Raw genomic sequence first — 229478 nt, 5'->3', positions numbered from 1 at the left:
GTGGCCGACGTGCAGCTCGACGAGCCGATGGAAGGCAAGCCGTGGCCGGCGCAGCTGGAAGGCACGTGGCATCACATGGGTACGACCCGCATGCACGATTCGCCTAAGCAAGGCGTGGTCGACCGCAACTGCCAGGTGCACGGCATGAGCAATCTGTATGTGGCTGGCAGTTCTGTCTTTCCGACGGTTGGAGCGAATTTTCCGACCATTACGATTGCGGCGATGACGCTGCGGCTTTCTGAACATCTGCTGAAGGCGTTGCGCGGCGAGATCTCGCCGCTTGCGTCGGTGACGTCGATTGGCGCGGGCGCTGAGCGCCGGACGTCCGAAGACACTACGTTGCCGTTCGCTGCGTCGACGTTGTGTTCGTCTTCGGATCTGGCCTTTATGGCGAAGAAGTAGGGCGTTTCTTTTTTGCTCGCGCCGGTGGACGGGGGATTGCTAGGTTTTGGGGCTGGCGGTTGGTCGGGTTGTCAGGTTTTGGGGGGGGTGGTCGGAGTCTATGCCGGGTTGGTGCTTTCGGCCTTAGTGGTCTGCGAGAGTCGGATTTTCTCTTTATCACTATTAGCCACTGTGCGTGGCGGCACGTCATTTCCTTGTCCAAAGCGACAAAGAAACGAAGCAAAGAAAGCGCTTTCAATCACGCTACCCTAAGTGTCCACGGCGTGCAGTTTTGATTCATAGGTGCCCCAAAAGCACGGTGCTCGCCAGAGCCACGGATGTGTGAAACCCTCCTTCTCCGAACACCGATACCCACACGCTTCGCCACCAGTGATTGAACCTGCCCAAGGACCACCCCGCGCTATCCGCGAACAACCTCCCGCCGAATTTGTCACGACGGACCATGCCGCTAACCCATCAAGAAACGGGGCAGCGCGGATGCATCGGGCCGTAGCTGGCGAAGAGAATCGTGCAGGCCGTGCAACTACCCTCCAAACATGAAGCCGTAAATATGCGTTCGACCGCGTAGCCCACAAAAAAAGCAGCGCACGCTCGGCCAACGCATCAAGAAGCGCGGCAGCGAATACGCGTGAGGCCGTGCGGGTCCCTCGGCAATTCGTGCTTGCCCGAGAGCGTACGGGGCGAAGCGTGTTCGTGTCAGGATTCGCGAGAAGGAGGGGTTCAACCATCCGTGGCTCTGGCGAGCACCGTGCTTTTGGGGCACCCATGAATGAAAACTGCACGCTGTGGACACTTAGGGTAGCGTGGTTTAAAAGCGTTTTCTTTGCTTCGTTTCTTTGTCGCTTTGGACAAAGAAATGACGTGCCGCCACGCACAGTGGCTAATAGTGATAAAGAGAAAATCCGACTCTCGTAGACCACTAACGCTGAAAGCAGCAACCCGGCATTGACCCCGACCACTAACGCCGAAAGCACCACCCCGGCATTGACCCCGACCGCTAACCCCGGAACCTGACAACCCGATCAACCACTCCCCCCAACCCCCCCAAGCCATCGACATCACCGCTCAACACTCACCAAAACCGGTCCACCGGCGCGAGCGAAATCCGCATCGTGCAACACCCGCAACAAATCCTTCGACATGGCCTCGACCGTGAAGCGTCGATGAAAAGTCTGCCTGGCCTGCGTACGCATCGCGGCCGCCAACGACGGTTCCAGTTCAAGCCAGTGCCTGAGACTCGATACCGTCCCGGCCACCGTATCCGATGCGACGAATCCCGCACCATCCGCTTCCACTTCGCGCCAGATATTTACCTTGTCGGAGATCAGCGCCGGCAGGCCGCATCCCAGCGCTTCAGCAACCGCAATGCCGAAATTCTCCTGATGCGATGGCAGGATGAACGCATCGCTTGCCTGGAACGCACCCCACTTCATGTCGCCAAGCAGCATGCCCGTCCACGTGATGCGATCGGCGATACCCAGTTCACCAGCCAGCTTTTGCAGCGCAGGTGTCCATTCGCCGCTGTCCGGACCGGCCATCACAAGGTGCGCAGAAGGATCAATATCGCGGATCTCGGCAAACGCCTTGACCAGCAGGTCACAACCCTTCTTCTCATGAATGCGGCCGAGGAACAGCAGCAGGCGCTTGCCATCGAGTTCGGGATAAGCCGCGAGAAAGGCATCGCGCACTGACGCAGAAAACGCCGGCGGCGAAGTAGTGCCGAAAGCCACCACTTCCTCGTTCGCGCGATACAACCGGAACGATTGCCGCGCGAGCACACGCTCTTCCTCAGCCGTGAACAACACACGGCGCGCATCGCGCAGCACGCGATATTCCGCCCACGGCCAGTACAGGGATTTCTTCAGATGCTTGAGCGGATAGGTGCGCTTGAACCACGGATCGAGCATGCCGTGCGGAAACACGTAGTAAGGCACGTCAAGCTCGCGCAACGCCTTCCACGCACCATAGCTATGGTATTGCCACAGGCCATTGATGATCACGGCATCGAACTGCGTGGCGTGTGTTTTAAGCCAGGGCACCAGATGCGGCGTCAGGCCATAGTTGCCACGCGACGGCCCGAGCGCATGCACGGTCAGCGGGAACGCGGCGAGCCAGGGCGCGGCAGGGTCGTCGAGCGTGACGACCTCCACTTCATGACCCAGCGAGGTCATGTCGACGCCGCTTTGCCGGACACCTTCGGTCGGACCGCCCGCACGCGGGTCGATAGTCGATAACAAATGCAGGATCTTCATTGCCGGTCGCCGCTTGGGTGATTGATCGGTGGTCGACGTGGCTCGATCTTCATGCCGATGTGTACCGCGACATCGTGCCCGTGGTGGGATCGCGGCCTTCGTTCAGCGCGGGCGCATGGGCGGATACGGGCGTCGGCATGGCGACGGGAGTGACCGGAGCAGGCGACGGCGCGGGTGTTCCAGGCCGGCGCTTCTTCGGTAGTCCTTGCTGCGCGCGATGCCGGGCTTCTCGTTCCCGCATGGCATACGAGAGACGCGTATAGGTCGCGACCAGCAAACCAAGCGCGACGCCGAACACGAGACCAGAGTAACGCGGGCCGAGTGGATTACCGCCGATCGACATCGCCGGCAAGCCCGCAAGCAGCAACAGCGAACGTCCCATCACGGGCAGGTATAGCAGGTCCGGCGCGCGCCGCCGCCACACGCGATACGCCATCCCGCCGAGGCCCAGTGCAAGCAGTATCGCAAGCGGCATCCAGAGACCGAACATTAAACCGCCCGCGAAGAACTGGTACACCCAGAAGTTGTGGCCTGCGGCAAATTCCTGGATCGCGTAGAAGTCCTTCTTGGAGATTTGTCCGGCGAGGTCGGGCAGATAGTCGGGCGAATAGTGATACACCGCGCCGTACCCCTTGCCCGCGATCAGCGACGACGGCGTGGACGTGACCTGATCGTACTGATCCTTCATCTCCGCGAGACGCGTGATAGTGGTCGGGTCCATGCCCGAAGTCGTTTCCTTCGAAGCGTAGATGCGTTGTGTCCAGTGTTCGGCGACATCGGGGAAAAATGACGCCGCGCCGACCGCCATCGCGGCGATCAACAGGCCGGTCAATGCCGCGCGCATGCCGGCCTTGGCCAGGTGCCGCGCCGACGGCGCCGACAGCCACGTCGCGAAGACGAACAGCAGGACGGTGCCCACCAGCAGGCTTCGCGTCACGCTCAGGAGTTCGATCAGGATCGTGCCGAGGAACAGGGCGAGGGTGATCTTGGTAAAGCGTTTAGCGACCACGAACTCATGCAGGAGGATGCCCTGCAAGCCGAGGAAGGTAGACGATATGATCCGGTAGCGCACGTCGTCGAGCGGGCCGCCGCTGGTCGCTATGCCGAAGGCGAAGGTGAAGACGAGCGAGATGGCCATCGACCAGAACAGCGCCTTCTCGAACTGCTCGATCCGGTCGCCTTGCCACGGTCGGCATGCAACAAGGTAGCCAAGCAGGAACAGCCCGAAGGGCAGCAGGGTGCGCAGATAGTTGCCGAAGTCATTGCCTTGCATGAGCTGGGCTACGATGCTGCCGGCCACGGTCATGATGGTTCCGGCTGTAATGATCGAACGCAATCGCGAGCGCTGTGTGAAGCTTGGCGCGATCAGCCACAGGATCAATCCGGCGGCGAGCACCGGCAAGGTCATGACGATCTGCATCGCGTGGCTGCCGTCGTCCAGTCCCGCCTTGTAGTCGAGCGCGAGAGGGCATATCAGCAGCCAGATCCATAAGATCGTGAATTTATTGCGCATGGGCTTGTCTCTCTTCAACTCTCAGTTTTCAGGCTTCGCTGCGGACACTTCGACGTTCAGCGGCGCATGGCGCCCGGTTCGGACACAGGCGATGTCGGCCTGGTGGTTCCCCTGATCGTTCTCCTGAGCATGCCTTGCTGAAAGCATCCTTTCCGTTGCATGGCTCGCATAACGTGTTCAGTTCCCGTTTTCAGCGCTCGTTATCAAGGTCAGCGGCCGGGCGAATTCAAACGGCTGCTTACTTCCGACGTAAAGGGGCCAACGCTGGATGGTCGCGAACCCGCATGGATCGTTCCGCACATTCGCCACGAAGCACGCTCGACGCGCGGCCTGTATTCGGTCTGCATCTCTAATGAGCAGCGCTTTCCCCAAAGCGGCTGGCTGGTTGCTCGGAATATATCAGCGGCCGAATCGGCTGCATCCGGGGAGGCGGTAAAGCACTAGTCTTCGTCTTGAATCGACGGGTTGCGGCACGCGTGCCGCCTCACGCAAGGCACGGAGGGGCCGTTGTTGACGGCCGATTACAGCCGGCTCCGGGTGCTGGAGTGTTGCCGCGGCGCACTGCCCGGCAATCCGCACAAGGCGTCGCTTGCGTGCGACAGCCCGCAGTGCATGGCCGTGAATGGCGTGATGTTGGCGGATGAAACCGGAGTGCTCAGACGAAGATTCAGGAACTGCCAGTCTGGATGCGGCCGAATGCGTCCGGCCGCAGGATTTTGCCTGAAGCGTCAGGAATAAATACCGAAAGGCAGGTCGGAATCGCGGGGCACACGCGCCGCCGCAAAGGGGAACACCATGGGCTTGTTCGGCACACCACGTACACAACAAACATCGAACCGGACAATCGAGCTTGACTTCGTTCGGGGCATTGCGATCATCGCCGTAATGGGCTTTCACTTCCACTCGGTCAAGACCGGTTATTCGTTTGTTAGCTGGATCGAATATCCGTTGAAAAGTTTCGGCCGCGAGGGCGTTAACCTGTTCTTTACGTTGAGCGGCTTTCTCGTGGGTGGTCTGCTGCTGAAGCAATATTCAGAAGCGGGACGCATTGATGCCCGGCGCTTCATCATTCGACGCATCTTCAAGATCTGGCCCGCATATTACGTGCTGATCCTGTTCCATGTATTCGCCGGCCGCCATCCCACCGACACCTTCCTCGTCCAGAACCTGACGCACTTGCAGAACTACCTGGGTACGTCGATCAATCAGACCTGGAGCCTTGCAGTCGAGGAACATTTCTATCTTTTCCTGCCGGCGTTGCTGTTGCTGTTCGTGCGCTTCAAGGCGGGGGCGAATGCGATCATCGGCACCTTGCTGGGGATCTGCGGCATCGTGTTGCTCGCGCGTTGCGCGGTGGTCTCGAATGGTGATCTGGATGCTGCGTTCTTCCAGACGCAGTACCGCATAGACAGCCTGCTGTTCGGCGTGATCCTCGCCGCGTTCTACTGGATGAAGCCCGAGCTTTACAAGAAGTTTGCCAGCCAGAAATGGCTGCTGCTCAGCATGGTGGCGGGGCTGATTGCATGGCTTGTCCTGGCTACGCCGCACCTTGTGCTCGACGAAAGTATTGGCTACACCATCCAGGCTATCGGCTTCACTGCCGCGATCGTGCTGTCGGTCGAATACTCCGGGGCTATCCGCGATTCGATTGCGTATCGCGCGGTGGCGTGGATCGGCGTGTATTCGTACGGCATCTATCTGTGGCATTCGCTGGCGCTCGCGCCCGCCGACATCATGATCCGCAAGATGGCTGCCATGCACGTTCCGTCGCTTGCTGCCTGGGCGCTTGTACTGAGCGCCCAATTTTGCATCGCGATCGTGATTGGCTATGTGACCACGCGTGCAATCGAATTCCCGTTCCTCAAGATTCGTGACGCATTGTTCCCGGCCAAGCGCAAGGGAGAAATGGAAGTGCCTGTGGTGAGCACGCACGTGTCCTGAGCGCGTCTATCGAAACCGCGCTTTTGCTTTAAGCGCGCTTTTCCCTGATTGACCGAATCGTCCGGGCGCTCGCCTGGACCGTGCCAACTTGTTGCCCGGGAAAGACCATGGAAACACTGCATTACTGCCGCTTCGAATGCGTGTCGAGGAGTCGGCCGTCAAGCTACCTGAGGGGCAGCGTGAGCGACGGCATCTCGGCTTTGAACGGCTCATGCATCGATGATCCGGAGGTTCACCTATGACAACGGCTCCGCGCATCGCGGCGCTTGACGTCGGGCGCACGCTTGCCGTGATCGGCGTGATTGCGGTTCACCTCGCACCGTGGATGGTGACGAGTCCCGTATGGCTCGATACGCTGGCCAATCTCGGTCAGTACGGCGTCCAGTGCTTTTTCGTCATCAGCGCGATCACGATTTTCGCCTCGATCGAGCATGATGCGCAACGCTTAAGCGGAGCGCGCGGGGTGTTGCGCAATTTCTATGTGAAGCGTTTTGCGCGCATCGCGCCGCTTTACTACCTGGCGATCATCGGTTACGCGGTCGTCGATTACGTGGTTCGTCGCGCGCACGGCCACATGCTGTTGCCACACGATTTTTCCGATGTCATCCTCAACCTGATCTTCGTTCATGCGTGGGTTCCGTCGGCGACTGACAGTGTGGTTCCGGGTGGTTGGTCGATCAGCGTCGAGATGCTTTTCTACATGATCGCTCCTGCGCTGGTGTTCTTTTGCCGGACTACGCGTGGCCTGATTGTCGTGTCGATACTGACCGCATTGTTCTCGGTGTCGTGCTGGTATTTCGGCGCTTGCGATGGCGGACCTGCATGCCGTGTGGTGAACAATGACTTCTTCTATTTCTGGCCGCCTACGCAGTTGCCGTGTTTTATCGTCGGGTTCTGGACCTGGCATCTGGCCAAGGATTATTTGATCGGCGACAAGGTGTTGCCATTGCGTGCATGCGGATGGCTTGTGCCTGGTGGACTGGTCATGGTTGCCGCGTTGTTCCTGGCCGGTACCGGGCGCGGGATGGCTCATGGTGTTGCGCCGACATTCGCGGCGCTTGCGACTGCCGCGCTGATGTTGTTGTTGACGCGCGTCTCTCCACGGACGTTGCAGGCGCCGGCACTGGGGAACCTCGGGCGCAATAGTTTTGGCATTTATATCTGGCATTTCGTCGCGATTCTCGGCGTGCGTGCCGTGGTCAAGATCGATGCGGTCGATGATTTTGCCGAATATCACGGCGTGCTGGTTTTCGCTGTATCGATGGCAGTCGCTACAGTCGTGGCTTATACCGGTGCTCGCTTTACTGCACGGCGAGTTGAAGAACCATGCTCACGATGGGCGCGGGAATGGTTAGTGAGGGCTCCTTTAAGAGTATCGGCTGGGCGGGATGCAGCCGCTGATGGGGCCGAAGGGGCTTGATGTTGGTTTCAGTTGAGCCTGCGCGGCGCTTACCCGCGCAGTGCTGGCTCAGCCAGGCAGTGCGCCGGCTTATTTTGCGAGTGCAATGCCGCCAAAGCGTAGCTGAACTTCGCCTGCCGATACTGCCCTGCAGCTCGATGCTGCTACCATTCCGAGCAAAAGACAGGGGGCGAAATGAGCACAACGACAAGTCAGTCTGGCGGGGTACTACCAGCGCTCACTAGCATCCGCTTTCTTGCGGCCCTGACGGTGGTGTTATCGCATTTCACCGAGTTGGGCTTACTCAATCTCCCCAAGTGGTTCTTTGATTTCGTCGATGGCGGTCGTCCCGCGGTATCGCTATTTTTCGTGCTCTCCGGATTCATCCTGACTTATACGTACCGGAAAACGATCGGTACCGACGGCCCGGCGCGTTTCTATGTCGCCCGCTTCGCACGAATCTATCCGGTCGTACTTCTGTCACTGGGTCTGTCGGCGCTCGTCACCGCTTATCTGCTTAATGGCGGCGACTCATCGCTCATGCTCGACTGGTATGCGTTAAAGAGTTCTGTTTACATCTCACTCGCCGTCAGCCTGATCTGCCAACTGTTACTGCTGAATGCATGGTTTCCATTCGCAGCAATTAATCAACCATGGAACGGGCCTTCATGGAGCATCTCCTGCGAAGCGTTCTTCTACGCGCTGTTTCCGCTGCTCCTGCGCAGGCTGGGAGCACTGCGAATGAGGACGTTGTTCTTCGTGTGTGCAGGACTCTGGATGCTGCAAGGGTTGTGGATCGTGTTTCTGCAGCATGCGCTTCCAGCTAGTCGCCACGGCTTTCTCGTCGCCGAGTTCCCAATCACACACCTGTTCGAATTCATCGTTGGCATAGCTGCCGCGATCAAGTTCGATGAGCTGCGCTCGCGTGGCACTTCGCTCCACTCTCACGGCGTTGCACTGATTTCCGTGGCACTCGTTGCGGTGATTGTGCTGGCAATCTGGCGTCCGGTTTCCCCCGCCTACTATCTGGAATCGCCGTTCTTCGCCGCGCTCATACTTGGCCTTGTGTTGTTGGAGCGTCCCGTCATCGGCTTGCTCAATCAACGCTGGCTCGTGCGTCTTGGTGAGGCAAGCTATTCTCTCTACCTCATTCACGTGCCGTTAGCGCACTTGGCGTTTATCGTTGGGTTTAGGCAATCGAATGGATGGATCGCGATGCTCTTCGCAATATGCTTGAGCGCCGTGATTTTTCAGTATTTTGAAGAGCCAATGCGAAGGCGGATTCGCGCGAGGTTGACAACCATCGCGCCGTCCACACGGCCGGCAGTCGCGCTGCATGATCGGGCCGCGTGATGTTGTCTGACGGCAGGGGCGCGGCTTGCTGATTGAACCGCTGGTCGCGTGCAACGTGCTGAAAGTGCTCGCCAAACCACGAAGCTTCAAATAATCGCTTGCCGCAGCGTCTGCTTGAAGTAGCCCAACGTATTGCGTTCCAACAAATGCGGCCCGGCTGGCGTTCCTGCCGGGCGCTCCTCGAACACCTTGTCGAAAGCGCGATTAATCGACGTAACCGATAAATCCTCGACCACCGGCCCCAACTCACCGGTCCGGCAAAACCATCCAATCAGCCCATCGGCCGTGGCGACCACGGGCTTGCCGAATCTGTAAGCCTGGACCAGTACGCCGCTCATGCCGTAGTGCCCTTTATAACCAAGCCAGACCACATCGCAGGCGGAAAACAGGTCGAGTTCTTCCTCGGCGGTAATGAACCGGTCCATGAAAACCGCCGCAGGCGATAACGCACCCGCCGAAGAAAAGAACGCGCGAGTCTCATCGTCCTGAGCCCCCGCGACAACGAGCGTCAGCGGATCAGCGCCTCCCCGCTGTGCAAGCGCGGTGACCAGCTCCTGAATGCCCTTGCGCTCGGTGATTGCGCCATAGACAAGCACGTGCCTGCCAGCGCCGAGCCCCAGGCGCTGACGGGCCGCCAGTGGCTCCGTAGCCCTCGCGTCAGGGAATGGGTCGGCGAGATACTGAACGGCCGCGCTACGGCCCGCCTGATGACGCTCAGGATGCCCCGGCTTCCCCGCGTACCATTCGGTAAGCGTGGGATCGATGGTGAGCAAAGTCTTCAAGCCGGGCGTACGAATGGCGCGCAGAAATAATTGCGCTTTGATCGCGTTGATCAACGGTTCGCGCGGTGCCTTCACGCCCACCTTGGCATGATGGAAATTGGCGCGCATCGTAATGCCCACCCATGGCGTTGCGCCAAACGGCGAACCCGTGAACGGCAGCGAGTAAAAGAAATAATCGACGTAAGGAACCACGACCAGCGCGACCTTCCGGTTGCGGCTGGCGGTGTCGAATGCTTGCTGGAAATCGCGGAAAAACCGCACGTAACTGACCTTCGCAAAGCCGCGGCGGCCGTGTTGGAGCGGCTCGACGAACTGGATCTGCAACTCGGGCCGGTTCTCCTGAGCGATGCGCGTGGCGAGCGAATGCCCTGCGTTCGCCGGGTCGGTCACTATCACGCACCGATACCCCGCTTCCATGTAAGCCGCTGCGGCCCACTCGGCATAACGCCAGCGATGCCCTGTGAAATCCGGTTCGACAATCAGCACGGTGTCGAGCGTGTCATTGGCCATGGTCATTGTTTTTGAAAGCGTACAAAAAGGGCGTGATGCAGGATGGCCACGCGCAGAACGTCCTCTCCGGGCGGTCAAAGCGGGCAGGGCCGATCAGGCGCGCGGCGCCAAACATCAGTCGATAACGTCAACACTAGCATTGCCACACGCTGCGCAACCGCCAAAGTCAGGGTATTCCTCTGGCGAAAAAAGACAGTGATCCAGCACACACGAGGGCCGATATCGACTACGAGATGGCGCACGGCACAGGGCGCACCACGTTACCTTTGCGGAAACCCTGGGCAAATATCGCTAATGCAAAGTCACGTCTCTCGGGAAATCCATTTGCCACGCTCCAACTACAAAAAGTCGATCCGACGCGAGGAATGTCTGTGAGAGCAGTTCGCTTACCGTTTTCAACCGCGAGCGTGCGTTTCGATCAGGACGCCGCCATCTGGGTCCTGCTGCAACAAATCGTGGTGCGCGGCTTCGTCGCGGTCAAGTTCCTGGCGATCGGCCGGATTCTCGGGCCCGCCGCAATCGGCAGCGTCAGCGTGGCGCTGCTGGCGGTGGCTATTGCCGAATCGCTCAGCGATACAGGTCTCGCGCAAGCGGTGGTGCAAGGCCGCGAAACGCCGAACCGCTCACAACTCGGCGCGGTGTGGACCACGCTGGCGTCGCGTGGCGGATTGATTGCGCTGCTGATTGTCTGCGCTGCGCCGCTGATGGACCAGCAGTTTCATCTTGGCGGCTCGCTGCTGCTTCTGCAACTCGCGGCGCTGTTGCCGCTGATCCGGGGCGTGGCGTCGCCGGCGTATTACATCGTCACGCGCGAGCGCGGATTCATGCGCATCGCGGGCGTGGAGATGTCGTCGGCTTTCCTCGATTGCGCGATCGGCCTGGCCTTCGCGCTTGGCGGGGCAGGCGCTTATTCGGTGCTGCTCGGCATGGTGGCGGGGGAATCACTGAAGACGGTCCTGACCTGGACCACCATGTCGCCGCGTCCGCCGCTGCGGCTGTCGTGGAAGGGGATTGGCCATTACGTGAATTTCAGCCGCTGGATCTGGGCGGGCAGCGTGGTGAACCTGCTGCTGAATCAGTTCGACAAGGTGATCGTGGCAAAGCTGCTCGGGCCGGCTCAACTGGGCGCGTACCAGATGTCCTCGAAGCTCGCCCAGATGCTGCTTGCCGACGCCGCTATTGCGATGTCGCAATACCTGTTTCCGACGTTCTCCGCGCATCACCGCAAGGATGCGGATTTCGCTGCGCGGCTGTTCCGCCGTTATCTTGCGCTGATCGCGGGCGGACTCGCGGTGCTGGTGATCATCTTGCGCCTTGCCGCCGAACCGCTGTTCCAGATCGTGCTGGGAACCGCGTGGCTGCCCGCCGTGCCGCTGTTCAGGATCTTCGTGGTCAACATGGCTATCGGTGCAATGATCGCCGTGCTGGTATCGTATTTGCGTGCGGTGGGCTTGCCGAAGGTCGCCACGCACGCGTCCATCATCCAGGCCGTGGTGCTGCTGGTCACGGTGCCGGTCGCCACCCATTTGTGGGGCGTCACGGGCATTGCCTGGGCGATGACGGTCGGCCTTGGTGCAGCCGCCGGCTGGATGCTGTTCCGAATTGCCAGGGAGGCGTGATGCGCATCCTTCATCTTGTTCTTGCCCCGCGCCTTTCAGGGGCGGAAGTGCTGGCCAAGGATCTCGCGATTCATCAGCAGAGAAGCGGCGAAGTTGTCGGCATGACGTCGCTGCGGCCGCAACATGACGACTTCCTCACGCTGCGCCAGGAACTCGATGCCAACGGCGTGGAGTGCATGTTTCCTCGTGGATTCCACGGCACGTTCGGCAAGCTGTGGCATTTGTACCAGGCAGTTCACCACTATCGCCCGGACGTGGTGTTTGCCCACGCGACCATTCCCGCTTTCTATGCGCGCGCACTGCCACTATCAGCGCCCGTGGTGTACGTGATGCATTCCGCGACCAACGACTTTGAGCGCGGTCTGTTCCGGCGCATCGAGCGGGTGTTGTCGCGGCGGGCACGGGCGGTGATCGGGGTATCGCCGGCGAATCTCGACGACTATGTGGCGGCCGTTGGCGGGCATCCGTCGATGCAGCTGATTCCAAACGGCGTCGACATGGCGCGTTTCTCGCCCGGACTGAATGCTGATCTTGCCAATGACCATGCGCAGATTGTGCAGATCGGGCGTTATACGTCGGTGAAGAACCAGTTGCAGACGGTGCATGCGTTCAAGGAGGTCGCGCAGCAGGTGCCGCTTGCGCGATTGCTGCTGGTCGGTGTGGTCGAGGATCCCGCTTATTTCATGGCGGTGAAGGATCTCGTGGCGAAGCTTCGGCTCGAGCAGCGGGTCACGGTGGAAGGGCCGCGTTCGGACATCTCCGACATTCTTTTCAAGGCCAGCGTGTTCGCGATGCCGTCGCGCTTCGAAGGCCATAGCATCGCGTTCCTGGAGGCGCTGGCGTCGGGCGTGCCGATTGTCGCCAGCGACATCCGGCCGTTCAGCTTCGCGGCGGATTTTCCGGCTGTGCATCTGCTGGATCCGGAGGACACTTCGACCTATGCACGCGCGCTGGTGACCGCGTTGGGCGAAGGGCGGGCGCAGCGGCCGCTAGGGGGTCTTACGCTGGCCGATACCGCCGAGCGTTATTTGGAAGTCGCACGGCAGGTCACGGGCGGCATGGCGGGTGCGCCGGCTTGAATTGAAGGTGTGAGGGTTGGTGCAGATTCGAGCGTGGTAACAAAAAACGCCGGCTGTTCAAGCCGGCGTTTTGGTTTTTCAGACGTTGAAGCTTCAGCGTCAATGAAACAGCTTGGTCGCCTGGACCAGGGTGTTGATCACGCCCCATGCAAGCGGCACGATTGCATAGATCCAGAACACGCCGAGCAGCAGCTTGTTGGACGGCTGCGCGTCCAGCTCGGCGTTCAGGTTGGTATGGGTGTTCATCGCATTCTCCGCGCTAGAGTAGGTTCAGTGGATTCAGTCTGCCGCGAGTGCGGACGCGCTCATGTGATGTTTCTCGTGCACGCGCTTCACCAGCAAGTTGCAGATAAAGCCGATCACCAGCAGTCCCGCCATGATGTGCAACGTCGTGGTGTAAGCCTCCGCCTTGACCACGCCATGCGCCACTTCATACGCGCGAATGTAGTTCACCAGCACAGGACCTGCGATACCGGCCGCCGCCCACGCGGTCAGCAAGCGTCCATGAATGCCGCCCACGAATTTCGTGCCGAACATATCGGCGAGATAGGCCGGTACGGTCGCGAAGCCACCACCGTACATGGACAGGATCACGCAATACGAGAGCACGAAGAGCGCAACGTTGCCGCTCTGCGCAAATTGCGGCACCAGCAGATACAACACCGCGCCGAGCGCGAAGAACACGAAGTAGGTGTTCTTGCGTCCGATCCAGTCCGACGCCGATGCCCACACGAAACGCCCGCCCATATTGAAGAGCGAAAGCAGGCCGACGAAACCAGCCGCGGCAGCCGCCGTGATCGATGCCTTGAAGCTCTCCTGGATCATCACCGACGCTTGGCCCAACACGCCGATCCCGGCCGTCACGTTGAGGAACAGCACCAGCCAGATCAGGTAGAACTGCGGCGTTTTCAACGCCTGGTCGATATGCACGTGATTGCGCGTGATCATCTTGTTGCCGTTGGTCACCGGCGGCGTCCAGCCCGCTGGCGTCCAGTTCGCACGCGGGACGCGGATGGCGAGCGCACCGATCGACATCGAGATGAAATAGACGATGCCCAGCACCACGAAGGTCTCGGTCACGCCGTTGCTGGTCGCGCTCTTGAAGTGGTTCATCAGCGCCACCGAAGCAGGCGCCGCGATCATCGCACCGCCGCCGAAGCCCATGATCGCCATGCCGGTCGCCATGCCGCGCCGGTCAGGAAACCAGCGGATCAGCGTGGACACCGGCGAGACATAACCTAGCCCGAGCCCAATCCCGCCAATCACGCCGTAGCCGAGGTAGACCAGCACGATCTGATGCAAATGGATGCCGAGCGCCGCCACCAGGAAACCACCGCCGAAGCAGCAGGCCGCCGTGAACATGGTGCGCCGCGGCCCGACCTTCTCCAGCCATTTGCCGGCGAATGCCGCCGACAACCCGAGAAACACGATAGCCAGCGAAAAGATCCAGCCGAGCGTGGTCAGCGACCAGTCGTCCGGAGCCGATTCCGTGATGCCGATCACCCGCGTAAGTGGCGCGTTGAAAACGGAAAACGCGTAAGCCTGGCCGATGCACAGATGCACCGCCAACGCGGCGGGCGGGACCATCCAGCGCGAAAATCCAGGTTTTGCGATGGTTGCTTCTTTAGAAAAAAATCCGGGTGAACCGGTAATCGGGCTGCCGGTATGCGAGCTCATTCTGGGTCTCCAATCTGGTTTATTTGCGCTGTTTATCGTTTGCTTTTTTATAGGCGAGCTTCAATAGCCTCTTGGCAGCGCTGCCGGGAGGCGGCTCAATCGTCGTAGCGTGGTTTGTACGAGCAAGGGGGTAAAGCGGAGAAGAATATATGATGTTCTCTTTCATAATGTTAACTCACCGATGCCTCTCTAGCACGATAGTTAAGGGATCGGATAGTTGCAATAGGATATGTTCAGACATAAGCAATTGTACCGATAGGACAATCCTTGCTCCGACCCCTCTCGACCCTTCTGAATGAGTAAAAACAGGAATTTTCAATAGTCTTCAGGTAATCATGGGTAATAACTTCTATAGCATTGACTTTCCGGCGAGATAAACCGGACCCGCCCAATGCAATTGATTAATTCGCGTTTTCCCGAAGAATCCCGCTTAATATGGTTTGCATGAAAGACGGCTCGAGCTGGTGGAAAAATGCAGTAAAGCGGCCGGACGAAGTGTGCAGACGCGATGGCGTGCACCGGCAGCCAGACGATTTCAGCAAGCCTTTGCGACGCGGCTTTCGTCGCCTAACCTGTACGAACATCCGCGTGTCGGACCGGGATCTGATCAATTTCCTCGCCGTTTCATACGATCAAACCGGTGCTTGAAGAAAACATCAAGACGTCGCATGAAGGGCGCAGGATTCGCATGGCGGAGGCGCGGCAAACCTTCGCTAAACCCCACGCGTTGCGCCCATGCCGAAGGTGACAGACGGCGGACGTAGCGCGTTATCTCACCTTAAGGAGCACGTTCGATGAGCACGATCAAGACGAAGGACGGCACGGAAATTTTCTACAAGGACTGGGGTACCGGCAAGACGGTGGTGTTCTCGCATGGGTGGCCGCTGGATGCGGACGCGTGGGACGCGCAGATGTTGTTCCTGGTCCAGAAGGGCTACCGGGTCATCGCGCACGACCGGCGGGGGCATGGGCGTTCCGGCCAGCCGGGACAAGGCAACGACATGGACACCTACGCCGATGACCTGGCCGCGGTGCTCGACGCATTGGACGTGAAGGATGCCATGCTGGTGGGCCATTCCACGGGCGGTGGAGAGGTCGCACGTTATATCGGGCGTCATGGGACCGGGCGGGTATCGAAGGCCGTGTTGATCGGGGCCGTGCCGCCGTTGATGTTGAAGACGGAAGCGAACCCGGGTGGCTTGCCAAAGGATGTATTCGATGGAATCCGCGCAGGCGTGGTGGGCGATCGCTCGCAGTTCTACAAGGATCTGGCGGTACCGTTCTTTGGCTACAACCGCGATAACGCCAAGAAATCGCAGGGCGTGATCGACACGTTCTGGGCGCAGGGAATGTTGGGCGGGATACTGGGGCACTACTTGTGCATCAAGGAATTTTCAGAGGTCGACTACACGGAAGACCTGAAGAAGTTCGATGTCCCGACCTTGATCCTGCACGGTGATGACGACCAGATCGTGCCTATCGATGCAGCGGGAAAACACTCGGCGAAGATCGTCAAGAACGCGACGCTCAAGGTGTATCCGGGCGGCGCGCACGGCATGTGCGTGGTCGAGGCCGACAAGGTGAACGCAGACTTGCTCGAGTTTGTATCGAGCTAAAAAAAGAAACGCGCCGGCCATGAAACTGCCGGCGCGGGAACCGCTACTTCTTCACCGGATGAGCCCGCCGGAACACCATCCATCGCGGCGATTTAAACCTGACGATGCTGACGTACAGCCAGACGTAGGTGATAGCAAACACCACGACGAAGCAGAACAGATGCAGCGTGTGCCGCCAGAACAGCGTGGCGGGAATCACGGCAACCAGACACAGCAGCCACAGATACGGCGAAGTCAGCGAATTACGCCGCGTGATTTCGCGTGCATTTTTCGCGCCGACGGCCCAGCGCATGAGGCGCTTATAAACCAGCATATGCAGATGCACGCCATCGGGAATCCCGGGAGAGATGCCGCGAATAAACTTCTTCCGATAGATCGAGAAACACGTCTCGAAGATCGGATACATGAACAGCAGCACCGGGAACCACGCTGAGACATCGCGATTGCGCATCACGAGCAGGATGGACAGCTCGGCGAGCATGAAGCCGATGAAATAAGCACCGCCATCGCCGAGAAAGATCAGCCCGGCGGGGAAATTCCAGATGAAAAAGCCCATCACCGCGCCCATCATGATCAGCGATGCAGACAACACCACCGGGTCGTGAACCTGGAACGCCACGTACGCGAGCGACGCAAACATCATGAACGCGACCATGGACGCGAGCCCATTGAAGCCGTCGATGATATTGATCGCGTTAGCCAACGCCGCCACCGCGACCACGGTCACGAGACACGAGATGACCCCGTAGGTCAGCAGGAAGTCCAGTGGCGGAACGCTGATACGCGTGACCGCAATCCCCAGCAAGAAGTACGCAAGCGCGGCCGCGGCCATCGTGCAAACGAGGCGTACAACCGGCGTGACCCGCTTGGTCAGGTCCTCGACGAGTCCGGAGAAAAAAGCAGGCATCCCGCAAGCAACAATGGCGAGGATTCCGCTCGATACGACCGGATAGGTCCATCGAAGCTGCACGGCCGAGGCGGTGAGCCCGACCAAAATTCCGACCCCGCCGATGCGAGGCACGGACCGCGCGTGGAACTTCTGCACGCCGGCAAAATCGCTATCGCCGGAAAGGCCTTCGTGCAAATGCGCAAACCGCACGATCAGCAGCGTGATGAATAGCGAAACGAGAAAACCGAGCGCAAAACTGAGCATGAAAAATGACCACTAAAAAGAACGCGTCAGGCCGGGCCGCGTGGGCGTTGCCTGAACCAGAACGTCAGGCAAAACCCCGTGGATTTTGCGACTGCCAGCGCCAGTGATCGGCGCACATCCGCTCGATGCCGTGTTCCGCTTGCCAGCCGAGCAGCTTCGCAGCGGCGGCCGGGTCGGCGAAGCATTCGGCGATATCGCCCGGACGGCGGGCGACGAGTTCATACGGCACGGGCTTGCCCGACGCCGCTTCGAACGCTTTCACCACGTCCAGCACGCTATACCCCTGGCCCGTGCCCAGATTCACGACAAAGCTGCTGTCGAGCGACTCCAGGGCATCGAGCGCCTTGATGTGACCACGCGCCAAGTCGACCACATGAATGTAATCGCGCACGCCGGTGCCGTCATGGGTGGCGTAATCGCTGCCGAAAATACGCAGGCGTTCCAGCTTGCCCACGGCCACTTGCGCCACATACGGCATCAGGTTGTTCGGCACACCCGCCGGATCTTCGCCGATCAAGCCGCTTTCATGCGCGCCGACCGGATTGAAGTAACGCAACGTCGCGATGCGCCACGCCGGATCCGAGATTTCCAGATCGCGCAAAACCTGCTCGGCGATCAGCTTCGATTGCCCGTAGGGGTTCGTTGCCGACAGCGGAAACGACTCGTCGATAGGCACGCTTTTCGGCACGCCATATACCGTGGCCGACGAGCTGAAGACGATCTTTTTCACATCGCGCGCGCGCATGGTGTCGAGCAGCACGAGAAGGCTGTCCATGTTGTTGCGGTAATACTCGATCGGTTTCGCCACCGATTCGCCCACTGATTTCAACGCGGCGAAATGAATCGCGCCGGTGATGGCGTGTTCGTCGAAAATGCGGGCGAGGGTGGTTTCATCGCGGACATCGGCATCATAGAATGCCAGCTTTTTGCCCGTAATCTGCTCGACGCGTTTCAGCGATTGCGCGTTGCTGTTCACGAGGTTATCGATCACGACAACCTCGTAACCAACGTTCAGCAATTCGACGCAAGTATGCGAGCCGATAAAACCGGCGCCGCCCGTAACAAGGATCGTGCCCTTCGCGCTTGTGTGACCAGTCATGAATAACGCTCCCGGAGGGTGATTTAGAGTGAAACGCCGGTAACCGCGCGTATTGTGCCTTTATAACGCTCGACGACCACGTTTTCGTCGAATTCGCGCGCGACCTTGGCTCGGCCCGCCACGCCCATTTCAGCGCGCGCCGCGTGGTCCAGCAAAAGCATCTGCTCCATCTGCTGCGCGAGGCTGTCGGCGCTTTTTACTTCGCATAGCAGGCCCGTTACGCCGTTTTCGACGACTTCGCGGCAGCCCGGGACATCGGTGGCGACAATCGGGCGTCCCATTGCCGACGCCTCCATCAAGGTTCGCGGCACGCCTTCACGATACGACGGCAGCACCACGCAATCCGCATTGCCGATAAACGCACGGACATCTTGCGCCTCGCCGAGATAATCGATGACCCCTTCGCGCTGCCAGGCCTGCATTTCATCGAGGGTGATGGCGCTGGGGTTGTCAACGCCCACGGGGCCGAGCAACTGGAAGTGCGCATACGGATATTTTTCGCGCAGCCGGCGGGCCGCATCGACGTATTCCGCGACGCCTTTATCCCACAGCAGACGGCCAATTAAAATGAAAAAAAAGCCTTCCGTCTGCGGGTTGGCGCGCGGTAGCGGCTGGAATGCATAGTCGCCCAGATCGACGCCTTCGCCGTGCAGCAGCCGCGCGCGCTCCGGATGAACCAGCAGGTCCTGGTCGATGAACGCCTGCCGGTCGTCCTGATTCAGGAACCACACTTCGCGCGGAAAGCGGAACGCAAAACGATAAAGCCGCTTCGCAACGCTCGCCGTCCGGCTCTTCTGGATGAACACATAACCCAGTCCCGTGGTGACCGCAATCGACGGCACGCCCGCGAGTTTCGCCGCGATCGAACCGTAGATGTTCGGTTTGATCGTGTAGTGAAACACCATGTGCGGCCGGGTGGCGCGGTACTCGCGAAGCAGCGCGGCGAGGGTCTTCAGGTCATCGCGGGGATTGGTGCCTTTCGACGCTACCGGCAGCTCGACGCATCGGCAGCCCATTTCTTCGAGCGGTGCGAAAGTCCGGTCGCGCGGCGCGATTACCGAGACGTCGACGCCGCGTTCGATCAGCATCCGCAGCAAACCGCGCCGGTAGGTGTAGATCGCCCACGCGGTGTTGCAGACGAGGGCAATGCGAAGGCGTGATTTCTCTGCGTTCATTCGATCGGTTTTAAATACGGTAGGTCAGGCGCTGGACGGCGGGCTATAAATCCGGGGGCTTGAAGCAAGGGCTTACGTCATGCGTGAAACAAGCGGGTTTTCAACGCGCGCACCGCGCCGTAAGGCAGCATCAGATGTGCGATATTTTTCGCCACGCCGAGCCAGTCGGGCAGGTTCGTCAAACGCATGTATTTCAATTGCAGCCGCAGTGTAGACAGCGTTTGTGTACGGCGTTTCGTCGCGCTGATGCCGTGCTCGTTGAGTTCGTAATACACGCCGAATTCCGGCAGGTTCGCGCAGTCGTGGTCTTGCATCAGGCGCAAGAACAGATCGAGATCCTCGGCCGCACGATACTCCGCGCGATAGTTGCCGGCTTCCATCACGGCGGTGACGCGCAGCATCATCGTCGGATGGGAGAAGGAGGCGCGCAGCAGCATGACACGGCGGATCGCAGCCGGTTCCGCGGGCGGGCGAAGATCGAACAGCGGCGCGCCGTCCATGCTCACTACATGCGTCCACATGCCGAGCGCCGCCGTTTTCGGATGCGCCTCCATATAAGCACGCTGCTTTTCCAGCCGATACGGTGTCGCCAGGTCGCCCGCATCGATGCGCGCCGCGTACTTGACGCCCCGCTCCGCCAGCGCGGCCACGCCCGTTTGCAGCGCAAGCTCGATACCGCCGTTGCGCGGCATCCGCAGCACATCGATCGCGAGGTTCGCAACCGATGGCGCGACGATAGGCGGGAGGCTGCCGTCATCGACGATCAGCACGCGCACCGGCGCGCGCTCGCAGAACGATGCGAGCGTTCGGTCCAGGTCGTGCTGGGCGTTGAACACCGGGATCAGCACGGTGACGTCGTCGAGCGTCAGTGATGGCATAGGCGTGGTAGGTGAGTAGGCGCTCATACCCGCAGCCTGAAGCGGATGTAGTAGAAATTGACCGATGCCGCCGCGAGATATCCCGCCGCCAGTCCGATCAGCGCACCGTAGCTGCCCATGCGAGGAATTGCGATCAGGTTCACCACGAAAGCCACCGCCAGCGCCAGCAGCCACTTTGCGAGCAACACGAATTTCGCCTGGTATTTAAGCACGACGAGGTTCCCGATCGCTTCGATACCAGCCGGCACCGACAGCCACACGGCCCAGCGGAAAATGCCGATGGATTCGGTATAAGCCGGTCCGAACACGCGCGAGATGATGACACCCGCGAGCAGGTCCAGCACTATCGCGCCGCCGATCATCAGTGCGGCCGTCATGGCGATCAACCGGCCGATGTTGCGCTTCAGTTGCAGTGCATCCTGCACGCGATACACGAACGCCGGCGCGATGGTCTGCGCGAGCATCAGTGCGAGCGTGATCCAGTTTTCGTTGAGTTGCTGCGCGGCGGAATACCGGCCGAGATCGGCGAACGAAATGTGGCGCTCCAGCATGAGCCGGTCGAGCTTCAGGAACAGGTACATACAAATGAGGCCGAGCCAGAACACCGTGCCGGCGCTGGCGAAGTGGCGGAACAGTGAGCGGTCGATGTGCCAGCCGAGCTTGCCGCCGTGTCGATGCATGTAGTACAGCATCAACACCCCGCCGATGACCGCCGCTTCCAGCGCCCACAGCCAGCCAAAGCGCGCCGGGCTTGCCGCTGCGCGCACGAGCACGTACACGAGCGCCGCTTTGGCGATCGCCGTGAGCATGCTGGTCAGCAATTGCGGTTTGCTGTACGTCATGCTTTGCAGCCACGCGTTGATCACGCCGACGAACGGCTCGCGAAACAGCATGGTCAAGGCGAGGCCGGCGAGCATGGCGCCGACGAGGGGATCGGTGAAACCCGCCGCAATGCCGATCCAGGTCAAGACCAGCGCCGCCGCGGATACGCCCATGCGCAGCACGAACGCGCTGCCGAGCACCGTGCCGAGCTGGCCCGGCGGGCGATTCACGATGGTCGGCACGAGAATCTCGGCACCGCACACCCAGGTGATGGGCGAGAGCACGAGCAGCAGCGTGTTGGCGTATTGCCATTTGCCGAAGACATCGGGGCCGAAGTAGCGCGCGAGCAGCCCGCTGATGGCAACGGCGACCGCTATCTGCGTGAGGCGTTCGAGACCGAGCCAGACGATGTTCGCCAGCGCCTTGCTAATGTCGGGGTTCTTGATTCGTTTCAGCATCCGCGGGCGGCGCCTCGCGTGGCCGTGGCTGTCACGGCGATAATAGGCATGGCGCTTGCGGTAAAACAGCCGCCCGGTCTTGCTGCGATCCTTGCTGGCGCGCGGTCGGGAGCCGTCAACCACCATGCGGTTTCCCGCCATCCGGTGTGACGTTTGTACTTCGCGGTGAAAAAGCGTCCGGGCATTGGATTAGAATATTTGCGCAGGTCCGCGCGGAAAGACTGCGATTATAGGTGCGAACAGTGCGGACAACCGCATGGTTGACGTTGGGTCGAGACTCGCTGAGGGGGCTCCGAAGGGGTGCCAGCGGGTTCGAGATCACTCGATACGAATTTCTTTCGTTATTTTTTGCGTTTCGTCCGGTATTGTTTCTGGCTGTTCGTGCGTTGGCCGAGTCAGGTCGTGATCGTTGGCCGCAGGTCTGTATCAAGGGGTCTTCGTGACCCAGGACGCTTCGGGATGCCCCGGAACCATTTAAATTATTAGTCAGGTAGCCATTCCATGAGCCAGTCACCGCAAGTACCGCCGCAAGTGCCCGTTACCCAGTCCATTTTCAAGGCTTACGACATTCGCGGGATCGTTGGCAAAACCGTCGATGCCGGCGTCGCGCGCAACATTGGCCGCGCGTTCGGCAGCGAGATCCGTAACCAGGGCGGCGACTCGGTCGTCGTGGCCCGTGACGGCCGTTTGTCGGGTCCGGAGCTTGTTGGCGCGCTTGCTGACGGCTTGCGTGAAGCCGGCGTGGACGTGGTCGACCTTGGTATGGTGCCTACGCCTGTAGGTTATTTCGGGGCCAGCGTGCCGCTCGCGCTGCCTTCGGGCGAGCGTCGAGTAGATTCGTGCATCGTGGTGACAGGGAGCCACAATCCGCCCGACTACAATGGCTTCAAGATGGTGCTGCGCGGCGCCGCCATCTATGGTGACCAGATCCAGGCGTTGTATCAGCGCATTGTGAATGAGGACTTCACGAGCGGTGCGGGCACGTACACCGAATACGATATCCAGCAGGTCTACCTTGACCGGATTGTCAGCGACATCAAGCCTGTGCGTCCGATGAAGATAGTGATCGATGCGGGTAATGGCGTGGCGGGCGAACTTGCGCCGCGTCTGTTCAAGGCGTTGGGTTGCGAGCTGGTTGAACTGTTCACTGACATTGACGGGACGTTCCCGAATCACCATCCCGATCCGGCGCATGCGGAGAACCTGCAGGACGTGATCAAGGCGCTGAAGGAGACGGATGCGGAAATCGGTTTTGCCTTCGATGGCGACGGCGACCGTCTGGGTGTTGTCACGAAGGACGGCCAGATCATTTATCCGGATCGCCAGTTGATGTTGTTTGCGCAGGAAGTGTTGTCGCGCAACAAGGGCGGGCAGATTATTTACGACGTGAAGTGCACGCGTAATCTGGCTAAATGGGTACGGGACCAGGGTGGCGAGCCGGTGATGTGGAAGACGGGGCACTCGCTGGTGAAGGCCAAGCTGCGGGAAACGGGCGCGCCGTTGGCCGGCGAGATGAGCGGTCACGTGTTTTTCAAGGATCGCTGGTATGGCTTTGATGACGGCCTTTATACCGGCGCGCGGCTGCTTGAAATCCTGTCGCGGGTGGCTGATCCGAGCAAGCTGCTCAATGATTTGCCGAACTCGTTGTCCACGCCTGAGTTGCAGCTGAAGCTGAATGAGGGTGAGAATTTTGAGCTTATCGCGAAGATGCAGAAGAACGCGAAGTTCACCGGTGCGGACGATGTGCTGACTATTGACGGGCTGCGGGTGGAGTATCCGGATGGTTTCGGGCTCGCGCGGTCGTCGAATACCACGCCGGTGGTGGTTATGCGGTTTGAAGCTGACAGTGAGGAAGCGCTCAAGCGGATTCAGGAAGATTTTCGCCGGGTGATTTTGGCGGAGAAGGCTGACGCGCAGTTGCCGTTCTGATACTGGAAAAATGTGAATGATCTCCACTGCCTCCCGGTAGTGGAGGCTCCCGAAGAAATGTACGTGCTCAATGCACTTCCGAAGGCGCAACAGGGTCGGGCCAAGGCCGACTACCGTCAATCCGGATGGCGGCAACCCGCGCCGATGCGCATGCCGCGTTCGACCGGTTCGTGACGATCCACGCGAGCAAGTACCCGAAGGCGACGTGAACACTGAAGAAGGGTCACGAAAGCTTGCTGGCGTTTTACGACTTTCCGGCGGAGCACTGCAATGTTTGCGAACGACCAATGCAATCGAGTCGACGTTTACGACGGTACGCCACAGTACTACGCGTAGGCGCAACTGCGTATTGCGATCCGCCTTCCTGGGGCTGGCATTCAAGCTGATCGAGGCAGCCGGGAAAACCTGGCGCCGTATCAATAGCCCCGAACAGATCAAGCTGTTGTTGGAGGGCATCGCCTTCAAAGACGGCGAACCGGTGCAAGACAATCGATCGGATCAGCAGAAACTCGCCGCTTTAAATCGCTGCCCGTCAAATCTCCTCTATCAGCCTTGACCATATCTCCAGAAAAGCTGCAAGGAAAGCTTCATTCACGATCCCTTTGTTGTGACCTCCCGAGACGAAATCAAGAATGCAGCCGCTTGTTTAGCATTGCCTAAACGGGATTCGTCCCAAGCTTACGGGCGCCGAGCTATGTCATCGAAAGTAAATATGCTCTTTCGCGCTCGGCGCTTGCCGGTCAGAGATGTGTATAGCGCAATGGTTAAGGTGCAAAAGCTTGCTGAAAACTAGCGCCCAATGAAGACGAAGAGCTGAAGATGTTCCCACCGCCCGTGTCGTCATTCCACAGTCCTATGAAAGACCACGTTACCTTTGCCTGCGAAATCACGGTGCCCAAGGCCGTGATAAAGCCATCTGAATTGTTACCACCAGTCTCAGGGATGGAGAATGGCTTGCCATTCGCTTCTGCAAAGGCTATAGCTTGCAGCGGCGTGTAGTCAGTTGCACTTCCTGGTGCATTGGCCGGATCCCCAGTATCAACAGGGGCGCCATAATTATCAATGCCGATAACATCGACATAACTATTTCCCGGATACCAGTTGGCCCAGGTCGATGTACCTCCGGCCTGATTGCCACCCACATTCGGATTCCACACTACATTCACGGTTACACCGTTTGTGGCCGCTGCTGCATGCAGAACCGTATAGATATGCTGGAAAGCTGCAATGTAGTTTTTCAAGTCAGTTGCATTCTGAATGGACCACGGATACCAGCCTCCATTAAATTCCCAACCCGGGCGGTAATAGATAGTTTTGTAACCTCCCTGTGCCCAGGCCTGTACGGAGCCCTGGAGTGCGCCATCATAGGTACCGGCAGCAATGGCTGCAAACAGGTTCCCACCGGGGCCATTGCCGCTCGCCGAATAGCCCATTGGCAATGCAACGATCGGAATCGCATTGTTAGTGGGAGAATTTTGCTTGCCCATGGTAGCGAAATAATAACTGGCTGCGGCCCATCCGAAGCTTGGATCATTAGGGGTATAGTTTGCCGCCAGATAGGTCAGCCACCCTGCGGGGGCTTTGCCCATTACCTTCTGATATGAGGCTTGCCCTGAAGGAAACTCGCTATTTCCAGGCTCACCGCAATAATTCGCCAGCCACCAGGCAGGTGGTGTGGTAGTTCCACCCGAACCACTTGTTGTGGTAGATCCTGTCGAACCACTTCCCGAAGTGCCGGAGCCATTCCCACGACTACGAGCGTGGTTATCTACTGCTGCAGCATTCGACGCGTTATCGCTATCGCTACCGCCGCCACATGCGGAAAGAATGCAGACAAATGCCATCAGCGACGCAAGCGCCGCTCTTTGGAATCTCATGGGACTACTCCACAATGAATAAGGACTGTCGAGAAGCCTCGACGAAGCAATTTATGAAAGGGAAGATGTTTGATCCGGCGGCCGCGCGTGGCGCGATCGAGGACGGCTCTTCGTGGAGAGCGATTCTTGCCCTTCGATGGCGGAGGTGATACCGAGGGTCATACCGAACACGGCGAGCATCGCGGTCCAACTGCTGAAGCCTTGCATGCCGAGACGGCGCTGCTCTTGGCGCGCAAATGTCCACCGGGGCGCGCTTGGTGCTCACATTTAGTACAACAGAATAAGTTCTATAGCTGGGTAACGAAGGAGCTTTCATTTAAATGATCGCCTGATGGTAGCGATGAACCTGAACTGGGCAAACGTGCCCCCATGAGCCCTGCAGGGAACTCGACAGGAAATGACTCAGGAGGGAGGACTTGCTGGACCGCCTCTACATCCAACGGCGGAAACACCGCGACTTGAGGACGTCTGTCATGTCCTACTCGTCGGATTGAATGTTACACAAACGAAACGTTTTTAGCAGTAAAAAAAGACGTAACACACTGTAACGTATGACTATTAATCGGTAATTTTGTTTGTTCATATAAATAAAGAAGAACAATAGGCCCCGTCAAGCCTTATGCCATGGTGTTTATTCGTCATATTTAATGTTTTTATCGGATTAATTAATTTATACGATCGTGATGCGTGTATCAAAATTGAATCATTTTTATTTTAGGTAAAAACCGAGTGCCGTTAAGCGCTTACTGCATCAAAACGCTCGGCGATCGATTCGATTTTCTTCGCCCGGATTACTGCCGAGCGGACTAATACGCGTGAATAAAATATTTAAAAGTGTTTTGCGCAGCGCGGTGGTTTATTCATTCTCTTTATGATGTTCGCTTGCTGTTCAATGCGCGGACGGCACGATAATCACTGGAATCGGGAACGAGTTCCCGTATGCTGGTTTAGGATAGGTTGGGCATTCAATCTTTATTTAACATTCCTAATTTATCCAGAATCAACGAATCAACGTTAGAGAGGGCTGCGAGCCACGAGGTTGTTGGCTTGTGCCGCATTTTTCGTGGCATCGACAACCATGTCGAGCAACAGCGCAGGGACCAATGGTTTGAGGGCGGTGTGGACGTAGACGCGGTTAATTCGTCCGGAAGGAGGACGGGTGGCGACGGTCGTGGAACAATCGTTCGTCTCGCACCGCGACCCGCGCTAAAATCGCCCATCTCAGATTACTCACGCGCCGTCCAATCCGACGACGCTCACCGTGTCCAGCGTGCAAAAGATCTTGATTGTCCGGGTGTCGTCTCTAGGCGACGTCGTCCATAACATGCCGGCCATCGCCGATATCCGTCGTCTCCACCCCGACGCCCAGATCGACTGGCTAGTCGAAGAGAGCTTCACGGATCTCGTCGAACTCGTCGATGGCGTACGCCGCGCCATCCCGTTCTCGCTACGTCGATGGCGCAAACGCCTCTTTTCCCTCGATAACTGGCGCGAAATCCAACGCTTCCGCCGCACACTGGCCGCGGAAAAATACGACCTGGTCATCGACTGTCAAGGGCTCATCAAAACCGCATGGGTGGCAAGCTGGGCACGCGGTACGCTGGTCGGCCTGGGCAACCGCACCGACGGCGCCGGTTACGAATGGCCCGTTCGTTTCTTTTACGATAAACGCGTGCCCATCGAACCACGCACGCACGTGGTCGAGCGCACCCGGCAACTCGTCGCGGCCGCGCTAGGCGATCCGCGCCCCGAAGCCACCGACGCCATCACATTCGGCATGGATACCCGCCGCGCCGCGCTGGCGTTATCGGAGGCGGGGCTGAACCTGCCCGTGCCATACGTGGTGTTCGTCCACGCCACGTCCCGCGCCGATAAACAATGGCCCGACACCGCGTGGATCGAACTCGGACAGACACTGATACGGCGCGGGGTATCGATCGTGCTGCCATGGGGCAGCGAAACCGAACGCGAAACCAGCGACAAACTGGCAAAAGAGTTCGGCGCAGCAGCGGTCGTGCCGCCGAAACTCTCGCTGCCGGCCGTCGTCGGTTTGATCGACGGCGCGGCGGCGACGGTGGGCGTGGACACGGGACTTGTGCACATCGCGGCAGCCCTGAAGCGGCCGACCATCGAGTTGTACAATTTCTCGACCGCCTGGCGCACCGGCGGTTACTGGTCGCCGCGCGTGGTGAATCTGGGTAGCGCAAGTCAGCACCCGACGTTGCAACAAGTCAAAGCGACCCTCGCAGGCTTCGGGCTGCTTTGATGCATGAGCACAGCAGCGGTATCGGGGCAGCGCGCGCGGTAAGGAAGCGGCTTCGGTTCGGAGGATCGGCTCAATCGCCGGGACGAAGCGGCGGCGCGTTTGACGAAGCCAAGCGATGCCAAGTGAAACCCGGCGGTTTGAGGTCCATCAACTGCCAGCCTTTCACGCGGCGAATTTTGCAGCCGGTTTGAGCGAAAATGCACCGCGCTCGCCGGGCGCGACGTTTCCCGATGCGTCAATCGAAGCCAATCGAGGTTGGTTGAAGCCGATTGAAGCCCATTGAAACCGGTTGACGATAATCGGCCCGCTCACTGGCTTATCAAAACAAATCGAATGCACATGACCGAATCTCAAATTATTGAAGTTGTCTCCGCCGACTGGGAGGGCCAGCAGCTTTCCGTGCTGCGCGAGGCGTTGCTGGCCGGCGTCGAGCGGGGCAAGGTCCTGTATTTCCCGCGTCTGGCGTTTACCGTGGAAGGCGGCGAACGGGCGCTCCTGGACCCGAAGGTCGCCGACCCCGAGCGCAAGAACATCAGCCTCGCGCCCAATGGCGGCGCGCTCGCGGGTGTACTCGGCGACGCCGTCACGCAATCCGCCGTCCGGGCGTTGATCGCGCGCTATCAGGCGAACGCGCGCTCGCTGGTCGACGGGCTGTTCCCTGAATATCGCGGCAAATTAAGGGTTGCGCCCACCAGCCTGCGGCTGCATCGCGTCGAAACGCGCGAGACGTCGTGGCGCAAGGACGACAGCCGCCTTCACGTTGATGCGTTTCCATCGCGGCCGAATTATGGCGAGCGCATCCTGCGCGTGTTCACCAACGTCAATCCGGATGGCGTGCCGCGTGTGTGGCGCGTCGGCGAGCCGTTCGAGGACATGGCAAAACGCTTCTTGCCAGCAATCCAAGCCCCGGTTCCCGGCGCGGCGTGGCTCATGAATCTCCTGCATATCACCAAGACGCCACGCAGCGAATACGACCACCTGATGCTCCATCTGCACGACGCAATGAAGGCCGATCTCGACTATCAAGCGAAATCGCCGCAGCAGGAAATGCCGTTTCCGCCCGGTTGCGTGTGGGTGTGTTTCTCCGATCAAACCTCCCACGCCGTCTCGTCCGGCCAGTACATGCTCGAGCAAACCTTCTTCCTCCCTGTCAGCGCCATGGCCCAGCCAGACTGCGCGCCGCTCGGAATCCTGCAACGCCTGAAAGGCAGGGCGCTGGTTTGAGCGCCGCAGCCTGGTGGGGACGTTTCGCAGGTTCGGGCTCCGGTTCGGGCCTTTGCCTGAGTTTTCGCGTGCGCGGTGAGCGATTGTTGCCGGTTTGCCGCGAGGGCGTTCGATGCTGAGGCTCGTGTATCGCGCGTTATGGTGGCTCGTCGCGCCGCTCGCGGTGTTGCGCCTGCTGATCCGCTCGCGGCGGGAGCGGGGGTATCGCGAGCATATCGGCGAACGGTTTGGCTTTGGCCCCGCTCGCCGAGCTGACGATCTCGCGCCGTTGATCTGGGTTCATGCGGTGTCGGTAGGAGAGACGCGGGCGGCTCAGCCGCTGATCGAAGCGTTGCAGCAAGCGCATCCCGATGCCCGTATCCTCCTGACGCACATGACCCCGAGCGGCCGCGCGACCGGCGTGGAGCTATACGGCGATCGGATTTCGCGCAGTTATCTTCCCTACGATTCGCCGTCGCTCGTGCGGCGGTTCTTGCGCGCGTGGCGGCCGTCGCTGGGTATCGTGATGGAAACGGAAGTGTGGCCGACGCTCATCGACGAATGCAAACGGGCCGATATCCCGCTGGTGCTGACCAACGCGCGGATGTCGGCGCGTTCGTTCAAGCGCGCGGCGAAGTTCGGCAATGCGACGCGGGAAGTGTTCGGCGGTTTTACGCGCGTGCTGGCGCAGACGCAGTCCGACGCAGACCGTCTGAGCGCGCTGGGTGCGCGCAACGTCACGGTGCTCGGTAACTTGAAGTTCGATATGGCCGCACCGCCCGAACTCTACGCGCGTGGCCATGCGTGGCGCGCGGCGATCGGAGAGCGCCCGGTTTGGGTGGCGGCGAGTACGCGCGAGGGTGAGGAAGCGCTGGTGCTGCAGGCGTTCACGACCTTGCGGGCTCGCCTACCCGATGCGTTGCTGATCCTCGTGCCACGCCATCCGCAACGGTTCGATGAAGTCGCCGTGTTGATCGATGCCGCCGCGCAGTCCTATGTGCGGCGTTCCGCCTGGGCGGGACGGGCGGCCGCAGCGGGTTCGGGAATCGATGCCGCGCCGGTTTTGCCTGCGAACGTCAACGTGCTGCTCGGCGATTCGATGGGCGAACTGAGCGCGTATTACGCGGCATCGGACCTGGCGTTCGTTGGCGGGAGTTTGCTGCCGCTGGGCGGGCAGAACCTGATCGAGGCGTGTGCGGCGGGCGTGCCGGTGCTGATCGGCCCGCACACCTTCAATTTCACGCAAGCGACGAACGATGCGATCACGGAAGGCGCGGCGTTGCGCGTGAGCGATCCGGCGGCGTTGGCGCGCGGCCTGCGTGATCTTTTCACCGATAAACCCCGCCGGCTCGCCATGAGCGCGGCGGCGTCGGCGTTCGCGTCGAAGCATCGCGGGGCGACAGCGAGGACGGTGGCGGTGCTGGGGGCGTTGTTGCGCGCGCCAGCAGAGGAACCGTGATTTTCAGCGGCAGGGGCGAACAACCCTCCCTGCCTACCCGCGTTCCTGCAAAATCCGCGTCACGCAAGCAACAAACCTCTCATTGCTCGCCTCCACGCCATACGCCCGCGCCCGTTCCAGCGCTTCACGCGTGAAGCCATCGCGCAGATCGTGGTCCGATAACAACCGCGACAGCGCCTCTGCCATGGCGTCTACATTGCCGATAGGAACCAGCAGCCCGAATCGGCCATCGTCCAGGATCTCTCGCGGCCCGGTCGGGCAATCGGTCGAAATCACCGGCTTGCCAAGCGCCAGCGCCTCAAGCAAAACCATCGGCATGCCTTCGTAACGCGAGCTGAGCACCAGCGCACTCGAATGTGCCACGACCGCGTGCGGATTGTTCCGATACCCCGTGAAATGCACGCGTTCCCCGATCCCCAGTTCCACCGCCAGCGCTTCCAGCTCACCGCGAAAACCGCCGTCGCCGACAATCACCAGGTCTTCCCGCACCCCACCGTCATTCTGTGTCCCGACAAGCTGTGCGTAAGCTCGCAGCAAGGTCCGGTGATCCTTCTGGATCTCGTCGAGCCGCGCCACGGAAACGATGTACGGCCCGGAACACGGTGGCGTTTCCACCGCCGCGCCGTTCTCGCGAATCCGGTCGATATCGATCGCATTCGGCAGCACAAACACGTTGCGCAGATGGCCATTGAACAGTTCGCTCGCTTCATCGGCCATTTGGCGGTTCAGCGCGGCGATCCCGTCGTAACGGCCGTATTGCGCGAGCAGCCGTTTCATTTTCCGGCGCCGGCCGCCCAGCCGTGCATCGAAACTGAAATGGTTCACGCCGAGCCACGCCACGCCAAAGCGGCCAGCCAGACGGCGCAGCGACATGTCGAAGTCGATGATGATGTCGTGACGCTGCGCCAGTGTGGCCACACGCGCCTTCACGTAGGGACGCACGGCAAGCGTATTGAAGACGTCGCGCCCGACACGGCCGAGCTTGCTCAGCCGATGCGCATAGCGGCGTGCCTGGAACACGTTGAGCCAGGGTTTGTCGGTGAGAATCTCGACGCCAACGTCCGCCGGAACCTGCGCGCGAAAGCGCTGTTCGAACGCGGGGGACGAAAACATCACGGACAGCGTCACCGTGAAGCGCGCGCGGTCGTAGATCCGCAGCCATTGCATCAACGACGATTCGATGCCGCCATCGTTGAAATCTGCGATGTGAAACAGCACCGCGATGCGCCCGGAGGGTTGCGCCATGAGTGTCGAGGACGCTGTGGGCGACAGGGTCAGCCGCACGGCGGCGTCGCGAGTTAGAAGCGTGTCGGGACTATCGATCAGAGGTCTCCGGAAGCGGGCCTATGGCCGTAAAAAAGGGCAAGGCGATATGCTAACGCACTCGATCGGCTGAGGACAATTTCTCCCAAGCCCTGAAACCGGGCCTCAGAGCGCGAGCAGTCCCTTTTTTTCGATAAAGCGAACTACCACGTCGAGCCCTTCCAGCACTTTCAGGTTGCACATGACAAATGGCCGTTCTCCGCGCATCTTCCTGGCATCGGAGGCCATGATGTCGAGATTTGCGCCGACATACGGTGCAAGGTCGATCTTGTTGATGACCAGCAGGTCGGACTTCGTGATGCCCGGACCACCCTTGCGCGGAATTTTTTCGCCGCCGGCGACATCGATCACGTAAATAGTCAGGTCCGATAATTCCGGGCTGAAGGTGGCCGCGAGATTATCCCCACCCGACTCGATGAACACGATATCCGCATCAGGGAAACGCTCGATCATCTGGTCGACGGCTTCCAGGTTGATGGACGCATCTTCGCGGATCGCCGTGTGCGGGCAGCCGCCCGTTTCCACGCCCATGATGCGCTCGGCCGGCAACGCGCCCGCCACCGTTAGCAGGCGCTGATCCTCTTTAGTGTAGATGTCGTTGGTGATCGCGACGAGGTCGTATTTCTCGCGCATCGCCTTGCAGAGCATTTCGAGCAGCGTGGTCTTGCCCGAGCCGACCGGACCCCCCACGCCCACGCGCAAGGGCGGCAGTTTCTTGGAGCGGCGGGCGGCGGCGGAATAGACGGGTGCGTTCATGTTTTTTAAGAGCGGAACAAGCGTGAATATTGTGATTCGTGGCGCGCCGAGAGAATGCCGAGTTGCGGCGCGAAGGTGTTGATTTCCCCAGGCGATGTGTCGAGCGCTTTTTCCACAGCCGTATCGATAGCAACGCGCAACGCAACGATGATCCGCTGCCCCGCGATCTGGCCTAGCGGTACGGCTTTTAACGCTGCAGCGGCCTGGTTTTCGACCCAGGAGAACGCGTAGGCGGCGAGGGCGGCGTCGGTGGCGGCATCGTTGGCATAGGCGGCGAAGGCGAATGCGGTCGGCTGCGAGATCGGTTTGATGGCGTTTAACGTGGCTAAACGCGCGGCGTCGCCCCATTCAAGCTGCGTGCACAACTGCGCAAGCGACCAGCCCATCTGCTGCGTCTCGCGACGCAATTCCGAGGACTCGCGGCTGGCGAGGAATTCTTCATCGGCGACGGCGAGTCCGGCTGCATCGTGATCGCGCCAGCGGGTCATCTGGTGCGCGAGGAAGGGCAACTCGCCGCGCGCGAGCACATTGGTCAGCCCGCTTGCGATCCATTCGCGGGCGCTGTCGCCATCGTGGATCAAGCCATGTTCTATCGCCGACTCAAGACCCTGCGAGTAACTGAACGCGCCGATAGGCAATGCCGGCGACGCCAGATGAAGCAGGGCGGTGAGTTCAGCGATGCGCATGACCGTGGTCGTGGTTATGATCGTGGTCGTGGCCTTCGTGGTCATGGTCTTTGCCATGAGCGTGTGCGGCGTGGTCATGCGCTTCGTGGTCCGCGTGCCCATGCGAACACTGCGAATGGTCGCCGCGGTCATGGCCTTGGCCGTGAGCGGCGTGGTCGTGCCCATGCGCGCACTGCGAATGGTCGCCATGATCGTGGCCTGCGCCGTGCGCATGGTCATGTTCGTGCCCATGATCGTGCGAGTGCCCATGATGTTCATCGAAGACCTTTTGCGCGAGCGCATAGTCCTCTACAAACGTCTCGTCATGGCCATGCTTGTGGCCGCCGCCATACGCGCCGGTCTCTGGTTGGAACGGCGCCGTCGCGTGATCCACATGCGCGCCCAGACGCTTGAGCATGTCTTCCAGCACGGGATCAGCTTCCAGTTTCAACTGTCCCGCGGCCACTTCCACCGGCGTGTGCCGATTGCCCAAGTGGTACGCGGCGCGCGTCAGCGTAATAGGATCGTGGGCGTGTACAACCAGCACATCTTGCGGCGCTGCGATCACGCGCACGAGGCCGCCATCATCGGCAACGAGCATGTCGCCATCGCGCAGCACCGTTCCGCGCGGCAGCACCAGTGCCACTTCCTCACCGTTATCCAGCGTGGCGGCCAGGCGGCTCTTGCAGCGGTCATCGAAGGCAAGGGTCAAGGTAGGCGCGCGTTTGATCAGCGGTGCGGCAAGTTTCGCTTCGATACGTTTATCGATCGTGCGCATGAAAGTCTCAAAAAAGGAAGTAGCGCTGCGCCATCGGCAAAACGGTTGCCGGCTCGCAGGTGAGCAACTGGCCGTCGGCTACAACCTGATACGTTTCCGGATCGACGGTAATGGACGGCCTGTACGCATTGTGAACCATGTCGGCCTTCGATATGTTCCGACAATTCTTCACCGCGACCACTTGCTTCTTCAATCCGTACCGTTCGCCGATACCGTCGTCCAGCGCCATCTGCGAGACGAAGGTCAGAGAGGTCTTTCCCAACGCGCCGCCGCGAGTCGCGAACATCTCGCGATAATGCACCGGCTGCGGTGTCGGGATCGATGCGTTCGGGTCACCCATCTGCGCGACCGCGATCATGCCGCCTTTCAGGATCATTGACGGCTTCACGCCGAAGAATGCAGGCTCCCAGAAGACGAGGTCGGCCCATTTACCCGGTTCGATGGAACCCACTTCATGCGCGATGCCATGCGTGATCGCCGGGTTGATCGTGTACTTGGCGATGTAGCGTTTCGCGCGGAAATTGTCGTTGCGCGATGAGTCTTCCGGCAACGCGCCACGCTGCGTTTTCATCTTGTGCGCGGTCTGCCAGGTTCGCATGACAACCTCGCCCACACGCCCCATCGCCTGCGAATCAGAGGACAGCATGGACAACGCGCCCAGGTCATGAAGGATGTCTTCGGCAGCAATCGTCTCGCGTCGAATCCGCGATTCGGCGAACGCGATATCTTCCGCAATCGATGGATCGAGGTGATGACAGACCATCAGCATGTCGAGGTGTTCATCGAGCGTATTGATGGTGTACGGACGAGTAGGATTCGTCGATGAAGGCAGCACGTTCGACTCGCCACAGACCTTGATGATGTCGGGCGCATGACCGCCGCCCGCGCCTTCGGTGTGATACGTGTGGATCGTGCGGCCCTTGAACGCGGCCACGGTCGTTTCCACAAAACCCGCTTCGTTCAGTGTGTCAGTGTGGATGGCGACTTGTGTGTCGGTATCGTCGGCAACTGACAGGCAGTTATCGATAGCCGCGGGCGTCGTACCCCAGTCTTCATGCAGCTTCAAGCCGATAGCGCCAGCCTTGATCTGTTCAATCGCCGGCGCGGGCAAACTCACGTTGCCCTTGCCGAGAAAGCCAAGGTTCACCGGCCAACCATCGGCGGCTTGCAGCATGCGTTCGAGATGCCACGGCCCCGGCGTGCAGGTCGTCGCGTTCGTGCCGGTCGCGGGGCCGGTGCCACCGCCGAGCATTGTCGTGATGCCTGAAGCTATGGCTTCATCGATCTGCTGCGGGCTGATGAAGTGAATATGCGAGTCGATACCCCCCGCCGTCACGATCATCCCTTCGCCGGCAATGACCTCGGTGGCCGCGCCGATTGCAATGTTCACGCCCGGCTGGATATCCGGATTGCCCGCCTTGCCGATCGCAAACACGCGCCCGTTCTTGATACCGATATCCGCCTTCACGATGCCCCAATGATCGAGGATCAGCGCGTTCGTCACCACGGTATCGACCACGTCCGCATGCACGCGTTGCGACTGGCCCATGCCATCGCGAATCACCTTGCCGCCGCCGAACTTGACCTCTTCGCCGTACGTCGTGAAGTCGCGTTCGACTTCGATCAGCAGGTCGGTATCGGCGAGACGCACGCGGTCGCCGGTGGTCGGGCCGAACATCTCCGCGTAGGCGCGGCGTCCGATGCGTAGCGTCATTTCGATAATCCTGAAGTTGAGATCAAAGCGGACCCATGACGAGGCCGTTGAAGCCGTAGACCCGGCGATCGCCCGCTAGCGCCACGAGTTCGACCGTGCGTTCCTGGCCGGGCTCGAAGCGCACGGCCGTACCCGATGCAATGTTCAGCCGAAAGCCTCTCGCCTTGTCGCGTTCGAATATGAGCGCCGTGTTGACTTCGAAGAAATGAAAATGCGAACCGACCTGCACCGGCCGGTCACCTGTATTCGATACCGTCACGGACACCGTCTCGCGGCCCGCGTTGAGTTCGTGCTCACCATCGTCGATGAGATATTCGCCGGGAATCATGCGCGGCTCCTTTTATAAGAGTGCTGCAAGTTCAGGGAATCGGATGATGGACGGTCACGAGCTTGGTGCCGTCGGGGAAGGTAGCTTCTATCTGGATGTCCGGGATCATTTCCGGTACGCCGTCCATCACGTCGTCGCGTGTGAGCAGCGTAGTGCCGTAGTGCATCACGTCGGCGACGGTACGGCCGTCGCGTGCTGCTTCCATGAGCGCCGCCGAGATGAACGCGATGGCCTCCGGATAGTTCAGCTTCAGCCCGCGCGCGCGACGCCGTTCGGCGAGCAGCGCGGCGGTGAAGATCAGCAGCTTGTCTTTTTCGCGGTGGGTGAGCTTCATGGGATTGGAAGGTGTCTCGGATTAGGCCGATTTTGCCAGCGTCAGTGTTGCAAGAATCCTAGCATTGCAACCCTACGATTTCATTGGATGAATTTGCGCAACTCGATGGTCGTCGGTCGCTCGAAAATTTCCTCCGGCGTGCCGCTTTCCCACACGCGGCCCTGATGCATGAACACGACCTTGTTCGACACGCGGCGCGCAAAGCGCATCTCGTGCGTGACCATGATGAGCGTCATGCCATCGGCGGCGAGGCTTTCCACTACTGCCAGCACTTCGCCCACTAGTTCAGGATCGAGCGCGGACGTGATTTCATCGCAGAGCAGGACCGAGGGTTTCATCGCGAGCGCCCGGGCAATAGCCACGCGCTGCTGCTGTCCACCTGAAAGTTGCTCGGGATAGGCGTTGAATTTATCGGCTAGGCCAACGCGTTCAAGCACTTGTTCAGCGGTAGCGCGCGCCTTTGCCTTGTGAACCTTCTTTACCACCGTTTGCGCGAGCATCACGTTCTGTCCGGCGGTGAGATGCGGGAACAGGTTGTACTGCTGGAACACCATGCCGACTTTGAGGCGCAACGCGCGCAGATCGGCATGACGAGCGTCCATGTGTTCGCCGTCAATTTCGATCGACCCTTCGTCGATACTTTCCAGTCCGTTCAAGGTCCGCAGCAAGGTGCTTTTACCCGAGCCGCTACGACCAATGATTGCTACCACCTGTCCCGATTCCACCGAAAAATCGATGCCCTTCAGGACCTGGTTCGCGCCGAACTGCTTCTTGAGGTTTTGCGTTTCAACGAGCGGCATTCCATTTCCTTTCGAGCGTGCGCGCGTAGCGGGTAAGCGGATAACAAATCACGAAATAGATCACCGCGACCAAGCCATAGACCACGAACGGCCTGAAGGTCGCGTTCGAGATCATCGTGCCGGCTTTGGTGAGTTCGGTGAAGCCGATGATCGAGACCAGCGCCGTGTCTTTCACGGCTTGCACGCCGAAGCCGACCGTCGGGCCGATGGCGATGCGCGTGGCTTGCGGAAGAATCACGTGACGCAATTGTTCGAGGTAGTTCATCGCAAGGCTGGATGATGCTTCCCATTGACCCTTTGGAATCGCTTCAACGCAGCCGCGCCAGATCTCGGCGAGGTAGGCGCTGGTGAACAGCGTGAGGCCGGCGGTTGCAGCAATCCACGGCTGGACTTCGATGCCGAGCAGCGGCAGACCGAAGAACACGAGGAACAGTTGCATCAGGAGCGGTGTCCCCTGGAAGATCTCGATGTAGACCTTCACGATAGTCCGCAAAACACGTGAACTCGACACGCGCATCACAAGCAGCACGAAGCCCACGATCCCGCCGGCCACGAAAGAAACAATCGACAGCACGATGGTCCAGCGCGCAGCCAGCAGCAGGTTCGTGAGAATCTGTTCAAACGTGAATTCGATCATCGGGCGCCTCGCAGATTGCGCGCGAACAGGCGTTTGCCTGCTTCGTTGAGGAGGAAGCGCAAGAGGATCGCCATCACGAGGTAAGCGGCCGTGATCAGGAAATATGTTTCGAACGCGCGGAAGTTGCGCGACTGGATGTAGCTCGCGGCATAGGTCAGGTCGGCAACGGATATCTGCGATACCACTGCGGAGCCGAGCATCGTAATGACGATCTGGCTGCTAAGAGCCGGAAATACTTTTGCGATGGCTTGCGGCAAGACCACGTGCCTGAACGTCTCGCCGGGTGTCATCGCAAGCGACGCCGCCGCTTCAAGATGCCCCTTCGGCACGGCCGCGATACCCGAGCGGATGATCTCCACCGAATACGCGCCGAGATTGAGCGTCATGGCGAGCACGGCAGCGACATATTCATCGATACGGATACCCAGCGCCGGCAGCCCGAAGAAGACGAAGAACAATTGCACGATGAACGGTGTATTGCGGATCGCTTCCACGTAGCCGCCAACGAACGAGCGCAGCGCCGGGTACTTGCTGCCTTTGCCCGCCGCACCGAGTATGCCGACCGCGAGGCCGAGCACAGTGGACACGGCGGTCAGCCCAAGGGTTACTGCCGCGCCGCTCGCAAACATGCCGGCGTATTGCCCGAGATCGCCGAACTGGAGTTGATAAGCCATTAAATCGGCGCCTTGTTATTTAAGCTTTATTCGGAATGACGCGCGAGACTACAAACCGGCCGGCAGCGGCGCCTTGAACCACTTCTGCGACATGGCTTCGAGCGAGCCGTCCTTTTTCGACTGGGCAATGGCCGCATCGACTTTAGCCAGCAGGCGCGGTTCGTTCTTGTTCATGCCGACAAAACACGGCGAGTTCTTGATCACGAACTTCGGTTCCGGACGGCGCGGGGGATTCTTCGAGAGGATCGCTGCAGCCACAATGTTGCCCGCTGCGATCAACTGAACCTGGCCGGAGAGAAATGCCTGGATGGTCGCGTTGTTGTCTTCGAAGCGCTTGATGGTCGCGTTCGGCGCCATTTGCGTGAGCGCGATTTCTTCGAGCGCGCCGCGCGTGGCTCCGACCGTCTTGCCGGTGAGGTCGGCGGGGCCGGTGACCTTGATATCGGCGGGGCCGAACACGCCCTGGAAGTACGGCGCGTAGGCAGCCGAGAAGTCCATCACCTTCTCGCGATCCGGCGTCTTGCCCAGCGACGAGATCACCAGATCCACCTTGTTCGTCGTCAGGTACGGCACGCGATTCGCGCTGTTGACCGGCACGAGTTCCAGCTTCACGCCCAGCGACTTGGCGAGCAGCGCGGCCATATCGATGTCATAACCCTGCGGCTGCATATCGCCGCCGACCGCGCCGAACGGCGGGTAATCCTCCGGCACGGCGACTTTCAGTACGCCGGCTTTCGTGATGTTATCGAGCGCGTCTGCGTGGGCGGTGAGCGGGACTAGAGCAAGCGCCGGGATGGCGAGGAGGGCGGCGACTACGGTGCCAAGAGCGTGGCGGCGAAGCGTGTTGGTCATTTGATTGTCTTTCCTTGGATCGCGATTTGGCGCGGCGCGTCTCATTCACGGATGCGCTCGTCGGAAAGGGAGTAAAGCGAGAGTCGTGCCACTGCCTTTGCGCCTTTCTGGGTAGGCTTTAGCGAGATACCCATCTTGGCGATGCACAAAGTATGGGCGTAAATGTGCGCTTTTGTGGTGCGCATTTTCTGAGGCATTGCCCGGCTACGTTGTCCAAAGCCGTAATGGTCTGGCATCGACGCCGTGAATCAGTGGGCGCAACGTAGTCCAGCATTCGATCATTAATTGTTGGAGTGGCTCCATCGAATGGCTTGCGGCACGGATGATCAATACGCCCGGCGCGACGCAGGAAGCGGCGGCGCGCAGCGTTTCATTGAACGGAAGGCGTGTACTCAGGGATTCCGCCAGCGCGTCGTCGCAAGCCGGGCCGATTGCCCAGAGCGTGCCGTAGGCGGGAAAGCCTGCGAGACCCTGGGGCGCGAGGCGTAAAGGGTCATCGGCGGAGAGCAGCGCGCGTTCGAACCAGCGCAGCCGGCCCTGGCTGTCTTTGATCCGTGCCGTTGATGCAAGCCGCCCGTCCGACCATCGTTCACCGGCTGCCTGACGGCCGAGTTGCATCGCGTCCCAGCCAATGGCGGTTGCCGTCGGGTCTATCGTCAACGTGAAGTCCAGCGCCACGTTCGATGACTCGAACACGATGTTGTTCTGCGGCAGCCAGTCGAGCTTCGCGTTCGCGCCGACGCGGATATCAATGCGCTGCGTGGCGAGCTTGCCGTTCGCCTTGTACCACTTGGTCGCGCCCGGCGTGGTGATGACGGCGTGCGTTTGCGCGGCCAAGTCGATGTCAATTGCCAGCCGGTCGCCGCCCGCGACACCGCCTGGCGGATGCACGATCACCGCGTGGCAGATGGTCTCGCCTTCGGGATACAAGGGCCGTTGCATGCGCAAAGGCCCTATGTGTTTCCGATGCGTGAGCGCTGTCCGCCCCGGTTGATGCGTGAAACCGAGTTCGAGCTTGCCGTGCCACTCGTCGGAATCGGAGACGGTAGCTGGCAGCAGTGCGGCTATAGGTTCGTGATGCATGAGGCTTTTGGGATTGGGAGCGAGTCGCCATGTTACGGCGAGCGTCAGACCGCGATCAACTCCCGCACGCCCTGCGCTTCCATATCCGCGCCTGCGCCACCCGCTACGATTTCTCCGCGGCTCATGACCCAATACCGGTCGGCAAGCTCGCGCGCGAAGTCGTAGTACTGTTCGACCAGCAGCACCGTCATGCCCATTTCATCGACGAGTTGACGCAGCGTGCGCCCGATATCCTGAATGATTGACGGTTGAATGCCTTCTGTCGGTTCATCGAGAATGAGCAACTGCGGCTCACTCATGAGCGCCCGGCCGATCGCCAGCTGCTGTTGCTGGCCGCCCGACAGATCGCCGCCGCGTCGGCTTTTCATTTCCTTGAGCACCGGGAACAGCTCGTAGATCCGGTCCGGGACTTTCGATGGCGCTCGACGACTCGCCGCGCCCACCAGCAGGTTTTCTTCTACGGTCAGCCGGCCAAAGATGTCGCGTCCTTGCGGCACATAAGCCAGGCCGCTCGAGACGCGCTTGTAAGTCGGCATCGATGAGATCTTCGCGCCGCGCCAGGAGATCGTGCCGCTTTTGGTGGGCACCACGCCCATCAGGCAGCGCAATAACGTCGTCTTGCCCACGCCGTTACGACCCAGCAGCACCGTGAGTTTTCCATCAGGCACGGTCATCTTCACATCGCGCAGGATGTGACTGCCGCCGTAGAACTGGTTGAGGGAATCAACTTCGAGCATGGGTATTTCCTCTATCGACCGAGGTACGACTCGATCACTTTCTCGTTGCGCTTCACTTCGTCAAGCGTGCCGTGCGCGAGCACGCTGCCTTCGGCCATCACCGTCACCCGCCCCGTGTCTCCCGAGAGCGCCGCGACGAACTCCATGTCGTGCTCGACCACCATCATCGAACAGGTGCCGCGCAGTTTGTTCAGCAATTCCGCGAGCTGCATGGTCTCATGGTCCGTCATGCCGGCAGCGGGTTCATCGAGTAGCAGAAGCGCCGGCTGCTGCATCAGCAACATGCCAATCTCCAGCCGCTGCTTTTGACCGTGCGACAGTTCACCTGCGAAACGCGTGGCATCGGCTTCAAGGTGAATCAATTCCAGCGTCTCTTCAATCCTTGCCTGTGCCTCGCGGTCGAGCTTCGACCTGAGCGAGGCTAACCACCCCTTGTCGGTTTTCATCGCGAGTTCGAGGTTCTCCCACACCGGATGGTTCTCGAACACGGTCGGCTTCTGGAACTTGCGGCCGATACCCGTGCGCGCAATCACCGGCTCCGACATGCGCGTGAGATCAAGCGTCTGGCCCAGAAACACCTTGCCCGAATCGGGCCGCGTCTTGCCGGTGATCACGTCCATCATCGTGGTCTTGCCCGCGCCGTTCGGTCCGATCACGCAGCGCAATTCACCCACATCAATGGACAGCGTCAGCTTGTTGAGCGCCCGGAAACCATCGAAGCTCACGGTCACGTCTTCCAGATACAGGATCGTGCCGTGCGAGACATCGATCTCACCCGGTTCGAGCACGTGACCCAGACCCGTGATGCCGTTCTGGTTGCGTTCGCTCTTTTCGTCCATCTCCGGCAGCGGTGGCAGATCGACAATCAATGCGTTGTAGGCGGTCAATGTGAATGTCCTCCCGCTTTCTTCCGGCGCAATGCCATATCAATGAGCCCCATGATGCCGTTCGGCAACAACAAGGGCACGAGCGTAAAGATCAGGCCCAGGAAGAACAGCCAGTATTCAGGGAAGTTCGCCGTAAAGAAGCTCTTCGCGCCATTCACCGCGAACGCCCCGATGATCGGCCCGATCAAGGTCCCGCGTCCGCCCACGGCTACCCAGATTGCCATTTCAATAGAGTTGCCCGGCGACATCTCGTTCGGGTTGATGATGCCCACCTGCGGCACGTACAACGCGCCCGCAATGCCGCATAAAATGGCCGACACGGTCCAGATAAATAGCTTGTAAGCGAGCGGGCTGTAACCTAAGAACATCAGCCGTGCTTCGCCATCGCGCACGCCCGTCACCACGCGCCCAAGCTTGGACGTCACAATCGCCCGTGCCGCGATAAACGCCAGAATCAGCACGCCCAATGTCATGAGGAACAACACCGTGCGCGTACTGGCCGACGTAATCGGAAAGCCCGCGATACGCTTGAAATCGGTAAAACCGTTATTGCCACCGAAACCGGTTTCGTTGCGATAGAAGAGGAGCATCGCGGCGAACGTCATCGCCTGCGTGATGATCGACAGGTACACGCCTTTGACACGCGAGCGGAACGTGAAGAAGCCGAATATCCACGCGAGAATCCCCGGCACGAGGATCACCAGCAACAGCGCGTACCAGAGGTGTTGCGTGCCCTGCCAGTACCACGGCAGCTTGTGCCAGTCGAGGAACACCATGAAGTCGGGCAGGTCGCTCTGGTAGTTGCCCTCGCGGCCAATCGAGCGCATCAGGTACATGCCCATCGCGTAGCCACCGAGCGCGAAGAACAGCGCGTGCCCAAGGCTCAGGATGCCGCAATACCCCCACACGAGATCGAGCGCCAGCGCGCCGATCGCGTAGCACATGAGCTTGCCGACGAGCGTCATCGAATACGCGGAGAGGTGGAACGTGCTCGACTCCGGCAGCACGAGCGCGGCGATAGGCACGCAGATGCCCATCGCGATCACGAACGCGATCAGCGCAATCCAGCCGCTGCGGGGTAAAAGCGCCGCACGCGGCGGCAGGCCCAATGCAAAGCCTTCGCGCCTGGCTTGCTCGTCGGGTTGCGGCGCAACATCGAGGTTGGCTGAGACGTTGGGTGTAGTCATCTCAAACCTCGGCGCTGCGGCCCTTCAGGGCGAACATGCCCTGAGGACGCTTCTGGATGAACAACACGATCAGCACCAGCACCGCGATCTTCGCGAGCACCGCGCCCCAGAACGGCTCGATCGTCTTGCTGACAAGCCCCAGTCCAAAGCCGCCGATCACCGTTCCCGCCAGTTGCCCGACACCGCCCAGCACGACTGTCATGAACGAATCGATGATGTAGCTCTGCCCCAGATCCGGCCCGATATTGCCGATCTGCGAGAGCGCGCAGCCGCCCAGTCCCGCGATGCCCGCGCCGAAGGCAAACGCATACGAATCCACGCGCGCGGTTTTTACGCCCACGCATGCGGCCATGCGGCGGTTCTGCGTCACGGCGCGTACGAACAGGCCGAGGCGCGTCTTGGTGAGCACGACCCAGGCGAGCAGCACGACAACCAGCGAGAAGCCGAGAATGGTCAGGCGGTTGTAAGGCAATATGAGATTCTGCATGATGGACACGCCGCCGCTCATCCACGAGGGGTTCGTCACCTGCACGTTCTGCGCGCCAAAGATGGTGCGAGTGGCCTGGATCAGAATCAGGCTGATGCCGAAGGTGGTCAGCAGCGTTTCGAGTGGCCGGCCGTAGAGATGTTTTATCACCAGCCGTTCCAGCACAATGCCGACTAAAGCGGCGGCGGCAAACGACACGGGCACCGCGAACAGCGGATACCAGTTGAACGCGCCCGGTGCGTAGTGCTGCACGAGGTTTTGCACGACGTACGTGGCGTACGCGCCAATCATGAGGAATTCGCCATGCGCCATGTTGATCACGCCGATCAGGCCGTAGGTGATCGCAAGACCGAGCGCTGCGAGCAAGAGCACGCTGCCTAGCGACAGACCCGCGAAGATCGTGCCGACAATCTCGCCGCGTCGTTGAATCGAGTTCAGCTCTTCAATGCCCGCCTGGGCTGCTGCGCGCACGCGGGCATCGGGTTCGGCGAAGGTGCCGTCCGCGTTCTTGACGACGATCGGACGCAAGAGTTCGTTCATATCGAGGTCGTGACGCGCGGCGACCAGTTGCACGGCTTCGAGGCGTTTGTTCGGATCGGTATCGTGTAAGGCGGTAGTGGCCCAAAGCGTATCGAGGCGCTTTTTAAGTGTCGGATCGGTTTCCTTGGTGCGGGCTTTATCGACTAAAGGTTTGATCGACGGATCGGCGTTCTTGAGCAATTCATCGATGGCCGCGCGTCGTGTAGCGATATCGGGCGATGCCAGTTGCAAACCCGACACCGCGCCGGATACTTTCGAGCGCAGCAGATTGTTCAAGGTGACCGGTTGCGCATCGGGTGCGTCGACGATCTTGTTGGTGAGCGGGTCCTTGTTGCCGTCGTCGGTCTGGATTAAGACCTTGCCGGCGTCGGTGGCGACCAGAGAACCATCGGAGAGTGCGTTGAGCACAGCGATTGAAGGGGCGTCGGCGTTGGCGATCAGCTTGTCGATGGCGGCGGATTTGGCGTCGAAGTCGTCAGCCGCGAGCGGCGCGAGATCGTTGGCGCTCAGGGCCGCAAAGGCGACCAACGGCATGCAGGCAATCAGGATTGCGCAGAGGCCACGGCGAGCGAAGCGAAGCATCGAATCAGTCATGAATGGCCTGTCAGGTAGAGCGGAGTGCGGTGCGGCTTGGTGCGATGTGTTGCATGTTCCATGCTGCCCGGACTCGTATGAACCGCCGCGGGGTTCTTATGCTTGATTGCGCGGCGGTTCGATGTTTCAACGTTGGTAGTTCGTACTTGCTAAGGCTTAAGCCCGAGGTTCAGGCCTTAGACCTAAGGCATAGCTTTAGGCCCAAGACTCTGGCCCAAGACTTAACCCCGAGCCTTTAAGCCACACGCCGCCGACGCAGGAAATCCGGAATCGAACTCACCACATCCGGCTTGCCTTCGTTGCCCGGAATGTATGGGCTCCACGGCTGCGCGCGCACCGTCGTCTTCGTGCGCCACACGACGTTGAACTGACCGTCGGCACGCACTTCACCAATCATGACCGGCTTGTGCAGGTGGTGGTTCCCATCCATCTCAAGCGTAAAGCCCGACGGGGCGGCGAACTTCTGGCCGATCATCGCCACGCGAATCTTGTCGACATCGACGCTCTTCGCTTTCTCGGCCGCCTGCTTCCACATGTGGATGCCGACAAAGGTCGCTTCCATCGGATCGTTGGTCACGCGCTTGTCGCCGCCCGGCAGGTTGTTCTTCTTGACCCAGTCGGCGAACATCGCCTTGAACTTCGTGTTCTCCGGGTTCTTCAGCGACATGAAGTAATTCCATGCCGCGAGATTACCCACCAGCGGTTTTGTATCGATGCCGCGCAGTTCCTCTTCGCCCACCGAGAACGCGACGACTGGTACATCCGTGGCTTTGAGCCCCTGATTGCCGAGTTCTTTATAGAACGGCACGTTCGAGTCTCCGTTCACCGTCGAGATCACGCAGGTCTTGCCGGCTTGCGAGAACGTCTTGATGTTCGCGACGATCGTCTGATAGTCCGCGTGACCGAATGGGGTGTAGACCTCTTGAATGTCGTCGTCCTTTACGCCCTTGGAGTGCAGGAACGAGCGCAGGATCTTGTTCGTCGTGCGCGGATAGACGTAGTCGGTGCCCAGCAGGAAGAAGCGTTTTGCTGCGCCGCCTTCCTTGCTCATCAGATATTCGGTGGCGGGAATGGCTTGCTGGTTAGGCGCTGCGCCCGTGTAGAACACGTTCTTCGACATCTCTTCACCCTCGTACTGCACCGGGTAGAAGAGCAGGCCGTTGAGTTCCTCGAACACCGGCAGCACCGATTTACGCGACACCGACGTCCAGCAGCCAAAGGTCACCGCGACCTTGTCTTGCGAGATCAGTTGACGGGCTTTTTCGGCGAACAGCGGCCAGTTCGAAGCGGGGTCGACTACCACCGGTTCCAGTTGACGGCCCAGCACGCCGCCGCTTGCATTGATCTGCGCAATGGTCATCAGCGCCGTGTCTTTGAGCGACGTTTCCGAAATCGCCATCGTCCCGGACAGGGAATGCAGTACGCCCACTTTGATGGGGCCTTTGTCGGCGGCGTGTGCTTTTGAAATGGGCAGTTGTCCCGCAATCGCGAGCGCGCCCGACATAGAGCCGAACTTCAGGAGGCTGCGTCGTTTCATTGTCTTTCCCCTTGCCGATTTATTTGTTGGAGGCGGGTGTCTGGTGGGTTTTTTTAATATCGCTGACGGAGAGTCAGTCGTTTGGACACTGCAAGGGGTATGCCAGTGAGTAATAAATGCTGGTGCACTGCGGTTTATAGGCGACAGGGGCTTTGTTGGCTGGCGTTCCGACCGCTTAAAGCACGAATTTGGTGCGTTGGCATTAGCCGCGCTTTGTCGCGGTGCGCGAGACGACGGTTTTAGCGCGGACCTGAGCAGGCAGGGCGCGGCTTCGGCGCAGTCAGGTCCTTGCCGAAAAGGGTACTGCGTGTGCGTCAACGTCCGCGAGGGCCCGGCGCGCAGATAATCGCGACTGGACTAAAAAGCGGCGGCTGGGATTCGAAGCGATGTTAAAAGTTTTGTGTTATCTGCCGTGCAAATGCACGGCAGATTTCAATGTTTCCGGCTTTGGCCATAAAGATTGCGAAGCGTTTGGAAAACCGCGTCCGCCGGTGGGCGCGGCTTTCATTTGCGGCGGGGAGGGTGGCTTCGGTTTATCGTCACTGGTACTGGGATAAACCGATCGCCGGTTCGATCGCGTTACGCCCGGCCCACGCGCGCGTAACGTGCGCAACGCGTGACACACGCTGTTATACGGCTTGGCGTGCGCATAGCGGCCGTTTTGCAGCGGCGGTCGCCGCGCCTCGCGGTTGTAGTAGGGTCAGAGCTTGAGGGTTGGGGGTGCCGTGACCTTGATCAGATGTTCGCGACACCTCTCGATCAAGCGTGAATCCTTCGGATAAACAATCGCCTTGGACTTCGTCGTCGTGTCGACAATCACGTGCTTCACGCTCGACGCCTTGATCACGCCCGAACGTTTGGCCGCTTTAGTCGTCGAGGCCGACGGTTGTTCAAAACCCTCCCGCGCGCTTACGCCGACGCATCAGGCTCGACGGATTGCCCCGTTCGCACTTGATACGCGAACGGGGCAATCAGCGACAAATCGCCAGCTTATAAACAGCCGACCCAAAAGTCGATCAGCGATAGATTACTGCGAACGGGCGAGTAACCACGTCTTGACCGAAGCCGACACTCCAGACCGGATGGTTAGTACCATCCCAAACCACCGGGGTGGTCGCGTAATTCAGTCTGTAGCTATCGAGGCGGATGAACGAGTAATAAGGTATTCCGCCGTCCCAATACTGGCCCATTGTAAATACCGTTTTCCCGTCAGGGGAATAGACGTATGGGAGAGACCAATCGCTCGGAATACCGCCGGTTATGGCGCTGAATGACTTCGTAGCGACAGTGTAGATGAGCGGCGCGATACCTTTTTTGTTCGTTCCGAGTAGAACCTGATTGCTGTCAAGTACGTGCAGGTCATGAACGTCGGCATCTGCAGGGCTGATTGGTTGCAAGACATTATATTGACCGATCTGAATATCCAGACGGGCAATGAATGGAGCCAACCGGTCGTCGGGGCCTGGGTCAGCAAGGTAAAGCGTTTTTTCATCGGGTGTTAAGCCCACGACTAATGGTCGCGAGTGCGTTGTGCCAACCGAATACGAGGCGATTTGGGTGTGGGAATTTACATCCACCGCGGCGATCGACTGCGCACTGCCCGTCCCGCTGTTCGTGACGACGTAGATCGGCTGGCTCGATGCATCGCGCGGCGCAACGATTTGCTTTGCGCCGGTAAGCGGTAAATCCCAAGCTACAGCCAGCGTGCTCAGGTCGTAGGCGCGCAATCCTCCCGTAGCGCCCTGTTTCCAGACGACATACGCGTATTTGCTGTCACCCGACAATTTCATGTCTACAACTTCTTCGGCAATCGCTTTTTGTCCCTTCAGCATATCTGTTTGGGTGTCGATGTAGCCAAGAACCGAGCTGCCTTTCTGCTGGTTGAATAGCGTGTAGGCGACTTTGTTTCCGTCGGGCGTAGCATAAAAATGACGGAGCACGGAGCCCTGTGCGTTTGGAATGGTGAGGTAATCGGCCACATCTTCAAAAGTCTTGCTGTCTTGTATCGATACGATGGGTGGATCGTTCGCAGTAAAGACCGAATAAATCTTGCTTCCAGGTTTCCCGTAGTACTTCTGCATCATGGTAATGTCACCAGCGGTCAGTCCGCGAGAACTCTTAAAGAATCCGCCTGGCGTACAGTAATTCATGATGGAGTCCGTATCCCAAGGCCCAAGCACGACACCGTCCCTCCTAAACAGGTACTTGGGTTCGCTTTCCAGCACTTGCTCGACGCAAGCTGCGGGCGTGTCCGGCCGGTCTTGCTCATGGATGAATGCTAGCACGTGGCCAAATTCATGAATGGCTGCATTTTTGACGCAGATTGGTTTCCCTAAACGAGTCCTACACTCGTCATCTCCGTATCCAGCGAAATCAAGGTTGAGCTCAACGTCGTACTGAAAAGCGATGCCCGTTTCACCGAACCCATGCGTGACGGGCCTAGCTGCACCTGACGTAATGCCGATCCGAACGCCGAGATACGCATATGGATTATCTTTGTCATACTCTGGACACGTAGTCCAATCCACAAACGTCACATCTGAATTGGCGTCCCAAGTACTAGTGACGGCCTCTTTTGTCCACGCTCGTTCCTCTTCGTCCCACCCGGACGGGTTGGCCCAGCAAACATTTATCCGGTGGGAATTCCAAATATACTCGGGATACAGGTAGCCACCGACCAAACCCTTAGACTGACTGGCCGCTTTTAAAACCGCCTTTGTTGTGTCCGTGCTGCTGAGTACGGGCGGAGAAAATTTAACCTCCGAGAAAGTTGGTAAATGCACGGCAGCCTTGTTCGACTGCGAGTCGTTCGCAATGTTTGACTTGGCGATTTTGGTCACTGCAGCTGTGTCCAAGGAGGAACCACTGTCGTGCGCGCCACACGCAGCAAGAGACGCTGCGAGGAGGGCAGTCGAGAGCCATTTCACTAAAGAGGTTGGAAGCCTCAGCGTGTTTTTAATTGTCATTGTTTGTATGATTAAAGTAAAAATCAGGAGGGATCGCCTATAACAGGGACCCTTTCTATTCGGTCAAGATTCGTTACGAAACCGTTTTCGTTCGCATCGCGTATTCAGCACCGATCAAGCTTGATTAGCATAACGAATTGCTTGATTCATCTGAGTACACAAGGTGAGTCAAATACTGTGCGCTGGCTTTAACTTTGCTTTTTTATATTGAAAGTTTTCGGCTGGTTATCCCTTTTATTTGATGACAGAGGTTTGAATATTACTTTCGGCAATTCGAAGCGCATTGATCCTACAAGCTGTTTAACTCAATCCAGCGCGACGCGATTTTGGGTCGCAGGCTTTGAGGGCCTGCGACTCTTGATGCTCGACCTATCTTGGATTTAGTGCATCGACAATTGAACGCCTTGTTGCACCATCAATTCAACATGCGCTGTCGAGTGCTCATAGACATCGTAGGCAACGCCCTTAATCGTGGTGTCACCCTGGCGTTCCCAATCCCCATCTTCAATTCCAGCAACACGGGTGTTGCCCAGTTTCACGGCATCTCCAGCCTTGCCATTGACCATGAATTGTTGCTTGCCATCCGCCCTGAACAGGTCGGTCTCGCCGAGATTCAATACGTCGATCATCGAGATCGTCAGGGTGTTGTGCTGACCGCCAAGATCGATTCGCTCGATTCCCATGACCGTTGATCCAGTCGTCTTGCCGGTGAGCGATGTCAGATCAATTATCTGGTGATCATCGGAAACTGTGATTGTGTTAATGCCCGTGTTCCCATGGATATGCGTGCTTCTATCTGCCGCGTTGAAGAAAATCGCGCTTTCGCCATCCGGGGTTGCTGTTACCCAGTGGCCAATCTGGCCCGCAAGCGTTCCGGCTGTGTGTATGTCCACAATCTGATCCGATTGGTTGATGTTGTCGTGCGCCGTTATCGTGAGCTTAGCGTCCGGATTTGCCGCCATGAGTCGTGCCCAGTCAGCTTCGAACGAGGCAGTACCATTCTCATCCACGGCGGCTTGAAAGGCAGCAAGGGTTCCGCCGGCCAACGTGAGTTCCGCCCTCACCTGCATCGATGCAACGTTGCCATCCGCGTTTGTGTGATTAAAGATCCCTGTATCGACGATCAGCAGGTGGTCGTTCATCAGCATGCGCGCAGTCAACGAATCCTGGATTGGTTCGTGAGAAAGTTCCTGAATCTCGTAGCCTGGTGACCAGGGTCCCTGAGCTTCGAATTGGCGCTCGACCCGCGCTGTATAGACGTGCGGTCCGGGAGGGGCGTCGTTATCGATGATCCACCACGTGGTGTTCGAATGATTTGAGAGTGGATCGAACGAATGAGTGTCCCCCGTCAGCTTCTCGCCATCACGGTAAACGACGAGCGTGTCGCTCCACTTGCTCATCGGTTCGCTAAGGATTCCTTCAATTCTATGCGTCGATTCGCCGGACGCACCACCAGCCGGAATCAGGGAGAGCTGCGCATGACCTTCAGCGTCGACGTAAGAATCGAATACGCCGGTGATCGCTGCTGCTGCTGGTGGCGTGGGTGACTGCCCACCGGCATCTGCAACGAAGTTCGCGGGTACCCATTTCCCGAGCAAGTTGAGCAGAATTGGGAAGTCTGGAACGGCGATTAAATTGTAGTAGTCAAGGCCACCTTGATCGTTATCGATATGACGATGCAAATCCAGATCGAGATACGCCCCCCCCGATTGGGCTTTCGTATATGCAACCCAGTCGACTTCAATACTAATCACGCCGCCGTTATCGGTATAGCTTTTGACGGTCATTCCAGCTTTTTCGAGCATCCTTACGCCCTCGAGCATATCGACGGAAATGGCTTTGCCGTCAGACGTGGCTTTGGCCTCGAACCGCGTGTCGAAAATCAGGAAGTCTTCCGTCGCAAGTAATTGAAAACCACCGCCCGTTCCAGCAGTTTCAGTAATTACAAAATCCCCGGAATGGACGCCCTGTGCGCCCGACGCCGAAATAACACACGCCGTGTAGACGTGCTGACCCGTGGTGAGTCCTTCCTCCTGATAGGACCAGCCAAGTCCCGTGACTGAGGCGGTACCGATTTTCTGGCCGTCACGATAAATAGCAAGCACTTCGCCTTCATGTAGGGCCGCGCTGAGTGTTCCGTGCAACTGTGGCGAGATGTCAGAGGTTCGGCCGCCGTCTTGGACTATGGTGTCGTGATGATTGCCAGCCGGATCGATGAATTCATCGAGTGCGCTGGTGATCGTGGCAACAGCCGAAGACGCAGGAGCGAGTTCCAAAATGCTATAGCTTTCCGACCAAGCACCTTGTTCACCGAACGTACGCGGGACTCGCATCGTGTAGACGTGCGGCCCGGGCGGCACATTGGTATCAATCGCTGACCCTATGTTGGTCGCTTGATCGTATTTGGATTCCAGCAGGTCCCTGGGCAACAAAAGTACGCCATCTCGATAGATTTCCCAATGGTCACCGAGCAAGCTCCGGTCCAGCGGCTCGCTGAATGTGAACACGATTTTGTGCGTTGAGCTAGCGGTCGAACCACCGTCCGGGATTAACGATTGCCCCGGATTGCCGGACGCGTCGGTATAGACATCATAGATGCCCATGATAGTTGTGGAAGGGGCCGGAGTTCCTGGATGACTTTGCGCGCTGTCTGATCCGTAGCTCGCGTATGCCCAGGTGCCGAGTTTTGCCAGCAAATATCCGTAGCTTGGGATGCCGATCACATCGTAGAAGTTGAGGCCACCCTTATCGTTATCGACATGGCTGTGTGAAACTAGTTGTGGATCCGCGTTCGGATGCGCTTTTATAAATGCGACCCAGTCGACTTCAATGCTGATGATCCCGCCGTTGTCGGTGTAGCTTTTGACGATCATTCCCGCTTTCTCGAAATTCTTTACGGTTTCGAGCAAATCAAAGGAAGCCGGCCTGCCGTCGTACAAAGTTCTAGGAATGAGCCGGGTGTCGAAAATCAGGAAGTCTTCGGTCCCAAGTATTTCAAATGAGTAGCCGGTTCCAGCCGTTTCAGTGATTACAAAATCACCGGAATGGACTCCTTGTGCGCCCGACGCGGAAATGACACTCGCCGTAAAGACATGCTGGCCCGTGGTAAGCCCCTCGTCCTGATAGGACCAGCCGAGCCCCGAGACTGAAGCGGTACCGATTTTCTGGCCGTCACGATAAATGGCGAGCACTTCGCCTTCATGCAGAGCAGCGCTGAGCGTTCCGTGCAACTGCGGAGAGGTGTCGGCAGTCTTGCCGCCATTTTGAATGACGTTATCGTGATGATTGCCAGCCGGATCGATGAATTCATCGAGCGCGCTGGTGATGGTGGCAACAGCTAACGGAGTAGAGCTTACTTCCACAATGCTATAGCTTTCTGACCAAGCGCCTTGTTCGCCATAAGTGCGCGGAACTCGCACGGTGTAGACGTGCGGACCGGGCGGCGTATTGGTTTCAATCGCCCAACCTATGTTGGTCGCTCGATCGTATTTGGCTTCCAGCAAGTCTGTGTCGGGTAACAAACGTACGCCATCTCGATAAATTTCCCACCGGTCACCGACCCACGCGCCCTGGGGCAGCGGCTCGCTGAATGTGAATGTGATTTTATGCGTTGAGCTAGTGGTCGAACCGCCTTCAGGGATCAACGATTCCACAGTATTGCCGGCCGCGTCGGTATAGACATCAAAGATGCCAGTAATAAATGAAGCTGCAGGCGGCGTAATCGGTTGCACAACCCCTCCGTCGGCGGCCGGACGCGTGGTCGGTATCCACTGGTCGAGCATCTTTGTGGAATATAAAAGCGGAGTATCGATATTTATGTAGTAGTCGAGCCCTCCTTTGCCGTTGTCAACATGCTGATGTGAAGCAAAAAATTCTAATTCATAGTTTGAGCCTGGATGAGTTTTCACGTACTCAAGCCAGTCCACTTCGATGCTGATAAAGCCATCCTTATCGGTGTAGCTTTTGACAGTCATGCCAGCTTTTTCCAGGGCCTTTACTCCCTCCAGCAAATCAAAGGAAATGGGCGACCCATCGGATTCCATTCTGCTGACGCCGCGAGTATCGAAGATCAGAAAATCTTTCGTCTCCATAACCGGAATATCACCGCTGAACGTCGGGGCGGTTTCAACGATCGCGAAGTTTCCCGATACCGTTCCTTGCACACCCGCCGCCGACTCCACGCGCGCCGTGTACGTGTGTTCACCGGCGGCGACACCCGTATCCTGGAACGACCAGCCGAGACCCGATACGTCGGCATGCCCGAGCTTCACGCCATCACGATAGACGGTCAGTACCTCGCCCGCGTGCAGCGCGACGTCAATTGTGCCGAGCAATTTCGGTGATGTATCGACTGTCTTGCCGCCATTTTGAATGACGTTGTCGTGATGATTGCCAGCCGGATCGATGAATTCATCGAGCGCGCTGGTGATCGTGGCCACAGCCGAGGGCTTGACAACGCTGTCGCCAACCATGTGCACAACCAGGTGATTCGACATCAGCGTGACGCCGCTTACCGCGCTCACTGCGCTGACGAAGAACTCGTGCGTGCCCTTAGCGAGCACGGGCGTGCTGAAGGCCCACGTGCCGTCCGGGTGCACGGTGGTTGAGCCAATCGAGTGGTCGCCATCGAATACGGTGATGAGGTCGCCGGCGTGGCCGAAGCCGATCATTGTGGGAAGCGGATTCTCGATCGTCGTGAGCTTGGCGAACTTGCCGCCCGATCCTTGAATAGAGTCACTGATTCCCGCGATGGAAGGCGCCCCAGCGCTGACGGGCGTGTCGTGATGGTGATGGCCGTGCGAACCGGTTGCGTGAAATGCATGCTTTCCCACTCCCGGCGATCCGAGCCACGGCAGGGACCACGCGCCATCCGCAGCGGCGACTGCTTCGCCAATGAGCCGCAAGCCTTCGAAGATTTTGACTAACGAAAAGGGGGCACTCGTGCCCGTAATCTCCGATCCTGACTTGCCTGTAGCAACGGACGAAATAACAGCTTTGCAAGAATTCTCTTGTGACATGGCTCAACCGCTCTCTTCTAATAGTTATCTGCGGGCGGCTGAGTTAGCTCCACGGTGACCGCCCGGTGAAAACCGCGTGCGAGTTCGATAAAAATTCGCAACGGTCAGACGGAGTATTCTGAATAATGAAATTGAAAGCAGATACCAGATAAATCCTATTTGTGAGAATTGCTGCGCATGGTTGAGCCGCGGGCCTCAATTTATGGTAATGCGCTCGTCGTAGCGAACGCGACGCATCGGCCGATTGACGAACCCAAAACCGATGGGCAGATCTACCGTTCTGTAACCAACCCATCGAAGCATGTGCTGCGCCGGTATGCGAATGGCATCCGCATACCGGCGTAACGTATCAATGCATCGTCAGTTGCACGCCGGACTGCACCATCAACTCCACATGTGCTGTCGAGTGCTCATAGACCTCGTACGTCACGCCTCCAATCTTTGTTTCAGCGTGATGCTCCCAGTCGCCATCGGCAATTCCGGCAACGCGCGTATTCAATAACTTCACCGAATCGCCTGCCTTGCCGTTCACCATAAGCTGCTGCTTTCCATCGATACGAAAAAGATCCGTCTCGCCGAGATTCAGCACATCGATCATCGCGATTTGCAGTGTGTTGTGCTGTCCGCCTAGATCAATTGTGTCGATGCCCATGATGGTTGAGCCAGCTGTTTTGCCTGTCAGCGAAGTCAAATCAAGCAACTGATGATCGTTCGCAATCGCAATGATGTTGACACCGGCGCCGCCGTGGATATGCGCGCCTCGATCCGCTGCATCGAAAAATGCCGCGCTTTCGCCCGTCGATGTCATCGATACCCAATGGTCCATTTTCCCAAGCAGGGAACTGAGCGTGTGTTTGTCCAGGATCGTGAGCGGATCCTCCGTGCCGATGTGCACCGTGACTTTCAACGTCGCATCGGGATGCGTTGCCGCCACGGTGTTCCAATCCGCAGCAAAGGACACCAAACCGTTTTCGTCGCCCGTGACCGCGAGCACCGCGACTGTCCTGCCGGCGACGATCAGTTCCGCCGAAAGCCCCAAGGCGGTCACGCTGCTGCCGGATTTCGACGGTGCAAGAGCCTGCACGTCGAGCGTCAACGCGCTGTCGGTCAACATCAGCCGAGATGGGTATGTATCCGGGAGTGTTTCGGGGACACTCTCGTCGAACGCACTTGGGATGGTGGCAATAGCCGTCGGCACAAGACTGGCGTCGACAGCGACACGCACGTCGAGATGCGCCGACTTGAGCACGATGCCGCTTTCCGGGCTGACCGTGCTGACGGAGAAGTCGTACCGTCCGGTAGCGAGTGCAGGCGAGTTGAAACTCCACGTTCCATCCGGATCAACGGTGGTCGAGCCGATGAGCGTCGCGTTATGGAAAACGGAAATGACAGTACCGGTCTGGCCCGAACCGCTCAGGATTGGAGCCGGGTTGAAGATGTCGAGCGTGTTGCCTGACTCAAAACCCGACGATCGGGCGAGGTCACCGATGCGGGTGATAACTGGTGTGTCCACCGAAAAAAGATGCGAGGAATATGGGTAGCGTTGCTGTGAATTGCCGCTCGTCCCGAGGTTTATGCTTGGATCGGATCCCGGAATTTCCCATGATGGCAGTAGCGACGGAACGGCACCGTCGTTCAACGGCAAATCCGTTGGCCCTTTGCCAATTGTAAAAGATCCGTCGCGGGGAGATACGTCGTAGCCCACACCAATACCTATCGCGACCGACGCATTGCCGTGTCCGACCACCTTGTTTCTGACTGGGTAACGTCGCCGATGCTAGGGCAGCTGGAACGTCAGTACTCGAAATATGGCCGTCTGACGGAAGCGGTAGGAGTTGGCTTAAACCGTCGTTCCAACCAAGTGATATGCGCGGATCGATTGCCGGGAATTCCCGCGTTGGCATTAGTGAGTCCACGGGCACACCAAGCGGGAAATCTGTATGACCCGGGTTAATCGTAATGGGTCCATTAATCCAGATAGGCGGAGTTCCAATGACAAAAGATGATGCAGAGTCGTGGTATCCCGACGGAGCTATTGCTGCCAGCGAGGAACCGCTATCGCCGGCCAGACTCAGCCTGTTGTCAGGCGGAAAATTCGTGCGACCGGCCATTACACCGGTCTCGTCGATCCTGACCGGACCGCTATCAGGTTGAAAACCCGGACTTCCATCATCGATTGCAACCGATGAAAACCCCGCGTCCAATGACCATGCTTCTGACATCTTTGCCCCGTTTTTAATTGTTGTGGATGGGCGGCGCAGAGGCGTTTACGCAAACTCACCGCCCGATGAAACCCTCTGCGATGTAAAAAAATCGCAAACGATCCAACGGACGATTCTGAATAATGTAATTGAAAGGTGATACCAGAAAACTCCTATTTATCTCAGGAGTTTTCCGTGCGATTGAAGTTGACTTCCAGCGAGTCTTACCGATTCACCACCCGCTTTGGCACACTCAGCGCCAGCAATCCACCCAGCACCATGAACGCGGCGAGCATATACATCCCGCTCGCGTTCGATGCCGTCACTTGCTTCAACCATCCCACAAGATACGGACTCAAAAACCCCGCCAGATTCCCCAGCGAGTTAATCATCGCGATACCGGCAGCGGCACCCGTCCCAGCCAAAAACGCCGTCGGCAAACTCCAGAACAGCGGCAGCGTAGTGAGAATCCCCATCGTCGCCAACGTCAGCCCGAGCATTGCCATCGGCGTATTCGTCGACCACACCACCGACAACACCAGCCCCAACGCCCCCACAGCGGCAGGAATGGCGATATGCCACCGCCGTTCGCCTCTTTTATCGGCACTGCGCGCGACGAGCAGCATGCCAATCACCGCCGCACCAAACGGAATCGCGGACAACAAGCCGATGGTCAGCGCGTCCGTCACCCCGGTCGCCTTGATAATCGTCGGCAGCCAGAAGCTCACACCATAAAGCCCCATCACGAATGAGAAGTACGTCAGGCTCATCAGCCACACGCGGCCACTTTTGAGCACCTCGCGCACGGGCATATCCACCTTCTCGACGTTGTCCTTCGCGATATTCCGCTCCAGCAGTTCGCGCTCCTCAGTGGTAAGCCATTTCGCTTTCGCTATCCGGTCATCCATGAAGATGAACACAACAATCCCGACTACGATCGATGGAATGCCTTCGAGCAAGAACAACCATTGCCACGCGTGCCAGCCGTTGACGCCATCGAAGTTCTTCATGATCCAGCCCGATACCGGTCCGCCGATCAACCCTGATAAAGCAATCGCCGTCATGAACAATGTCGTCATCCGCCCGCGCCGTTCAGCCGGAAACCAGTAGGTGAGATAGAGAATGACGCCGGGGAAAAATCCCGCTTCGGCCACGCCCAAAATGAAGCGCATGACATAGAACATGGTGGGCGTGGTGATGAACATCGTGAGGGCGGAAATAATGCCCCACGTGATCATGATCCGCGCGATCCACACGCGTGCGCCGACCTTGTGCAGGATGACGTTGCTGGGAATTTCGAAGATGAAATAACCGAAGAAAAAGATGCCCGCGCCGAAGCCATAGACGGCATCGCTTAGCCCGAGATCGGTGGTCATCTGAAGTTTGGCAAAGCCCACATTCACACGATCCAGATACGCCACTACATAGCAGATCAGCAGCAACGGCGAGAGCCGCCACGCGACCTTGCGATACGTCGCCGCTTCGAACGCGGAGGGCGGTGCGCCCGCGCCCGGTCGATGCAATTCACCCGCAGTACTGGCCATGTCGTCTCCTGACTATTTTTATCGATGGGAAAACGTGCTGTCCGATTCTAGCCGCTCGCTCCAGGCCGCAACCGTCTGTTTTATATGGGGAAAACACCGATCAAAGGCATCCGGTGGCAGTCGCCGGATGCGCCTCTGGCAAGCACGTCAAACGCACCGTCCGCCATCTACTTCCAACGCCACGCCGGTGATGAACTCGGCGTCATCGGAGGCGAGATAGAGCGCCGCATTCGCAATATCCTGTGGCGTCGAAAGCCGTCCCAGCGGGATAGTCGCCAGAAATTTCTGACGGTTCGCGGGCGTGTCTTCCATGCCCATGAACTCGGACAGCAAACCGGTTTCGCCCATCACGGGGTTGATGCAGTTGACGCGAATCCGGTCTGGCCCAAGCTCGACCGCCAACGCCTTGCTCGCGATAATCACCGCCGCCTTGCTGCCGTTGTACCAAACCAGACCGGGCCGTGGCCGCACGCCTGCCGTCGATGCAATATTGATGAACGCACCACCGCCGACCTTGCGAAAGTAGGGCACGAATTGCGCCACGCTGAAGTAGATGCTCTTCACGTTCACCGCATAAACGCGATCGAATTCGGCTTCGGTAATTTCCATCACCGGCTTGTTCCGATGTGTCGTGCCCGCGTTATTCACAACAACCTGAACGCTGCCGAAGTCTTCGATGGCGGCATCGAAAAGCGTTTGCCAGTCGGCTTGTTTCGTCACGTCACCGGGGACCGCGATCGCCTTGCCGCCGCTCACCGCAATCTCGCTGGCCACGCGCTCGGCCGATGCTCCGTTGAGGTTGTTCACCACGACGTTCGCGCCTTCGCGCGCAAATGTCTTCGCAATCCCTTCGCCGAATCCCGATCCGCCGCCAGTCACAATCGCGGTCTTGCCTTGCAGTCTCATGTTGTCTCCGGTCCCATGCAAAATGGTTGCTGATTAGCCATGCTTGATGGCGATGGTTTTGAGCACTGTGAAACCATACAGCGCTTCGAAGCCTTTTTCGCGGCCGTGGCCCGAATGTTTGACGCCGCCGAACGGCAGTTCCACGCCGCCGCCCGCGCCGTAGTTATTGATGAACACCTGCCCCGAGCGGACCTTGCGCGCAATGCGCATTTGCCTGCCGCCATCGCGTGTCCAGATTCCGGCGACCAGGCCGAAGTCCGTGCCATTCGCAAGCTTCAGCGCGTCGGCTTCGTCATCGAAGGGCATCGCGCAGAGCACTGGTCCGAACACCTCTTCGCGTGCAAGACGATGCGCGGGCGGGACATCGCGCAAGAGCGTAGGCGCCTGATAAAAGCCCGCTTCCGGCGCTTCGGAAACCACTTCACCGTGGGCGGCCATCGCGATGCCATCGTGCTGAGCATCGGAGAGAAAATCCCACACGCGTTGCTGCTGCTTCGCGCTGATGAGCGGACCGCAATCGAGATCGAGCTTGCTCGGGCCAACCTTCAACGCACTGAACGCCTCCGATAACCGCTCGAGCAGCGGCTCATACGCCGATCGCTCGATCAGCACGCGACTGCCCGCCGAGCACGTCTGTCCCGCGTTTTGCACGATCGCCGAAACGAGCACGGGCAGGGCGGCGTCGAAGTCGGCATCGGCGAAAACGATCTGCGGCGACTTGCCGCCGAGTTCGAGCGTGACCGGGACGTGGTTATCGGCGGCCATCTTGACCACCGCCGCGCCCGTTGCCGGCGACCCCGTGAACGAGAGGTGATCGATGCCTGGATGTCTCGCAAGCGCCGCGCCGGCCTCGTATCCATAGCCCGTGACGATGTTCAGCGCGCCTTCCGGCAAGCCCGCTTCGGCGGCGAGTTCGGCTATGCGCAGTATCGATAAACACGCGTCTTCGGCCGGCTTGACCACGCACGCGTTGCCGGCCGCGAGCGCCGCGGCGACGCTGCGCCCGAAGATCTGCAGCGGGTAGTTCCACGGCACGATATGCCCGGTCACGCCGTGCGGTTCGCGGATCGTGAGGACGGTGTAGCCGGTTTGATAGGGCAGTGTCTCGCCATGCAGCTTGTCGGCGGCGCCTGCATAGAACTCGAAATACCGGGCGATGCCGGCCGCGTCCGCATGGGCCTGCTTCAGGGGCTTACCGGTGTCTCGTGCTTCGAGATGCGCCAGTTCGTCCTGATGGGCGGCGATGATCATCGATAGTCTGTAAAGCACGCGTCCGCGATCGGCGGCGCTCGCGTGGCCCCACGAGCCTTCGTAAGCGTGGCGCGCTGCCTGGACGGCGCGGTCGATATCGGCTGCGTTGCCGCGCGCGAGTTGCGCGAAGACCTGGCCGTCGGAGGGATCGATGACAGGAATGGTCTCGTGGCTTGCCGCCGTTACCCACTGGTTGCCGATGAAATGCTTTGCCTCTTCCATGCCTGACTCCTCTCTCCGTGGCTGTTTTGGGGGGACGTACTATGGCTTCATTCGATTGCGCGGTGCTTCATGTGGGTTCATCTGCCTTCATTTGCCTTCATTTACGTCACCGATCACATTGCTGACAGCCTATTTTGCGCCGATTTCCTCGCGTACCGCTGACGCCGGGACGCGCACCTCGATTGGCTATAATGACGTAATTGCGCTGTTTCATGGGCGAACGTAACGCCTTGATGCAGCGTTGCAGTCAGGACATTCGCGCTCCACGCGTATTGCCGCAATGCAGCAAAACGCGACATTTGCGTGTATCGAATGCGTTTATCTCCGACACCGAATTTCCACTTTGAAGAGAGTGCATATGAGCTTTAACAACGTACCCGCAGGCAAGGATCTTCCGCAGGATTTCAATGTGATCATCGAGATCCCGGCGCAAAGCGATCCGGTGAAGTACGAAGCGGACAAGGACATGGGCCTGCTCGTGGTCGACCGTTTCATTGGAACGGGCATGCGTTACCCGGCGAACTACGGTTTCATTCCACAGACGCTTTCCGGCGACGGCGATCCTGTCGATGTCCTGGTGATCACGCCGTTCCCGCTGCTGGCGGGCTCGGTGGTTCGGGCACGCGCATTGGGCATGCTGCAGATGACGGATGAATCGGGTGTCGACGCGAAGCTGGTCGCGGTCGCTCACGACAAAATTTGTCCGATGACGGCGCACATGAAGACGGTGGATGACGTGCCCGAGTATCTGAAAGACCAGATCAAGCATTTCTTCGAGCATTACAAGGCGCTGGAAAAGGGCAAGTGGGTGAAGGTTGAAGGCTGGCAGGGCGTGGACGCGGCCCACAAGGAAATCACGGACGGCGTGGCTAACTTCAAGAAGTAAGGTTAGCGACTGATTGTTGTTGAGTTGTAGAAGACCGCCCGGTCTTGCCATGAGGCAGGATCGGGCGGTTTTTTTATGCCGAAAAAATTGGCGTTGCAGTGGTCCATATCGCTGCAGAGCCACCGGGCAAAAACCGCCGCGTCTGCAAAGTCCAGGCAAAGCAATCAGAAAAGTACGATTTCCCTATAACCGTTGCGTAACTTGCAATAATTCCGTTAACAACTGAAATGTCCGCGTAAGGTTTCGTCTTCTCGCCTCCAGATCAACAAGCAGGGGCGACCTTCTCGCGTCGACTGCCGGTTTCATCGAAAGCATGACGTTGAATCGATCAGGAGAAGATCGAACACTGAGGAAGGTCGCCACCTTATGAACAAGGTTTAAAGAATGAACAGGCGACTCAGGGGTGGAATCAGCGCGATGGTTTGCGCACTTGCGCTGGCGGGGTGTGGAGGTGGTGGAGGTGGCGACTCCTCGGCCACTCCGGCGGCTCAGGCGGCTCCGGCGGCTCCGGCGCAAAACAATGCTGTCCAACCTCTCAAGGCGGCAGCGCCGAAGATTGCGGATGTCGGCATCACGCCCACATCCGCATTGCGGCCTGGGACGAAGGTCAACTTTATCGTTAGCGGTACTTTTCCCAGTGCGACAACGTACGTCTGGGATTTCGGCGATTCCTCGCCACTGTCGAATGGAGTCTCGGCGACACACACGTATTCGAAGTTGGGTACGTTCACGGTCAAAGTGACGGCAACAGACACGAGTAACCAGAAGAGTGTGGAAACCCGTTCTGTGGAGATCGTTCAGAACCAGCCGCCAATTGTCAGCGGCGCTGTAAGCATTGGGCGGACAGGATCAAGCGGCGCTTTTAGCATCCCACAAGGATCAAGCGGCGTCGTTGCCATCGGGACAGGATCAAGTGGCTCTGTCAACATCGGGCAAACAGGAGCCATAGGACAGACGGTCAACGTCGTGGTCAACGCGACAGATCCGCAAGGCGATTCACTCACGTACAAATGGATAATCGACGGGGTCGCTTACGGTGGGACAACTGCGAGCAACACGCTGAGCTATTCGTTTGCGACCGGCGGCTCCCACCTGTTGACGGTCATAGTGATGGACGAACATGGCGGCCAGACCAGCCGCGATTTCCCTGTTACCGTGAATTCGCGGACTATCCTGCCTGACACGATATCGCAGGCTAACCCTGTGCCAAGCTTTACCCGGTGGGAGGCGTCCTATAGCGCGCAGCCTGTAGGGCGGATACGCGTTGCTGCCGACGGAACCGCATGGGCGTTACCGACGAAAGAATCGCAAGTGCTGCGATCGAGGGATAACGGCCGGTCATGGCAAGAACTGACGCTCCCAAAGGACGACGACATCAACAACCCGCTGAATAAAGGTTTTGGCGACATCGGATTCGCTGACGTCAAAAACATATGGGTTGTCGGCTGTCCCCAGCAGAAGTACGTCAAGGTTGAAGACGGAGGGCGGATCGAATTTGACTATGCTGCCGCCATGCACTCCTCGGACGGTGGCGGTTCCTGGGAAAACTTTCGAATAAACGGCTTCCCGGAAGCACGATGTCTGCGAGCGATTCAATTTGTTGGCCAGAACGGCTGGATTGTGAATGAGCTCGGGATCGTGGTGAACACCACAAACGGCGGGAAAACGTGGCAATTTCAGGCCGACACTGGAATAAAAGCGCTGCGCATGCAATTTATCGATGCGCGCAACGGGTGGATTATCGGCGCGTACAAAACCGGTTCGAAGATGCAGATTGCGCGGACGACCGACGGTGGCGCAACCTGGACCACTTCACAGCCGCAAGGCGCCGAGGTGAATTCGTTTGCCAGCCTGTCTTTCGTCGACGCTAAAACGGGATATGCGTCAGGTTCTACTTTGAACACCTCTTCCAATCCTGTGCTGAGGACCATCGATGGTGGTCTGACATGGACCGCGTTAGTCGTTCCCACCGGTTATATAACGGATATTCTCTTCACTACTCCTGCGTCCGGGTACGCGCTCAGCATGTTCGGCGACGTCTACAGCACCAAGGATGGCGGGCTGAATTGGGAGGTTATTGGTATGGCGGATTATGAAGCGAATGTCGGGCTTGTGTCTTTCGCACGCGGTGACAATTCGGTACTGATGGGTGCCTCTTCGTCGGCCGCTCGCGGAAATAACACGGCATTGCTTGGCGCTCCTTCGACAGGCGGTGGCGTTCTCTGGTTAGCGCCGCTTTGAAAGTCTGCAGAGGGTTCTGCGTCAACGGATTGCATTGATGTTGGCGCAGAAGTGATCAAGGGTGAACGCATCAGGAATATCGTCGCTTTTTGACGGCAACGTTATGCTGGCGCGCACCGCATTGTTTATCGACTTTCCACGTCAGCGCAGTTGCCGGCTTCGTCCGGGGCGGCAATCGTGCTGGAGTCGGCTTCCACTTCTACGGGCGGCATTACTGCTGCCAATTCCAGATTTCCCCGTACCAACGCCCATTTCCGCGCCGCCGTCAGCCGCTTCACCCAATATTCCGCCCGCGACGCTTCAGCTCGACCACTCAGTTCAAACGACGCTCGCACGGCAACCGGCTTGCGCGATCGGGTATATCTCGCGCCATCGCCGCTGACATGTTTCGCGAACCGCGCTTCGACATCGGTAGCAATCCCGGTATAGAGACTTCCGTCGGCGCATTCGATAAGGTACAGGAACCAAGGCATGAGAAATCGTGGGGAAAAGGCGAAAACCGCAATGCCGCGCATTATCCCTCAAGCCCCTGCCTCAAACCCCTCCCGAACAAAAACCCGCGACTTCGGCGAGAATAACTGTTCCGCGCTGCACCAAGCGCCCAGCAGTCGGCCCGAATACGCCCGAACACGCCCGAAGCGAGGTAAGCCTGTTGAACCGCAAGGTCGAAATACATGTGGTCGATTCGCTCGATTCCGTCACCCCGGATGAATGGAATCGCCTCGCCGGCGATAACCCCTTCGTCCGGCACGAATTCCTGTCGGCGTTGCAGGACACGGGGTGTGCAGTTGCGCGCACCGGCTGGCGCCCGCATTTCCTGCTGCTCAAGCGTGACGGCAAGCTGACCGGCGCCATGCCGCTCTACCTCAAGAAACATTCGCGAGGCGAGTACGTCTTCGATCACGCCTGGGCCGACGCCTTCGAGCGAAATGGCCTTAAGTACTATCCGAAGGGATTATCGGCGGTGCCGTTTTCGCCGGTGACCGGGCCGCGCCTGATCGCCGCCACGCACGAGGAGCGCGTAATGCTCGCGCGCGGCGCGATCGAGTTGACCAAGCAGTTGGAACTGTCTTCCCTGCACGTGCTGTTTCCGCAAGAGCAGGATCTCGAAGCGCTGACCGAAGCCGGCTACATGCTGCGCGAAGGCGTGCAGTTCCACTGGGAGAATGCACCCGGCGGCTACGACAGCTTCGACGCATTTCTCGCCACCATGAGCCACGACAAGCGCAAGAAGGTGAAGCAGGATCGCCGGCGCGTAGTCGATGCCGGCGTCACCTACACGTGGCTACGCGGCGCGGAAATTGACCAGGAAGCGCTCGATTTCTTCTACGCGTGTTATGAAAATACCTATCGCGAGCACTGGAATCCACCGTATCTGTCGCGCGAATTCTTCGACCAGATCCACGCGGCCGCGCCCGGCAGCATCTTGCTCGTGATCGCCGAAGCGGACGGCCAGCGGCTCGCGTGCGCGCTGAACATGATCGGCGGCGACGTGATGTTCGGCCGCTACTGGGGCACGAAAGAATTCATCTCGGGACTGCACTTTGAAACCTGCTATATGCAGGGAATCCAATATTGCATCGAGAACCGCCTTGCCCGTTTCGAAGGCGGCGCACAGGGCGTGCACAAGATGTCGCGCGGCATGTTGCCCACGCCCACGTGGTCCGCGCATTGGGTCGCGGACCCGCGATTTGCCCACGCGATCAGTGAGTTCCTCGATGAAGAAACGGCGGCGATGGACCAGCATATCCAGGAGCTGGAAGCCCATACGCCCTTCAGGAAGAAGGCATAAGGCCGAGCGTCCGACGCGCTCGAAACCTGACCGGATGGCTAACGCTTGATCCAATAGATGCCCGGAAACTGCAACTCGACTTATCATCATGTCGAAATGCTTTCGCTTTCACAGCGGTAACTCTTAACCCGCCCTTAACCCGTTATGCGCCGGAACAGGATCCCCGAATGCGGGGCATCGTATGGACAAGCTCAAGATGAAAAACCGATTCTTCAATCTCTATAGCCATGATTTCGCTCGCGTGGCGGTAGGCGTGCCCCGTTGCCGGGTTGCGGATCCCGCGTTCAACGCGGCCGAAACCATCGACCTGGCGAAGCAGGCGGCGGCGAACGGTGCGGTGCTGGTCGCGTTCCCGGAGCTTGGGCTACCGGCTTATACCTGTGACGACCTGTTCCACCAGCGGGCCTTGCTCGATGCCTGCGAAGAGGCGCTTGCGTCCGTCGTGGCGGCATCGAAGAGCCTCTCCATTGCAATGATCGTGGGCATGCCGCTGCGCGTCGACCATACGCTCTTCAACTGCGCCGTCGTGGTCGCGGGCGGCCAGGTCCAGGGCGTCGTGCCGAAGAGTTATCTGCCGAATTACGGCGAGTTCTACGAAGCGCGCCAGTTCAGCGCGGCCGAGAACGCGTCGACGGATCGCGTCACGTTGCTGGGTACCGAAGTGCCGTTCGGATCGGCGCTGCTGTTTGAAATCGCCAACATGCCGCTGTTCCGCTTTCACGTGGAAATCTGCGAGGACGTCTGGGTGCCGGTGCCGCCTTCGTCGTTCGCAGCGCTTGCCGGGGCGACGGTGCTGGTGAACCTGTCGGCGTCGAACGTGGTGGTCGGCAAGTCGAGTTACCGGCATCAACTGGTCGGCCAGCAGTCCGCCCGGTGCCTTTCGGCGTATTTGTATACATCGGCGGGAAGAGGAGAGTCCACGACCGACCTGGCCTGGGACGGGCAGGCGGTGATCTACGAAAACGGCGAACTGCTCGCCGAGTCCGAGCGCTTCCTGGACACCTCCCATCTTGTTTTCGCCGATGTCGACCTTGAGCGGCTGTCGCGTGAACGCATGCGCCAGACCACATTCGGCCAGTCGGTGCGCCGACATGCCGACGAAGTATCGAAATTCGAAACGGTGCGCTTCAATCTTGACCTGCCGATCAACCGCGCATTGCCGCTGGACCGCGCCGTGGAGCGTTTCCCCTACGTTCCATCCGATCCGAAGCGCCGCGACGAACGCTGCAACGAGGTCTACAACATCCAGGTGCAGGCGCTGGTGCAACGGCTCTCGGCGAGCGGCATATCGAAGGTCGTGATCGGCATTTCGGGTGGCCTGGATTCTACCCACGCGTTGCTTGTCTGCGCCAAGGCCATGGACCGGCTGAAGCTGCCGCGCACGAATATTCTCGGCGTGACCATGCCCGGATTCGCCACGAGCGACCGGACGCTCCTGCAGGCGCGGCAACTGATGGAGATCGTAGGGTGTTCGGCGAGCGAGATCGACATCCGGCCAAGCTGCGAGCAGATGCTGAAGGATCTTGGCCATCCGTATGCAGCGGGCAAAGAGGAATACGACATCACGTTCGAGAACGTGCAAGCAGGCGAGCGCACGAATCATCTGTTCCGGCTCGCGAACTTCAAAGGCGCAATCGTGGTCGGCACGGGCGACCTGAGCGAACTCGCGCTTGGCTGGTGCACGTACGGCGTGGGCGATCACATGTCGCACTACAACGTCAACGCCAGCGTCCCGAAAACGCTGATCACGCATCTGGTCCGGTGGGTCGCGGAAACCGGGCAGATTGGCAACTCGGGTTCGGACGTCCTGATCAACATCCTGAATACCGACATCAGCCCGGAACTCGTTCCCGGTAAATCAAACGGCAATCCAGAGCAAAAGACGGAGAGCGTCATCGGACCGTACGAGTTGCAGGATTTCAACCTGTATTACACGTTGCGCTTTGGTTTTGCGCCAACGAAAGTGGCGTTCCTGGCGTACACCGCATGGAAGGATCGCGACGCGGGCGACTGGCCGGAAGGTGCGCATGTCGCGCGAAACGAGTACGCGTTGCCGGCCATCAAGCACAACCTGGGCATTTTCCTCGACCGGTTTTTCCGGACCAGCCAATTCAAGCGGTCTTGCGTTCCGAATGCACCGAAAGTAGGGACCGGCGGTTCGTTGTCGCCGCGGGGCGACTGGCGCGCGCCGAGCGATTCGGAATCGGTCGTCTGGATGAACGATTTGAAGAATATTCCGGTCGATTGAGGCGTTTGCACCATATCTGCGCGTAAATGCGCCGATAACGGCGTGATCCCGATGCTATGGCGCGAGATCTCTGCGGTTAACCGTGAAAACGCGGCTAGAATCAATACATCGATTCCTCAATCCGTTTTCTCGCTTATCCGTACAATTTTTCAAGAGGCGCGCCATGAAACGCATTACCGCAGTCATCAAACCGTTCAAGCTCGACGAAGTCCGTGAAGCGCTCGCCGGCGCCGGGCTCACAGGTCTGACAGTCACCGAGGTCAAGGGCTTCGGGCGGCAGAAGGGCCACACGGAGCTGTATCGCGGGGCGGAATACGTGGTCGATTTCCTGCCAAAGGTGAAGATCGAAGTGGTGGTGGCCGACTCACAGACGGATCAGGTTATCGACGCAATCATTGGTGCGGCCCGTACCGGCAAGATCGGCGACGGCAAGATCTTCGTGACCGATGTGGAACGCGTCATCCGCATTCGCACCGGCGAAGAAGACGAAGCGGCTGTCTGAGGCCGTTTGCCCAAAACCGGCCTGATCCCGTGTCAGGCTGGAATGTGTCCTCGGCGCGTTGCCCGGCGACCACGTAGTAACGCTGACATCGGCCCTGTCCGGTGGCGTGTCTGGTTTTGCCCCTCGTCTGACCGTTTCCGTCACCAATGTAAAAAACCATTGCGGTACTATCTGCGTCCCTGTGTGCTTTTTGTAAGGATTTGTGGATGCATCACGCGATCGGCTTCATTCAAGATCTAGCGGTAATCATGGCGATTGCGGGCGTCGTCACGGTGTTATTTCACCGTCTGAAGCAGCCGGTCGTGTTGGGGTACATCGTGGCGGGCGTGATTATCGGGCCGTACACTCCGCCGTTCCAGCTTATCCACGACGAAGCCACCATTCAGACGCTCGGCGAACTCGGCGTGGTATTCCTGATGTTTTCGCTCGGGCTCGAATTCAGCCTGAAGAAGCTGTTCAAGGTCGGCGCAACGGCGTTCGTGGCGGCAGCGTCCGAGATCGTGCTGATGATCTGGATCGGCTATGAAATTGGGCAGTGGTTCGGCTGGAACGCAATGGATTCCCTGTTCCTCGGCGCCATGCTCGCTATCTCTTCCACAACGATCATCGTCAAGGCGCTTTCCGAACTCGGCATGAAGGGCGAGCCGTTCGCGCAACTGATCTTCGGCATTTTGATCGTCGAGGACATTCTGGCCATAGCAATGCTTGTGCTGCTTTCGGGGATTGCGCAGACAGGTTCCGTCTCGGCGGGCGTAGCGTTCGTCACACTGGGCAAGTTGCTCTTATTCATGACTGTGTCAATGGTAGTCGGCATCCTGATCGTGCCGCGCGCGCTCGACTATGTCGCAAAGGCCAAGAGCGACGAAATGCTGCTCGTCACTGTGCTCGGTTTTTGTTTCGGCTTCTGCCTGCTGGTCGTGAAGCTCGATTACAGCATCGCGCTTGGGGCGTTCCTGATCGGCGCGATCATGGCCGAATCGCGCAACCTGCAGCGCATCGAACACTTGATCGCGCCGATTCGCGACATGTTCTCCGCCATCTTCTTCGTGACCATCGGCCTATTGCTGAACCCGGCGGTGCTGGTGGATTACTGGTGGCCGATCGCGGTGATCACCGTCGCGGTGGTGTTTGGCAAGATATTGTCCTGCGGGCTCGGCACTTTCCTCGCGGGCAGGGACGGGCGCACGTCGATGCGCGTCGGCATGAGCGTGGCGCAGATCGGCGAGTTCTCGTTCATCATCGCGTCACTGGGGTTGTCGCTGAAAGTGACCAGCAGCTTCCTGTACCCGATCGCCGTCGCGGTTTCCGCGTTGACCACGCTCTTCACGCCGTATCTGATCAAGGCCGCCGATCCGATCACGCGCCGCATCGCCCGCTCCATGCCTGTGCCCGTTGCGAACACCTTTGGCCTGTATTCGCAATGGCTCGCGAGCCTTTCACCGGATACCGGCGGCCCGACGCTGTTCAGCATGACGCGCCGGATCGTGGTGCAGATCGCGGTGAATCTAGCGCTGGTGGCCGCCATCTTCCTCACAGCGTCCTACGCGGCGCCGTTTGCCACTGAATATCTTTCGCGCTGGTTGCCCACCAACGACGCCCAGCGTGTCGCGCTTTGGAGCGCAGCGTTGCTGGTGTCCATGCCGTTCCTGGTTGCGGTGTATCGCAAACTGGGGTCTCTCGCACTGATGCTCGCCGAAGTGAGCGTGCAGCCCGCGAAGGCCGGACGTTTCACTCGGGCGTTGCGATCGGCCATTTCCGGCCTGATTCCGATTCTCGCGATGTTCGGTGTTTTCCTGCTGGTGGCAGTGCTCTCGGGCGGCATCCTGCCGCCGTTCGGCTTGATGATCGCGGTGCTGGTCTGTGCGGCGTTGTTGCTCACGGTGTTGTGGCGCTGGTGCGTCAAGATCCACGCAACCATGCAGATCGCGCTGCGCGAAACATTCGAAGAGCCGAGAGATCATCCTTGAGCATGAACCCATTGTTTCCCCCGATAATGTGAGCAATTGTTCGATGGTTTGCCGCCCCCGGACCAGAGGCGGATAATTAAACTCTGACCATTCTCACAGCGCCTGGCGCCTATATCGGAATGAGCGAAAACAAGTCAAACGACTCAAACGGGTCAATAACGCCGGGCACGCCCGGCACTGGTTCTCCCGCAGCCGATTCTTCGGGTTCCATCCCGGGCGGTCATACGCCTGCCGTTCCGTCCGCGTCATCGACAAAGAGTCCTGATGTCCCTGGTGCCACTGCGCAGCCGGGCCCGAATGCCACGGCGGCCGAACGGGCGTCGACGGACGCACCTGCAAGCGCGTCGACGGTAGAACCTGCCGATACCGCTAAGGCGCAACGCGATGACGCAGCTGAAGCGCGTGCATCGGCGGCCAGAGCGATGGCGCAGCAGGAAACGGCGGCACGTGAAGCCGCATCGTCCGCATCCGCTGCGAACAAAACGCTCGATGCAAAGGCGAGCCTTGCAGCGGAGGTCGAAACCGCGACGCAAGCGGAAGCCAGTCTCGCGGCGGAGCTTGAAAATGCCACCGAGGCGCAAGCCGCCGAAGCCGCGACCGCGACTGCGACCGCGACAGAAAGTGTCACGCCGAAGCCAGCTTCCAGCCTGCCGCCGGAATTTTCGGCCGCGCCGGATTTCGGCACATTCCGTGCGCCGCCCACTCCACCCGACTCACCGGATACGAAGGCGCCGCCAGCGTATCTGCGTAACAGTGATTCCGCCTGGTCGGTGTTCGGCCGCGTGATCAAGGCGCGTGCGCGGCAGATCTTCGACCGTGCCGGCCAGCGGATCACGCAGAGGACATTGAGAATAGGCGTGTCGGCGCGGATTTTTCATCCTGAGCCGGGTGCCAAAGGACTGCGCGGCAAGACGCTGCAGTATCTGGAGGAATCGATTGCGCATTGGGTGATGTCGCGCGACGTGCTCGTCTTCATGATTCCGACGGTCGGCCATCAGGGCATGCTGCATCCGAGCAACATCCGGTTGCGCGACTATGCGAAACAACTGGATGGCCTGCTGCTGCAAGGTGGCGCTGACGTATCGCCGCAATCCTATACGGAAGCGGCCACGCGTCACGAATGGCCCGGCGACCGCGTGCGGGACATGTACGAGCTGGAGCTGTTGCATGAATTCATCGAGGCGGGCAAGCCCGTGCTTGGTGTGTGCCGTGGATGCCAGCTGATTAACGTTGCGTTCGGCGGGACGCTCTATCAGGACATTGCGACCGATGTCCCCACGGCCGGTGTGCATGTTAACGAGCAATACGATCAGCATCGCCACCCGATTCGTTTCCCCGATGGCTCCACGCTCGTCAACATGTTTCCGGGCCACCGCGAAGCGCTCGTCAACTCGATCCACCATCAGGCGGTGAAGACGATCGGCCGCGACCTGAACATCGAGGCTGTGTCAGCGCACGACGGCATTATTGAAGCGGTGCGTTATCGGCGTGCGCCGTTCGTGATGGGCGTGCAATGGCATCCGGAGTTCCATCGCGCGGGCGGCGACGAGTTGCTCGATTGCACGCCTTTACTCGATACCTTCCTGCGCGTGGCACGCGAAACGCGTTTCTAGCATACATGGGTTGAACGCCACGCAGAGAGCCCGTGTAGCGCGATGACAAAAAGCCGTTCCAACATGAAAGTTGGAACGGCTTTTTTGTTGCCACTTGGTCGGCCGAATCAAACGCCAGTGCGAGCTTGAGCGTTACTGAACGAGTCCTGCTTCGCTCTGATCCTGAAGTTGCTGAACCTGCCGCTGCAACATGAGCAACTTGCGCTCGGCGGCGGATTTCTCGTTCAGCAACGCCGCTGACTCCACCTGCATCTGCTGCTGACGTTGCGACACTTCGCTTTCCTGCGCGCGCGCAATGGAGAGATCGGCAGTCAGGCGCTGCGCCCGATCATTCGACACCGCAATGACGCGTTCGAGCAACGCCTTTTGCGCCTGCAATTGTGTGCGTTTGATTTCACCCTCGGCGAGCGCATAGCTCTTGCGGGCGAATTGCGCGTAGACCGTTTCGGCATGCGCATCGTCCTGCGATTTCACGACGCGCCAGAAATTCTTGTCCTGGAACAGCGCGACGTAATACACCATGTCTTGGGGATAGAAAAACAGCGCCGCGCCATAGCTGCCGTTATACGTGACGCGTAATTCAGTCACCTTATGGGCCTGGACCATCTGCATGAGTTCCGACACGTTTCCCGGCGTCTGAGCATTCGACGCGGCGTCGGCGCCATCCTGAAAATCATCCATGGAACCGTTAGCGGTCGGTTGCCGGACGGGATCGGCGACGCCGGTTGCCGAGAGCAACGTGCCGACTGGCTGATAAGCCGTCGCAACGGATGAGCCGAGCGCGATCACAGCAACGAACATCGCGTTCAGAAGGGTGGAGAGAGAGGCGTACTTCATAGGGCGAGGCTTCAAAATTAAGTAAGTTTCGGCGACTGACTATCGGCACATCGTGCAGCGCGCGGGTTGAAATCGCGCTGTACGATGCCGCCATGAGGGCTGCCGGTCACTTGGAAAATTGCGAGGGCGTGTCAGTGACGCGACGTTGGCTCAAGTCGGAATTCCAGTTGGGTGAATCACTGCCGCTGGAGCGCCGTGAAGGCGACGCCGCCGCTTCTCGGGGCGCAACACGAACGGGCTGGCGGGCCGCGCCGCTGTTGTCATCGAGTACGGCGGAGTGCGCGAGCATGTTGTACATATCGGTAACGCTGAGCGATGAGCTTGCCGTGTCATTGCGCGTGAGCACGCGGTGACTCGGCGACGTGAGGGGAGCTTCATGCCCGGTGCTGCGATAAACCGGTGTCCCACGATACTCATGGCCATGGCGCCGATAAACCACTTCGTACCGATGTGCATCGCGCTTGCCCTTCGCCTTGGTTTTCAACTTGGCTTTCGAACCACGGCGTTCCAGAGGTTGCGCAACTGTTTGCGCTTTGGTTGTGCGTTCCGACACGGTGTAGGGTGCGGTGGTACGGCCATCACTAGCCATGACGTTCATGCGTGTGGCCGGGCTCGCCGACGACTTGCTGTTGCCGATAGCGCTGCTGAGATTGACAGTTTTTTGTACCGCAGGCAAAGCGGCAATCACGGCGGCAGCGGAGCGAGTGGCAGAAGCTTCAGCCGAAGCAGCTGTCCTGGCTGCCGCTGAAGCCACCATCGAAGCGCCATCCGAAGTCGAAGCGCCAGTCGAAGGCGAAGCAACCACCACCGTTGCGCTCGACGCACCGGATGCATGAATCGTTTCAGAATCAGAATCAGAGTCGGATGTCGGCTTGATCGCCGGGATAGCGCTCAGCACAACCTCGGGTTTCTGCGTTTCGGTATCCTGATGGCCGATTTTCGTACCAAACAACGCCCACGCAATAAACGCAGCGCATGCCAGCGCAATCGCTCCACCAGCAAGCTGCTTGCGATGATCGTGATTAGCTGCCGGCGTTTTCACATGCCGGTCGTCGGGCGCGGTGAACGGCTCGAACGCGAAGGGCGCCGGCTCGGCGGCTTGCGGTGCTGCGTTGACGGGAGCCGGGGGAACCCCAGCGCCTTGCTCGGCGTGATTGACTTCGTCGATGCGTTTGAACTTGCCCCAGAGACTGCAAGGCGTATACGGGAACCGGTCGTTGCGAAGAGAAAGCGCACTGACATATGCCGTGAGGAAACGAGCCGCGTAAAACGGTATTTCGTATTCAGTCAAGACCGGACGCGTGCCGGTTAACGTCCACTCTTCGCCATAAACGGCGTTGGGCATAGTGGCAAGCGGGAACAGCGTCGGCAGAAGCAGATCGCCTTGTACAACGACCATAGGAGCATTCATCTTTTTCTCATTTCCGAAAGCGGGCGTCAGGACTGCTCAACGAACGACCAAGCGGGGCAGCCGTGTGGACGTCGCCCGGTTGTTGCTGCAAAGGTGTCGAATAATTCACCTTGCCCGGACCCGCCACAGAACAGCCCTCGATGATACCCAGCGCCAGCTTGGGCGTCGCTCAGAACCTTCTTAGTTCCTTGAATAAGGGGTGTTCGGAGTGAAAAAAATTCGCTGATTCGACACGGACGCAACGGACGTTTCAGCGCACGACGCAGGATGCTTCGGATACGTGCTTTTGCAGCCAGCACACAGGCGTTGAACCAGATTACAACGGCCAATCCGCGAAGGCAAAGAAAGACGACGAGGCATCAGCCGATCGGCAGGACGTAACGCAGCGCGATGATATTAATGCCGCCCATTGTGTCGTCTTCGCGGCCAGCCAGTCGCCATCCGCGAGACTCATAGAAACCAATAGCTGCAACGTTCGGTTCGAGTACAAACAAATGCATGCTGAGCGCGCCACGATCGCGTGCCCATTGCGCGGCGACGCTCAACATGGTGGTGCCCAACCCGCTGCCTTTGGCTGCCGGTAGCGCGTGCAGATTGTCCACGAGCACGCTGCCGTTTTCATCGGGTGCAAGCAGGCAAACGAAACCGACCGGCCGATCATCTTGTATCGCGAGCAATACCTCGCCCGCACCTTCAGCCAGTTCTTTGAATCGTGTGTGCCAGTGCGTTTCTCGTTCAGCCGACATCTCGCGATCGAGAAAATCGTCCGGCAGGATTCCGCGATACGCCGACGCCCAACTTTGCGCGTGCATCCCGGCGATCAGTTGTGCGTCGGCGGATGTGGCCGGCCGCAGCACAAAGGGCCACGATGGATCGGAAAATGTAGGCTTATAGATAGACATGTGTAATGTAATTTTAAGGTGTTTTTCCATACACATGCGCGATGTTCCGAATAGGCGGATTTCACTTTCCCGCTGTAACATTGGCGTCGTGCAGGGTTTTAGCGTTGCTATGGTTAACCCTTATTTACGGTTGTCGAGCGCGCTTTCGCATCGTTTTGAGCATTTTTCGCCGGTTTGAGCAGGGCGAAGCTTACACAGGCATCCGGTGCAGTGCTACCGGGTCGTCAACATCCGGTCGATTCACGACGCATCAGCTGCGGAATCTGGCCACTGTTTTTTGAGATAGTCATGTCCAGCCCCTCACATGCAACGCCCGCGAACGAGTCGAAGGCGAAATCGGTGTTCCGCGTCGTCAGCGGCAATTTCCTCGAAATGTATGACTTCATGGTCTACGGCTACTACGCCTCGGCCATCGCTAAAACCTACTTCCCGAGCGGTAACGAATTTGCGTCGCTGATGCTGGCGCTGTCCGTGTTCGGCGCGGGCTTCCTGATGCGGCCGATCGGCGCCATCGTGCTCGGCGCGTATATCGATCATCACGGCCGGCGCAAGGGCCTGATCCTCACGCTGGCCATGATGGCAGCCGGCACCTTGCTGGTGGCCGTGATTCCGGGGTATGCGACCATTGGCGTGCTGGCGCCGATCATCGTGTTGCTCGGACGTTTGCTGCAAGGCTTCTCGGCCGGCGTGGAACTCGGCGGTGTGTCGGTGTATCTCTCCGAAATCGCGACCAAGGGCAACAAGGGCTTCTACTGCTCATGGCAGTCAGGTAGCCAGCAAGTGGCCGTGGTGTTTGCGGCGTTGATCGGCGTGACCATGAGCCGGATCCTGCCGCCTGACCAGATGACTTCGTGGGGATGGCGCGTGCCGTTCATCATCGGCTGCCTGATCGTGCCGTTCCTGTTCATCATTCGCCGTTCGTTGCAGGAAACTGAAGAGTTCCTTGCGCGCAAACATCGTCCGGACATGGGCGAGATCATGAAGTCCATGCTCTCGAATTGGGGCATCGTGCTTGCCGGCATGGGCATGGTCATCATGACCACGGTGTCGTTCTACATGATCACCGCCTACACGCCGACCTTCGGCAAGGAAGTGCTCAAGCTTTCTTCTATCGATGCGCTGGTGGTGACGGTGTTCATCGGCTTGTCGAATCTCGTGTGGCTGCCACTTTCCGGGGCGATTTCCGACCGCATCGGACGTCGTCCGGTACTGCTGTTCTTCACGATCCTCACCATTCTCACGTCGTATCCTGCTGTGCAGTGGCTGGTCGCCGATCCATCGTTCCTGCGCTTGCTCGGCGTGGAGATGTGGCTCTCGTTCTTGTACGGCAGCTATAACGGCGCGATGGTCGTGGCGCTCACCGAGGTCATGCCGGTCGAAGTGCGCACGACGGGTTTTTCGCTGGCGTATAGCCTGGCGACGACTATCGGCGGATTTACGCCCGCTATCTCCACGTACCTGATTCACGCAACCGGCAACAAGGCGGCGCCGGGCGCGTGGATGGCCGTTGCCGCGGTCTGCGGGCTGATCGCGACGCTCGTGCTGTATCGATCCACGGAAGCGCGGAGTCAATACAAGACGGCGTGATGCCGGCGTGAGATTCGCCGGCGCTGAAACTAAAAACCCCCTCGCCATGGCGAGGGGGTTTTTGTTTGTGTGCTCAACGAGCATGCTGTTTTACGACGCGCCTATTTCGCCAGCCACGCGTGCGACCACATCGTCCCATGCACCGGGTTTCGGTTGCCGGAACAAACGTGCTTTCGGGTACCACGGAGTCGACGCGGTATCGATACCCCAGCGCCAGTCCGCCGCGAACGGCAGCATCAGCCATAACGGCTTTCCTAACGCGCCGGTCAGGTGAGCGACGGCGGTATCGACGGATACCACGCCGTCCAGCCGATCCACGATCGCGGCCGTATCCGCGAAATCTTCGAGCTTGCCTTCCAGTCGCTGGATGAAGCGGGTGCGCGGATGAGTGTCCAGCAACGAGCGCTCTTCGTCGGTCAACGTGGGCTGCAAGACGATCCAGTCGATGCCTTCCAGTCTGAACAACGGTTCGAGCATGCCAAGCGACGCTGAGCGGGTTTCGCCCGGCTGAATTCGCCCGGACCATGCAATGCCCAGCTTGCGTTTCGACTGACCGCCGAGCGAGCCGCGCCACTTCTTCCTGTACGCCGCAGGCACCACGAGATACGGCGTGCGCGCGGGCACCTTGTCGGCGTTCGATACCCCCAGCGCCAGGGGCAAGCTCAACAATGGCGAGAAAACGTCTGCATCGGGGGGCGTAGTTGCATTGCCCGAACCACTGGCCGTGCTCTTGAGCAAGACGCCCGCCGCGTGCGCCGCCGGCTCAAGCAACGCGACGAGTTCCGGCTGTACTTCAAGCACGATCTGTCCGACGAGCTTCGCCGCGAAGGGTACGAAACGAACGAACTGCAAGGTATCGCCGAAACCTTGTTCCGCGCGAATCTGCAGCGTCTGGCCCGGCAGCGGCTCGCCGTTCCACTTCGGCAGCGACGGCGGCGTAATGCTGCCCGGCGTGCGCAGGCGCCATTCGTAGGCGGGCAGGCCGCGCGTGTAATCACCCAATGCCAGCAACGTCAGCGCCCGGTTCAGATTTGCCGCGGCGAGTCCGGGATCGAGCCGCAAGGCTTGATCGAACGCACGCAACGCAGGTCTGTGCGCACCGAGCGCCAAATGGGCGTTGCCGAGGCCAAGCCACGCAACGCCATACTTGGGATCGAGCCCGACTGCACGCTCGAATTGCGGCAACGCCGCTTCGTGCGAGCCGATAGCCGCGAGCGCGTGACCCAGGCCAAAGTGCGCCGGCGCGAATTGCGGCTGCATACGCAGTACTTTCTGGAGTACCGGCACGGCTTCGTGCGGGCGCCCGGCGGCATCGAGGAGATTGCCCAGGTTGAAATGCGCCGCGACATAGTTCGGCTCGACCGCCATGGCGGCCCGGAATTGCTCGATTGCGCCGTGGGTGTCCCCCAGCGAATTGAGCGCCATGCCGAGATTGTTGTGCGCGCCCGCGTGGCCGGGACGGATCTGCAGCGCGCGGCGAAATGCCTTCGCGCCTTCTTCGTAACGACGCATGCCAAGCAGCGCATTGCCGAAGTTGTTCCAGGTCGCGGCGTCCAGCGGTTGCAGTCGCAGCGCTTTTTCGAAGGCATCGGCGGCGTCTTCGTGACGGCCCGCCGCTGAGTACGCATTGCCAAGGTTGTACTGCGCAAGCGAAAAACCGGGTTCCAGATGCAGCGCGTTGCGGAATCGCTCGATGGCGTCGTCAATCCGGCCCAGCGCCTTCAGCGCGTTGCCAAGATTGAGCTGCAGACCGGCGTCCGCCGGGCGCAGGTCCACCGCGCGACGCACCAGTTCGGCTGCTTCCGCGTGCTGGCCCTGTTGATGGCGCAGCACGCCGAGCAGATGAAGTGCGTCGACGTGGGAGGGCTCTGCGGCAAGCGCGGCTTGATAGTCGCGTTCCGCTTCGGTGAGGCGGCCATCGCGATGCGCCGCGAAGCCACGCGCAAAAACTGTATCCATTGAGGAAAATCGAATGCAAACGCCGCATTTTTACACACGTTCGCCGCCGATCACGAATTTTGCGTTGACGCACCCGGATTCATTTCTGTAACATATGAACACCTGTTCAACTGTTGACTGATCTATTTTGTCCTCTCCCTTTGTAGCAACCGATGAGCGCGTGGTTCCGCTTGCCGACCTGTTCCGCCTCCTGGGCGATCCCACGCGGCTGCGCATTGTGCTGACGTGCGTGGACCGGCGCTGCGCGGTGGGGGCAATAGCGGAATCGCTGGGATTGTCGGCTTCTCTCGTCAGCCATCACCTGCGTTTGCTGCGGGCGGCGCGGATCGTACGCGCCGAGCGTGAAGGCAAGCAGGTTTTCTATCTCGCCGCCGATAACCACATCAGCGCCATGTTGGCCGAATTGCTCGAGCACGTTGCCGAGCCGCAAGCCGACTTCCGACCGGATAACGAATAAATGCAACCTCAAGAGAAACACCAGCACGAGCATGCGGATGCTCACGACCACGATCATGAGCCGAGTCACGCCCATCACCACGGCGCTGGCGGCCACCATCACCATCATGCGCCGCAAGCAGGGCAGGGCCACACATTTGCGATCGCAGTCGGGCTGAACATGCTGATTGTGGTGGTGCAAGCGGTGTACGGTTTTATCGCTCATTCCACCGCGTTGCTGGCCGACGCCGGCCACAATCTCTCCGATGTCCTCGGCCTGCTGCTCGCCTGGGGCGCCGTCTGGCTCGGCACGCGCAAACCGTCGGAGCGCTACACGTTCGGACTAGGCAGTTCGTCGATACTCGCTTCGCTCGCCAACGCCGCGCTGCTGCTCTTTGCGTGCGGCGCGATCGTGCTCGAAGCCGTGCAGCGCCTGCTCAATCCGGCGCCCGTCGCGGGCTTCGACGTGTTTATTGTTGCAACGCTTGGCATGGTCGTGAACGGTTTCTCGGCATGGCTCTTCATGCGCGGCAGCAAGGAGGACCTGAACGTGCGCGGTGCTTTCCTGCACATGGCTGCCGACGCCGGCATCTCCGCCGCGGTTGCCATCAGCGGCCTTGTGATCCTGTTCACGGGCGTGAGCTGGATCGATCCGGTGATGAGCATTATCGTGGTCGCGGTGATCGTGGTGGGCACCTGGGGCCTTGGCCGCGACGCCATGCGTCTCGCGATGGGCGCAGTCCCGCCGGGCGTGGACAAGCCGGGTATCGAACGATATCTGGCGGATGTGCCGGGTGTCACCGACGTCCACGATCTCCACGTATGGGCACTGTCCACCACGGAGAACGCAATGACCGCGCATCTGGTGATGCCGGAAGGCCATCCCGGCGATAGTTTCGTGGACGGCATCGTGGCGACCTTGCGCCGCGATCACGCGATGAACCACGCCACGCTGCAAGTGGAAAGAGGCACGACGGAGCACCACTGCGCGCTGCACGAACGTTCGCCAGCACAGCCTAAGCCTCAGGCGCACACGCATTGAGGGAGCGATCGTTCGCGCGAGGGGACCGGCGTACACTTGGCACTGTGAAGTTTGAGGGAGAAGCGCATGCTCGCGCAGACGCCGAATCGACACAAAGTCCTCGACGTGCCGCCGGTTCTGATCGCCGGCGCTGGTCCAACGGGCCTCGCCGCCGCAATGAGTTTGTCGCGTGCCGGCATTCCGGTGCGTCTCATCGACAAAGCCCCTGAACCCTCGCCGTGGTCACGCGCCATCGGCATTCAGGCACGCACGCTTGAGCTCTTCGAGCAGCATCGGCTGGTCGAACCGTTTCTCGAACTCGGTCATCGGGCGCGTGTCGCGAATCTGTATTCGAACGGCCAGCGCCTTTTGCGGCTCGACTTCGATCCGTTGCAAACGCGCTATCCATATCTGTTGTTCCTCGATCAATCCGTCACCGAACGCCTGATGACGGAGCACCTCGCGTCGTTCGGCGTGCACATTGAACGCGGCGTGGAATTGATGCGTTTCCGGCAAGGATCGGCGGGGCTGGACGCGGCCGTGCGGCATCCAAACGGCGCTGAAGAATCGATTCGCCCGTCCTACCTGATCGGCGCTGACGGCGCACATAGCACGGTGCGCCACGGTCTGGACATCGAGTTCACGGGCAAGACTTTCGAGCAAACCTTCCTGCTCGCCGATCTTCATGCCGACACCGAATGGCCCGACGACGAATTCCATATCTTCGCGTCCGGCGAAGGAATCGCGACCTTGTTTCCGATGGGCGGTGGCCGCACGCGCCTGATCGCGGACAAGCGTGCGACGTCCGCCGCGGTACCCGGCGTAGCGTCCGGCGTGGCGTCCGATAACGCGGCGGACAGTCCGGATAAAAGCGCGGCGCCGACGCTCGACGAATGCCGGGCGATTATCGAACGGCGTATTCATCATCGTGTGACGGCGACGAACCTCCAATGGTCGTCGTATTTTCATCTGAATAGTCGCATGGCTGACCGGCTGCGTTCGGGCCGCATTTTTCTTGCCGGCGATGCCGCGCATGTCCATAGTCCGGCCGGCGCGCAGGGGATGAACACGGGCATTCAGGAGGCATTTAACCTCGGCTGGAAGATTGCGCGGATGCTGGCCGGGGTTGCGCCGGACCGCTTGCTCGATACGTACCACGACGAGCGTCATCCGATCGAGCGCGAAGTGCTGCGGCAATCCAGTTTCATGACGCAAATGGCCGCTGCGGAGCATGGGCCGATGAAGCTGATTCGCGATCACGTGATGCCGGCTTTATCGGCGATTGGTCCGTTGCGCGATGCCGCTCGACGCACGGTCAGCGAGTTGTCGATTCAATACCGGCGCAGTCCGCTCACGCTGGATCGCTTGCTCGATGGCGGTCCGCGTGCGGGTGAGCGCGCGCCGGACGCGTGGGTGCATGTACTGGACGGCCCGCTTGGCCGGGCGCCGGGCGTGGGGTGTCTCTTCGATCTCCACGATCCCGCGTGCTTCTCGTTGTTCTTGCTGGTGAACCCGTTGCAGGAAGATGACATCGCGCTGGCGCCCGCGACGCTCACCGTTGCGCATGCTATCCGCGATAAGGATCTGGACGAGCTGGCGGTATTGGTGGAAGAAGTGTTGCCGAATACGGTGCGTGTGTGGCGTATCACCGATAACGAAAGCGATAGCGCGAACTCGCTGACCGATGCGTACGGGCGCACTCGGCCGTGCTTTTATCTGGTGCGCCCGGATGGGTATATTGCGGCGAGAGGGCGAGCGCCGTCGGATACGCAGGCGCTGCTGCGGCATTGCGAAACCTGGTTTGGTTCGACGCAACCGCGAGGGGAGAGTTAGCTGGATTTTGGCAGCGGGAGAGGCTCGACCGTGTTCAAGCTCTCGGCCCATTTCCGTACCTCGGCTTGCGGAACGCGAAACCCGGCGTGCAAGCTCGCCAACGCTTCGTGGGTCAAGCGGTCGCGTTCATCGTGCGCCGTTACGCTTTCAACTTTTTGATTCACGTTTTTCAATCCTATGAGTCCGGAAATCGCGTGATTCTACCTCGATCAACTCGCCAGATTTTCCGCCCCCGCCGGCGTCAGCGCCACCCGATGTTTCGTCAGCGCTTCCAGCACAATCGGTTTGAGCTCGGAAGCAACCTCCGGATTGTCCAGTCCGTTGAGCAGCGCAATCCGCATCCTTGGCGCCCAGAACCGGTGAATGTGATCGGCTACGCCGTCGACCGCTTCCGCACGATCCGGCATCGAATCGAAGAATTCACCGATCTGGTTCGCCATCTCGACCAGGCTGTTCACATCCATGATTTGTTCCCATCCATTCTCATTTCCCCGACGACGTCACCGCCGCCACCGTTGAATCACGCAACTCGAGAAATTCCAACTGCTGCGTATTGAAGCGCGAATAATCCTTCTGCCATTGCGACGGCTGTTCCACCGGCATGACCTGCACCGCCGTCACCTTGTACTCAGGACAATTCGTGGCCCAGTCTGAAGAGTCGGTTGTGATCACGTTTGCGCCGGACTCCGGGAAGTGGAACGTCGTGTACACCACGCCCGGCTGCATCCGCTCGGTGACCTTTGCGCGCAGCACGGTCTGCCCGGCACGCGATTCAATCCCCACCCAATCGTCGGCCTTGATGCCGCGGTCCTCGGCGTCATGCGGATGAATCTCCAGCCGATCCTCGTCATGCCAACGCGAGTTCTCCGTGCGCCGCGTCTGCGCGCCCACGTTGTACTGCGACAAGATGCGGCCCGTGGTGAGCAGCAAGGGGAATTTGCGCGTGACCTTTTCCGGCGTCGCGATGAACTTCGTGATGACGAACCGGCCCTTGCCGCGCACGAATTCATCGATGTGCATCGTCGGCGTGCCGTTCGGCGCATGCGCGTTGCACGGCCACTGAATGCTGCCGAGTTCATCGAGGCGCTTGTACGACACGCCCGTGAACGTGGGCGTGAGGCGTGCGATTTCGTCCATGATTTGCGACGGATGCGTGTAGTTCATTTCATAACCGAGCGCGCGGGCGAGCTTGATCGTGACTTCCCAGTCGGCCAGTCCCGGCAGCGGCGGCATGACCTTGCGCACGCGCGAGATGCGGCGTTCGGCGTTGGTGAACGTGCCGTCTTTCTCGAGGAACGATGAACCCGGCAGGAACACGTGTGCGTACTTCGCCGTCTCGTTCAGGAAGATGTCCTGCACGACGATGCATTCCATCGATGACAACGCCTTCGCTACATGCTGCGTATTCGGATCGGATTGAACAATGTCCTCGCCCTGGCAGTAAAGGCCCAGGAAGCTGCCATGAACCGCGGCATCGAACATGTTGGGAATGCGCAGGCCCGGCTCCGATTGCAGCTTTACGCTCCACGCTTCTTCGAACAACGCGCGCACTGCCGCGTCGCTGATATGGCGATAACCCGGCAACTCATGCGGGAACGAACCCATGTCGCAGGAACCCTGCACGTTGTTCTGACCGCGCAACGGATTCACGCCTACGCCTTCACGGCCGACGTTGCCGGTTGCCATCGCGAGGTTCGCGATACCCATGACCGTCGTCGAGCCTTGCGCATGTTCCGTCACGCCCAAGCCGTAGTAGATCGCACCGTTACCGGCATTCGCATAGATCCGCGCGGCTTCGCGCACGGATTGAGCCGGGACGCCGGTAATGGCTTCCATGGCTTCCGGCGAGTTCTCTTCGAGCGTCACGAAGTCGCGCCATTGCTGGAACGCACGCGGTTCGCAGCGCTCGGCGACGAACTCTTCCTTCACCAGACCTTCGGTCACAATCGTGTGCGCGAGCGCGTTGACCATGGCGACGTTCGTGCCCGGCCGCAATGCCAGATGATGCGACGCCTTCACGTGCGGCGTATTCACGATATCGATACGACGCGGGTCCACCACGATCAGTTGCGCGCCCTCACGCACCCGGCGCTTGAGCCGCGATGCAAACACCGGGTGGCCATCGGTCGGATTCGCGCCGATCACGACGATCACGTCGGCTTTCTCGACGGACGCAAAGGTCTGCGTTCCCGCCGATTCACCCAGCGTCGTCTTCAGGCCATAACCGGTCGGCGAGTGACAAACACGGGCACAGGTATCGACATTGTTGTTGCCGAACGCCGCGCGCACGAGTTTCTGCACGAGGTAGGTTTCCTCGTTCGTACATCTCGACGATGTAATCCCGCCAATCGAATCCACGCCATGTTTGTCCTGGATGCGACGGAATTCGCTGGCCGCGTACGAGAGCGCTTCTTCCCAGCTTACTTCGCGCCACGGATCGGTGATCTTCGCGCGGATCATCGGCTTGGTGATGCGATCCTTGTGCGTAGCGTAGCCCCATGCAAAGCGGCCTTTCACGCACGCGTGACCATCGTTGGCCTGGCCGTTCTTGTTCGGCACCATGCGCACGACTTCGCTGCCCTTCATCTCGGCTTTCAACGAACAACCGACGCCGCAATACGCGCACGTCGTCACGACCGAATGCTCGGGCTGGCCGAGCATGATCACGGTTTTTTCCTGCAGCGTCGCGGTGGGGCAAGCCGCCACGCACGCGCCGCACGACACGCATTCCGATTCCATGAACGGCTGGTTTTCACTCGCGGCCACGCGCGATTCGAAACCCCGTCCCGCGATGGTCAGCGCGAACGTCCCTTGCGTTTCCTCGCACGCGCGCACGCATCGATTGCAGACAATGCATTTCGACGCGTCGTACGTGAAATACGGATTCGATTCGTCCTTCTTGTCCTTCAGGTGATTCGCGCCTTCATAGCCGTAGCGAACTTCACGCAAGCCGACTACGCCCGCCATGTCCTGCAACTCGCAGTCGCCGTTGGCGGGGCAGGTGAGGCAGTCGAGCGGGTGATCGGAGATATACAACTCCATCACGTTCTTGCGCAGCGATTGCAGCTTGTTCGTCTGCGTGCGCACTTTCATCCCGGCTTCCACGGGCGTCGTGCACGACGCCGGATAGCCGCGCTTGCCTTCAATTTCAACCAGGCACAGACGGCACGAACCGAACGGCTCAAGCGAATCCGTTGCGCAGAGTTTAGGAACGTTGACGCCGGCTTCGATCGCCGCGCGCATCACCGACGTTCCCGCTGGTACGGTCACCGATGTACCATCGATGTCGAGCGTCACGTCGATATCCGCATGACGCAGCGGCGTGCCGTAGTCGGTATCGTCGAAGGGATCGCGCAGTTTTGTCTTGCACGCGCAATTGCCGGAACCGCAGGATGAGTTGGACATGTTGTGTTCCTTCTTTTAAGCCGCTTTCTGCGACGGCTTTCTGGACAGACCGAAGTCTTCAGGGAAATGGTCGAGTGCCGACAGCACCGGATACGGCGTCATGCCGCCCATCGCGCAGAGTGAGCCAGAAACCATGGTGTCGCAGAGATCGCGCAGCAAGGTAACCTGTTTCGGCGAGGTGTCTCCTGCACGGATCTTCGCGATGACTTCAACGCCACGCGTGGAACCTATGCGGCAGGGCGTGCATTTGCCGCACGATTCGACGGCGCAAAAGTGCATGGCGTATTGAGCGAGATCGGCGAGGTTCGACGTGTCGTCATGAATCACGATACCGCCATGCCCGACCACCGCGCCGACGGCCGCATATGCTTCGTAGTCCATGGGAATATCCCACTGGCTTTCGGGCAGATACGTTCCGAGCGGACCACCGACTTGGGCGGCGCGCGCCGGCCGGCCGCTGGCCGTGCCGCCGCCATATTCATGTATCAGTTCACGCAGGGTCACGCCGAACGCCAGCTCCACGAGGCCGCCTTGCTTCACGTTGCCAGCAATCTGGAACGGCAGCGTGCCGCGCGAGCGACCCATGCCGAAGTCGCGATAAAACGCCGCGCCCTTGGCAAAGATGATGGGCACCGTCGCCAGGGTGATGACGTTATTGATCACCGTCGGCTGCCCAAACAAACCGACCAAAGCAGGCACCGGCGGCTTCGCGCGGACCACGCCGCGTTTGCCTTCCAGCGACTCGAGCAACGCCGTTTCTTCGCCGCAGACATACGAACCGGCGCCTTTGGCAACTTCCAGTTCGAATGCCTTGTCGCTGCCGAGCACACTCGTACCAAGCCAGCCTGCATCGCGGGCTTTATCGATGGCGCGGTTCAGCGTCGCGATCGCATGCGGATATTCGCTGCGCACATAGATATAACCCTTCGTTGCCCGGGTCACGATCCCCGCGATGATCATCCCCTCGATCAACATGTACGGATCGCTTTCCATGACCAGCCGGTCCGAGAACGTGCCGGAATCGCCTTCGTCGGCGTTGCAGACGATGTACTTCTGCGGCGCCAATGCAGCCCGCACCGTGCGCCATTTGATGCCGGCCGGGAACGCTGCACCGCCGCGTCCTCGCAAGCCTGATTCGAGCAGCGCTTCGCAGGCGGCGTCGCCATCCGTTTCAAGCGCTTTGCGCAAACCTTCGAGGCCGCCATGCTTCATGTAGTCATCGGTGGAAAGCGGGTCCGTGATGCCGATGCGCGCGAACGTCAGGCGTTGTTGTTTCGCAAGCCACGGCAAGGTGTCGACTACGCCGACGCGCTTTTCATGCGCGCCGCCGTTTGCCAGATCGGCATTGAAGAGCGCGGCAACATCGTCTTCATCCACATTCGAATAACCGATACGGCCTTCCGCCGTCTCCACTTCGACCAGCGGTTCGAGCCACAGCATGCCGCGCGAACCGTTGCGCACAACTTCAACTTCAACGCCGCGTTTCTGAGCTTCGGCCGCAACCGCCAGCGCGACACGATCAGCGCCAAGCGCCAAGGCCGACGAATCGCAAGGGACGTAGATGCGCGTCATACCAGATCCTCCGCGCTCGAATGAACGCGCGCCGCTTCATACAGCCGTTCGAACTTCTGCGGCGTGACGCGGGCATGCAGCTCGCCGTTGATCGTCATGGCCGGCGACAGCGCGCATTGCCCGAGGCAATACACGGTCTCGAGCTCAGTATCGACTTGATGACCGGAATCGAACTTGCACCCCGTATGCCCTTCGATATGCGCCGCCAGCGCTTCCGTTCCCATGCTCCGGCAGGCCTCGGCACGACACAGCTGCACGGTCACGCGCGCGGGCGGCTCGGAACGGAAATGGTGGTAATAGGTGATCACGCCGTGCACTTCCGCGCGCGACAGCGACATGGCCTGAGCGAGCGGGGCGATGACATCGGCGGGAATGTAACCGGCTTCGTCCTGAATGGCGTGCAGCACGGCAAGCAGCGACGCACCCTTTTTCAGATGGCGCGCGACGCGCTCATCGGGCGTACCGGCCGACTGATTCTGGTGGTTGTGAGGCATCTGGACCATGTGGGGAGTCTCCATTGCTCGGTATATGTTTTATAAATGCATATATCGGTCTTATAATTTGCTGCACCGAGCCCGTGATATGCAAGATACGAGGCTAATCGGTCGATGGCAATAGGAACTGGGATTACATATGATCGATGTCGAATGCCGTACGGAGCTCGTCCTGCGTGACGCTGCGGGCCGCGAAGCCAGTCTCAGCGCGGCCGTGCCGTTGCTGCTGCTGGTTTCGCAGACGGGAAGCATCGCGCAAGCTGCGTCGGCTAAGGGTTTGTCCTATCGGCACGCCTGGGGCCTTTTGCGCGACATAGAGACGCGGTTGGGTGGTGCGCTGATTACGAAGTCGCGTGGACGCGGGTCGGTGCTGTCGGAGCTCGGCGAAGCAGTGCTGCGGGCGCAGCGTTTGTCGAACGAGCGGCTCGATGGACCACTTCAGGCGTTGGCCAGCGAAGTGGCCGGCGAACTGAACAGGCGGCTCTCGCGCGCCGTTGGCGAGATACGGATTCACGCCTCGCACGGGTACGCCGTTGCGGCGCTGGTGGACGCGCTGGCCACGAAGCAAATTCCCGCCGACATCAAATATCGCGAGAGCGCTGAAGCCGTCACCGCGCTCGCACGCGGCGAGTGCGAGCTGGCAGGTTTCCACTTGCCGATCGGCGAATTCCGCGCGAGTTGCGCCGAGATCTACCGGCCCTGGCTCGACGCGGGGCGGCATCGGCTGATTCATCTGACGCGGCGCACGCAGGGCCTGTTTCTGCCGAAGGGCAATCCCAAAGGCATACGCGGCTTGCACGATCTCGCTCGCGACGACATCCGTTTCGTCAACCGCCAGCCCGGATCGGGTACGCGCATGTTGCTGGATCTGGCGCTGCGCCAGATAGGCGTCGACCCCGCGAGCATTAACGGCTATGCCACCGCCGAACTGACGCATTCAGCTATCGCTGCATTTGTCGCGAGCGGCATGGCGGATCTTGGCTTCGGCGTACAGCCGGCCGCGCAGCAGTTTGCGCTGGACTTCATTCCGGTGATCGACGAGGACTACTTGTTCGCGTGCGATCGCGACAAACTCAACGATGCGGGGCTCAGCGGCCTGCTGGCGGTACTGCGCAGCGATGTGTTCCGGGACAGCGTGGCGCATTTGGAGGGCTACGACCCGGCTTTTTGCGGGCAACTGCTTGAGCTCGAGGCGGCGCTCAGCGGAGCGACCGGAAACGCGCGGTAACCATTTAGACCCGGCCTGTCCGGCTGATCCGGAGCCTTACGTTTAGAATTACGTTAACCTGATGGTTAGCGGGGAATGCCGGTGGTGTTGCGCAGGACGTTTTATCACCGTTCACCACGCCGGAGATGCCTCTGGCCAAACGTTTAACCGTCGACCGTTTTACTCACCGTTACTGCTGCCATGAAATTGCTTTTGAGCCTTGCCGCGTTGATCGCGTTTGTTGTTAGCGCCGTTGCCTTTGTGCCCGTCGCGTTTGCCCAGAATTCCCCCGGTGTTCCCGGTGGCATCCTGCAGGATCAGTTTCGCCTGAAACAACACCCGCAGCTCCCGTTTGCTGCTTCCGCTCCGTCGGACAAGTATCAGAACAGCGTGTCGGCGAAGCGCAAGCGCGGTGACCTGGGGGACCCGAACGGTTGTAACCTGCAATGTCCGCAGGACCAATAAGCCTGCAAGACTGCTGACAACGAAGTCCAGGCTCGCACGCGGCGGCTGGTATCGAAGCCGCTGGCTTGCTGTGTGCCATTGGCTTAAACCGCCACACCGCTGCAGCCCGACATGGCCGTCTCATAATAGGGCCTGTTCTACGGGTTATTTCTACGGCTTAGTTCTGCCAAACAGCGTTAACCCTGCCTTTTTGCCTCGATCTTCCGCCACGCCGGCGTTTTTTAAACGAGTTCCCCGGCGCAACGTTTGTTACCGCTCATTACCGACCGATTAATGCTACCTGATGGCGGCGTGCGCTGAATGCGCTCGGGTATCTTAATGGTGCGTGCATTGAGCGGAGTTCGATGACAGACGCATTCCATAATTCATTAAAAACAATCAAGCGAGCCGGCCGACGTCCGCGCCAGAGAAGCGTGGACGAGGGGATGCAGATAAGCACTTATCCGCATGACGGCATGGCCGCAATGGGACATTCGGATCGCCGAGGGGAAGACAACAAAATGAGAATTCTTCAAGTCATTCTTGCACCCCGCTTATCTGGTGCAGAGGTGCTTGCCAAGGGTGTGGCCATTGGGCATCAGCGGGGCGGTCACGACGTTTGCATTACTTCGCTGATGCCTGAGCACAACGATTTCCAGCACATCAGCGCTGAATTGCGTGCCAACAATGTCGTATGTTTTTTCCCGGAGCACTCGCTTGGCAAAGCGGGGCGACTGCTGTTCCTGCATCGTGCCATTCGACGGTTCAAACCTGACATCATTTTTGCGCACGCCACTATTCCGGCCTTGTACGTGCGCGCGTTGCCGACGCGCGTGCCGATCGTCTGGGTCATGCATTCCGGCGCCAACGACTTCGCGAACAACGCGCTGCTACTTGCCGAACGGTTGCTGTCGGGACGGGCGAAGGCGGTGATCGGTGTGTCGCAGAAGAATATCGACGATTACGTCAAGGAAGTGGGTTCACATCCCTCCATGATCGTGGTGCCGAACGGCGTTGATATTTCGCGTTTCGAGCAGGCGAGCGAGCCGTTGCCATCGACCGGTTTCAGGCAGATTGTCCAGATCGGCCGGTATATTCCCGAGAAGAATCAGTTGCAGACTGTGCAGGCATTTGCGCGCGTTGCCGCCGCCGAGCCCGATGTGCGGTTGCTGCTGTGCGGCGTGATTGAAAACCTTGAGTATCACGCGGCCATCCTGAAACTCGTGGATGACTTGGCGTTGAACGATCGTGTGAAGGTGATTGGTCCGCAATCGAATGTCGCGGAGATTTTGCGCGGGTCGCACGCGTTCGCTATGCCTTCGAGTTTCGAGGCGCACAGCATCGGGTTCCTGGAGGCGCTGGCGTCGGGAATTCCTGTCGTGGGCAATGCGATTCCCTCGTTCGCGTTCGCCAATGACTTTCCGGGCGTTGAACTACTCAATACCAGCGACGCCGATGCCTACGGCCGCGCGTTGCTCGATGCCTTGTCGCAGCCAAGAACCACGCGGCCGCTCAACGGCCTGACGTTGCAAAGCACGGCGGACCGTTATCTGGCAATTGCCTGGGATGTGCTCAACCCGCGGGTAGGGTTGAGTTGATCTAGTTGAATCGGATCGATTCGATGTGCAACGCGTCGCCGGATTTTCGGCGGCGCGTTTTTGTTGTGGGGCGCCGCGCAGTCTGGATCTGCAGCGGGCGTGGCAAGGTGCGCTCGAATGCAGCTCCGGATGTGCCGTATTCACCCGTGGGGCCAGTCAACGGCAGCACCCGACCGTCGCCAACAAACAAAAAACCCCCGCGCAGCTCAAGCTGCGTGGGGGTTTTGTTCAAACTTTAGTGTTACAGAAGGCTATTTGGTGGAGGCGGCGGGAATCGAACCCGCGTCCAGTAGCGCTCTACGACCAGTTCTACATACTTAGTTCTATCATTTGATTTAACCTGGCGACGCGGACGAACACGCTTCGCTTCGGCGATTCACTAAATTTTCGACCCGGATGTCATGACGCCACCAAGGCTTATCTGACGTATATGACCTCTCGCGGTATTGCTACCGGTCTTGCGACTCTAGTCCGTCAGTAAACTAGGGAGAGGCAGGCGGCCCTTAGGCTGCCAGTGCGAACGTTTCGTCGTTTGCAGTTACGTTTTTCCCATTGATTTACGAGGTGACGGGTCCTCGGTATGCCCTAGCCGCTTCGCAACCCCTGTCGAAACCAGGTCGCCCCCGAAGCATTGTTCATTATCTCACAGTTTCGTCCGCGTTTTCACCGCAGAACCGGTCCGGGAAGCCACAGCCGTCACGGTACATTGATGCGCGTTATTGCACATCGCGTAGCAGATGTTGCAATTCAATTGTCGTTTCCACCACGTGATCCGCATGCCACCGGGTGGGCGGCAAGTCCGTCCCGCAGTACCCGTAGGCGGCCGCCACGGTGACCATGCCGGCCGCGAAACCGGCCTGGACGTCGCGCAGGTCGTCGCCCACATACACCACACGCTCAGGCTTCTCTTCCATCAATTCCGCAGCATGCAGCAACGGCGCCGGATGAGGCTTCGAATGCGGGGTGGTATCGCCGCAAACAAGACAGGCCGCACGCTCAGCCAGTCCCAGCAGCGCCACTAGCGGTTCGGCGAGCCGCGTCGCTTTGTTGGTCACAATGCCCCAGCGCACGCCGCGTGCATCGAGTTGATCGAGCAATTCGTCGATACCCGGAAATAGCGTCGTCTCGATGCACAAATCCGCTTCATAGTTGGCGAGAAACTCCTCGCGCATGGACGCGTAATCGGGATGCTCCGGCTCGATCTCGAACGCGCCGGCCAGCAAACCGCGCGCACCCGCCGACGCCAATGGCCTCAGGGTCTCAAGCGGCCGCATTTCCAGCCCGCGGTCGTGTCGCATCTTGTTGACTGCGGCGACGAGATCGGGCGCGGTGTCGGCGATGGTACCGTCGAGATCGAACAAGACCGCCTGGCAGAGCCTCAGCCGGGTCTTGTCGATTTGATGCTGGGGCAGGGGCGTCGGGTCGTCGCTCATGAAAGTCCGTACAGGTTCGATGACGCTCGGAGGCGTGGGATCGGCATCACTTGGGCGATCGTTCATGTCTGTTCCCGTCAGGCCAGGCGACGGCAAGCCATCAGATAGTTGATGCTGGAGTCGTCGGAGAGACTGAAGCGCTTGCTGATCGGCCGGTAGGTAATCCCCTTGATCTCTACGATATCAAGTTGCGCGGAACGCACGTATTGCGCAAGTTCTGACGGCTTGATGAAACGCGCGTAATCGTGCGTGCCACGCGGCAGCATCCGGGCAATGTATTCCGCGCCGATCACCGCGAGCAAATACGCCTTGGCATTGCGGTTGAGCGTGGAGAAAAACACCCAGCCGCCGGGTTTGACGAGCGTTGCGCAAGCCTGCACGATCCCGGCCGGATCCGGCACGTGCTCGAGCATCTCCATGCAGGTCACCACGTCATAACTGGCGGGTTCCCGCGCCGCCAGCGTCTCGGCCGCGATCTCTTCGTATTCGACCTCAACGCCGCTCTCCAGGCTATGCAGGTCGGCCACGCCGAGCGCGCTTGATGAAAGATCCACGCCTTTCACCTTCGCGCCGCGCACGGCCATTGATTCAGACAGGATGCCGCCGCCGCAACCGATATCCAGCGCGCGCTTGCCCGGTAGATGCGCGAGAGCGTCAATCCAGTCGAGCCGCACGGGATTGAGTTCGTGCAATGGCTTGAACTCCGCATTCGGGTCCCACCAGCGATGAGCCAGCTCGCTGAATTTTTGAAGCTCGTGGGGATCGGCGTTGATCATGTGCGGATAGCCTTGAAACATAAGGTCAGAAACGGTCAAGCACCAAGTATATAGGCGGTGGCGAGAGCCGGTGAAACGCGTCACGAGCCCAGGCCGGTCGAGCAAAGGGACGCGCCGGACGTGCAGCAAGAGTGCAGCTAGATGCGCCGCACATAAAAAAAGCCCCGCCGAAGCGGGGCTTTGATCCTGCGGCAATCTGTCGCGTATTACTGCGGCTGACGCGAGGTTCCAACAACTTCGACTTCCACGCGACGATCCGGTGCGAGGCAGGCGATAAGTTGCTTGCGGTTCTTCTGGTTGCAACCCGTGGTAACCGGGTTACGCTTGCCCTTGCCTTCCGTATAGATACGGTTGGCTTCGATGCCCTTGCTGACCAAGTATGCCTTGACAGCTTGTGCACGACGCAGGGACAGGCGATCGTTGTACTTGTCCGAACCGATACGGTCCGTGTAACCCGTTGCGACCACAACTTCCAGGTTCAGGTCGCCAATCTTCGATGCGAGATCGTCAAGCTTTTCCTTACCAGCCGGCTTCAGGATAGCCTTGTCGAAGTCGAACAGAGCGTCAGCTTGGTACGTAATCTTCTGGCTCTGGATGACCGGAGCAACAGGAGCGACCGGAGCCGGCGGCGTCGGTGCTGTCGCTACCAGCGCGCCATCGCACTTTGCGTTGGCCGTTGCCGGGGTCCAGAACGCGTTACGCCAGCAAAGCTCGTTCGTGCCGTTCATCCACACCCACTCGCCCGTGCCGTTCACCCAGTTGTCGTCCACTGCCTGACGCGAAGCCGGGACCGATTGCGCCATAGCCGATGCAGCCATAACTGCGGTAGCTGCAATGAACGCGAGCTTTGAAAGTTTATTCATATTTCTCCTCTCGAAATTGAGATTACCGCAGGTTTACTGCGAGCCTTGTTGACGAAGACAAGTCATACATTGCTCGAAGTATAACATTACCGCGGAACAAAACGCTGTGTGTAGACTTCGAGCAGTGTCTAACTTTGTGCGTTCGCATTTTGCCATATCGTTCCCTTGCAACGATAAAAATATCCCCGGCCCCCCAACGCCCGCAACCTTATGTGGTGCATGCGCAACAAGACAGGACATGGGAATCGCAGGGTTTGATACGTGCCGAACATGCGCACAATGCGTGCCACCCCGGAACTTTTTCCCAAAACATCAATACATTTTTTTCGACGGTTTTTCGCGCGGTAATTGGCGGCGTCAAAACCCGTGAGGCCGAATGATAGCGGGTTAGTCTGACGTTTTCACTTTGTTGCGTGCGGCAATTTGTAAGCTTTCGCTACCGTTTGCTTCGTGGGCCCGCGTCATGCGCTTTCATGCTGATGCCATGCTGGTTATCGGCCCGCGCCAGTCCGTGCTGTCCCGTCCGGTCTCTCGTCACGCTGTTGTGTCCCTGAATTTCCGAATCCGTGCTGTCCCGACTCTATGTATACGCATGTGCTCCGGGAGCGGATGTCGCGCATGTTAGAATCGCGTGATGCGTTGCGTTCGCAATGCCGATGCTAAACGACGGTGAATCCGGGTAAAACGCCGCAAAAGAGGCTTTTACTCCGCGCCGGCGCCGCACAGTTCAAGACACGGATAAATGGATCAATTCGCCAAAGAGACCCTGCCAATCTCCCTTGAGGAGGAAATGCGCCGCTCATATCTCGATTACGCGATGAGCGTGATCGTGGGGCGAGCGCTCCCCGATGTCCGCGACGGCCTCAAGCCAGTCCACCGCCGCGCGCTGTATTCCATGCACGAACTGAACAACGACTGGAATCGCGCCTACAAGAAGTCGGCGCGTATTGTGGGCGACGTCATCGGTAAATATCACCCGCATGGTGACCAGTCGGTCTACGACACCATCGTGCGGATGGCGCAGCCGTTTTCGCTTCGCTACATGCTGGTCGACGGACAAGGCAATTTCGGTTCGGTCGACGGTGACAACGCCGCCGCCATGCGATACACCGAAATCCGCATGGCGAAGATCGGCCATGAGCTGCTGGCGGATATCGACAAGGAAACGGTCGACTTCGGCCCGAACTACGACGGCAGCGAAAGCGAGCCGCTGGTTCTGCCGGCTCGAATTCCCAATCTGCTGATCAATGGCTCGGCCGGCATTGCCGTGGGCATGGCAACGAACATTCCGCCGCATAACCTGCGCGAAATTGTCGACGCCTGCATGCATCTGCTGAATAACCCCGACACGACCATCGACGAACTGATGGAAATCGTTCCGGCGCCGGATTTCCCGACGTACGGCGTGATTTATGGCGTCTCGGGTGTGAGGGACGGCTATCGAACGGGTCGCGGACGCGTCGTGATGCGCGCGACCACGCACTTCGAAGAGATCGACCGCGGCCAGCGCATGGCGATCATCGTCGACGAAATCCCGTATCAGGTGAACAAGCGCACGCTGCTCGAGCGCATTGCGGAGCTGGTGAACGAGAAGAAGATCGAAGGCATCTCGGACATCCGCGACGAATCCGACAAGAGCGGCATGCGCGTGGTGGTCGAGCTGAAGCGCGGCGAAGTGCCGGAAGTGGTGCTGAACAATCTGTACAAGATGACGCAGCTCCAGGACACGTTTGGCATCAACATGGTCGCGCTGGTCGACGGCCAGCCGCGCCTGCTGAACCTGAAGCAGATGCTGGAGTGTTTCCTGTCGCATCGGCGGGAAGTGCTGACGCGGCGCACTGTATACGAGCTGCGCAAGGCGCGGGATCGTGGCCACGTGCTGGAAGGCCTGGCGGTAGCGCTGGCGAATATCGACGAATTCATCCGCATCATCAAGGCCGCGCCGACTCCGCCGATCGCGAAGCAGGACTTGATGAACAACGCCTGGGACTCGGAAATCGTGCGCGAAATGCTGTCGCGCGCGGAAACCGAGGAATCGGGCGGGCGTCAGGCGTATCGGCCGGAAGGCTTGAATCCGGCGTACGGCATGCAGGCCGACGGGATGTACAAGCTGTCCGACGTTCAGGCGCAGGAAATTCTGCAAATGCGCCTGCAACGCCTGACCGGGCTCGAGCAGGACAAGATTGTCGGCGAGTACAAGGAAGTGATGGCGCAAATCGCCGATTTGCTCGACATCCTGGCGCGCCCGGAACGGATTCGCGCGATCATCGTCGAGGAATTGACGTCCATTCGTGCTGAATTCGGCGATGACCGCCGTTCGCGCATCGAACTGAACGCGACCGAACTGAATACCGAAGACCTGATCACGCCGCAGGAAATGGTCGTGACCATGTCGCACACCGGCTACGTCAAGTCGCAGCCATTGTCCGAATACCGGGCGCAAAAGCGTGGCGGCCGCGGCAAGCAGGCCACGCAGATGAAGGAAGACGACTGGATCGACACGCTCTTCATCGCGAACACGCACGACCACATGCTGTGTTTCTCGAACCGTGGCCGTGTTTACTGGATCAAGGTCTACGAAGTGCCGCAGGGTTCGCGGAATTCGCGTGGCCGGCCGATTGTGAACATGTTCCCGTTGCAGGACGGCGAGAAGATCAACGTCGTGCTGCCGATCAAGGAATTCTCCGCCGATAAATACGTCTTCATGGCGACCTCGCTGGGTACGGTCAAGAAGACGCCGCTGGAGGCATTCAGCCGGCCGCTGCGCAAGGGCATCATCGCGGTCGGTCTTGACGACGGCGATTTCCTGATCGGTGCGGCCATTACGGACGGTCAGCATGACGTGATGCTGTTCTCGGATTCGGGCAAGGCGGTGCGTTTCGACGAAAACGACGTTCGTGCAATGGGCCGCGAAGCGCGTGGCGTGCGCGGCATGCAACTGGAAGAAGGGCAGCAGGTCATCGCGTTGCTCGTCGCCGGCGGTGAAAACCAGTCGGTACTGACCGCGACCGAGAACGGTTTCGGCAAGCGTACGCCGATCGACGAATACACCCGTCACGGCCGCGGCACGAAGGGAATGATCGCTATCCAGACGTCGGAACGTAACGGCAAGGTGGTCGCCGCAACGCTCGTCGAGCCGGAAAGCGAGATCATGCTGATCACCAATACCGGTGTGCTGATTCGCACGCGGGTGTCGGAGATCCGTGAAATGGGCCGTGCAACCCAAGGTGTTACACTCATCAGTCTTGACGACGGCACGAAGCTGTCCGGCTTGCAGCATATCGCCGAGGCGGAAGTGGCAGTCGAACTCGACGCCGATCTGGAAGGTGATGCAGGCGAGGCCGGCGAACCATCGGCCAGCGTTGCGGCTGATGATTCGACCGATGCAGCGGATGACGCTGACGTTGGCGATACGCCGGACGACACGCCGGAAGGCGATGAGGACGGCACGTCCTGACCGAATGTTCGCAACCAGCGCCTGTTCTGCCTGTTCTGCCTGTTCTGTTTCTGAAAGCTTGAATGGATAAGCTGCGCGACTTGAGCAAATGCCGAGTCGCGCCGCGATGAAAGCAAAATTTTTTAAGGGAGTAATGATGCAAAAACAGTTTAAACAATGGATGTTGCTGGCTGCTTTGGTACCGGCTTTCGCATCGGCTCAATCGCTCCAGAGCCAAGCGACGACGCCGGCTGCAGACGCAGCCACAGCGGCACCGGATCCGGCGAAGCAAGCTGCGATCAAGGACCTGCTGGACGCAATCGACGCGCAAAAGCTCGTCGGCGCCATTGGTAACAGCGCACAAATGCAGTCGAAGCAACTGGTTCCGGCCATCCTGTCCGACGCTTTGAGCGAAAACAAGACCCTGAACGACAAGCAGAAGCAAGCCGCTGTTCCTCAGCTCCAGAAGGACACGGTACCGAAGCTGGTTGATTCGGCAGGTCAGGTCTTCGCGACCGACTCGTTCCGTCAGGACGCCATGCAGGCACAGTACGACGCATACGCGAAGTACTACACGACGGCTGAAATCAAAGACCTGACGTCGTTCTACAAGAGCCCGACGGGTCGCAAGTTCATCCAGGTTCAGGACCAGGTTGGTCGTGACGTGGTGAACGGTCTGATGCAGAAGTACATGCCGCAATCGATCAAGGCCACCCGCACGCAAGCGGACAAGGAAGTGGCTGCTGTCAAGCCGGCCAAGTAAGGCCAGGCTGCCAAAACCCGCTGCCGCCCGGGCGGCTGTAGTTTGGCGGGTTTATGGGACGGTGCGATAATGGCTGTTTGCGTTCAGACGCAAACAGCCATTTGTTTTTCGTGGCGGGGTTTAGACGTTATTCAGCTGTTTCTCGCTGGCGTTTCCCTCGCTGGCGTCCTCTTTATTGCGTCCGGTTTTTCGGGGTGTTTATCAGATGCGCGTCTTCAATTTCTCCGCTGGTCCTGCAGCAATGCCTGAAGAAGTACTCCGTCAAGCTGCCGACGAAATGCTCGATTGGCACGGTAGCGGCATGAGCGTGATGGAAATGAGCCATCGCGGCGCTGAGTTCATGTCGATCCATGAAGCTGCGCTGACCGATCTCCGCGACCTGCTGAAAGTGCCCGCATCGCACAGGATCCTGTTCCTGCAGGGCGGCGGCATAGGTGAGAACGCGATCGTTCCGCTGAACATGCTGGGCGCGCGGAAAACCGCGGATTTTGTCGTGACCGGTTCGTGGTCGCAGAAATCGTTCAAGGAAGCGCAGAAGTACGGCACGCCGCACATTGCTGCCAATGGCAAGACGGAGCAGGGTTTCACCCATGTGCCGAAGATCGCCGAATGGCATCTTTCCGACGATCCGGCCTACGTCCATATCTGCACGAACGAGACAATCGACGGCGTCGAGACCTTTGAGATTCCTGATCTCGGTTCGGTGCCGCTGGTCGCGGATGCTTCGTCGCACATTCTGTCCCGCCCGATGGACATCGCGAAATACGGCGTGCTGTTCGGCGGCGCGCAGAAGAACATCGGCATGGCGGGCGTGACGGTCGTGATCGTGCGCGAGGATCTGCTCGACCGCGCGCTGGCCATCTGTCCGTCGGCGTTCGAATGGAAGACCGTCGCCGCGAACAATTCCATGTACAACACGCCGCCCACCTACGCTATCTACATCGCCGGCCTGGTGTTCAAGTGGCTGAAAAAGCAGGGCGGCCTGGAAGCCATGGAAGCACGCAGCATCGAAAAATCGACGCTGCTGTACGACACTATCGACGCCAGCAGTTTCTATCTGAACAAAGTCGAGCGTCAGTCGCGCTCGAGGATGAACGTACCGTTCTTTCTCGCCGACGAATCCCGTAACGAAGCATTCCTGGCCGGCGCAAAAGCGCGCGGCCTGCTGCAGCTGAAAGGCCACAAGTCGGTCGGCGGCATGCGCGCGTCCATCTATAACGCGGTGCCGCTCGAAGCGGTGAAGACGCTCGTCGAGTATATGAAGGAATTCGAGCAGGCCAGCGCCTGAAAGCAGGTCTGGCCTCCCATCCGATGCTTGCCCCGCCAAGCCGGATCGACTCATCTCATACAACGCATGGACGACGACCTTAATTCACGACTCATACCGCTGCGCGAACGCATCGACGCGCTCGACGCGCAGCTCATCGCGCTCCTGAACCAGCGCGCCGCCGTCGCGCTCGAAGTGGGCGAGGTGAAGAAGCATTTCAACGCGCCGGTGTTTCGCCCCGAGCGCGAGATGCAGGTAATCGCGCGGCTCCAGGAAATGAGCGAAGGGCCACTCGCCGACGATCACATCAGCTCGATCTGGCGCGAGATCATGGCCGCGAGCCGTGCGCTCGAAAAGACGCTGCGCGCGGCTTATCTCGGCCCGGTCGGGACCTACAGCGAGCAGGCGATGGTCGAGTATTTCGGACATTCCATCGAAGGTCTGCCGTGCCCTTCCATCGACGAAGTGTTTCGCTCGGTCGAAGCCGGCGCGGCCGAATTCGGCGTGGTGCCGGTTGAGAACTCAGCGGAAGGCGCGGTTTCGCGCACGCTCGATCTGTTGCTGCAAACGTCGCTCGTGATCAGCGGCGAATTGGCCCTGCCGATTCACCACAACCTGTTGACGGCGTCCGGCACGCTCAATGGCGTGACGCGCGTGTTCGCGCATCCGCAAGCGCTCGCGCAATGCCAGCACTGGCTGACGGCGAATGTGCCCACGCTTGCGCGCCAGGCGGTATCAAGTAATGCGGAAGCGGCGCGGCTGGCGGTGGGTGACCCGAGTATCGCGGCTATCGCGGGGGACCGTGCGGCCACGCATTACGGACTCGGCGTGGTCAGCGCGCTGATCCAGGACGACCCGCACAACCGCACGCGCTTCGTGATGATTGGCAAGGAACGTACAGGCGTAAGCGGGTATGACCAGACGTCATTGATCGTGTCGGTGGCGAACGAGCCGGGCGCGTTGCTGAAATTGCTGGAACCGTTGGCACGTCACGGGGTATCGATGACCCGTTTCGAGTCGCGTCCAGCGCGCGTCGGCACGTGGGAATACTACTTTTATATCGACGTGGAAGGACATCGCGAGGACGCAGCGGTCGCCGCCGCGCTCAAGGAACTGGGCGAAAAGGCCGAGTTCTTCAAGATCCTCGGCTCGTACCCGCGCGCTCGTTGAGCCCTTTAAAACCGCTGGAGAAAACATGACATCGCAATTCGGCCCTTCCTACGTGCGCGCGATCGCGCCTTATATTGCCGGCAAGCCGATCTCGGAAGTGGCGCGTGAATTCGGACTGAACGAAGCGGACATCGTGAAGCTCGCGTCGAATGAAAATCCGCTCGGCATGCCCGAGTCGGCGAAGCTCGCGATGGCGCAAGCCATGCAGGAACTCGGCCGTTATCCGGACGCGAACGGTTTCGACCTGAAGGCCGCGTTGAGCGAACGTTACGGCGTGCCGCCGGAATGGATCACGCTCGGCAACGGCAGCAATGACATCCTCGAAATCGCCGCGCATGCGTTCGTCGAGAAGGGACAGTCGATTGTCTACGCGCAATACTCGTTCGCGGTGTATGCGCTGGCCACGCAGGGTCTGGGCGCGCGTGCGATCGTCGTGCCGGCCGTGAAGTACGGTCACGATCTTGAAGCGATGCTCGCTGCCATTGCCGACGACACGCGTCTCGTGTTCGTTGCGAATCCGAACAATCCGACGGGTACGTTTATCGACGGTCGGACGCTTGAGGCGTTCATTGCACGCGTGCCGCGTCACGTGGCGATCGTGCTGGACGAGGCGTACACGGAATACCTGTCGAAGAGCAAGCGCTACGATTCCATCGAATGGGTGCGTCGTTATCCGAATCTGCTCGTGTCGCGGACGTTTTCAAAGGCGTTCGGGCTGGCTGGACTGCGCGTGGGTTTCGCCATTGCGCAACCGGAGCAAACCGATCTGCTGAATCGCCTGCGCCAGCCGTTCAACGTGAATTCGCTGGCGCAAGCCGCCGCGATCGCCGCGTTGAAGGACACCGGGTTCCTGGCGAAGAGCGCCGAGATTAACGCGGCGGGGTATCGTCGGCTGACGGAAGCCTTCGACAAACTCGGCCTGGAATATGTCCCGTCCGATGGCAACTTCGTGATGGTGCGCGTAGGAAACGACGACGCCGCCGGGCAGCGCGTGAATCTCTCGTTGCTCAAGCAAGGCGTGATCGTGCGGCCAGTCGCCAACTACGGTTTGTTGCCGTGGCTGCGTGTCACGATCGGCTTGCCGGAAGAGAACGACGCGTTTATCGCGGCGCTCGAAAAGTCGTTGGCGGCAACTGCCTGATTGTTTCTGTTTCGGCCATGCGTTTCTATTTTCTAGAAATGCACGGATTGTTCCGATTGTTCACCCTCGCGCCGAAAGGCGCGTTTTCATCGATGTCTCGTGGCCGCGTTCTCTTTCAATAAAATCGTCATTTTTGGTGTCGGCCTGATCGGCGGCTCACTCGCGCGCGCTTTGCGCGAACGGGCTGGCGCGACGGGTGAAGTCGTGGGCGTCGGGCGCTCGATCAAGACCGTCGAGCGTGCGCGGGAACTTGGCGTAATCGATTCGGCCGTGTTTCTCGACGACGACCGCGCGCTCGAACTCGCGTTGCGTGGCGCCGACTTAGTGCTGGTCGCCGCGCCGGTTGCACAAACCGAGCCGCTGCTGCGGCGGATTGCCCCGTTTCTGGACGCCAGCACCATCGTGACCGATGCCGGCAGCACAAAAAATGACGTTGTTGTGGCCGCGCGTGCAGCGCTGGGCGAGCGCGTTGCGCAATTTGTGCCGGGCCATCCGATCGCCGGCCGGGAATCAAGTGGTCCCGATGCCGCCATTCCTGATCTCTACGTTGATCGTAACGTCGTGCTGTGTCCGTTGCCGGAGAACTCGCCGGAAGTCGTGGAGCGCGTTGCCGATATGTGGCTCGCGACCGGCGCAATCGTGCATCGAATGACGGCCGAGCAGCACGATAGCGTGCTCGCGTCGGTGAGCCATTTGCCGCACGTGTTGTCGTTCGCGCTGGTCGAGATGATTCTGCAAGCGCCGGATGCAGCGCTCAAGTTTTCGTTCGCCGCCGGCGGGTTCCGCGATTTCACGCGGATCGCGGCGTCAAGTCCGGAAATGTGGCGCGACATATGCATCGCGAACCGGGCGGCGCTGCTGAGCGAAATCGATGCTTATACCAACGTCCTGGCGCGTTTTCGCCAGGCTATCGACACCTCCGACGGCGCCGCGCTCGAAGCTGCCTTCGAACGCTCGCGCACGGCGCGGACCGTTTGGCAACATGGCGGCGCGATCAAAGCCGCCGACGATTCCGCACAATAATCCGCACAATAGCTAGCTGGACCTGACTAACTGGACTTAACCATGGAACACCTCGATCTCGGACCTTTTTCGCGTGCGTCCGGCACGGTCCGGCTGCCCGGATCGAAGAGCATTTCAAACCGCGTCCTGCTGCTCGCCGCGCTGGCTGAGGGCGAAACGGTGATCACGAACCTGCTCGATTCCGATGACACCCGCGTGATGCTCGCGGCGCTCAATACATTGGGCGTCGAGGTGCAAAACGATGGCGAACGCTGTGTCGTGAAAGGCACTGGCGGCCGTTTTCCGGTGAAATCGGCGGAGCTTTTTCTCGGCAATGCGGGCACGGCAGTGCGTCCGCTCACCGCCGCGTTAGCGTTGAACGGCGGTGAATATCGCGTGCATGGCGTGCCGCGCATGCACGAACGGCCGATCGGCGATCTTGTCGATGGTCTGCGTCAGATTGGCGCGAAGATCGATTACGAAGCGAACGATGGTTTTCCGCCGCTGCGGATTCATCCGGCCGACATTGCCGTCGATCAACCGATCCGCGTGCGTGGCGACGTCTCCAGCCAGTTCCTGACCGCGTTGCTGATGAGCTTGCCGTTGGCGCAGAACACGCGCGGTCCGATTGTCGTGGAAGTGGATGGCGAGCTGATTTCGAAGCCGTATATCGATATCACGATCAAGCTGATGGAGCGTTTCGGCCTGACCGTCGAACGCGATGGCTGGAAGAGTTTTACGCTGCCGGCCGGCGCGCGCTATGCGTCGCCGGGAACGATCGCAGTGGAAGGCGATGCGTCGTCCGCGTCGTATTTTCTCGCGGCCGGCGCGCTGGGCGGTGGTCCGCTGCGCGTGGAGGGCGTGGGCCGCGCGAGCATTCAGGGCGACGTGAATTTCGCCGATGCGCTGATTCGCATGGGCGCGAACGTCATGCTGGGCGATGACTGGATCGAAGTGCGCGGCGTGGAATCCGACGACGGCAAGCTGATGGCCATCGACATGGATTTCAACCTGATCCCCGATGCCGCCATGACCATTGCCGTCGCCGCGCTGTTCGCGACCGGCACGACCACGCTGCGTAACATCGCGAGCTGGCGCGTGAAGGAAACGGACCGGATTGCCGCGATGGCGACCGAGCTGCGCAAAGTCGGCGCGACGGTCGAGGAGGGCACGGATTACCTGGTCGTCACGCCGCCGGCCGCGTTGACGCCGAATGCCGCTATCGACACTTATGACGATCACCGCATGGCCATGTGTTTTTCGCTCGTGAGCCTTGGGGGCGTGCCGGTGCGCATCAATGATCCGAAATGCGTCGGCAAGACCTTCCCGGATTACTTCGAGCAATTCGCCAAGCTCGCGAAGGCCTGATGACCATGACTAATATAAACACAGCGGTGCAAGCCCCGACCCCGCGCGCAGCCGCCCGCCGATCCGGACGTCTCCGATGAAACACATTCGTCCATTTCACCAGACTCCGGTTATCACCATCGACGGCCCGACGGCTTCGGGCAAAGGCACGGTCGCCGCGCTGGTTGCCGCCACGCTAGGCTTCCATTTACTCGATAGCGGCGCGCTGTACCGGCTCACCGCGCTCGCGAGCGCGCGCTACAACATCGATCCCGAGGATGGCGACGCGCTCGCTGAACTCGTCGCGGAACTCCACATCACGTTCCGGGAGGGCTGCGCCCAACTCGACGGCGTGGATGTATCGACGGAAATTCGTGCCGAGGAAATCGGCAACCGCGCGTCAGCGATTGCGGTTCACGGCCAGGTTAGGACAGCGCTGATTGCGCGCCAGCGGGCGTTCCGCAAGCTTCCGGGGCTGGTGGCCGACGGCCGTGACATGGGCACCGTCATTTTTCCCGATGCAACGCTCAAGGTGTTTCTCACGGCCAGCGTTGAAGCGCGGGCCGCGCGGCGGCATAAGCAATTGATACAAAAAGGCTTTTCTGCTAATATGGAAGACTTGCTGCGAGATTTGCGCGAGCGGGACGCACGGGACAGTAATCGTGTAGCCGCGCCGCTCAAGCCTGCAGTGGACGCGAAGACGCTGGACACCTCCGGGCTATCCATCGACCAGGCGGTCGATCAGATCATCGGTTGGTTTAATGCGATTCATGTGTAGTTCGTTGCAATTGTTGGAAAAAGCCGACATTTCGAAGGCTTTGCTTTGGAGCTCCATGAGAAACATGGAGCGTGTTTTAACCCCTCAACCCCGTGTGGCGTTCGCCTTTTTTGCCATCGGCCCGAACAGTTCGGGCAGGCATCGCGAAGCAGCTGCGCAACTATAGATTTTTATGTCCGACCTGCAAACATCTACCCCGATTACCGAATCTTTTGCGGCTCTGTTCGAAGAGTCGTTGACCAAGCAGGACATGCGTGCGGGTGAAGTTATTTCCGCCGAAGTCGTGCGCGTCGACCACAATTTCGTGGTTGTCAACGCTGGTCTCAAGTCCGAAGCCTACATCCCGCTCGAAGAGTTCCTGAATGACGCGGGCGAGGTAGAAGTGCAGGCGGGCGACTTTGTTTCCGTGGCTATCGACGCCCTGGAAAATGGTTATGGCGACACAATCCTGTCGCGCGACAAGGCGAAGCGTCTGGCTTCGTGGCTGTCGCTGGAAAAAGCGCTGGACAACAACGAACTCGTGACCGGCACTATCACGGGCAAGGTCAAGGGCGGCATGACCGTGATGGTCAACGGTATCCGCGCGTTCCTGCCGGGTTCGCTGGTTGACACGCGTCCGGTCAAGGACACGACCCCGTACGAAGGCAAGACCCTCGAATTCCGCGTGATCAAGCTTGACCGCAAGCGTAACAACGTCGTGTTGTCGCGCCGCGCTGTGATCGAAGCTACCCAAGGTGAAGAGCGCGCAAAGCTGCTCGAAACGCTGAAGGAAGGCGCGATCGTGGAAGGCGTGGTCAAGAACATCACGGACTACGGCGCATTCGTGGACCTCGGCGGTATCGACGGCCTGCTGCACATCACGGACATCGCATGGCGTCGTGTGCGTCACCCGAGCGAAGTGCTGTCGGTTGGCCAGGAAGTGACTGCAAAGATCCTCAAGTTCGACCAAGAGAAGAACCGCGTTTCGCTGGGTATCAAGCAACTCGGCGACGACCCGTGGGAAGGCATTTCCCGCCGTTACCCGTCGGGCACGCGCCTGTTCGGTAAGGTTACGAACATCACCGACTACGGCGCATTCGTCGAAGTGGAATCGGGCATCGAAGGCCTGGTTCACGTGTCGGAAATGGACTGGACGAACAAGAACGTTGCACCGTCGAAGGTTGTGCAACTTGGCGACGAAGTCGAAGTCATGGTTCTCGAAATCGACGAAGACCGCCGCCGTATCAGCCTCGGCATGAAGCAGTGCAAGCCGAACCCGTGGGACGACTTCAGCCGCAACTTCAAGAAGGGCGACAAGCTGGAAGGCGCCATCAAGTCGATCACCGACTTCGGCGTGTTCATCGGTCTGCCGGGCGGCATCGACGGTCTGGTTCACCTCTCGGACCTGTCGTGGAGCGAAACGGGCGAAGAAGCGGTTCGCAAGTACAAGAAGGGCGACGAAGTCCAGGCTATCGTTCTGGGCATCGATGTCGAGAAGGAACGTATTTCGCTGGGTATCAAGCAACTCGAAGGCGATCCGTTCAGCAACTTCGTGGCAATGAACGACAAGGGCGCGACGGTTGACGGCGTGGTCAAGTCGGTTGACGCGAAGGGTGCAGTCGTGACGTTGACGGCGGACGTGGAAGGTTATCTGCGCGCGTCGGAAATCGCTCAGGACCGCGTGGAAGATGCTCGCAACGTGCTGAAGGAAGGCGACAAGGTCAACGCAATGATCATCAACATCGATCGCAAGTCGCGTGGCATCAACCTGTCGATCAAGGCCAAGGATTCGGCTGAACAGCAGGAAGCAATCCGTGGTCTGGCTTCGGCTGACTCAAGCACGGCTGCAACCGGCACGACGAACCTTGGCGCGCTGTTGAAAGCCAAGCTCGACGGCCAGAACGGCTAAGCCGCAAGGTATTGCTGCAGCATGACCAAATCGGAATTGGTCGCCCAACTGGCGCTGCGATTTCCGCAACTTGTTCTTAAAGATGCGGATTTCGCGGTGAAGACGATGCTCGATGCGATGTCGGATGCTTTGGCCAATGGCCATCGCATCGAAATTCGCGGCTTCGGCAGTTTCGGCCTCAATCGTCGTCCATCACGCGTTGGACGCAATCCCAAGTCGGGGGAGAAGGTGGAGGTACCGGAGAAATTCGTACCGCACTTCAAGCCCGGCAAGGAGTTGCGCGAACGGGTAGACGGTCGCGCGGGCGAGCCGCTGAAACAGTTGAACGGACCGGATAGTGACGAAGACGACGATGTTTAAGCGGCGTCCGAGTTCATCCCGTATCAAGCCGCTCTCAGCCAGAGGCAAATGACCGAAAAAAGCACCCGCGAGGGTGCTTTTTTTATGCCCTGGCCGGACGCACGCCAACGGCGTTACCTTTCTGCACGCTCGTTCGTCACTGTCTCTTTTCGCGTCATCATAAGACAGTAAACCCCCGCAAACGTCCTGCTGATCGGCCTATCGTCCAAGCCGTTGCGCATTGCCTCATACGCTTCAATTACAATACCGGACGCCAATGATCAAGGACAGCGTGGCCCGCGCTTTGCGTCCCTCGTGGATGTCGGTGTTGTACCCGCCGCCCGCGTTGCGTCCTGCGTCGTTCCGCTATTGCCGCCAAAGAGACCCTTATGAAATTTTTTGTTTGGCTGATCCGTGTACTGGTTTTCGTGCTCCTGCTCGTGCTGGCGTTGGCCAATACGCAGAGCGCGACGCTCAATTTTCTCGCCGGCTATTTCTGGCAGGCGCCGCTGATCCTGATCGGCCTGGCGTTTTTTGTCGTCGGCCTGGTTGCTGGACTGCTCTCGTCGCTGCCGTCGTTGTTTCGCCTGCGGATGGAAAATGCCCGGCTCAAACGCGAACTGCGCGTGGCGCGCGATGCCCCCGTCGTACCGATGGAACCGCCTATGCCGCCGCTGATTTGACGGGTCGCGCGTTGCCTGGCCCCGCGGTGGGTGCCCATTTCCGGCATTCTGCGCTGGTCCTTAACCCTTTCCAAGAATTCGCATGGATCTAGACTTCTGGTGGCTGCTTGTCATTCCGGTCGCGTTCGCTCTCGGCTGGATGGCATCGCGCTATGACCTGAAAACGCTGCTGTCCGAAAACGCGAATCTGCCGCGCTCGTATTTTCGCGGCCTCAATTTCCTGCTGAACGAACAACACGACAAGGCCATCGACGCCTTTATCGAAGTTGCGAAGCTCGATCCTGAAACCATCGAATTGCACTTTGCGCTCGGTAACCTGTTTCGCCGCCGCGGTGAGACGGACCGGGCCATTCGCGTGCATCAAAACCTGCTGAGCCGCGCTGATCTGCCAGTCGCCGAACGCGATCACGCGCTGTTCGAACTCGGCCAGGATTTCCTGAAGGCGGGTCTGCTGGATCGCGCCGAGGAAACGTTCCGGTCGCTCGAAGCGGGCGAATATGCGCTCGGCGCGCAACGGGCGTTGCTGACTATCTACGAGATCGAGAAAGACTGGAACAAGTCGATCGCAACCGCCGGCCGGATCCAGGAAATGGGCGCGGCGACCCTTGAAAAGGAAGTCGCCCAGTTCCATTGCGAACTCGCGCAAGAAGCGCTGCAGCGCAAGAATCCGGCAGACGCCCGCGCGGAACTGAAGCTCGCGCTCGCGGCCAATCCCGAGAATGTGCGCGCGACCATTCTGGTGGGCGACGTGGATGCCGCCGGTGGCGATCTGGAAGCGGCCATCGTGTGCTGGCGTCGCGTGGAAGAGCAGAATGCGGCTTATCTGCCCCTGGTGGCCGAAAAACTGGTCCAGGCTTACGAACAACTCGGCCGTACGGCTGAAGGCGTCGATTTGCTGGTCGACTACGTGAATCGTTACCCATCGAACGATCTGCTGGACGTGGCGTTCAAGCACGTCGCGCAATTGCGCGGAATGGAGGCGGCCCACGCGCTGGCGCGGCACCAGATGCAGACATCGCCGAATGTCGCCGGCATGACGCGGCTGCTGGAAGCGCAAGTCGCTACGGCCGAGGAACCGCGTCGCAGCGAACTCGAACTGATGCGCACGCTCGTGAAGCAGCGGACCAAGAACCTGCCGCGCTACACGTGCCAGAATTGCGGTTTCCGCGCGCGTCTTTTTTACTGGCAATGTCCTGGCTGTAGCGGCTGGGAAACCTATGCGCCACGCCGCGTCGAGCCGATCACCGCATCCGTCTGAACGCGGATTGCGCAATCCACGGACTGACCGCGGCCCGCGTGGCCCGGCCCGCTCAGGACGCACAACCTTTGACACGATCGGACTCCGCGGCTGTTTTAGCCTGATCCTTCGACAATTACCGGTCTCTCCGGAACGCTTATGAAAATATCCATCATCGGGTCGGGCTACGTCGGACTAGTGACCGGCGCCTGCCTCGCTGAAATTGGCAACGACGTGCTGTGCCTGGACGTCGATGCACGCAAGATCGACATCCTCAATAACGGCGGCGTGCCGATTCACGAACCGGGTTTGCACGAGATACTGAAACGTACGCGTGCTGCCGGCCGCATCCGTTTTTCCACGAATATCCAGGAAAGCGTCGAGCACGGCGAGATCCAGTTCATCGCGGTGGGAACGCCGCCGGACGAGGATGGTTCCGCCGACTTGCAGTACGTGCTCGAGGCCGCGCGCAACATCGGGCGTTATGCAAACGGCTTCAAGGTGATCGTCGATAAATCGACGGTCCCGGTCGGCACAGCCCAGCACGTGCGCAACGTAGTCGAGCAGGAACTGAAGGCGCGCGGAATTCAGCCGACGGGGAAGAACGGCTTTTCGGTTCTATCGAATCCGGAGTTCCTGAAGGAAGGGGCGGCTGTTGACGACTTCATGCGTCCCGACCGCATCGTACTTGGCGTAGATGACGACGAAGCCGGCCAGATCGCCCGCGAGAAGATCAAGCGCCTCTATGGGCCGTTCAACCGCAACCACGATCGCACGCTCTATATGGACGTGCGTTCGGCCGAATTCACGAAGTACGCGGCGAACGCCATGCTCGCCACGCGTATCTCGTTCATGAACGATTTGTCGAATCTCGCCGATGCCGTGGGTGCGGATATCGAAGCGGTGCGTCGCGGTATTGGCTCGGACCCGCGTATCGGGTACCACTTCCTGTATGCCGGTTGTGGCTACGGCGGTTCGTGTTTCCCGAAGGACGTGCAGGCGTTGGCGCAGACGGCGCGTGAGAACGGGCATCGGTTGCGGATTCTGGAAGCCGTGGAAGAAGTGAACGATCTGCAAAAGGAAGTGCTTGTCGGCAAGATCACGAAGCGCATGGGTGAAGACTTGCGCGGCCGCACGTTTGCCGTGTGGGGCCTGGCGTTCAAGCCGAATACCGACGACATGCGCGAGGCGTCGAGCCGCCGGCTGATTGGCGCGCTGCTCGAACGCGGAGCGACGGTTCGCGCTTATGACCCCGTGGCGTTGGATGAAAGCCGGCGCGTATTTGCGCTCGATCTCGCCGATAAACCGCAGCAACTCGAACGCCTGCATTTCGTCGATTCACAAAAGGACGCATTGCCCGGCGCGGACGCCCTCGTGATCGTGACCGAGTGGAAGGAATTCAAGAGCCCGGATTTCGCGCATTTGAAGAGCGAGCTCAAAATGCCGGTCATTTTCGATGGCCGCAACCTGTACGAACCCGAAGCGATGGCGGAACTCGGCATCGACTATTTTGCAATAGGACGTCCCCATGTCGAACTCCCTGTCGCCTGACGCAGCGGTGCCTGCAATCGCTGCACACGCTCCTGTTCCACCGGTTCCGCGTGCGCGCATTGCGGCGGCACGTGTGCTGGTGGTCGGCGACGTGATGCTCGACCGCTACTGGTTCGGCGATGTGAACCGCATCTCCCCGGAAGCGCCCGTGCCCGTCGTGCATGTGCAGCGCCAGGAAGACCGGCTTGGCGGCGCGGCGAACGTGGCGCGCAATGCGGCCGCGCTGGGCGCGCAGGCGGGCCTGTTGTGCGTGGTCGGGCATGATGAGCCGGGCGAACGCATTGTGGAATTGCTGGGCGAGAGCCGGGTCACTGCGTTCCTCGAGCGCGACCCCGAATTGCTCACCACCATCAAGCTTCGCGTGTTGTCGCGGCAGCAACAACTGTTGCGGGTCGACTTCGAAAATACGCCGACTCACGAAGTCCTGAGCGCATGCCTGGCCCGGTTCGGGACGCTCTTGCCGCAACATGATGTGATCCTGATGTCGGATTACGCGAAGGGCGGCCTGACGCATGTGACGCAAATGATCGCGGACGCGAAGCGGGCCGGCAAACCGGTGCTGGTCGATCCGAAGGGCGACGATTGGGATCGGTATCGCGGCGCCACGCTGATCACGCCGAACCGCGCGGAGTTGCGCGAAGTGATTGGGCGCTGGAGCTCGGAAGAAGATTTGCTTGCACGTGTCACGGCGCTGCGCGAATCGCTTGATCTCGGTGCGTTGCTGCTGACGCGATCGGAGGAGGGCATGACGCTTTTCACCGCCGGCCAGGTGGTCCACACGCAGGCCGATGCGCGCGAAGTGTATGATGTTTCGGGTGCCGGCGACACGGTCATTGCAACCGTTGCAACTATGCTGGGTGCGGGTGTGCCGCTGGTCGACTGTATCGCTTACGCCAACCGTGCGGCGGGAATTGTCGTCGGGAAGCTGGGTACGGCGACCGTTGACTACAACGAACTTTTCGCCCTGACATCACCATGACAATTATTGTTACCGGCGCGGCCGGGTTTATCGGCAGCAACATCGTGAAGGCGCTCAACGAGCGTGGCGAACAGCGTGTGATCGCCGTCGACAACCTCACGCGCGCCGACAAGTTCAAGAACCTGGTCGATTGCGAAGTCGACGATTACCTCGACAAGACCGAATTCGTCGCACGCTTTAAACGCGGTGATTTCGGCAAGGTCAGGGCGATTTTCCATGAAGGCGCGTGTTCGGACACGATGGAAACCGACGGCCGCTACATGATGGACAACAACTTCCGCTATAGCCGTGACGTGCTGGACACGTGCCTGGAGCAGGGCGTGCAGTTCCTGTATGCATCGTCGGCGGCGGTGTATGGCGGATCGAGCGAATTTGTGGAACGTCGGGATGTCGAAAAGCCGTTGAACGTGTACGGCTATTCGAAATTTCTCTTCGATCAGATCGTGCGCCAGATCTTGCCGAAAGCGCGTACCCAGATTGCTGGGTTCCGCTATTTCAACGTGTACGGGCAGCGCGAGAATCACAAGGGACGCATGGCGTCTGTTGCGTTCCATAACTTCAACCAGTTCCGCGCCGAGGGCAAGGTCAAGCTGTTCGGCGAATACAACGGGTATGGTGCGGGCGAGCAGACGCGCGATTTCGTGTCCGTTGAAGATGTGACGAAGGTCAATCTGCACTTCTTCGATCATCCGGAGACGTCGGGTATTTTCAACCTTGGGACGGGGCGCGCGCAGCCGTTCAACGACATTGCGTCGACGGTGGTGAACTCGTTGCGCGCAATTGACGGCGAAGCACCGTTGTCTCTGTCGGAGTTGGTGCAGCGTGGCTTGATTGAGTACATTCCGTTTCCCGACGCGTTGCGCGGCAAGTACCAGTGCTTCACTCAGGCCGATCAGTCGAAGTTGCGCGAGGCTGGGTATGACGCAGCGTTCCTGACGGTTCAGGAAGGTGTCAACAGATACGTGCGTTGGCTGTTCGGTCAGCTGTAAAAGCACCAGCCGTTTTCTTACACTGGGTCTCCCGGTCAGCGATCATCGCGGACCGGTTTTCAAGGGAGACTCACATGATCAAGAAACTTCTCGCGGCGTTCACGCTGGCTGTATCGATTGGTTCGGCGTTCGCCGCCGTGGATATCAACAACGCCAATTCCGATGCGTTACGCGGCATCAAGGGTATTGGGCCGGCCAAGGCGAAAGCCATTCTCGACGAGCGTGAGGCACATGGTCCGTTTAAAGACGCGGCCGAGTTGAGCAAACGCGTCAAGGGCATGGGTGGCAAGACGGTTGAGCGCTTGCAGGCCGAAGGGTTGACCATTGGGCCGGGTGGGACGCCGGTGGCGGTTGCCGGTGCTAAGCCGGCTGCTGGCGCAGTTGTCGTCAAGAAGTAATGCCATGCGGCGCATCGGTCGGCGCGCCGGTCGACCTGATGCGCCATGGATTTTCGTTCGCACTCGGGGTTTTGGGTGGGCTGGGTTTGGGCGTTAGGGTTTACGGTCGGGGTTAGTGCCGGGTTGGTCGGTTCTGGGGTTAGCGGTCGGGGTCAATGCCGGGTTGCTGCTTTCAGTGTTAGCGGTCTGCGAGAGTCGGATTTTCTCTTTATCACTATTAGCCACTGTGCGTGGCGGCACGTCATTTCTTTGTCCAAAGCGACAAAGAAACGAAGCAAAGAAAGCGCTTTTAAACCACGCTACCCTAAGTGTCCACAGCGTGCAGTTTTGATTCATAGGTGCCCCAAAAGCACGGTGCTCGCTAGAGCGGAGGATGTGTGAACCCCTCCTTCTCCGAACACGGATACCCACACGCTTCGCCACCAGTGATTGAACCTGCCCAAGGAGCACCCCGCGCTATCCGCGGATAACCATCCTCCAAATATGTACGCACGTCTAACCACGCAGCCAACCTACCAAGTAACAGGGCTCCAAAATGCGTAAGGCCGTATCCAACGAAAATAACTGTCTAGGCCGTGCAGCAAACTCACCAAAAACTGAAGTAGTAAATCCGAATCGGGCTGTGACGCGTGAATATGGGCGCGTAGACCGGGGAGTCAACCCACCAAAAAACCGCGACCGTAAATACGTGTGAGGCCGTTTGGATTCCTTAGCAATGGTGCTTGCCCGAGAGCGTACGGGGCGAAGCGTGTTCGTGTCAGGATTCGCGAGAAGGAGGGGTTCACACATCGGTGGCTCTGGCGAGCACCGTGCTTTTGGGGCACCTATGAATAGAAACTGCACGCTGTGGACACTTAGGGTAGCGTGGTTGAAAGCGTTTTCTTTGCTTCGTTTCTTTGTCGCTTTGGACAAAGAAATGACGTGCCGCCACGCACAGTGGCTAATAGTGATAAAGAGAAAATCCAACTCTCGCAGACTGCTAACGCTGAAAGCACCAACCCGGCATTGACCCCGACCGCTAACCCCAGAACCGACCACCCCGGCACTGACCCCGACCACTAACCCTGAAAGCACCACCCCGGCACTGCCCCCAGACCCACCCCCACCCAGCCAAAACCCCTCAAGTGCGAACGAACCCCCCCTAGGCTACAATCAATAGCTCATCGACCGCAGCAACCCCACGACCGCTATGGCTTACAAGACTATCGAAGACACCATTGGCAATACGCCGCTGGTGCAACTGGTCCGCATCCCGGACGACGAAATCCGCAGCCGCAACAACGTGATCCTCGGCAAGCTCGAGGGTAACAACCCGGCGGGTTCAGTGAAGGACCGCCCGGCACTCTCGATGATCAAGAAGGCGGAGGAGCGCGGCCGCATCAAGCCTGGCGACACGCTGATCGAATCGACCAGCGGCAACACCGGTATCGCACTCGCCATGGCCGCCGCCATTCGCGGCTACAAAATGGTGCTTCTCATGCCGGAAGACCTGTCGATCGAACGTCGCCAAAGCATGGCCGCCTACGGCGCGCAAATCGTGCTGACGCCGGTCACCGGCGGTATGGAATACGCCCGCGATCTCGCCGAGCAAATGCAGCGCGACGGCAAGGGCATCATCCTCGACCAGTTCGCGAATCCGGATAATCCACTCGCCCACTACGAGACCACCGGCCCGGAACTCTGGCGCGACACCGAAGGCCGCATCACCCATTTCGTTTCCGCCATGGGCACGACCGGCACCATCATGGGCGTGTCGCAATATCTCAAGGAACAGAACGCGAATATCGAGATTGTCGGGGCGCAACCGGAAGAAGGCTCGCGCATCCCCGGCATCCGCAAGTGGCCGGAAGCCTATCTGCCGAAAATTTTCGATCGAAGCCGCGTGGACCGCACGGAAAGCGTCAGTCAGGCTGCGTCCGAAGCAATGGCACGGCGGCTGGCATCGGTGGAAGGCATTTTTTGCGGGATTTCCGCTGCCGGCGCGTGCGAAGTAGCGTTGCGCGTGGCGCGTCAGGTCGAGAACGCGACCATCGTGTTCGTTGTCTGCGATCGCGGCGACCGCTACCTGTCGACAGGCGTGTTCCCAGCCTGACATCGGCTTGGTCATTCGCTAAGTCAGAGCACAAACAAAAGCCCGGTATCTACCGGGCTTTTTGCATAGTGCGCGACTCAAAGACGCCTGACCGCTACGTCATTGCGACGCTGAAACGCCAGCATTGCCCGCGCCCATCTGCGCTTTCACCGCTTCGCCAAGCTGATACACGGCGAGTGCATAGAAGAAGCTGCGGTTGTAGCGCGTAAGCACGTAGAAGTTCTTCAGGCCGAGCGTGTATTCGGTCGCGCGGCCCGGCGTCGGCAAATCGACGACCGTCACCGGCGTACCCGCTTCCGCCAAGGTATTGAGCCCCGGCTCGCTCATCAGCATGCCCGCTTTCGTGAGCTGCGCGAGCGACCAGTGCGGCTCGGGCTGACCATCGGCTGCGGCTTGTGCAATGCCCTGGCTACCCATGTCGCCGGCAATTTTCCAGACAACCGGCCGTCCCGATTCCCAGCCGTGCTGCTTCAAATAGTTCGCAACACTGCCGATGGCATCGGCGGGACTGGTCCGCAAATCGATGTGCCCGTTGCCGTCGAAATCCACCGCGTACTGCACGATGCTGCTCGGCAGGAATTGCGGAATGCCGATCGCGCCCGTGTACGAACCGAGCACGGTGGTCGGATCGATTTGCTGATCGTGCGTCCAGACCAGCAGGTCCTCGAGATTCTTGCGGAAGGTCGCTTGCCGTTCTGCGCGGTTCGGCGTGTTGGGGTAATCGAAGGTGAGCGTGGTCAGTGCATCGAGCGCGCGGAAATTACCCATGTATCGGCCATAGATTGTCTCCACGCCGATAATCCCGACAATTGCTTCGGGCGGTACACCATACTGATCCGATGCACGCTGCAAAGCGGCCTGGTTCGCGCGCCAGAATTTCACGCCGGCGGCAATACGCACCGGCTCCACGAAACGCGCCTGATACGCGCGCCAGTTCTTGGTGGCGGGCGTAGGCGAGGGCAGGACCAGTTTCACGGCTGTTGCCGAATAACTGACGCGATTGAACAGGTCGTGCAAGGCGGCGGAATCGAAGTCGTAACGCGCAACAAGGTCGTTAATGAACGCGTCCACATTGGGATTGTTCGCGTAACGCTGCGGCACGATCTCCTCTTCGAACACTTGCCCTTGCGCGGGTGCGGGTTGCGGCTGCGATTGCGCAACTGCCTGGCCGATACCGAGTGTGCCAAGTGCGCAAACAAGACCAGCGACTGAGGCGAGGCGCGCGGTTCGCGCCGAAAGAGGCAAGACGGTCGAAGCAAACTTGAAGTTCATAGTGTGCGTAATTGTGGCGGTGTAACGCGAGGCGCGCTGGAAAAACGCGCAGGGCATACGAGAGTCGGATCAGTATAACCGACGTGTTTTCGACGCTATCCCGAAAGCCTTGTGAGCGGGCGCAGACGCTGCAAAAGCGATGCCATACGGCCGCACCATTTCCAATGTGGTAACTTAACGAGAACCCGCGCGGTGCGGCGTCCTGCCGCTCACTGGTGCGCGGCAGGAAGGGCCAAGCACCGCGACCGACAAAACATCTGAACGATACGAGACACGCGGCACGGCTCGCCCGGCTGCGCAACCCATCATGGCTACCGGCTTTTATACCCATCCAGATTGCCTTCTTCACGACATGGGGCCGTGGCATCCCGAATGCCCCGCGCGCCTTCTGGCGATCGAGGATCAGTTGATCGCAAGCCGTATCGACACCCTGATCGAGCGTGAAGAAGCGCCGCTCGCGAGCGAAGAGGACCTGGCGCGGGTTCATACCCAGGCGCATATCGATTTCGTCAAGGAGACGGCGCCGTCAGTGGGCCGCGCGGAGATTGATCCGGATACGCTGATGTCGCCGGGTTCTTATCACGCGGCGTTGCGCGCGGCAGGCGCGGCGGTTGCCGCCACCGACGCCGTGATCGCCGGCACCTACGACAACGCATTTTGCAGCGTGCGGCCGCCCGGACATCACGCGGAACCGGCGCGCGCGATGGGCTTCTGCTTCTTCAACAACATTGCGATCGCGGCGCGTCACGCGCTTGAAGTGCATGGGCTTGAGCGCGTGGCTATCATCGATTTCGACGTCCATCACGGGAACGGCACGGAAGCCGCATTCTCGGGCGATCCGCGCGTGCTGATGTGCAGCTTTTTCCAGCACCCGTTCTATCCGTACAGCGGTGCCGATAATCATGCATCGAACATGGTCAACCTGCCGATGCCCGCGCGTACGAAAGGCATGGCTGTGCGCGAAGCCGTCGACATGATGTGGCTGCCCAGACTCGACGAATTCAAGCCGCAGATGATCTTCGTCTCCGCAGGTTTCGATGCGCATCGCGAGGACGATCTCGGCAACATGGGGCTTGTCGAGAACGACTATACGTGGCTGACCCAGCAGGTCCGCGCGGTGGCGAAGCGGCATGCGAAGGGCCGGATAGTGAGCAGTCTGGAGGGCGGGTACAACCTGTCGGCGCTTGGGCGCAGCGTGGTCGCGCATGTGCGCGCGCTCGCCGACATCTGACGCTTCACGGCAGGACTCGCGGCAAGCCGCGACCCTACATGCGCGAACGCTGAAGCTCGGCACGCACGAGCGTCCAGTCGATCAGCGCCTTGATCACCCGATCCCGGTCGAGGTCGTTGAGCGTCTCGTGATAACTGCCTTCCAGTATCAACAGGGTGGTATCCGTGGAACCGGTGTTGGCTTCGAATTCGCGGCTGCCGTCGGGGTTGGTGAGCGCGTCCTTCGTGCCGTGAAACACGAAGAGCGGCAAGTCGATGGACCCGCGTCGTGCAGCGATGCGGCGCATGGCGGCCACTATCTGCGCCGCCGTCCTGGCCGGTATTGGCCGATGATGCACCAGCGGATCCCGCCGGTTCGCCTCGACCACGCCGTGGGCGCGGGACAACGCGGCTGGATCAATGGTCAGGGCGGGGAAACGTGGCATCACGCGGCTGATCAGGCCGCCCAGCTTGAGCTTCCAGCGCGGCGCGTCGGCCGGGGTTTTAAGCGCGGCGCTCGACAGGATCAGGCCGGCCAGCTTCCGGCCGCTTTCCGGCAAGCGCTCGGCAGCATAAAGCGCCGCGATTGCGCCACCCATGCTATGCCCCATCAGGAACAGCGGGATCTTGAGCGGCGCGGTTGTGTCCGCAGCGTTGAGGAGCGCGCCGGTGTCGAGCAGATAGTCGTCGAAGGCGTTGATCCACACACGTTCGCCCGGCGATTTACCGTGGCCACGCAGATCCGCGGCAATCAATTCGATGCCTGCCGCGTTCAGGCGCAGCGCGAAGGCGTCGTATCGGCGAGCATGTTCGGCCAGCCCGTGCACCAGTGCGATTCGCGCCAGCGGTTTGGGGAATGTGGCGGCGGCTTGCCATCGATGAAGATGAAGGTCGATGCCATCGGCAGTGGCAATGCTGCTGGTCGAATACGTGCTGTGCGAGGGTTTTTGCATGGCCTGTCGGCAAAATCGGATTCCGCAGATGATAGTCCCGATGCGTGGGCGGAAAAGTCGGGAATGCGCCGTTTAGAGCGCATTCCCGATTGTCATCCATGCTGTTCCATGCGTAAAATCGAACGATCGTGCTGTAAAAAATAAGCATCTACTGATTGTGCAAAGCCTGACGGACTCCTCGCGAGTCTGCCGTAAGCATTCGGCGGCGGGAGTCACTCGTTATAATGGGCTTGGGATGATGTATTCGTAACTTAGGAGCGTGTGCATGAAAATCTTGGTGCCAGTCAAACGCGTGGTCGACTACAACGTGAAAGTCCGGGTCAAGCCGGATGGCAGCGCAGTGGACATCGCGAACGTGAAGATGTCGATGAATCCGTTCGATGAAATCGCCGTGGAAGAAGCCGTGCGTCTGCGTGAAGCGGGCGTGGCGACGGAAGTGATCGCGGTATCGTGCGGCGTGACGCAATGTCAGGAGACGCTGCGCACTGCCATGGCGATCGGTGCGGATCGCGCGATTCTGGTCGAATCGACTGAGGAATTGCAGCCGTTGGCGGTGGCGAAGATTTTGAAGGCGCTGGTCGATAAAGAGCAGCCGCAACTGATCATCCTCGGCAAGCAAGCCATTGACGATGACTCGAATCAGACGGGGCAGATGCTCGCCGCATTGGCCGGTTTGCCGCAAGCGACGTTCGCCTCGAAAGTGACGGTCGCCGACGGTCGCGCCACGGTCGCGCGTGAAGTCGATGGCGGTTCGGAAACGCTTTCCCTGACGTTGCCGGCTGTGATTACCACGGACTTGCGCCTGAACGAGCCGCGCTACGTGACGCTGCCCAACATCATGAAGGCCAAGAAGAAGCCGATGGAAACGTTGAAGCCCGCGGACCTCGGTGTCGACGTCACGCCGCGCCTGAAGACGCTCAAAGTGGCTGAACCGCCGCAGCGCTCTGCAGGCGTGAAGGTGCCGGACGTGAAGACGCTGGTCGAGAAGTTGAAGACCGAAGCCAAGGTTCTGTGAGGGAGTTTCCAAAGTGACTATTCTTGTAATTGCAGAACACGACAACGAGTCGATCAAATCGGCGACGTTGAACACCATCGCGGCGGCGCAGAAGATCGGTGGCGATATCCACGTGCTGATCGCAGGCTCGAACGCGCAAGCAGCAGCCGATGCAGCGGCAAAGATTGTGGGCGTAGCGAAGGTATTGCTTGCCGACGCACCGCAACTCGCCGATGGCCTGGCCGAGAACATCGACGCAACGGTGGTTCAGATCGCGAAGAACTACACGCATATCCTGGCGCCGGCGACCCCGTACGGTAAGAACATCGCCCCGCGCATTGCAGCGCATCTGGATGTGGCGCAGATCAGCGACATCACGGCTGTAGATTCGCCGGATACCTTCGAGCGTCCGATCTACGCGGGCAACGCAATCGCGACGGTTCAATCGAGCGATGCGATCAAGGTCATTACGGTGCGCACTACGGGTTTCGATCCTGTGGCAGCAGAAGGCGGCAGTGCATCGGTGGAGAAGATCGAAGCCTCGGCGGACACGGGTATCTCCAAGTTCGTGAGCCGCGAGTTGACGAAGCTGGACCGGCCGGAACTGACGTCGGCGAAGATTATCGTGTCGGGTGGGCGGGGTTTGGGCAACGGCGAGAACTACACGAAAGTGCTCGAACCGCTGGCGGACAAACTCGGCGCGGCGCTGGGCGCATCGCGTGCGGCAGTCGATGCAGGGTTTGTTCCGAACGACTATCAGGTCGGTCAAACCGGCAAGATTGTTGCGCCTAACTTGTATGTTGCCGTCGGTATCTCGGGCGCGATCCAGCATTTGGCGGGGATGAAGGACAGCAAGGTTATCGTGGCGATCAACAAGGACGCGGAAGCCCCGATCTTTGGCGTGGCGGACTATGGACTCGTGGGCGATTTGTTTACGGTCGTGCCGGAACTCGTGAAAGAACTTGGCTGATTGTTCTTAGACCCACTGGCTGGAAAGAAAGCAGGACCGCAAAAAGGGGCGACATACGTGCGCCCCTTTTCACATCTGTTGGGGGAGACAAGTCATGAGCTATAGAGCGCCCGTCAAGGACATGCTGTTCGTGATGAAGGAACTAGCCGATATAGAAAGCATCGCGGCATTGCCGGGTTTCGAGGACGCCAGTCTCGACACCGCGCAGGCCGTACTCGAAGAAGCCGCGCGCTTTAACAACGAAGTCGTCGCGCCGTTGAATTTCGAAGGCGACAAGAATCCGAGCTTCTGGAAGAACGGCGAGGTCACGACCACGCCAGGTTTCAAGGAGGCTTTCCGCCAGTTCGGCGAAGGTGGCTGGCAGGGCGTGCTGCATCCGGTCGAATACGAAGGCCAGGGGTTGCCCAAGCTGATCGCGACGCCTTGCATCGAAATGTTGAACGCGGCGAATTTGTCGTTTGCGTTGTGTCCGCTGCTTACCGATGGCGCTATCGAAGCACTGCTAACCGCCGGGACCGAGGAGCAAAAACAGCTCTTTGTACCCAAGCTGATTTCGGGCGTTTGGACCGGCACGATGAACCTCACCGAGCCGCAAGCAGGCTCCGATCTCGCGCTGGTCCGCACGCGCGCCGAGCCGCAAGGCGACGGCACGTTCAAGGTGTTCGGCACGAAGATCTTCATTACCTACGGCGAGCACGACATGGCGAAGAACATCGTCCATCTCGTGCTGGCGCGCACGCCCAACGCGCCTGACGGCGTGAAGGGCATCTCGCTCTTCCTCGTACCCAAATTCCTGACCGATGAAAACGGCACGCTCGGCGCTCGCAACGACGTGCATTGCGTATCGATTGAACACAAGCTCGGGATCAAGGCGAGTCCGACCGCCGTGCTGCAATTCGGCGATCACGGCGGCGCCATTGGCCAGTTGATCGGCGAGGAAAATCGCGGACTGGAGTACATGTTCATCATGATGAACGCGGCGCGGTTCGCGGTCGGAGTGCAGGGCGTGGGCGTGTCGGAGCGGGCGTATCAGAAGGCCGTCGCATTCGCGAAGGATCGCGTGCAAAGCCGGCCGGTCGATGGTTCCGCCAAACAGCCGGTCTCGATCATTCATCACCCCGACGTGCGCCGCATGCTCTCCACCATGCGCGCGCTGACCGAAGCGTCGCGCGCGCTGGCTTACGTCGCGGCGGCGCATTGCGACCTCGCGCATCATCATCCCGATGAGGTTGCGCGGGCCAGCCATCAGGCGATCTACGAGTTTCTCGTGCCGATCGTGAAGGGCTGGAGTACCGAGCTTTCCATCGATGTCGCGAGCCTCGGCGTGCAGGTCCACGGCGGCATGGGGTTCATCGAAGAAACGGGCGCGGCGCAGTATTACCGCGATGCGCGCATTCTCACCATCTACGAAGGCACGACCGCTATTCAGGCCAACGACCTGATTGGCCGCAAGACCGTGCGTGACGGCGGCGCGACGGCGCAGGCGATTTTCGCGCAGATGGATCAGACCATCGCGCAGCTAGCCGAGCGTGAAGGGCAGGCGTTCAAGTCGATGCATCGGCATTTGAGTGCGGGAAGCTTGTCGCTGGCACGGGTGGTTGAGTTCATGGTGGCCAAGGTGAAAAGCGATCCGAACGCGGTCTTTGCCGGCAGCGTGCCGTATCTGAAGCTGGCAGGCATTGTATTGGGCGGATGGCAAATGGCGCGGGCGCTGCTGGTGGCGTCGGACAAGCGTGGCGAGGACGAAGCGTTTTATGGCGCCAAGATCGCGACGGCCCAGTTTTTCGCGGAGCATATCTTGTCGCAAGCACCGGGCATTGAAGCATCCGTCGTCAGTGCCAACGGGCAGGAAGGGTATCTGGCGCTGAGTGAGGATCAGTTCTGATTTGCTGAGCGTTCCAGCGCCCGTGGCACGAAAATGCCGTCCCTGACGAAAGTCAGGGACGGCATTTTTTAAAGCATGCGCTCGCAGCTACACGTGAAACTCCAACTCACGCACCTGCATACGACGGCCGCGCGCTCGTACGCGTCTCGCCGAGATATCGATGCACCGACAAATCGTCGGACTGGATCGCCGGCTGCTTGCCCGACATCAAGTCGGCCAGCAACTGGCCCGATCCGCACGACATGGTCCAACCCAGCGTGCCGTGGCCCGTGTTAAGGAACAGGTTCGGCAGCGGCGTACGGCCAACAATAGGCGTACCGTCCGGTGTCATGGGGCGCAAGCCGGTCCAGAACGATGCTTTCGCGGTATCGCCACCACCGGGGAACAGGTCGTTCACGCACATTTCCAGCGTTTCGCGACGCGCCTGGCTCAGCGATTTGTCGAAGCCGACAATCTCCGCCATTCCGCCGACGCGAATCCGGTCATCGAAACGGGTGATCGCGATCTTGTACGTTTCGTCGAGCACGGTGGAAACCGGCGCGGCACTTTCGTTCGCGATGGGTGCAGTGATCGAATAACCCTTCAGCGGATACACGGGGATATCGACAAGACTGCCCAGCAGTTTCGTGGAATAGGACCCGAGCGCAACAACGTATGAATCACCGCGAATGGTTTCTCCACCGCACTGCACGCCGGCGATTCGGCCGCCGCTTACCACGAGCGCGTCGATTGGCGTGTTGTAGCGGAACTTCACGCCCAACTGTTCGGCCATGGCGGCGAGGCGGGTGGTGAATTTCTGGCAATCGCCGGTTTCGTCGTTCGGCAGGCGCAAACCGCCGGTCAGCTTGTGCGATACGGCGGCAAGCGCCGGTTCCGCGTTTTGCAACTCAGCCGGCGTGAGCAATTCGAACGGCACGTTCGCATCGCGCAACACGGCGATGTCCTTCGCGGCGCCATCGAGTTGTTGCTGGGTCCGGAAAACCTGCAGCGTGCCACCGGTCCGGCCTTCGTAATTGATGCCGGTGTCCGCACGCAGCGCCTGCAGGCAATCGCGGCTGTATTCGGCCAGGCGCACCATGCGGCCCTTGTTGACCGAATAACGCGCCTGCGTGCAGTTCTGCAGCATCTGCCACATCCACTTCAATTGAAACGACGTTCCGTCCAGACGGATGGCGAGCGGCGCGTGTTTCTCGAACATCCATTTGATTGCTTTGAGCGGCACGCCGGGCGCGGCCCACGGCGACGCGTAACCGGGCGAGATCTGACCCGCGTTCGCGAAACTCGTTTCGAGCGCCGGTCCCGCTTCACGATCGATCACGGTCACTTCGTGCCCCGCGCGCGCCAGATAGTAGGCGCTCGTGACGCCGACAACACCGCTTCCCAGAATTACGACTCGCATGCCTTGCTCCGTGCAAAGTGTGTCCGCCGGTCATTCGCTTCGTTTCGACTGAAGCCGTGGTGAGTAGCGGGTTACATAGTGGTATCGACTATAGTATTGATACCGAGGCAGTTTTTGTTATTGTATTTATTCACTTTTCATTGGAAAACAATGAGAACGCAGCGAAATTCAGTACGAGAACTCGATAAGATCGATCGCCGAATCCTGAAAATCCTTCAGCAGGACGGCCGTATCGCGATGAAAGACCTGGCCGAGCAGGTCGGGCTCTCGGTGACGCCGTGCATCGAACGCGTCAAACGCATGGAGCGTGACCAGGTGATCGCGGGGTATTACGCGCGGGTGAATCCGCATCAGCTGGGCGCGTCGCTGCTGGTGTTCGTCGAGATCACGCTCGATCATAAAAGCGGCAACATGTTCGAGCAGTTTCGGCGCGAGGTGCAGCGCATTCCCGAGGTACTGGAATGTCATCTCGTTTCCGGTGATTTTGACTATCTGATCAAGGCGCGTATTGGTGAAATGGCCGATTACCGCAAGCTGCTCGGCGACATCCTGCTGCAACTGCCGGGCGCCGTGCAGTCGAAAAGCTATGTGGTGATGGAGGAAATCAAGGAAACGCTGACCATCGCGGTCGATGCCTGAAATGAGCTTGCGGTTGGGGTAATTTACTGTATATTTATACAGTACTTTCCTGCTTTCTATTTCCCGGCCATGGCTTCTCACGACCACGAATATCCTGTTGCTCCTCCCGCGCCGCTCAAGGGCCGAGGGGCGGTCACGAACCTTCAGGGCGTTACGAGAAAGACCAGCGCGAGCGTGTAGATGACGGCTGGACGCATATCAGCGAGAACGGGGAAACCGATGACGCACCGGTCCTGCGCACGCAAGTATTCGAGGAACGCGGGAAGAGCATTCTGACGCGCAATTCGTCACCGGATATTCCGTTCGGGGTGTCGCTTAACCCATACCGTGGCTGCGAGCACGGTTGTATCTATTGCTTCGCGCGGCCTACGCATAGTTATTTGGGGTTATCGCCGGGACTGGATTTCGAAAGCCGGATATACGCCAAGATCAATGCAGGCGAATTGCTCGAGCGGGAATTGGACAAACCGTCCTATCAGCCGGAGCCCATCGCGCTGGGCGTGATTACTGACGCGTATCAGCCCGTCGAACGGAATTTGCGGATCACGCGGCGGGTGATCGAGATACTGAGCGAGCGAGGGCATCCGTTCGCGGCAATCACGAAGTCGTCGCTGATCGAGCGGGATATCGACCTGCTCGCACCCATGGCGCAGAAGGGCCAGGTCATGGCCGCTATCACCATTACCACGCTCGATGCGGAGATCGCCCGCACGCTCGAACCGCGCGCAGCCACGCCTTCAAGAAGGCTGCGAACTATCCGGGCGCTGACCGAGGCGGGCATTCCGGTTGGAGTCAGCGTCGCGCCCATGATTCCGTTCGTCACGGAACCGGACATGGAGCGGGTGCTGGAAGCCTGCGCAGAAGCGGGTGCGACGAGTGCGAGTTACATTGTTTTGCGCTTGCCGTGGGAGGTGGCGCCGCTGTTCAAAGGCTGGCTCGCGGCACATTTCCCGGATCGGGCGGAACGGGTGATGGGGCGCGTGCGCGATATGCGTGGCGGCAAGGACTACGACTCGGATTTCTCGACGCGCATGAAAGGCGAAGGTTTATGGGCCGACATGCTCAAGCAGCGTTTTCATAACGCCACGAAGCGGCTTGGCCTGAATCAACGGCGGCGCGGAATTCTGGATATGTCGGAATTCGGCACGTTGAGAAGGCGGTGAGTAGAAATCCGCGTGCAGTCGTGGACACTGCGCAGATGACGTTGTTTTGAAGCATGGCCGTGGCCGTAGCCGTGGCGGTTTCCGGGCAGAGCCGCCACGACCCTTGCGCACTACTGCGACACTTATTGCGACAACTCTTTAGCTGCTTGAACCTGGCCTTCGAAGTAAGTCTGGAAGGTGACGGCAAGACCTGCCATCAGCAGGAGCGCGCCGAAGAACAAAGCAAAGATCACGACGAAAATGACTGTCCAGCCGGATTCGCTATGTTGACCAGTTTGCGCATTGAACTGAGCGTCCCATTTTTCATCGGGGCGCAAGCCGTAGACGATCGCCGACAAGAACGCCGCCAGCAGTGAAATGGCGCCGGGCACGACCAGGACCCAGCCCGCAATTGAAGCCCGATCCGTTGCCGCGAGCAGCATGTAACCGGCTACTCCCAGCAGGATGCCAACGATGTGCGCCCAGCCGAACTTGTCGCGCAAACCGTACAGATAAAAGCGATGCGCGCCGATACTGCCAAAAAAGAAGGCGAGCGCGGCGGTCAGCGTTTTCGAGCGGAAACGCCCGTTTGACGTCGGTTTCGATGGGTGCGTGGCAGTGGACGGCGAGTTGTTCATCGGGAAACGAAAAGGAAAATGCAGTGAGCAATGGACGCGGATTAGCACAAACGGCAACAGTTTTGCGCCGACGCGGCATTCTACGCCCGCGGGGTGGACGCTCACGCGGCTAAACGGCTAAACGGCTCAGCGCACGGCGACCGGGTCGCGGCGATGTCACTGCAAGATCACGGCAGCGTCAAGGTTGCGCGTACGTAATCCGGTAGATTGCGCCCGCGTAGTCGTCGCTGACGAGAAGCGAGCCGTCGGGCATTGGCAGGACATCGGCGGGGCGGCCCCACACATCTTCCTTCGGACGGAGCCAGCCTTGCGCGAACGGCTCCATGCGCGGCTTCTCGCCATTCGCACCCACCACAATCCTTACTACGCGATATCCCACCTTCGTGCTGCGGTTCCAGGACCCGTGTTCCGCGATGAATATGTTGTTCTTATAGTCGGCGGGAAACATGGTGCCTGTATAGAAGCGCATGCCGAGCGATGCCACGTGTGCGCCCAGCTTGACGACCGGCGGTGTGAATCCGGAGCACGGATGGCCGGCGCCGAATTCAGGGTCCGCAACGTCGCCGCCGTGGCAATAAGGGTAACCGAAGTCCATGCCGGCCTTTGGCGCGTGGTTGAGCTTGTCGTCGGGAATATCGTCGCCGAGCATGTCGCGGCCGTTGTCGGTGAACCAGAGCTCTTTCGTCCGCGGATCCCAGTCGAAACCCACCGTGTTGCGCACGCCGTTCGCAAACACTTCGTAGTCGGTGCCATCCGGGTTCATCCGGGCGATCAGTGCGTACCGTTTGCGATCCGGATTGCAAATGTTGCACGGCGCGCCGGTTGGCACATACAGCTTGCCGTCCGGGCCGAACGCGATGAATTTCCAGCCGTGTGACCGGTCGGAAGGCAGTTTGTCAGTGACCACTACAGGCTTGGGCGGCGCGTCGAGGTGATCGTCTATGTCGTCGAAGCGCAGGATGCGGGAGATCGCGGAGACATAGAGCGCGCCGTTGCGGAACGTCACGCCCGCGGGCTCGTCCAGACCCGACGCGATCACGTGTTTCGCTGTCACGCGTCCGTCCTTCAACTCGAGCGCGTACACGTGCCCGTCGAGGCTGCCGGCATACAGCACGCCTTTAGGCGACAAAGCCATGGCGCGGGCGCTCGGGACGTCGTCGGAGAGAACAGCGATGCTGAAGCCCGGCGGCAGCTTGATCTCATCAACCGGCAGTGCCGCATGGGCGCCGCTGGCGATCAACGAACCGGCCAGCGCGATCAGCAAATTCGCCGCTAAAAACGCAGAACGCGCCAGAGATCGGGTGACACTGCGGACAAAACCGCGAGCCCGAGGCGAATCATCGTAAGAGAAAGCTTTACCGGTGAAAGTCATGAGCGAGTTCAAATCTGTCTCCCCAAAATGACACCCCGCGCTGCCGCGCGAAGTCTTGAAAAATCCGCTTTGCGCCGTGTCAGAGCGGGCGATGGCCGGTTCAACGACATGCGTCAGGCCACGTTCCATCTTGATTAATCGACGCAAGTGTTTGTTAAGGCTCCGTTTTGCCGCTATAATCGCGTGTTTTGGTAGTTCCGAACCCCGGTTTTCAAGGATTTCAGCATGGTTATCATCCGCTTGGCTCGTGGCGGCTCCAAGAAGCGCCCGTTTTACAATATCGTTGCAACCGATTCGCGTAGCCGCCGTGATGGCCGCTTCATCGAACGCGTGGGTTTTTACAACCCGATCGCGACCAAAGGCGAATCGCTGCGTATCGCTCAGGACCGCCTGACATACTGGCAAGACAACGGCGCGCAGATGTCGCCGACGGTTGCACGTCTGGTCAAGCAATCGCAACAAGCTCAGCCGGCTGCTTAAGTGCGCTTGCTGCAGTCGATCGTTCGGGTACTTGTGATCCGATCGATTCCAGCTGCCGAGGTTCGCGGGAGATTGGCTCATGTCGACGCGTGATTCTGCTTCAGACTCAGGTTTGACAGCCGCACGTGGCGAAAAATCTGAGCCGAACGAAGCCACGTTTGGCGCGTTTGTCCGCAAGCCGGCAGCGCGTCGCGTGGCTATCGACGCTTCAGATAGCGCGGGATCGATCGAGCCTGTAGAAAGTTTGCCTGATGACGCCATTGAAGTGGGTGCGATCGTCGACGCTTACGGACTGAAGGGCTGGGTCAAGATTGCGCCGCACGCGCATGCGGGTCATGGCGGTGACGCAATGCTCGCGGCAAAGCGCTGGTGGCTGGTCAAGGGAAGCGAGCGCAAGGTGGTTCGGTGTCTGCAGTCCAAAGTGCATAGTGACACGGTCGTTGCGCACTTTGCCGGCTGCGATGACCGCGAGACGGCGTATGCGTTGCGTGGTCACAGTATCCATGTGTTGCGCAGCGACTTCCCGAAGCTGACCGGTGATGACGAATTCTACTGGGTCGATCTGATCGGCCTCGACGTCGTGAATGACGCGGACGTGGCTTTAGGCCAGGTCGCGAGCATGATCGACAACGGCGCGCATTCCATCATGCGCGTGGAATTTCCGACTACGGGCAAGGACGGTTCGCCCGCCACTGGCGAACGGCTGATTCCGTTCGTTGGCGTATATGTCAAAACAGTGGATCTGGCGGCGCGCAGGATTGTCGTCGACTGGGACGCTGACTATTGATTGATCGATTATTTCAAGGAGAGAGCGATGCAGTTTGACGTCGTGACGCTCTTTCCCGAGATGTTTCGCGCGCTGACCGATTGGGGTATTACCAGCCGGGCAGTGAAGCAGGAACGGTTTGGTCTGCGCACGTGGAATCCTCGTGATTTCACCACGGACAATTATCGAACCATCGATGATCGTCCGTACGGCGGTGGCCCCGGCATGGTCATGCTGGCAAGGCCGCTGGAAGACGCGATTTCGGCTGCGAAAGCGGCGCAGGCGGAGCAGGGCATCAGCGGATCGCGTGTGGTGATGATGTCGCCGCAAGGGAAAACGCTGAATCATGAGCGGGTGATGCAATTCGCTCAGGAGCCGGGTCTCGTCGTGCTGTGCGGCCGTTACGAAGCCATCGACCAGCGCCTGATCGATCGTGTGGTTGACGAAGAAGTGAGTCTCGGCGACTTCGTGTTGTCGGGCGGCGAATTGCCGGCCATGGCGCTCATGGACGCAGTGGTGCGCCAGTTGCCCGGCGTGCTGAACGACTCGCAGTCGGCTGTGCAGGACAGTTTCGTCGACGTGCTGCTCGATTGCCCGCACTACACACGCCCGGAAGAATACGGCGGTGTGCGGGTTCCGGATGTGCTGCTTGGCGGCCATCACAAGGAAATCGAGGCATGGCGCCGGCGTGAGGCGCTCAAGAATACGCAGGAAAAGCGGCCCGATCTGATCGAGCGGGCGCGCAAGGCTAAAATGTTGAGCCGTGTCGATGAGACATGGCTCGCAAGTCTCGCCAAGGAACGATCGAAAGCGCAGTAGGCTTTGGAAGGCAAATACAAGGCGAGACGAAAGGGTGGTGCCAGGCTTGTGAATTCAAGCGGGCGCCAGATGTGAACCCATCCTCTACCGGGGCCACTAATATGGCAAACAACTCCGGCAAGATGGCTCCAGGAGTCAGTAATGAATCTGATTGAACAACTAGAGCAGGAAGAAATCGCGCGCGCGCTCGGCGAGAAGACCATCCCCGCATTCGCCCCCGGCGATACGGTGATCGTTAGCGTCAACGTAGTTGAAGGTACGCGCAAGCGTGTCCAGGCTTACGAAGGCGTTGTGATCTCGAAGCGCAACCGTGGTTTGAACTCGAATTTCATCGTCCGCAAGATTTCGTCGGGCGAAGGCGTCGAGCGTACGTTCCAGACTTACTCGCCGATCTTGGCGAGCATTGTCGTGAAGCGTCGCGGCGACGTGCGTCGTGCAAAGCTGTACTACCTGCGCGATCGTTCGGGCAAGTCGGCTCGGATCAAGGAAAAGCTCGTGTTGAAAGACCGCAGCGCTTCCAAGGCGCAGTAACTGCACCGAAGCTGTACCGGAAAAAAGCACCTTCACGGGTGCTTTTTCCGTTGGTGTGGTCAAATCGTGTCTTGCCGTCTCGTGCGCTTTACTCGAGTCTTATTTGCGTCCTGACCGCAACGTTTTTTCAAAACGAGAATCAGAACCAGACCTAGACCTACCCAAGAACTAAAAGCCCCACGTGCCTCCGACCAAGCTGTCGACTCCCCGAATCCTCGAGCCTGAGATCTTGCCGATCGAATCGACCGGCGCAGATCTGCCGCCTGTGCGCGGCGAACGCCTGACGCCGGCCGGACTGCGCGCGCGCTTCAAGCAGACGCTCGACTGGACGCCGGACGCGCGCGACGACCGGATCAAGGCGCTGGGTGGCGATCCACGGGTGGCATCAGTGCTGATTGCGCTGGTTTTGCGGGAGACCGGCCTGAGCGTGCTGCTCACCCAACGTGCCGACCATCTTTCGAATCACGCGGGGCAGATCAGCTTTCCGGGAGGACGTCGCGAGCCGGAAGATATCGACGCCGCGGCGACCGCGCTTCGCGAAGCGCAAGAGGAAGTGGGCCTTGAGGCGAAGCACGTGGAAGTGCTCGGTGAGTTGCCGGACTATCTGACGGGCACGGGTTTTTGCGTGACGCCGGTCGTGGCGCTGGTGCATCCCCCGTTTGAACTGCACGCCGATACCCTCGAAGTCGCCGATATCTTCGAGGTCCCGCTCGCATTTCTCATGAACCCGGCCAATCACCAGGTCCGCGTGTTTCGTTGGGAAGGCGGCGAGCGTCGTTTTTTTGCGATGCCTTTTTCACCCGCCGAGAATGTGGCTCCGTATTTCATCTGGGGCGTAACGGCGGGTATGTTACGCAATTTCTATCGCTTTCTCGCGGCTTGACGCCTAACGTGCAGAGGCTCGGCTAGCCATGCAGCCGATGTGTCCCTCTGGCGCGGACGGTGCTGTGCTATCTTTACAAGAAATTCGTAAAACTCGAGTGTCTCGGCGCATCGCATGACTTTTTTCTCGGTATTACTGGCTCTCATCATTGAGCAGTTGCGCGCGCTCTCGCCGCAGAACCCCATTTCGGCGTTGCTTCAGTACCATGCGGAATCCGCGGCTCATGGCTTCGATGCCGGCAAGCAGCGGCACGGCGTGCTCGCCTGGCTAGTGGTCGTGGTGCCATGGACATTAGCCGTCGGGCTTGTCTACTACGTGCTCTATCGCATCAACTTCGCGCTGGCGTTCCTGTGGAACGTCGTGATCGTGTATTTCACGTTGGGCTTCCGGCAGTTCAGCCACTATTTCACCGATATCCATCTTGCCCTGAACAATGACGACGTGCCCCGCGCTCGCGAGGTTCTCAATGAGTGGACCGGCATTGATACGCTTGATATGCCCGTCAGCGAGATCGTTCGGCATACCCTGGTTCATGCGGTCGTGGCGTCGCATCGGCACGTGTTTGGCGTGTTCTTCTGGTTCCTGATTCCGATCGGACCGGCGGGCGCGGTGTTTTATCGGATCGCGGAGTATCTGGCGAGGTCGTGGGTCCAGCCGACTGATGAACGCACGCCGGCGTTTTCCACCTTCGCGCAGCGGGCGTTCTTTTTCATCGACTGGGTGCCGGCGCGGTTGACTGCGTTGGGCTTCGCCATTGTCGGGAATTTCGAGGACGCGATCTATGCCTGGCGCAACCACGCCCGGCAATGGCCCGATGCCAACGAAGGGGTTCTGCTCGCTGCCGGGAGCGGGGCGCTTGGAGCCCGCTTGGCGGGACCATTAGCGGAGCCGCTCAGCGTAGAGGCTTTGGCGGTTGGCGATGCAAGCCCGCTGCCCGTTGGCGATGACTGCACGCCGCGGACTTTGCAGTCTGCCGTCGGCCTCGTCTGGCGTGCCGTGATTCTCTGGATGCTGTTGTTGCTCATGCTCAGCATCGCGGTGTGGCTGGCCTGAAGCAACGCGCCTGACTTGAGGCGTTGTGTCCGTAGCCCTACTCGTCGTTCAGCGGGTCCCTCTCTGTCCCGCATTGCCAGCACACGGTGAATTGCGCTTCCAGCGGCTCACCGCATTGCTGGCAGCGCCATCCCCGGGCGTTGATCGCCGGGCCGCTTCGGGCGCGGTCCAGGATGCCTGTCGCCAATACCTCGTCACGATCATCCAGTATCCATATTTCCGGCGCGCATTGCTCCGCCGGAATCTCACCCATCGCACCGCTCAAGTAACGATTGTGTAACTCGCACGCTATCCCCGCTGTCGCCAGCACGTTCACCCAGTGATGCGCTGTAATCAGATTCGGAGCCCGCGTCAGTTTCTTCATCCCGTCGCAATCTGTTTTAGCGGTCTGTTTAGATGCAGTTGCGCATACTCATCAGGTCGATGAAATCATCGAACAATCTGGCTGGCTTCATGCACCAATTGCGCATACAACTGATGTCGCGCCGGCCTGATCTTGCCTTCCGCCATGGCGTCCAGAATCGCACAGCCCGGTTCATGCAGATGCCTGCAATTATAGAAGCGGCACTTGCCGAGGAACGGCCGGAAGTCCGCGAACGAACGCTCCAGCTGTCCCTCCGACAAGTGATGCAGTCCGAACTCCTGGAACCCCGGCGAATCGATCAGCGATCCTCCTCCCGGCAGCGGATACAGCCGCGTGAACGTGGTGGTGTGCCGGCCGCTGTTCAATGCCTTCGATATCTCCCGCGTCGCGACTTCGGCGTTCGGCACGAGGATATTCACCAGCGTCGACTTACCCATGCCCGATTGTCCGAGCAGCAAGGTGGCACGGTTGGCCAGTCGTGCATCGAGTTCTTCATGCACGTGCTCAGGCGCCGCTTTCGCCGATAGCTCCACCACCGTGTATCCAAGCTCCCGATACAACGCCAGCCTCTTGCGAGCGACCGCGAGTGGTCCTTCCATATCGATCTTGTTCAGCACGATCAACGGCTCGAGTCCGTGCGCCTCGGCGGCAATCAGCGCGCGCCCGAGCAAGTCTTCGCTGAAATGCGGCTCCGTGCCGAGCACGATCATCAATTGATCGAGATTGGCCGCGAAGAGCTTCGACTTGAACTGGTCGGACCGATAAAGCAGGTTGCGGCGCTCGCCAATCTCGACGATCACCCCTTGGTCGGCCGATGACTGCTCGTAACTCACCCGGTCGCCGACCGCTATCTCGCTACGCTTGCCACGCGGGAAGCATTGGAGCATGGCGCTGCCGTCGGCGGGGGCGACCAGATAATGCCGCCCGTGCGCGGCGATGACCTTTCCTTCGATGCGCGCGTTTGTCGCTTTCTTCGCGTTACCCGGCCTCATGCGGCGTACTGCATCAAGCGCTCGATGCGCTGCGATGCAGGCGGATGCGATGCATAAAACGCGGAGTAGAGCGGATCCGGCGTGAGCGTGGAGGCGTTGTCTTCATAGAGCTTGACCAGCGCGTTGACGAGGTCGCGCGGATCGGTCTGGCTCGCGGCGAACTCATCGGCTTCGAATTCATGTTTGCGCGAGCTCAGGCTGCCCAACGGCGTCACGAAGAACATGAAGACGGGCAATGCCAGCATGAACAACACGAGTGCGAGGCCGTTGTTGTTGCCCAGCAGCGATGGCCGCACGCCAAGTCCTTCATAGAACCATACGCATTGCGCCAGCCAGCCGAGCAGCGCAAGCATCGCGAGGCTGAGCACGAACGTGACGATCAGGCGCTTGATCACGTGGCGCCGCTTGAAGTGGCCGAGCTCGTGCGCGAGCACCGCTTCGATCTCGTTGCCGGAGAGCCGGGCGAGCAGGGTATCGAAGAAAACGATTCGCTTCGCCGCGCCGAAACCCGTGAAATACGCGTTGCCGTGCGCTGAACGGCGGCTGCCGTCCATGACGAACAAACCCTTCGCGGCGAACCCCGTGCGCGACATCAGGTTCTCGATGCGCGCCCGCAGCGCTTCATCTTTCAGCGGTTCGAACTTGTTGAACATCGGCGCGATAAACGTGGGGTACAGGATCAGCACCAGCATCTGGAACGCGACCAGCAGCACCCACGCCCACAGCCACCACAACGCGCCCGCCTGATTCATCAGCCACAGCGTCACGAACAGTACCGGCAAGCCGATCGCCGCGCCCAGCACGATGCCTTTCACCAGATCGAGGAAAAAGAGCTTTTTCGTCATCCGGTTGAAGCCGAATTTCTCTTCGATAACAAAGTGCCGGATATAGTCGAACGGCAGGTCCACCACGCTGGTAATTGCCACCACAATAGCCACCAGCGCCATTTGCCCCACATAACCGCGGCCGAGCCAGTCGGAGACGGCCAGTTCGATCTGCTGGATGCCGCCAAGCAGCGTTAGCGCGATCAGCAGCGCTGCGCTGATCACGACCTCGACCATGGTCAGGCGTGTGCGCTCGACGGTGTAATCGGCGGCGCGCTGGTGGGCGGCGAGCGGAATGGTCTGCAGGAACTGCGGCGGCACATCCTTGCGATGCGCGACGACGTGCCGGATCTGGCGCGATGCCAGCCACAGCTTGGTGCCGACCATGCCGACCAGCGCGACGACGAACACGACCGAGAAGGCGAGATTGAAATTGGACATCAGCGGAAACCCGATTGAAATATGCGCGATTGAATTATGCGAGAATTATAGGTTCTTGGCTGTCGTCGCGCGCGGTCTGTGTGATATCTAAAACCGCGCCTGGCAAGGCGTCAAACCCCTCTCAGGTTGCTCTCATATGGCCGATTCCGTGCTCGATCCCGCTTCTTCCCCAAGCTCCTCCGACCTCGTCCGCAGCGACATGAACCTCGTGTGGCTCGACATGGAGATGACGGGTCTCGAACCCGATACCGACCGCATTATCGAAATTGCGGTGGTGGTGACGAATTCGACGCTCGACAAACTCGTGGAAGGGCCGGTTCTGGCGATCCATCAGGACGAAACGGCGCTGGGCAAGATGGATGAATGGAACCGCAACACGCATGGCCGGTCGGGGCTGACGGAGCGCGTGCGGGCGTCGACGGTCGATGAAGCAGAGGCCATGCGGCAAATCCGCGAATTCCTGGGCCTGTATGTCCCGCCGGGCAAGTCGCCCATGTGCGGCAATTCCATCTGTCAGGACCGGCGTTTCATGGCCCGGTGGATGCCCGAACTGGAAACGTTTTTCCACTATCGCAACCTCGACGTCAGCACGCTCAAGGAATTGTGCCGCCGCTGGCAGCCGGCCATCTACAAGGGTTTTCAGAAGCGCGCGATGCATACGGCGCTCGCCGATATCCACGAATCTATCGACGAACTCAAGTACTACCGCGAGCATTTCCTGATTCCGTCGGCAGCGGGTAATGCCACGGCCGCCACCCCGACCACGTCGATTTAAGCGCGCAGAGGGTCAGGATTTTGGCGGCCGGATCGCGTTTTTCGGTCTGAACGCGGCCACTATTTCGGGCCGCGTTTCGATGTACGGACCGCCGATCAGATCGATGCAATAGGGCACGGCGGCAAAAATGCCCGGTACTTTGGATTTGCCTTCGGTGTCGCGTAGTCCTTCCAGCGTTTCGCGGATCGATTTCGGTTGTCCGGGCAAATTGACGATCAGCGCCGCGTGATCTGCCGTTTCGCGAATCACGGCCACTTGTCGCGACAAAATGGCTGTCGGGACGAAATTCAGGCTGATCTGGCGCATTTGTTCGCCGAAACCGGGCATTGGCTTTGTGGCGACTGCGAGCGTGGCTTCCGGCGTTACGTCGCGGCGTGACGGGCCTGTGCCGCCGGTGGTCAGGATGAGGTCGCAGCCGGTTTCATCGACGAGTTCGACCAGCGTGGCCGAGATGGTCGCCGCGTCGTCCTGGATCAGCCGGGTTTCCGCGCGCCAGGGCGAACTCAGTGCACTCGTGAGCCACTCTTGCAGCGATGGAATGCCCTTGTCCTCGTACACGCCCTGCGAAGCGCGGTCGCTGATCGACACCAGGCCGATCACCAATTCGTCGGGATGGTTACGCTTTGTAGCCATCGTCGTCTCGTTCGGGGAATTCGACGCCTTCGTCTTCATCTTCGCCTTCGATCAAGCTCTCGTCTTCTTCGTCTTCCACGCCCGCTGCGGTCTTGATCCATTGGAACAGTTCGCGGAAGTAGCGTGGCGGTTTGGCCTGTTCGCGTTCCTTGCGGGCGTTGCGGATCAGCGTGCGGCCTTCTTGCGGGTCGATGCCGGGGTGTTGGCGGATGAAATCGGTGAGGGCGGCGTCGTCGGCGAGGAGTTTTTCGCGGGTTCTTTCGATCCAGTGCAGCTTGGCTGTTTCGGCCCGGTTCACGCCGCGATATGAATCCAGCGCAGTGCGAATCGCTGCCGTTTCCTCGTCGGTCAGTGAGCGCATTACCCGTCCGACGTATTGCAGTTGCCGGCGTTTGCCTTCGTGGTCGGTGATGCGGCGGGCGGCGCGGACGGCGTCGTCGAGCTTTTCCGGCATGGGCATGCGTTTTAGCGCGTCTTTCGGCAGTTCGATCAGCGTTACGCCCAGTACTTGCAGCGCAAGCATGTCGCGTTTGAGCTGGGATTTGCTGGGACGGTCGTAGCCGTGCTCGCTGCCGTCCTGTTCGGAGGCCTCGGCCGGGTTTATCGGTTGCGTGCGGGTTTTACGGTTCATGCCGGTATTGTACAGGGGTGTTCGTTCGCACTCGGGGGTGGGTTTGGTGGGTTTGGGTTGGGGTTGCCAGGTTGGTGCTTTCGGCGTTAGTGGTCGGGGTCTATGCCGGGTTGGCCGGTTCTGAGGTTAGCGGTCGGGTTCAGTGCCGGGTTGGTGCTTTCGGCCTTAGTGGTCTGCGAGAGTTGGATTTTCTCTTTATCACTATTAGCCACTGTGCGTGGCGGCACGTCATTTCTTTGTCCAAAGCGACAAAGAAACGAAGCAAAGAAAGCGCTTTCAAACCGCGCTACCCTAAGTGTCCACAGCGTGCAGTTTTGATTCATAGGTGCCCCAAAAGCACGGTGCTCGCCAGAGCGGAGGATGTTTGAACCCCTCCTTCTCCGAACACCGATACCCACACGCTTCGCCACCAGTGATTGAACCTGCCCAAGGAGCACCCCGCGCTATCCGCGGACGCCAACCACCAACTATGTGCGCAACTCGAACCACGTCGCTAACCCCTCTGGAAACAAGACCGCGAAAATGCGTGAGGTCATAGTCGGCGAAAATAAGCGCGTGGTCCACGCAGTTAACCCGCCAACATGGAAGTGCCAATACGGAAGTGCCAATACGCGAGATGCAGTTGCCGGCGAAAACAACTGTTCAGACCACGTAGCCAACGCACCAAAAAACGAAACCGGAAAGACGCGTGAGGCCGTAGTGGTTCCTTGGCAACTGGTGCTTGCCCGAGAGCGTACGGGGCGAAGCGTGTTCGTGTCAGGATTCGCGAGAAGGGGGGGTTCAAACATCCGTGGTTCTGGCGAGCACCGTGCTTTTGGGGCACCTATGAATAGAAACTGCACGCTGTGGACACTTAGGGTAGCGTGTTTTAAAAGCGCTTTCTTTGCTTCGTTTCTTTGTCGCTTTGGACAAAGAAATGACGTGCCGCCACGCACAGTGGCTAACAGTGATAAAGAGAAAATCCGACTCTCGCAGACCACTAACGCTGAAAGCAGCAACCCGGCATAGACCCCGCCCGCTAGCCCCAGAACCGACCAACCCGGCATAGACCCCGACCGCCAACCCCAGAACCTGGCACTTGGCCACGCCCCCCCGACCGTAAACCCTGACCCTAACGCCCTAACACCCAAACCTAGCCCACCCAGAACCCCGAGTGCGAACGGAACCCCCTCCCCGGTGAAACCAAACCCCCGCCGGACTTGCTATGATCGTGCGATAGTCGAAAACCGGTCACACAGCGGCATTCAAGCGCACAGCGGGCGCTAACCGCCCGTCGCCACGACGACCAACAACGCGAACACGCTCGACACGTCGAGCACCCACAGGCAGACATAAAATGGCAGCAGATATGGACGTCAGGCAACGCTTTTTCCCGCACACCCAGGACGAGCTGAAGGAAATCGCGTCCGACATCCTGCGGCATGCAAAGGAACTCGGCGCCACCGACTCCGCCACCGAGATCTCCGAAGGCGACGGCCTCTCGGTCAGCGTGCGCCGCGGCGAAGTCGAAACCATCGAGCACAATCGCGACAAAATGGTCGGCGTGACGGTGTTTATCGGGAATAAACGCGGTAACGCCAGCACCTCGGACTTCACGCGCGCAGCGCTGAAAGACACGGTCGCCGCCGCCTACAACATCGCGCGCTTCACAGCCGAAGACAGCGCCGCGGGCCTCGCCGAAGAAGAACTGCTCGAAAAAGCCCCGCAGGACCTCGATCTCTACCACCCGTGGGATATCGACGCCGAAGAAGCCGCCGATCTCGCCCGTCGGGCAGAAGACGCCGCCTTCGCAGTCGATAAACGCATCCAGAACTCCGAAGGCGCAAGCGTCTCGGCGCAGCACTCGCAGTTCGTGCTGGCTACATCGCGCGGGTTCATGGGCGGTTACCCGTTCTCCCGTCACTACGTGGCGTGTGCACCAATCGCAGGTTCCGGCCGCGACATGCAACGCGACGACTGGTACACATCGAAACGCAATGCCGCCGATCTCGCCGAACCGGAAGCCATCGGCCGGTACGCCGCGCATCGCGCGCTCGCCCGCATGGGCGCTCGCGGGCTCGATACGCGCAAATGCCGCGTGATGTTCGAGGCGCCGCTGGCGGCCGGCATCCTCGGTGCGTTCGTGCAGGCGGTCAGCGGCGGTGCGCTGTATAGAAAGACCACATTCCTAGTCGATAGCCTCGGCAAACCGGTGTTCGCACCGCACATCCAGGTGCTGGAAGATCCGCACGTGAGGGGCGGCATGGGCAGTGCGCCTTTCGACGAAGAAGGCGTGCGCACGCAACGCCGCAACGTCGTGGAAGACGGCGTGGTGCAAGGCTATTTCCTGTCGACGTATTCGGCTCGCAAGCTGGGTATGAAAACAACGGGCAATGCAGGCGGTTCGCATAACCTGTCGCTGCGCAGTTCGTTGACCAAACCCGGCGATGACTTCGAGGAAATGCTCAAGAAGCTCGGCACGGGCCTGCTGCTGACGGAACTGATGGGGCAGGGCGTGAACTACGTCACCGGCGATTATTCGCGCGGCGCATCCGGCTTCTGGGTGGAGAACGGCAAGATCCAGTATCCGGTTGAAGAGATCACTGTCGCGAGCACGCTGCAGGAGATGTTCCGGCACATCGAGGCTATCGGCGCGGACACGGTCGTGCGCGGCAACAAGGAAATTGGCTCCGTGCTGATCGAGAAGATGACGATCGCGGGGCAGTAAGAGAATCTGCGGAAGAGAAAAAGCCCGGAACGGCGCTGACCGTTCCGGGCTTTTTCAATGGAAAAGTGCAAAGCGTGATGGGCTAACCCGCTAGCCGATCAAAAACCCGAAATCTGAAGCTACGCCGTGCGGCGCTCGTAAACCACGAACGAATAGTCGAAATCGTTCGGCGCCGCCGCGTGATGCGTCTCCCGCGAAACCTCTTTCCAGACGGCTGCATCGGGCGGGTCAATGGAAATGTCCCCGGGAAAATCGGCATCGATCTCAGTCAAAATCAGCTTGTGCGCGAGCGGCCACCCTTCGCGAAACAACTCCGCGCCACCGATCAGGAACGCTTCGCCGGCGTTGTCCCGTGCGGCCAGTTCCAACGCATCGGCAAGCCGGGTCACCGTATCGCAGCCGTCGAAGCGGCGATGGGCGTCACGCGACACGACTATATTTCGCCGCCCCGGCAACACCCGCCCAATGGACTCATGCGTCTTGCGTCCCATCACAATGGGCGCGCCCATCGTCGTGCGTTTGAAGAACGCGAGGTCTTCGGGCAAGCGCCAGGGCAATTGGTTGTTGCGTCCGATCACGCCGTTGCGCGCGCGAGCGACGATCAGGGTCAGCGTCGTCATGGTGTGGAGATCCGTATCCGGCTTCGAGATAACTCAAGCCGCAGATTCTACCCGACACCCGACACCCGACACCCGACACCCGACACCCGACACCCGACACCCGACACCCGACACCCGACACCCGACACCCGACACCCGACACCCGACACCCGACACCCGACACCCGACACCCGACACCCGACACCCGACACCCGACGCCGCGAGCCTTCTCACCCCGCGTCCGCGCCATTCACCATCGCCGCGCCGCGCAACCCATGCGCGACCATCAGCCTGTACAACGTCACCCGCGAGATCCCCAATTCCGCCGCCGCCTCGCTGAGCTTGTGCCGATGCCGCAGCAACGTCAGTTCGATCGCGCGCTTCTCGGCGGCATCGCGGGCAGCGGCCAGCGTGGTCGATTCAATGCCCGTGCAGTGACCGAGCCCGAGGTCGTCGGCGGTGATCAGCTTGTTCTCCGCCATCACGATCGCGCGCCGCACGCGGTTGATCATCTCGCGCACGTTGCCGGTCCAGGCGTAGCTGTACATCGCTTCGATCGCCGACGGTGCAAAGCCGATGATCTTGCGCCTGCCGTCGCTCCTGAACTTGTGCAGCACGTGCAGCGCGAGAATCTCGATGTCCTTGCCGCGCGCCCGCAGCGGCGGTTCGTCCACGCGCAGCACGCATAGCCGATGGAATAAATCGGTACGAAACCGGCCACTGGCCATGGCGGCTTCCAGGTCGATGTGGGTCGCGGAAATGACCCGCACGTTAACGGCGATGGGATCATGACCGCCCAGCCGGTCGATCTTGCGTTCCTGCAGGAAACGCAGCAAATGCACCTGGCTGTCGAGCGGCAGGTCGCCGATTTCATCGAGGAAGAGCGTACCGCCATCGGCTTCTTCCACCCGGCCGATCTTGCGCTGGTTCGCGCCCGTGAACGCACCGCGCTCGTAGCCGAACAGTTCGGACTGGATCAGGTGATTACCGATCGCGCCGCAATTGATCGCGACGAACGGGCCCTTGCGGCGCGGCGAGCGTTCGTGGATAGCCACGGCCGTCAATTCCTTGCCGGTCCCCGATTCGCCGGTGATGAACACATTGGCGTCGGTGTTCGCGACCTTGCGGATGGTGCGAAAGAGCTGCTGCATGGCCTCGCAGGTGCCGACCATCTGCTCGTCGCCGAACACGGTCGGGGTATCGGCGAGGTCGATGTCGCCGAGGCTCACCATGCCGTACGCGTGATCGACCAGATAGCCTATTGTCGCGTGTGCGGCCGGGCCTTTCACGAAGTCGAAACAGTAGTGCCGAATCAAGTGACAGACGACCGGGTCTGCGAGGTGGATGTCGTCGGTAAGGGCGATCCAGCCGGCTCGCTGATGACGCAGGGCGGGCTCGAGCACGGCCAGTTCGCGCGCCGAAAAGCTGGTCATATCGACAATACCGGCTACTGGCGTATCAGTTTTAAGCACGCTGGCCTGGGTGGCGAGCGTACCCGCCGATACCTTCCAGCCAAGGCTCTTCAAGTACGTGACCAGCGTCTCATTCGGCGCCTGTGCGATGTAGAGCAGGTTACGGACAGCAGACGCCGCATGGGGCGTCGGGATGATTGGAACGATCGGGAGGCCCTGCATACCGGAGAAACCCGGCGCGGCCAAGGCGCTGGCCGGTACGGTGCTCATTGGCAGCATTGAACCCAGTGCATCTTTACCCGACGCGGGTAGCGAGACGGGGGCGGATTCGAGCACGGGCGATCTCCTTTTTGCAGCGGGCGCAAACGGTGTCTTGGCGGACACGGCGATGCATGCGCTGTCGATTCCATACGACCGTCGAACGGGAGCTGCGTAAAGCCCTTGCGTAAGCCCCTGCGTAAAGCGCTGAAGCCCGCAGATGCGTTCCTCGCGTAATTGCGCGGCACGCCCACGTACCGCGATCACGCAGCCTCGCTGCTCGCTGAGCAATACGTTAAGTGTCCTACTGTCCGGCGTGTCGTTCAAATCCTGTTATCTGTGTTGTTGCGTAGCTGCATCGCGTATCTTGCGATCGTTCTTCAGACGACTTGCTTTGCACTGGTTCGCAAATTCCCGGCTACTGCGTCCTCTGGCTGCCCGAGCTCGCGACGTCCCCCGGTGTGACGCGGGTGGCTGCATCGACGGGAACGGGAGCCGGCACCGGCGGCGAGATCTCATCCCAAAGCGTGACGCTGGTCGTGTGCGCGGTGGCCGGCGACTCCTCCGTCGTCGCCGTGACTTTTTCAAGCGTGGTGTCGGCCTGCACCGCAAGCGGCGCCGATGCAATGGGTTGAACCGATGCGGGCTGTTCCCGTTCCATTGCAGGATTAACAATAATGCGCTCGTTCGATGCCGCTTCGCCAGCGTCGGCGCTTCCAATTTTTCTTTCCATAAAAATGGCTGGCGGATTTGGCCGGGTCACGAATGTTTCATATCCGGACATTACGGCCGGGGACGTGGGCTGGATCACGCGATCCTCGTTTGCGGCATTTTGTGCGCAAACGTTGTCGGCTAAGCTGCCCAGTAGAAAACACGCGGCACTAATGACAGCAATCTTATGTGCTGTTGCAGTATTTTCTCGTTTGACGACGCGGCCGGTGCTTTCCATGGCGGTCTCCCTGATTCACTGTCATTTAGCGAAACATATGCCATCGCACGCATTCCGTTGGTGTTATTGAGCGAGCGGCAAGCTAACTGAAAAACTGAATCGGGAAAAAGGCAAAAACGTTTCATGATTGAAACGATAGACGGTTAACTGTCATTTTTATCAAAAATTGCGTAAATGCTATCGTCTTATTTAAGCTATTTGCAAACCGCTTATTAAAACTGGGCTTCGTTGTTGAAACGCACAGTGGCCGTGCTTCAGGAGCAATGTGCAGACATTGTTGCGGATATTTGTTTTCGAAGTATTCGCTTTATAGTAGTCTCTCAAAAACAGCATCTGAAACAAAACAGGTTCGCATAGAACCGCGCGACAGCACTCGTCGCTTCCGGGGTTTCACCGTTTGCAGTTTTCCGAATGACCGTTCGCTTGGGGCATGCGAGTCTTCGACGTCTGCAGCGTGGTTGAGGGCAATTACCGGCGCGACCTTTTCAACGACCGTTGACGAAAGGATCAGAACAATGGAAGTCGCTCGGCGGCAACTAATCTACGTGACTCGTGACCCGAGCGCGCCTTTGTGTGCCCGGTTTGAGGAAAGGGGCTGGCATATAGAGGTGGTATCGAACGCGAAGGACGCACGCCGATGGCTTCGTAACGACCTGGCAACCGGTGGCTTGCTGGATCTGTCGAGCAGCTTTGAAGCTCACGAACTCGCGGCGCTCGAGGCGTCGCTGACGCTGACCAATGTCGGCTGGGTCGCGGCCACCGTGACAGGTCAACTCGAAGATGCGGCCGTGCGCCGGCTGATTCGCGACTACTGCTTTGACTACGTCACCTTACCCACATCGAATGATCGCGTCGTGGACGCGGTCGGCCATGCGTATGGAATGGTGGCGTTGCACGAGAACGCATCGAACGATGCGCGCGACGGCCGCGCCGAAGGCGAGATGGTCGGTTCGTGCGACGCCATGCTCGCGTTGTTCCGCTCCATCCGCAAGGTCGCCATGACCGACGCGCCTGTGTTCATCTCGGGCGAATCGGGCACCGGCAAAGAGCTCACCGCAGTCGCCATTCACGAACGTTCGGTCAGGCGCGAGCAGCCGTTCGTCGCCATCAATTGCGGCGCCATTCCCGCGCACCTGTTGCAATCGGAATTGTTCGGTTATGAGCGCGGTGCGTTTACCGGCGCGAATCAACGCAAGATCGGCCGCGTGGAAGCGGCTAACGGCGGCACGCTGTTCCTCGATGAAATCGGCGACTTGCCCCTCGAAAGCCAGGCAAGCCTGTTGCGTTTCCTGCAGGAGCGCAAGGTTGAACGGCTTGGCGGACATGGGTCAACGCCGGTGGACGTGCGCATTATTTCGGCCACCCACGTGGATATGCAGACGGCCATGATCGAAGGGCGGTTCCGTGCCGACCTGTATCACCGTCTGTGCGTGCTGCAAATCGATGAACCGCCGCTGCGGGCACGTGGCAAGGACATCGAGTTGCTCGCCAAGCACATGCTGGACCGCTTCAAGAAGGACGCGAGCCGGCGTCTGCGCGGTTTCGCGCCCGATGCCATTGCGGCAATTCATAACTATGGCTGGCCGGGTAATGTGCGTGAGCTGATCAATCGCGTGCGCCGCGCTATCGTGATGTCGGAAGGGCGCCAGATCAGTGCGCGTGATCTTGAGCTCGGCGAATACGTGGAAGTGGCGCCGGTGTCGCTCGCGCAGGCACGGGAGGCTGCGGAACGGCAGGCTATCGAACTCGCTTTGCTGCGCCATCGCGGACGTCTTGGCGACGCCGCGCAGGAACTCGGTATTTCGCGGGTCACGCTGTACCGCCTTCTGAGCGCGCATGGCATGCGGCACATTGAAGTTGATGCACCGACGGAGCACGTCACGCGCGGCTAAGGGCCGCGTTTGACGGTCGCTCGTCGGCCGGCCAAGTCTCTGCTTGATACATTCATGCCCGGGGTTCGCTGGAACGCCGCGGATCGTCCGCATTTGTCCCTCGCAAGACGCCTTCCCACCTCGCCCGCCAGCGCTTGGTAAAATCGTGGTTTGGTTTTATCGGCGGCTGCGTTTTCCAGATTTTCCCGCGTTTTCCATGGCTGGAGGAATCTGGCGCGAAAGTGCGCGGCGGGCGCGCGGAAATGTTCTGCCAGAATAGCGGCACGTCCTCCTTTTACACACGATCCTCCTCATGATCCAGTACCAAGAACTGCTCAAAGACATTCTCGAACGCGGCGCTCGCAAGATGGACCGGACCCGCACGGGGACGATCAGCACGTTTGGCCGTCAATTGCGTTTCGATCTGGCGGAGGGGTTTCCGATCGTCACGACCAAGCGCATCCACATGAAGAGCGTGGTCTACGAGCTGCTGTGGTTCCTGAACGGCGATACGAACATCAAGTATCTGAACGACAACGGCGTGACCATCTGGGACGAATGGGCCGATGAAAACGGCAATCTCGGTCCGGTGTACGGCCATCAATGGCGCTTCTGGCCCAAGAGCGACGGCACGGTGGTCGACCAGGTGAGCGCGCTCGTGCATCAGATCAAGACGCGGCCCAACTCGCGTCGGTTGATGCTGACTGCCTTGAACGTGGCGGATTTCCCGGACGAGTCCATGTCGCCCGTCGATAACGCCCGTGCCGGCAGGATGGCGCTGGCGCCGTGTCATTGCCTCGCGCAGTTCTACGTGAACGAAGGCAAGCTGAGCTGTCTGCTGTATTGCCGCAGCCAGGACGTGTTCCTGGGCACGCCGTTCAATATTGCGAGTTATGCGCTGCTCACGCACATGCTCGCGCAGCAATGCGATCTGGATGTGGGGGAGTTAGTCTGGACCGGTGGCGATTGCCATATCTACCTGAACCATCTGGAGCAGGTGGACCTGCAATTGAGCCGTGAGCCGTATCCGCTGCCGAAGCTCGAACTGGCGAGAAAACCCGCATCCATCTTCGATTACCAATACGAAGACTTCGTGATCGAAGGGTATCAATATCATCCGGGCATCAAGGCGCCGATCGCCGTTTAAAAGGACTTTGCGCGTCCCGAATCTGGTTGATTATCCAAAACCGGGGGGGCGTGCCCTTTAAAACATCAAGGCGTAGTGATGTTGGGCATCGGATGTTGAACATCGCCGTCTGCCTTCGGGCCGTTGAGCCGGATGCCCCTGTAATCGAGCAGCCAATCAGGGCTCATCGCGGCGATTGCATCGGGCGTCGCCGTGTTGCCTCTCTTTACCTTCGGTACGCCGTCGCGCAGTTCGAACGCGCCCATCAGGTATTCATCGGGTAATCATTGCGCCAGGTTGGGTTCCCGGTCTGAATGGCCGTGACCATGTGTGGTGCTATGTCGGTTCCATGCCGCTAGACGCCAGTAAGTACGGCGGCGAAATGCCGCTCGCCGGCGGGTGTGACTCGCAGGACTCGCCGCTTGGCGGTTGTTTCAAGCCAGCCGTGTTTTGCGCATGCATCGAGGAACGCTGCGCCTAGCGCACCGCCCAAATGCGGCCGGCGTTCGCTCCAGTCGATGCACGTGCAGGCGAACCGTCTCCGCCGTGCTTTCTGCTCCGTGAGATCAATACCGAGCCGAGAAAATTCATCGATTCCTTGCGGTGTTGCATCGAGCGCGGTGGGGCCGGGCCGCTTCGAGCCGGCCGCCACGCCGCCTTGTGCGCCCTGCACGACTTCCAGCCACTTCGATGTCAGCATGCGGTCGAACAGACGCACAGCCAGTTCACCCGCGAGATGGTCGTAACACGTCCGCGCATAACGCATGTCGAGCGGTACGGCGGACGCCGGCCGATGCGCAGGCCGATGCGCCTGAGCCGCTTCCCGCAGCGGCGCGCTGGCTTGCGCCAGATTAGCCAGCGCTTCAATCGCCATCGCGATATCGGGTGTTGCAATGCGGTAATACCGGTGCCGTCCGCTCACTTCGAGCGCCAGCAGCCCGCTCTCGACGAGCCGGGCGAAGTGCCCGCTGGCGGCGGATGGCGAGATGCCGGCGATCATCGTGAGTTCGCCGGCAGGCCGGGCGGTGCCGTCCATCAGCGACCACAGCATGGCGGCGCGGCCGGGGTCCGCGAGCAGTGCGCCTATGCGCGATAAGCCGGGAAACGGGCGTGCATCGTCGTGATCGAGCGTCATCGCAGCCTCCTTGGATTAGCTCTACTTTAGCGGCTTGGCGCATGCGATGTTTCATCGTAACGTGAAGTATCGATTCAGGGCAGGAACTCATCAGAGCGCTGTGCAAGCCCCGCGCTAGAATGATGTCTCGCGTTGAGTGAAGGTTGTGCAGGGGACTCTCATGATTAAAATTTTGATAGCAACGCTGCTTGTGGCGGCGTGTGCAGGTTGTGCGGGAGCGTCAGGCGGGTCGCCGTCAGCAAGCGGGTCGAGCGGCATCACCATGTACGGGGTGGTCGACGAGGGCATTTCCGTGCGCAAGTAGCCGCACAAGTGTGCCGAAGTGTGTCCAGGCTCGCCGGAGCAGGGCGGCGAGCGTTTTTTGAGACTCGTATAATTCGGCAACTCCACTTACCGGGCAGGCCCGTCCAGCTTGCCTTATATCTACATGAATACTGCAGCGCCCATCCCTCAATCCAACGATGCCCCGATCACCGATCGGTCCGAAACCACGTTTCGTTTTCTAGCCGAGCCGACTTCCGTCAATTTCGGCGGCAAGGTTCACGGCGGCGCGCTGATGAAGTGGATGGACGAAACGGCTTACGCGTGCGCCGCAGTCTGGTCCGGGCGCTATTGCGTGACGGTTAGCGTGGGCAATATCCGTTTTCGCCGGCCGATCCTGGTGGGCAATCTGGTCGAATTGCGCGCGCGCGTGGTGGCAACGGGGCGCACGAGCATGCATCTGCATATATCGGTGCACGCGGGCGATCCGAAGAGTGGCGTGCTGCAACAGACCACGGATTGCCTGATGGTGTTTGTCGCCGTCGATGAAGAGGGCAAACCCGTGCCGGTTCCTTCGTTCGTGCCGGTGACGGATGAGCAAAAGCGGTTGGCGAAATATGCGATGGACGTCAAGGACGCGTTGGACGCGATCGTGGAATTGAAGCCGGAAGAAGTGGCGGCCGGGAAGGTTTAAAAGCGGAGAAGGGCGCTGGCGGGAAGATTCGCCGGCGCGGCGTACCGTGCCATAGCTATGTCGTTGCGAACAACCAGATTATTAGTATAACTACAAAATGGCGGCGAGCCTTGGCGCTCGCAAGTGGCGTAAAAATCCGTACGTAGCCGCGAATCGACCGTCGACGGCGTTATATCGAAAAACGAAACAAACAAATAAGACGTTTCTCATTCATGAATGTATGCGTTATCGGCATAGTTCGGCGCAGTGCGAAAAAGGCCGCCGACCGGCTGAACACGCAAATACCCAACATGAAATGAGGAAACACCATGAACTGGACGGCCGGCTACAACAATTCGGTTGCCTACACGACCGACTACTATCATGAACAGAGCCCGACCTTCCTGAATGCCTGCCTCGCGATGCAGCGCGTATCGCCACCGTCCCTCGAAAAATTCACCTATTGCGAGCTTGGGTTCGGCCAAGGCCTGACGTCCCTGATTCTTGCCGCAACTCATCCCGCCGGCGACTTCTACGCGTGCGATTTCAATCCCTTGCACGTGCTCGCTGCTTCGTCCATACGCAACGAAGCCCGCTTGTCGAATCTCACCTTGCTGGAGAACAGTTTCGATGATCTCGCGCAGGGGAAGGTCGAATTGCCCTTGTTCGACTACATCACCATGCACGGCATCGTCTCGTGGATTTCGGACGAAACCCGTGCGCAGATCATGAGATTCCTGACACGGTATTTGAAGCCGGGCGGTGTCGTCCAGGTGAGCTACAACGCGATGGTGGGTTGTGCACAGGTGCTGCCGTTGCAACGCTTGCTGATGCTGGGAGCCGACGGAGGAAACGCCGCGTGGACCCAGGCGTCCGAGTTTGCCAGGAAGATGGTGAATCTCGACGCGCTGCACTTTAAGCGCAACCCGGATTCGCTGGGCCGGGTCGAGGGTTTCGACAACCACGATGAACGTTACCTCGTCCACGAGTATCTGCACGAGAAGTGGACGCCGTTTTACTTCACCGACATCGTGCGCGAGATGGCCGGAGCGAAGCTCAGCTTCGCCGGCAGCGCGCGTTTCGCCTACATGTCCCCGGTGGGATGGCTGGGAGAACAGCAGCGGGAAATGCTGGAGACGGTGACCGATCCCATCGAAGCCGAAGAGCTTCGTGACTACTTCGCGAACCGCAGGTTCCGCTCGGACATCTTCGTGCGTGGAAAAGCGCCTCTGAGTGATCTCCGCCTGCGCGAACAGGCTGAACACATCCATTTGTGGGGGAATCCGGCTGTCCCATACAAAACGGCGGTGGCCCTGGAACACGCCACGCTCACGCGCAGCGACACCTTTCACAAACCGCTCTTTGATCTGTTGCATGGCGCGGACATGACTTTGGCGCAGGTTTTCGATGCGCCCGAGTTTGCGGGGCTCACGCTCGACGCCATCTTGAAGCTACTTCGTTTGTCGATAGCGGTTGGTGAAACGTTCGTGCGCTACGGCGCGGTACAGCCTCGAACGACGGCTGACCGCTTAAATGCCTTGTTGCTGGCGAAGGCTGAACGGGGTGAGGCTTTGGGGGCGTTGGCGTCGCCCCGGCAGGGTGGAGGTGCGGGTATCAGCGTACTGGATCAATTGATGCTCGCGTCGCTGTATGCAAAGGCCGATCCGGCAAAAGCGCTTGCCGGGGATATCGACGAATTGATTGCACGCGTTTCACGTTCGCTGGCTGCGACCGGCCTCAAGCTGCAGGTGGGAAATGCCGATGTTTCGTTGGAAGAGACGAGCACACGCCTGCGTCACATTTTTGAGGATTCGGGCAAGGCGCTCGTGGAGCATGCGATCGGGCTGGACTTCCTGGTTGCCCAAAAAATATCGGGACGATAAGCAGGACGACAAGAAAGACGATACCTGGCCACAGCGGTTGATAGGCGATGAACCCGTCAACCGCTGCTCCCTATCCTGACGTTACTTCTTCCCCACCATCTCTTCCGGCTTCACCCACTCGTCGAATTCGGCTTCGGTCACAAACCCAAGCGCCAGCGCGGACGCTTTCAGGGTCGTGCCTTCCTTGTGCGCTTTCTTCGCGATCTTCGCGGCCTTGTCATAGCCGATATGCGGATTGAGCGCCGTCACGAGCATCAGCGACTCATTCAACAAGCTCTCGATCCGCGACTCGTTCGGCTCGATCCCGACCGCGCAGTTATCGTTGAAACTTTGCGCGCCGTCGGCCAGCAGACGCACCGATTGCAGCACGTTGTGCGCGATCATCGGGCGGAAGACGTTGAGTTCGAAATTGCCGCTCGCCCCGCCGATATTCACCGCCACGTCATTGCCGAACACCTGGCAGCACAGCATGGTGACGGCTTCGGATTGGGTCGGATTGACCTTGCCCGGCATGATCGAGCTGCCCGGCTCGTTTTCCGGAATCGACAACTCTCCCAGTCCGCAACGCGGTCCGCTCGCCAGCCAGCGGATGTCGTTGGTGATCTTCATCAAGCTCGCCGCGATGGTCTTCAGCGCGCCGTGCGCGAACACGAGCGCGTCGGCGGCGGCCATGACTTCGAATTTGTTCGGCGCGGTTTCGAACGGCAAGCCGGTCAGCTTCCCGATCACGCCAGCGACCTTCACCGCAAACTCGGGATGCGCGTTCAACCCCGTGCCGACCGCCGTGCCGCCCAACGCCAGTTGATACAGATGCGGCAAGGTCGATTCAACGTGCCGGATGCCCTGGTCAAGTTGCGCGACATAACCCGAAAACTCTTGCCCAAGCGTAAGCGGCGTTGCGTCCTGCAAATGCGTGCGGCCGATTTTCACGATTGAATCGAACGCCTTCGATTTTTTATCGAGCGTTTCGCGCAAGGTCTTGAGCGACGGCACGAGATGTTTCGTGATCGCGACCGCGGCGGCAATGTGCATCGCGGTCGGGAACACATCGTTCGACGATTGCCCGCGATTCACGTCATCGTTCGGATGCACCTTGCGTTCTTCGCCACGCACGCCGCCCATCAACTCGCTGGCCCGGTTCGCAATCACCTCGTTGAGGTTCATGTTGGTCTGCGTGCCGGAACCCGTTTGCCACACGGCGAGCGGGAATTCATCGGGATGTTTGCCCGCCAGGATTTCGTCGGCAGCCGCGATGATCGCCTGCGCTTTATCGGCGGCGAGCACCTTCAGTTCGGCATTCACTTCCGCCGATGCCCGCTTCACGATCGCGAGCGCATCGATCAGTTCAGGCGATTGTTTCTCGCTCGAAATCTTGAAGTTCTGCAGGGAACGCTGCGTTTGTGCGCCCCAGAGTTTTGCGTTCGGCACGGCGATTTCGCCGAAAGTGTCCTTCTCGAGTCTTACGTCGTCCGTCATGGCTTCATGCTCCTTCGGCTTGCTTCAGGTTCGGGTTTGAATCGGGGTTTGCCTGCACATTTCAGAATCTAAAAATTCAAAGCTGCGAGTCGACGGGCAGCAGCATGAACAGACCCGTCAACACATTGCGGTAAAGGCCCGCTAGCGGGTCGAAATTGTAGGTACGCACCTGACCGTCGTCCTCGGTGGTCCAGATGAGCGGGGAGATCGGCGAACCGGCGTTCTTCAGGCCCGCAAGCACCGCGGGCGAAGCGAGTTCCACACGATACGCCCTCGCCGGCGCAGTGCCGGCATCGAACAATTGCGCGGCTTCGCTCGCGATTTTCTGGTTGTAGATCACCAGCGCGAGTTCCGTGTTGAGCGACGCCGAGCGCGGGTCCAGATTCATCGACCCAATCACAAGGATACTGCGATCGATCATATAAGCCTTGGCATGCAGGCTTGCGCGCGATTGCGAGCCGAACAGGCCGGTGCGCGGCCGGCGGCGGTCGCCCTCTGCCTGCACTGGCTTGAACTCGTATAACTCTACGCCGGCCGTAAGCATCGGCACGCGATACGGCGCGTAGCCTGCCTGGACCGCGACGGCGTCGGTGGCCGCCAGCGAATTGGTCAGCACTTTCACCTTCACGCCGCGCGCCGTGAGGGCGGCAAGCGCCTTCACGCCTGCGTCGTGCGGCACGAAATACGGCGAAATGATCAGCACCTCGCTATGTGCCTGGTTCGCCAGCTCGACCAGGCGCTGCATGGGCGGGCTTTTGTAGTCCTTGTCGGGATGCTCGATCTTCACCGGTGAGTCAGCAACGAACTCCGTGCGCGTCCAGGTCAGGCCCAGCCCATCCTGTGCAATCTGCTGGGCGATCGGCGTAGCATTGAGCGGCTTGGCGTTCAGCGGATCGGCCTGATCTTTCCAGTGCTGGCGCAGGTCGTCGCGGGTCTTGTCGAGATCGGCGGGATCGAATTTTTGCTTGTTCAGCGCGCGCAGCGGATACGCAATCGAGCTGTTCCAGTAATCGTCGAAACTCGCCGATATCTTTTGCGTCGCCGGTCCCGCCACGAACACATCGAGGTCGCGAAACTGCAGGGTCGCGCTCGCGCTGAAGTATTCATCGCCGAGATTACGGCCGCCCACGATCGCGATCTGGTTGTCCGCGATCATGGCCTTGTTGTGCATCCGGCGCGTGAAATGATCGACCTTCGTGAACAGGTTGCGCGTGCGTTCACCGAAACTTTGTGTCGCGCTGCCGAACGGATTGAACACGCGGATATCGATGTTGTCATGCGAATTCAGCGCGGCCATGATCTGGTCGATATCCTTGAAATTCAGGTCATCGACGAGCATGCGCACCTTGACTCCACGATCCGCCGCGTAAAGCGCCGCGCCGAGCAGCAGCTTGCCCGTGTTGTCTTCGTTCGCGATGTAGTACTGCATGTCGAGCGTCTTGGTCGCCGCGCGAGCGAGTGCGATGCGGGCCTGCAGCGCCTCGGTGCCGGTGGGAAGCAGACGCACGCCGGACTCGTCCGGATGACCAGCTTCTTTCGGCAGGAGCGCGGTGCGCAAGGGGGTATCGGCGGTGGCGGAGAGCGCGTGCGTGGCGGGCCGGTCGAACGCGGTTGCGGGCGGACGCGTGGCGCAGGCGGCGAGTGTCAGCGCCGTGAGCGCGGCGGCGGCGAACGCGAGGCCGCGCGACAGCAGTGGCGTGCGGCCTCGCGTTGGGGGGATCGGCTGGGATGAAACCTGTGCGGCTTGCGTCCACCCCGTGCGGCTGCTGGAGTGCCGGCCTTGTGCGGCCCTGGATATTGATGACCGCGTGGATGGCCGCGTCGACGACCAGCTTGATGACCGGGATAACTGCCTGCTGCATTCCGACACGTCCATTCCTCTTGTTTGCCCGAGCGATTTTTCTGAACTGCTTGCGGTTGTTGCGCGCGCAGTGGCCACGTGTAGCGCCGGATCTCGGGAGTACGCCAAGGATCATGCGCGGTTATTTTATGGGAAATCGGCTACGGACACGGGGGATGGGTCGATTTGCGAAAAAGTGGGGCGGCGGTGAGGTGGTTGCTCGTGGCTTGTCTCAAGGCCAACATCGAGCCGTTGAACGCTGGATTCGAGGCCGCGAGGAACCGCGTGATTGGCGATGCACGGACGAAAAAAAGCCCGCTTCGACGAAGCGGGCCTAATACCCCTGTTACTGGATGAATCTCAAGGAGACGGCTTGATCGTATCTCCACGCCGCTCCGATTCCAACCAACAATGTCTGCTTAACTTATGCTGCGGAAACCGCGACAACCGTGGCAACCGAAGATCCGTAGCCACTGCTTCAGGCCGTATGCTGGGGCGCCTGCCCGGATTTGCCGGGTTCAACTGCGCCGCGCGTGACCAGACGGCGGCTCATGCGATCGAAGCGAAGGGTCATCAGTACCGCGACGCTCGCTAGTCCCGCAGCCAGGCCCCACCACAAACCTTTCGTGCCGCCGTTGAAGTGAAACGCCAGCATGTAGCCCGTCGGAAAGCCGATGCCCCAATAACCGAGCGCCGCCGCGAGCATGGGGACGCGCGTGTCCTTCAGCCCGCGCAGCACGCCCGACGCGACCGTCTGCATGCCGTCGACAATCTGGAACACCGCCGCCACGCCTAGCAACGACGCGGCCAGCGCAACGGTCTGGGCGTTCTTCGGGTCATCGAGATGGAGATATAGCCCGACGATCGCGTGCGGCGCCAGCACCAGCACGCAGCCCGACATCGCCATGAACGCGACGCCCAGCGCGATCGCCACGAACCCGGCGTGGCGCGCGGCCAGAGGCTGTCCTGCGCCGATCCAGTAGCCGACGCGCACGTTCGCTGCCTGGCCAATAGCCAGCGGCACCATGAACGCCACCGACGCCACGTTCAGCGCGATCTGGTGCGCGGCGAGCGGTGCTTCCCCGAGCGTGCCGACGGTCATGCCGGTGGCAAGAAACAGGGTGGATTCGACGCCGTAGGTGATCGCGACCGGCCAGCCGATGCCAAACAGTTCACCCATCAGCGGCAGGCGCGGCCGCGACGCCACCACAAAATGTTTGTAACGCGGCCGCAAATGCAGGAACGCGATCAGCACCAGCGCCGTCGTCCAGACGGTGATCGTGGTCGCGACTGCCGAGCCGAGAAAGCCGAGTTCGGGCAGGCCGTAGGCGCCGTGAATCAGTCCGTAGTTGAGAAAGCCGTTCACGAACACGCCGCCAATCGATACCCACAGCAGCCGCTTCGCCGCACCGATAGCCGGCAGGAACGCGCGCATCATGCCGATCCCGATCAGGCTGCCGGGCGCACCCCAGCGCAGGATCGCGCAATATTCGCCGACGTTCTTGGCCAGCATGGCGGGTTCGTGGAACGCGAGCAGGATCGGTTCGGCGAAGCTCAGCAGCGTGAATGCGGGGATCGCGAGCAGCAGCGACAGCACCAGCCCGGTCCAGTAGATGTTCGGCACGAGGTGATCGTTGTTCGCGCCGCGCGCATGCGACACCGATACGCTCACCGACGTCAGCACACCTTGCAGCAGCACCACGACCACGAAGAACAGGTTGGCGCCCAGGCCGCCGGCCGCGAGGGAATCGGGGCCGAGCGAGCCGAGCAGGATGGTGTCGGTGACGCCCATCGCCATTTGCGACAGTTGCGAGATGGCGAGCGGCGCGGCGAGCCTGGCGGTATCGACGGCGTGACGGGAAAGGCTTGGCGGCGCGTTCGCGCGGATCATTCTGGATGGCATGGCGGATTATCTGGATACTTTGCTGCACGGCAAAAACCGTGCAAAAACGGCAACGGGCGATGCAGCAAACCGTTACCGGTCCTGCATCGCCCGTTCGTTCCGGCCGCGCTTCAGCTTTTGGGCGTGAAGCTCCGCTTTGAATTTCTGCTATGAATTTCAGCTATGAAACCCGGCTTCGAATCTCAGCTTGGAATCTCGGTTTTGAGGCACGCCAACTTGAAAAGCTGGCTTCAACCGTCAACAAGCTGAAAGCGGCGAAAGGGAACGAAAGCCGTCTAGCTTATTGCTTGATCGCGCTTATGTCGATCACGGCGCGGTATTTAACGTTGTCCAGATCGCGCACAGGTGGATCATTTCGGCTTGAGAACCTTGATCGTGGTGTCTTCGATAACCACGGTCTGGCCCGCGCGGATCTTGCACGTCTTGCGCAACTCGATCTTGCCATTGACCTTCACCTCGCCCTCGGCGACGCGTGCTTTCGCCGAGCCGCCGCTATCGGCCAGGCCCATCAGCTTGAGCAGGTTGTGCAGTTCGACGTAGTCGCCCGTGAGCGTGAATTCGAGGCGCGGCATGTGAGCGTTCTTCGCAGGATGGGGGCGGAAAGGGCGCCCATGATAAACCAGCCGGGCACGCGACGTGCGTCTACAGCACCAACTCCCGGATATCGGGCGTTCGGCTGTTTGCAATATGTCAGGAAGTGAAACCTTCGGTAACAATGACGCGTTTCAGCGAACTCCAGCGTCCGGCGCCGGGTCAGTCAGAGTGATCGGCGCGTTTTTTTGAGCGTTCATGCCGGTCACCGGAAGTGTAGACGGGTATTTGCGGCGCTGTGCTCCAAGCGCGGTGTTTGAGGACACAACATACATCGCCTGGGCGTCGCGGCTGGTTGCGATGATTGCAATCGGCCACCCGAATAAAAAACTGCCAGAGAGGAAATGAACATGTCGCAAGTCAGGAAAATGCTGTTGGGTACCGCTTTTGCCGCCATGGGTCTGTCCGCATCCGCGTTCGCGCAGACCGCGCAGCCTTCCGCCGCCGACGCCGGCCAGATGTCCGCGCCGTCCACGCAAACCGCGCCGCCGCCGCAGAATATCGTCGCACCGGCGCCGACCGATCCGCTGGTCGTGAAGCGCAATGCCAACGCGCAGGCTAACGCTGAATACAAGGCGTCGAAGAAGGCATCGAAGCAGGATTTGAAGGCGACAAACAAGGAAGCGAAGGCGCAATACAAGGAGCAGGTGCGCAACGCAAAGATCAACAAGAAGGCCGACAAGCAGACCGCCAACGACGAACTCAAGGCCACCGAGCCGGACGGTCCGAAGGATACCGGCCTGCAGCACTAAGTTTTCAGCGCGATGAATAGAACGCTGCCCCTTAAGCGGGCCGCAGCAAGGAGGAATTCATGACTACGACCACGAAGCGTTTATGTGCTGCGTTACTCGCGGGTGTATTCGCGACCGCCGCGACCGTTTCGGTTGCGCAGACGCAGACCACCGCGGAACCTACGCACGCCGACACGAAAGCAGCGAAGAAGCAGACCAAAGCGGACAAGGATGCGAATGTAGCGCAGGCCAAGGCGGACAAGAAAAAGACGGAAGCGCAGTCAAAGGCAGATCAAGCCGCCGCCGATGCGAACCTGAAAAACGCGAAGAAAGCAGACTGATTCGCGACAAGTTCCGCTGTAGGGAAGTGACGATGGCCCGGTGCGCGCAAGCCCACCGGGTCATTTATTTTATAGGGCCAAAAGCCTGCTGCATCAGTCGCTTGCGTGGAAGAGTTGTATGGATATACAGTGTGCGTCACCCTTTTTTAAAGCCACACGACGTGCTCACGCTCAACTCCGCCACCGACGACGATCTCGCGCCCAAGCCGGCGCGGGAGGACATCGCGTCGTATCTGACCAAACTGAATGACGCGCAGCGCGAGGCGGTCGAGTACGGCACGCAGGCGTCGAACGCGGGCGACCCGGCCGGCGCGCTGCTGGTGATCGCCGGGGCGGGATCGGGCAAGACGAATACGCTGGCGCATCGCGTGGCACATTTGCTGGTGAAGGGCGCGGACCCGCACAGGATCCTCCTGCTGACGTTTTCGCGGCGCGCAGCCAGCGAGATGACCCGGCGCGTGACGCGTATCGCCGTGAACGCTCTGGGTAACCGCAGCGTGATCGCGCAAGGCCTCACCTGGTCGGGCACCTTCCATAGCGTGGGCGCGCGTTTGTTACGCGATTACGCGGATCTCGTGGGGTTATCGCCGTCGTTCACCATCAACGACCGCGAGGATTCCGCCGATCTCATGAACCTCGTGCGGCATGAACTCGGGTTATCGGCGAAAGAAAAGCGCTTTCCGGCCAAATCCACGTGCTTCGCCATCTACTCGCGCGTGGTCAACACCGGCGTGTCGCTTGCCGCCGTGCTCGACCAGGCGTTCCCGTGGTGTCGCGAATGGGAAGACGACCTGCGCCGGTTGTTCGCCGCGTACGTCAACGCGAAGCAGCAGCAAAGCGTGCTCGACTACGACGACTTGTTGTTGTACTGGTCGCATCTTGCCGCCGAGCCGTCCATTGCCGCGGATCTGTCGAGTCGTTTCGACCACGTGCTCGTCGATGAATACCAGGACACGAACAAGCTACAGGCGTCCATCCTGCTTTCGATGAAACCCGACGGCCGCGGCCTGACGGTCGTCGGCGACGACGCCCAGTCCATCTATTCGTTTCGCGGCGCGACGGTGCGTAATATCCTCGACTTCCCGAATCACTTCAATCCGCCCGCGAAATGCGTGACGCTGGAGCGTAATTACCGTTCGACACAGCCCATTCTCGCGGCATCGAATGCGGTGATCGGTCTCGCCGCCGAACGTTATACGAAGAACTTGTGGACCGACAAGGCATCGGCGCAACGGCCGCGCCTTGTCTCGGTGGCCGATGAAGCCGATCAGGCGCGTTATGTCGTCGAGCAGGTGCTGGAGGCGCGTGAAGGCGGTATGACGCTCAAGCAGCAAGCGGTGCTGTTTCGCGCCGCGCATCATAGCGCCGCGCTCGAAATCGAACTCACGCGGCGCAACATTCCGTTCGTGAAGTTCGGCGGCCTGAAATTCCTCGACTCCGTTCACGTCAAGGACGTGCTGGCGGTATTGCGCTGGGGCGAGAACCCGCGGGACCGCGTGGCCGGGTTTCGCGTGCTGCAGTTGCTGCCGGGGGTTGGGCCTGCCATCGCCGGCCGTGCACTCGATCAGGTGGCGGAGCGCGGCGAGACGCCGGCCGCGTTGGCCGCATTCGCCGCGCCGTTGCGCGCGAGCGAGGACTGGCCGGTGCTCGTCGCGATGATGTCGAAGGTGTGCGCGCGCGAAAGCGGCTGGCCCGCTGAATTCGAGATGATCCGGCGCTGGTACGAACCGCATCTGGAGCGCAATCACGAAGACGCGTCAATTCGTCATGGCGACGTGTTGCAGATGGAAAGCATCGCGTCCACTTATCCCACGCGCGAGCGTTTTCTCACCGAACTGACGCTCGATCCGCCCGATGCCACCAGCGACGAATCGGGTGTGCCGCTCATCGACGAGGATTATCTGATTCTCTCGACCATCCATTCGGCCAAGGGCCAGGAGTGGAAGAACGTGTTCGTGCTCAATGGTGTGGATGGCTGCATTCCATCCGATATGGGCACGGGCAGCGACGAGGAAATCGATGAAGAAAGGCGGCTGTTATACGTCGCCATGACGCGTGCGAAAGAGGACTTGCACATTGTCACACCGCAGCGTTTCTACGTGCACAACCAGACGCATATGGGTGACCGGCATATCTGGGCGGCGCGTACGCGTTTCATTCCCGCGCATCTGATGCCGCAGTTCGAAGCGTGCGCGTGGCCGCCGGTTCCTGAGCCCAGCGCGCCGACGGCGGCGGGGCTAGCCGCTGCGGCGAAGGCGAAAGTCGATATCGCCGCGCGGCTCAAGAAGATGTGGGAATGAAGCGGCTCAAACTCAACGTTCCGCGCGCGAAGGCTTCGGCATTTTGCGCTCGGGCGTAAAGATCGTACGCAGCCAGTTGCCGAAGCGGGTGAAACCGTCGTACGGCTCTTCAATAAAAATCTCCGGCTTGATCATGCGTAACTGCTCGAGCACTTGCTGCGCTTCCTGCTTTGAAATCGAGCCATGAAACATGCCGAGGCGCAGCAGGCAGCGCAGTTCACCGAGCTTCTCGCGCGACGTCGATCCCACACTGTGTTCGGTCGCAATCTTGGTTTCGTACACGCGTTGACGCAGTGAATCGGCGAGACGCCATGCGGGCGTCTGCATTTTCATCTCCAGCTCCTGAATGTCCGATGCTGCCGCTTTGATCTGGGACGCGAGCGTGTCGATCTGTGCCGGGTCGCCGTTCGCTTCGGTCACGATAGCCGTGGCCCACGCGCGTGACGCCTTCACCAGATCGTCCGGTTTCCAGTCCGAGCGCACCGCGAAGCCGAAACCGTGTTCAGCGGCTTGACGCATCATCATTTCGACGACGTCCGGGAATTCCTTGTCGAGCGCACGTTTCGCCCATGCGTACTGACCGTTCTGCAGCATTCGCTGGACGGCCAGTTCGGTAAGCGGCGTGGGGTTGTCGAGCAGTTTTGCCCGCAGGAAATCCTCGAACGTAGGCGTGACGAATTGCGGGTCGAACTTGAGCGACAGACGAATCAACGTCTCGAAGTCGCGGCGTAGCGCCGCGATCGTTTCGTCTTTAAATGAAAGGGTGATCTGACCCATGATGTTTCCCGGTTCCCGATCCCGTTGGCCGGGTTGAGCCGGCGCGGGAAGACAGTCGGCGTCGCCATGAGGGCGACGGCCGTTCGTCTTTATATCGGCGCGGGGAGGGAAAAACTTTAGGCCAGCTTTCAACTGTCAGGTCAAAGACCGGCCAAGCGGTGCTCCCGTCTTATTTGACGGGAATTGTCGTACCGGCGGGCATGGGTACCGCTGTCACGCTGTTCTTCGCGCTCCCGGTCGTAATCCGGTCGCTGTATGTCAGATAAACCAGCGTATTACGCTTGGCATCGACAATACGCACCACGTGCAACGTCTTGAAAATGAACGACATACGTTCCGAGAATACATCGGATTTCTGCTTGAGTGGCGCATCGATCCTGATCGGCGCGACCTGGCGGCAGGCTATCGATGCTTCAGACGGGTCTTCGGCTATTCCAAGCGTTCCTTTAACCCCGCCCGTGCGCGCGCGGGAGACGTAACACGTGACGCCCGCGACTGCCGGGTCGTCGTAGGCTTCGACCGAGACGCGATCCGAGCCGGTAAACCGGAAATTCGTGTTGACGCTGGCGATTTCCTCGGCGTGAAGACCGGGAACGGCAAGCAGCGCCGCAAGCGACGCAAGTACGGGGAGAGCGCGTTTCATCGGAATCCTTCGGGGAATGAGGAATTAAAAAAGGCGTCGTATTGTAACGACGCCTTCGTTCAGTCCACGTGAAACCGCATTCCGCGCGTTCGCGTTCAATAGTGTGCGCAATGCGGCGGTCAGTGAAAGATCAGATACAGGATCACCAACACGATCACCGGCACGCCAAGCAGCCAACCCAGTAGATAAGGCATTGTCTTCCTCCAGTCGATCTCTGATTCGATGAATCCAGTATCGATGAGAGGCCGGTCCGCCGATACCCGCGAGCGTCCTATTCGACTGTAGGCGGGTTCCTATCGACGGCATGGCGGGCGGCACGTTTTTTTCGCCTCGTTTTTACCTCACGCGCAGGGCGTAGCGCGTGATTTGCCTGTATCGCTCGTTGGGGCGCAACACGACGTCTTCCGCGTCGTCCATATTGATCTGGTTTGGAAATCCGCCCGCTTCCAGGCAGAGCGCGCCGTGTTTCTGATAGGTCACGCCGCGCTTGCCCGGCACGCCTTCAAGACTGTTGCTGGTGTAGAACACCAAGCCGCGTTCGGTGGTGGAGACAATCAGCTCGCGTCCGCTGCCCGGATGATAGACGGCCGCGACACGCCGCAATTCCGGCAGTTCGGTGACCGGCGCTGCGGTGCGCAACACATAACAATGATCGATACCGCCACCCGCCAGCGTGACTTGCTCGTTGTCGCGCGTATCGAGACGCGGTCCGAGAAGCGCGGCCGTGCGGAAGTCGAACGGGGTATTGGCGACGTCTTCCAGATGGGTCGGAATCGTATGTTTATCGATGGCGAAAAACTGATCGGCGGCGAGTTCGATCTCGTGGTCGTCGATAGTCGTCAAGTCCACGCCCGACAAGTTGAAGTACGCGTGGTTCGTGAGATTGAGCGGCGTGGGTGCGTCCGTGAAGGCATCGTAGGTGATCGTCAATTCGCCCGCGTCGGTGAACGTGTAGGTCACCTGGACGGTGAGCGTGCCGGGGAAACCGCTGTCGCCAGCGGGCGATTCCAGCGTGAGGACCAATGCGTCCTCGGTGTGCCGGGCTTGCCAGAGTTTGTGGCTGAAGCCCTGGAAGCCGCCGTGCAGTGAGTTCGGCGGCTGATTGGCGTCGAGCTGGTACTCCACGCCGTCGAGTGAAAAGCGAGCGTCCGCGATGCGGTTCGCCCAGCGTCCGACGATCGCGCCCATGTAGGCAGGACCGGTTGTGTACTCAGAAGGAGTGTCGTGGCCGAGCAGGATATCGGCCAGATGGCCGTCGCGATCCGGCGCGAGCCAGGAGACGAGGGCCGCGCCCAGATTGGTCACCGATACCGCCAAGCCATTGTCATGGCTGAGCGTGTGGAGATCGACGGGCGTGCCGTCCGCGAGATTGCCCCAGTGGGCGCTGGAAATAGTCATGGTGTGGTCTCCGGATTCTGATTTTTTGCGGGATGGCGGGGGGCTTCAGGCTTGGATAAGCAGAGTAAGCGGTCGCGATAAAGCGTGCTGACGTAATCCAGATGCGCTCCTGCGGCTTCGCGGGCGCGTGGTGGATCGCGGGCGAGGATGGCATCGAAGATAGCTTGATGTTGCGCCAGCAAGTTCGCTTCCACGTCGTTGTCGTAATCGACCAGCCGGTGCGATGTCAGCATTGATTCGCGCACGAGTTCTTGCAGGCCGTGCATCACGTGGGCCAGGGCGAGGTTGTGGGTGGCATCGGCTATAGCGAGATGGAACGCGGCGTCGTGTTCCGCTATGCGGGTGCGTTTTGGTTCGATGGCGGCGGTTTTCAGTGCGTTGAACGCGTCCGTGATGCGCGCCAGATCACTTGGGGTTGCCCGTTCCGCCGCGTAGCCCGTTGCGAGCGATTCGAGGCCGTGACGGAGTTCGAGGACATCGGCGCTGGCGGTTGGATGTTGGCTCAGCAACGCGGCGAGCGGCGCGGAGACGAGCGGCGCGGTGACATCCGATACGACGAAGCCGCTGCGCGCGGCGGCCTGGATAAATCCGTCCGATTCCAGCCGGATCAGCGCTTCACGCAGCGATGGGCGCGAGACGTTGAGTTGTTCCGCGAGATCGCGTTCGGCAGGGAGGCGTTGCCCGGGCGTTAATGCGCCGCTCGTGATCAGCGCCCGGATCTGGTCGGAGACGACATCGGCGATGCGTGTGCGGGTGTAGGAATGGACGGGTTTAAAAGGCATGAAAGGGGATGTTCGTTCGCACTCGGGGTTTGGGGTTGGTCAGGGGGATGGTCTTGGTCTTGGTCTTGGTCTTGGGGTTGGGGTGCCAGGTTCCTAGGTCAGCGGTCGGGGTCTATGCCGGGTTGGTGCTTTCGGCGTTAGCGGTCTGCCTGACTCGGATTTTCTCTTTATCACTATTAGCCACTGTGCGTGGCGGCACGTCATTTCTTTGTCCAAAGCGACAAAGAAACGAAGCAAAGAAAGCGCTTTTAAACCACGCTACCCTAAGTGTCCACAGCGTGCAGTTTCTATTCATAGGTGCCCCAAAAGCACGGTGCTCGCCAGAGCGCCGGATGGTTGAACCCCTCCTTCTCGCGAATCCTGACACGAACACGCTTCGCCCCGTACGCTCTCGGGCAAGCTCCATTGCCAAGGAACCCGCGCGGCCTCACGCGTTCTGGCTGCCGCGCTCTTCGCGTGTCAGCTACGTGGTCCGACGGTTACGTCGGTAGGTCACGGCACCACCCGTGTTACTGCTCCAGTTTTGCTGAGTTACCCGCGTGGCCCCCACAGTTATTTGCGTGGGTGCGGCCGCGGATAACCGCCCTTCGAATTTGTACGCGTCTCGAACCACGCCGCCAACCTACCAAGTAATAAAGCCCCAAAATATGTAAGGCCGTAGCCGACGAAAATAGCGGTGTAGGCCGCGTAGCCAACTCACCAAAGACTGAGGCAGTAAATACGCGTCGCGTCGAGCTGCTACGGATCAAGCTGTGACCCCACAAAATAACCACGCCGACCAAGCAGCCAATCCATCAAGAAACGAAGCATGCAGAACGCGTGAGGCCGTACCGGTTCCTGGGCACCTCGAGCTTGCCCGAGAGCGTACGGGGCGAAGCGTGTTCATGTCAGGATTCGCGAGAAGGAGGGATTCACACATCCGTACCGGTTCCTTGGAAATGGTGCTTGCCCGAGAGCGTTGGGGCGAAGCGTGTTCATGTCAGGATTCGCGAGAAGGAGGGGTTCACACATCCATGGTGGTTCCTTGGAAATGGTGCTTGCCCGAGAGCGTTGGGGGCGAAGCGTGTTCATGTCAGGATTCGCGAGAAGGAGGGGTTCACACATCCGTGGTGGTTCCTTGGCAATGGTGCTTACCCGAGAGCGTTGGGGGCGAAGCGTGTTCGTGTCAGGATTCGCGAGAAGGAGGGGTTCACGCATCCGTGGTGGTTCCTTGGAAATGGTGCTTGCCCGAGAGCGTTGGGGGCGAAGCGTGTTCGTGTCAGGATTCGCGAGAAGGAGGGTTTCACACATCCTTCGCTCTGGCGAGCACCGTGCTTTTGGGGCACCTATGAATCAAAACTGCACGCTATGGACACTTAGGGTAGCGTGGTTTAAAAGCGTTTTCTTTGCTTCGTTTCTTTGTCGCTTTGGACAAAGAAATGACGTGCCGCCACGCACAGTGGCTAATAGTGATAAAGAGAAAATCCGACCCTCGCAGCCCGCTAACGCTGAAAGCAGCAACCCGGCATTGACTCCGACCACGAACCCCAGAACCGACCACCCCGGCATTGACTCCGACCACGAACCCCAGAACCGACCACCCCGGCATTGACCCCGACCACGAACCCCAGAACCGACCAACCCGCCCCCACCCGCTGCCCCCCTTCACCCCCTCCCCAAAAAAAGCGCCAGCGACCCCATTCGGCCATCGACCCCATTTGACTTGAAACACTGCAAACTTTAAAGTCGTGGTCAGACCAAGCTTACCAACTTGGCGCAAGTTTACCAAACTTCAAAAACCGCCTGTTTTCAGGCCACCCCGCCCAATGAAAGTCGCCCTGTTCGTTCCCTGTTTCATCGATGCGTTCTATCCCGAAGTCGGCATCGCGACACTCGAATTGCTCGAACGCCTGGGCGTAGAAGTCGATTACCCAGAGGAACAAACCTGTTGCGGCCAGCCAATGGCGAACAGCGGCGCGCAAAAAGAAGCGGCCGGCGCCGAGCGCGTATTCGCCCGCAATTTCGCTGACTACGACTACGTGGTCGGCCCATCGGCGAGTTGTATCCATCACGTGCGCGAGCATCTAACGGCCATCGAGCAGACCGCATCCGTCCGCAAGGTCCGGACGAGCGCCTACGAACTCGTCGAATTTCTCCACGATGTCCTGAAAGTGCGCGAATTCCCATGGGCCGAATTCCCGCACCGCGTGGGCTTGCACAATAGCTGCAGCGCGATCCGGCATCTGAAGGAAGTCTCGGCATCGGAAATTGGCGGGGCGCCGTTTTCCAAACCCCGCACGCTACTCGAAGGCGTCAAAGGCATCGAGTTCGTCACGCTCACTCGCCCCGACGAATGCTGCGGCTTCGGCGGCACGTTTTCAGTGACCGAAGAAGCGGTATCGGTGAGGATGGGGCAGGACAAGGTCCGCGACCACCTCGGCGCGGGCGCGCAATATATTGTCTCCGGCGATATGTCCTGCCTCATGCATCAGCAAGGCTGCGCCGAACGCCTGAAACTCGATGCCCGGTTTATCCATATCGCGCAAGTCCTGAACGGAGCACGCTCATGAGCGACGTCGTGAAGGGAAAAAGCAAACGGCTCGACCACGCGAAGGCGGCGGGCGCGTTCATCGCGAAGGAAGACCACGTCGCTTTCCACGATAAACGCCTCTGGGACCTGCGCAGCAAACGTGACGCCCAAGCCCACGGCATGCCCGAATGGGAGACGCTGCGCGACCTGGCGTCGGGGATCAAGGAACACACGCTTTCGAATCTCGCCGATTATCTCGACCAGTTCATCACCCAGGCCGAGTCGCACGGCGTGATCGTGCATTACGCATCGACGGCCGAAGAGCACAACGAGATCGTCTACCAGTTGATGTCCGAGCGCGGCCTCACCACGCTGGTCAAAAGCAAATCCATGCTCACCGATGAATGCAAGATGCGCGAGTACATCGAGCCGCGCGGCATCACGGTGATGGAAACGGACCTCGGCGAGCGCATCCAGCAACTGGATAATCAGGACCCAAGCCACATGGTCGTGCCCGCCGTGCATAAACTTCGCGCGGATGTCGCTGAGCTTTTCGGCCGCACGATCGGCACCGATCCCAAGAACAGCGACATTCACTATCTCGCCGAAAGCCAGCGCATGAACACGCGCCCGTATTTCGTGCGCGAAAAGACCGCGGGCATGACCGGCTGCAACTTCGCGGTCGCGGAGACGGGCACGGTCGTCGTGTGCACGAACGAGGGTAATGCGGATTTGTCGGCGAATGTGCCGCCGCTGCATATTGCATCGATTGGTATCGAAAAGCTGATTCCGAGGATTTCCGATCTCGGCGTGTTTATCCGCATGCTGTCGCGTAGCGCGCTCGGTTCGCCGATCACGCAATACACCTCGCATTTTCGTGCGCCCCGACCGGGCTCGGAGATGCATTACATCCTCGTCGATCACGGCCGTTCCGAACGCCTCGCGATGGAGGATTTCTGGTACTCGCTCAAATGCATCCGCTGCGGCGCCTGCATGAATACGTGCCCGGTGTATCGGCGAAGCGGTGGCTTGTCGTACGGCTTTACGTACTCCGGGCCGATCGGCGCGATCATCAATCCTACTTACGATATGAAACGCTTCAGCAGCCTGCCGTTTGCATCGACGCTTAATGGCAGTTGCACGAACGTCTGCCCCACGAAGGTCAACATTCACGAGCAGATCTACAAGTGGCGCGAAGTCATCGCGGCGAATCATGAAGTGCCGTTCGTGAAGCAGGAAGTGTTGAAAATGGCGGGGCGCTTGCTGGCCAGTCCGACGCTGTATCGAGGCACCGTTGCGTCGCTGGGCGGCGCGCTTAAGCGGCTGCCGAACTTCGTGCTCTATAACCCGCTGAACATCTGGGGCCGGCAACGCGATCTGCCCGAAACGCCCGCTGAAACCTTCCACGAGTGGTACAAGAAAAATCGCAAGGCAGCAAAATGACGATGACCACGCGTGACGTTTTTCTCGCCAAGATCCGCGCGGCGCAACCGGCTGCAAGGCCGCGCCCCGACGTACCGCTCTTCGATACCCCGCCCGGTGAGCGTCTCGAACGTTTCCGCACCGCCCTGACCGCGATGGGAGGGACAATCATCGAAGGCGAATCGCTGGACACGGTGCGTGCGCTGCTCGCCGAGCGTTTCGCCCCGGACGCGATAGTCGCGTCGGCCGTGCCGGGTATAGAAGGAAACCGCGCGCTCACCGCCGATATGTCGCCCGCGTTACTGCAGGACGTCGATGCCGGCGTGGTACGCGCGCGCTTCGGCGTGGCCGAAACCGGCTCGGTGTGGTTCAGCGAGGACGAATACATCGTCAATTCGATCGGTTATCTCGTGCAGCATCTGATCGTGCTGCTTGATCCCGCACAGATTGTGGACGGCTTGCAGGATGTGTATCGACGCGATGACTTCAAGGCCGCGCGTTATGCCGTGCTGGTGACGGGGCCATCGGCGACGGCGGATATCGAAGGCGTGCTGATTCGCGGCGCACAAGGCGTGCGGTCGCTGACGGTGGTGTTGCTCGCGGCTTAGATCGAGAGTGCGTTCATACGTGACGCCAAGTGCAGAAAAGCCGTTCCAACTCGCGTTGGAACGGCTTTTAATCTCTTCGGGTCGAATTCCCCGCTGCTTGCAGCGTAAGCGATCTTTGCCGTGTCCGTCAGGGCATTGGAGCCAGAGCCGAGGTGCGAAGCGTACGAGTCTCTGTGCAGCAATACCCCGCTGCTTGAGGCGGGGAAGCTTATTTACTGCGGACCTTACTGAGCGCCGAGCTTCTTGATCAGCACATCGAGTTGCGCCATTTCATCTTCGGTCAGATCGGTCAGCGGCGCGCGCACGGGGCCGGCGCTGCGACCAATCAGCTTCGCCCCCGCCTTCACGATACTCACCGCATAACCCGCTTTGCGGTTACGAATCGCCAAATACGGCATGAAGAACTCATCGAGCAGACGGCCAGTCGTCGCATGATCCTGCGATACCACCGCTTTATAAAACTCCATCGCAGTTTTCGGAATGAAGTTGAATACCGCCGATGAATACACCGGCACGCCCAGCGCCTTGTACGCTTCGGCATAAACCTCGGCCGTCGGCAAACCGCCGAGATACGAGAACCGGTCGCCCAAACGGCGACGGATCGTCACCATGTTTTCGATCTCACCCACGCCGTCCTTGAAGCCGATCAGGTTCGGGCAGGTATCGGCGAGCCGTTCGAGCATGTCGGCGTTGAGTTTCGAATTGGCGCGGTTATACACGATCACGCCAATATTTTTTACCGCTTTGCACACCTGTTCGACGTGCGCGGCAATGCCTTCCTGGCTGGCTTCGGTCAGGTAATGCGGCATCAGCAAAATACCGTTCGCACCAAGTCGTTCGGCTTCCTGTGCATATGCTATAGCCACCCGCGTCGCGCCACCCGCACCGGCGAGGATCGGCACACGTCCCTTGCAGGTTTCCGTCGCCGTGCGAATCACGTTTGAATATTCGCTCTGCGTCAGCGAGAAAAATTCGCCCGTGCCGCCGGCCGCGAACAACGCCGTCGCGCCATAGGGCGCAAGCCACTCCAGACGTTCAGCGTAGGTGTCGGCGCGGAAATCGCCTTGTTCGTCGAAGTCGGTCAGCGGAAAGGACAGCAGCCCTTCGGAAACGATTTGCTTGAGCTCTTGAGGTGTCGTCATGGTCGGTCGTGAGTTGGTTTTTGAATCAGCAGTTACAGCAAGCCATTAAGGAAATCAGCGCACGAGGCACGGGCGCTTGTTGTCGAAGGTCCAGTTCGGAATCAGGTACTGCATCGCGATGGCGTCATCGCGGGCGCCGAGACCGTGTTCCCGATACAGCGCGTGCGCTTTCTCGAGTTCGTCCATATCGATATCCACGCCCAGTCCCGGCCGCGCCGGCACCTTCACCTTGCCGCCAACGATCTGCAGCGGCTCGCGCGTCAGACGCTGGCCGTCCTGCCAGATCCAGTGGGTATCGATGGCAGTAATCTTGCCGGGCGCCGCCGCCGCGACGTGCGTGAACATGGCGAGCGAAATGTCGAAGTGATTGTTCGAGTGCGAGCCCCACGTCAGACCCCACTCGTTGCACATTTGCGCCACGCGCACCGAGCCTTGCATCGTCCAGAAATGCGGATCGGCGAGGGGAATGTCCACCGATTGCAACTGGATCGCGTGGCCCATCTGACGCCAGTCGGTCGCGATCATGTTAGTCGCCGTCGGCAGGCCCGTGGCACGACGGAACTCAGCCATGACCTCGCGGCCGGAATAACCGTTTTCGGCACCGCACGGGTCCTCGGCGTAGGCCAACACGTGATGCTGGTCGCGGCACAGGCGCACGGCTTCGGACAGCGACCATGCGCCATTCGGGTCCAGCGTCACGCGGGCGTTGGGGAAGCGTTCGGCGAGTGCCGTGACCGCTTCGATTTCCGCATCGCCCGAGAGCACGCCGCCCTTCAACTTGAAGTCGTTGAAGCCATAGCGCGCGTGCGCGGCTTCCGCCAGTCGTACGACGGCTTCAGGCGTCATTGCTTCTTCGTTGCGCAGGCGGGTCCAGTCATCGGTCGCATCGGTCCCGGAGGAGTAGGGCAGATCGGTCTTGTTTTTATCGCCGATATAAAACAGGTAGCCGAGCATTTCCACTTCATCGCGTTGCTGACCCTCGCCGAGCAGCGCGGCGACGGGCACGCCCAGATGCTGGCCGAGCAAGTCGAGCAACGCGGCTTCGAGTCCCGTCACGGCATGGATGGTCGTGCGCAGGTCGAAGGTCTGCGTGCCGCGTCCGCCTGCATCGCGATCGGCGAATTGCTTGCGCGTGGTGTTGAGCACGGCGTGCAGATTGCCGATCGACTGGCCGACGACGAGCGGACGCGCGTCATCGATAGTCTTGCGAATGCTCTCGCCGCCCGGCACTTCGCCCACACCCGTGTGCCCCGCGCTGTCACGCAGGATCACGATGTTGCGCGTGAAGAACGGGCCGTGTGCGCCGCTCAGGTTCAGCAACATGCTGTCGCGGCCGGCAACCGGGATCACGCGCAGTTCGATGATGGTGGGCGTGGCGTTCGCAGTGGTTGAAACGCTTGGGTTCGTGGACATGGACATGGACGTGGTCAGTGTGAGTTGATTCGGGCTCTTAAGCGGCCGGGGTCGGGTTTGGTTCGGTGGCGTGTTCGGGACGGCCGGTCAACCGGTCCTTCGCGAAAAACGCGATGACAGCCGCAATGATCGATGCAATTCCCAGCCCGTAAAGACCGCCCGAGATCGAGCCCGTGTGTTGCTGCAGATAGCCGAACGCCGCCGGCGCGAAAAAGCCGCCCAGATTGCCGACGGAGTTGATCAGCGCGATCACGCCGGCCGCGACGCGTACATCGAGGTACCCCTGCGGCAACGGCCAGAATAGCGACGCCGCCGCTTTGAAACCGATCGCGGAGAAGCAGATGGCGACGAACGAAAACACCGGGTTCGCTGACGTCGATGCAAACAGTCCGCACGCGGCAATGACCAGCGCGAGCGCGAGCCATGCTTGCTGGAAGCGCCATTTCGCCGACAACACCGCGAAGCAGTACATCGCGAACATGGCGATCAGCCACGGCACGGCGTTATAGAGACCGACCTGGAAATCGCTCAGGCCGCCCATCTTGCGGATGATGGTCGGAAGCCAGAACGTCGCTGCATAAATAGTCAACTGGATTGCGAAATACAGCACGCAGAACAGCACGATCTGCGGGTCTTTCAACAGTTTTGTGATCGGCAGATGCGCGTTGCCGGCCGCTTCCCGCTCCGCCTGTTCGTGGGCAATTGCGGTGCTCAGCGCCTGTTGTTCTTGCGCCGTCAGCCATTTGGCATCGTGGGGATGGGACTTGAGCATGAACCAGCTCACGCCGCACAGCAGAATCGAAAACAGGCCCTCGACCAGGAACATCCACTGCCAGCCATGCAGGCCGAAGCCGCGTATCGAAAGCAGGGCGCCCGACACGGGCCCTGATAACACCGACGCCAATGCCGAGCCGCCTAGAAAAATCGCGACCGCCTTGCCGCGCTCCTTTTGCGGCAGCCATTGCGTGAAGTAATACACCACGCCTGGGAAAAAACCCGCTTCGGCTACTCCGAGCAGGAACCGCATGACATAGAACGACGTGTCGTTCCAGGTGAAGGCCATCGCGCCCGCGACCAGGCCCCACGTGAACATGATCCGTGTGAGCCACGCGCGAGCGCCGAAGCGCGCCATCAGCACATTCGACGGCACTTCGAACAACGCGTAGCCGATGAAAAACAAGCCGCTCCCCAACCCGTAGGCCGCTGCGCCGATTCCCAGGTCCGTCTGCATATGCGTATTGACGAAGCCGATGTTCACCCGGTCGATGTAGTTCGCGATGAACATGATCAGGAAAAGCGGCAGCACGTGGCGTTTAACTTTTGAGGCCGCCGATGTCAGCGCGTCGGATGTCGATAAGGCGGGATCGGGTGTCAAAAATTCATCTCCGGATGGCGGCCCGGTCAGTCCGGGCTGTCGGCGCGAGCGCTTATGCGGCTAGGCAATAGCGAGCAGATTGGCAGTTTCTAATGTGTGATACGTTGTCTGATGACATTCTAAGAGTTGTATGAGGACTGTCAAAATGGGTGTTAACCCGGAATCATGCGGAAATTCTTGATGAGCAGGGCGGTAGCCCCATTATGTGGGCTGGCGAAATTATGTATTAAAGTCGGACGTCAGACAAGATGATTGATATTGAAAGATTCGCGATTGGATCGGCGGACGCCTGCTGCTGCGCTGCAGGCGCTCGCCTGCGAGATTGATGCGTCGGCGCTTAGCTTGATGGGTCGGGCTGGTTATGCCGTCTCGACCGCCTCGACCGCCGGCAAATAAGCGTTTTGCTACGTCAGGCGCTTTCAGCCGGCCGCTTCGCTTGATTGATTCGCGCGGCGCAAGCGTTCCCGGCTGTTCGACAAATGCATGCGCATGGCGGCGCGCGCGCTTTCGGCGTCGCGTCGCGTGATTGCTTCGAGAATGCTCTCGTGCTCAAGATTGACGAGCGAGACATACGCTTTCGGATCGGCTTTCGCGATCCCCGCTGAATCGATGCGGTTGCGCGGAATCAGGGCGGTACCCATCTGGGTCAGGATATCGACGAAATAGCGGTTTCCAGTCGCCTGCGCGAGCGCGATGTGGAACTGGAGGTCGGCCGCGACACTGTCGCTGCCGTTGCGGCTGGTGGCTTCTATCGCGTCGAGCGCCGCTCGCATGCGCGCAAGATCTTCCGGCTGTGCGCGTTGCGCTGCCAGGCCGGCGCATTCGGTTTCCAGGCTGATGCGCAATTCGAGCACGGACAACACGTCGCGCAGCGTCGTGGCCGGCACCATGTCGATACCCAGTTTTTCGCGGCGCGGTTCCAGCACGAAACTGCCAATACCATGACGTGTTTCGATGACCTCGTTGGCCTGCAGACGAGAAATGCCTTCGCGCACAACCGTGCGACTCACGCCGAGCGTCACCATGAGTTTCGCTTCGGTGGGCAGTTTGTCGCCTGGCTTCAGCGCGGCGGATTCGATCTGTTCGATCACGTAGTCGAACACGCTCTCCGCCAGGTTACGGGCGCGTCGGGGTGTCACGACAGAGGTGAGGGATTCGACCATCAGAAGCGCTCCTTGGGTCAGCCGGGTGGCGATGTCGTAGTTCAGAGATGCGGTTGGATTGCCAGATTATACCGTTGTCTGACGACTATCTTAAAGATTCGATGGCGGTGGTGATCGACGTTGGTTTAGGCGCTGTGGAGAAGGGTGAGGCGTGGAGAAGGGCATCACGCGAGGTGTCTGCTTCCAGTCTCTTTTGGGTAAGGCCGCGGATTGCGCGCTATGTCGGTTGGATATCGGCGTGGAGTGGGGCAGGGGTCGGCTTGTTCTGCACGATGGTCCGGCAGGGCTCACGCGTGCAGCGGTCAGCTTTCCCAGTCCTCGACGCTCAGGCCGGACACGCGCTGAAACTCGCGCATATTGTGAGTCACGAGCGTGAGCGATCTCGCTAGCGCCTGCCCGGCAATCAGGACGTCGTAGGGCCCGATTGGTGTTCCTGCCGAAGCGAGCTGCGCCCGCACCTCACCGGCGCGGCGAGCGTCTTCCGGATCGAAGTCGAGAATTTCGAATTGCAGCGCTTCAACGCGCCTGAGATTGTCCGCGGCATGCCGGCTTTTGTAGGCGCCGAAATAGATCTCATGAGCGACGATAGATGGCATGGCGAAATCCTGCGGCTTGTGCTGACGAAGCCGCGTCAAAAAACCGCTATGGCCCTTCATCAAGGCGATAACGGCATTCGTGTCGAGCAGATAATTCACTTGAAAAAGTCCAGATCCGGGCGGTCTTGTTCCGGCAGCTTCTCGCGTGCGGCTTCAGCGAAGTCATCGTCTAGCGGACCGACGACTGAATCCAGCCACGCCCAGTCGCTCGCGATCGGCTCGAGAATGATGGCGCGGCCATGACGGCGAACGCGCACTTCGTCGGCATCCAACCGGAATTCCTTCGGCAGGCGCACGGCCTGCGACCGGCCCGACCAAAAAACCTTTGCGGTGTCCATAAGCACCTCGTGAAATGATATATAGCAAAAGTATATACCATTCAATGCCGGCTCGGTGAGCACGTTGTCGATGCTGGATGCGCTGACTGCGCGCGCTGATAAGCGCGCATTCCGCTGGCGGTTCGGTTGCTCAATATCGTTAGCAGTCCATGGAAAGCTGGCAGGAGAGGTGGCGAGCCCGGGTTGCCCGATTTGCCTCGCGCGAATGAAGGCGATGGCACGATAAATCGAGTTACGTGATCCTTCGGCGCAAGCCATGCAAATCTCGCAGAAGCGTGGGCAGGGTGCCGACATCAGCGTAGATTTGGGCGACTTGATTTGATGCCCGGAAATGCAAAAAGCCCAATCTTTCGATTGGGCTTTTTGAGCTGAAATCTTTTTGGCTCCTCGACCTGGGCTCGAACCAGGGACCTACGGATTAACAGTCCGGCGCTCTACCAACTGAGCTATCGAGGAACATCTGCAGCAGAGAAATGAAATTATATGGAGGGGAATCTAGCCTGTCAACACCCTGCGTTCATCTCAATTCAAAAAGTCACAAACCGGCGAAGCGTTACTCATGATGCGACAACGCACGGTCCCTCCGTTCTCAACGCGCCAGCAGTTCGAGCTTGTCTTTCACGTCCTTGAATTCGTCGGCTTCGGGCAGCGGCGCTTTGGTCTTGGTGATGCTCGGCCAGCCGCGCGACAGTTCTGCGTTCAGTTCAATGAAATGCTGTTGATCACCGGGGACATCTTCTTCGGCATAGATTGCATTGACCGGGCATTCGGCGACGCAAACAGCGCAGTCGATGCACTCGTCAGGATCGATCGAGAGGAAGTTGGGTCCTTCGCGGAAGCAATCCACCGGGCACACGTCCACGCAATCGGTATAGCGGCACTTAATGCAGCTTTCGGTCACAACGTGAGTCATTCAGGCTCCTGCATACGGAATTCGTGGGGCGGCGGCAAGGGCGACATGAACGTCGGGGTCCAACCAGCGAACCGAGGGTCTCTAACCGAGTATCTCTATTCGGGGCGGTATATAGCCCGACTGTGCACGATCTGCGCGCCAAAACCGATATTGTAGCGTACCGGTATATTTGAGCGCGACCCCCGGCCAGAAGGCCTTATATCCTTTAGTGATTTGTTTATGGGCCGCCAATCAGCTTCCACGCGCCCGCTGTCCGGCGTGTATCGGCCGCGTGGGGGCGGCGCTCCAGGCGGACACTTCGGGTAACATGCGCTGGAGGCCGCCGGGGGCAAAGCATCCAGTGCGTCGGGGCGTGCCGGGTCCGTTTGCGGTTTTATCCGCGCTCTTGTGGGCGGTTCTACCCGCGCCTTTACCCGTTTTCCTAGCCGTTCGTCTGGAACCATGATTATCCATTCGCTGCTCGATACCGATCTCTACAAGTTCACGATGATGCAGGTCGTGCTGCATCACTTCCCTGCGGCCCACGCGGAATACAAGTTCCGCTGCCGCACGCCGGATGTCGATCTCGTGCCGTATATAGATGAGATACGCGACGAAGTCCGCCAGCTCTGCCATCTGCGCTTCAAGGAAGACGAACTCGAATACCTTCGCCGGATGCGCTTTATCAAGAGCGATTTCATCGACTTCCTCGCGCTCTTTCATCTCAACGAGAAGGCCGTCACGATCAAGCCGTCCGCCAAGCAGAACGGCGAGATCGACATTGATATTGTCGGACCATGGCTGCATACCATCCTGTTCGAGATCCCGATCCTCGCGATTGTCAACGAGGTCTATTTTCGCAACACGCAACGCGACCCGACCTTCGATACCGGCCGCGAACGCCTGCGCGACAAGATCCAGTTGCTCGGCGGCCGGCCCGAAGTTTCCGACTGCAAGATCGCCGACTACGGCACCCGCCGGCGGTTTTCAAAGCAGTGGCATGAGGAGGTCATCCTCAAGCTGAAGGAAGGCCTGGGCGAACAGTTCACGGGCACGAGCAACGTCTACTACGCCAAGAAGCACGGTTTGCGTCCGCTCGGCACCATGGCGCACGAATACCTTCAGGCTTGCCAGGCGCTCGGTCCGCGGCTGCGCGATTCGCAGATCTTCGGCTTCGAAATGTGGGCGAAGGAGTACCGCGGCGACCTGGGCATTGCGCTCTCCGACGTCTACGGCATGAAGGCGTTCCTGAACGACTTCGACATGTACTTCTGCAAGCTCTTCGATGGCGCCCGCCACGACTCCGGCGACCCGTTCGACTGGGGCGAGCGCCTGATCCGTCATTACGAAGAGAACCGCTGTGACCCGCGCACCAAGGTGCTCGTGTTCTCCGACGCACTCGATATCCCGAAGGTCCTGCGCCTCTACGAACGTTTCCGCGGCCGCTGTCAGCTCGCTTTCGGCGTGGGCACGAACCTGACCAACGACCTGGGTTATCAGCCGCTGCAGATCGTGATCAAGATGGTTCGCTGCAATGGCCAGCCCGTCGCCAAACTCTCCGATTCCCCCGGCAAGAACATGTGCGACGACCAGGCTTACCTTGCCTACCTGCGCCAGGTGTTCGACATCGCCAAACCCGTGGAAGAACTGTAACCCGCGCAGGCGTTCCTGAGGGCCGGTGCTGCTCAGCGTTAGCCATTCGGTCGAGGTTATTCGAGCGGGAGCGCTCGTTATAATCAAGTCCTTGATCGACACACAGGCCAACGAGGGCAGCATCATGAATACATCGGCCGCACATTGGAACTCAAGAGACCAGGGCTTACAGCTGCGTGCCCGGACCGCAGTCGCAAACACCGGTGCTTCCGCATGAGCACGTCCGTGACCATGCGACGCTTATGGCAAGGCCTGGTGCTCCTCTTGTTGCCGTTGACTGCCCACGCGGCATCGCTTGATGGCGCCACGCTGTCTGCGCTGTGGGCACTTCCGTTCGCCGGCATCCTGTTGTCCATCGCGATCGTGCCGCTGATCGCGCCGCATGTCTGGCATCGTCATTTCGGCAAGATATCGGCGGGCTGGGCGCTCGTGTTCCTGGTGCCTTTTGCGCTGGGCTTTGGTACGCAGGTTGCATTCGCGACCTTCGTGCATGCCATGCTGGAAGAGTATGTGCCGTTCATCATCCTGCTTACGGCGCTCTTTACCGTCGCGGGCGGCATCTGCCTGCATGGTGACCTGCACGGGTCCCCGCGCCTGAATACCGGGTTGCTCGCGCTTGGCACGGTGCTCGCCAGCATCATGGGAACGACGGGCGCGGCCATGCTGCTTATTCGTCCTTTGCTGCGCGCCAATGAACGTTGCAGGCACGTCGTGCATCGCGTGGTGTTCTTCATTTTTCTCGTGGCCAATGCTGGCGGTTCGCTCTCGCCGCTCGGGGATCCGCCGCTATTCCTCGGCTTCCTGAATGGCGTGAGTTTTTTCTGGACCACGGTGCACCTCGCCGCGCCGACGTTCTTCATCTGCGTGGTTCTGCTGGCACTTTTCTACGCGCTCGACCGCTATTACTTCGCGAAGGAAGACGTGGTGCATCGGAGTGAGGTGAAAACACCATTGAGCGTGGACGGCAAGATCAATTTTGTGTTGCTCGCGGCGGTGGTCGTGCTCGTGCTGATGAGCGGCTTGTGGAAACCCGGCATCGAGTTCGATGTATTCGGTACGCACGTCGCGTTGCAGAGCGTCGTGCGCGATGCGCTGCTTGTCGTGGTCACGCTCTTGTCGCTCATGCTTACGCCGAAAAGCGCGCGCGCGGGCAACGCGTTCAACTGGGCGCCTATTGAAGAAGTTGCGAAGCTGTTCGCCGCCATCTTCATCACCATCGCTCCCGTGATCATGATTCTGCGCGCGGGTGCGGACGGTGCGTTCGCCGGTATCGTGCACATGGTGACCGATGCAAGCGGCAAGCCAGTCGACATTGCGTACTTCTGGGCGACGGGCCTGCTGTCGTCGTTTCTCGACAACGCGCCGACTTATCTCGTGTTCTTCAACCTCGCCGGCGGCGATGCCCCGACGTTGATGACGACCGGCGCCACCACGCTCGCCGCCATCTCGGCCGGTGCTGTGTTCATGGGCGCGAACAGTTACATCGGCAACGCGCCCAACTTCATGGTCAAGGCGATTGCCGAATCGCGCGGCATTGTCATGCCGGGATTCTTCGCGTATCTCGGCTGGTCGGCAGTCATTTTGCTGCCCTTGTTCCTGCTTACTGGATGGTTGTTCTTTTAGGAGAAAGTCGATGAAGAAAGTGCTGGTTGCCCGCCCCATTTTCCCGGACGTGATCGAACGTCTCCGGCAGTATTTTGAAGTCGATGCCAATCCGGGCGCACCGCTTAGCCCCGACGAATTCGCGCGCCGCATGGCCGACCGCGATGGCGCTTTGCTTGCAGGCGATCCCGTCACGGCGAAGGTCCTTGAAGGCGCGCCGAATCTGAAGGTCGTGTCGAACATGGCCGTGGGTTACAACAACTTCGACATGCAGGCGTTGAATGCGCACGGCGTGCTCGGCACCAACACGCCTGACGTATTGAACGAAAGCACAGCGGACTTCGGCTGGGCATTGATGATGGCCGCCGCACGGCGCATCGCGGAATCGGAGCACTTCTTGCGCGCGGGCAAGTGGGGCACATGGTCCTACGACGCGTTCCTCGGTACGGACGTATTCGGCTCCACGCTCGGCGTGCTCGGCATGGGGCGAATAGGCCAGGCGCTCGCCCGGCGCGCGCGCGGATTCAACATGCGCGTGATCTATCACAACCGTTCGCGCGTCGCGCCGGAGATCGAGGCGGAACTGAACGCGGAGTACGTATCGAAGGCTGACTTGCTGAAGCGTGCCGACCACGTCGTGCTGGTGTTGCCGTACACCGCCGAGAATCACCACACTATTGGCGCGGCTGAACTGGCAAGCATGAAACCTACGGCTACGCTGACGAACATCGCGCGCGGCGGGATTGTGGACGACGCCGCGCTGATCCAGGCGTTGCGTAACAAGACCATCGCGGCGGCGGGGCTCGACGTGTTCGAAGGCGAGCCGAATTTCAATCGTGATTTCCTGACGGTGTCGAACGTCGTGCTGACGCCGCATATTGCAAGCGCGACCGAATCCACGCGCCGGGCCATGGCCAATCTCGCTGCGGACAACCTGATCGCCGCGCTGGGTGAAGGTCCGCGCGCAGGCAATCCGCCGAACCCGATCAATCCGGACGTCCTGAAGAAATGACCCTGTTGTTGCTGTTGAGCGTGGGTGTCGCGGTCCTCGCGATCGCTCTGGTGATCACGTTGATCCTGTTGTTGCGGCCGAAGCGCGAAACAGATGTCGAGGAGCAGTTCGAGGCGCTGGCCGATCGGATTATCGATATGGGCGAAGCGCATGCGCGCGCCCAGGAACGGCTCGAACGCAACGTGAGGGGCGAAGTCACCGAGACATCCCGCGCGTCGCGTACCGAGGCGGGCACGGCGTTCGCTCAATTCCAGCAGACGCTCGCGACGCAACTTGCGAGCATGGCGAACGTCCAGAACACGCAGCTTGAAGCGTTCTCCCGGCAACTTGTCACGCTGACGGAAAGCAACGCTCTGCAAAGCCAACACGCACGCGACGAACAAAGCCAGGCCCTGAAGCGTTTCGGCGATGCACTCACGCTGCAGCTCGCGCAGATGTCGGAGTCGAATGACCGTCGTCTGAGCGAAGTGCGCGCAACGCTCGAAGCGCGGCTGAAGGATATCGAAGCGAACAATGCGGCGAAGCTCGAAGAAATGCGCCGTACTGTCGACGAAAAGCTGCACGCCACGCTGGAGCAACGGCTTGGCGAATCGTTCAAGCTGGTGTCGGACCGGCTGGAGCAGGTGCATCGCGGATTGGGGGAAATGCAGACGCTCGCGGCGGGTGTCGGCGACTTGAAGAAGGTGCTGACCAACGTCAAGACGCGTGGGACCTGGGGCGAAGTGCAGCTCGAATCGTTGCTCGAGCAGTTGTTGACGCCGGACCAGTACGCGAAGAATGTTGCAACCATCCCGAAGAGCAACGACCGCGTGGAGTTCGCGATCAAGCTGCCCGGCCGTCACGACGCGCCCGGCCAGAGCGGCGCGAATGCGGTGGCTACGCCGGTGTGGCTGCCTATCGACGCCAAGTTCCCGCGCGAGGACTACGAGCGGTTGATTGATGCGCAAGATCGCGCCGACGTAGTAGCGGTCGAGGAAGCATCACGTGCGCTGGAAGGCCGCATTCGTGCGGAAGCGAAGGCCATCGCACAGAAGTACGTCGCGCCTCCGCATACCACGGACTTCGCGTTGTTGTTCCTGCCGACTGAGGGCCTGTATGCGGAAATCCTGCGCCGTCCGGGGCTGACCGATTTTCTGCAGCGGGAATATCGGGTGAGCGTGACAGGTCCGACCACATTGACCGCGCTGCTGAACAGCTTGCAGATGGGTTTCAGGACGCTGGCAATCGAGCAGCGTTCCAGTGAAGTCTGGCAAGTGCTCGGCGCGGTGAAAACGGAGTTCAGGAAGTTTGGAGAAGTGCTGTCGAAGACGCGGTCGCAGCTTGAAGCGGTGACGCGGTCCATTGAATCGGCGGAAACGCGTACGCGCCAGATGAGCAAGAAACTGCGTGACGTCGAAGCGTTGCCGGGCGAGCAGGCGGCCAACCTGCTCGGGGATGAACGTGAGAAACGTGAAGAACCCGCAGAACGCGATGAGCCCGGTGCGAGTCTGCCTTAGACCGCAGCAGGCGAAGCCAGCGTAGCCAGTGCATCGCCGGTGATGCGCACGATGCGCCAGTCGGGCAGCACGGTTGCGCCCATTTTCTCGTAGAAGCCGATGGCGTTCTGATTCCAGTCGAGCACGGTCCATTCGAAGCGGCCGCATTGACGTTCCACTGCAAGGGCCGCCAAAGCACGCAGCATCTTTGTGCCGAGACCACTGCTACGAATGGCCGGCTTCACGTACAGGTCTTCGAGAAACAAGCCGCGCTTGCCGAGGAAGGTCGAGTAATTGTGGAAGAACAGCGCATAGCTCACTATGTGCCCGTTCTCTTCGGCTACCAGTGCCTCGGCGGACGGCCGCGTCCCGAATAGCGCGTCGTGCACGCCGCCCTCGGTCGCAATGAACATATGCATGAGTTTTTCAAACTCAGCCAGCTCGATCATCAAGCCAAAGATCGCGCTGACGTCGGCGGGTGCGGCGGGTCGGATCTGAGCGCTCATCATGCCTCTTCCGGTGCGTCGGACAAGACGATCTCAATGCCGCCGAACCGTGACGCCACCCAGTTGTATGCGTGGCACGCAATCCACAGCAAGATGAAGCCGAGGATTGCATTGAGCAGCAACGCGCTTGTCACGGTGCTCAGCTCGACCGAGCCGTATCGGAAGAACGCAACCAGTACGCCGAGCAACACGATCGGTACGCTGAAGGTCAGGTACACGAGAATCAGCGCTTTGGCCGTTTGTCCCGGCGCGATGAACGAAATCTGTTTTTTCATGAAGGAAAAGCCCCGTCAGTCATAGTGCAATGCATTCGAACCATCCGTTTTAGCCGCTCAAGTCATGACGGCGCGGCGGTCCAGGTTCTTGAAGGTTCAGGTTCTCGAAGAGCCTTTGAAATTAGATCAGGCCGTCGAATGGCAGGATATCCACGCTGTCTCCTGCATCGATATTTCCTGCGTCGTGCTTCAGGACAATGAAGCAATTGGCTTCGCTCATTGAACTCAGCACGCCCGAGCCTTGCGGCCCGGTTGTCACCACATGCCAGTGCCCGGCGGTGTCCCGGCGTGCAATACCGCGTTGAAACTCCGTACGCCCGGCGCGCTTGTTGATCGGTTGCGAACTCGTCGCCGATATCAACGGCAGCGCATGCGGCGTCGCGCCCGACATGGCGAGCAGCGCCTCGCGCACGATGAAATAAAACGTTGCCATCACCGCAACCGGATTGCCCGGCAAGCCAAAGAACAAGGCAGATTCGCCTTCACCCGGACGCTTGCCCGACCACAGGCGGCCGAACGCGAGCGGCCGGCCGGGACGCATCGCGATCTTCCAGAACGCCACGTCGCCGAGCGCGTTCATCAGGTCGCGCGTGAAGTCGGCATCGCCTACAGACACGCCACCCGAACTGATCACCACGTCGGCGTCCTGCGTAGCCTGTCGCAACGCCCGTTCAAGCGATGCGCGATCGTCACGCACGATCCCCAGATCCACCGGTTCCACGTTCATCCGGCGCAGCATTGCGAAGAGGGTATAGCGGTTGCTGTCGTAGACGCAACCCGGCGCCAGCGCTTCGCCGACCGAACGCAATTCGTCGCCAGTTGAAAAAAACGCGACACGCAAGCGTCGTTGCACCGCCACGTCGCCAATACCCAGCGACGCAAGCAAACCTAAATCCGACGCGCGCACAATCCTGCCCTTGCGCAACGCCGGCTGGCCCTGCGCGAGGTCTTCCCCCGCGAGCCGCCGATTCGCGCCCCGCACGATACGCGCCGAGGCGAACGTGACGGCATTGCCCGCGCGCTGCACGAGTTCTTGCGGCACCACGGTGTCGCAGCCCGGCGGAATGAGCGCACCGGTCATGATGCGCACGCATTGCGCCGCGAGCGGACGGCCTTCGAACGGTTGCCCGGCGAGCGCGGTACCCGCGACTGTCAGGCGAAGCAGTTCATCGTCGGATCCATTCAGCAACGCCGCGCCGTTGAACGCATAACCGTCCATGGCCGAGTTATCGTGGGAGGGGACGTTGATCGGCGAAATGACATCTTCTGCCAGCACTCGATCAAGCGCCTCGAAGAGACGCACGCGTTCCGCCTCGGTGCGACCGCGCGGCGACGCCCACTGGCGCACGATCTCCTGCGCCGCGCTGACGGGCAGCGCGTTCGGATCGTACTCGGCGACGCAGCTCGAAAAGTGCCTGGGTGTGTTCATCGATGAGTGGAGCGGAAGTCGCGATGCAAAGCCCGCGGACGGACCGGTGAAAAGGGCTGGCATGTCGAGGATGCTGGCGCGGCCGCTGCCTTAGTCACTGCAAAGCGGCGCTGACCAAGCCGGGGCCTGGCCGCAAACCTGAGCATGGAACGAAACGAACCGGTGCTTAGTTGCGGTTGAGATCGGCTAGCTGCTGCAAATCGTTGACATTGTAAAACGCACGCTCGTTGGCGAAGATCACTTCTACCGCCTTGTGGCGCGCGTACCACGCGCGGACCTTGCGCTCGCCGGCACGGATGAACGCGTCGAGATCATCTGCCAGCGACGCCCGCAGCAGCGCGAAAACCGGGTGCACCTGACGTTCGCCCGCGGCATCGACGACTGCCGCCATCGCGATATCCGCTTGTCCTGCGCTCAAGCCTTCGAATAGCCGTTCGGCCAGGTAAGGATCGACGAAAGGCGCGTCGCAGGGCACGAATAGCACGAATTCGGTTTGCGCTGCATGCAACGCCGCCGATATCCCGGCAAGCGGGCCCGGAAAATCGGGAAACGCATCGACAATCACCTTTGCCTCGAACGGCATGCCAAGCTGCGCGTAGATATCGAGGCTGCGATTCGCGCTGATCAGCATCGCGCCGCATTGCGGCCTCAGCCGCCGCAGTGCATGGAGCGCGAGCGGTTCAAGGTCGAGCGGCTGCAGGCCTTTATCGACACCGCCCATGCGCGATCCGCGTCCGCCCGCCAGCACCACGCCGGTGATCTCGCGCTTGTGCACAGGACCGCCAGTCGGGCGCGCCACGTTGACATCGGCCATCTCAGCCGCCGATGTAGGACATTTCGACGCGCGGAGCGTCCGGGTCGGCCGCGGGCAACGCGTTGCTGCCGCGAAGTTCCGAGTAGCGGTCAGCGCGTCTTTCCCAAATCCGGGCGATGGCTGTCGCGATCGTAGCCTCGCTGGCCCCGCTGCGGATCAGCGCGCGCAAGTCGTGGCCGGACGTCGCGAACAGGCACAGGTAGAGCTTGCCTTCGGTAGAGAGGCGGGCGCGCGTGCAGGAGCCGCAGAACGCGCGCGTCACGCTCGAAATGACACCGATCTCACCGCTGCCGTCCTGATAACCCCAGCGTTGCGCGGTCTCGGCGTGGTTGTGGGCTTCGAGCGGCCGCAGCGGAAAATGCTCGGCAATGCGCGCGACCACGTCCGCCGAGGGCAATACTTCGCTCATGTTCCAGCCGTTCGACGCCCCCACGTCCATATATTCGATAAAGCGCAGCACCGTGCCGCTGCCTTTGAAATGGCGCGCCATGGGCACGATTTCGGCGTCGTTCGTGCCGCGCTTGACCACCATGTTGACCTTCAGCGGCGCCAGGCCGACGGCGTGCGCGGCCTCAATGCCTTCGAGCACGTCCGCGACGGCGAAATCGGCGTCGTTCATGCGGCGAAACAACGCATCGTCCAGCGCGTCCAGGCTCACCGTTACCCGCGACAACCCCGCGTCCTTCAGCGAGCGCGCCTTGCGGGCGAGGATCGACCCGTTGGTGGTGAGCGTGATGTCGAGCGGACGGCCTTCCGGCGTGCGCAGCAACGCCAACCGCTCGATCAGGAATTCGATGTTCTTGCGCAGCAGCGGTTCGCCGCCGGTCAGCCGGATTTTTTCAACGCCGTGCGCGACGAACAATCGAGCCAGCCGCTCGATTTCCTCGAACGACAGCAGGGCGCTATGTGGCAGAAATTCGTGGTTTTTATCGAAGACTTCACGCGGCATGCAGTACACGCAGCGAAAATTGCAACGATCGGTCACCGATATGCGCAGATCGCGCAACTCACGCGACAGCCGGTCGGTGAGCAGTCCGCGCGGCGTCACGGCCATAGCGGACGAACCCGCGGAAAAATCCGGGATCGCGCTGACATCGGTGACGGGAATGATGCGTCGGGACATGATCGTTTTATTTCTCGTGCAGTGGCAGCGGGGCGAGCCACTATGAACTTCGAATAATTCATTTTAGCGGAAGGGCGGTCTGAGGGCGGCTCGCCCTTGCCTTTTCACGGGCATTTGCCCCCCGCCCAATAAAAAAAGCGCCACCGACCGGAGTCAGATGGCGCTTTTCGAAACGTCAGACGCGTTTACTGTGCGTCTTTACCCGTTTCCACCTGCTGCATCGGCGCCGCGTCCAGCGGCGGCAGGCGCTTGCGTTCGCGCACGACACGCTTCGGCGCTTCCGCCTGGGCTGTGGCTTCGCGCGCTGCGCGGAGCTTGTCGGCGTCGGTGTTCACCCAGACGAGGCCCGCCGTATCCAGCATCGGCTTGAGCACTTCTTCTTTCAGGGTGACAGCCGCGACTGGCGCAACCGGAGCGGCCGCTACGGGAGCCACGGTTTCCACCGGTTCAAACGTCTTTACCGGCTCGGATTCGACCGGCGCGAACGCTTCTGCCACAACTGGCGCGGGCGATGCGACCGGTGCAACCGTCTCCGATACCGGCGTCGCGGCAACAGGCGCCGTTTCTACCGGTTCAGCGACTTGAGCTTCCGGCACTGCGTGAGCAATGACGGGCTCGGGTTCCGCTGCCTTCGGGGTATCGGCGAAAGGACTTTCGACCTTTTCTTCCGCTACCTTCGGGGTCGGTCCGAACGGGTTTTCGATGGGCCGTGACACCGGCTTTTCGAAGATATCCGTCGCAGGAGCTTCGGCAACCGTTGCGCTGGTTTCCTGGGCGGCATGCGCTCCTTGCACTTCCTGCGCGCCATGCGACACGACAAAACCTTCGGCTTCGGCGCGCTTTGCTTCCACGGGCGCTGTTTCAACCGGCGCAACTTGTGCGACGCGAACCGGTTCCGGCAACTCCGTCACGCTGATCGCGGCAGCCGAAACCGGCTCGACCGTGACTGCATGTGCGGGTGCTTCTACCGGCGCGAACACAGCCGATGCCGTCTCAACGGGCTTAGCCACAACGGGTGCGAAATCGCGGCTGTCATCAACGTCATTCGACGAATCCGTGTCGAACACACCGGCTTGAGCGCGTTCGCTGTCAGCATTGCCTTCGTTTTCAGCAGCGTCACCGGCCTGATTGGCCGTCACGCCTTCTTCTTCACGATCACGGCGTCCACCACGACGACCACGACGGCGACGACGGCGCTCTTCGCCTTCACGCGCTGCGCTGGCCTGATCGGCCTGCAATGCGTCAGCGTTACCGTTCTGCTGCGATTCCTGGCCCGACAGGGTGTTGTCCGTCAACTCCGACACCACCGTTTCGCCTTGCGTCAATGCTTCGACGGCCGCTTCCGGCTGTGGCTTGCGGCGTTCGCCCCGTTCTGGACGTTCCCCACGTTCACGGCGTTGACCGCGATCGGCGGCTTCAGCACTTTCCGGTGCGCGTTCACCACGGTTCTCGCGTGGTTCACGCGGTTCCCGGGGCTCGCGTACTTCGCGCGGCTCACGTCCTTCACGGGCCTCACGCGGTTCGCGGCCTTCCCGTGCTTCACGCGGCTCACGGCCTTCACGTCCACCACGCGGTTCACGCGGTTCGCGGGTTTCACGTGCTTCGCGCGGTTCCTTCGGTTCCCGTTCCTCGCGGCGCGGGTTTTGACGCCCGCCCGCCGTGCCCGGCGCGCTTGGCGTAGCGCCAGTAGTGGCCGCAGCGCTATCGCGCGAAGCAGCACCACCACGACGATTGCGGTTCCGGTCACCACCTTGGCCCGAACGCTCTGGCCGTTCGCCACGAGCCGGACGTGCCGGCGCGGGCGCTGCGACTGGCGCAGGAGCCGGTTTTACTTCGGGCTGGACGCCGAACAGGTTCTTCAGCCAGCCGATAAACCCGCCTGTTGAAGCAGTCACCACCGGAGCAGGTGCTGCGACCGGAGCCGCAACGACCTTCACCGGTGCGCTAGGCGCAGGCGATGCCGGCGTGATGCCCTTGACCATTGCTTCCTGCTTCGGCTTGATTTCTTCGGTGCGCTTGCTGTAACCCGTTTCGGATTCCAGTTCGTGCGCCGCTTCTTCGGCCATCTTCCAGGAGGCACGCGGTTCGTCGAGACGGGTATCGTCGTGACGCAGGCGTTCCAGCTTGTAATGCGGCGTTTCGAGATGCTTGTTCGGGATCAACACGACGTTGACCTTGAAGCGCGACTCGATCTTGTTGATTTCCGAACGCTTTTCGTTCAGCAGGAAGGCGGTCACTTCAACCGGCACCTGGCAATGAATTGCCGCGGTGTTTTCCTTCATTGCTTCTTCCTGAATGATCCGCAGCACTTGCAGCGCGGACGATTCGGTATCGCGAATGTGACCCGTGCCGTTACAACGCGGGCACGTCACATGGCTGCCTTCGGAGAGCGCCGGACGCAGGCGCTGACGCGACAGCTCCATCAAACCGAAGCGCGAAATCTTGCCCATTTGTACGCGCGCACGGTCGTGCTTGAGCGCGTCCTTGAGACGTTGCTCGACTTCGCGCTGGCTCTTGGCCGACTCCATGTCGATAAAATCGATCACGATCAAGCCGCCCAGATCGCGCAGGCGCAGCTGGCGCGCGACTTCGTCGGCGGCTTCGAGGTTCGTGCGGGTCGCCGTTTCCTCAATGTCCGCGCCCTTCGTCGAGCGCGCCGAGTTCACGTCGATAGCCACCAGCGCTTCCGTGTGATCGATCACGATCGCGCCGCCCGAGGGCAACGGCACCGTGCGCGAATACGCGGTTTCGATCTGATGTTCGATCTGGAAACGGGAGAAGAGGGGAACGTCGTCGTGATAACGCTTAACCTTGCTCAGGTTATCCGGCATCACGATGTCCATGAAGGCGCTGGCCTGGTCATGGATCTCGGTGGTATCGATCAGAATTTCGCCGATATCCGGCTGGAAGTAATCACGAATCGCCCGGATCACGAGGCTGGATTCGAGATAAATCAGCATCGGTTTTCCAGCGACACCGCTTTGCGACGCCGCTTCCACCGCGCGCCACAGTTGCATCAGGTAGTTCAGGTCCCACTGCAGTTCTTCAGCCGAGCGGCCGATCCCCGCCGTTCGCGCGATGATGCTCATGCCTTCCGGCAAATCGAGCTGGCCCATTGTTTCGCGCAGTTCCTGGCGCTCGTCGCCTTCAATCCGGCGCGATACACCCCCGCCACGCGGGTTGTTCGGCATCAGGACGAGGTAGCGTCCGGCGAGCGAGATAAACGTGGTCAGGGCCGCGCCCTTGTTGCCGCGTTCTTCCTTTTCGACCTGAATGATCAGTTCCTGGCCTTCGCGCAGTGCGTCCTGGATGCGCGCGGAGCGCATGTCGACGCCGTCCTTGAAATACTGGCGGGCGACTTCCTTGAACGGCAGAAAACCGTGGCGGTCTTCGCCATAGTTCACGAAACAGGCTTCGAGCGAGGGCTCGATGCGGGTAATAACTCCCTTGTAGATATTGCCTTTGCGCTGTTCGCGCCCGGCGGTTTCGATGTCGATATCGATGAGTTTTTGCCCATCGACGATGGCGACGCGCAATTCTTCTTGCTGCGTCGCGTTAAACAGCATGCGTTTCATTGGACGGCTCCAGAGCGGCTCTACCGGCCCCCATCGAGCGAATTCGCGCGGTTGTCAGTCGCGTGAAGCAGGAGGGCGGGCGCGCCGCGCTTTTTTGTGTGTGTTGTCACAAAGCACGCTGGAGCGGGAGTTCTGGCGGAGAGAATTGCCTGGGACGGGTCAAGCCACCGGCCAGCGACGAAACGCGTCGCGGCGGGCAGCCAGCCTTGGGGCACATGCGAACAGACTTCGACACGCCGTAAAGCAACGGCTGGCGGCTTAAGCGGCACAGCACTGCGGCTCGACGTCCTTCAAACTACGTGAAGAGCCGGCAGCGCAGCCAGCAGCAGCCGGATGCGGCCTGACACAGTGTCAAACGGGTGGAGGGTTTTCGCGCAAAACCAGAGCGACAAGCAAACCGACCGACGTTTTCCAAACCTGCAGCAGGTTGCCGTTGCGGTTTGCCGGGTGCTCAAAGCGCCCGATAACCGCGTTGGGTGTCTCGTCTTGTTGCGACCTCTGCCACGCTTCGCCCGTTTCAGCGCAGCTTGCAGCAGAAGCCGTTTTCTTCGCAACCGCCAAGCGACGATGTTCCGTTCACCCTAACCTGATACCCGCCCGATATCTTTTAGATACCTGCCTGATACCCGGGTCACATCCGGAAGAAGCCGGGTTTAAGTCCGGACCTCATCGTCTCTCGCCGATAAAATTCTTGATCGCCAAAAATCCGTTACCGTGTCGACGATCGACTCGACCGAACGCGCCTGTGGGCACCGTCCCTGCCGTGCGATATCGTCGTGCGTGCAACTTGTTACTCCGTTTTCCGGGTGAGCAACTGGCCCTGGGCGCAAGTAAAATAACGGTTTACTGCTTGCACCTGTACAGTCTGACAACATCCGGCCAGCTTAGTGGCTTTTTCCAGACTGTCCGCAAATTATATTCAGAATGAATGAGTTAGGCAAAACATCCCATAAAAAGGTCGCAAGCGAACAGGTCTCAATGATCGAGATCGACGAAAATGCGGCGGGTCAGCGCATCGACAATTTTTTACTTCGCGTCTGTAAAGGCGTGCCAAAAAGTCACATTTACCGGATTTTGCGCAGCGGAGAAGTGCGCGTAAACAAGGGCCGCATCGACGCCGCTTACAGGCTTGAAATGGGCGATCTCGTCCGCGTTCCGCCTATTCGCACCGCGCAACTGGACGAAACACCGGTTTCGTCGAATGCGCCCGCAGCCGAATTCCCCATACTATTTGAAGACGATCACTTAATCGTTATCGATAAACCCGCCGGCGTCGCCGTTCATGGCGGCAGTGGCGTGGCGTTCGGTGTTATCGAACAACTGCGAAACGCGCGCCCGCAGGCGAAATTCCTCGAATTGGTGCATCGGCTGGATCGCGAGACCTCCGGCGTGCTGATGCTCGCGAAAAAACGCTCGGCGCTGATCAACGTGCATGAGCAAATGCGCGAAAACCGTATCGATAAACGCTATCAGGCCGTCGGTCACGGCGACTGGCTGGCGGGTTGGGGGCGCCGGCGGATCGTGAAAGAGCCGCTGCACAAGTACCTGACGCCCGAGGGCGAGCGTCGCGTGCGGGTTCAGGACGACGGCCTCGCGTCGCATACGGTGTTCAACCTGATCGAGCGTTTCAGCGAGTACGCGTGGGTCGAGGCGGAACTGAAGACCGGTCGTACGCATCAGATTCGTGTGCATATGGCGCATATCGGCCTGCCGATCGCCGGTGACACCAAATACGGCGACTTCGCGCTAAACAAGAATCTGGTACGTCCCAACGCCGATCCGTCGCTCAAACGCATGTTTCTGCACGCTTTCCGGCTGAAACTCGTGCATCCGGCCACTGGCGAGACGCTTCAGGTCGAAGCGCCGCTGCCTGCCGAATGCCGGCGCTTCATCGAACAACTCAAACAAAATTCTAGAGAGACCCAATAAATGGCCCGTCAGCAATTCGATCTGATTGTCTTCGACTGGGACGGCACCTTGATGGATTCCACGGCCCACATTACGCGCAGCATTCAGGCGGCGTGCCGCGACTTGGGCCTGCCCGTTCCCGCCGACGAAGCGGCAAGTTACGTGATCGGGCTGGGGCTGCGCGACGCGTTGCAGATTGCCGCGCCCACGCTCGATCCCGTCGATTACCCGAAGCTTGCCGAGCGGTATCGCTTTCACTATTTGATCAAGGGCGAGCAAACCGAGCTCTTCGACGGTGTGCGCGGCATGCTGCAGAATCTGCGCGACGAGGGTTATCTGCTCGCGGTTGCAACGGGTAAAAGCCGTGTGGGCCTGAACCGCGCGCTGGACCAGTCGCGCCTGACGAGTCTCTTCGACGGCACGCGCTGCGCCGACGAAACCTTCTCCAAGCCGCATCCGGCCATGCTGCACGAACTCACGCGCGAACTGGGGCAGGACGTTAGCCGCACGGTGATGATTGGGGACACCACGCACGACCTGCAGATGGCGAAGAACGCCGGTGCGGCGGCGGTCGGCGTGACGTACGGGGCGCATCCGGCGAAGTCGCTGCACGCGCTCGAGCCGCTGTTCGTGGCCGACAACGTGACGTCGCTGGGGGACTGGCTGCGGGAGAATGCATGACAGGAACGCCGCCCGAGACGCCATTTGAACGGCCACTTCAGCCGGTGCGAATCTGCGCGTCGGAGGATTTGGTCGACGGCGGCGACGGCGTTCGACACAAAGCGGTCGACAAAGGCGGCGAAGCCACGGTGTTTTTTATCCGATACGACGGCAAACCCTTCGGCTACCTCAACCGCTGCGCCCACGTGCCCATGGAGATGGACTGGTCCGAAGGCAAGTTCTTCGAGACCTCCGGCTTATACTTGATGTGCGCGACTCACGGCGCGATTTACGAGCCGGACACGGGGAAATGCGTCGGCGGCCCTTGCCGTGGCGCGCGTTTGCGGCGGGTGGCAGCGGAAGAACGCGACACACCCGAAGGCCGCGCTGTCTTCTGGCTTCCCGACGACGATCTCCGTCCGGCTTGAGCGTTTTCGCGGGAGTTCTCGCGATTCGAAACAAACCCGCTTTCCATTTCTAATCAGTCAACCAGGCGACGCATGTCCGATCAAATTCCCATCGATTCCGCGGATAAGGCGCGTCCCAAATCCATCGGCGACACCGGCGGCAACTGGGAGCGCGCCGCGCTCGAACGTATCGCTCTCGCGGCAATCAATGAACAGCGTGCCGCGCGGCGCTGGCGGATATTTTTCCGCTTTGTGTTCCTCGCGATCCTGGCGATCGCGGTCTGGAGCGCGTTCGATTTCACCAGCGACAAAGTCGCGAAAACCGAACGCCATACGGCGCTGGTCGAACTGGAAGGTGAAATTTCCGCTAATAGCGACGCCAGCGCGGACAACGTGAACGCAGCGCTGGACAGCGCTTTTGAAGACGACGGCACCGCAGCGGTGATCCTTCGCTGCAACAGCCCGGGCGGCAGTCCGGTCCAGGCGGGCATCATCAATCGCGAGATCACGCGCTTGCGGGCGAAATATCCATCGAAGCCGCTGTATGTGGTGGTCGGCGACATGTGCGCGTCGGGCGGTTATTACGCCGCGGCCGCCGCCAATAAAATCTACGTCGACAAGGCGAGCATTGTCGGATCGATTGGCGTCCTGATGGACGGTTTTGGCTTCACGGGCTTGATGGACAAGCTTGGCGTGGAACGCCGGCTGCACACGTCAGGGGCAAATAAAGGCGCATTCGATCCGTTTTCGCCCGAAACGCCGGCCATGAACGCCCACGCGCAGGAAATGCTTGATCAGATTCACCAGCAATTCATCGATGCCGTCAAACAAGGCCGTGGCAGTCGCCTGAAAGACTCGCCCGATGTGTTCTCGGGCATGTTCTGGACGGGTCAGAAGAGCGTGGAACTGGGTCTCGCCGATGGTTTCGGCGACGCCGATTACGTCGCACGCGAGATCGTCAAGCAGCCGGATATTGTCGATTACACGCAGAAGGAGAGCATTGGCGAGCGTGTGGCGCGAAAGTTTGGCGCGGCGGTCGGCAACGCATCGATGCACGCGTTGATGATGGGCGGGAAGATGCAGTTGAAGTGAGTTTTGCAGCGTTCTTCAGATAAAAGCCGCTCGCCTTGAGTTTTCGGGCGAGCGGCTTTTTTATTGAGTGGTGCGCAATCTCGGCTAAGGGATGAGCCTCACGCCCCCAACAACAGGAAAATCGCCGGTCGTTTATGCAGCTCCGGCGCCGCTTTCTTTTTCCATTCCGACACGGTTCGCGTGACGATCGTCTCGGCCGGTAACGTCAGGTCGACCGCGACGCACACCAGCGTGGACGGCGCGCACGTCGCGAGCAGCGTGTCCAGCAGCGCACGATTCCTGTACGGCGTTTCGATGAATATCTGCGTCTGGTTCGCCTTGCGAGACAGCGCTTCCAGTTCGCGCAGGCGTTTGCCCCGTTCGGCGGCATCGACGGGAAGATAGCCGTTGAACGCGAAACTCTGGCCGTTCATGCCCGATGCCATCAGCGCCAGCAAAATCGAACTGGGTCCGACGAACGGCACCACTTTGACGCCGCGCTCGTGGGCGCGGCGCACGAGCAGGGCGCCTGGATCGGCGACCGCCGGGCAACCCGCTTCCGAGACGAGGCCGGCGTCAGTACCGGCCAGAATCGGCTTGAGCAGCTTGTCGACTTCACCCGGTGGCGTGTTGACGTTGAGTTCGCGGATCTCGATTTCCTGGATCGGCCGCTCGGTTCCGACCTTTTTCAGGAAGGCGCGCGTGGTTTTCGCGTTCTCGCCAATGTAGTACTGCAGCGCCGCGGCGCGAGCGCGCACGGGTTCGGGAAGAACGTCGGCTAGCGCGGCGCTGTCGCCGTCGCCGAGCGTGTTCGGAATCAGGTACAAAACGCCGCTCATACTGCCCCCATTAACGGAAACCCGGCCGCGCGCAACATCCGCGACAACGCGATCAGCGGCAAACCGACCAGCGCGGTGGGATCGTCGGCGTGAATTGCATCGACCAGCGTGATGCCCAAACCCTCCGATTTCGCGCTGCCCGCCACGTCATAAGGCGTTTCGGCAAGCAAATACGCTTCGATTTCCGCATCCGACAGTTCTCGGAATTGCACGCGGGTGACGATATCGGCGGATTGGATGTGGTCCGAGCGGCTGTCGAAGAGACAAAGCGCGCTGTGGAATTCGACACTTTTACCGCGCATCGACTGAAGCTGGGCGCGCGCGTTCTCGTGCGTGCCGGGCTTGCCGATCTGGCGGCCGTCGCAGGTCGCGACCTGATCGGAGCCGATCACGAGTGCGCCGGAAACATCGGTCACGCGGGCCGCGGCCGCACGCGCCTTGGCGATCGATAGCCGGACAGCCGTGGCTTCCGGCGTTTCGTCGTCGAGCGGTGTTTCGTCGATATCGGGCGTGATGACATCGAAGGGAATGCGCAGGCGTTCGAGCAACTCCCGCCGGTAACGCGAACTCGATGCAAGGATGAGGCGCGGCTTAGTTGAGACGTCGGGCATGGAAAGGATTGGCTATGAACAAATGGGGTTAAGGACTGAAATCGGGCTGGGACCGAACTAAAATGGCAGTGCCGCACGCCGAAGCATAAGTGTTTGACTCGAAAAGACAAAGCCGCTATGATTTTGGGCTTTTCATCGGTATGCGAAGGCCTTTTTACGTTTTTACGCATACCGAGATGGCGACGGTGGATGGCAGCGGTGGCCGGAAGTGTACCGAGGTGTTGCGCGGTCCAGAGGCAGCCCGGAGTGTGGCAGAGCCGTTTTAGAATTTAGAAGGTCTGGGTGTGGTGCTCAGATACGCAACAGGCACACAGCTCGCTGCTAAAACCGGAAAATCGGGATAAACCACACCAGCCGGACGGGTCCGGTGCGGTGCATACTGCAGTTTCACCCCCGGTCGTCCTCCGCGGACTTGCTATCCAGCCGTCGCGGCAACGACCACTGCAGGAGCGCACATGACACAAAATCCTGGCAAACCTGCATGTCCCGCCGACTTGCGCGCGCTCGACCTGTTCGAATTCGCCCAAAGCCGTCGGCAGGCAGCAGGCGGTGTACGGGTCTCGCAATTGCCGCGTATGTTGAACGAAGTGCCGGCAGATGCCCCAGACCGCGACACGGTGTTTTCATGGCAGGCCGAAGGCTCCATGCAGCCCGAGTTGCAGGACGACGGTACCGAAGCGCCGCAGCCTTATTTGCGGCTCGCGGTGCACGGATCGGTCTGGATCGAATGCCAGCGTTGTCTTTCGCCGTATTCGCAACATCTGAATGTCGATGCAACGTATCGCATTGTCGCGACGGAAGACGAAGCAGACGAGTTTCCGCTAGACAACGATGAAGTGGAAGTGATCGTTGGCTCACGCCAGTTCGATCTCATCGACTTGATCGAAGAGGAATTGTTGTTGTCCTTGCCGCTCGTGCCGAAGCACGAAGTGTGTCCTGAAGTGCACGAGAGCCTGGTAACGGGCCTCGCGGGCGCCGAGGGCGAGCTGGACAGTGGTGGTCTGAATGGCGATGCAGGCGCGCAGCAGGATGGCGGCTCAGGCAGACCCAATCCGTTCGCCGCGCTCGGTAAGCTCAAGCAGGGCGGTTCCGACGACAATAAGCATTAAGTGTGGATTGAAGCGCAGTGGATTGAAGCGCGGGCAATCAAGCACGTGTTTTAAGCGCTCGCAATAAAAGAGTATTGATGTCCGGCATCAGGCCGGATGTCGAATCATCAGGCGGCGCGATGCGTCCGGAAAGACTCACTGGCCTAAGGTCAGGGTCTCGGGTGTGTCGAGCTGTGTTAGAATTCGCAAAATTTTTCTGGAGTCATCATGGCAGTTCAGCAAAACAAGAAATCGCCGTCCAAGCGCGGCATGCATCGTTCGCACGACTTCCTGACCGCGCCGGCGCTGGCTGTTGAGCCGGGCACGGGTGAAGTCCATCTGCGTCACCACGTGAGCCCGAACGGCTACTATCGTGGCAAGAAAGTCATCAAGACGAAGAACGACTAAGCGTACGACGCTTGTTGCGTCTGGCGTCACCGTCTTGACTCGTGGTCTGAGTCGCGGTTGTTTGCGCTTGACATGTTCCCGGTACAACAAGAAGGCGGCATTTCACTGCCGCTTTTTTGTGCCTGAAATTCGTCGCACTCCATGACCGTAAAGATCACTATCGACTGCATGGGAGGCGACCACGGCCCGTCCGTGACCGTTCCCGCCGCGGTCAGTTTCGTGCGCTCGCATCCTGATGCGCAGCTGCTGCTTGTCGGCATCGAGTCGGCCATCCGCGCGCAGCTGAAGAAGTGCAAAGCCACCGGCGAAACCCGGCTGACGGTCGTCCCGGCCACAGAAGTGGTCGAGATGGACGATTCGGTAGAGGTAGCGCTGCGCCGGAAGAAAGATTCGTCCATGCGGGTGGCGCTCAATCTCGTCAAGGACGGCCAGGCGCAGACGTGCATCTCGGCGGGCAACACCGGTGCATTGATGGCCGTGTCCCGCTACGTGCTCAAGACGCTGCCCGGCATTGAGCGCCCGGCTATCGCATTCGCGATGCCAAGCCAGAAAGGCTTCACCACGGTGCTCGACTTGGGCGCGAACGTGGACTGCGAGCCGCAACATTTGCTGCAATTCGCCGAAATGGGCCACGCGCTTGTCGCTGCTATCGGGGACAAGGAGCGGCCGACCATTGGTCTGCTCAACATCGGCGAAGAAGTCATCAAGGGCAACGACATCATCAAACGCGCCGGCGAATTGCTGCGCGCAAGCACGCTCAATTTCTACGGCAACGTGGAAGGCAACGACATCTATAAAGGCACGACCGACGTGGTCGTGTGCGACGGTTTTGTCGGCAACGTGGCGCTGAAGACCTCGGAAGGTCTGGCGCAGATGCTGACCGACATGATCCGCGAGGAATTCAGCCGATCGCTCTTGACCAAGCTGATGGCGCTCGTCGCATTGCCCGTTCTCAAGCGCTTCAAACGGCGGGTCGACCCGGCCCAGTACAACGGCGCCGCGCTGCTCGGCCTGCGCGGGCTGGTCATCAAAAGTCATGGATCGGCACAAGCCTACGGGTTTGAGTGGGCTATCAAACGCGGGTATGATGCCGTCAAAAATGGCGTGCTTGAACGCCTCGTGCGCGCCATGGAAGAAAACGCCGCTCCCGTGCAACAAGCGGCGCTCGGCGCTTCTGCTGACACTGCTGGCACCGTGGTCCCGAATCAGACCGACCCCGCGGCCGACCCCGTCGCCCCAGGCGACAATACGGTCGCTGCCCGCCCGCTCGTGCAGCCGGGCGAACCGGGTGCCGCGCTATCCTCGAAGGCATAATGGCTCAATCGAATCTCTATTCCCGTGTGATCGGAACGGGCAGTTACCTGCCGGCGGACCGTGTCTCGAATCAGGAACTGGCCGAGCGTCTGGCAAAACAGGGTGTCGAAACGAGCGATGAGTGGATCGTCGCCCGCACGGGTATCCATGCGCGTCATTTCGCCGCACCCGATCAGGCGACCAGCGAACTCGCCTTGCAGGCGTCGCATCATGCGATAGAGGCTGCGGGTATTGATCCGCAATCGATCGATCTGATCATTGTCGCCACGTCCACGCCTGACTTCGTTTTTCCCAGCACAGCTTGCCTGTTGCAGAACAAGCTTGGCATCAAGAATGGCGGTGCTGCGTTTGATATCCAGGCTGTCTGCTCGGGCTTCGCTTATGCCGTTGCAATGGCCGACAGCCTTATCCGCGGCGGCGCCAATCACACGGCGCTGATCGTCGGCGCCGAAACCTTCTCGCGCATTCTCGATTTCAACGACCGCACCACCTGCGTGTTGTTCGGCGATGGCGCGGGCGCGGTGATCCTGCAAGCCTCCGATGAACCCGGAGTACTGTCCAGCGCGCTTCACGCCGACGGCAGCCACGCGAACATCCTGTGCACGCCGGGCAATGTGAACAAGGGTGTGATCGAAGGCAGCGCGTTCCTGCACATGGATGGCCAGGCCGTGTTCAAGCTGGCGGTGAAGGTGCTGGAAAAAGTGGCCGTCGAGGCGCTCGAGAAGGCGCAACTGACCGCGAGCGATATCGACTGGCTCATTCCGCATCAGGCCAATATCCGCATCATGGAAAGCACCGCGCGCAAGTTGCATGTGCCGCTGGAGCGCATGGTCGTGACCGTTGGGGAGCATGGCAATACGTCGGCGGCATCCATTCCTCTCGCATTCGACGTCGCCGTGCGCGACGGTCGCATCAAGCGCGGCCAGCACGTGCTGATCGAAGGGGTGGGCGGCGGCTTCACGTGGGGCGCGTCGGTTATCCGCTATTAAGCGGGTATTAAGCCGACACGACTCCCCGTCTTCAAGCCACCTCAGTCATTCGACAATCCAATCGAGCAAGGACCTCATGAAATTCGCGTTTGTTTTTCCGGGACAAGGTTCCCAGTCGGTCGGCATGCTCAATGCATTTGCCGACCACGCCGTGGTGCGCGAAACCGTGCAACAGGCATCCGATGCACTCGGCCAGGATCTGGCCAAGCTGATTGCCGAAGGCCCGGCGGAAGAACTGGGTCTCACCACGAACACGCAACCGGTCATGCTGACGGCCGCGTACGCGATTTATCGCGTGTGGGAAAAGGAAACCGGGCTCAAGCCGGCGATCGTCGCGGGTCATAGCCTGGGCGAATATACGGCGCTGGTTGTTGCTGGTGCGCTGCCGTTTTCTACCGCCGTGCCGCTTGTGCGGTTTCGCGCGCAAGCCATGCAGAGCGCGGTGCCGGTAGGCGAAGGCGGCATGGCCGCAATTCTCGGTCTCGACGACGACGCTGTGCGCGCCGTCTGCGCCGAAGCATCGGCAGCGGGGATTGTGGAGGCGGTGAACTTCAACGCGCCGTCCCAAGTGGTGATTGCTGGTGCGAAAGCGGGCGTTGAAAAAGCCTGCGAAATCGCCAAGGCCAAGGGTGCGAAACGCGCTTTGCCGCTGCCGGTGTCTGCCCCGTTCCATTCGTCGCTGCTCAAGCCGGCGTCGGACCAGCTGCGCGAATATCTGGCGAGCGTCAGTATCACCGTGCCGCAGATTCCGCTGATCAATAACATCGATGTCGCGAGCGTTGCCGAACCGGCTGCCATCAAGGACGCGCTCGTGCGTCAGGCCGCGGGTCCCGTCCGCTGGGTCGAAACCGTGCGGAAGATGGCGCACGAAGGGATCACGCACGTGATCGAATGCGGTCCGGGCAAGGTGCTGAACGGGTTGACGAAGCGGATCGACGGTACGCTGATCGGCGCGTCGATCTTCGATCCGGTTTCGCTCGAAGAAACCCGCAAACTGCTCGCCGGCTGAATTCGTCGGCCAGATAGGTCAAGGTAGTGACGCAAAGCGGTCAGGCAAAACCAAGGAACGGACGAAAGATGATTCTGGACAAGCACATAGTGGTCGTGACGGGCGCGTCGCGAGGTATCGGCCGGTCGATCGCGGTCGAACTCGCGCGCCAGGGCGCGACCGTGATTGGCACGGCGACCAGCGAAAGCGGCGCCGAAGGCATTACCGAAGCATTGAAAGAGTTTGGCGGACAAAGCCGTGGCGCTGTGCTGAACGTCACGGACGCGGCCGCGAGTGAGGCGTTTATCGACGGCGTGGTCAAGGAATTCGGCGGCCTCAACGTGCTGGTGAACAATGCCGGGATCACGAAAGATCAACTCGCGATGCGCATGAAGGACGACGAATTCGACGCCGTCATCGACACCAACCTGCGTGCCGTTTTCCGCCTCTCGCGCGCCGTGCTGCGGCCGATGATGAAAGCGCGCGGCGGCCGGATCATCAACATCACGTCGGTGGTGGCGTCGTCGGGCAACCCGGGGCAGGCCAACTACGCGGCCGCGAAGGCCGGCGTGGCAGGCATGACGCGGGCGCTGGCCCGTGAAATCGGCAGCCGCGGGATCACGGTGAATTGCATTGCGCCGGGTTTTATCGACACCGACATGACCAAGGTCCTGCCGGAAGCGCAGCGTGCGGCGCTCACAGCACAGATACCACTCGGCCGACTGGGCAGTCCGGAAGATATCGCTCATGCTGTGGCTTTCCTTGCTTCGCCGTACGCGGGGTACATCACGGGTACGACGCTCCACGTGAACGGCGGCATGTACATGTGACAGGCATTTCGTTAATATCCGCGCCTTGTGGCGGGTGCGCAAAGTGCTGATTTAAAGCACGGTGCGCGGGATGCGAAATTTGCTGTCAGAAGTGTTAAGCAGGAAAGGGCGCAGGAAAGGACGTGACAGGCATCAAAGGCATGTCACGCGCCAAACAAAGCTGATTTCGTGCGTGGGTATTTACGGGTACAAACCTGATAAAATGCGCGCACTTGTGTTTTTGAACTACATTTCCCTCGGAGGGCTGCATGGACAATATCGAACAGCGCGTGAAGAAGATCGTCGCCGAACAACTGGGCGTCGCCGAAGCTGAAATCAAGAACGAAGCTTCGTTCGTCAACGATCTGGGCGCTGACTCGCTCGACACCGTCGAACTCGTGATGGCTCTCGAAGACGAATTCGGCATGGAAATCCCTGACGAAGAAGCCGAGAAGATCACGACGGTTCAGCAAGCGATCGACTACGCTCGCGCCAACGTCAAGGCCTAAAGCCCGACGCGCAAGCTGCTTCTACACTATTCGGGGTTGACGCTCTGTCGCGATTCGAACCGATTTAACAGCCACAGGGCTCACAGGGCAATTTCCTGTGGATCTTGTGGCTTTTGCTTTTTGTCATTTATGGATAAGGGGTTACTGTGAGCCGTCGTCGTGTTGTTGTTACAGGCCTTGGGCTGATTTCGCCTGTCGGCAATACCGTTGCCGACGGCTGGGCCAATCTGGTCGCTGGCAAGTCGGGCATTGCCGAGATCACGAAGTTCGATGCCACGAACTTCTCCACGCGCTTTGCCGGCGAAGTCAAAGGCTTCAATGTCGAAGACTATATGCCGGCCAAGGAAGCGCGCCACATGGATACCTTTATCCATTACGGCATTGCTGCCGGTGTGCAAGCCATGCAGGACAGCGGACTGGAAATTACCGAGGAAAACTCGGAGCGCGTGGGTGTCGTGGTCGGTTCGGGCATCGGCGGCTTGCCGATGATCGAAATCACGCAAACGGAATTGCTGAATCGCGGCCCGCGCCGGATTTCGCCGTTTTTTGTACCGGCGTCGATCATCAACATGATCTCCGGCCATCTCTCGATCCGCTTCGGTTTGAAAGGACCGAATCTCGCCATCGTGACCGCCTGTACGACGGGGCTGCATTGCATCGGCGAAGGCTCGCGGCTGATCGAATACGGCGACGCCGACGTGATGATTTGCGGCGGTTCGGAAGCGACCGTATCGCCATTGGGTGTCGGCGGCTTCGCGGCTGCGCGCGCGTTGTCGCAGCGCAACGACGACCCGGCTACCGCCAGCCGTCCGTGGGACAAGGATCGGGACGGTTTTGTACTGGGCGAAGGCGCCGGCGTGATGGTGCTTGAAGAGTATGAGCACGCGAAGGCGCGCGGCGCGAAGATCTACGCCGAAGTCAGTGGCTACGGCATGAGCGGCGACGCGTATCACATGACCGCACCGCCGGAAGACGGCGACGGCGCCCGCCGCAGCATGCGCAATGCGTTGAAAAACGCCCAGGTCAATGCGGACGAGGTGCACTACCTGAACGCTCATGGCACATCCACGCAGCTCGGTGATCTGGCCGAGACCATCGGGATCAAGAATGCCTTCGGCGATCACGCGAAGAAGATCGTGGTGAATTCCACCAAATCGATGACCGGCCACCTGCTTGGCGGCGCCGGCGGACTGGAATCGGTCTTCACCGTGCTGGCGCTGCACCACCAGATATCGCCGCCCACCATGAATATCTTCAACCAGGACCCGCAATGCGACCTGGACTACTGCGCGAACGAAGCGCGGAACATGAAGATTGACGTGGCGCTGAAGAACTCGTTCGGTTTCGGCGGTACGAACGGCACGCTCGTTTTCAAGCGGCATTGAGCGGCGCGCGCCTGGTCGTCGGGGAAACGGGCGAATGACAAGCGCGCAGATTCTGTTGCCGGAGACGTCCTCTGACTCGTTCGCCGCGGACTTGCTCGCCGATTCCCCGCGCCGGCATACACTCCGTCCCTCGCTGTTCCTGTGGGGTGCTACCGCGGCATTCGTGGCGGTAGCGGCGGCATCGGTATTCCATTGCATGGCGGCTTACGCCGGACTGTTCAGCGGGTGCATAGCGGCTTTGACCGTGACTGTCGCGCTGACCACTGCGGCCTTGCGCGGCGAGCGGCGGCGCCCCGTCGCGTTCGAGATCGGACAAGATGGTTTGACCACATGGGATCGCGCGGGGAACGCGCAATACCGGCGTATTACAGGTTGCGCCCAGTGGAGCGACCGCTTGCTTGCCCTCATCCTGGTCCCGGCGAAAGGCCACCCAGCATCGTTTCTGGTGGCCGCCGACGCGCTCGCCAATGCCTCCGCGTTCCGCGAACTGGCCGTGCGCGCCCGGCGTTGCGCCCAGGAACATCTGTAACGCGTGTAACCGCCGGTCAGCATCCGGCGTGTTCCGGCGGCGTAACGCTACAATAGCCCTCCGCGTAGCACCCCCAAAGTTAACGGATTTCCCAGGTGAGCGAAAAAGAAATCGATCAGGTACTGGTCGAACGCGTGCAAAAGGGCGATAAAGCAGCGTTCGAGCTACTGGTCGCCAAATATCAGCGCAAAATCATCCGGCTTATCTCCCGTCTCGTGCGGGATCCCGCCGAGGTTGAGGACGTCGCGCAGGACGCCTTTATCAAGGCTTATCGCGCGTTGCCGCAATTTCGCGGAGAATCGGCGTTTTATACTTGGCTTTACCGGATTGCGGTCAACACCGCGAAGAACTACCTTGCCACTCAGAGCCGTCGTGCTCCAACTTCTACCGAAGCTGATGCAGAAGAAGCGGAAACTTTCTCCGATGCAGACCAACTAAGGGATATCAACACGCCTGAGTCGATGTTGATGAGCAAGCAGATCGCACAGACGGTCAATGCTGCAATGGCGGTTTTACCGGAAGAGTTGCGCACCGCCATTACTCTTCGTGAGATTGAAGGTCTGAGCTACGAGGAAATTGCCGAGATGATGAATTGTCCAATTGGGACCGTCAGATCAAGAATTTTTCGTGCTCGCGAAGCCATTGCGGCAAAATTGCGTCCGTTGCTGGACACTCCCGAAGGCAAGCGCTGGTAACAGCGAGGTTGCGCGGGGCAGGGACGCGGTATCTGAGTCAGGTAGTGTCACTACGGGGTGCAGTCAAGATGGGGAGCATCATGGGGTCGGTTTCGGTGCAATCGCAAGCTAGCTCGCGAGGCGAGCGTCTGTCCGCTTTTGTCGACGGTGAATCGTTCGACGGTTCGGGCGACATCAGTCAGTTTCTTTCCGGGTTTACGCAGAAGGATCGCGCGGCGTGGTCGGATTTCCACTTGATCGGCGACGCCCTGCGTTCCGACGATCTCGCGGCGAGTCCTGCAGCCAGCAGCGCGTTCATGAACGCGTTCTCGGCGCGCTTCGAGGCGGAAGCGCATGTATTCGCGCCCGCGGCCATTCCGGCGGTCTCTACGGAACGCCTGCGTTCACGGCTGTTCCGCCGCCGCGTAGTACCGGCTTTCGCCGTCGCGGCTGCCGCAGCCACGCTGACGTGGATCGTCGTGCCGCAATTGCAGGGCGTGGACGGCCACAACGGCGCGCAGATGGCGTCCTTGTCGTCGGATCATGTGCAGCGCGTGGCCATGGCTTCCATGCCTGCCGCCAGCACGCGTTCACCGGTTGTCGAAGCGAATATCATTCGCGACGCGAGCCTGGATCAGTATCTCGAAGCGCATCAGCAATTCTCCCAACAGCCCGTCATGCCGGGCTCGATGCCTTTGATTCGCACTGCGGCTACCAGCCAAGGCCAATAACTGATGCAACGTGTGCGGTTGAAGAAAACGACTCATTGGGGGCGGTTGCCGGCGTTGATGTTCTGCGCAGCCGCGTTGTTATCCGCGGCATCGAGTGCTTTTGCGCAAGGCGACGATTCTGCCGCCGCGCGCAAGTCCGCTGCGGAACTGCTCAACCGGATTCACGACGCCGCACAGCAGCAGAACTACGAGGGCACCTTCGTCTACCAGCGTGGGACAACGGTGCAATCGTCGCGGATTACCCATTCGGCGGCGCGCAGCGACGGTGAGTTCGAGTCGCTGGAAAGTCTGGACGGCGCGCCTCGCAAGATGCTTCGCCACGACGACGACATGTACACGTTCGTACCCGAACGGCATTTGGTGATCGTCGAAAAACGTCTGAACAAGGACGCGTTCCCGTCGTTGCTGACAACGAGCAGCGAGCAGGTCCTGACGGTGTATGAGCCCAAAATGCTGGGTCCGGACCGTGTAGCCGGGATCGACAGCCAGGTGATCGAGCTCGATCCGAAAGACGCCTTGCGCTTTGCCTACAAGCTCTGGGCCGATTCGAAAACCGGTCTTCTGCTGCGCGCGCAGACGCTTGGGCCCGACGGTCAGGTGCTTGAACAGCTTTCATTCTCGCAAGTACAGATTGGCGGGTCCGTGGACCGCGCTGCCATTGCGAACGGGATCAAGAACATAGGCGGGTGGACGGTCGTGCGTCCGCCGGTTGAGCCTGTCGATATGGAAGCGCAGGGCTGGAAAATAACGCCTGCCGTGGCGGGTTTCCGCGAGATTCGCGAATTGCGCCGGCCGATGGCGTCGCGTGAACAGGGCCAGCCGCCCATTCCCGTCGATCAGGCTGTTTTCTCTGACGGACTGGCTGCAATCTCGATTTTTGTCGAGCCGGTGGAAAAAAATTCGCGCAAGGAAGGGGCTGGAGACAGCGGTGCTACACACGTGTTGGTCAAGCGCCGCGGGGATTTCTGGATTACCTTGCTCGGCGAAGTGCCCCAGGCCACGTTGCAGCAATTTGCTTCTGCCATAGAATACAAGCCTTCCAAGTAATTCCTCGGCCCACCACGATATGAGCAATCTCTCGCTGCGCACCTATTTCGCGGCCGCGGCGCTTGCCGCATGCCTGCCGCTCGCGACCTTCGCGGCCACAGCAGCGGCGCCCGCGTCGGCGCCGGCCGCCACACCGGTCGCGGTGCCGGGAGTGAATTTGCCCGACTTCACCACACTCGTCGATAAAGTGGGTCCGTCGGTCGTCAATATTCGTACGACAACCCGCGTCAGCAGCAGTAGCAGCGATCTGCATGGCTTGCCGCCCGGCATGGACGACGGCGACATGTCGGAGTTCTTCCGCCGTTTCTTCGGTATTCCGATGCCAGGCACGCCGCGCGGCGGCGGTGGAAGCGGTGGCGGTAATGGTGGTGGTAGCGGCGGAAGCGGAGGCGGCGACCAGGGTGGCGACAGCGGCGGCAGCCAGGGTAATCGTAGTGCACCGCAGGACAGCCCTGACAATCAGGACAATTCGGAGCAGAGTAGCGGCGTGGGCTCGGGTTTCATCATGTCGGCCGATGGTTACGTGATGACCAATGCCCACGTGGTCGACGACGCGGACACCATCTACGTCACGCTCACGGACAAGCGCGAATTCAAGGCGAAGCTGATCGGTGTCGATGAGCGCACGGACGTGGCGGTCGTCAAGATCCAGGCGACGAGCCTGCCGGCCATTACCATCGGCGATTCGAACAAGGTACGTGTCGGCGAATGGGTGCTGGCAATCGGTTCGCCGTTCGGGCTCGACAACACGGTGACGGCGGGTATCGTCAGCGCGAAGGGGCGTGACACGGGTGACTATCTGCCGTTTATCCAGACCGATGTCGCGGTGAATCCGGGCAATTCGGGTGGTCCGCTGATCAACATGGCGGGCGAGGTGATCGGCATCAACTCGCAGATCTACAGCCGTACGGGCGGCTTCATGGGAATTTCGTTCGCGATTCCTATCGATGAAGCCATGCGCGTCGCCGATCAACTGAAGACGACGGGCAAGGTCACGCGCGGCCGCATTGCCGTGGCGATCGGCGAGGTCACGAAGGAAGTGGCGGATTCGCTTGGGCTTCCGAAGGCGCAGGGTGCGCTGGTGAGCAGCGTGGAAGCGGGCGGCCCGGCCGACAAGGCCGGTATCCAGCCGGGCGACATCATCCTAAAGTACAACGGCCACGACGTGGCCACGGCGACGGACCTGCCGCGCATGGTCGGTGACACGAAGCCGGGCACGAAGGCGACGATCACCGTATGGCGCAAGGGCGAGTCGCGCGATCTGCCGATCACCATCGCGGAAATGCAGCCGGACAAGGTCGCGAAGGCCGAGACCAAGAAGACGCCGCCGCCGAAGGCGAGCGCGAGCAACACGCTCGGCATTGCGGTGAGCGACATTCCGGCTGACCAGAAGAAGGCGCTGAAACTCACGAACGGCGTGATGGTGGACGCGGTGGAGGGTCCGGCGGCGCGTGCCGGCTTCCAGAAGGGCGACATCATCCTGCGGATCGGCGATACGGATATCACGAGCGCGAAGCAATTCGACGCGGTCGCGCAAAACGTCGACCCGAGCAAGATGGTCGCGGTGCTGGTGCGTCGTGGGGACAACACGCAGTTCGTGCCGTTGCGCCCGCGTGCGCCGGCGCAGAAATAAGCACGATGAGCGCGCTTAAGCTTTATGGGCGCGCGTGGTGCCACCTGTGCGAAGACTTGCGCGCCGGGCTTGAGCCGATTGCGGCTGAGTTCGGCGTCGCGATCGAGTGGATCGATATCGACGCCGATCCTGAGCTCGAAGCGTTATACGACGAACTCGTTCCCGTTCTGGTGCTGGATGGCGTGGAGTTATGCCATTACCGGCTGGACGAAACGCGTGTGCGGGATGCCCTTCAAAGTACGCACCCAAGCACGCTTTCAACCGCGCCTGGCACGCGCCTAAGTCCCTGAGCAATCGGACCTTTCCCGTAAAATCCGCCGTCGGCCCGCCTTTTCGGCTAAAATAGACAGGTTTTTCACCCCCATTTTCAAGGCGTGCTCCGCGTTTGTCTGGGCGCGCCTTTTTGCTTGATCGGCACTGAATGAATCATATTCGTAACTTCTCGATCATTGCGCACATCGACCACGGCAAGTCGACGCTGGCCGATCGCATCATCCAGTTGTGCGGCGGCTTGTCCGACCGCGAGATGGACGCGCAGGTGCTCGACTCCATGGATCTCGAGCGCGAACGCGGCATCACCATCAAGGCGCAAACTGCGGCACTGAGCTACAAAGCGCTCGACGGTCAGGTCTACAACCTGAATCTCATCGACACCCCGGGCCACGTCGACTTCTCGTACGAGGTCAGCCGCTCGCTGTCCGCTTGCGAAGGCGCGCTGCTCGTGGTCGACGCCAGCCAGGGCGTGGAAGCGCAGACGGTCGCCAATTGCTACATGGCGATCGAACTGGGCGTGGAAGTCGTGCCGGTCCTGAACAAGATCGACCTGCCCGCGGCAGACCCCGAGAACGCAATTTCAGAAATCGAAGATGTGATCGGCATTGATGCAACCGATGCCGCGCGTTGCAGCGCGAAGACCGGCCTCGGCGTGACCGACGTGCTCGAGGCGCTGATTGCCAAAGTGCCGCCGCCGAAGGGCGATCCGGACGCACCGTTGCAGGCGCTGATTATCGATTCATGGTTCGATAATTACGTCGGCGTGGTCATGCTCGTGCGCATCAAGAACGGCACGCTGCGCCCGAAGGAAAAGATCAAGATGATGGCGTCCGGCGCGGTTTATCCGGTCGAAAGTCTCGGCGTGTTCGCGCCGAAAGCCACGAATCTCGCGTCGCTGTCGGCGGGGCAGGTGGGCTTCATCATCGCGGGCATCAAGGAATTGCAGGCGGCGAAAGTCGGCGATACGGTCACCACCGTCGCGCGCCCGGCCGAAACGCCGCTGCCAGGTTTCAAGGAAGTGAAGCCGCAAGTGTTCGCGGGTTTGTATCCGATCGAAGCGAATCAGTACGACGCACTGCGTGAATCGCTGGAAAAACTGAAGCTGAACGACTCCTCGCTGCAATACGAGCCCGAAGTGTCGCAAGCACTGGGTTTCGGTTTCCGATGCGGCTTTCTCGGTCTACTGCACATGGAGATCGTGCAGGAACGGCTGGAACGCGAGTTCGACATGGACCTCATCACCACGGCCCCGACCGTGGTGTACGAAGTCGTGAAGCGCGATGGCACGCTGATTCAGGTCGAGAACCCGGCCAAGATGCCGGAGCCTTCGTACATTGAAGAAGTGCGCGAGCCGATCGTGACCGTGAACCTGTACATGCCGCAGGAATATGTGGGCGCGGTGATCACGCTTTGCACGAACAAGCGCGGTTCGCAGATCAACATGCTGTATCACGGGCGTCAGGTTCAACTCACCTACGAAATCCCGATGGCGGAAATCGTGCTGGACTTCTTCGACCGGCTGAAGTCCACGTCGCGTGGTTATGCGTCCATGGACTATGAGTTCAAGGAATATCGCGCGTCGGATGTGGTGAAGGTCGACATGCTGATCAATGGCGATAAAGTCGACGCGTTGTCGGTGATCGTGCACCGGTCGCAAAGCCAGCATCGCGGGCGCGAAGTGGCGTCGAAGATGCGCGAACTGATTCCACGGCAAATGTACGACGTGGCAATCCAGGCAACTATTGGCGCGAACATTATCGCGCGCGAAAACATTAAAGCATTGCGTAAGAACGTTCTGGCAAAGTGCTACGGCGGCGATATCTCGCGAAAGAAAAAGCTTCTGGAAAAGCAGAAGGCCGGCAAGAAGCGCATGAAGCAAGTCGGTTCGGTCGAGATTCCGCAAGAAGCTTTCCTTGCGATTCTTCGCGTCGAAGATTAATAAAACAACCGGAAACGATTGATGAATTTTGCGTTGATTCTTTTGGTGCTCGTCATCGTGACGGGGATTGCGTGGGTGTTCGACAAACTGGTGTTCGAGCCGAAACGGCGTCGCGCAGCAGACGCAGCGGTAGTGGAATTCGATCAGCAGCAGGCACGCCTTGAACCCCGTTTCGCCGACGAAAACGCGCCGCAAACGCGCGCTCGCCTGCGCGATGAAAAGCTCCGCCAGCCGTGGTACCTCGAATATTCCGCGAGCTTTTTTCCGGTGATCCTGGTGGTGTTCGTGGTGCGCTCGTTCGTAGTCGAACCATTCAAGATTCCGTCGGGATCCATGGTGCCTACGTTGCTGGTGGGCGATTTCATCCTCGTCAATAAATTCGAATATGGCCTGCGTTTGCCGATCAGCAATACCAAGCTGACTACCGGCACGCCGCTCAAGCGCGGTGACGTAGTCGTGTTCCGTTATCCGAAAGACGAGTCGGTGGATTACATCAAGCGCGTGATCGGCCTTCCCGGCGACACCGTTGCGTACCAGGACAAGAAGCTGACCATCAATGGCAAGCCGGTTCCGGAAACGTCATTGCCTGATTTCTTCGACGACGAACGCATTGGTTATGCAAAGCAGTTCGAAGAAGATCTCGATGGCCGCAAGAATGCGATCCTGAATAACGCGCAAGTGCCGCCGTTCGTCATTGGCGCCGACGACTTCCCGTTCCGCGACAACTGCAACTACAACGCTCAAGGCGTCATTTGCAAAGTGCCGGCGGGCAACTATTTCATGATGGGCGACAATCGCGATAACAGCGCAGACAGCCGTTATTGGGGCTTCGTGCCTGATGCGAATATTGTCGGGCGCGCATTCTTTATCTGGATGAACTTCAGCAGTTTGAAGCGCGTTGGGGTGTTCCATTGAAGCGCGGTTTTGATCAGCATCACCAGCAGTAATTTCGTTCGACAACTACGCCGCGTCATCGCGGCGTAGTTGTTATTGCAAGTCATGGTTGAGCCGCCTAGAAACAGCACGAAGAATCGCGGCTAACGTGTGCTTGTCGTGTCATTTTCCTTGCGGTTTTCTGGCCTTTCAGCCGGATTCGCCCCTCCCGGCGCCCGCGTTATACTCTGCCCATGCCCTCAACCCCGTTGGAAAGCCGGCTCCAGTACGAATTTCGCAATGCGGAATTGCTGCGCCAGGCGATGACCCACCGCAGTCACAGTGCCACGCACAATGAACGACTCGAATTTCTCGGAGATTCCGTTCTAAATTGCGTGGTGGCTGCGCTTTTGTTCCAACGATTCGCAAAACTCGACGAAGGCGACCTGTCTCGCGTCCGGGCAAATCTCGTCAAGCAGCAGTCGCTTTATGAGATTGCACAGGCACTCGACGTCTCGGAGGCGTTGCGGCTGGGCGAGGGCGAGTTGCGCAGCGGCGGCTTCCGGCGCCCGTCCATATTGGCTGACACGCTCGAAGCGATCTTCGGGGCGGTGTTTCTGGACGGTGGTTTTGATGCCGCGCTTCAGGTCATCAAGCGGCTCTACACGCCAATCCTCGATCACATCGATCCACGCACGATCGGTAAAGACGCGAAGACGCTGCTGCAGGAATATCTGCAGGGCCACAAGATTGCATTGCCGACCTATACGGTCGTGGCCACGCACGGCGCGGCGCATAACCAGCAATTCGAAGTGGAATGCACGGTGCCGAAGCTCGATGTGAAGGTATCGGGTTCCGGTGCGAGCCGGCGCGCGGCCGAACAGGCAGCGGCCAAGAAGGCGCTCGATGAGTTGGCTTCCGCCGCGCCGGCCATGACGGCGAAGCCGAAGCGCAAGGGATCGCGCGCGGCCAAGCTGGCGGAACTGGAAATCGTGCCGGGAGTGACGGGCGTGCAGGCGGCGCTCGACTTGCGTGCACCGGACCGTCGTGAACGCGCGCGTGCCGCTAGTAATAGCAATGGCGCTGGCCATGGCAGCAATACGCATAACGATCCCGAGCGTCCGGCCACCGCCCCATTCGCGGTGATTCGCGCATCGCATGTGGAACCATCGGCGGGTGCATTTGCCGGCGCGGAGAAAACCGAACGGGCGACGATTCATCGGGCGGAGAAGTCGGAGAAGGCCGAAAAAGCAGCGGCCGAGGTGCCCGCGGTCGGAAGCGAGGTGACGGACAAGCCATTGGTTACGCAGGTCGAATCCGCAGTGGATAAAGCTGTGCATAACCCGGTGGAAAAAAGCGCCTCGAAGGCAGATAGTGCAGGTGAAAAGGCGGTCGCGAAGCAAGCCGACAAACAGGCCGACAAGCCTGCTGCGAAAAGCGCCGACGCGTCCCCGGTAGAGAAGCCCGCAGCCCCCGCGCGTCAGCGTGAAGACGTGCCCGCCGCGCATTCTGCTACGGCATCGAAGGGCGCAGAGAACGTTGAAGCGAAGGTAGAAGCGCACCTTGAAGAAAGCGTCGATGAAACCGTCGTACGCGCCGCCGATACCGGCCATTGACGTAAGCCTTGAAGCCAGGCCTCCAAAGCTCACACGCTACCGATCAAAAGCATAATCCCGACGCCACGCGTCCCCACGAATTCACCGAATCTGCAGTCGCACACATTATGAACGCACCCACTCCCTCTGGTTTCCGCTGCGGCATGGTCGCGATCGTCGGTCGGCCGAACGTCGGCAAATCGACCTTGATGAACGCGCTCGTCGGGCAGAAAGTCAGCATCACGTCGCGCAAGGCGCAGACCACGCGCCACCGTATCACCGGCATTCATACGCTGGACGACGCGCAGTACATTTTCGTCGATACCCCCGGTTTCCAGACCAAGCACAGCGGCGCGCTGAATCGGTCGCTGAACCGCGCGGTGACGTCGACGCTGACGTCCGTCGATGCCATTCTGTTCGTGATCGAAGCGGGCCGTTTCGGTCCCGACGACCAGAAGGTGCTCGACCTGATTCCGAACGACACGCCGTGCCTGTTGATCGCGAACAAGCTGGATCACGTCAATGACAAAGCGACGTTATTTCCGTTCATGCAGAAGATGAGCGCGCTGCACGACTTCAAGGAAATCGTGCCGATGACCGCGAAGCATGCTGATGACATCACGCGCTTGATGACGGTCGTGAAGCCGTATTTGCCGGAAGGCTCGCCCATTTACGGTGAAGACGATCTCACCGATCGCAGCGAGCGTTTTCTCGCCGCCGAGATCCTGCGCGAGAAAGTGTTCCGCTGGACCGGCGACGAATTGCCGTACACGAGCACGGTGATGATCGATAAATGGGAAACCGAAGGCCGTTTGCGCCGCATTTTCGCGACCATTCTTGTGGAACGCGATACGCATAAGGCGATGATCATCGGCCAGAAGGGGGCGAAGCTGAAGCAGATCAGCACCGAAGCGCGCCAGGACATGGAACGGCTGTTCGATGGCCCCGTGTACCTTGAAACCTTCATCAAGGTGAAAAGCGGCTGGGCGGACAACGAAGCGGGACTACGCGCCTATGGGTACGAATGACGCGTGGATGACCCAGTCCTCCGACACAGAATCCGATCCGCTCGCCGACGATAACTTCAGCGCCGACGAGCCTTCAACGCCCGCGCCGAAAAGGCGCCGGACGGCGTCCGCGTCTGCAAAAGCCACGGCACCGAAAGAACCCAAAGAACCCAAAGCGCCAAGACCGCCGCGCGCCGCGCCACGCTCGGACTTTCGTATCGCGGAGCAGCCGTCGTTCGTGCTGCACAGCTATCCGTATCGCGAGACCAGTCTCGTGCTCGACGTATTTTCCCGCGATCACGGCCGCGTCGCGCTGGTCGCCAAGGGCGCCAAGCGGCCGCATTCTGCATTGCGCGGCGTGTTGCAAACTTTCCAGCCGCTGGGGTTATCGTGGACGGGGAAGGGCGAAGTCCGCACCTTGACGCAAGCCGAATGGGTCGGCGGCATGTTGCCTCTCGCCGGCGACGCGTTGTTATGCGGCTTTTACGTCAACGAATTGCTCGTCAAGTTTTGCGCCCGTGAAGACGCGCATCCGGCGTTGTTCAATCACTATGTGCTGACGTTGTCGCGTCTCGCGCATGGTGAGCCCGCGTTGCATGCGCTGCGCTCTTTCGAGCGCGTGCTGTTGCGCGAAACCGGTTACGCGATGGCGTTGAATAAAACCATCACACGCCAACCGGTTCTCGCCGATCAGAAATACGTCTTCGATCCCGAACGCGGTGTGCGCGACGCGTCGGACGATGTACCGTCGCAATGGCCGGTGATCGCCGGGCAAACCCTTCTCGACATGGAGAAGGACGACTACAGCCGCCCGCAGACGGCCGCGCAAAGCAAGACGTTGATGCGCTTTCTGCTGAACGTGTATCTTGGCGGCACGCCGCTCGCCACCCGTCAAATCCTGATCGACCTGCAAAATCTATGAGCTTCTTTCTCTCGTCGCCCGCGAACGTGATCGATCTGGGCGTCAACATCGATCACGTCGCCACGCTGCGCAACGCGCGCGGCACGCAGTACCCCGACCCAATCCGCGCCGCGCTGCAAGCCGAAGAAGCGGGCGCGGACGCCATCACGTTGCACTTGCGGGAAGATCGCCGGCATATTGTCGATGCCGACGTTCACGCGTTGCGTCCGCTGCTCAAAACGCGCATGAACCTTGAGTGCGCGGTGACGCAGGAAATGCTGGATATCGCGTGTGGCGTTCGTCCGCACGACGTGTGTCTCGTGCCGGAAAAGCGCCAGGAACTGACGACCGAAGGCGGGCTCGATGTCGCGGGCCAGTTCAACGCCGTGAAGGCCGCGTGCGAGCAGTTACGTCAGGCGGGTGCGCGGGTGTCGCTGTTTATCGACGCCGATGAAACGCAGATCCGCGCCGCGCATGAAGCCGGTGCACCGGTGATCGAATTGCATACCGGGTGTTATGCCGAAGCCCACGACGAAGCCACCCGCCAGAAGGAGTTCGAGCGCGTCGCACGCAGCGTCGATTTCGGCAATTCCTTGGGGCTAAAAGTGAACGCCGGGCACGGCCTGCATTACACGAATGTCCAGCCGATCGCGGCGTTGGAAGGCATCGTGGAATTGAATATCGGCCATGCGATCGTTGCGCACGCCATCTTCGCCGGCTGGGACAATGCGGTGCGCGAGATGAAGGCGATCATGGTGGCGTCGCGCCTCGCTGCCACAGCATCGCGATAAACGCGAGATAAACACTGACAACCCCAACTCAGGCCCAACGATGGCGATCTACGGAATAGGGACGGATCTCGTTCAGGTAAGCCGTGTAGCGGGCGTGATGGAGCGCACGAAAGGGCGTTTCGCCGAGAAGGTGCTCGGGGCCGACGAACTTCGCATTTACCACGCGCGTAACGCGCGCTCCGAACTCCGCGGTCTTGCCTTCCTCGCGACGCGTTTCTCCGCGAAAGAAGCGTTTTCGAAAGCGATCGGACTGGGCATGCACTGGCCGATGACATGGCGCGCGCTGCAAACGCTCAACGAACCGAGCGGCAAGCCGAAGATTGTCGCGTCGGGAGAACTCGCCGACTGGATGGCGGTGCGCGGCATTACTGCCCAGGTCACGATCACCGACGAACGCGATTACGCGGTGTCGTTTGTGATCGCGGAAACCGGCGCGAGCCCAGAAGCACACACAGCAACAAAAACCCCCTGACTTTCTCGCTCCCAATTTGAACTCGTTAAAACGCACTCCCGGGCCAGTCATGCTCGACGTGGCCGGTACAACCCTCTCCGACGCCGACATTCGCCGTATCGACCATCCGATGACCGGCGGCATCATCCTCTTCGCGCGGCATTTCCAGGATCGCGCGCAGCTCGTCGCGCTGACTGACGCGATTCGCGCGGTTCGTGACGACATCCTGATTGCCGTCGATCACGAAGGCGGCCGCGTGCAGCGTTTCCGTACCGATGGCTTCACCGTCCTGCCCGCGCCGGGCAAGCTCGGCGAGCTGTGGGACCGCGACGTGTTGCTGGCAACAAAAACTGCGACCGCGTTCGGTTATGTGCTCGCGGCGGAATTGCGGGCGTGTGGCATCGACATGAGTTTTACGCCCGTGCTCGACCTCGATTACGGGCAATCGAAGGTGATCGGCGATCGTGCGTTGCACAGCGACCCGCGCGTGGTGACGATGCTCGCCAAGAGCCTGAACCACGGTCTCGCGCTCGCTGGTATGGCCAATTGCGGCAAGCATTTTCCGGGGCACGGGTTTGCATCGGCGGATTCGCATGTGGCCATGCCTGTGGATGACCGTTCGCTAGAGGACATCCTCGCCGCCGATACCAAACCGTACGACTGGTTGGGCATGTCCTTGGCATCGGTGATCCCGGCGCACGTGATTTACCCCCAGGTCGATGAAAAACCCGCAGGCTTTTCGCGAGTCTGGCTGCAAGACATCTTGCGCGGCAAACTCGGTTTCAACGGCGCGATTTTCAGCGACGACCTGTCGATGGAAGCCGCCCGCGCCGGTGGAACGCTGACCGAAGCGGCCACGGCGGCGTTGACCGCAGGCTGCGACATGGTGCTGATCTGCAATCAGCCGGACGAAGCGGAGAAGGTGCTGGAGCGGCTTACTTTCGTGCAGACGAAGGCATCGCAGACCCGCTTGCGGCGGATGCGGCCACGAGGCCGCGCATGGAGCTGGGGCAAGCTGATGGAGCAGGTGGAATATCAGCAGGCGCGAGCGCTGGTGGCGAGCGCGCTGGGCTGAAGCGCTTGCTAACTAGGTCGAACGTAGGCGAGTGCGGACGAGCACAACCGCATAAAAAAGCCGCTGGTTCGAAAGAACGAGCGGCTTTTTCAATCAACGATCCAATCACTCCAGCTTCATGCGCTGGAGCTTGTTGTAAAGCGTCTTCGGGCTGATCCCAAGTAGCGTCGCCGCGCGATGCCGCGTGCCGCCCACCGCCTCAAGCGTCGCACGAATCAGCATGTCCTCGACATCGGCGAGTGCCGTGCCCACCGTCACCTGCACGCTGCTGCCGTTCAGTCCACGCCCGCCCGCACCGCCTTGCTCATCGGCGCGCAAGGTTTCGATGACATCGCCGGATGCGTGATACGCGCGGCGTACCCGTTCGCGTAGTTCGCGCACATTGCCGGGCCATTCGGTTGTCAGGCACTCGCGAATGAAATCCGGGCTCACGCGTTTGGGCGCGCCGCTCGTAATGCCGCTCACATGGTTCTCGCGATTCAGTTCATCGACGAAATGCTCGGCCAGCAAGGCGATGTCGTCGCCCCGGTCGCGCAAGGGCGGCAACGCAATCGACGACGCATTCAGGCGCAGGAACAGATCCTCGCGCAATTTGCCATCGGCGACGGCGTCTCTTACCGGCGTACGCGTCGCGGCGAGCAGGCGGAAGTCCGTCACGATCTTGTTGCTGCCGCCGACCCGCATGAAGGTCTGCGAATCGAGCGCGCGTAGCAGGGCTTCCTGCTGCGGGATCGGCAATGCATCGATCTGGTCGAGGAACAGCGTTCCGCCACCCGCCTGCTCAAGCAAGCCGGGTTCGCGGTTCTCCGCGCCGGCAAACGCACCGCGTTCGTGGCCGAACATCAGGCTTTCCATCGAACGATTGCTGGTCTCGTTGGCCGCGGCGCAATTGAACGAAACGAACGGACCTTTGCGGCGCCGGCTCATCTCATGCAGCGTGCGAGCGGCGACTTTCTTGCCGGTACCGCTTTCGCCGCAGATCAACACGGCGGCTTCCGTGGGCGCGGTGTGTTCAATCAGGTCGTAGACATGCCGGATCGCACCGCTGCGCCCGAGCAATCCCCCGAAATAGCCGAGCTCGCGCAGCGTCGAGCGTAACGCCCGTACTTCTTCCGTCAGCTCGTAAGGGCGCGGAATACGGGCGAGCAGGCTGCGCAGGCGCGGAATGTTGACCGGCTTCAGCAGGTAATCCCAGATCCCTTGCCGCAAGCCCTCGATCGCGCTCTCCACCGTTGCGTTTCCCGTCATCACGATCACAGGCAACGCACCGCCGGGCGGTTGCGCCGGCAGGTTGTGGAGCAGGTCGAGACCGCTGCCGTCGGGCAGGTTCAGGTCGACCAGCACGACGTCCGGGATGAAGCGCGTCAGCGCCGAGCGCGCTTCGGCGAGCGTGGTCGCGGTATCGACGGAAAAACCGTCGGCCGCAAGGATGGCGGACAGGCCGGAAAGGCTATTGGGATCGTCTTCGACAATCAAAGCGTGTGGCATGGCGGACACAACGTATTAAATGGTCTGAAATTCGTTCCGCGCCGGTCGCCTCCAATGGCGAGATCCAGCGGCGGACGCCTCGATGCCGAGCTACGTCGGTGTGAGCTGTTGGCGCGATGACGTCACGGTGTCAAGTTTCCGCCCAAGGTTCCAGCCCTCTCCCGACGCGGCGGGGTCTTTGTCCTGCGCTTCCTGATGTATTCCTGAAGCGTGTTCCTGAAACGCCGGTTATGTCTGAACACGATGTCCAAGCACGACTTGCTCCCGACGCAATCGCTCAGCCCGTCGGCATGCTAGTGGCCTGCTATTGCGGCTTCACGTTCAGTTCGTTCTTGACCGACTGCACGCCTTCCACGCCACGCGCGACCGCTACCGCTTTTTGAATCTGGTCCGGCGAATTCACAAAGCCCGACAACAGCACTTCACTCCGATACGTCGTCACACTCACCGCCAGCGACTTCAGGCCCGGATCGGCGAGTAGAGCTGCTTTCACCTTCGCGGTGAGTGCGGAGTCGGCGGTGTATTCGCCAGCCGATTCATGCGATGGCGTCGACGAACATGCGGCCGTGATCGCGATTACCGGTACGGCACATGAAACAGCAAGAACAAGACGGGCGAGAGCGGTTTTTGTAATTGGCATGGTCATGTGTTGTTGTTGGAAAATTCGACGCCGTCACAGCGCAGTCACAACTAGCACAGCAGGTTTCATGCCATCCTCACCTTTAACAAAAATCAAGGTTTTTAGCACTTAACATCGCATCCTATGCCGGGAATACCCGGAAATTTCGAGAAACAGACCGGTAAAGTTTGCCTGAATTGGAAATAATGTTCAGCAAAAAGAAAAAGCGCCCCGAAGGGCGCTTTTTTAAATTCTCTTTTTACTTGGAGCGCGCAAGCCGGCTTTGGCAGCCGGCCGGCCGAAGCCTTAAGCGCGGCTGCGGTACTCGTTGGTACGGGTATCGATTTCGATCTTGTCGCCAATACCGCAGAACAGCGGCACTTGCAGTTCGAAACCGGTCGCGAGCTTGGCGGTCTTCAGGACCTTGCCCGACGACGTGTCACCCTTCACCGCCGGTTCCGTGTAGATGATCTCGCGAACCAGCGTGGTCGGCAGTTCCACCGAGATGGCTTTCTCGTTGTAGAACACCACTTCGCACGGCATGCCGTCTGCGAGGTAGTGCAGGGCGTCGCCCATCATGTCGGCTTCGACTTCAAACTGGTTGTAGTCGGCGTCCATGAACACATACATGGGGTCGGCGAAGTACGAGTACGTCACTTCCTTGCGGTCGAGCTGGACGACGTCAAACTTGTCGTCCGCCTTGTACACCGATTCCATGTTGCCGGTGGACAGCAGGTTACGGAACTTCATCTTCACGACCGCGGAATTGCGGCCGGATTTGTTGTACTCGGCCTTCAGCACGACCATGGCATCGCTGCCGATCATCACGACGTTGCCGACGCGGAGTTCTTGTGCGGTCTTCATATTAAAAAACTGTCCTGTACGAAAATGTGAGCCTGATCGCTGCAATGTCGACGGCCGGCTCGTGGCAGGGTCGCTTGCTTTAATCGAAATTAAATCGCAAACCCGGGCGCTGTAGCCGCCTCACTGACTATTTCATTGACTTTGACTATTACTTTGACTATTCCCCCAGCGTGCTCATTCCCCTGTGGAATTCGTTCAGAACGGATAGTGTTCCGAACTGTAAGCCGTTGGATAACCGCTTATTTTAACTGAGTTTTCGCGAATTCCGCCAGATTTCCAGCCAGATCGCCGACGCTCGCCAGTTCCGTCGCCCAATCGGCGGCGCGCCGTTCCAGCAGCGCGCGGTTTTGCCAGAAATCGTCCCAGTCTGGGGTGCCCGCGCCGTTCCACGCGTGCCAGAAACGTTCGAGCGAGGCCCGCGCCCCGTCCGGCAAGCCGTTCGCGTAGTGGGCAAGCGCCGCGTCGAGTTTCGGCAGATGGGCGTCGTCGCCTTGCGGGTAGATGTGCCAGACAAACGGCTTCTGCGCCCATTGCGCCCGTACGAAGGAATCCTCGCCGCGCACGAAATTCAGATCGGAAGCCCAGAGCAGGGCGTCGAAAAGCGGCTGTTCGACAAAACCCAGCGCGTAGGCCGAGAGCGATCCGCTTGTCGCCTTCGCCCCCGCCGGAAAGGCCGGCAGGCCAAAAAACCGGGCAACCGCGCCGGAAATGCGTCCTTCCGGCACGAGCAACGCGATTGGCGTGGCGCAATCGCGCCATTGTTCAAGCAGCGTATCGATTGCTGGATTCTCGTACGCGAACAGTGAAATGACGGTCGTGCCGGACGGCGGCGGCGCGATGCCAACACGCGCGTGCCACCACGCATCGCGATCGAACGCCTCGTGCTCGGCATCAAGCGCACGCTCTTTCAGCACGCCACCCGTGCCCGGGCCCAGGCCGGGGAAAAAAAACGTCTTGTCGAGCGCGTAGCGCGGATGCGGCGACGGCCGCAGATGAAAATCCGCGACCCAGTCCTCCGCGCTCAGATATTCGAGATTCATCCACACGGGCTTCTTCTCGCGGCGTGCCATCGCGCTCACGTACACCGCCGGCAGTTCGCAGCCGAACGCCTCGATCACGACATCGGCGATCTGCAGCGTGTCGCCGGCATGCGACGGCGCATGCCAGTGCTCGATCATCACGCCCGCCGCGCTTTGGCGGTCGAGCGTGGGATCGACGGCGGGGCAGAGCGCATGAAAGGCCTTGAGATCGTCGACGAACAGCCGCACTTGCCAGCCGTGTTCGCCGGCCAGTTGGCGCGCGAGCCGCCAGCAGACGCCGATATCGCCGAAATTGTCGATGACCGCGCAGAAAATATCGCACGCGATGTCGGTGGCTGGCGCACCGGGATCGACGCTGGCGTGGCCGGGAGCAACCGGCAATTGTTCCGATGAAGACGGCATGGGCAATAGAGCGGCGATGAACCGCTAATGAATGGTGAAGAATGGCGGACAGCGGTTTGAACTAAACTGGCGCTTTTAAGGATAACGATTCGCGCGGCGCGCTGCGTTACGGTCGAGTTAGGGGCTTGGATGGGCGTGCGTCCTTCGTGCTTCGCCCATGCTCCGCTCGAAACCAATAAATCATTTTGCCGACCTCAAGCTGCGCGTTTCCCGCCATCATCCCTGCATGACAGACTCCGACGTTTTCGACCCCAAAAAAAGCCTGGCTCAGTTACCGCATTTGCCGGGCGTGTACCGCTATTACGACGAGCAAGGCAACGTGCTGTACGTCGGTAAGGCGCGCGACCTGAGAAAACGCGTGTCGAGCTATTTTACGAAGACACTGCTTTCTCCGCGCATCGCGATGATGGTCACGCGCATCCGCAAAATTGAAACCACGGTCACACGGTCCGAAGCCGAAGCGCTGCTGCTCGAAAATAATCTGATCAAGGCGCTCGCGCCACGCTACAACATCCTGTTTCGCGATGACAAGTCGTACCCGTATCTGAAGCTCACCGGCCATAAATTTCCGCGCATGGCGTATTACCGTGGCGGCGTTGACAAGAAGAACCAGTACTTCGGCCCGTTCCCGAGCGCCTGGGCCGTGCGCGAAAGCATCCAGATCCTGCAACGCGTTTTCCAGTTGCGCACCTGCGAGGATTCCGTCTTTTCCAACCGCACGCGGCCTTGCCTGTTGCATCAGATCGGACGCTGTACCGGTCCGTGCGTCGGCCTGATCAACGAGGAGGATTACGCACGCGATGTGTCGAACGCATCGCGTTTCCTGCTCGGACGCCAGGGCGAAGTGATGAAGGAACTCGAGCAGAAGATGCACGCATTCGCCGCCGAACTCAAGTTCGAACAGGCCGCGGCCGTGCGTAACCAGATGAGCTCGCTGTCTACCGTGCTGCATCAGCAGGCCATCGAGGTAGGCGGCGATAACGACGTCGATATTCTCGCGGTCGTCGCGCTGGGCGGCAAGGTGTGCGTGAATCTCGCGATGGTGCGCGGCGGCCGGCATCTCGGCGATAAAGCCTATTTCCCGACGCACGTAGAGGCGGCGTTGGCCATAGAAGACGCGATGCCGGAAGAGCTTGCCGGCGACGACTTCGTGGACGGCGTGGCGAATATCGTCATCGAACAGGTCGATGCGGATGTCGATGCGCTTATCGACGAAATCGCACTTCCCGCGGGCACGCTCGCGGCGCGCGAACAGGTGTTCGAGGCGCACGCCACGACGGGTGAAATGCAGGAGGAGATTGCCGAAACCGGCGACGCGCCGCTGGATGACGCGACGGAATCGGAACGTCAGGGCGCGCTTGAGGCCGAGGTGCTGGAGGCGTTTATCGCGCAGCATTACATTGGCAATCGCGTGCCGCCGGTGCTGGTGGTGAGCCACGCGCCGACGAACCGCGAACTGGTCGATCTGCTGATCGAACAGGCTGGTCACAAGGTCGTGGTGCTGCGTCAGCCGCAGGGACAAAAGCGCGCGTGGCTGTCGATGGCTGAATCGAATGCGAAGCTTGCCCTCGCACGCTTGCTGTCCGAACAGGGTTCGCAGCAGGCTCGCACGCGTTCTCTTGCCGACACGCTGAGCTTTGAAATGGACGATCTCGCGCAGTTGCGGATCGAATGTTTCGACATCAGCCATACGATGGGCGAGGCGACCCAGGCATCGTGCGTGGTGTATCACCATCACAAGATGCAGTCGGCCGAGTATCGGCGCTACAACATCACCGGCATCACGCCGGGTGACGATTACGCCGCCATGCGCCAGGTCCTCACGCGCCGCTACGAGAAGATGCTGGCGCAGGCCGCCGCGCGAGCCGTTGATGAGCCGGCGCAGGAAGCGGTGGAGCGGGTGGAAGAGGTGGTGTTGGAGGCCGCCGCGCAAGTGGAGCCAACCAGCCCAGCCGAAGCCGATGTCGCCGAACCCGTGCCGTCGGGCGGGCGCTTGCCGAATATCGTGTTGATCGATGGCGGCAAGGGGCAGGTCGAGATCGCGCGGCAAGTGTTCGCTGAACTGGGCCTCGATCGCAGCATGCTGGTCGGCGTGGCGAAGGGGGAAGGGCGCAAGGTGGGCCTCGAAACCCTGATTTTCGCCGATGGCCGCGCAGCGCTCGAACTCGGAAAAGAGAGCGCGGCGCTGATGCTGGTCGCGCAAATTCGCGACGAGGCGCACCGTTTTGCAATTACCGGCATGCGCGCGAAACGGGCGAAGACGCGGCAGACATCGCGGCTCGAGGAACTGGAGGGTATTGGTGCGAAACGGCGCCAGCGGTTGCTGTCGCGCTTCGGTGGTTTGCGCGGGGTGCAGGCGGCGAGCGTGGAGGATCTGGCGAGCGTCGAAGGCATTTCGCAGGCGCTCGCCGAGCAGATCTACCGGCAGTTGCATTGAGTGCAACGTCCGGCCGTTCAGTCCGTCGTCTTGTGACATATAGGGCGACGCGGCACAATGGCACCTCTCTATAAGAGTCACGCCCATGCCGTTTAATTTTCCGATTTTCCTGACGTGGCTTCGAATCGTGCTGATTCCGCTCGTCGTGGGCGTCTTCTATTTGCCGGACGTGATGATGAGCCCGGACCATCGCAACCTGCTTGCAATGGTCATCTTCGTGCTGGCTGCGCTGACCGACTGGTTCGACGGCTACCTCGCGCGCAAGCTCAATCAGACATCGGCATTCGGCGCGTTTCTCGATCCCGTTGCAGACAAACTCATGGTCACTGCGGCGCTGCTCGTGCTCGTGCAACTGATGCGGCTGAACGCAGTGATTGCGCTGGTCATTGTGGGGCGTGAGATCACGATTTCGGCATTGCGGGAATGGATGGCGCAGATCGGGGCATCGAAGAGCGTGGCGGTGAATTCGCTCGGCAAATTCAAGACCGTCTGCCAGATGGTTGCTATCCCCATGCTGCTGTTCTACGGGCCGTTGAGGATTGCCGGTACGCCGCTCGTTATCGATACCCGCGTGTGGGGGCTCTGGCTGATCTACGTTGCTGCGTTCCTCACGGTGTGGTCCATGCTCTATTACATGAAGCTCGCATGGCCGCAGATTCGCGAGCGCGGTGGCATGTTGTGATTCGGCATGCTGTGATTCAGATTGGAGAGCGTTTAAAAGTGATGGGGTACATACAAAGCGCTTGACACTAAAGTTGGCCTTCTCCATAATCTCGTTTCTGTCGGGTGAACGCAAAAAACCGCGAAGCCTGATGAAGGTCGAAAGCAGCAAATTGGCAGAAGAAGTCAGCAAGATGCGGGAGTAGCTCAGTTGGTAGAGCGCAACCTTGCCAAGGTTGAGGTCGCGAGTTCGAGCCTCGTCTCCCGCTCCAGATTAAGAAGGTCATTGGCAATGGTAAGCCGGTGGCTGGCAGTAAAGTGCAGGACCATGCGGGAGTAGCTCAGCTGGTAGAGCGCAACCTTGCCAAGGTTGAGGTCGCGAGTTCGAGCCTCGTCTCCCGCTCCAAAAAAAGGGGAAGCCAAGCTTCCCTTTTTGTTTGGTGGACCAGTTCAATACGGTGACGTTGGGTTGGTTTTGCCAGATACGGAATGCTTCATGTAGTCCCCGCTTCCGGCGCGATAGCAAAGCGGTTATGCAGCGGCCTGCAAAGCCGTTTAGGCCGGTTCGACTCCGGCTCGCGCCTCCAGAGATTCAAAGAAAAAGCCCTGACTTGTCAGGGCTTTTTCTTTGTCTGTCGATTTTCCATCTATGGAAACGCGTCCTCGGAAGCGGTCCCCTCCCTCTACTAGAAAAACGTGCAAAACCACGCGTAGATCGGCTACCTGGCCGTTGATGCGAGTTTTGCTGCGAGGCATGTCGACAAAAAAATCGAGTCCTTCAGCGATGTGGGAATACCCCATCCTCCGCAATGGCTTGCTGCCGACGCCACTTTCCTAGAGTTTTGCTTGTCCCGAAATCGACCCATGCTACGTTGTAGACGAATAAATTTGACTTTTACCACCTAAAACTTGAAGTTGATTTTGCATATGGTTTGGATTGGCCGTTATTACGCAACTACCTTGACCGGCTGCTTAGCAAGGCCTTCGGAACTAGGTGCTGGCAGTTGTCGCTGACGCGGCTGTATAACCGATGTGCCAAGAATATATTCAATCGCATCGCGCACATTCTTGATAGCGTTGTCCGCTTCCCCTAAACCGCCGATGATGTGAGAAGGCGACGCCTACGTAAGGCGAATCCCGGCATTTTTCGCGAAGACTTGGTCGAGCGTCGCGCCTGGCCGCTCGCTTACGGTAAAAAAAGACCGCCCAATGGCGGTCTATCTCTTGCACTTGCTGATCCAGCGATGGGTGCTAGTTAGCGCGCTGGCTCCAGGGAATGGAACTCTGTGCTGTTTCATCGGGTGCCTTTGCTGGCGTCCACTTTCTGCTTGATGGACGAGAACGCCTTTTGTGCGGAGACGGAGATTTGTCGTTTCCCGCGCTTTAGCGCTGCGACCTCTGATTTCCTCAGCAGTACGGAACCCGAGGAGGTACTGGGCTTCGTCGGCCGTGAGCGCAGCCGGCTCGATTCCGAAAGTTTCACGGATGACATGGCCATACTCCTTCTCTAAGCGTTTTACGGTCTTTTGGACCGAATAGAGTCTACCAGACCGGCTAGCGTTGACCAGAACGGCTGTAGCAACCACGTTTCCACCGTTTCTTCGAATATGGTCTGTTAAATCGCACAACGTTCCGCCGAGCGTCGTGACGTCATCCACGAGGATGTAGTCCCTTCCTCGGTACACCGCGCCATGAAACGACGCGCGAGAAATAAGGCGTTCCATGGCGTCGGCGCCGGTGTGATAGACCTTTGTCGTTTGTACGATTTCTTCGTCTAGTTCGCCGCCGGCGATCGAGAGCATGACGGCTAAAACCTGCGGGATTGCGTTGTCACCCTTAGCCTCGCGCGCATGCGGTGCTACATAGATGGGTTCGTCGGGAGTTTCCTACCGTCCATCAGCAATGTCAGTTGCTGATGGAGCGGTTGTGCCAAATCACTGACGAGGTCGATTGCAGCGTGGGCATCGCCAGCCTTTGCCAGTTGATATGACTGGTGTGCCTTAAGTTCTTTGTCGTTGGTCCAGAGGAACAACGGTTCTGTCAAAGCTGGCGGGAACCCAAGCACCCGCCTCGGCGGCCCACTCGGAGCAAACTTCCCAAGCAGGGATGTCCAAGTGTGCACCGAGTTTGCATTGTCTGAAGGGTAGCCCCTGCCGCGTTTCGCCATCCTGAATTATATCTTGAGCGGAGCCGCTGGTTTGCTCTGCTCACGCAGTGACGATGTAGTTTCCAGGCCGCGTAGAGTCCGTGTTCTGCGACCGCGCAGACAACTAGCGGGTCGATCTACGCGCCAGATAAACGATGTCGCGCCAACCGTGCGGCAGCCAGATCCCACGCTGCGCACCCAACGCTTTTGAAGAGTATGGGTTGATCCGACGAACCAACCCACGAGCGCTCGATGACAGCGGCCAACGTGCCGACGGTGTCCCAATCGACGTTCGCCTGAATGAGATCGCCGGCTTCGTGTCTCGCGCCCACTGGATCGTCCACCAGGATCGCGCTTTGGTGCACGATCGATGCGGCGATTTCGGCCGCGTCCGGCGTGAACGCGCCGACTCCTACGACCAGCCGCCCAGGGCGCGCCGGACCTTGGTAGACCGGAGTTTTACTCGTGGTCAGTGTGACAACGACATCGACGTCTTCGGGGATCATATCGCCCTCGACCGGTATCACCCGTGAGCTCAGTTCTGCATGGGCCACCACAAACCGGACCGCCGCTTGGGGCTTCGATCCTTTGACATACAGGACCGCGTCAGGGAAGAGCGCAGCAAATGCTTCGGCATGATTGCTCGCTTGCTTACCCGTGCCAATCAGCAGAATCGATTTCGCGCTTCGGGCAAGGCTGCGGATGCCCAGCGCCGATATCGCGGCGGTGCGCCTGCCCGTGACTGTCGGGCCGTCGAGCGAGAAGAGCAGTTGTCCGTTGGTCGAGTCGTATGCCGTGACCTGGCCGTGAATCGTCGGCATGCCTTGCGCCCGATTGCCGGGACACACGTTCACGAGCTTGTGGATCGCGATGTCCGCTGCACTCGCTGGCATCGACAGCATGACGCCGCTCGCCTGCAGCGGCACAACCAGCCGCTCCGGACTTTCTATCCTGCCCGCTGCATATTCGACAACCGTCGCGCTCAAGGTATCAACTAGTTCCGCATAGGGCAGCAGTGCCGCAGTTTGTTGTTCGTCGTAGGACTGGGTCATCTTCATCGCACCAGGAAACCGTAGGTCAGCGGATCGCGGTCGTCGATTATCCAGTTAGCGAAACCGCAAATGTACGCATTGCCCTCGACTTCCGGGATGACTGCATCGAACGATCCGAGCTTCGTTTCGCTCAGCACGCGCCCCTTGAATATCGTGCCAATCACCGACTCGTTGATCAGCGTTTCATCTTTGCCCAGCAGGCCACGCAAGTACAGTTGCGCGACCCTGCCGGCCGTGCCGGAGCCGGTCGGCGAGCGATCGACTTCACGGTCGGCGAAGACGCAGCAGTTCGCCTGCGTGGAACCCGCGTGCCGCGCTTGATTGGCGATGATCGTGCCATAGATGTGATTCAACTCGGGGATCTCGGGATGCTCCACCTTGACCGCTGCGTTGGCAGCGACCTTGACCTCGGCGCCGAACTGAATCAGTTTGTCGATGGCCGACTCGCGAATGGGCAGGTCGAATGGAGCACCGTCGGTGTAGAAATAGAACGCTCCGCCGAAGGCGATGTCGCCGGTAACGCTCCCGAACGACGGTGTCTCCACGGTAACGTTACGTTGCCAGATGAACGAGGGCACGTTCACGAAGCGCACATTGCCCGCGTGATTCCCATCCCATTGCACGAACGCTTCGATGAAACCACAAGGGGCGTCTATCCCCACGCGTGTTTCCGGCGAAGTCCGTTCGATCCAGCCCAGTTCCACCGCCGCTGTCGCGAGGCCGATCACGCCATGACCGCAATGATCGCTGTAGCCCTCGTTGTGCACGAAGATCACGCCAAAATCGGCGCCTTCGCTGACGGGCTCCGTGAGGTAACCGCCGTACATGTCGGCGTGACCGCGCGGCTCGAACATGAGCGAGCGGCGAATGTGGTCCGCATGCTCCTTCAGCCACGCGCGACGCGCGACGATGGTCTTGCCCGGCATCTTCGGCAGACCGCTCGTGACGATGCGAAACGCCTCGCCTCCGGTATGAACCTCGACCGTGCTGATTGATTTCGTAATTCTCATGTCGATTCCAGGTGGATCACTGGCCGTATGCAGCCGGCAAACCGTTCTTGATGACATACACGGTCGTGGGCGCGCCCTTCAAATCGCCCTTCGCGTCGAAGGAATACGTTCCTGCGATGCCCTTGTAGTCGGTCTTCGCCAGTTGCGCGATCAGCTTTGCTTTGTCCGTGGTCGTGCCGGCCTTCACCATCGCGTCGGCGAGCAGCATCATGCCGTCGTAGTAGCTGACAGCGTAGACCTGCGTATCCGTGTGATACGTGTCCTTGTAGCGCTTGAGGAAGTCGCGGCCAGCAGCCGTCTTCTCGAGCGACGTGCCACCTTGCGCGCAATACACGATCGATGCGTCGTCGCCCGCCACCTTGCCCATGTCGGCAGAGCAGATGCCGTCGCCGCCGAGCAGCTTCGCCCGGAGTCCCCGCTGGCGCATCTGCTTGGCCATCGGCGCGCCTTGCGCGGCGTATCCACCGAAGAAGATCACGTCGGGATTCTTGGCCTTGATGGTCGTCAGGATGCCGAGGAAATCGGTCGCGCTGGAGTTGGTGTACTCGTTGTCGACGATCTTGATGCCGTGCGCTTTCGCCACGCTTGCAAATTGTTCCGCGACGCCTTGGCCGTAGGCCGTGCGGTCGTCGATGATCGCCGCGGTCTTCGCCTTCAGTGTCTTTGCAGCGAACTCGCCCATGGTGCCGCCGAGCTGCTCGTCGCTCGCGCCAATGCGGAAGATGTTATTGAAGCCCTGTGTAGTCAGTGCGGGATTCGACGCGACCGGGAGCATCGGGATGCCGGCGGAATGGTAGATTTGCGACGCCGGAATGGCAACGCCCGAGTTGTACGGTCCCAGAACCGCAACTACGCCGCTATCGGCGAGCTTTTGGGCGATCTGAACACCAATCTTCGGATCGGCCTGGTCATCTTCCGAGTCCAGTTTGAATGTCACCTTTTTCCCCGCGACTACGACGCCTTTCTTGTTCAAATCCTCCACTGCCAGCCGCGCGCCGTTCTCGTTGTCCTTCCCGTTCACCGCCTGTGGGCCGGTCAGTGGCGCCGAATGGCCAATCGTCACGACTTCTTGCGCGTGGACACCGGCATTGGCAAAAGCCGCCGTGGCGACCAGGAAACCTACGACAGCCTTTTTCATTGGGTAATCTCCGGGGTGGACTATACTGGTCCTGAATGTAGACCAAAATTGGTGCAAATAGCAACCATTTCAAAATGTCTGGCCGATTTTTGGTCTTTCTAGTGACCACGTTTGGTGAGATTCATCAATGGCAGCAATTCACGCAGAGCTCGACGGCTCATTCCGCCCGCGGCAAATCTACGAACAAGTGTCCGAGCGAATCCGCGATGAGATTGCTGCAGGCCGGTTCTTGCCGGACTCACGGTTGCCATCGGAGCGGGATCTCGCGGCATTGTTTGGTGTCGGACGTCCGGCCGTTCGCGAGGCGATCGGCGCGCTGCAGAACGAAGGGCTTGTCGTCACGAAGCGCAACTCGGGGACGTTCGTCTGCGGCGACGCCATCGATCGCTTGTCGCATAGGACCGCGGATACCGGAACGGCCGACTTCAGTCCCAGTTCGACGCTCGACGTACGAATGGTTCTTGAACCGGCCGTAGCCCGGCGCGCGGCTGCGCGCGCGCAACGCGACCGGCTGGCCGAGCAGTATCTTAGTCAGATGGAAAACATCTACGACATCGACGACCCTGCACAGCGCGCGTTATGGAATAGCCGCGACCGCTTGTTTCATCGGCAACTGGCGGTGATGACGGGCGATGCGCTGATGGTCAAGATCGCTGATGAAGTAGCCAGTTCGATGGACCAGCCGTTATGGAAGCGTCTGAAAGACGAGGGTATCTATGACGCGGGCCGGATTCGTCTTTACGTGGCCGAGCATCGGTTGATCTACGAGGCAGTGGTTCAGGGCGATGCGGATGCCGCGGCTTTCTACGTTGAACAGCATATCAAGCGTGTGGAACGCGATATCGCGCCAAAGTAGACGGTGGATCTGGGCGCAAAGACTGAGGGCCGAAAGATCGATCAACTCTGATGCTGGGTCGAGCTGAATTGTTGCCCACCGCGACTCTCCGGGACAGCGGCTCAGCGTCCGCGTACCGTCTCAACGAGTGTTCTCCACGGGCTGTTGGCTCGCTTGCGCGCGGCCCAGCGGTGATTTGGCAATGCCACGGCAAGCCAGGGCTCACTATGCCCGACGAAGCGCCGAACTTGGAATCGATACGGCGCCTCAAAGAGATCAAGATACGCGCGTCGATAATGCTCAACCATCGCCGCTTCCTGATAGTAGGTCTCCATCCACTGCCGCGAGGCCGCACCCAGCTCCGTGCGTAGCGCCCGATCCCAAAGCAGTTCACGAAGCGGACCTTCGGCCTCCTCCAGCCGTACATCGATCCAGGGCAATTCAAGGGCGCCCGTCATGGCCCTCAACTGTGACTGAACGCGATTGTCGAGATGACCCAAAGTCGGTTTTCCTTGCGACAGCGCCTCCAGCCCGCTCAAGTGATAATTCCCGGTCACGCATTCGTCGATGGCAATCGCCGCCTGCTGCTTGGCCCGCAAACACGCGTCATGCGGCGTATCGACAATCAATTGAAGCGTGCATAAGCCCTTGCGCTCCAGTTTGCGCAGCAGCTTGAGGGTTTGCGGAACGCCCTTGGTTTCCCAGCGCGTTTTCCATGCAGATGACCGGCCGCTCGGCGAAAACGTGACGAGCGGTATGCCGTGCGCATCGGTATTGCTCTCCGGACCGGGCAAGTAGCGAGGATCGTGCAGCGGGATCACATTGGGAACCACCCTGGCAAACGGGTAATAGCGCTCGGGACCCTGCGCAATAACGAGTTGCGGCACGTCCTCGTACACAATCCGCTGGACCACTCCGGCATCGCCCTTGGCCCAGAGATCCGGGGCCGAATGGTATTGCTTGATGATTTTTTTATCGCCGAATCGCTGATGGAAATTCGGACCGAAAGTCTCATCGAGCGAGAAGAACTGATGGACGTGAATGACGTCGGCGTCCGCTATGACGTCGAGCGCCTGCTGCTGCTGAGTCTTCCAGTCGATATCGACAGCAAAGGTCCGGCTGCGATACGCACTGCTATTGAAGACGATATGCCGCGCCTGGACATCAGTTAGCCGATTGAGTGCCGAAACAATGTTGCCGGGACTACCCGCCACCGGCGTATTGGAAATATGAACGACCTTCATTGGGCGATACCGCGCGAGGTACGCACATACCGCTTCAGCCGCGGGCTATTCCTGTTCAACGGATGCATGAGCCAGCGAGTGCCAGTCGTCCTTTTCGATAATGTCGCTCCCAAGCGCACTTTGCGCCGAGAGGTTCACCACGCGTATGCCGCGACGGGTTAACAGCGGGGCAGCATGGCGAAACGACGGTTCTATGAAGGAATTAAAATCTCCGTCCAGCGCGCTCGGCTGCATATTCTCTTTGGTTTCGTAGAAGCGCGGTGTTTGCGTCGCGTTCAGCAAATCGAGTCCATGCATAAAGATTGTTTTGAACCCGAGGGAGGTGAGCACTTGCAAACCCGTGTAGGCCACGGTACGGCCATCGAATATGCCCCGCCTGATATTGAAGCTGAAACCCAAGGCGGGTTCTTCGTCAAACAGCGTGAGATCCGTGCTTGCATGCGTAGAAAGGAGTTCGTGTTTGAGCAATGCGCGCTGACAAGCGGGATATTGGATATCTTCAATCAGAAATACCCGGCAACGGAACTGCGATAACGGGAAGTATTGCGCGATGTACCATAAAACTAATGGGGTCGCGAATAATGTCAGCTTTTGCTGAACCACGCGTGCGACCAGATCAGGGCGCTTTCGCACAAACCCGGCATCCACAATGCAATAATATTCAAACCGAACCGGATGTTTGTCTTGTAAAGCGATTGCGCCGTTTACTCCCATGACGTTATGGAGATCAAGCGCACCGTAATCAATGTCATTGACCGAGGGGCCCGTGGCAATCAGATGGCAATCACCCGTCTGGGATGCAAGCAGATCGTCCGGATTCTCGACCAGCAATTCATGGCCTTCAATCGACATCCGTTTCAGAAACCCGCGCGAATCCCGCTCAATGGACACGCCGTGCCACAAGCGTTCGTTATGCCGAAACGCACTGGAGTGGGACCAACGATAAACAAGCTTGAAAAACGTGCTGGACAGGCGTTGCGCCGGCTTGGGCCAAGCATATTCGTGCACTATCGACATCTCGCTTGCAACGGATTGCGATGGCCTTACCTGATCTACCGAAATCATAGAGCGCATCACTCCAGAAATGCGACGGGAAATGAAGCGCCCGACTGGGTGACGACTAGTCTAATTAAACGTTACTCCCTCCGCGTTACAGTCAGCCCCACAACAGTTACACCTTGTTACCAGATCATTAAGATTCGTTTAACTTAATAAGGCTCGGATAA

Annotated in this window: 196 protein-coding genes, 4 tRNA genes, 1 other RNA gene and 2 pseudogenes (1 of these 203 running past the window's edge); 106 read left to right on the top strand and 97 right to left on the bottom strand. The window is 59.9% G+C overall.

What is annotated here, in order from left to right; genetic code table 11:
* A protein-coding gene (locus ACSQ8V_RS14250) for an FAD-dependent oxidoreductase (protein WP_213768940.1) crosses the window boundary here: on the top strand, positions 1-402 show its 3' portion. The gene continues 1341 nt to the left of window position 1, outside the view; the window shows 402 of its 1743 coding nt (coding positions 1342-1743); its start codon lies beyond the left edge, outside the window; it ends in the stop codon at positions 400-402.
* 1058 nt (positions 403-1460) lie between these two features.
* On the opposite strand, the gene ACSQ8V_RS14245 is transcribed toward ACSQ8V_RS14250, so the two are convergent.
* Both ACSQ8V_RS14245 and ACSQ8V_RS14240 read right to left on the bottom strand, forming a co-directional pair.
* Positions 1461-2654: a glycosyltransferase gene (locus ACSQ8V_RS14245; RefSeq protein WP_436206090.1), complete on the bottom strand. Its 1194-nt coding sequence runs from the start codon at positions 2652-2654 to the stop codon at positions 1461-1463.
* Between the two features lie 49 nt (positions 2655-2703).
* Positions 2704-4167 (bottom strand): hypothetical protein, encoded by a 1464-nt coding sequence (locus ACSQ8V_RS14240; RefSeq protein WP_436206089.1) that lies wholly within the window; start codon positions 4165-4167, stop codon positions 2704-2706.
* A gap of 795 nt (positions 4168-4962) precedes the next feature.
* On the opposite strand from ACSQ8V_RS14240, the gene ACSQ8V_RS14235 reads away from it, so the two are divergent.
* The 3 genes from ACSQ8V_RS14235 to ACSQ8V_RS14225 all read left to right on the top strand — a co-directional run bounded on the left by ACSQ8V_RS14235 (position 4963) and on the right by ACSQ8V_RS14225 (position 8860).
* Positions 4963-6108, top strand: a complete 1146-nt coding sequence (locus ACSQ8V_RS14235; protein WP_213768716.1) for an acyltransferase family protein — start codon at positions 4963-4965, stop codon at positions 6106-6108.
* Positions 6109-6346: 238 nt separating this feature from the next.
* Entirely contained in the window at positions 6347-7528 is a 1182-nt protein-coding gene (locus ACSQ8V_RS14230) for an acyltransferase family protein (protein WP_436206088.1), read from the top strand.
* Positions 7529-7702: 174 nt separating this feature from the next.
* A complete protein-coding gene (locus ACSQ8V_RS14225; RefSeq protein ID WP_436206087.1) occupies positions 7703-8860 on the top strand; it encodes an acyltransferase family protein in 1158 nt (385 codons plus the stop codon).
* Positions 8861-8946: 86 nt separating this feature from the next.
* On the opposite strand, the gene ACSQ8V_RS14220 is transcribed toward ACSQ8V_RS14225, so the two are convergent.
* Positions 8947-10158, bottom strand: a complete 1212-nt coding sequence (locus tag ACSQ8V_RS14220) for a glycosyltransferase (protein WP_436206086.1) — start codon at positions 10156-10158, stop codon at positions 8947-8949.
* A 365-nt stretch (positions 10159-10523) separates the two neighbouring features.
* Between ACSQ8V_RS14220 and ACSQ8V_RS14215 the strand changes: the two genes are divergently transcribed.
* Both ACSQ8V_RS14215 and ACSQ8V_RS14210 read left to right on the top strand, forming a co-directional pair.
* Complete coding sequence (locus tag ACSQ8V_RS14215; RefSeq protein ID WP_346730656.1) at positions 10524-11771, top strand: oligosaccharide flippase family protein; 1248 nt, start codon at positions 10524-10526, stop codon at positions 11769-11771.
* Positions 11771-12850 (top strand): glycosyltransferase family 4 protein, encoded by a 1080-nt coding sequence (locus tag ACSQ8V_RS14210; RefSeq protein ID WP_436206085.1) that lies wholly within the window; start codon positions 11771-11773, stop codon positions 12848-12850. Before ACSQ8V_RS14215 ends, ACSQ8V_RS14210 begins: the two co-directional genes overlap by 1 nt.
* A 99-nt stretch (positions 12851-12949) precedes the next feature.
* Here the strand turns inward: ACSQ8V_RS14210 and ACSQ8V_RS14205 are convergent, their stop codons facing one another.
* Together ACSQ8V_RS14205 and ACSQ8V_RS14200 are read right to left on the bottom strand one after the other, a co-directional pair.
* Complete coding sequence (locus ACSQ8V_RS14205; protein ID WP_213768721.1) at positions 12950-13096, bottom strand: MFS transporter small subunit; 147 nt, start codon at positions 13094-13096, stop codon at positions 12950-12952.
* 33 nt (positions 13097-13129) lie between these two features.
* On the bottom strand, positions 13130-14527 hold the full coding sequence (locus tag ACSQ8V_RS14200; RefSeq protein ID WP_213768722.1) for an L-lactate MFS transporter: 1398 nt from the start codon (positions 14525-14527) through the stop codon (positions 13130-13132).
* Positions 14528-15321: 794 nt separating this feature from the next.
* Between ACSQ8V_RS14200 and ACSQ8V_RS14195 the strand changes: the two genes are divergently transcribed.
* Positions 15322-16143: an alpha/beta fold hydrolase gene (locus tag ACSQ8V_RS14195; protein ID WP_436206084.1), complete on the top strand. Its 822-nt coding sequence runs from the start codon at positions 15322-15324 to the stop codon at positions 16141-16143.
* 43 nt (positions 16144-16186) lie between these two features.
* On the opposite strand, the gene ACSQ8V_RS14190 is transcribed toward ACSQ8V_RS14195, so the two are convergent.
* From ACSQ8V_RS14190 to ACSQ8V_RS14170, 5 genes are all read right to left on the bottom strand, one after another.
* The gene (locus ACSQ8V_RS14190; protein WP_436206083.1) at positions 16187-17296 is read right to left on the bottom strand and encodes an MraY family glycosyltransferase; all 1110 of its coding nucleotides are present in this window, start codon (positions 17294-17296) and stop codon (positions 16187-16189) included.
* A 64-nt stretch (positions 17297-17360) separates the two neighbouring features.
* Entirely contained in the window at positions 17361-18395 is a 1035-nt protein-coding gene (gene galE / locus ACSQ8V_RS14185; RefSeq protein ID WP_436206082.1) for a UDP-glucose 4-epimerase GalE, read from the bottom strand.
* Positions 18396-18418: 23 nt separating this feature from the next.
* A complete protein-coding gene (locus ACSQ8V_RS14180) occupies positions 18419-19570 on the bottom strand; it encodes a glycosyltransferase family 4 protein (RefSeq protein ID WP_436206081.1) in 1152 nt (383 codons plus the stop codon).
* 77 nt (positions 19571-19647) lie between these two features.
* Positions 19648-20475, bottom strand: coding sequence for a glycosyltransferase (locus ACSQ8V_RS14175; protein ID WP_436206080.1), 828 nt, complete (start codon positions 20473-20475; stop codon positions 19648-19650).
* Positions 20472-21728, bottom strand: coding sequence for an oligosaccharide flippase family protein (locus ACSQ8V_RS14170; protein WP_213768728.1), 1257 nt, complete (start codon positions 21726-21728; stop codon positions 20472-20474). The genes ACSQ8V_RS14175 and ACSQ8V_RS14170 overlap by 4 nt, the downstream gene beginning before the upstream one ends.
* Positions 21729-22229: 501 nt before the next feature.
* On the opposite strand from ACSQ8V_RS14170, the gene ACSQ8V_RS14165 reads away from it, so the two are divergent.
* Both ACSQ8V_RS14165 and ACSQ8V_RS14160 read left to right on the top strand, forming a co-directional pair.
* Complete coding sequence (locus tag ACSQ8V_RS14165) at positions 22230-23657, top strand: phosphomannomutase/phosphoglucomutase (RefSeq protein ID WP_213768729.1); 1428 nt, start codon at positions 22230-22232, stop codon at positions 23655-23657.
* Between the two features lie 66 nt (positions 23658-23723).
* Positions 23724-24213 (top strand): annotated as a pseudogene (locus ACSQ8V_RS14160) (transposase); the annotation flags it as partial.
* A gap of 208 nt (positions 24214-24421) precedes the next feature.
* Here ACSQ8V_RS14160 and ACSQ8V_RS14155 read toward each other — a convergent pair.
* The gene (locus ACSQ8V_RS14155) at positions 24422-25534 is read right to left on the bottom strand and encodes a glycoside hydrolase family 26 protein (protein WP_436206079.1); all 1113 of its coding nucleotides are present in this window, start codon (positions 25532-25534) and stop codon (positions 24422-24424) included.
* Positions 25535-26804: 1270 nt separating this feature from the next.
* Between ACSQ8V_RS14155 and waaC the strand changes: the two genes are divergently transcribed.
* The 3 genes from waaC to waaA all read left to right on the top strand — a co-directional run bounded on the left by waaC (position 26805) and on the right by waaA (position 30462).
* Complete coding sequence (waaC, locus tag ACSQ8V_RS14150; protein ID WP_436206078.1) at positions 26805-27800, top strand: lipopolysaccharide heptosyltransferase I; 996 nt, start codon at positions 26805-26807, stop codon at positions 27798-27800.
* 339 nt (positions 27801-28139) lie between these two features.
* Positions 28140-29024, top strand: a complete 885-nt coding sequence (locus tag ACSQ8V_RS14145) for a Kdo hydroxylase family protein (RefSeq protein ID WP_436206077.1) — start codon at positions 28140-28142, stop codon at positions 29022-29024.
* Between the two features lie 112 nt (positions 29025-29136).
* On the top strand, positions 29137-30462 hold the full coding sequence (gene waaA, locus ACSQ8V_RS14140) for a lipid IV(A) 3-deoxy-D-manno-octulosonic acid transferase (RefSeq protein WP_436206076.1): 1326 nt from the start codon (positions 29137-29139) through the stop codon (positions 30460-30462).
* 33 nt (positions 30463-30495) lie between these two features.
* On the opposite strand, the gene ACSQ8V_RS14135 is transcribed toward waaA, so the two are convergent.
* The 21 genes from ACSQ8V_RS14135 to ACSQ8V_RS14035 form a co-directional block, all read right to left on the bottom strand.
* On the bottom strand, positions 30496-31707 hold the full coding sequence (locus ACSQ8V_RS14135) for a glycosyltransferase (RefSeq protein WP_436206075.1): 1212 nt from the start codon (positions 31705-31707) through the stop codon (positions 30496-30498).
* 183 nt (positions 31708-31890) lie between these two features.
* Positions 31891-32541 (bottom strand): urease accessory protein UreG, encoded by a 651-nt coding sequence (ureG, locus tag ACSQ8V_RS14130; RefSeq protein WP_213768734.1) that lies wholly within the window; start codon positions 32539-32541, stop codon positions 31891-31893.
* A gap of 5 nt (positions 32542-32546) precedes the next feature.
* On the bottom strand, positions 32547-33227 hold the full coding sequence (locus ACSQ8V_RS14125; protein WP_436206661.1) for an urease accessory protein UreF: 681 nt from the start codon (positions 33225-33227) through the stop codon (positions 32547-32549).
* Entirely contained in the window at positions 33214-33984 is a 771-nt protein-coding gene (ureE, locus tag ACSQ8V_RS14120; RefSeq protein ID WP_436206074.1) for an urease accessory protein UreE, read from the bottom strand. The genes ACSQ8V_RS14125 and ureE overlap by 14 nt, the downstream gene beginning before the upstream one ends.
* A 7-nt stretch (positions 33985-33991) precedes the next feature.
* Positions 33992-35698 (bottom strand): urease subunit alpha, encoded by a 1707-nt coding sequence (gene ureC, locus ACSQ8V_RS14115; protein ID WP_436206073.1) that lies wholly within the window; start codon positions 35696-35698, stop codon positions 33992-33994.
* A gap of 22 nt (positions 35699-35720) precedes the next feature.
* On the bottom strand, positions 35721-36026 hold the full coding sequence (locus ACSQ8V_RS14110) for an urease subunit beta (RefSeq protein ID WP_213768737.1): 306 nt from the start codon (positions 36024-36026) through the stop codon (positions 35721-35723).
* 31 nt (positions 36027-36057) lie between these two features.
* Positions 36058-36360: an urease subunit gamma gene (locus tag ACSQ8V_RS14105; protein ID WP_031362362.1), complete on the bottom strand. Its 303-nt coding sequence runs from the start codon at positions 36358-36360 to the stop codon at positions 36058-36060.
* Positions 36361-36440: 80 nt separating this feature from the next.
* On the bottom strand, positions 36441-37160 hold the full coding sequence (locus tag ACSQ8V_RS14100) for an amino acid ABC transporter ATP-binding protein (protein WP_062092329.1): 720 nt from the start codon (positions 37158-37160) through the stop codon (positions 36441-36443).
* Complete coding sequence (locus ACSQ8V_RS14095) at positions 37147-37797, bottom strand: amino acid ABC transporter permease (RefSeq protein ID WP_436206072.1); 651 nt, start codon at positions 37795-37797, stop codon at positions 37147-37149. Before ACSQ8V_RS14095 ends, ACSQ8V_RS14100 begins: the two co-directional genes overlap by 14 nt.
* Positions 37794-38471, bottom strand: a complete 678-nt coding sequence (locus ACSQ8V_RS14090) for an amino acid ABC transporter permease (protein WP_436206071.1) — start codon at positions 38469-38471, stop codon at positions 37794-37796. The genes ACSQ8V_RS14095 and ACSQ8V_RS14090 overlap by 4 nt, the downstream gene beginning before the upstream one ends.
* 48 nt (positions 38472-38519) lie before the next feature.
* Positions 38520-39323, bottom strand: coding sequence for a transporter substrate-binding domain-containing protein (locus ACSQ8V_RS14085; RefSeq protein ID WP_213768740.1), 804 nt, complete (start codon positions 39321-39323; stop codon positions 38520-38522).
* Between the two features lie 204 nt (positions 39324-39527).
* Positions 39528-40406: an urease accessory protein UreD gene (locus tag ACSQ8V_RS14080; protein WP_213768741.1), complete on the bottom strand. Its 879-nt coding sequence runs from the start codon at positions 40404-40406 to the stop codon at positions 39528-39530.
* 44 nt (positions 40407-40450) lie between these two features.
* The gene (gene urtE / locus ACSQ8V_RS14075; RefSeq protein WP_436182405.1) at positions 40451-41143 is read right to left on the bottom strand and encodes an urea ABC transporter ATP-binding subunit UrtE; all 693 of its coding nucleotides are present in this window, start codon (positions 41141-41143) and stop codon (positions 40451-40453) included.
* A gap of 11 nt (positions 41144-41154) precedes the next feature.
* Positions 41155-41982: an urea ABC transporter ATP-binding protein UrtD gene (gene urtD, locus ACSQ8V_RS14070; RefSeq protein ID WP_436206660.1), complete on the bottom strand. Its 828-nt coding sequence runs from the start codon at positions 41980-41982 to the stop codon at positions 41155-41157.
* Between the two features lie 44 nt (positions 41983-42026).
* A complete protein-coding gene (gene urtC, locus ACSQ8V_RS14065; RefSeq protein WP_436206070.1) occupies positions 42027-43217 on the bottom strand; it encodes an urea ABC transporter permease subunit UrtC in 1191 nt (396 codons plus the stop codon).
* Between the two features lies 1 nt (position 43218).
* Positions 43219-44838, bottom strand: a complete 1620-nt coding sequence (gene urtB / locus ACSQ8V_RS14060; protein WP_436185805.1) for an urea ABC transporter permease subunit UrtB — start codon at positions 44836-44838, stop codon at positions 43219-43221.
* A 235-nt stretch (positions 44839-45073) separates the two neighbouring features.
* Entirely contained in the window at positions 45074-46375 is a 1302-nt protein-coding gene (gene urtA / locus ACSQ8V_RS14055) for an urea ABC transporter substrate-binding protein (protein WP_436206069.1), read from the bottom strand.
* Between the two features lie 700 nt (positions 46376-47075).
* A complete protein-coding gene (locus ACSQ8V_RS14050) occupies positions 47076-47204 on the bottom strand; it encodes a hypothetical protein (RefSeq protein WP_436206068.1) in 129 nt (42 codons plus the stop codon).
* 187 nt (positions 47205-47391) lie between these two features.
* Positions 47392-49215 (bottom strand): hypothetical protein, encoded by a 1824-nt coding sequence (locus ACSQ8V_RS14045; RefSeq protein ID WP_436206067.1) that lies wholly within the window; start codon positions 49213-49215, stop codon positions 47392-47394.
* Between the two features lie 506 nt (positions 49216-49721).
* Positions 49722-54359, bottom strand: a complete 4638-nt coding sequence (locus ACSQ8V_RS14040) for a hypothetical protein (protein ID WP_436206066.1) — start codon at positions 54357-54359, stop codon at positions 49722-49724.
* 349 nt (positions 54360-54708) lie between these two features.
* Positions 54709-55872 (bottom strand): hypothetical protein, encoded by a 1164-nt coding sequence (locus ACSQ8V_RS14035; protein ID WP_436206065.1) that lies wholly within the window; start codon positions 55870-55872, stop codon positions 54709-54711.
* 479 nt (positions 55873-56351) lie between these two features.
* On the opposite strand from ACSQ8V_RS14035, the gene ACSQ8V_RS14030 reads away from it, so the two are divergent.
* A complete protein-coding gene (locus ACSQ8V_RS14030; protein ID WP_436206064.1) occupies positions 56352-56513 on the top strand; it encodes a hypothetical protein in 162 nt (53 codons plus the stop codon).
* A 271-nt stretch (positions 56514-56784) separates the two neighbouring features.
* Here the strand turns inward: ACSQ8V_RS14030 and ACSQ8V_RS14025 are convergent, their stop codons facing one another.
* From ACSQ8V_RS14025 to ACSQ8V_RS14015, 3 genes are all read right to left on the bottom strand, one after another.
* Positions 56785-58104, bottom strand: a complete 1320-nt coding sequence (locus ACSQ8V_RS14025; RefSeq protein ID WP_213768346.1) for an MFS transporter — start codon at positions 58102-58104, stop codon at positions 56785-56787.
* Positions 58105-58251: 147 nt separating this feature from the next.
* Positions 58252-59010: an SDR family oxidoreductase gene (locus tag ACSQ8V_RS14020; protein WP_436206063.1), complete on the bottom strand. Its 759-nt coding sequence runs from the start codon at positions 59008-59010 to the stop codon at positions 58252-58254.
* Between the two features lie 33 nt (positions 59011-59043).
* Complete coding sequence (locus ACSQ8V_RS14015; protein ID WP_436206062.1) at positions 59044-60483, bottom strand: aldehyde dehydrogenase family protein; 1440 nt, start codon at positions 60481-60483, stop codon at positions 59044-59046.
* A gap of 358 nt (positions 60484-60841) precedes the next feature.
* Here ACSQ8V_RS14015 and ppa point away from each other — a divergent pair, with 358 nt between their 5' ends.
* On the top strand, positions 60842-61369 hold the full coding sequence (ppa, locus tag ACSQ8V_RS14010) for an inorganic diphosphatase (RefSeq protein ID WP_213768343.1): 528 nt from the start codon (positions 60842-60844) through the stop codon (positions 61367-61369).
* A gap of 384 nt (positions 61370-61753) precedes the next feature.
* Positions 61754-63610 carry a YCF48-related protein gene (locus ACSQ8V_RS14005; RefSeq protein WP_436206061.1) on the top strand — a complete coding sequence of 619 codons (1857 nt, stop codon included), beginning with the start codon at positions 61754-61756 and terminating at the stop codon, positions 63608-63610.
* Positions 63611-63735: 125 nt separating this feature from the next.
* On the opposite strand, the gene ACSQ8V_RS14000 is transcribed toward ACSQ8V_RS14005, so the two are convergent.
* On the bottom strand, positions 63736-64125 hold the full coding sequence (locus ACSQ8V_RS14000; RefSeq protein WP_436206060.1) for a GIY-YIG nuclease family protein: 390 nt from the start codon (positions 64123-64125) through the stop codon (positions 63736-63738).
* A gap of 137 nt (positions 64126-64262) precedes the next feature.
* Here ACSQ8V_RS14000 and ACSQ8V_RS13995 point away from each other — a divergent pair, with 137 nt between their 5' ends.
* The 5 genes from ACSQ8V_RS13995 (at position 64263) to ACSQ8V_RS13975 (ending at position 71732) form a co-directional block, all read left to right on the top strand.
* Positions 64263-65402 carry a GNAT family N-acetyltransferase gene (locus ACSQ8V_RS13995; protein WP_436206059.1) on the top strand — a complete coding sequence of 380 codons (1140 nt, stop codon included), beginning with the start codon at positions 64263-64265 and terminating at the stop codon, positions 65400-65402.
* Positions 65403-65598: 196 nt separating this feature from the next.
* On the top strand, positions 65599-67650 hold the full coding sequence (locus ACSQ8V_RS13990) for an NAD(+) synthase (protein ID WP_213768339.1): 2052 nt from the start codon (positions 65599-65601) through the stop codon (positions 67648-67650).
* 163 nt (positions 67651-67813) lie between these two features.
* The gene (locus ACSQ8V_RS13985) at positions 67814-68152 is read left to right on the top strand and encodes a P-II family nitrogen regulator (protein ID WP_031361078.1); all 339 of its coding nucleotides are present in this window, start codon (positions 67814-67816) and stop codon (positions 68150-68152) included.
* Positions 68153-68358: 206 nt separating this feature from the next.
* The gene (locus tag ACSQ8V_RS13980; protein WP_436206058.1) at positions 68359-70119 is read left to right on the top strand and encodes a cation:proton antiporter; all 1761 of its coding nucleotides are present in this window, start codon (positions 68359-68361) and stop codon (positions 70117-70119) included.
* Positions 70120-70238: 119 nt separating this feature from the next.
* Positions 70239-71732, top strand: a complete 1494-nt coding sequence (locus ACSQ8V_RS13975) for a gamma-glutamyl-gamma-aminobutyrate hydrolase family protein (protein WP_436206057.1) — start codon at positions 70239-70241, stop codon at positions 71730-71732.
* Positions 71733-71864: 132 nt separating this feature from the next.
* Here ACSQ8V_RS13975 and ACSQ8V_RS13970 read toward each other — a convergent pair whose 3' ends face one another.
* From ACSQ8V_RS13970 to ACSQ8V_RS13960, 3 genes are all read right to left on the bottom strand, one after another.
* Positions 71865-72569, bottom strand: coding sequence for a DUF2968 domain-containing protein (locus tag ACSQ8V_RS13970; RefSeq protein WP_436206056.1), 705 nt, complete (start codon positions 72567-72569; stop codon positions 71865-71867).
* Positions 72570-72675: 106 nt separating this feature from the next.
* Positions 72676-73980, bottom strand: coding sequence for a hypothetical protein (locus ACSQ8V_RS13965; protein WP_436206055.1), 1305 nt, complete (start codon positions 73978-73980; stop codon positions 72676-72678).
* 359 nt (positions 73981-74339) lie between these two features.
* The gene (locus ACSQ8V_RS13960) at positions 74340-74882 is read right to left on the bottom strand and encodes an N-acetyltransferase family protein (RefSeq protein ID WP_436206054.1); all 543 of its coding nucleotides are present in this window, start codon (positions 74880-74882) and stop codon (positions 74340-74342) included.
* A 288-nt stretch (positions 74883-75170) separates the two neighbouring features.
* Here ACSQ8V_RS13960 and ACSQ8V_RS13955 point away from each other — a divergent pair, with 288 nt between their 5' ends.
* Positions 75171-76469: an MFS transporter gene (locus ACSQ8V_RS13955; RefSeq protein WP_436206053.1), complete on the top strand. Its 1299-nt coding sequence runs from the start codon at positions 75171-75173 to the stop codon at positions 76467-76469.
* A gap of 90 nt (positions 76470-76559) precedes the next feature.
* On the opposite strand, the gene ACSQ8V_RS13950 is transcribed toward ACSQ8V_RS13955, so the two are convergent.
* The gene (locus ACSQ8V_RS13950) at positions 76560-78428 is read right to left on the bottom strand and encodes a tetratricopeptide repeat protein (protein ID WP_436206052.1); all 1869 of its coding nucleotides are present in this window, start codon (positions 78426-78428) and stop codon (positions 76560-76562) included.
* Positions 78429-78555: 127 nt separating this feature from the next.
* Between ACSQ8V_RS13950 and ACSQ8V_RS13945 the strand changes: the two genes are divergently transcribed.
* From ACSQ8V_RS13945 to ACSQ8V_RS13935, 3 genes are all read left to right on the top strand, one after another.
* Entirely contained in the window at positions 78556-78885 is a 330-nt protein-coding gene (locus tag ACSQ8V_RS13945) for an ArsR/SmtB family transcription factor (protein ID WP_089163376.1), read from the top strand.
* Complete coding sequence (locus ACSQ8V_RS13940; protein WP_436206051.1) at positions 78886-79905, top strand: cation diffusion facilitator family transporter; 1020 nt, start codon at positions 78886-78888, stop codon at positions 79903-79905.
* Positions 79906-79971: 66 nt separating this feature from the next.
* The gene (locus ACSQ8V_RS13935) at positions 79972-81717 is read left to right on the top strand and encodes an FAD-dependent monooxygenase (protein ID WP_436206050.1); all 1746 of its coding nucleotides are present in this window, start codon (positions 79972-79974) and stop codon (positions 81715-81717) included.
* A gap of 209 nt (positions 81718-81926) precedes the next feature.
* On the opposite strand, the gene ACSQ8V_RS13930 is transcribed toward ACSQ8V_RS13935, so the two are convergent.
* Genes ACSQ8V_RS13930 through ACSQ8V_RS13915 form a run of 4 tightly spaced genes read right to left on the bottom strand, consistent with a single transcriptional unit; the run spans position 81927 to position 87188 of the window.
* Entirely contained in the window at positions 81927-82181 is a 255-nt protein-coding gene (locus tag ACSQ8V_RS13930; protein ID WP_213768330.1) for a formate dehydrogenase subunit delta, read from the bottom strand.
* Positions 82182-82200: 19 nt separating this feature from the next.
* Positions 82201-85122, bottom strand: coding sequence for a formate dehydrogenase subunit alpha (gene fdhF, locus ACSQ8V_RS13925; RefSeq protein ID WP_436206049.1), 2922 nt, complete (start codon positions 85120-85122; stop codon positions 82201-82203).
* A 15-nt stretch (positions 85123-85137) separates the two neighbouring features.
* Complete coding sequence (locus ACSQ8V_RS13920) at positions 85138-86694, bottom strand: formate dehydrogenase beta subunit (protein ID WP_436206048.1); 1557 nt, start codon at positions 86692-86694, stop codon at positions 85138-85140.
* A complete protein-coding gene (locus tag ACSQ8V_RS13915) occupies positions 86691-87188 on the bottom strand; it encodes an NAD(P)H-dependent oxidoreductase subunit E (protein WP_436206659.1) in 498 nt (165 codons plus the stop codon). The genes ACSQ8V_RS13920 and ACSQ8V_RS13915 overlap by 4 nt, the downstream gene beginning before the upstream one ends.
* A gap of 139 nt (positions 87189-87327) precedes the next feature.
* On the opposite strand from ACSQ8V_RS13915, the gene ACSQ8V_RS13910 reads away from it, so the two are divergent.
* The 3 genes from ACSQ8V_RS13910 to ACSQ8V_RS13900 all read left to right on the top strand — a co-directional run bounded on the left by ACSQ8V_RS13910 (position 87328) and on the right by ACSQ8V_RS13900 (position 90437).
* Positions 87328-88416: a substrate-binding domain-containing protein gene (locus tag ACSQ8V_RS13910; RefSeq protein WP_436206047.1), complete on the top strand. Its 1089-nt coding sequence runs from the start codon at positions 87328-87330 to the stop codon at positions 88414-88416.
* Between the two features lie 180 nt (positions 88417-88596).
* Positions 88597-88860: a hypothetical protein gene (locus tag ACSQ8V_RS13905; protein ID WP_213768326.1), complete on the top strand. Its 264-nt coding sequence runs from the start codon at positions 88597-88599 to the stop codon at positions 88858-88860.
* A gap of 500 nt (positions 88861-89360) precedes the next feature.
* Positions 89361-90437 (top strand): glycosyltransferase family 4 protein, encoded by a 1077-nt coding sequence (locus ACSQ8V_RS13900; RefSeq protein ID WP_436206046.1) that lies wholly within the window; start codon positions 89361-89363, stop codon positions 90435-90437.
* 256 nt (positions 90438-90693) lie between these two features.
* On the opposite strand, the gene ssrA is transcribed toward ACSQ8V_RS13900, so the two are convergent.
* From ssrA to ompA, 4 genes are all read right to left on the bottom strand, one after another.
* Positions 90694-91062, bottom strand: a transfer-messenger RNA (tmRNA) gene (gene ssrA, locus ACSQ8V_RS13895).
* A 91-nt stretch (positions 91063-91153) separates the two neighbouring features.
* The gene (gph, locus tag ACSQ8V_RS13890) at positions 91154-91870 is read right to left on the bottom strand and encodes a phosphoglycolate phosphatase (protein ID WP_436206658.1); all 717 of its coding nucleotides are present in this window, start codon (positions 91868-91870) and stop codon (positions 91154-91156) included.
* 77 nt (positions 91871-91947) lie between these two features.
* A complete protein-coding gene (gene ubiG, locus ACSQ8V_RS13885; RefSeq protein WP_436206045.1) occupies positions 91948-92646 on the bottom strand; it encodes a bifunctional 2-polyprenyl-6-hydroxyphenol methylase/3-demethylubiquinol 3-O-methyltransferase UbiG in 699 nt (232 codons plus the stop codon).
* Between the two features lie 206 nt (positions 92647-92852).
* Entirely contained in the window at positions 92853-93509 is a 657-nt protein-coding gene (ompA, locus tag ACSQ8V_RS13880) for an outer membrane protein OmpA (RefSeq protein WP_213768321.1), read from the bottom strand.
* A gap of 742 nt (positions 93510-94251) precedes the next feature.
* Here ompA and gyrA point away from each other — a divergent pair.
* From gyrA to cysM, 17 genes are all read left to right on the top strand, one after another.
* A complete protein-coding gene (gene gyrA, locus ACSQ8V_RS13875) occupies positions 94252-96966 on the top strand; it encodes a DNA gyrase subunit A (RefSeq protein ID WP_213768320.1) in 2715 nt (904 codons plus the stop codon).
* 136 nt (positions 96967-97102) lie between these two features.
* Positions 97103-97708, top strand: a complete 606-nt coding sequence (locus ACSQ8V_RS13870; protein WP_213768319.1) for a DUF2059 domain-containing protein — start codon at positions 97103-97105, stop codon at positions 97706-97708.
* 205 nt (positions 97709-97913) lie between these two features.
* Entirely contained in the window at positions 97914-98996 is a 1083-nt protein-coding gene (gene serC, locus ACSQ8V_RS13865) for a 3-phosphoserine/phosphohydroxythreonine transaminase (RefSeq protein WP_436206044.1), read from the top strand.
* A 66-nt stretch (positions 98997-99062) separates the two neighbouring features.
* Positions 99063-100145, top strand: a complete 1083-nt coding sequence (gene pheA, locus ACSQ8V_RS13860; RefSeq protein ID WP_213768317.1) for a prephenate dehydratase — start codon at positions 99063-99065, stop codon at positions 100143-100145.
* A 25-nt stretch (positions 100146-100170) separates the two neighbouring features.
* Complete coding sequence (gene hisC / locus ACSQ8V_RS13855; protein WP_436206043.1) at positions 100171-101286, top strand: histidinol-phosphate transaminase; 1116 nt, start codon at positions 100171-100173, stop codon at positions 101284-101286.
* Between the two features lie 99 nt (positions 101287-101385).
* Positions 101386-102309, top strand: coding sequence for a prephenate dehydrogenase (locus ACSQ8V_RS13850; protein WP_436206042.1), 924 nt, complete (start codon positions 101386-101388; stop codon positions 102307-102309).
* Positions 102310-102351: 42 nt separating this feature from the next.
* Positions 102352-103656 carry a 3-phosphoshikimate 1-carboxyvinyltransferase gene (aroA, locus tag ACSQ8V_RS13845; RefSeq protein WP_436206041.1) on the top strand — a complete coding sequence of 435 codons (1305 nt, stop codon included), beginning with the start codon at positions 102352-102354 and terminating at the stop codon, positions 103654-103656.
* A 76-nt stretch (positions 103657-103732) separates the two neighbouring features.
* The gene (gene cmk, locus ACSQ8V_RS13840) at positions 103733-104413 is read left to right on the top strand and encodes a (d)CMP kinase (protein ID WP_213768315.1); all 681 of its coding nucleotides are present in this window, start codon (positions 103733-103735) and stop codon (positions 104411-104413) included.
* A 172-nt stretch (positions 104414-104585) separates the two neighbouring features.
* Positions 104586-106301 (top strand): 30S ribosomal protein S1, encoded by a 1716-nt coding sequence (gene rpsA / locus ACSQ8V_RS13835; protein WP_031361047.1) that lies wholly within the window; start codon positions 104586-104588, stop codon positions 106299-106301.
* A 21-nt stretch (positions 106302-106322) separates the two neighbouring features.
* Complete coding sequence (locus tag ACSQ8V_RS13830; protein WP_213768314.1) at positions 106323-106661, top strand: integration host factor subunit beta; 339 nt, start codon at positions 106323-106325, stop codon at positions 106659-106661.
* Positions 106662-107029: 368 nt separating this feature from the next.
* Complete coding sequence (locus ACSQ8V_RS13825; protein WP_213768313.1) at positions 107030-107323, top strand: LapA family protein; 294 nt, start codon at positions 107030-107032, stop codon at positions 107321-107323.
* A gap of 82 nt (positions 107324-107405) precedes the next feature.
* A complete protein-coding gene (lapB, locus tag ACSQ8V_RS13820; RefSeq protein ID WP_436206040.1) occupies positions 107406-108581 on the top strand; it encodes a lipopolysaccharide assembly protein LapB in 1176 nt (391 codons plus the stop codon).
* Between the two features lie 138 nt (positions 108582-108719).
* Positions 108720-110111 carry a UDP-glucose dehydrogenase family protein gene (locus ACSQ8V_RS13815; RefSeq protein ID WP_436206039.1) on the top strand — a complete coding sequence of 464 codons (1392 nt, stop codon included), beginning with the start codon at positions 108720-108722 and terminating at the stop codon, positions 110109-110111.
* A complete protein-coding gene (gene rfaE1 / locus ACSQ8V_RS13810; protein ID WP_436206038.1) occupies positions 110089-111090 on the top strand; it encodes a D-glycero-beta-D-manno-heptose-7-phosphate kinase in 1002 nt (333 codons plus the stop codon). The genes ACSQ8V_RS13815 and rfaE1 overlap by 23 nt, the downstream gene beginning before the upstream one ends.
* A complete protein-coding gene (rfaD, locus tag ACSQ8V_RS13805; protein ID WP_436206037.1) occupies positions 111087-112079 on the top strand; it encodes an ADP-glyceromanno-heptose 6-epimerase in 993 nt (330 codons plus the stop codon). Before rfaE1 ends, rfaD begins: the two co-directional genes overlap by 4 nt.
* Positions 112080-112153: 74 nt before the next feature.
* Positions 112154-112477 (top strand): ComEA family DNA-binding protein, encoded by a 324-nt coding sequence (locus tag ACSQ8V_RS13800; protein ID WP_213768309.1) that lies wholly within the window; start codon positions 112154-112156, stop codon positions 112475-112477.
* 1189 nt (positions 112478-113666) lie between these two features.
* Positions 113667-114569 carry a cysteine synthase CysM gene (gene cysM, locus ACSQ8V_RS13795; RefSeq protein ID WP_213769051.1) on the top strand — a complete coding sequence of 301 codons (903 nt, stop codon included), beginning with the start codon at positions 113667-113669 and terminating at the stop codon, positions 114567-114569.
* Positions 114570-114668: 99 nt separating this feature from the next.
* Here the strand turns inward: cysM and mltB are convergent, their stop codons facing one another.
* A complete protein-coding gene (mltB, locus tag ACSQ8V_RS13790) occupies positions 114669-115841 on the bottom strand; it encodes a lytic murein transglycosylase B (RefSeq protein WP_213769050.1) in 1173 nt (390 codons plus the stop codon).
* 307 nt (positions 115842-116148) lie between these two features.
* On the opposite strand from mltB, the gene ACSQ8V_RS13785 reads away from it, so the two are divergent.
* Positions 116149-117072 carry a histone deacetylase family protein gene (locus tag ACSQ8V_RS13785; protein WP_436206036.1) on the top strand — a complete coding sequence of 308 codons (924 nt, stop codon included), beginning with the start codon at positions 116149-116151 and terminating at the stop codon, positions 117070-117072.
* 34 nt (positions 117073-117106) lie between these two features.
* Here ACSQ8V_RS13785 and ACSQ8V_RS13780 read toward each other — a convergent pair whose 3' ends face one another.
* On the bottom strand, positions 117107-118003 hold the full coding sequence (locus ACSQ8V_RS13780; protein ID WP_436206035.1) for a lysophospholipase: 897 nt from the start codon (positions 118001-118003) through the stop codon (positions 117107-117109).
* 265 nt (positions 118004-118268) lie between these two features.
* Here ACSQ8V_RS13780 and ACSQ8V_RS13775 point away from each other — a divergent pair, with 265 nt between their 5' ends.
* The 3 genes from ACSQ8V_RS13775 to ACSQ8V_RS13765 all read left to right on the top strand — a co-directional run bounded on the left by ACSQ8V_RS13775 (position 118269) and on the right by ACSQ8V_RS13765 (position 121852).
* The gene (locus ACSQ8V_RS13775) at positions 118269-119018 is read left to right on the top strand and encodes an electron transfer flavoprotein subunit beta/FixA family protein (protein ID WP_213769047.1); all 750 of its coding nucleotides are present in this window, start codon (positions 118269-118271) and stop codon (positions 119016-119018) included.
* Between the two features lie 13 nt (positions 119019-119031).
* On the top strand, positions 119032-119967 hold the full coding sequence (locus ACSQ8V_RS13770) for an electron transfer flavoprotein subunit alpha/FixB family protein (protein ID WP_436206034.1): 936 nt from the start codon (positions 119032-119034) through the stop codon (positions 119965-119967).
* Positions 119968-120061: 94 nt separating this feature from the next.
* Entirely contained in the window at positions 120062-121852 is a 1791-nt protein-coding gene (locus ACSQ8V_RS13765; protein ID WP_436206033.1) for an acyl-CoA dehydrogenase, read from the top strand.
* 106 nt (positions 121853-121958) lie between these two features.
* Here ACSQ8V_RS13765 and ACSQ8V_RS13760 read toward each other — a convergent pair whose 3' ends face one another.
* Positions 121959-123251, bottom strand: coding sequence for a D-amino acid dehydrogenase (locus ACSQ8V_RS13760; RefSeq protein WP_436206032.1), 1293 nt, complete (start codon positions 123249-123251; stop codon positions 121959-121961).
* Positions 123252-123401: 150 nt separating this feature from the next.
* Here ACSQ8V_RS13760 and ACSQ8V_RS13755 point away from each other — a divergent pair, with 150 nt between their 5' ends.
* Together ACSQ8V_RS13755 and ACSQ8V_RS13750 are read left to right on the top strand one after the other, a co-directional pair.
* Positions 123402-123890, top strand: a complete 489-nt coding sequence (locus tag ACSQ8V_RS13755; RefSeq protein ID WP_158938338.1) for an Lrp/AsnC ligand binding domain-containing protein — start codon at positions 123402-123404, stop codon at positions 123888-123890.
* 69 nt (positions 123891-123959) lie between these two features.
* Positions 123960-125053 (top strand): annotated as a pseudogene (locus ACSQ8V_RS13750) (PA0069 family radical SAM protein).
* Between the two features lie 122 nt (positions 125054-125175).
* Here ACSQ8V_RS13750 and ACSQ8V_RS13745 read toward each other — a convergent pair.
* A complete protein-coding gene (locus tag ACSQ8V_RS13745; RefSeq protein WP_436206031.1) occupies positions 125176-125670 on the bottom strand; it encodes an NINE protein in 495 nt (164 codons plus the stop codon).
* Positions 125671-125848: 178 nt separating this feature from the next.
* Positions 125849-127042, bottom strand: a complete 1194-nt coding sequence (locus ACSQ8V_RS13740) for a PQQ-dependent sugar dehydrogenase (RefSeq protein ID WP_436206030.1) — start codon at positions 127040-127042, stop codon at positions 125849-125851.
* A 225-nt stretch (positions 127043-127267) separates the two neighbouring features.
* Here ACSQ8V_RS13740 and rpsP point away from each other — a divergent pair, with 225 nt between their 5' ends.
* The 6 genes from rpsP to ACSQ8V_RS13710 all read left to right on the top strand — a co-directional run bounded on the left by rpsP (position 127268) and on the right by ACSQ8V_RS13710 (position 131574).
* Positions 127268-127522, top strand: a complete 255-nt coding sequence (rpsP, locus tag ACSQ8V_RS13735; RefSeq protein ID WP_213769038.1) for a 30S ribosomal protein S16 — start codon at positions 127268-127270, stop codon at positions 127520-127522.
* 79 nt (positions 127523-127601) lie between these two features.
* Positions 127602-128309 (top strand): ribosome maturation factor RimM, encoded by a 708-nt coding sequence (rimM, locus tag ACSQ8V_RS13730; RefSeq protein ID WP_213769037.1) that lies wholly within the window; start codon positions 127602-127604, stop codon positions 128307-128309.
* Between the two features lie 27 nt (positions 128310-128336).
* Entirely contained in the window at positions 128337-129107 is a 771-nt protein-coding gene (trmD, locus tag ACSQ8V_RS13725) for a tRNA (guanosine(37)-N1)-methyltransferase TrmD (RefSeq protein WP_089163344.1), read from the top strand.
* 141 nt (positions 129108-129248) lie between these two features.
* Positions 129249-129638 carry a 50S ribosomal protein L19 gene (gene rplS, locus ACSQ8V_RS13720; protein WP_213769036.1) on the top strand — a complete coding sequence of 130 codons (390 nt, stop codon included), beginning with the start codon at positions 129249-129251 and terminating at the stop codon, positions 129636-129638.
* A 196-nt stretch (positions 129639-129834) separates the two neighbouring features.
* Entirely contained in the window at positions 129835-130521 is a 687-nt protein-coding gene (locus ACSQ8V_RS13715) for a CoA pyrophosphatase (RefSeq protein ID WP_213769053.1), read from the top strand.
* 114 nt (positions 130522-130635) lie between these two features.
* Positions 130636-131574, top strand: a complete 939-nt coding sequence (locus tag ACSQ8V_RS13710; protein ID WP_213769035.1) for a CobD/CbiB family protein — start codon at positions 130636-130638, stop codon at positions 131572-131574.
* Positions 131575-131611: 37 nt separating this feature from the next.
* Here ACSQ8V_RS13710 and ACSQ8V_RS13705 read toward each other — a convergent pair whose 3' ends face one another.
* The 3 genes from ACSQ8V_RS13705 to ACSQ8V_RS13695 form a co-directional block, all read right to left on the bottom strand.
* A complete protein-coding gene (locus ACSQ8V_RS13705; RefSeq protein WP_213769034.1) occupies positions 131612-131938 on the bottom strand; it encodes a putative signal transducing protein in 327 nt (108 codons plus the stop codon).
* Positions 131939-132003: 65 nt separating this feature from the next.
* Complete coding sequence (rsgA, locus tag ACSQ8V_RS13700) at positions 132004-132930, bottom strand: ribosome small subunit-dependent GTPase A (RefSeq protein ID WP_436206029.1); 927 nt, start codon at positions 132928-132930, stop codon at positions 132004-132006.
* Positions 132927-134195: a M48 family metallopeptidase gene (locus ACSQ8V_RS13695; RefSeq protein WP_436206028.1), complete on the bottom strand. Its 1269-nt coding sequence runs from the start codon at positions 134193-134195 to the stop codon at positions 132927-132929. The genes rsgA and ACSQ8V_RS13695 overlap by 4 nt, the downstream gene beginning before the upstream one ends.
* Positions 134196-134331: 136 nt before the next feature.
* Between ACSQ8V_RS13695 and orn the strand changes: the two genes are divergently transcribed.
* Positions 134332-134970 (top strand): oligoribonuclease, encoded by a 639-nt coding sequence (gene orn / locus ACSQ8V_RS13690; protein WP_436206027.1) that lies wholly within the window; start codon positions 134332-134334, stop codon positions 134968-134970.
* Positions 134971-134982: 12 nt separating this feature from the next.
* Here orn and mog read toward each other — a convergent pair whose 3' ends face one another.
* Both mog and yjgA read right to left on the bottom strand, forming a co-directional pair.
* Positions 134983-135603: a molybdopterin adenylyltransferase gene (gene mog, locus ACSQ8V_RS13685; protein ID WP_436206026.1), complete on the bottom strand. Its 621-nt coding sequence runs from the start codon at positions 135601-135603 to the stop codon at positions 134983-134985.
* The gene (gene yjgA, locus ACSQ8V_RS13680) at positions 135587-136234 is read right to left on the bottom strand and encodes a ribosome biogenesis factor YjgA (RefSeq protein WP_436206025.1); all 648 of its coding nucleotides are present in this window, start codon (positions 136232-136234) and stop codon (positions 135587-135589) included. Before yjgA ends, mog begins: the two co-directional genes overlap by 17 nt.
* 1336 nt (positions 136235-137570) lie before the next feature.
* On the opposite strand from yjgA, the gene pmbA reads away from it, so the two are divergent.
* On the top strand, positions 137571-138941 hold the full coding sequence (gene pmbA, locus ACSQ8V_RS13675; protein WP_213769009.1) for a metalloprotease PmbA: 1371 nt from the start codon (positions 137571-137573) through the stop codon (positions 138939-138941).
* Between the two features lie 119 nt (positions 138942-139060).
* Here pmbA and ACSQ8V_RS13670 read toward each other — a convergent pair whose 3' ends face one another.
* From ACSQ8V_RS13670 to ACSQ8V_RS13660, 3 genes are all read right to left on the bottom strand, one after another.
* Positions 139061-139561, bottom strand: a complete 501-nt coding sequence (locus tag ACSQ8V_RS13670; protein ID WP_436206024.1) for a dihydrofolate reductase — start codon at positions 139559-139561, stop codon at positions 139061-139063.
* Between the two features lie 209 nt (positions 139562-139770).
* Positions 139771-141174 (bottom strand): sigma 54-interacting transcriptional regulator, encoded by a 1404-nt coding sequence (locus tag ACSQ8V_RS13665; protein ID WP_436206657.1) that lies wholly within the window; start codon positions 141172-141174, stop codon positions 139771-139773.
* 454 nt (positions 141175-141628) lie between these two features.
* Positions 141629-142159: a hypothetical protein gene (locus tag ACSQ8V_RS13660; protein ID WP_436206023.1), complete on the bottom strand. Its 531-nt coding sequence runs from the start codon at positions 142157-142159 to the stop codon at positions 141629-141631.
* A gap of 515 nt (positions 142160-142674) precedes the next feature.
* Between ACSQ8V_RS13660 and ACSQ8V_RS13655 the strand changes: the two genes are divergently transcribed.
* Positions 142675-144051: a sigma-54 dependent transcriptional regulator gene (locus ACSQ8V_RS13655; protein ID WP_158940049.1), complete on the top strand. Its 1377-nt coding sequence runs from the start codon at positions 142675-142677 to the stop codon at positions 144049-144051.
* Between the two features lie 292 nt (positions 144052-144343).
* Entirely contained in the window at positions 144344-145177 is an 834-nt protein-coding gene (locus ACSQ8V_RS13650) for a thymidylate synthase (RefSeq protein ID WP_436206022.1), read from the top strand.
* Positions 145178-145242: 65 nt separating this feature from the next.
* On the opposite strand, the gene ACSQ8V_RS13645 is transcribed toward ACSQ8V_RS13650, so the two are convergent.
* Both ACSQ8V_RS13645 and ACSQ8V_RS13640 read right to left on the bottom strand, forming a co-directional pair.
* Complete coding sequence (locus ACSQ8V_RS13645; RefSeq protein ID WP_436206021.1) at positions 145243-145422, bottom strand: alkyl sulfatase C-terminal domain-containing protein; 180 nt, start codon at positions 145420-145422, stop codon at positions 145243-145245.
* A gap of 89 nt (positions 145423-145511) precedes the next feature.
* Positions 145512-146291: an ArsR/SmtB family transcription factor gene (locus tag ACSQ8V_RS13640; RefSeq protein WP_436206020.1), complete on the bottom strand. Its 780-nt coding sequence runs from the start codon at positions 146289-146291 to the stop codon at positions 145512-145514.
* Between the two features lie 160 nt (positions 146292-146451).
* Here ACSQ8V_RS13640 and ACSQ8V_RS13635 point away from each other — a divergent pair, with 160 nt between their 5' ends.
* From ACSQ8V_RS13635 to ACSQ8V_RS13625, 3 genes are all read left to right on the top strand, one after another.
* Positions 146452-146595 (top strand): hypothetical protein, encoded by a 144-nt coding sequence (locus ACSQ8V_RS13635; RefSeq protein WP_436206019.1) that lies wholly within the window; start codon positions 146452-146454, stop codon positions 146593-146595.
* 123 nt (positions 146596-146718) lie between these two features.
* Complete coding sequence (locus tag ACSQ8V_RS13630) at positions 146719-147246, top strand: acyl-CoA thioesterase (RefSeq protein WP_218627507.1); 528 nt, start codon at positions 146719-146721, stop codon at positions 147244-147246.
* A 308-nt stretch (positions 147247-147554) separates the two neighbouring features.
* A complete protein-coding gene (locus tag ACSQ8V_RS13625; RefSeq protein WP_436206018.1) occupies positions 147555-149108 on the top strand; it encodes a class I SAM-dependent methyltransferase in 1554 nt (517 codons plus the stop codon).
* Positions 149109-149189: 81 nt separating this feature from the next.
* Here the strand turns inward: ACSQ8V_RS13625 and fumC are convergent, their stop codons facing one another.
* From fumC to ACSQ8V_RS13610, 3 genes are all read right to left on the bottom strand, one after another.
* Complete coding sequence (gene fumC, locus ACSQ8V_RS13620; RefSeq protein WP_436206017.1) at positions 149190-150584, bottom strand: class II fumarate hydratase; 1395 nt, start codon at positions 150582-150584, stop codon at positions 149190-149192.
* A 76-nt stretch (positions 150585-150660) separates the two neighbouring features.
* Complete coding sequence (locus ACSQ8V_RS13615; protein ID WP_436206656.1) at positions 150661-152277, bottom strand: phospholipase D family protein; 1617 nt, start codon at positions 152275-152277, stop codon at positions 150661-150663.
* Between the two features lie 625 nt (positions 152278-152902).
* On the bottom strand, positions 152903-154327 hold the full coding sequence (locus ACSQ8V_RS13610) for an MATE family efflux transporter (RefSeq protein ID WP_436206016.1): 1425 nt from the start codon (positions 154325-154327) through the stop codon (positions 152903-152905).
* On the opposite strand from ACSQ8V_RS13610, the gene ACSQ8V_RS13605 reads away from it, so the two are divergent.
* Complete coding sequence (locus ACSQ8V_RS13605; RefSeq protein ID WP_436206015.1) at positions 154326-154454, top strand: hypothetical protein; 129 nt, start codon at positions 154326-154328, stop codon at positions 154452-154454. The two genes, ACSQ8V_RS13610 and ACSQ8V_RS13605, sit on opposite strands and share 2 nt — an antisense overlap.
* A gap of 223 nt (positions 154455-154677) precedes the next feature.
* Here the strand turns inward: ACSQ8V_RS13605 and ACSQ8V_RS13600 are convergent, their stop codons facing one another.
* Complete coding sequence (locus ACSQ8V_RS13600) at positions 154678-154899, bottom strand: RNA-binding S4 domain-containing protein (protein ID WP_213769020.1); 222 nt, start codon at positions 154897-154899, stop codon at positions 154678-154680.
* A gap of 369 nt (positions 154900-155268) precedes the next feature.
* Here ACSQ8V_RS13600 and ACSQ8V_RS13595 point away from each other — a divergent pair, with 369 nt between their 5' ends.
* From ACSQ8V_RS13595 to ACSQ8V_RS13585, 3 genes are all read left to right on the top strand, one after another.
* Positions 155269-155670, top strand: a complete 402-nt coding sequence (locus ACSQ8V_RS13595; protein WP_436206655.1) for a hypothetical protein — start codon at positions 155269-155271, stop codon at positions 155668-155670.
* A gap of 59 nt (positions 155671-155729) precedes the next feature.
* Positions 155730-155990 carry a hypothetical protein gene (locus ACSQ8V_RS13590; RefSeq protein ID WP_213769022.1) on the top strand — a complete coding sequence of 87 codons (261 nt, stop codon included), beginning with the start codon at positions 155730-155732 and terminating at the stop codon, positions 155988-155990.
* Between the two features lie 221 nt (positions 155991-156211).
* Positions 156212-158290, top strand: a complete 2079-nt coding sequence (locus tag ACSQ8V_RS13585) for an ATP-dependent helicase (RefSeq protein ID WP_436206654.1) — start codon at positions 156212-156214, stop codon at positions 158288-158290.
* 12 nt (positions 158291-158302) lie between these two features.
* Here the strand turns inward: ACSQ8V_RS13585 and ACSQ8V_RS13580 are convergent, their stop codons facing one another.
* From ACSQ8V_RS13580 to ACSQ8V_RS13565, 4 genes are all read right to left on the bottom strand, one after another.
* Positions 158303-159067, bottom strand: a complete 765-nt coding sequence (locus ACSQ8V_RS13580) for a DUF4088 family protein (protein ID WP_213769024.1) — start codon at positions 159065-159067, stop codon at positions 158303-158305.
* Between the two features lie 169 nt (positions 159068-159236).
* Positions 159237-159710 (bottom strand): CreA family protein, encoded by a 474-nt coding sequence (locus tag ACSQ8V_RS13575; RefSeq protein WP_213769025.1) that lies wholly within the window; start codon positions 159708-159710, stop codon positions 159237-159239.
* Between the two features lie 336 nt (positions 159711-160046).
* The gene (locus ACSQ8V_RS13570; RefSeq protein ID WP_436206014.1) at positions 160047-161108 is read right to left on the bottom strand and encodes an aldose epimerase family protein; all 1062 of its coding nucleotides are present in this window, start codon (positions 161106-161108) and stop codon (positions 160047-160049) included.
* On the bottom strand, positions 161105-161890 hold the full coding sequence (locus tag ACSQ8V_RS13565) for a FadR/GntR family transcriptional regulator (RefSeq protein WP_436206013.1): 786 nt from the start codon (positions 161888-161890) through the stop codon (positions 161105-161107). The genes ACSQ8V_RS13570 and ACSQ8V_RS13565 overlap by 4 nt, the downstream gene beginning before the upstream one ends.
* 1805 nt (positions 161891-163695) lie before the next feature.
* Between ACSQ8V_RS13565 and ACSQ8V_RS13560 the strand changes: the two genes are divergently transcribed.
* Genes ACSQ8V_RS13560 through ACSQ8V_RS13550 form a run of 3 tightly spaced genes read left to right on the top strand, consistent with a single transcriptional unit; the run spans position 163696 to position 166429 of the window.
* On the top strand, positions 163696-164439 hold the full coding sequence (locus tag ACSQ8V_RS13560; RefSeq protein WP_213766823.1) for a (Fe-S)-binding protein: 744 nt from the start codon (positions 163696-163698) through the stop codon (positions 164437-164439).
* Positions 164436-165842 (top strand): lactate utilization protein B, encoded by a 1407-nt coding sequence (locus ACSQ8V_RS13555; RefSeq protein WP_436206012.1) that lies wholly within the window; start codon positions 164436-164438, stop codon positions 165840-165842. The genes ACSQ8V_RS13560 and ACSQ8V_RS13555 overlap by 4 nt, the downstream gene beginning before the upstream one ends.
* Positions 165843-165844: 2 nt before the next feature.
* The gene (locus ACSQ8V_RS13550) at positions 165845-166429 is read left to right on the top strand and encodes a LutC/YkgG family protein (RefSeq protein ID WP_436206653.1); all 585 of its coding nucleotides are present in this window, start codon (positions 165845-165847) and stop codon (positions 166427-166429) included.
* A gap of 224 nt (positions 166430-166653) precedes the next feature.
* Here the strand turns inward: ACSQ8V_RS13550 and kdgD are convergent, their stop codons facing one another.
* The 8 genes from kdgD to fdxA all read right to left on the bottom strand — a co-directional run bounded on the left by kdgD (position 166654) and on the right by fdxA (position 173369).
* The gene (gene kdgD / locus ACSQ8V_RS13545; protein ID WP_436206011.1) at positions 166654-167571 is read right to left on the bottom strand and encodes a 5-dehydro-4-deoxyglucarate dehydratase; all 918 of its coding nucleotides are present in this window, start codon (positions 167569-167571) and stop codon (positions 166654-166656) included.
* Between the two features lie 54 nt (positions 167572-167625).
* A complete protein-coding gene (gene gudD / locus ACSQ8V_RS13540; RefSeq protein WP_436206652.1) occupies positions 167626-168984 on the bottom strand; it encodes a glucarate dehydratase in 1359 nt (452 codons plus the stop codon).
* Positions 168985-169021: 37 nt separating this feature from the next.
* A complete protein-coding gene (locus ACSQ8V_RS13535; protein WP_436206651.1) occupies positions 169022-170269 on the bottom strand; it encodes an MFS transporter in 1248 nt (415 codons plus the stop codon).
* A gap of 509 nt (positions 170270-170778) precedes the next feature.
* Positions 170779-171522 (bottom strand): FadR/GntR family transcriptional regulator, encoded by a 744-nt coding sequence (locus ACSQ8V_RS13530; protein WP_436206010.1) that lies wholly within the window; start codon positions 171520-171522, stop codon positions 170779-170781.
* Positions 171523-171824: 302 nt separating this feature from the next.
* A complete protein-coding gene (locus ACSQ8V_RS13525) occupies positions 171825-172217 on the bottom strand; it encodes a type II toxin-antitoxin system VapC family toxin (RefSeq protein ID WP_436206009.1) in 393 nt (130 codons plus the stop codon).
* Positions 172214-172714 (bottom strand): antitoxin, encoded by a 501-nt coding sequence (locus ACSQ8V_RS13520; RefSeq protein ID WP_436206008.1) that lies wholly within the window; start codon positions 172712-172714, stop codon positions 172214-172216. The genes ACSQ8V_RS13525 and ACSQ8V_RS13520 overlap by 4 nt, the downstream gene beginning before the upstream one ends.
* 122 nt (positions 172715-172836) lie before the next feature.
* A tRNA-Asn gene (locus tag ACSQ8V_RS13515) sits at positions 172837-172912 on the bottom strand.
* Between the two features lie 133 nt (positions 172913-173045).
* On the bottom strand, positions 173046-173369 hold the full coding sequence (gene fdxA / locus ACSQ8V_RS13510; protein ID WP_089159225.1) for a ferredoxin FdxA: 324 nt from the start codon (positions 173367-173369) through the stop codon (positions 173046-173048).
* 441 nt (positions 173370-173810) lie between these two features.
* Here fdxA and pncB point away from each other — a divergent pair, with 441 nt between their 5' ends.
* From pncB to ACSQ8V_RS13490, 4 genes are all read left to right on the top strand, one after another.
* Complete coding sequence (gene pncB, locus ACSQ8V_RS13505; protein ID WP_436182281.1) at positions 173811-175001, top strand: nicotinate phosphoribosyltransferase; 1191 nt, start codon at positions 173811-173813, stop codon at positions 174999-175001.
* A 231-nt stretch (positions 175002-175232) separates the two neighbouring features.
* Complete coding sequence (locus ACSQ8V_RS13500) at positions 175233-176624, top strand: sodium:proton antiporter (RefSeq protein WP_436206650.1); 1392 nt, start codon at positions 175233-175235, stop codon at positions 176622-176624.
* A 10-nt stretch (positions 176625-176634) separates the two neighbouring features.
* Positions 176635-177615: a 2-hydroxyacid dehydrogenase gene (locus ACSQ8V_RS13495; protein ID WP_436182280.1), complete on the top strand. Its 981-nt coding sequence runs from the start codon at positions 176635-176637 to the stop codon at positions 177613-177615.
* The gene (locus tag ACSQ8V_RS13490) at positions 177612-179111 is read left to right on the top strand and encodes a DNA recombination protein RmuC (RefSeq protein ID WP_436206007.1); all 1500 of its coding nucleotides are present in this window, start codon (positions 177612-177614) and stop codon (positions 179109-179111) included. Before ACSQ8V_RS13495 ends, ACSQ8V_RS13490 begins: the two co-directional genes overlap by 4 nt.
* Here the strand turns inward: ACSQ8V_RS13490 and ACSQ8V_RS13485 are convergent.
* The 6 genes from ACSQ8V_RS13485 to ACSQ8V_RS13460 all read right to left on the bottom strand — a co-directional run bounded on the left by ACSQ8V_RS13485 (position 179108) and on the right by ACSQ8V_RS13460 (position 186812).
* Complete coding sequence (locus ACSQ8V_RS13485) at positions 179108-179596, bottom strand: N-acetyltransferase family protein (RefSeq protein ID WP_436206649.1); 489 nt, start codon at positions 179594-179596, stop codon at positions 179108-179110. The genes ACSQ8V_RS13490 and ACSQ8V_RS13485 overlap by 4 nt on opposite strands.
* Positions 179596-179871, bottom strand: coding sequence for a hypothetical protein (locus ACSQ8V_RS13480; protein WP_031363462.1), 276 nt, complete (start codon positions 179869-179871; stop codon positions 179596-179598). Before ACSQ8V_RS13480 ends, ACSQ8V_RS13485 begins: the two co-directional genes overlap by 1 nt.
* A gap of 121 nt (positions 179872-179992) precedes the next feature.
* Positions 179993-181300, bottom strand: a complete 1308-nt coding sequence (gene moeA / locus ACSQ8V_RS13475; RefSeq protein WP_436206006.1) for a molybdopterin molybdotransferase MoeA — start codon at positions 181298-181300, stop codon at positions 179993-179995.
* A gap of 166 nt (positions 181301-181466) precedes the next feature.
* On the bottom strand, positions 181467-182114 hold the full coding sequence (mobA, locus tag ACSQ8V_RS13470) for a molybdenum cofactor guanylyltransferase MobA (protein WP_436206005.1): 648 nt from the start codon (positions 182112-182114) through the stop codon (positions 181467-181469).
* A gap of 1 nt (position 182115) precedes the next feature.
* On the bottom strand, positions 182116-183237 hold the full coding sequence (gene moaA, locus ACSQ8V_RS13465; RefSeq protein ID WP_436206004.1) for a GTP 3',8-cyclase MoaA: 1122 nt from the start codon (positions 183235-183237) through the stop codon (positions 182116-182118).
* A gap of 185 nt (positions 183238-183422) precedes the next feature.
* A complete protein-coding gene (locus tag ACSQ8V_RS13460; protein WP_436206003.1) occupies positions 183423-186812 on the bottom strand; it encodes an Rne/Rng family ribonuclease in 3390 nt (1129 codons plus the stop codon).
* Between the two features lie 924 nt (positions 186813-187736).
* Here ACSQ8V_RS13460 and ACSQ8V_RS13455 point away from each other — a divergent pair.
* The 4 genes from ACSQ8V_RS13455 (at position 187737) to ACSQ8V_RS13440 (ending at position 190879) form a co-directional block, all read left to right on the top strand.
* A complete protein-coding gene (locus ACSQ8V_RS13455; protein ID WP_213766807.1) occupies positions 187737-188741 on the top strand; it encodes an RluA family pseudouridine synthase in 1005 nt (334 codons plus the stop codon).
* On the top strand, positions 188742-189401 hold the full coding sequence (locus ACSQ8V_RS13450; RefSeq protein ID WP_213766806.1) for an HAD-IIIA family hydrolase: 660 nt from the start codon (positions 188742-188744) through the stop codon (positions 189399-189401).
* Positions 189398-189808: a Rieske (2Fe-2S) protein gene (locus ACSQ8V_RS13445; protein WP_213766805.1), complete on the top strand. Its 411-nt coding sequence runs from the start codon at positions 189398-189400 to the stop codon at positions 189806-189808. Before ACSQ8V_RS13450 ends, ACSQ8V_RS13445 begins: the two co-directional genes overlap by 4 nt.
* A 72-nt stretch (positions 189809-189880) precedes the next feature.
* Positions 189881-190879 (top strand): S49 family peptidase, encoded by a 999-nt coding sequence (locus ACSQ8V_RS13440; protein ID WP_436206002.1) that lies wholly within the window; start codon positions 189881-189883, stop codon positions 190877-190879.
* 98 nt (positions 190880-190977) lie between these two features.
* Here ACSQ8V_RS13440 and ACSQ8V_RS13435 read toward each other — a convergent pair whose 3' ends face one another.
* Both ACSQ8V_RS13435 and ACSQ8V_RS13430 read right to left on the bottom strand, forming a co-directional pair.
* Complete coding sequence (locus tag ACSQ8V_RS13435) at positions 190978-191697, bottom strand: SAM-dependent methyltransferase (RefSeq protein ID WP_213766803.1); 720 nt, start codon at positions 191695-191697, stop codon at positions 190978-190980.
* Positions 191694-192308, bottom strand: a complete 615-nt coding sequence (locus ACSQ8V_RS13430; RefSeq protein WP_436206001.1) for a Maf-like protein — start codon at positions 192306-192308, stop codon at positions 191694-191696. The genes ACSQ8V_RS13435 and ACSQ8V_RS13430 overlap by 4 nt, the downstream gene beginning before the upstream one ends.
* A 455-nt stretch (positions 192309-192763) precedes the next feature.
* Here ACSQ8V_RS13430 and ACSQ8V_RS13425 point away from each other — a divergent pair, with 455 nt between their 5' ends.
* From ACSQ8V_RS13425 to nagZ, 22 genes are all read left to right on the top strand, one after another.
* Positions 192764-193417: a DUF177 domain-containing protein gene (locus ACSQ8V_RS13425; protein WP_436182270.1), complete on the top strand. Its 654-nt coding sequence runs from the start codon at positions 192764-192766 to the stop codon at positions 193415-193417.
* Between the two features lie 207 nt (positions 193418-193624).
* Entirely contained in the window at positions 193625-193804 is a 180-nt protein-coding gene (gene rpmF / locus ACSQ8V_RS13420) for a 50S ribosomal protein L32 (protein WP_056354381.1), read from the top strand.
* 141 nt (positions 193805-193945) lie between these two features.
* Positions 193946-195118, top strand: a complete 1173-nt coding sequence (plsX, locus tag ACSQ8V_RS13415; protein WP_436206000.1) for a phosphate acyltransferase PlsX — start codon at positions 193946-193948, stop codon at positions 195116-195118.
* Positions 195118-196107 (top strand): beta-ketoacyl-ACP synthase III, encoded by a 990-nt coding sequence (locus ACSQ8V_RS13410; protein ID WP_436205999.1) that lies wholly within the window; start codon positions 195118-195120, stop codon positions 196105-196107. Before plsX ends, ACSQ8V_RS13410 begins: the two co-directional genes overlap by 1 nt.
* Positions 196108-196183: 76 nt before the next feature.
* Positions 196184-197116 carry an ACP S-malonyltransferase gene (gene fabD / locus ACSQ8V_RS13405; protein WP_436205998.1) on the top strand — a complete coding sequence of 311 codons (933 nt, stop codon included), beginning with the start codon at positions 196184-196186 and terminating at the stop codon, positions 197114-197116.
* A 68-nt stretch (positions 197117-197184) separates the two neighbouring features.
* On the top strand, positions 197185-197925 hold the full coding sequence (fabG, locus tag ACSQ8V_RS13400) for a 3-oxoacyl-ACP reductase FabG (protein ID WP_213766797.1): 741 nt from the start codon (positions 197185-197187) through the stop codon (positions 197923-197925).
* Between the two features lie 248 nt (positions 197926-198173).
* On the top strand, positions 198174-198413 hold the full coding sequence (acpP, locus tag ACSQ8V_RS13395) for an acyl carrier protein (protein WP_004197638.1): 240 nt from the start codon (positions 198174-198176) through the stop codon (positions 198411-198413).
* 146 nt (positions 198414-198559) lie between these two features.
* The gene (gene fabF / locus ACSQ8V_RS13390; RefSeq protein ID WP_436182265.1) at positions 198560-199798 is read left to right on the top strand and encodes a beta-ketoacyl-ACP synthase II; all 1239 of its coding nucleotides are present in this window, start codon (positions 198560-198562) and stop codon (positions 199796-199798) included.
* Positions 199799-199832: 34 nt separating this feature from the next.
* Positions 199833-200327 (top strand): hypothetical protein, encoded by a 495-nt coding sequence (locus ACSQ8V_RS13385; protein WP_436205997.1) that lies wholly within the window; start codon positions 199833-199835, stop codon positions 200325-200327.
* A gap of 95 nt (positions 200328-200422) precedes the next feature.
* Positions 200423-201022 (top strand): RNA polymerase sigma factor RpoE, encoded by a 600-nt coding sequence (gene rpoE, locus ACSQ8V_RS13380; RefSeq protein WP_031363443.1) that lies wholly within the window; start codon positions 200423-200425, stop codon positions 201020-201022.
* Between the two features lie 80 nt (positions 201023-201102).
* Positions 201103-201732 carry a sigma-E factor negative regulatory protein gene (locus tag ACSQ8V_RS13375; protein ID WP_436182263.1) on the top strand — a complete coding sequence of 210 codons (630 nt, stop codon included), beginning with the start codon at positions 201103-201105 and terminating at the stop codon, positions 201730-201732.
* Positions 201733-201735: 3 nt separating this feature from the next.
* Positions 201736-202779, top strand: coding sequence for a MucB/RseB C-terminal domain-containing protein (locus tag ACSQ8V_RS13370; protein WP_436205996.1), 1044 nt, complete (start codon positions 201736-201738; stop codon positions 202777-202779).
* Positions 202780-202798: 19 nt separating this feature from the next.
* The gene (locus ACSQ8V_RS13365; RefSeq protein WP_436205995.1) at positions 202799-204412 is read left to right on the top strand and encodes a DegQ family serine endoprotease; all 1614 of its coding nucleotides are present in this window, start codon (positions 202799-202801) and stop codon (positions 204410-204412) included.
* Between the two features lie 5 nt (positions 204413-204417).
* On the top strand, positions 204418-204702 hold the full coding sequence (locus ACSQ8V_RS13360; RefSeq protein ID WP_436205994.1) for a glutaredoxin family protein: 285 nt from the start codon (positions 204418-204420) through the stop codon (positions 204700-204702).
* Positions 204703-204833: 131 nt separating this feature from the next.
* Positions 204834-206624: a translation elongation factor 4 gene (gene lepA, locus ACSQ8V_RS13355; protein ID WP_213766791.1), complete on the top strand. Its 1791-nt coding sequence runs from the start codon at positions 204834-204836 to the stop codon at positions 206622-206624.
* Between the two features lie 21 nt (positions 206625-206645).
* Positions 206646-207539 (top strand): signal peptidase I, encoded by an 894-nt coding sequence (gene lepB, locus ACSQ8V_RS13350; protein ID WP_436205993.1) that lies wholly within the window; start codon positions 206646-206648, stop codon positions 207537-207539.
* Between the two features lie 212 nt (positions 207540-207751).
* Positions 207752-209113, top strand: coding sequence for a ribonuclease III (gene rnc, locus ACSQ8V_RS13345; RefSeq protein WP_436205992.1), 1362 nt, complete (start codon positions 207752-207754; stop codon positions 209111-209113).
* A gap of 107 nt (positions 209114-209220) precedes the next feature.
* The gene (gene era, locus ACSQ8V_RS13340) at positions 209221-210120 is read left to right on the top strand and encodes a GTPase Era (RefSeq protein ID WP_089159199.1); all 900 of its coding nucleotides are present in this window, start codon (positions 209221-209223) and stop codon (positions 210118-210120) included.
* Positions 210107-211021, top strand: coding sequence for a DNA repair protein RecO (gene recO, locus ACSQ8V_RS13335; RefSeq protein ID WP_436205991.1), 915 nt, complete (start codon positions 210107-210109; stop codon positions 211019-211021). Before era ends, recO begins: the two co-directional genes overlap by 14 nt.
* The gene (gene pdxJ / locus ACSQ8V_RS13330) at positions 211018-211791 is read left to right on the top strand and encodes a pyridoxine 5'-phosphate synthase (RefSeq protein ID WP_213766787.1); all 774 of its coding nucleotides are present in this window, start codon (positions 211018-211020) and stop codon (positions 211789-211791) included. Before recO ends, pdxJ begins: the two co-directional genes overlap by 4 nt.
* Positions 211792-211831: 40 nt before the next feature.
* The gene (gene acpS, locus ACSQ8V_RS13325) at positions 211832-212263 is read left to right on the top strand and encodes a holo-ACP synthase (RefSeq protein ID WP_213766786.1); all 432 of its coding nucleotides are present in this window, start codon (positions 211832-211834) and stop codon (positions 212261-212263) included.
* Positions 212264-212312: 49 nt separating this feature from the next.
* The gene (nagZ, locus tag ACSQ8V_RS13320) at positions 212313-213317 is read left to right on the top strand and encodes a beta-N-acetylhexosaminidase (protein ID WP_436205990.1); all 1005 of its coding nucleotides are present in this window, start codon (positions 212313-212315) and stop codon (positions 213315-213317) included.
* Positions 213318-213422: 105 nt separating this feature from the next.
* Here the strand turns inward: nagZ and ACSQ8V_RS13315 are convergent, their stop codons facing one another.
* From ACSQ8V_RS13315 to earP, 4 genes are all read right to left on the bottom strand, one after another.
* The gene (locus ACSQ8V_RS13315; RefSeq protein ID WP_436205989.1) at positions 213423-214805 is read right to left on the bottom strand and encodes a sigma-54-dependent transcriptional regulator; all 1383 of its coding nucleotides are present in this window, start codon (positions 214803-214805) and stop codon (positions 213423-213425) included.
* A 304-nt stretch (positions 214806-215109) separates the two neighbouring features.
* A complete protein-coding gene (locus ACSQ8V_RS13310) occupies positions 215110-215445 on the bottom strand; it encodes a BON domain-containing protein (protein ID WP_213766783.1) in 336 nt (111 codons plus the stop codon).
* 285 nt (positions 215446-215730) lie between these two features.
* Positions 215731-216288 (bottom strand): elongation factor P, encoded by a 558-nt coding sequence (gene efp, locus ACSQ8V_RS13305; protein ID WP_062089336.1) that lies wholly within the window; start codon positions 216286-216288, stop codon positions 215731-215733.
* 239 nt (positions 216289-216527) lie between these two features.
* Positions 216528-217730: an elongation factor P maturation arginine rhamnosyltransferase EarP gene (gene earP, locus ACSQ8V_RS13300; RefSeq protein WP_436205988.1), complete on the bottom strand. Its 1203-nt coding sequence runs from the start codon at positions 217728-217730 to the stop codon at positions 216528-216530.
* 226 nt (positions 217731-217956) lie between these two features.
* Between earP and uvrC the strand changes: the two genes are divergently transcribed.
* The 5 genes from uvrC (at position 217957) to ACSQ8V_RS13275 (ending at position 221414) form a co-directional block, all read left to right on the top strand.
* Positions 217957-220167, top strand: a complete 2211-nt coding sequence (gene uvrC / locus ACSQ8V_RS13295) for an excinuclease ABC subunit UvrC (RefSeq protein WP_436205987.1) — start codon at positions 217957-217959, stop codon at positions 220165-220167.
* A gap of 85 nt (positions 220168-220252) precedes the next feature.
* Positions 220253-220849, top strand: a complete 597-nt coding sequence (pgsA, locus tag ACSQ8V_RS13290) for a CDP-diacylglycerol--glycerol-3-phosphate 3-phosphatidyltransferase (RefSeq protein WP_062089334.1) — start codon at positions 220253-220255, stop codon at positions 220847-220849.
* 174 nt (positions 220850-221023) lie between these two features.
* A tRNA-Gly gene (locus ACSQ8V_RS13285) sits at positions 221024-221099 on the top strand.
* Between the two features lie 58 nt (positions 221100-221157).
* Positions 221158-221233: transfer RNA gene (locus ACSQ8V_RS13280), tRNA-Gly, on the top strand.
* A 107-nt stretch (positions 221234-221340) separates the two neighbouring features.
* Positions 221341-221414 (top strand) — tRNA-Cys (locus tag ACSQ8V_RS13275).
* Positions 221415-222044: 630 nt separating this feature from the next.
* Here ACSQ8V_RS13275 and ACSQ8V_RS13270 read toward each other — a convergent pair.
* From ACSQ8V_RS13270 to ACSQ8V_RS13255, 4 genes are all read right to left on the bottom strand, one after another.
* Positions 222045-222629 carry a phosphoribosyltransferase gene (locus tag ACSQ8V_RS13270; RefSeq protein WP_436205986.1) on the bottom strand — a complete coding sequence of 195 codons (585 nt, stop codon included), beginning with the start codon at positions 222627-222629 and terminating at the stop codon, positions 222045-222047.
* Positions 222630-223110: 481 nt separating this feature from the next.
* On the bottom strand, positions 223111-224025 hold the full coding sequence (gene lhpI, locus ACSQ8V_RS13265; protein ID WP_436205985.1) for a bifunctional Delta(1)-pyrroline-2-carboxylate/Delta(1)-piperideine-2-carboxylate reductase: 915 nt from the start codon (positions 224023-224025) through the stop codon (positions 223111-223113).
* A 2-nt stretch (positions 224026-224027) separates the two neighbouring features.
* Positions 224028-225035 (bottom strand): trans-3-hydroxy-L-proline dehydratase, encoded by a 1008-nt coding sequence (lhpH, locus tag ACSQ8V_RS13260; RefSeq protein WP_436205984.1) that lies wholly within the window; start codon positions 225033-225035, stop codon positions 224028-224030.
* Between the two features lie 16 nt (positions 225036-225051).
* Complete coding sequence (locus ACSQ8V_RS13255; protein WP_436205983.1) at positions 225052-226173, bottom strand: branched-chain amino acid ABC transporter substrate-binding protein; 1122 nt, start codon at positions 226171-226173, stop codon at positions 225052-225054.
* Between the two features lie 127 nt (positions 226174-226300).
* Here ACSQ8V_RS13255 and ACSQ8V_RS13250 point away from each other — a divergent pair, with 127 nt between their 5' ends.
* Positions 226301-227029, top strand: coding sequence for a FadR/GntR family transcriptional regulator (locus ACSQ8V_RS13250; protein WP_436205982.1), 729 nt, complete (start codon positions 226301-226303; stop codon positions 227027-227029).
* Between the two features lie 101 nt (positions 227030-227130).
* On the opposite strand, the gene ACSQ8V_RS13245 is transcribed toward ACSQ8V_RS13250, so the two are convergent.
* Together ACSQ8V_RS13245 and ACSQ8V_RS13240 are read right to left on the bottom strand one after the other, a co-directional pair.
* Positions 227131-228252 (bottom strand): hypothetical protein, encoded by a 1122-nt coding sequence (locus ACSQ8V_RS13245; protein ID WP_436205981.1) that lies wholly within the window; start codon positions 228250-228252, stop codon positions 227131-227133.
* A 45-nt stretch (positions 228253-228297) separates the two neighbouring features.
* Positions 228298-229317, bottom strand: coding sequence for a hypothetical protein (locus ACSQ8V_RS13240; RefSeq protein ID WP_436205980.1), 1020 nt, complete (start codon positions 229315-229317; stop codon positions 228298-228300).
* Between the last annotated feature and the right edge of the window lie 161 nt (positions 229318-229478).

The organism is Caballeronia sp. LjRoot31 (assembly GCF_964253885.1).
Taxonomy (GTDB): domain Bacteria; phylum Pseudomonadota; class Gammaproteobacteria; order Burkholderiales; family Burkholderiaceae; genus Caballeronia.
The sequence above is the reverse complement of the archived record's forward strand: the minus strand, read 5'-3'. Positions and strand labels throughout refer to the sequence as shown.

What these genes read in the sequence shown, in the direction of transcription:
- ACSQ8V_RS13530 (WP_436206010.1), bottom strand. Translation starts at nt 171,522, where the DNA reads ATGGTCGAATCCCTCACCTCTGTCGTGACACCCCGACGCGCCCGTAAC.
- ACSQ8V_RS13605 (WP_436206015.1), top strand. Translation starts at nt 154,326, where the DNA reads ATGGCGGATTATCTGGATACTTTGCTGCACGGCAAAAACCGTGCAAAA.
- ACSQ8V_RS13360 (WP_436205994.1), top strand. Translation starts at nt 204,418, where the DNA reads ATGAGCGCGCTTAAGCTTTATGGGCGCGCGTGGTGCCACCTGTGCGAA.
- ACSQ8V_RS13630 (WP_218627507.1), top strand. Translation starts at nt 146,719, where the DNA reads ATGAATACTGCAGCGCCCATCCCTCAATCCAACGATGCCCCGATCACC.
- mltB (WP_213769050.1), bottom strand. Translation starts at nt 115,841, where the DNA reads ATGAACTTCAAGTTTGCTTCGACCGTCTTGCCTCTTTCGGCGCGAACC.
- urtE (WP_436182405.1), bottom strand. Translation starts at nt 41,143, where the DNA reads ATGCTCGAAGTTGATTCCCTCAACCAGTTCTACGGCGGCAGTCACATC.
- ACSQ8V_RS14175 (WP_436206080.1), bottom strand. Translation starts at nt 20,475, where the DNA reads ATGAGCGCCTACTCACCTACCACGCCTATGCCATCACTGACGCTCGAC.
- ACSQ8V_RS14220 (WP_436206086.1), bottom strand. Translation starts at nt 10,158, where the DNA reads ATGACCATGGCCAATGACACGCTCGACACCGTGCTGATTGTCGAACCG.
- ACSQ8V_RS13455 (WP_213766807.1), top strand. Translation starts at nt 187,737, where the DNA reads ATGAATGAGTTAGGCAAAACATCCCATAAAAAGGTCGCAAGCGAACAG.
- ACSQ8V_RS13555 (WP_436206012.1), top strand. Translation starts at nt 164,436, where the DNA reads ATGAGCGACGTCGTGAAGGGAAAAAGCAAACGGCTCGACCACGCGAAG.
- ompA (WP_213768321.1), bottom strand. Translation starts at nt 93,509, where the DNA reads ATGAATAAACTTTCAAAGCTCGCGTTCATTGCAGCTACCGCAGTTATG.
- rplS (WP_213769036.1), top strand. Translation starts at nt 129,249, where the DNA reads ATGAATCTGATTGAACAACTAGAGCAGGAAGAAATCGCGCGCGCGCTC.
- ACSQ8V_RS14190 (WP_436206083.1), bottom strand. Translation starts at nt 17,296, where the DNA reads ATGCTCAGTTTTGCGCTCGGTTTTCTCGTTTCGCTATTCATCACGCTG.
- ACSQ8V_RS13655 (WP_158940049.1), top strand. Translation starts at nt 142,675, where the DNA reads ATGGAAGTCGCTCGGCGGCAACTAATCTACGTGACTCGTGACCCGAGC.
- ACSQ8V_RS14240 (WP_436206089.1), bottom strand. Translation starts at nt 4,167, where the DNA reads ATGCGCAATAAATTCACGATCTTATGGATCTGGCTGCTGATATGCCCT.
- ACSQ8V_RS13760 (WP_436206032.1), bottom strand. Translation starts at nt 123,251, where the DNA reads ATGCGAGTCGTAATTCTGGGAAGCGGTGTTGTCGGCGTCACGAGCGCC.
- ACSQ8V_RS13785 (WP_436206036.1), top strand. Translation starts at nt 116,149, where the DNA reads ATGGCTACCGGCTTTTATACCCATCCAGATTGCCTTCTTCACGACATG.
- ACSQ8V_RS13435 (WP_213766803.1), bottom strand. Translation starts at nt 191,697, where the DNA reads ATGAGCGGCGTTTTGTACCTGATTCCGAACACGCTCGGCGACGGCGAC.
- ACSQ8V_RS13495 (WP_436182280.1), top strand. Translation starts at nt 176,635, where the DNA reads ATGAAGAAAGTGCTGGTTGCCCGCCCCATTTTCCCGGACGTGATCGAA.
- era (WP_089159199.1), top strand. Translation starts at nt 209,221, where the DNA reads ATGAACGCACCCACTCCCTCTGGTTTCCGCTGCGGCATGGTCGCGATC.
- kdgD (WP_436206011.1), bottom strand. Translation starts at nt 167,571, where the DNA reads ATGACGACACCTCAAGAGCTCAAGCAAATCGTTTCCGAAGGGCTGCTG.
- ACSQ8V_RS13575 (WP_213769025.1), bottom strand. Translation starts at nt 159,710, where the DNA reads ATGAAACGCGCTCTCCCCGTACTTGCGTCGCTTGCGGCGCTGCTTGCC.
- ureG (WP_213768734.1), bottom strand. Translation starts at nt 32,541, where the DNA reads ATGAACGCACCCGTCTATTCCGCCGCCGCCCGCCGCTCCAAGAAACTG.
- pdxJ (WP_213766787.1), top strand. Translation starts at nt 211,018, where the DNA reads ATGAGCTTCTTTCTCTCGTCGCCCGCGAACGTGATCGATCTGGGCGTC.
- fabG (WP_213766797.1), top strand. Translation starts at nt 197,185, where the DNA reads ATGATTCTGGACAAGCACATAGTGGTCGTGACGGGCGCGTCGCGAGGT.
- ACSQ8V_RS14200 (WP_213768722.1), bottom strand. Translation starts at nt 14,527, where the DNA reads ATGAGCTCGCATACCGGCAGCCCGATTACCGGTTCACCCGGATTTTTT.
- galE (WP_436206082.1), bottom strand. Translation starts at nt 18,395, where the DNA reads ATGACTGGTCACACAAGCGCGAAGGGCACGATCCTTGTTACGGGCGGC.
- fabD (WP_436205998.1), top strand. Translation starts at nt 196,184, where the DNA reads ATGAAATTCGCGTTTGTTTTTCCGGGACAAGGTTCCCAGTCGGTCGGC.
- ACSQ8V_RS13650 (WP_436206022.1), top strand. Translation starts at nt 144,344, where the DNA reads ATGATCCAGTACCAAGAACTGCTCAAAGACATTCTCGAACGCGGCGCT.
- ACSQ8V_RS13450 (WP_213766806.1), top strand. Translation starts at nt 188,742, where the DNA reads ATGGCCCGTCAGCAATTCGATCTGATTGTCTTCGACTGGGACGGCACC.
- rfaD (WP_436206037.1), top strand. Translation starts at nt 111,087, where the DNA reads ATGACAATTATTGTTACCGGCGCGGCCGGGTTTATCGGCAGCAACATC.
- ACSQ8V_RS13960 (WP_436206054.1), bottom strand. Translation starts at nt 74,882, where the DNA reads ATGTCTATCTATAAGCCTACATTTTCCGATCCATCGTGGCCCTTTGTG.
- ACSQ8V_RS13270 (WP_436205986.1), bottom strand. Translation starts at nt 222,629, where the DNA reads ATGCTCTCGATCGCCGGCGGCGAACTAGACGAAGAAATCGTACAAACG.
- acpS (WP_213766786.1), top strand. Translation starts at nt 211,832, where the DNA reads ATGGCGATCTACGGAATAGGGACGGATCTCGTTCAGGTAAGCCGTGTA.
- ACSQ8V_RS13965 (WP_436206055.1), bottom strand. Translation starts at nt 73,980, where the DNA reads ATGAATGCTCCTATGGTCGTTGTACAAGGCGATCTGCTTCTGCCGACG.
- efp (WP_062089336.1), bottom strand. Translation starts at nt 216,288, where the DNA reads ATGAAGACCGCACAAGAACTCCGCGTCGGCAACGTCGTGATGATCGGC.
- ACSQ8V_RS13610 (WP_436206016.1), bottom strand. Translation starts at nt 154,327, where the DNA reads ATGCCATCCAGAATGATCCGCGCGAACGCGCCGCCAAGCCTTTCCCGT.
- ACSQ8V_RS13825 (WP_213768313.1), top strand. Translation starts at nt 107,030, where the DNA reads ATGAAATTTTTTGTTTGGCTGATCCGTGTACTGGTTTTCGTGCTCCTG.
- lepA (WP_213766791.1), top strand. Translation starts at nt 204,834, where the DNA reads ATGAATCATATTCGTAACTTCTCGATCATTGCGCACATCGACCACGGC.
- ppa (WP_213768343.1), top strand. Translation starts at nt 60,842, where the DNA reads ATGAGCTTTAACAACGTACCCGCAGGCAAGGATCTTCCGCAGGATTTC.
- ACSQ8V_RS13385 (WP_436205997.1), top strand. Translation starts at nt 199,833, where the DNA reads ATGACAAGCGCGCAGATTCTGTTGCCGGAGACGTCCTCTGACTCGTTC.
- ACSQ8V_RS13460 (WP_436206003.1), bottom strand. Translation starts at nt 186,812, where the DNA reads ATGAAACGCATGCTGTTTAACGCGACGCAGCAAGAAGAATTGCGCGTC.
- ACSQ8V_RS13765 (WP_436206033.1), top strand. Translation starts at nt 120,062, where the DNA reads ATGAGCTATAGAGCGCCCGTCAAGGACATGCTGTTCGTGATGAAGGAA.
- ACSQ8V_RS13665 (WP_436206657.1), bottom strand. Translation starts at nt 141,174, where the DNA reads ATGCAGGGCCTCCCGATCGTTCCAATCATCCCGACGCCCCATGCGGCG.
- ACSQ8V_RS13970 (WP_436206056.1), bottom strand. Translation starts at nt 72,569, where the DNA reads ATGAAGTACGCCTCTCTCTCCACCCTTCTGAACGCGATGTTCGTTGCT.
- ACSQ8V_RS14000 (WP_436206060.1), bottom strand. Translation starts at nt 64,125, where the DNA reads ATGCGCGGCATTGCGGTTTTCGCCTTTTCCCCACGATTTCTCATGCCT.
- ACSQ8V_RS13935 (WP_436206050.1), top strand. Translation starts at nt 79,972, where the DNA reads ATGCTCGCGCAGACGCCGAATCGACACAAAGTCCTCGACGTGCCGCCG.
- mog (WP_436206026.1), bottom strand. Translation starts at nt 135,603, where the DNA reads ATGGCTACAAAGCGTAACCATCCCGACGAATTGGTGATCGGCCTGGTG.
- mobA (WP_436206005.1), bottom strand. Translation starts at nt 182,114, where the DNA reads ATGGCCGATGTCAACGTGGCGCGCCCGACTGGCGGTCCTGTGCACAAG.
- lapB (WP_436206040.1), top strand. Translation starts at nt 107,406, where the DNA reads ATGGATCTAGACTTCTGGTGGCTGCTTGTCATTCCGGTCGCGTTCGCT.
- fumC (WP_436206017.1), bottom strand. Translation starts at nt 150,584, where the DNA reads ATGACGGACGACGTAAGACTCGAGAAGGACACTTTCGGCGAAATCGCC.
- fdhF (WP_436206049.1), bottom strand. Translation starts at nt 85,122, where the DNA reads ATGTCCAACTCATCCTGCGGTTCCGGCAATTGCGCGTGCAAGACAAAA.
- pheA (WP_213768317.1), top strand. Translation starts at nt 99,063, where the DNA reads ATGGACGACGACCTTAATTCACGACTCATACCGCTGCGCGAACGCATC.
- ACSQ8V_RS14110 (WP_213768737.1), bottom strand. Translation starts at nt 36,026, where the DNA reads ATGATTCCCGGCGAATATCTCATCGACGATGGTGAGCACGAACTCAAC.
- gyrA (WP_213768320.1), top strand. Translation starts at nt 94,252, where the DNA reads ATGGATCAATTCGCCAAAGAGACCCTGCCAATCTCCCTTGAGGAGGAA.
- ACSQ8V_RS13565 (WP_436206013.1), bottom strand. Translation starts at nt 161,890, where the DNA reads ATGCCTTTTAAACCCGTCCATTCCTACACCCGCACACGCATCGCCGAT.
- ACSQ8V_RS13920 (WP_436206048.1), bottom strand. Translation starts at nt 86,694, where the DNA reads ATGACGCGCATCTACGTCCCTTGCGATTCGTCGGCCTTGGCGCTTGGC.
- ACSQ8V_RS13410 (WP_436205999.1), top strand. Translation starts at nt 195,118, where the DNA reads ATGGCTCAATCGAATCTCTATTCCCGTGTGATCGGAACGGGCAGTTAC.
- ACSQ8V_RS13595 (WP_436206655.1), top strand. Translation starts at nt 155,269, where the DNA reads ATGTCGCAAGTCAGGAAAATGCTGTTGGGTACCGCTTTTGCCGCCATG.
- ACSQ8V_RS13985 (WP_031361078.1), top strand. Translation starts at nt 67,814, where the DNA reads ATGAAACGCATTACCGCAGTCATCAAACCGTTCAAGCTCGACGAAGTC.
- ACSQ8V_RS14040 (WP_436206066.1), bottom strand. Translation starts at nt 54,359, where the DNA reads ATGTCACAAGAGAATTCTTGCAAAGCTGTTATTTCGTCCGTTGCTACA.
- ACSQ8V_RS13815 (WP_436206039.1), top strand. Translation starts at nt 108,720, where the DNA reads ATGAAAATATCCATCATCGGGTCGGGCTACGTCGGACTAGTGACCGGC.
- ACSQ8V_RS13570 (WP_436206014.1), bottom strand. Translation starts at nt 161,108, where the DNA reads ATGACTATTTCCAGCGCCCACTGGGGCAATCTCGCGGACGGCACGCCC.
- ACSQ8V_RS13915 (WP_436206659.1), bottom strand. Translation starts at nt 87,188, where the DNA reads ATGCCTCACAACCACCAGAATCAGTCGGCCGGTACGCCCGATGAGCGC.
- rsgA (WP_436206029.1), bottom strand. Translation starts at nt 132,930, where the DNA reads ATGAGGCCGGGTAACGCGAAGAAAGCGACAAACGCGCGCATCGAAGGA.
- ACSQ8V_RS13635 (WP_436206019.1), top strand. Translation starts at nt 146,452, where the DNA reads ATGATTAAAATTTTGATAGCAACGCTGCTTGTGGCGGCGTGTGCAGGT.
- ACSQ8V_RS13670 (WP_436206024.1), bottom strand. Translation starts at nt 139,561, where the DNA reads ATGACGACGCTGACCCTGATCGTCGCTCGCGCGCGCAACGGCGTGATC.
- ureC (WP_436206073.1), bottom strand. Translation starts at nt 35,698, where the DNA reads ATGACGCTACGCATCGGACGCCGCGCCTACGCGGAGATGTTCGGCCCG.
- ACSQ8V_RS13310 (WP_213766783.1), bottom strand. Translation starts at nt 215,445, where the DNA reads ATGCCAATTACAAAAACCGCTCTCGCCCGTCTTGTTCTTGCTGTTTCA.
- lhpI (WP_436205985.1), bottom strand. Translation starts at nt 224,025, where the DNA reads ATGACCCAGTCCTACGACGAACAACAAACTGCGGCACTGCTGCCCTAT.
- gudD (WP_436206652.1), bottom strand. Translation starts at nt 168,984, where the DNA reads ATGTCCACGAACCCAAGCGTTTCAACCACTGCGAACGCCACGCCCACC.
- ACSQ8V_RS14090 (WP_436206071.1), bottom strand. Translation starts at nt 38,471, where the DNA reads ATGGCTTATCAACTCCAGTTCGGCGATCTCGGGCAATACGCCGGCATG.
- ACSQ8V_RS14015 (WP_436206062.1), bottom strand. Translation starts at nt 60,483, where the DNA reads ATGGAAGAGGCAAAGCATTTCATCGGCAACCAGTGGGTAACGGCGGCA.
- pmbA (WP_213769009.1), top strand. Translation starts at nt 137,571, where the DNA reads ATGGCAGCAGATATGGACGTCAGGCAACGCTTTTTCCCGCACACCCAG.
- rpsP (WP_213769038.1), top strand. Translation starts at nt 127,268, where the DNA reads ATGGTTATCATCCGCTTGGCTCGTGGCGGCTCCAAGAAGCGCCCGTTT.
- recO (WP_436205991.1), top strand. Translation starts at nt 210,107, where the DNA reads ATGGGTACGAATGACGCGTGGATGACCCAGTCCTCCGACACAGAATCC.
- nagZ (WP_436205990.1), top strand. Translation starts at nt 212,313, where the DNA reads ATGCTCGACGTGGCCGGTACAACCCTCTCCGACGCCGACATTCGCCGT.
- ACSQ8V_RS14145 (WP_436206077.1), top strand. Translation starts at nt 28,140, where the DNA reads ATGACCGAATCTCAAATTATTGAAGTTGTCTCCGCCGACTGGGAGGGC.
- ACSQ8V_RS13900 (WP_436206046.1), top strand. Translation starts at nt 89,361, where the DNA reads ATGAGAATTCTTCAAGTCATTCTTGCACCCCGCTTATCTGGTGCAGAG.
- urtD (WP_436206660.1), bottom strand. Translation starts at nt 41,982, where the DNA reads ATGGACGAAAAGAGCGAACGCAACCAGAACGGCATCACGGGTCTGGGT.
- ureE (WP_436206074.1), bottom strand. Translation starts at nt 33,984, where the DNA reads ATGCGCACGATCGATAAACGTATCGAAGCGAAACTTGCCGCACCGCTG.
- ACSQ8V_RS14025 (WP_213768346.1), bottom strand. Translation starts at nt 58,104, where the DNA reads ATGGCCAGTACTGCGGGTGAATTGCATCGACCGGGCGCGGGCGCACCG.
- yjgA (WP_436206025.1), bottom strand. Translation starts at nt 136,234, where the DNA reads ATGAACCGTAAAACCCGCACGCAACCGATAAACCCGGCCGAGGCCTCC.
- ACSQ8V_RS13645 (WP_436206021.1), bottom strand. Translation starts at nt 145,422, where the DNA reads ATGGGCGCGTTCGAACTGCGCGACGGCGTACCGAAGGTAAAGAGAGGC.
- cysM (WP_213769051.1), top strand. Translation starts at nt 113,667, where the DNA reads ATGGCTTACAAGACTATCGAAGACACCATTGGCAATACGCCGCTGGTG.
- ACSQ8V_RS13600 (WP_213769020.1), bottom strand. Translation starts at nt 154,899, where the DNA reads ATGCCGCGCCTCGAATTCACGCTCACGGGCGACTACGTCGAACTGCAC.
- lhpH (WP_436205984.1), bottom strand. Translation starts at nt 225,035, where the DNA reads ATGAGAATTACGAAATCAATCAGCACGGTCGAGGTTCATACCGGAGGC.
- ACSQ8V_RS13500 (WP_436206650.1), top strand. Translation starts at nt 175,233, where the DNA reads ATGCGACGCTTATGGCAAGGCCTGGTGCTCCTCTTGTTGCCGTTGACT.
- ACSQ8V_RS13870 (WP_213768319.1), top strand. Translation starts at nt 97,103, where the DNA reads ATGCAAAAACAGTTTAAACAATGGATGTTGCTGGCTGCTTTGGTACCG.
- ACSQ8V_RS13930 (WP_213768330.1), bottom strand. Translation starts at nt 82,181, where the DNA reads ATGGATGTGAACAGCCTGGTCGAGATGGCGAACCAGATCGGTGAATTC.
- ACSQ8V_RS13255 (WP_436205983.1), bottom strand. Translation starts at nt 226,173, where the DNA reads ATGAAAAAGGCTGTCGTAGGTTTCCTGGTCGCCACGGCGGCTTTTGCC.
- rpsA (WP_031361047.1), top strand. Translation starts at nt 104,586, where the DNA reads ATGTCCGACCTGCAAACATCTACCCCGATTACCGAATCTTTTGCGGCT.
- waaA (WP_436206076.1), top strand. Translation starts at nt 29,137, where the DNA reads ATGCTGAGGCTCGTGTATCGCGCGTTATGGTGGCTCGTCGCGCCGCTC.
- ACSQ8V_RS14165 (WP_213768729.1), top strand. Translation starts at nt 22,230, where the DNA reads ATGAGCCAGTCACCGCAAGTACCGCCGCAAGTGCCCGTTACCCAGTCC.
- acpP (WP_004197638.1), top strand. Translation starts at nt 198,174, where the DNA reads ATGGACAATATCGAACAGCGCGTGAAGAAGATCGTCGCCGAACAACTG.
- ACSQ8V_RS14030 (WP_436206064.1), top strand. Translation starts at nt 56,352, where the DNA reads ATGACAAAAGATGATGCAGAGTCGTGGTATCCCGACGGAGCTATTGCT.
- ACSQ8V_RS14195 (WP_436206084.1), top strand. Translation starts at nt 15,322, where the DNA reads ATGAGCACGATCAAGACGAAGGACGGCACGGAAATTTTCTACAAGGAC.
- ACSQ8V_RS13240 (WP_436205980.1), bottom strand. Translation starts at nt 229,317, where the DNA reads ATGATTTCGGTAGATCAGGTAAGGCCATCGCAATCCGTTGCAAGCGAG.
- ACSQ8V_RS14135 (WP_436206075.1), bottom strand. Translation starts at nt 31,707, where the DNA reads ATGGCGCAACCCTCCGGGCGCATCGCGGTGCTGTTTCACATCGCAGAT.
- rimM (WP_213769037.1), top strand. Translation starts at nt 127,602, where the DNA reads ATGTCGACGCGTGATTCTGCTTCAGACTCAGGTTTGACAGCCGCACGT.
- ACSQ8V_RS13660 (WP_436206023.1), bottom strand. Translation starts at nt 142,159, where the DNA reads ATGGAAAGCACCGGCCGCGTCGTCAAACGAGAAAATACTGCAACAGCA.
- ACSQ8V_RS14125 (WP_436206661.1), bottom strand. Translation starts at nt 33,227, where the DNA reads ATGCGCATCGCTGAACTCACCGCCCTGCTTCATCTGGCGTCGCCGGCA.
- ACSQ8V_RS14170 (WP_213768728.1), bottom strand. Translation starts at nt 21,728, where the DNA reads ATGCTGAAACGAATCAAGAACCCCGACATTAGCAAGGCGCTGGCGAAC.
- urtB (WP_436185805.1), bottom strand. Translation starts at nt 44,838, where the DNA reads ATGACTGATTCGATGCTTCGCTTCGCTCGCCGTGGCCTCTGCGCAATC.
- fdxA (WP_089159225.1), bottom strand. Translation starts at nt 173,369, where the DNA reads ATGACTCACGTTGTGACCGAAAGCTGCATTAAGTGCCGCTATACCGAT.
- ACSQ8V_RS14080 (WP_213768741.1), bottom strand. Translation starts at nt 40,406, where the DNA reads ATGCATCACGAACCTATAGCCGCACTGCTGCCAGCTACCGTCTCCGAT.
- ACSQ8V_RS14100 (WP_062092329.1), bottom strand. Translation starts at nt 37,160, where the DNA reads ATGCCGCTCGTTGAAACGCAAAACCTCAAGAAGCAGTTCGGCGCGAAC.
- ACSQ8V_RS13250 (WP_436205982.1), top strand. Translation starts at nt 226,301, where the DNA reads ATGGCAGCAATTCACGCAGAGCTCGACGGCTCATTCCGCCCGCGGCAA.
- trmD (WP_089163344.1), top strand. Translation starts at nt 128,337, where the DNA reads ATGCAGTTTGACGTCGTGACGCTCTTTCCCGAGATGTTTCGCGCGCTG.
- earP (WP_436205988.1), bottom strand. Translation starts at nt 217,730, where the DNA reads ATGCCGTCTTCATCGGAACAATTGCCGGTTGCTCCCGGCCACGCCAGC.
- orn (WP_436206027.1), top strand. Translation starts at nt 134,332, where the DNA reads ATGGCCGATTCCGTGCTCGATCCCGCTTCTTCCCCAAGCTCCTCCGAC.
- uvrC (WP_436205987.1), top strand. Translation starts at nt 217,957, where the DNA reads ATGACAGACTCCGACGTTTTCGACCCCAAAAAAAGCCTGGCTCAGTTA.
- ACSQ8V_RS13245 (WP_436205981.1), bottom strand. Translation starts at nt 228,252, where the DNA reads ATGAAGGTCGTTCATATTTCCAATACGCCGGTGGCGGGTAGTCCCGGC.
- ACSQ8V_RS13590 (WP_213769022.1), top strand. Translation starts at nt 155,730, where the DNA reads ATGACTACGACCACGAAGCGTTTATGTGCTGCGTTACTCGCGGGTGTA.
- ACSQ8V_RS13440 (WP_436206002.1), top strand. Translation starts at nt 189,881, where the DNA reads ATGTCCGATCAAATTCCCATCGATTCCGCGGATAAGGCGCGTCCCAAA.
- urtA (WP_436206069.1), bottom strand. Translation starts at nt 46,375, where the DNA reads ATGAAACGACGCAGCCTCCTGAAGTTCGGCTCTATGTCGGGCGCGCTC.
- pncB (WP_436182281.1), top strand. Translation starts at nt 173,811, where the DNA reads ATGATTATCCATTCGCTGCTCGATACCGATCTCTACAAGTTCACGATG.
- ACSQ8V_RS13980 (WP_436206058.1), top strand. Translation starts at nt 68,359, where the DNA reads ATGCATCACGCGATCGGCTTCATTCAAGATCTAGCGGTAATCATGGCG.
- urtC (WP_436206070.1), bottom strand. Translation starts at nt 43,217, where the DNA reads ATGACTACACCCAACGTCTCAGCCAACCTCGATGTTGCGCCGCAACCC.
- ACSQ8V_RS13755 (WP_158938338.1), top strand. Translation starts at nt 123,402, where the DNA reads ATGAGAACGCAGCGAAATTCAGTACGAGAACTCGATAAGATCGATCGC.
- ACSQ8V_RS14235 (WP_213768716.1), top strand. Translation starts at nt 4,963, where the DNA reads ATGGGCTTGTTCGGCACACCACGTACACAACAAACATCGAACCGGACA.
- ACSQ8V_RS14005 (WP_436206061.1), top strand. Translation starts at nt 61,754, where the DNA reads ATGAACAGGCGACTCAGGGGTGGAATCAGCGCGATGGTTTGCGCACTT.
- ACSQ8V_RS13550 (WP_436206653.1), top strand. Translation starts at nt 165,845, where the DNA reads ATGACCACGCGTGACGTTTTTCTCGCCAAGATCCGCGCGGCGCAACCG.
- ACSQ8V_RS13315 (WP_436205989.1), bottom strand. Translation starts at nt 214,805, where the DNA reads ATGCCACACGCTTTGATTGTCGAAGACGATCCCAATAGCCTTTCCGGC.
- moeA (WP_436206006.1), bottom strand. Translation starts at nt 181,300, where the DNA reads ATGAACACACCCAGGCACTTTTCGAGCTGCGTCGCCGAGTACGATCCG.
- ACSQ8V_RS13520 (WP_436206008.1), bottom strand. Translation starts at nt 172,714, where the DNA reads ATGGCTTGCGCCGAAGGATCACGTAACTCGATTTATCGTGCCATCGCC.
- ACSQ8V_RS13775 (WP_213769047.1), top strand. Translation starts at nt 118,269, where the DNA reads ATGAAAATCTTGGTGCCAGTCAAACGCGTGGTCGACTACAACGTGAAA.
- ACSQ8V_RS13535 (WP_436206651.1), bottom strand. Translation starts at nt 170,269, where the DNA reads ATGTTCATCGCGAACTACATCGACCGGGTGAACATCGGCTTCGTCAAT.
- ubiG (WP_436206045.1), bottom strand. Translation starts at nt 92,646, where the DNA reads ATGATCAACGCCGATCCCCACGAGCTTCAAAAATTCAGCGAGCTGGCT.
- ACSQ8V_RS14095 (WP_436206072.1), bottom strand. Translation starts at nt 37,797, where the DNA reads ATGATCGAATTCACGTTTGAACAGATTCTCACGAACCTGCTGCTGGCT.
- ACSQ8V_RS13940 (WP_436206051.1), top strand. Translation starts at nt 78,886, where the DNA reads ATGCAACCTCAAGAGAAACACCAGCACGAGCATGCGGATGCTCACGAC.
- ACSQ8V_RS13745 (WP_436206031.1), bottom strand. Translation starts at nt 125,670, where the DNA reads ATGAACAACTCGCCGTCCACTGCCACGCACCCATCGAAACCGACGTCA.
- serC (WP_436206044.1), top strand. Translation starts at nt 97,914, where the DNA reads ATGCGCGTCTTCAATTTCTCCGCTGGTCCTGCAGCAATGCCTGAAGAA.
- ACSQ8V_RS14210 (WP_436206085.1), top strand. Translation starts at nt 11,771, where the DNA reads ATGCGCATCCTTCATCTTGTTCTTGCCCCGCGCCTTTCAGGGGCGGAA.
- ACSQ8V_RS13485 (WP_436206649.1), bottom strand. Translation starts at nt 179,596, where the DNA reads ATGAGCGCTCAGATCCGACCCGCCGCACCCGCCGACGTCAGCGCGATC.
- ACSQ8V_RS13740 (WP_436206030.1), bottom strand. Translation starts at nt 127,042, where the DNA reads ATGACTTTCACCGGTAAAGCTTTCTCTTACGATGATTCGCCTCGGGCT.
- gph (WP_436206658.1), bottom strand. Translation starts at nt 91,870, where the DNA reads ATGAGCGACGACCCGACGCCCCTGCCCCAGCATCAAATCGACAAGACC.
- ACSQ8V_RS13800 (WP_213768309.1), top strand. Translation starts at nt 112,154, where the DNA reads ATGATCAAGAAACTTCTCGCGGCGTTCACGCTGGCTGTATCGATTGGT.
- ACSQ8V_RS13580 (WP_213769024.1), bottom strand. Translation starts at nt 159,067, where the DNA reads ATGGGTCAGATCACCCTTTCATTTAAAGACGAAACGATCGCGGCGCTA.
- ACSQ8V_RS13625 (WP_436206018.1), top strand. Translation starts at nt 147,555, where the DNA reads ATGAACTGGACGGCCGGCTACAACAATTCGGTTGCCTACACGACCGAC.
- ACSQ8V_RS13975 (WP_436206057.1), top strand. Translation starts at nt 70,239, where the DNA reads ATGAGCGAAAACAAGTCAAACGACTCAAACGGGTCAATAACGCCGGGC.
- hisC (WP_436206043.1), top strand. Translation starts at nt 100,171, where the DNA reads ATGACATCGCAATTCGGCCCTTCCTACGTGCGCGCGATCGCGCCTTAT.
- moaA (WP_436206004.1), bottom strand. Translation starts at nt 183,237, where the DNA reads ATGTCCCGACGCATCATTCCCGTCACCGATGTCAGCGCGATCCCGGAT.
- ACSQ8V_RS13560 (WP_213766823.1), top strand. Translation starts at nt 163,696, where the DNA reads ATGAAAGTCGCCCTGTTCGTTCCCTGTTTCATCGATGCGTTCTATCCC.
- ACSQ8V_RS14230 (WP_436206088.1), top strand. Translation starts at nt 6,347, where the DNA reads ATGACAACGGCTCCGCGCATCGCGGCGCTTGACGTCGGGCGCACGCTT.
- ACSQ8V_RS13830 (WP_213768314.1), top strand. Translation starts at nt 106,323, where the DNA reads ATGACCAAATCGGAATTGGTCGCCCAACTGGCGCTGCGATTTCCGCAA.
- ACSQ8V_RS14105 (WP_031362362.1), bottom strand. Translation starts at nt 36,360, where the DNA reads ATGAAGCTCACCCACCGCGAAAAAGACAAGCTGCTGATCTTCACCGCC.
- aroA (WP_436206041.1), top strand. Translation starts at nt 102,352, where the DNA reads ATGGAACACCTCGATCTCGGACCTTTTTCGCGTGCGTCCGGCACGGTC.
- ACSQ8V_RS13910 (WP_436206047.1), top strand. Translation starts at nt 87,328, where the DNA reads ATGATCGATGTCGAATGCCGTACGGAGCTCGTCCTGCGTGACGCTGCG.
- ACSQ8V_RS14180 (WP_436206081.1), bottom strand. Translation starts at nt 19,570, where the DNA reads ATGAACGCAGAGAAATCACGCCTTCGCATTGCCCTCGTCTGCAACACC.
- ACSQ8V_RS14155 (WP_436206079.1), bottom strand. Translation starts at nt 25,534, where the DNA reads ATGAGATTCCAAAGAGCGGCGCTTGCGTCGCTGATGGCATTTGTCTGC.
- ACSQ8V_RS13480 (WP_031363462.1), bottom strand. Translation starts at nt 179,871, where the DNA reads ATGAAAAAACAGATTTCGTTCATCGCGCCGGGACAAACGGCCAAAGCG.
- ACSQ8V_RS13375 (WP_436182263.1), top strand. Translation starts at nt 201,103, where the DNA reads ATGGGGTCGGTTTCGGTGCAATCGCAAGCTAGCTCGCGAGGCGAGCGT.
- ACSQ8V_RS14020 (WP_436206063.1), bottom strand. Translation starts at nt 59,010, where the DNA reads ATGAGACTGCAAGGCAAGACCGCGATTGTGACTGGCGGCGGATCGGGA.
- ACSQ8V_RS13955 (WP_436206053.1), top strand. Translation starts at nt 75,171, where the DNA reads ATGTCCAGCCCCTCACATGCAACGCCCGCGAACGAGTCGAAGGCGAAA.
- ACSQ8V_RS13710 (WP_213769035.1), top strand. Translation starts at nt 130,636, where the DNA reads ATGACTTTTTTCTCGGTATTACTGGCTCTCATCATTGAGCAGTTGCGC.
- plsX (WP_436206000.1), top strand. Translation starts at nt 193,946, where the DNA reads ATGACCGTAAAGATCACTATCGACTGCATGGGAGGCGACCACGGCCCG.
- rnc (WP_436205992.1), top strand. Translation starts at nt 207,752, where the DNA reads ATGCCCTCAACCCCGTTGGAAAGCCGGCTCCAGTACGAATTTCGCAAT.
- ACSQ8V_RS13695 (WP_436206028.1), bottom strand. Translation starts at nt 134,195, where the DNA reads ATGTCCAATTTCAATCTCGCCTTCTCGGTCGTGTTCGTCGTCGCGCTG.
- rfaE1 (WP_436206038.1), top strand. Translation starts at nt 110,089, where the DNA reads ATGTCGAACTCCCTGTCGCCTGACGCAGCGGTGCCTGCAATCGCTGCA.
- ACSQ8V_RS13705 (WP_213769034.1), bottom strand. Translation starts at nt 131,938, where the DNA reads ATGAAGAAACTGACGCGGGCTCCGAATCTGATTACAGCGCATCACTGG.
- ACSQ8V_RS14205 (WP_213768721.1), bottom strand. Translation starts at nt 13,096, where the DNA reads ATGAACACCCATACCAACCTGAACGCCGAGCTGGACGCGCAGCCGTCC.
- ACSQ8V_RS13640 (WP_436206020.1), bottom strand. Translation starts at nt 146,291, where the DNA reads ATGACGCTCGATCACGACGATGCACGCCCGTTTCCCGGCTTATCGCGC.
- rpmF (WP_056354381.1), top strand. Translation starts at nt 193,625, where the DNA reads ATGGCAGTTCAGCAAAACAAGAAATCGCCGTCCAAGCGCGGCATGCAT.
- ACSQ8V_RS13370 (WP_436205996.1), top strand. Translation starts at nt 201,736, where the DNA reads ATGCAACGTGTGCGGTTGAAGAAAACGACTCATTGGGGGCGGTTGCCG.
- lepB (WP_436205993.1), top strand. Translation starts at nt 206,646, where the DNA reads ATGAATTTTGCGTTGATTCTTTTGGTGCTCGTCATCGTGACGGGGATT.
- ACSQ8V_RS13490 (WP_436206007.1), top strand. Translation starts at nt 177,612, where the DNA reads ATGACCCTGTTGTTGCTGTTGAGCGTGGGTGTCGCGGTCCTCGCGATC.
- pgsA (WP_062089334.1), top strand. Translation starts at nt 220,253, where the DNA reads ATGCCGTTTAATTTTCCGATTTTCCTGACGTGGCTTCGAATCGTGCTG.
- ACSQ8V_RS14085 (WP_213768740.1), bottom strand. Translation starts at nt 39,323, where the DNA reads ATGACCAACACGCTTCGCCGCCACGCTCTTGGCACCGTAGTCGCCGCC.
- ACSQ8V_RS13950 (WP_436206052.1), bottom strand. Translation starts at nt 78,428, where the DNA reads ATGGATACAGTTTTTGCGCGTGGCTTCGCGGCGCATCGCGATGGCCGC.
- ACSQ8V_RS13425 (WP_436182270.1), top strand. Translation starts at nt 192,764, where the DNA reads ATGACACAAAATCCTGGCAAACCTGCATGTCCCGCCGACTTGCGCGCG.
- cmk (WP_213768315.1), top strand. Translation starts at nt 103,733, where the DNA reads ATGAAACACATTCGTCCATTTCACCAGACTCCGGTTATCACCATCGAC.
- ACSQ8V_RS13990 (WP_213768339.1), top strand. Translation starts at nt 65,599, where the DNA reads ATGAAAAACCGATTCTTCAATCTCTATAGCCATGATTTCGCTCGCGTG.
- ACSQ8V_RS13780 (WP_436206035.1), bottom strand. Translation starts at nt 118,003, where the DNA reads ATGCAAAAACCCTCGCACAGCACGTATTCGACCAGCAGCATTGCCACT.
- ACSQ8V_RS13430 (WP_436206001.1), bottom strand. Translation starts at nt 192,308, where the DNA reads ATGCCCGACGTCTCAACTAAGCCGCGCCTCATCCTTGCATCGAGTTCG.
- ACSQ8V_RS14245 (WP_436206090.1), bottom strand. Translation starts at nt 2,654, where the DNA reads ATGAAGATCCTGCATTTGTTATCGACTATCGACCCGCGTGCGGGCGGT.
- ACSQ8V_RS14225 (WP_436206087.1), top strand. Translation starts at nt 7,703, where the DNA reads ATGAGCACAACGACAAGTCAGTCTGGCGGGGTACTACCAGCGCTCACT.
- ACSQ8V_RS13445 (WP_213766805.1), top strand. Translation starts at nt 189,398, where the DNA reads ATGACAGGAACGCCGCCCGAGACGCCATTTGAACGGCCACTTCAGCCG.
- ACSQ8V_RS13905 (WP_213768326.1), top strand. Translation starts at nt 88,597, where the DNA reads ATGAAATTGCTTTTGAGCCTTGCCGCGTTGATCGCGTTTGTTGTTAGC.
- ACSQ8V_RS13365 (WP_436205995.1), top strand. Translation starts at nt 202,799, where the DNA reads ATGAGCAATCTCTCGCTGCGCACCTATTTCGCGGCCGCGGCGCTTGCC.